We start from the raw sequence: 230686 nt of genomic DNA on the forward strand, positions 1-230686 counted from the left end.
TAATTGCGATATCTGTAATTGATGCACCGCGCGCACGCATTGTTGTGAATGCCGCGTGTCCAGGAGTATCAAGGAATGAAATTTTCTTCCCGTTAACTTCTACTTGGTATGCACCGATATGTTGCGTAATACCGCCTGCTTCACCCGCAGTAACTTTCGTTTTACGGATTGAGTCAAGCAATGAAGTTTTACCGTGGTCAACGTGTCCCATAATTGTTACAACTGGTGGGCGCTCTTCCAATGCATTTTCGTCAACTTCCACGATTGTATCATCGAAGTACGTATCTAAATCTGTTTTGTCGATACGGATTTCTTCTTCTACTTCTACCCCGTAGTCTGCACAAATTAACTCAATTGCATCCTTATCAAGTTCTTGGTTAATTGTTGCCATTACACCAAGCATGAATAATTTTTTAATAATTTCCGATGGCTCACGGTGTAATTTTTTTGCAAGTTCTGCAACTGATAAACTTTCATAGAAAGTAATTTTTTCAGGTAATTCTTTTTGCACCATTGGTTGTGGTGCAGGACGATGCGTACGACGTTTACCACCATTGATACCTGGTTTTCTACGTTGTTGATAGCCGCCTTTATTTTGTGTGTTACCACCTTTATTTGGCGTGTTACCACCTTTATTTGGTGTGTTACCGCCTCTATTTGGCGTGTTACCGCCGCCTTTATTATTACTAGTGTTTTGTGTTGTGCCGCCTTTGCGGTTGTTAGAGTTATTTTGAGTCATATTTCGATTTTGGTTACCTTTTTCATTTCTTATTTTTTCGCCTTGTTGCGATTTTGTTTGCCCTTGGGCGTTTGAAGCTTTGTTCGGTTGTTGGTTATTCGAAGCAGATTGTGGACGATCCTGCTTTTGACCTTGCTGCACTTTTTTCTGCCCTTGTTCACCGCGTCTCGGTGTTACATTTACAGCATTGGCAGGTGTCTTTGCAGGAGAATCTTTCGTTGGTTCCACTGCTTGCTTAAAGACAGAATTTAGTTTTGAGACCGCCTGCTCATCAATTACCGCCATGTGATTTTTCACCGGCAGATTATGTTTTGCAAGCTCCTCAATAACTTCCTTACTTGTTTTATTTACCTTTTTCGCATATTCATGAACTCTTACTTTGCTCATCTGCTCACCCCCGATTAATTTTCGTTGAGTAGACTAGACATTTTTTTAGCAAATCCGCTATCTGTAATAGCAATCGCTACACGGGCTTCCTTCCCGGTAGCATGTCCAAGATCATATCGATCCCCGAAAACATAATACTCAACATTATAAAACGTACATTTATCCTGAATCTTTTTGCTCGTATTTGCCGAAGCATCTGAAGCTAAAAAGACAAGCTTAGCTTTGCCGCTGCGAATTTCCTTTACGACAAGCTCTTCTCCGGATATTGTTTTTCGTGCACGTGCTGCTAAACCTAATAGCTGTAGCAATGCAGGGTTTGTCATAAAATCGACTCCCTGCGGATTAGCGTTAGCAACTCCTCATACACCTCATCCGGCACTTTTGCATCAAGCTGGCGATCTAAAATATTCTTTTTACGCGCCATTTCAACAGCATCTTCCGTTTTAGAAACATATGCTCCACGACCGGATTTTTTTCCTGTAATATCAACAGTCACTTCGCCCTCTTTAGAACGAACGACGCGAATCATTGATTTTTTCGGAAGCATCTCGCCTGTTGCAACACATTTGCGTAAAGGAATTTTTTTATTAACGACCATATTGCTTACCCTCCTTGCAAAATCATTCCAAATGACGGCTTATTCTTCGTCATCACCGTATAAATCAAATTTTACTTCTTCTGCATCTTCACGTGGAACGAATGTGCTCGTTTCAGAAGGATAGATTCCTAATTCGCGTGCATCTGTTTCACTCTTGATGTCGATTTTCCAGCCCGTTAATTTTGCTGCTAAACGAGCATTTTGTCCGCGCTTACCAATCGCTAGTGATAATTGATAATCCGGTACGACAACTGTTGTTGACTTTTCTTCTTCATTTACTTGAACGTCCAGAACTTTTGAAGGACTTAGTGCGTTTGCAACGAATACAACCGGATCTTCTGACCATTCTACGATATCAATTTTCTCACCGTTTAATTCGTTTACAATTGTCTGCACACGGGCACCTTTAGCTCCAACACATGAACCTACTGGATCTACTTCTTCATTATGTGCATATACAGAGATTTTTGAACGGTCTCCCGCTTCACGCGCAATTGATTTAATTTCAACTGTGCCATCATAAATTTCCGGAACTTCCATTTCAAATAGGCGGCGCAATAATCCAGGATGAGTACGAGATACGATTACTTGTGGACCACGTGTTGTGCGTTCAACTTTTGTAATGTAAACACGGATGCGAGATGTTGGCTTGTAAACTTCACCTTGAATTTGTTCGTTAACAGGTAATGCCGCTTCCACTTTACCGATTGACACATAAATATTACGTGCATCTTGACGCTCGATTACGCCTGTTACGATGTCATCTTCACGGTCAACATACTCTTCATAAATTAAACCGCGCTCAGCTTCACGAACACGTTGCGTCACAACTTGCTTAGCCGTCTGTGCCGCGATACGTCCGAAGTTACGTGGTGTTACTTCTTCTTCTACCACGTCACCAATTTCATAAGCTGCATTAATAAACTTCGCGTCTTCCAAAGCGATTTCCAGACGATCGTCTTCTACTTCTTCTACTACGTCTTTACGAGAATAAACAACCATTGAACCTGTTTGTAGGTTAAGATCCACGCGAACGTTTTGCGCTTGGTTGAAGTTACGTTTGTACGCCGTTACTAAAGCCGCCTCAATCGCCTCAATTAATACATCTCTTGAAATACCTTTCTGCTCTTCAAGGGCAGTTAGGGCATCTAGTAATTCACTACTCATTTTTGTTTTCACTCCTAAATTTGCTTATCTGAAAAATCGATAGCAAGACGCGCTTGCGCAATTTTTTCTTTTTCAATTTGTACTGTAACTTTACGTGTTTTAATACGGAATTCCATTTCTAAAAATTCATCTGTATATGCGCGTAAATAACCATAGAATTCTTTTAAATCCTTAACTGGCTCATAAGTTTTCACATAAATATATTTGCCTATTGCTTTTTCAAAGTCCTGTTGTTTCTTTAACGGACGTTCTGCTCCTGGTGAAGAAACCTCTAAGTAGTAGTTTTGCTCGATTGGATCATTTTCATCCAATTTCTCGCTTAAACGCTCACTCACTTGTGCACATTGTAAAATATCAATGCCGCCTTCTGGTGTGTCAACATAAATACGCAGGAACCAGTCGCGTCCTTCTTTTACGAACTCGATATCAACTAATTCCAAATCAAGCTCTTCCACGATCGGTGTCACTAGCTCTTCAATGATCGACGTAACTTTGCTCATCGTATCCTCCCTAACGTCTTTGTTTGTTTTAGATCTTCATAGTATTGGTTAAACAAAAGACGAGTTTTCATTGAAAAAATTGGACATTTACAACTAAATGCAATGGCGTCCAGATTTCTTTTGAGGCCCACAGGACGTGGGTCAGCCAGTCTTTGCCGCACGATGCGACGCGTTAGACGGACTTCTTTTTTTTCATTATAAAATCTGCGACATTCGCCAGAGGTTTAACTCCACTCACAAATGATCAGAACACTTGCTCGTTGAAATTAAATAGTTGTGTAAACAACAGAAAAGAGCGGGAAACCCCACTCTTTTGCTGGCGAACTATCAACAAATTATTACATTTAGCATAGCACAAAGGCTATCCTAATGCAAATTTTGCCTATTAACACATAGAATTAACAACTACTGAGAGAATATGCATCCGAAAATACAAAATCCTCTCTTTTAGCCTGTCTGTACATTAGAATAAGGACAGCTGGTTGGCATCCGGCATTCCTTCCAAACATCCAAGCTCATCCATATACTCGATTAATGTCTTCGATACACGGCCGCGCTGCTGTAAATCTTCTTTTGATAAAAATTCTCCATTTTTACGTGCTTCAACAATTTGTTTCGCTACGTTAGTACCAAGACCTGGAATGGCATCAAAAGGTGGAATCAATGAGTTTCCTTCGATGATGAACTCACTCGCATGCGAACGGTATAAATCAACCTTTTTGAAGCTCATCCCGCGTTCACACATTTCCAGTGCTAGTTCCATAACTGTCAGTAAACTTTTCTCTTTCGGCGCTGCATCGAGCCCCTTCATGTTGATTTCATCGATTTTTTTGCGGATCATGACAGAACCTTGTGTCATCGCAATTAAATCAAAGTCTGATGCACGCACCGTAAAGTACGCTGCATAATAAAGAATCGGATGATGCACCTTGAACCACGCAATACGTACGGCCATTAATACATACGCTGCGGCATGGGCTTTCGGGAACATGTATTTTATCTTTTTACAAGAATCGATATACCATTCCGGTACTTTTTTGGCACGCATCTCTGCTTCCATTTCATCTGTTAACCCTTTACCTTTACGAACGGACTCCATAATTTTAAAGGCAAACGACGGTTCCAGATCCTGATAAATTAAATAAACCATAATATCGTCACGACAGCCGATTACTTCTTTTAATACACAAGTACCATCTTTAATTAGTTCCTGTGCATTTCCAAGCCATACGTCAGTACCATGTGAAAGTCCTGAAATCTGAACAAGTTCACTGAATGTCGACGGTTTTGTTTCTTCAAGCATTTGGCGTACGAATTTTGTTCCGAACTCCGGAATTCCGAGCGTTCCGGTTTTTGTTCCAATTTGCTTTTCGGTCACACCGAGCGATTCCGTCGAACTGAAAATCTTCATAACAATCGGGTCGTCCGTCGGGATTGTTTTCGGATCAATTCCGGATAAATCCTGAAGCATACGAATTACGGTCGGATCATCGTGCCCAAGTATATCGAGCTTTAAAATATTATCGTGAATCGAGTGGAAGTCGAAATGGGTTGTTTTCCATTCCGAATCCTGAGCATCCGCCGGGAACTGCACTGGCGAGAAGTCGTAAATATCCATATAATCCGGTACTACGATAATCCCCCCCGGGTGTTGTCCTGTTGTACGTTTCACTCCTGTACAACCTTGCACAAGGCGGTCCACTTCCGCATTTCGGTAAGTGATACCATTGTCGCTTCCGTACCCTTTTACATAACCATATGCTGTCTTTTCTGCAACCGTACCAATCGTTCCTGCACGGAATACATAATCCTCACCGAACAGCACTTTCGTGTAGTTATGTGCCTGTGGCTGATATTCGCCGGAGAAGTTCAGATCGATATCGGGCACCTTGTCGCCCTTGAACCCTAGGAATGTTTCGAACGGGATATCCTGGCCGTCTTTTTTGAACGGCGCACCACATTCCGGACATTGTTTGTTCGGTAAGTCATAGCCTGATGCAACCGAACCGTCCGCGATAAACTCAGAATGCTTACAGTTTGGACAAACATAATGCGGCGGCAGCGGATTTACTTCGGTAATTTCCATAAATGTCGCGACAAGGGAAGACCCTACCGATCCACGCGAACCTACTAAGTAACCGTCAGCCAGCGATTTTTTTACGAGCTTCGCGGAAATCAGATAAATTACCCCGAACCCGTGTCCTAAAATAGATTTCAGTTCCTTATCAATACGGGCCTGGACAATTTCCGGTAAATTTTCACCGTAAATGCTATGTGCCATCTCATAGGTCAAATTCGTTACTTCATCATCCGAGCCTTCAATTTTCGGCGTATATAAATCATCCTTGATCGGTTTTACATCGCCAATCATATCGGCAACTCGCTGCGTATTTGTTACGACAATTTCCTTTGCCAAATCCGGCCCTAAAAAGTCGAATTCCTTCAGCATTTCATCCGTTGTACGGAAATGGACTTTCGGTAAAGGATTACGATTTAACGGGTTTGCACCACCCATTGATCCGACTAAGATTTGACGGAACTTTGCATCGGTTTCATGCAAGTAGTGGACATTTCCCGTTGCTACGACCGGTAAGTTCAGCTTTTTGCCAAGCTTGACGATACGGCGGATAATGTCTTCCAATGCCCATTCATCATGGACAGTACCGCCGTCCACTAACGGAGAATAGACCGGTTTCGGCATAACTTCCAAATAATCATAGAATTTTGCGATACGCTCGGCTTCTTCCTGCGTTTTATTCATCATCGTTTCAAAGAGCTCACCATTCGAGCAGCCTGAGCCGACGATTAATCCTTGTCGTAGTTTCTGCAAATCAGAGCGGCGAATACGTGGTACACGGTAAAATGTTTCCGTATGCGAAATCGAAATTAACTTAAACAGATTTTTCAGCCCGGCATCATCTACAGCCAAAACTGTACAGTGACTTGGACGTGACTGCTTATACCCTTCTTCACCGCCGACGTGGTCGTTCATTTCAATCAGATTTTTAATGCCTAAATCGGCAGCCTGTTTCAGCAAATGCAGGAATAGTTCACCTGTTGCTTCGGTATCATAAATTGCCCGGTGATGCTGGGTAAGTTCAATATTGTATTTTTTCGTTAAGGTTTTTAAGTTATGCGATTTTTGCCCTGGGTTTACAAGACGAGAAAGCTCGACCGTATCAATCCCCGGGTGACGAACTTCTATGCCGGCATTTTTATAGGCAACATATAAGAAGCCTAAGTCAAACGCTGCATTATGCGCAACAACGACCCCATCGCCGATAAAGTCATGGAATTCACGAATGACATCACTCAGCTCTGGTGCATTGACGAGCATATCATCGGTAATATGTGTCAGCTCGATAATTTTTGCTGTTAATTTGCGGTGCGGGTTTGAGAATCGTTCAAATGTATCAATAACATGACCATTTTTTATTTTGACGGCCGCCAGTTCGATAATCGTGTCATACACGTTTGAAAAGCCGGTCGTCTCTACGTCAAATACGATATACGTTGCATCTTCAAGATCAACATTTATCGGATCGTAAACAATTGGTTTCCCGTCATCAACTAAGTTTGCCTCAACGCCGTAAATGACTTTAATGCCGTTTTTCTTGCCGGCAGCATAAGCTTCAGGGAATGCCTGAACAACAGCATGGTCAGTAACCGCAATCGCAGGATGTCCCCATTTAGCTGCCTGTGCTACTAGTTTATCGACAGATGTCATCGCATCCATTTGACTCATCGGTGTATGCAGGTGGAGCTCAACACGCTTTTCGCCTTCCGGAGCATGGTCTTTTTTAGGTTCACGCTTGATTTCATTGATGTCTTTTACCATCATGACTAAATCGCGGGCAAATGTATCAAGCTGAATGGATCCGCGTACACGCACCCACATCCCTTTACTCATCTGTTTCATTTTCACGACATCCTCGTCCCCGTTTGAGAACATTTTGACAAGCAATGAGTCGGTGTAATCGGAAATTTTAAATTCCAGTAAAGAACGGCCACTTCGAAGTTCCTTAATATCACACGCAAAAATAAACCCTTCCAGTACAATCGAGCGTTCTTCTTCCAGTACTGTACGGATTTCGACCGGATCCGGATTTTTGATCAGTGCCCCAATCTGGAACGGTGTATCTCCAGTAACAGCACCAGGATTGGCCGCCTTCTCTTTTTCGCGTGTGGCAAAATCGGCCATAGCCTGTTTCGACAACCGTTCTTCCTCTTCCTGACGTTGCTGATAAAACGCTTCTTGCTGCGCGATAAATTCATCTGACTCTTCCACCAGCTGGAACTCAAGCGGAATATGCGGGAAACCGAATGTTTTGTATGAATCGGCAATTTTATCCGTATACTTTGATTTTAATGATAAGTACTCTACTTCGAGCATCGATGTCACGACAAGCTTATGACCTGTCCATTTCGGTGTTTGCTTCGATAAATTGGTACGCAGCATTGGCGACATTTCATCCATTTGCTCAATAACTACTTGCCAATAATCCAAAATATGCTGCTCATTGACTACTGGATTATATGATTCAATCGTCAGTAACACATTGGCAATGGGCGAAAATTTCTCGACCATCCGCATCCGCAGTAATTGATACACCTGGTAAGGCAATATATTTTCTATTTTTATTTTAAAGTCCCAAATACGCTTCTTTTTATGAACTGTTACACGTTCGAGTGTTCCATTTTCAAAAAAGGACATATAGACATCATCAGTCAATTCAAGCTGCTGTAACAATAGTAGGAATTTTTGTCTTCCTTCCTGTTTTGACAATTGTTTCACCCTTTCATCATGCTGCTTTCATTGTGAGGCAAAGGGTTGCGTCGGCATGGAAAACACTCCGAGCTCACCAATCACCGGTCCCTTCACATCCAATGAAAAAGAAAAGAAAGTACATAAAAAATTGTACTTTCCCGTTCTCTCTATCTTAATCGTTACTAGTTTTGGCGGAAATATTCGTTTAAGCGATCGACTACTTCTTCTTTCGCCCATTCTGCAGATTCGCCTGTTGAACGGAATTTCACTTCCACAAGACCTTCTGAAGCTTTTTTACCTACTGTAATACGAACAGGTAATCCGATTAAATCCGCATCCGCAAATTTAACGCCGGCACGTTCTGCACGGTCATCATATAACACTTCATAGCGGTATGATTTCAGTACACCGTAAAGCTCGTCTGCTAATTGAACTTGCGCTTCGTCTTTAGCATTGACCGGTACTAGCTGTAAATCATATGGCGCCAATTGTGCAGGCCATACAAATCCGTTTTCATCTTGGAAATGTTCTGCAACAGCAGCAAGTATACGTGAAACCCCGATACCATAGCATCCCATAATATAAGGTTTTGCTTTACCTTGCTCATCAAGGAATGTTGCATTTAGTTTTTCTGAATAAGTTGTACCTAATTTGAAAATATGTCCAACTTCAATTCCTTCAGCAAACTTAATGATACCTTGACCGTCCGGAGATGGGTCACCTTGTTGGATGAAACGGATATCTTCATAAGAGCTGATCGCAAAGTCGCGCTCCGGATTGACATTTAATAAATGGAATCCATCTTCGTTTGCACCTGCAACACCGTTACGGATTGATTTGATTGCATTATCTGCAATTACTTTTACATTCACCGGCAATTTCACAGGACCGATTGAACCTGGTGTACAGCCTAGTAATTCTTTAATTGCTGCGTCTTCTGCCAATTCAACAGATGTAGCACCTAATGCATTTTTTAATTTAATGTCGTTAATTTCGTGGTCACCGCGCGCTAAAACAACAACCAATTCACCATCAATATCAAAAACTAGTGATTTGATTACATTTGAAGGTTCCACATTTAAAAATGCCGATACTTCTTCGATCGTTTTTTGATCTGGTGTTTCAATCTTTTCGATGTCCTTCATCGGTGTTGTCGGTGCTGTATATTCTGCAACAACCTCTGCCATTTCGATGTTTGCCGCATAATCCGATGTATCCGAATAAGCGATTGTATCTTCCCCGATTTCAGAAAGCACCATGAATTCGTGTGTACCTTTACCGCCAATTGTACCTGCATCCGCAATTACCGCACGGAAGTTTAAGCCAAGACGTGTGAAGATATTTGAATAGGCACGGTACATATCATCGTATGTGGCATCAAGTGATTCACGTGAAGAGTGGAAAGAATATGCATCTTTCATAATGAACTCGCGGCCGCGCAGTAAGCCGAAGCGTGGGCGTTTTTCATCACGGAACTTACTTTGGATTTGATAAAGTGTTAACGGTAATTTTTTATATGATTTAATTTCATCACGCACTAAAGTTGTGATCACTTCTTCATGTGTTGCACCTAAAGCGAAGTCACGGTCATGACGGTCTTTTAAACGCATAAGCTCCGGACCGTATGCTTCCCAGCGACCTGACTCCTGCCATAGCTCTGCTGGTTGCAATGCAGGCATTAATAGCTCGATTGAATTGATTGCTTCCATTTCTTCACGGATGATTTGTTCAATTTTTGATAATACTTTGCGCGCTAATGGTAAGTATGAGTATACTCCGGCCGCATTTTGACGGATAAATCCGGCACGCAATAGCATGCGATGCGATTTCACGTCGGCATCGGATGGATTTTCCCTTAAAGTAGGGATAAACGTTTTGGTCTGTTTCATAAATAGTGCCACCTTTTTTATTTAAATTGCTACTTCTATAATACTAATCAAATTTAGCTTTGAACGCTAGTATTATTCATACAAAACGCTCAAAGCTGCCATTTTAAAACGTATTTTGTTTAAAAGAGATTCTACATCTGACATGGGGTTGATTTCCATTACGGGTCGGACGCTTTCCGCGGGCACGGCTCGAGCCTGTAGTCTCTCGCTCGTGCTGTTCTCGCAGGAGTCGCCTCCCCTCCATTCCAATCAACTAGCTTGCCACTTAGTAAAATCATCTCAATTAATTTAGAAGAAGAATCGCTGGATATCGTTCCATGTTACGACGACCATCAAGATCATCAGGAGGAGGATACCGACGAAGTGAACCATACCTTCTTTTTGACGGTCGATCGGTTTTCCTCTTACTGCTTCGACAGCGAAGAAAAGTAAACGGCCACCATCAAGTGCTGGTAGTGGTAACAAGTTCATAATCCCTAAGTTGACGCTCAGCATTGCCGCAAAGTATAGAATATTATATAAACCGAACGTTACAACCGTTTCAGTTGTTTTATAAATTCCTACCGGGCCTGATAATGCGTCGATTGAGAATTGGCCGGTAACCAGTTTGCCGACAAGTGTTCCGATTGTAATAATCATGTTATACGTTTCTTCCACACCATACACGACGGCTTTTAGCGGATTTTTTTCAATGGAACGCATTACACCGATTTGTCCGTAATCTGGACCACCTTCCTGCTCTACAGCTTTTGGTGTAAGTTCAATTACTTCATTACCCGTTTCACGTTCGACTTCGAATGTTACGGCTTTGTTCGGGTTTTTGAAAATTTGTTCTGATAATTCTTCCCAAGTTGAAATCGACTGTCCGTTCACCTTGACTACTTTATCGCCATCGACCAATCCGGCACTGCTCGCAACAGAATTATCCATAACTTCGGCAATAATCGGTTCCTCAGAAGGAATCCCTTGAATAAGCCCGATAATCAGGAAGATGAAAAACGCTAAAATAAAATTGAATAATGGACCAGCGAAAATCGCCATTGCACGAGCACCAACAGATTTTGAATTAAATTGGCGATCAAGCGGCGCAATCATCTGCTCCGTACCATTTTCAACGATGCTTGCTGTACGGGATACATTGTAGCGAATGAACTGGTCATCCTCATCATAACCTTCAATCCAAAGTTCACGTTCCAGATCTGCACGCTCTACTTCTAAAAAGATGACGTTTTGATAATGTGTTTTTTGATTGAGTATGATTTTTTCTACGATATTTTCTTCATTTGTTATTAAAGCTACGCGGTAACCAGGCTGCAGCTCTACCGTATCGGTATCTTCGCCGGCCATTCTTACATAACCGCCAATTGGTAATAGTCGTAGCGTATAGACTGTTTCACCTTTCGTCATCCCAAAAATCTTCGGTCCCATACCAATCGCAAATTCACGCACCATAATTCCTGCGCGCTTTGCAAATAAGAAGTGACCTAGCTCATGGAAAAAAACGAGTGAGCCAAAAATTAAAATAAAGGCTATAACTGTTTGCATAATCTCCCACCTTCATTGGAACTGAGCCGAATATTATTTCGCCCAATCTTTTTTAGCAATCAAGCTCTTTGAAAAAGGCACCGCTTGTACAAAAAGGGGATGTCCACCTATTTGTTCTTCACATCCGTTTTTCACACTTTCCTATTTTACCATGCTTGCGACTGTTTTTCTCGTTTCACTGTCTACATGTAAAATAGTTGCTAAATCTGGCAAAGCGATATTGTTATGACTATTCATAATACGCTCAATACATTCTTCAATTTCTAAAAAAGTAATTTTTTCTTGTAAAAACAATGCAACGGCTGCTTCATTCGCCGCGTTCATTGCCGTTAAGATTGTCCCGCCCATGCGCCCTGCATCATAAGCAAGCTTTAATGCACGGAAACGGTCAAAATCCACTTCCTTAAAATGAAGCTGTCCAATTTGGGCCAAATTTAAACGTTGGCCATTTGCAAGCGGCAGACGATCCGGATAGCTAAGCGCATATTGAATCGGTACACGCATGTCCGGTGTTCCGAGCTGTGCGATGACACTTGTATCCTCATATTCAACCATCGAGTGAATGATGCTCTCTCGGTGCAGCAATACGTCGATGTTGTCATAAGGCATATCAAACAGTACATGTGCCTCAATCACTTCAAGCCCTTTATTCATCATCGTTGCTGAGTCAATCGTAATTTTGGCTCCCATTGACCAGTTCGGATGATTCAGAGCATCTTTTACCGTTACTCCTACTAGCTCATCTCTTGTTCGATCTCTGAATGAACCACCTGATGCCGTTAAAACAATGCGCTCGATACGCTTTTTGTTTTCACCGTTCATCGATTGGAAAACAGCCGAATGTTCACTGTCTACCGGTAAGATCGGAGCATTGTATTTTTTTGCTTCAGCCATGACAAGATGGCCTGCTGTTACAAGTGTTTCTTTGTTTGCAATGGCAATCGTTTTCCCCATGCGGATCGCAGCAAGTGTCGATTCCAGTCCAACGCTGCCTAATACCGCATTAATAAGCACTGTCGAATCCGGATGTGTCGCTACTTCGACCAATCCTTTTTCACCATATGTAAAGGAAATATGCGGAAACTCTTTTTGTAAAGTGCCTGCCGCTTCCTCTGTTTGCATTGAAACTAATTCTGGTTGCAGTTTTTTTATGATTTCGCGGGACTTTTCAATATTTTGTCCGGCTGAAAATGCAACAAGCTTAAATTCATTCGGATTTGCAAGTAAAATATCAAAGGTTTGCCATCCGATGGAACCTGTTGCACCTAATAAACTAATTTTTTTCACAATGATACGTCCCTTCTATGTCCTAGGAAAAGAAATGTAAAAAATGCAGTAATGGTACGACAAATAGTAAACTGTCAAAGCGGTCCAATATGCCGCCGTGTCCTGGCAGAATATTGCCTGAATCTTTTACATCATAATGACGTTTAATAGCCGATTCGACCAAATCACCCATTTGACCAATAATTGATGCGATAATTGTCACAACGATTAATTGCAGCCAGCTTGAGGCAAAAGGATAGATGAGCTGCATAGCAATTGCAAAACAAACGGCAATCACAATCCCACCAACAAAACCTTCCACTGTTTTCTTCGGCGAAATTTCCGGCCATAATTTATTTTTTCCTAATTTACGCCCAACAAAATAGGCGCCGGAATCTGTTGTCCACACGACTAACAATACAAAGACGACAAATTCCAGACCGATAAAACGTGTTTCGATAAAATAATGGAATCCAAGGCCAACATAAAATGCCCCTAACAATATAAAACCAATTTCATCAAATGTCATTTTATTTTTTACAAGTACAATATAAATCAATAACAATGCCGTAATTCCATACACAATCATCAAAATTGAATCATATTGAAAAAATTCAACGATATTCAGTGACCATTCATTTGGTACAACCAACACTATTAATGCAAGTGTACCAATAATACCTGGAACAGATGCAATTGAAATTCCTTTCATTTTCAGCAATTCATAGAAACCAATGACTGCGATAATACTCATTAAAATCGCAAATGGCGTTCCTCCATAAATTACGAATGGAATAAATAATGCTGCAGCAATTACTCCGGTAATGATGCGTTGTTTCAACTTGTTCCTTCTCCTTTCAGCCCTCCATAACGGCGGTTACGATTTTGATACACAGAGATTGCCTCTTTTAAACATGCTTCGTCAAAATCAGGCCAATGCGTATCAGTGAACCAAAACTCCGTATAGGCAAGCTGCCATAGCATAAAGTTACTTATGCGCACTTCACCACTCGTGCGAATTAATAAATCGGGTTCAGGTAAATGAGCCGTCATTACATACTGGGAAATATGTTGTTCATTTAATTCGTCAATTGTAAGACTTCCTGCTTCTACCTCTTTCAGAAGCTGTTGCATCGCCATTACAATTTCAGCACGCCCACCGTAATTCATCGCAAAATTTAACACCAGTCCCGTATTCCCTGCAGTAGCTTCCATCGCCTTTTTTAAAGCGGATTGCGTATAGTCCGGCAATGAATCCATTACACCTATCATTTCCACTTTAATATTTCGCTCCATTAGCTCCGGCAAAAAGGAATTTAAAAATTGCTCTGGTAAACGCATTAAAAATTCCACTTCTGATTTAGGACGCTTCCAGTTTTCTGTTGAAAATGCGTAGAGCGTCAATACTTGTACTCCTAAATCACAAGCGCAACGTGTTATCTTCCGAATGGTTTTCATTCCTTCATGATGACCTGCGACCCTTGGCATTGAACGCTTTTTCGCCCAGCGTCCATTTCCGTCCATAATAATTGCAATATGGGTAGGGATTTCCTCGCCCTTAACTAAGTCCACATTTTCACTACTGAATGACTGTTCTTTATTTGTATTTTTCCCAAAAAGTTTTTTAAACATAGTTAATACCCCCAACTGCACATATCGGACTGCTTCCCTTTTTATCATATCAAAAAAGGGTTAGCCTGTCCTTTTTATATAATGAACTTCTTTAGTATCTTAAAGAATAATTGTGCTTCTTTTAATCTTTCATATGTATTTTTTCCACAATTTATACTTTCAATTAGGGGGAACGGGTTCATGTGCATGTTTTTTTTGCTACAGCTATATTTCCCTAACAATTTTTAAATTTATCTATTATTGTAAAAAAAACGTCCTTATTAGCAGGACGTTTTAATCCATGTAAAGTTCATACATCGCCAGAAAAAGATTTCGCGCTAATGTGATCCACCAGCGCGAAACAATATTATTAATAAATAAGTATTATCTTATTAACATTCGGGTTGATATCCATTGCGGCCACCGCAGAAGCAATGACTTGATGAATGAGAAGGCGAAATCAAGTCGCCTCCCCTATTCCAATCAACCTGTTTTATAAAATATACTTAAAATTAAACTGTTAAAATTTCTTTTTCTTTTTCTTTCACTAACTCCTCGATTTTAACAATTGAGTTGTCTGTTAGCTTTTGGATGTCATCGTTGAAGCCGCGTAGTTCGTCTTCTGTGATTTCACCGTTCTTTTCTAATTTTTTCAGGTCATCGTTAGCATCGCGGCGCACGTTACGTACAGCAACTTTCGCTTCTTCCGATTCTTTTTTCACCTGTTTAACTAATTCTTTACGGCGCTCTTCTGTTAATGCCGGTACTGCTAAACGAATAACATTCCCGTCATTTGTCGGAGTGATGCCGATGTCTGAACGCATAATCGCTTTTTCGATTTCGCCTAAAATTGATTTATCATAAGGCTGGATTACTAAAAGGCGTGCTTCCGGTACAGAGATACCTGCCATTTGGTTGATTGGTGTTGGAGAACCATAGTAGTCCACCGTAATACGATCCAATAGTGAAGCATTTGCTACACCTGCGCGAATTGAAGCTAATTCACGTGAGAAAGCATTAATAGATTTTGTCATTTTTTCTTGTGCTTGATTTAATACTTGTTGTGTCATTACGCATCTCTCCTAACAACTGTTCCAATTTTTTCGCCTAATGCGGCACGTTTAATATTACCTGGTTCTGATAAGTTGAAAACGACAAGCTTAATATCATTATCCATACATAATGTTGAAGCTGTAGAATCCATTACTTGCAAACCTTGTTGAATAACGTCTAAATACGTAAGTGTGTCATACTTAACTGCTTCAGAATCTAATTTTGGATCTGCAGAATAAACGCCATCCACATTGTTTTTCGCCATTAAAATTGCATCTGCATTAATTTCTGCGGCACGTAAAGCGGCTGTCGTATCTGTCGAGAAGTATGGGTTACCTGTTCCCGCAGCAAAGATTACGACACGCGCTTTTTCCAAATGACGAACTGCTTTACGTCGAATATATGGCTCTGCCACTTGTGTCATAACGATCGATGATTGAACACGTGTAGGAACACCCAGATTTTCCAGCGAGTCTTGTAATGCCAGTGCATTCATCACTGTTCCTAACATACCCATATAATCTGCATTGGCACGTTCCATTCCCATTTCAGCGCCGATTTTTCCGCGCCAAATGTTGCCTCCGCCGACAACTAATGCGACCTCTACACCTAAGTCGATAACTTCTTTAATTTCTCCAGCGATCGATTTAATAACATCCGGTGAGAAACCGAAGCCTAATTCTCCAGCTAATGCTTCCCCGCTAAGTTTAATAACTACTCGTTTGTACTCTGACACACCCATAGTAGACCTCCGTTACTCATTTATTTAAAAGGAAATACGACGCGATTTTTTTATGTATCGTACTTCGCTTCATTCAAAAATAGATTTCTTTAAAAATAGGGAACACGCAAATGGTGCTCCCTACTGTTTGCTTAAATTAATGTTAATTTAAGTTGTAATTTAATTAGTTACCTTTAACTTGGCTCATTACTTCTTCAGCGAAGTTATCTTCACGTTTTTCGATACCTTCACCAACACCATAACGAGTGAAGCTTGTTACAGTAGCACCTAATGAGTTTACGAAGTCGCGTACTTTTTGATCTGAGTTTTTAACGAAAGCTTGGTCTAATAAACATACGTCTTCGAAATATTTACCAAGACGGCCTTCTACCATTTTCGCTACGATGTTTTCTGGTTTACCTTCGTTTAACGCTTGCTCAGTTAATACTTTGCGCTCACGTTCAACTTCGTCAGTAGAAACTTCGTCACGAGAAATGTAAGTTGGGTTGATTGCAGCGATATGCATAGCGATATCTTTTGCAGCAGCAGCGTCAGTAGAACCTTCAAGAACTACTAATACACCAATGCGTCCGCCCATGTGTAAGTAAGAACCGAATGCATCTGCATCAGTTTTTGTTTTGATTTCGAAACGACGTAATGAGATTTTTTCACCGATTGTAGCAGTAGCTGTAGAAATTTGGTCAACGATTTTCACGCCGTCTTTTTCTAATTCTAAAGCAGCTTCTACTGATTCTGGTTTAGCAGCTAATAATTGCTCTGCTAAAGAAGCAACTAAAACTTGGAACTTGTCGTTTTTCGCAACGAAGTCTGTTTCAGCGTTTACTTCTAAAAGAATCGCTTCATTACCGTTTTCTAAAATGTAAGTTGTACCTTCAGCAGCGATACGGTCAGCTTTTTTGCCAGCGGCAGCTAAACCTTTTTCACGTAGGAAATCGATTGCAGCATCGATGTCACCTTCTGTAGATACTAAAGCTTTTTTACAGTCCATCATACCTGCGCCTGTTTTTTCGCGTAATTCTTTTACTAATTGTGCAGTAATGTTTGCCATGTTGAGTTTCCTCCTAAATATAATGAAAAATTTATTTACACTATTTCATACTTTAAGCGATAAATCGCGATTTTTCAACGATTCATACATTTTCAAATTCATTTCTCAAAAAAAGGTGATAAGGGGTTCATCCACTTATCACCTTTTCTAACAGTGAATTACTCAGCTGCAGCTTCTTCTACTGCTGGAGCTTCTTCTTCACCTTGTTTAGCTTCTAATAAAGCGTCAGCCATTTTAGCAGTTAATAATTTAACCGCGCGGATAGCATCGTCGTTTGCAGGGATTACGTAATCAATTTCATCTGGATCACAGTTAGTGTCTACGATACCAACTAGAGGGATGTTTAATTTGATTGCTTCTGCAACTGCGATACGCTCTTTACGAGGGTCTACAACGAACATTACGTCCGGAATAGCTTTCATATCACGGATACCGCCTAAGAATTTAACTAAGCGCTCGTGCTCTTTTTTAAGTTGGATTACTTCTTTTTTAGGAAGTACAGCAAAAGTACCGTCTTCTTCCATTTTTTCGATATCTTTCATACGTTTTACACGTTTTTGAATAGTACCGAAGTTTGTTAAAGTACCACCTAACCAACGTTGGTTGATGTAGTAGTTACCTGAACGTTCAGCTTCTTCTTTGATCGCTTCTTGTGCTTGTTTTTTCGTACCTACGAATAAAACTTTACCACCGTCTTGACCAACTTGACGCATGAAATCGTATGCTTCTTCTAATTTTTTAACCGTTTTTTGTAAATCGATAATGTAAATACCGTTACGCTCTACGAAGATATATTTCTTCATTTTTGGGTTCCAACGGCGAGTTTGGTGACCGAAATGTACACCAGCTTCTAGTAATTGTTTCATTGAAATTACTGACATGAGTGTTTCCTCCTAATATGTTTGGTTTTTTTCCTCCGTATTTTTCATCTGCAACAAGCTACCCGTAGACTTACGAGCACCACTTACTACATCAAAATACGTGTGTATTGTTAACACCGCTTGTAACTATATCATAATGGACTTTCAAGTGCAACTACTTTACGCATGAAACTTTACGAGGAGCTCAATTTCCGTTTTTCCGCGTCCCATCATTCTCGCAATTTCTTCGATTGTTTTTCCGTTGCGATAATGATTGATTACTTGCTGTTCAAATGTCAAGTTTTGTTCTTGAATTTCATTGTCTTCAGAAAGTGTTTCCGCTTTTTCTAAAGCTTCATTGTCCTTTTCTTCAACTTGCTGCTGTGTCTTTTGCTTTTGATAGGCACTTGCTGCTTGCTTGACCGGTACGAATTTGCGCGGTTCCATTTCCTGTTCTTTTACCGGTTGTTCTTTTATAGTCTGCGCCGGTCCTTCTTTACGGGTTGATGCGGCCTTTTGGGCAACATTCGGTTTTTTCAGTTCACTGATTAACCGGTCGTTTTCTTCTTTCATCTCCATTAAATATACGCTAATCGCATTGTCCATTTCATTAATCAGTTCATTTTGGCGCTTTTCTATATTCTGAAATTTAGAAAGCTTACTATATAAAAGAACAATTACAAAAATCGTAATCATCTGGATGAGAAATAAGGTAATTACAACTGCGATCATGATGACTGCTCCTAGCCACTAAAATCAAAAAGGTTCCCTTTGAACGGGTGCTGCACTTTTTGTTCTAGCTGTTCCTTATTTTTCTTGTTTTCTTGAGTTTGCTCTTGTCCGTTTTGGGAAGGCTTATCCTGTTCCTCATCATTGAGGGCATTCAGATGCTCTGTTTCATTGACGGATAATTGTTTGCGTTCCAGTTCCCTGTTCAATGCTTCATTTGCATGCATTTGCTGCAGGATTGTATTTTGTTGACGCTGATCGGCCATCTTACCCGCCTCAAATGTTTTAGGAATCGCAATCTGCAATTCCAGGCCCTTTAAACTCATAACGCCGCCTCCTTACGTATTAATCATTTCTGAAGACAATAATTTACGTAATTTAAACAATGCTTTTGAGTGAATTTGCGAAATTCTAGATGTGGACAGGTCCAGTATTTCACCGATTTCGGTTAATGTTAATTCTTCCGAGTAAAATAAACTAATGACAAGCTGTTCTTTTTCATTCAGCTTTTTAATATTTTCAGCCAAATCGCCTAACAATTCTACATGAACGCTATGCTGCTCCGGTGTTTTCGTATTGTCATCACGGATAACAAAGGACTTACCTTCCGATTCTTCCTGGTCCAGCTGCTCATTGATGGACAGCACATTAGAGAAAAAATGTTCCTGGAAAGTTTGGTACACTTCTTCGACAGGCAGATTCATATGTGCTGCAACTTCTTCTGCTGTCGCATGGCGCATCAGCTTTTGCTCAAGTGACTCAATTTGCGATTCCAATTTTTTTGCTTTTTCACGCGCTGATCTCGGGAGCCAGTCCTCTTTTCGTAAACCATCGAGGATAGCACCACGAACACGGAATGAAGCATACGTATCAAATTTTAAATCTCGGTTTATATCAAATTTATTTAACGCATCAAACAGCCCCATCATCCCAAGACTCATTAAGTCATCTCTGGAAATGTTTTTCGGAAGCCCGACAGCGATACGCTGTACATGATAGGATACGAGTGGTTTAAACTTTTTTATTAATAAATCGCCTGCTTCGGGATCACGGTTCTTTGTCCAACGAACCCATAATGATTGTTCGTCTCTATGCCTTTGTTCTGTCAAACATACCCACCCCTTTTTTGAAAAGTAACATATTTATGTTTATTATACCAAAAAGCCTTTTAATATACATTTAATCCAATAATTCGACACAGTATTTCCTTATATTCCGCTAAATAAAAAAGAGCCGGATATACGACTCTTTTACCTTGAAAGGGATTCATCGCCTTGAAGCATCGAACGAACGACTTGTGCAATTTCTTCCGAATTCTCATCTTCAACTTCCTTTGCCGGAAGGTCGCTTTGCGGAACAACCTGTGTTTTGTCCGTCTCTTTCGCAACTGCTCCCGGAAGCTCCTCTTCTGTTTGTAACAAATCAGGTGATTCCGGTGTATAAAATACATACCCAAGGAAATAACGGATAAGAAACATTAAACTAAATGCAATGACAGCAACGACAAAAGCTGCGCCAATCGTCGGCAGTGGCAACGCATACGGATTTTGAATTGCAGCGATAAAATATACAGCGAATGAAAATAGTGCTGCCCAAAAATTATAAAATATTGAACCAAACATTAAATTTCACTCACTCCTTTATTGACGGTACGAACTGAAAGCATGCTCGTTTCAGGGTTAAATTCAATCGTACGACCGCTGTTACCGCCCGTATCTTCAGCGATGAGCGGTATGCCCAGTTCTTTTAACTGCGCTTTTACAGCTTCCACATTTCTAGGTCCAATCCTCATCGAATCTTTGTCTGCTGTAAATTGGAACATTTGTGCACCACCCGCAATTTTCGCCTTCAGCTTAAAGCGTTGTGCTCCTTCTTGTTTTAAAAGATCAACTAAAGCAGCAATTCCGGTATCGGCAAATTTTGCGGCATTCATTGTTGCCGTGCGATTTAAACTAGAATCCGGCAGCATGACATGGACCATACCGGCAACTTTTTTGGAATCGTCGTAAATGACTGCACCAACACAAGAACCTAAACCCGACGTACGGATCGTTTTAGGAACTTTTACGATATCCATTTGTGCAATACCTACTTTAATCACTTCGCTTGAATGGGTAACTATCATGTCGTAGGCACTCCTAATGCTTTAAAAATTGCTTCAAATGAATCAGGTTCAGGTAACAGAAAGAACTGCCCCTTCACCGCGTCATCATCAGACATGACTTCTTCATATATGGACGTGTTAATGACGATGACTGTATCGCTTACTTGAGAAAGTTCAATTAGGCCGATACTAATAATTGCACCAAACATATCCACACTCAATCCAGGGACAGTCGGATAGATTTTCAGCCCTGTAAAATCGGATAAGGCCGATAAATAAGAGCCGGATAAAATATTTCCCATTTCCTGCATTGCCGATAAGCCCATTTCCGAATATGGAGGTGTGTGAAAATCAAATGATTCATCCTGAATAAGACTTCGAATAAATCGGTTTGCCTGCTCAATCGGCAAAATGAAAAACATGCTTCCTTGGGCATCCCCTTCTATACGAAGATAAATACCAACGACAGCATTTTCCGAGCCGCCAGCGAGTTCCATCATTTCATTAAACGAGGCCATCTTCACGTCGGGTACACGCATATCGATCTTTTTTCCCAATAAATTCGATAATGCCGTAGCCGCATGTGCTGCACCAATATTTCCTATTTCCTTTAAAACATCTAAATGCAGCAATGTGATTTTTTCACTAAAGTTCATTTTCAATCCCTACTTTAATAGATTCCAGGCAAGCGAAGCTCACCCGGAAAATTATTCATTGAAATCAATCGAACGGATTTAACACTTTATCTAAGTGAAGTAAAATTAATAAGCGGTTTTCCAATTTTGCGACACCTGCGATAAAATCTTCTTCTAATGAGCCAACCACTTCCGGCTGCTGTTCAATGGAAGATGCATCGATATCCAACACATCATTTGCTGAATCTACTATAAAACCGACTTCCATCGTTTCCAGGGTAATAATAATAATTCGAGTTGTTTCCTCGTTCCCTGAAACCGGCAATTCAAACCGTTCACGTAAATCGATAACAGGGGTTACAACACCTCGAAGATTAATGACACCTTTTACATAACGTTCTGTTTTCGGCACACGTGTAATATGCATTAATTTTTCGATTCCTTTTACGTGCGAAACAGGAATGGCATATTCTTTATCTGCTAATTGAAACACAATTACTTTCAAGTTTTTTTGCTCTGTTGCATTCGTCATCCTTCACACCTCTTATCCTTTTACTTCATTAGTGCGTTACAGTCTACTATTAACGCCACTTTTCCGTTTCCTAATATCGTCGCACCTGAAATCGCAAAAATGTTCGTTAAGTAGTTTCCTAATGATTTCAGCACAATTTCCTGCTGACCGATAAATGAATCTACTACTAAACCAGCTAATTTATCGCCTTTACGGACAATTACAACTGAATGGAAGCCATCATCATTTTGTTCAGCGCGCGGTACTTCAAAAATTTCTTCCAGGAATACAAGCGGTACAACTTTACCACGGAAATCGATTACTTTTTGATTATGGGCATTTAAAATATCTGAATGACGGATAATCGATGTTTCAATAATAGATGATAACGGAATTGCATAAATTTCATTTTCAATTTCTACAAGCATGACTGAAATAATCGACAGTGTCAGCGGTAATTGGATCGAGAAGACTGAGCCGACATTTTGAGTTGATTCAATCGAAATATTCCCGCCTAATGATTCAATCGTTGTTTTAACAACATCCAAACCGACACCACGGCCTGATACATCCGAAATGACGTCCGCTGTTGAGAAACCAGATGCCATAATTAGCTCGTTAATTTGCTTGTCTGTCATCGTTAATGACTGTTCATGTGTAACAATCCCTTTAGAAAGCGCTTTTGCCAATACTTTTTCTCGGTTGATTCCTGCCCCATCATCTTCAATCTCGATGAATACATAGTTCCCGCTATGATAAGCACGAAGTTCCACCGTTCCTTCTTCCGGTTTGCCTTTTGCACGGCGTACTTCCGGACTTTCGATTCCATGGTCAACTGAGTTGCGGATCAGATGAACTAACGGGTCTCCGATTTCATCAATTACTGTACGGTCAAGCTCTGTTTCTGCACCGACAATATTAAGTTCGATTTTTTTGTTTAAATCACGCGATAATTGACGTACCATTTTCGGGAAGCGGTTAAATACTGTGTCTACAGGAACCATGCGCATCGTTAAGACGATATTTTGCAGGTCACCCATTGTACGGCTCATACGTTCAACTGTTTCATTCAGTTCTCCGTGATTCACATCACCGGCAATTGTTAAAAGACGGCCGCGATCAATTGCAAGTTCTTCAAACAAGTTCATCAATATGTCTAGGCGTTCAATATTTACGCGGATCGTTTTACTCGATGCATGACCCGATTTACTATTGTTTTTAGCTGCTGCTGTTTTTGGCTGTTCTTCAGACACGGCAGTTACAGTTTCCTGTACTGCTGGCTGTGATTGTACTTCTTCTACAGGTACTTCGATGGCCGTAGTTTTTGTAACAAATACATCTCGGCTGATTTTATTGACAACTACACGATCGACCTCTGATACTTTCATGAGCATCTTCTGCAAATCTTCAGCTGACTCTTTCGAAATAAAGGCAACGTGGAATTCACTATCAAACTGTTCTTCTTCTAATTTATCTACTGTCGGCGAAGATTTAATGACATCTCCATTTTTCTCCAGTATTTCGAATACCATGAACACACGAGCCGCTTTTAATAAACAGTCTTCACGCAAAAATACTGTAATTTCAAATGCATTGAAATCTTGTTCAGATGATTGCAGAATGACTGTTTTTTCAAAATCATCATAGGACAATTTTAATTCCAATCCTTGGGCTGGCTGTTCAAGCTCATTTTCTACTATTGCCGCAGCAATTTCCTGGCCTGGTATTTGTTCTTCCAAAGCGGCAGTAGCCGATTCGCCTGCTTCAATGCGCTTTAGCTTTTCCACTGTTGCCTGCACATTGCGTTTACCGTCGCCGCCATCAGCAATGTTAAATACCATTTCTTCTAAATGGTCGACAGATTCGAAAACGACATCTAAAATTTCTGCGTTTACTTTAATTTTACTGTTGCGGATCGCATCTAATATATTTTCCATTTTATGTGTTAAATCAGCTAAATCTTCAAAGCCCATTGTTGCTGCCATACCTTTTAAAGTATGTGCCGAGCGGAAAATCTCTCCGACAATCGTTAAATCTTCCGGATTTTTTTCAAGTTCCAATAAGTGTTCACTGCATGCTTGTAAATGTTCTTTACTTTCTTCAATGAACATTTCTAAATACTGATTTAATTCCATTTAGAGGGCACCCCTTTTTAAGGCATATATTTCATAATTGTTCGGGCAATATCATCAACATCCGCCACTTCATCTACAAGCTGCGTTTCCACGGCAGCTTTTGGCATTCCATATACAATACATGTTTCTGCTGACTCGGCAATAGCCGTGACATTCCCTGTTTTTTTGAGCGAGACAAGTCCTTTTGATCCGTCATAGCCCATTCCGGTCATAATGACGGCAATTTTATCGAATTCCGAATACTGACTGACATCTTCAAACATGACGTCTACAGACGGGCGATGTCCTGCTCTTGGCGGTTCCTGATTATCGAGGACGACAGCAAATGCCGATCCGACTTTTCTTAATTTAAGATGATAGCCACCAGGGGCAATATAGGCCGTTCCCTTTTGCAATAGGTCGCCTTGTTCTGCTTCTTTTACATGAATTTCACTTATTTGATCAAGTCTTGCTGCCAATGATTTTGTAAAACCGGCAGGCATATGCTGCACGATTAAGATCGGTGCATCCACATTTGCGGGAATTTTTGTAATGACTTCCTGTAAAGCTCTTGGACCACCTGTTGAAGTTCCGATTAAAATGATTTTCTTCGAAGTTTTGCTCCACTCCGTCTTTTGGGTCGGCACATCAATTTTGATGGTTGGTTTAGTCATGCTTTTTAGTTTTGATTCTTCATTATGAAGAGGTTGACGGATTGCTCTACTTACAACAGTCGATTTTTCGTATGGTTTTCTCAGTTTTGAAACCGTTACTTTAGATGCTTCTTCCACTTTTCGTACAAGTTCATCTTTAATTTTATGTAAATCCAATGAGATGGAACCGCTTGGTTTTGCAACGAAATCAACTGCTCCGTACTCCATTGCCATTAATGTATTCTCTGCACCGCGCTTTGTCGTACTTGAAAGCATGATGACAGGCAATGGGTACTTTTGCATGATTTCTTTTAACGCTTCCATCCCATTCATTTCCGGCATTTCCACATCCATTGTCACGACATCGGGTTTAAGCTGCTCAATTTTTTTTATCGCGTCTTTCCCATTACGGGCCGCCCCGATGACCTCAATATGCAGATGATCCGAAAAAAAATCGCTTATTAGCTTCCGCATAAAGGCGGAATCATCAACAACTAGCAGTTTTGTTTTCTGTAAGTTGCTCATTTACTCACGCCCTCTCGAAAAGATGCTTTTTAATTTTGATATAAATTTCATCGACTCATTTGTTGCATGTACTTCTTTCATTACTGCCTGCGTTGTTAAAAATTGCTCTACAATTTTATCCATTGTTTTTGTGACAGGGGCATCAGGATAGAGCAATGCAAATAAGGCTTGCTGACGTACCGCTTGACGCACAACAGGGTCTTCCGGCAGCGATCCTAAAATCGATACTTCCTTTTCCAAAAAACGTTGCATCACTGTTTTCAGACGCTGTGTCGTATCTTGCCCTTCCTCGACGGTAAATGCTCGATTGCATAATAGATAAAATTTCTTCATCGGGTCTTTTAGATGGATAAATTTCATCATAGAATAAGCATCCATAATGGATGTCGGTTCTGCGGTAGAAATAACGATAATTTCTTCTATGGATGTTAATAGATCGAGTGACCAATCCACAACACCGGCTCCCATATCAAACAAGACAAAATCATAATTTTTCTGCAATGTGTCAAAAGCTGTGATTAAACGTGCAAAAACATCAGGAGACCACTCCATTAACGACGACATACCGGTACCGCCGGAAATATAGCTTACCCCTTCCTTTGTTTCGCAAAGAACATCTTCCAGCGGCACTTGACCATCCAGGTAATCTTTTAAACTGTATTCCACGGAGCTTCCTATGAGAATGTGTATATTACCCATGCCAATATCCATATCTAATATAGCTACTTTTTTCCCCTTTTTAGATAATAGGGTAGCGAAGTTTGTCGTAAAATTACTTTTACCAACTCCACCTTTTCCACTAACAACTGCAATTGATCGCCCTGGCTTATGTTCACTTTCAAGCATCTTCTGACGTAGTTTTTCAGCTTGATCTTTCATCGGAGTTCTCCTTGAAGAAAAGTTCTAGTAAATTATCACTATTAGGTTGTTCGATATCTTCTGGTACTTCTTGACCATTTGTATAATAAGCTAGTCCTTTATTATATTTAATCATTAAATTAAACATAGTGCCAATAGAATTTGTTTCATCAAGCTTCGTAAAGATAAATTTTTCAATATGCAAGTTCGCAAATTGTTCAATAATTGATTCTAAGTCTTTTTGCTTAGACGTTAACGATAAAACTAAGTAAGATTCTACTTGTTCGCTAAATTGTATCAATGACTTTAAATCATCTACATATTTCGCTTCTTTGTAGTTTCTACCGGCTGTATCAATAAAAATTAAATCCAGATGGTCAAACTTTTGAAGCGCCTCTGCATAATCTGTTGGATTATAGACAATTTCAACCGGTGCCTGCAGCAATGCAGCATACGTTTTCAATTGTTCGATCGCAGCGATACGATACGTATCTGTCGTTATAAAACCGATTTTCTTTTTCTTTTCAAGTACAGCGCGTGCAGCCATTTTCGCAATCGTAGTCGTTTTCCCAACACCGGTTGGACCTAGCACGTTAATATATTTTTTCTCATATGAAATTCCACTAATCGGCAAGTCATACAATTCTTTTCTTAAATAATCTTTGGCAACTTCCTGCATTTCGTTCCAAGTCATTTGTTTGCCATGCTCGTTATAATACATAAAAAGCTCATCACTGATTTTTGTGATAAGCTCCTCTCCAAGTTCCTGCTCACGTAGAAAGTCGATAAATGATAAGAGTTCATCAGGATATTGAGACTGTGTAGACATACGTTGCATCGATTGCATCATCGATTTTAAATCAGCAATTTCTTTGATCAAATTTTCTGGTAAGCCAGCAGCACCGTTTTGCGGAACTTTTGTATGTTGTTCCACAGACGATGCTGCTTCGCTGATTCCTTCCTCTTTCAATTGCGGTGCAAATGTCGGAAGGTCTTCAAAAGACGGTAATGAAGGTTTCTTTTCCAACGGGTCATATCCTGCCACGACTTCATAGCTTTTATTTTTTACTAATCCGAAAAACTTTTTCGTCACGACGACTTTCGAATTCAGAATAACTGCATCTTCCCCCAGATCAGCGCGAATTTGTTTCATCGCTTCAGCAATGGAAGGTGCATTGTATTTTTTCATCTTCATTCAACATTCACCACCCCTACACTTTGAATTTCAACGGCTGCATCCAATTCGTTATACGAAAGAATCGGGACTTGCGGGAAATAGCGTTCTGTCAGTTGTCTTATGTACAGACGCACACCCGGCGAACATAAAATAATTGGCGACTGTTCCGTATAGGAAACACGCTCCACTTCTTTTGCAATAGCTTCCAATACGAATTGCGACTGCTGCGGATCCATCGCTAAATAGTTGCCATGGTCTGTTTGCTGAATGCTGTCAGCTACAAGTTTTTCGACTTTTGCAGACACTGTAATAACTTTTAGGGCTTGTTGACCGTTAATAAATTGAGATGTAATTTGTCTAGCCAATGCCTGTCTCACATACTCAGTTAAAATATCGGGATCACTAGTAAGCTTTGCATAATCTGCTAATGTTTCGAAAATAATCGGCAAGTTCCGTATCGAAACATTTTCACGCAATAATTTTGCCAATACTTTTTGTACTTCCCCTATCGATAATGGTGTCGGAATTAAATCGTCCACTAAAATGGCATGTGTTTCGCGTAAATGATCGATCAATTGCTTCGTCTCTTGACGGCCGAGCAGATCGTGGGCATTTGCACGGATAATTTCGGTTAAATGTGTAGAAACAACACTTGGCGGATCGACAACTGTATAGCCGAACATTTCCGCATCCTCTTTTACTGCTTCTGTAATCCATTTTGCAGGCAGACCGAATGATGGCTCAATTGTGTCAATACCATCAATTGAATTATCATCCCCCGGACTCATTGCCAAATAATGATCCAGTAACAATTCACCTCTTGCCATTTCATTTCCCTTTATTTTAATCCGGTACTCATTTGGCTGCAGCTGAATATTGTCACGGATACGTACAATCGGTATGACAATCCCAAGCTCCAATGCAAGCTGACGACGGATCATAACAACGCGGTCCAGTAAATCCCCGCCCTGTGCCGCATCTACTAAAGGAATTAATCCGTAGCCAAATTCGAATTCTATCGGATCAACATTTAATAGATTAATAACATTTTCCGGACTTTTCATCGTATCAGAGGCAATCTCCTCTTCGAATTCCATAATTTCTTCCGGTGTTTCTTCCTTTTTACGGTCCATTAAGAATGCGCCAACCGCTAATGCGATTGCAATCGGAATCGTAATCCAGTCTGGAATCGGTGTAAATAATCCGAGCAGGAGAATTGTACCTGCAGCTACATACAATAGCTTGGATTGTGCAAATAACTGTGCTGTAATGTCTGAACCAAGATTTCCTTTTGAAGCAGCACGTGTTACAACAATCCCTGTCGCAGTAGAAATTAATAAGGCCGGAATTTGCGATACTAGTCCATCACCGACTGTCAGCATCGAATATTTAGATGCTGCTTCAGCAAAGCTTAGCTCCATCTGAATCATACCGATGATCATACCGAACAGTAAGTTAATACCAACCATAATAATCGAGGCAATGGCATCCCCTTTTACGAATTTCGTTGCACCATCCATTGCTCCGTAAAAGTCCGCTTCGCCGGATACTTTTTCACGGCGTTCACGCGCTTCTTTTTCCGAAATCATTCCGGCGTTTAAATCCGCATCGATACTCATTTGCTTACCGGGCATCGCATCCAATGTGAAACGTGCAGCAACTTCCGCAACACGCTCCGAACCCTTTGTAATTACGATGAACTGGATGATAACTAGTAATAAGAAAATAACTAAACCTACTAAAATATTACCACCTGTAACGAAATTACCAAATGTCTCTACTACTTTACCTGCGTCACCTTCCGCTAAAATGGCACGTGTTGTCGATACTGACAATGCCAGACGGAACAGCGTTAATAATAGAATAACAGTAGGGAAAATCGAGAAATCGAGCGCTTCCTTCATATTCATCGAAGTTAATAATACGAGTAGTGCCAATGTAATATTTATAATAATTAAAAAACTGAGTAGCCAATGTGGAAGAGGGATAATGAGCATCGCTACAACCATAATCACTGCAGCTAAAACCCCTAAGTCGCGTATTTGCATTGTTGTCCCTCCTGAAATCTATGTCAAATTTTGCGTTTGATCCGGTATACATATGCAAGAACTTCGGCAACAGCTTTGAAAAACTCTTCCGGTACAGCCTGGCCGATTTCAACCTGGTCATACATCGCACGGGCAAGCGGACGATTTTCTACCATAATGACATCATGTTCTTTTGCAATAAGTTTTATTTTCTGTGCGACAAAATCGGTTCCTTTTGCTACAACTTTCGGAGCATCCATCATATCTTCGTCGTATTTTAAAGCAATCGCAAAATGGGTCGGGTTTGTAATGACAACATCTGCAGCAGGTACTTCCTGCATCATTCTGCGCATCGCCATTTCACGTTGACGCTGTTTAATTTTCGACTTGATCAACGGGTCACCTTCTGCATTTTTATGCTCATCTTTAACATCCTGTTTCGACATTTTCAATTGTTTCTCATATTCATGCCGTTCATATATATAGTCAAACAATGCAATGAAAACGAGCATAATCGAAGCGGCAATTCCCATGATTGCCGACATATATGCTACAGTGGCCAAAATTTCTGCCGGGCTATGTAAAGCAAGCGACAATACATCTTCCAGATATATAATTATGACAACGGTTGTCACGGTTCCGATTAGCGTTACTTTCAATAATGATTTAATTAAATTGACGATTGCACGTACAGAAATAATCTTTTTGATCCCTTTAATCGGATCCATTTTTTTTAAATCTATTTTTAATGTTTCTGTTGTAAAAAGTAAGCCAAACTGAAAAAAGTTAGCTCCAATACCTGCAATAATGGCAATAACCATAATCGGCAGAACGATAATTGCCATCTCTTTAATGGATTCAACATACATATCCATTACGGTTTCAGCGTTCAGCGTTTCAATTAACATATTGCGGTTAAGTGCTTGTAATAAAAAATCTTTCATTCCTTCGTACATAAATGGTGCAAAGAAAAGTAAAAAGAAAAATGACAATAGCAGTAATACGGCAGCTGTGACGTCCTGACTTTTTAATACTTGTCCTTTTTTTCGTGAATCCTGCCGCTTTTTCGGTGTTGCTTTTTCCGTTTTTTCACCTGCAAAAAACTGAAGGTCAACGTTAATTAATAGCTTTCTGTCCATGTTAGCCACCACCTAAAATAACCATTAAGTCACGTAAAGAAATAATCATAAATTCAATTAGCTCCTTCATAACTCCCACTAATACACCCATTGTCACAATCAATACAAGAAACCCTACTGCAATTTTAATCGGGAATCCGATAACAAATATATTCATTTGCGGTACCGTTTTCCCTGTAATTCCTAACGCTAATGTTACTAAAAATAATGTTGCAACTATTGGAGCTGACATTTGAAATGCTATGGCAAAAACAGAAACAAATATTTTAATAATAAACAATGCGGTTCCTTCTTCACCGAAATTCGGGAAAAACTGATCCATCGGCATAAATTGATAACTATAATAAATACCATCTAAAATGAGATGATGACCATTTATTGACAGCAATAATAAAAGCATTAAAAAGTTTAAAAACTGCCCCATTAACGGAGACTGGGCACCTGTTTGCGGATCGATAATATTCGCCATCGCAAAACCCATCTGGAAATCGATAAATCCGCCTGCTATTTGAACAGCGGAAACGATAATCATCGCGGCCAATCCCAGCATCAGCCCGATAATCGCCTCTTTTAAAACGAGCAGCAAGTAAAAAGCATTAATTTCAAACGGCTCGATATTAAACGTATAGTACATCATCCAAGCTAAAGCAACAGCCAATATAATACGCACTTGCGGTGGTATTGTACGATATGAAAATAAAGGGACGGAGACGAAAAATGCAGAAACACGTACTAAAATTAATAGCAATATTGATAAATTCGGTAATAATTCCGTCATCTACTCACCCAATATACCGAACTAGGTTATTTAAAATGTCGTGAAAGTAGTCCGTCATCTTGCTGATCATAAACGGGCCAAAAAAAATAATCGCGACTAAAACCGCTACGATTTTAGGTACGAACGCCAATGTTTGTTCTTGAATGGAAGTTGTTGCCTGAAATATACTAACTATTAAACCACTGATAAGCGCGATTAATAGTAAAGGTCCCGAAACTATCAATATCGTGAATACTGCATTTTCTGCAATTGCAATGACCATTTCCTGTGTCACTTTATATCATCCCCTAAAAACTTTGAAGTAAAGATTTCATCACTAAATACCAACCATCGACGAGTACAAATAATAAGATTTTAAATGGCAGTGAAATCATTACTGGAGGCAGCATCATCATCCCCATTGACATCAGTGTACTTGCCACTACCATATCAATAACTAAAAACGGAATGAAGATCATAAAACCCATTTGAAAAGCTGTTTTAATTTCACTTAACGCAAATGCGGGTACTAACAGTGTCATCGGAATTTCCTCAATGGAATCCGGATACTCCGCCTGATTATATTCGATAAAAAGCTCTAAATCCTTTTGCCTTGTATGCTGAGCCATAAATTGTTTAAACGGAATCGTCGCCCGATCATACGCCTCTTCCAAATTAATTTCTTCATCAAAAAGCGGTTGTAATGCCTGCTCATTTACTTGCTGGAAAGTCGGCGCCATAATAAAGAATGTTAAAAACAATGCCAACCCGATAATTACCTGGTTAGGCGGCATTTGGTTCGTGGCAAGGGCTGTTCTAGTAAACGACAAAACGATGACAATACGCGCAAAAGAAGTCATTAAGATTAATAGACTCGGCGCTAAAGATAGAACGGTTAACAGGAATAAAAGCGTAACCGATGTGGATACATTTCCGGGATCACTTTCAGAAAACACGGAAAGAAGGTCGTTCATCGATCATCACGCTCCTGTTCTTTCCAACGCTCCAGCTCATCACTTCGTTGTTGCTTGATTTTCCCGATTTTTTCATTGAATAAATCATTGAATTTAGGGCTTTCCGAAATATCTTGAGGGCGTTTTTTTTGTGAAAACTTATTAAATAATTGTGCTATATACGGTGAAGTATTCACCATGCTCTGTTTAGTTTCAATTTGATTCAGTAAATGGTCGATTTCTTCCTCGGAATCAATTTCCTTCAGAAGCTGAATGTTATCGCCGACACCCACTACATAAACTCGTTTTCCAATTAACAATAATTGTACAGACTTTTGCTGTCCTACAGACATGCCACCGATATTTTTAATTACGGCATTTTGTTGATAGTTGAAGTTACGCTTGTTTAAATACTTTAAAATGAACAATAATAGCCCTATGACGAAGACAAGTGCTATTAAAACTTTAAGATAATCCCAAAATCCAATACTAACGGATGCCGAGTCAGTTTGTTCTGTGTCGGCATCCGGAGTATTTTCATCTGAAATTTTTTCTTCTGAACATACTTCAGGGTTTTCATTACAGTTTTCGTATACGTTACTTACCATCGCAAAAGTTCCACTTGAGTTTGGTGTAAATAATGCCGTCATCCATACAATTCCAACAGCGAGCCAAAATCGAAATGATTTTTTTGCTTTCATCACATCAACCTAAAGCTTTTTGAATCGCTTCGATTACGCGATCTGCTTGGAAAGGTTTTACGATAAAGTCTTTTGCACCTGCTTGAATCGCATCGATTACCATAGCTTGTTGGCCCATTGCTGAACACATAATCACTACCGCGCTTGGATCCGTGCCTTTAATTTCTTTTAATGCTGCAATACCATCCATTTCAGGCATTGTAATATCCATCGTTACTAAATCCGGACGTAATTCATTGTACTTTTCAACCGCTTGAATTCCGTCAGCTGCTTCCCCTACTACTTCAAAACCATTTTTCGTTAAAATATCTTTGATCATCATGCGCATGAAAGCTGCATCGTCCACAATTAAAATCCTTTTAGACATAATCTAATTCCTCCAATTAAAACTATCTAATATTGTTCAAGCGATCTGCCTGACTTAAAATATCTGTGATGCGAACACCGAAGTTCTCATCAATTACTACAACTTCACCTTTGGCAATTAACCGACTGTTTACTAAAATATCAACAGGTTCACCTGCAAGCTTATCTAATTCAATAATCGATCCGCTCGAAAGTTCCAGTATTTCTTTTACAGAACGTTTAGTCCGTCCCAGCTCAACTGTTACTTGCAATGGAATATCAAGCAGCATATTTAAATTGCGTGCTTCTGACTGTGTAATATTTGCCGATTCGAAGCTCGCAAATTGAGCTTGCTGTACATTTGCCGGTGGTGCTGTATAAGCGGGCTGCTGATAAACAGGTTGCTGTTGCTGATATGCTTGCTGTTGCACTGGTTGCTCATATATTGGCTGCTGATAGACCGGCTGCTGTGCTGGCTGCTCATACATTGGTTGCTGAACAGGTTGTTCAAACATCGGTTGCTGCTGTGCAGTCGGTTGTTGTGCCTGCTGCATTGGCTGCTGTTGTGTCGGCTGAACTGGCGTAGGCTCCACTGTTGTTGTTGCAGTAAGAGGCTCATCAGTTTCTCCCATTAATGACTTTACTATCTTTTTACTAAACTTTAAAGGTAATAATTGCATTAAATTCGAATCGATCAATTCACCGATACGCAATCTGAATGAAATTTTCACTAATAATTCATCTGTTGGAATAGTGTCTGTGCCTTCATTTTGTGAAATGTTCAGTAAATCAATTGTCGGCGGTGAAATATCAACCTTTTGGTTAAATACTGTTGACATGGAAGTCGCAGCTGAACCCATCATCTGATTCATTGCTTCTTGAACAGCACTTAACTGGATTTCACTTAATTCAGGTCTTGGATTTATACCATCGCCACCTAGCATTAAATCTGCAATAATGGCAGCATCCGATTGTTTGATGACAAGCAGGTTCATTCCTGATAATCCAGTTGTATACTCTACTTGTACTGCAACATATGGATGAGGGAATTCCTGTTCCAGATGATTGCGGTTAATCATTGAAATACTCGGCGTTGTAATTTCTACTTTTTGACCTAGTAATGAAGATAATGCAGTTGCCGAACTGCCGAACGAGATATTACCTACCTCACCTAATGCATCAATTTCTATTGGAGTTAAGTGATCCTCAACTTTAATTTCTTCTTGCGGACTTGCTGTATTTGCAGAAAAATCCTCCAGCGTTTCGCCCCTTAATAGAGCCTCAATTTCTTCTTGGGAGAGCATTTCATCACTCATCTTCGTCTCCTCCTTTCAAAGGGTCGATAATTTGAACAGCCATTTTATTATTCAATTTCCCTGGCTGAACAGTAAATTTCGGTAAACTGCCGACTTTTAGTGTTAACGGATTTTCAATTTTTTGATTTAACGGAATGACATCACCGACAGCCATTGTCAGGAAATCTTCAATGGTAATATCCGTCGTTCCTAACTCTGCAATTACGGGTAATTTAGCTTGTTTCACACGAGTTTCAAGCATTTTCGTTTGTTCCGGTGAAATTTCCTTCGTATTCGTCTGCATCCAGTAGCGAACAGATAAATTCGGAACGATCGGCTCTAATACAACATGCGGGATACAAATATTGATCATCCCTGTCGTTTCTCCGATGATTGTATTAAATGAAATGACAACAACAGTCTCATTTGGCGAAATCATCTGTAAAAACTGTGGATTTACTTCCAATTCCACAAGCATCGGATCGATTTCCGCAACATTCTCCCATGCTTCACGCAAATTATCAAAAGAACGCTCGAATAAATTCGTCATGATTTTCGTTTCGATTTCAGTTAAATTATCAACATTGCTATGACTTCCCCCTGCTCCGCCCATCAAGCGGTCTAGCATCGAATAGGCGATGTTCGGGTTAATCTCCATTAAAATATTGCCATCCAAAGGCGGAACCTCAAATACATTGATCAATGTCATGTTTGGGATGGAACGAACAAATTCTTCAAACGGAATTTGGTCAACAGATGCAACTGTAATTTGGACATAGCTTCTTAACTGTGCAGAAAAGAAAGTTGTTAACAGTCGCGCAAAGTTTTCATGTATACGGGTCAAACTTCGGATTTGGTCTTTTGAGAAGCGCAGAGCCCGCTTAAAGTCATATACTTTTACTTTTCGTGTCTCATCTTCTTTTTTTATGTCTTCTGCAGACATCTCTCCGGTCGATATTGCTGATAAGAGCGCATCAATTTCGGATTGCGACATTATATCTCCTGCCATTTGCCCACCTCCATTTCAAAAATTAAAATTGTGTAGTACTGATTACTGAAGTACGTATGAAGTAATATACACTTGCGTAACTTCCCCTTCTTGCATTAACTCATTCACTTGGGATTTAATTGCATCTTGGAATGTAATTTTCCCTTGCTTACCTTCTAAAGCTTCTTCTTCCATTTCAGAAAGTTCCTGAATTACGATATTTTTCACTTGGAAATCTCGTTTAAACAACTCTTCACCAGCTTTTTTATCTGATGCCTGAATTTTCAATGTAATTCGGACAAAGCTTCCATCTGCTAAGTTCGTCGTAATCTCAGGAATGTCTACCGATGATTCGATGATTTCATCAATCGTTGGACCATCCGGCTTCTCTTTGTTGAGCTGTGTCAATAACACAACGACAATAACACCGAATAATGTAATCGTCACTAATATAATTAGCATAATTGTCAGTAATTTATTATTCTTCATCTTCTTCACCTCTAAGATGCGGGTTAGATAATACTTGGACTTGCTGATAGAATGTCTTCACCTTTTGCCGCACCTGTTCTTCAGTCTCTAACACAATGAATTTACGTCCAGTCGTCAGCGTAATTTGGGTGTCCGGAAATGCTTCAACTGTTTCTATGTATAAAGCATTTAAAGTAAATGCTTTACCGTTAAGGCGAGTCACCTCGATCATTGAAATAGGGCCGGACCTGACTTGAGAGCCGGCCCGCCCCCCTTCTATAATGAATTTTTCAATGAATTTCAAATGAACTTAAACTATCGTTTTAAGTTAACAAGCTCTTGTAAAATTTCATCCGACGTTGTAATAATACGAGAGTTTGCCTGGAAACCGCGCTGTGCAACAATCATCTCTGTGAATTCTTCAGAAAGATCCACGTTGGACATTTCCATGAAGCCCGAGTTAACTGAGCCGATACCAGCTTGTGTACCTACTTGAACTAATGGGTCTCCAGAGTTAGCCGTTACTTGGAAATAGTTAGAACCTGTTTTTTCTAGACCCGATGCGTTAGGGAACTTTGCTAATAATGTCTGACCAGCAAACTGTAATTTACCATTTACATCCACATAATAGATCGAACCATCCTGTGAAATAGACATAGATTGCGCATTTGTTGGAATCTTAATTGGCGCAATTTCATCTGCAATAGTAATTGCCCCTTCTTCATATAGGTTATCCGTACCAATTGTACCCGCAGCTGTTTCCTTATCTGCATCGGCATTGCTTATTGCTGCTTCATCAACTTCATCATAAATCTCCGCATTTGGTAAACCCACTAAATATTTACCGTCGCCATTTACGACATAGCCATTGCGATCCATATAAAAGTTCCCGGCGCGGGTATAAAGTGTATTAGTAAAACCATTTTCAGTAATTAACCCCTCTTCATCTGGACCAACAACTGAATCTCCTACCATAAAGAATCCATCACCTGATATTGCCATATCTAACGTACGACCCGTAGTTTGCATTGACCCGGGATTATGGATCGTATCAATCGCAGCTAATTGAGAGCCTAAACCGACTTGTACAGCATTTACACCACCGCGCGTAGCAGATGGACCTGATGCCCCTGTCTGTGTTTGCGAAATTAAATCTTTAAAAATAGTACGCTCTTTCTTATACCCATACGTATTAACGTTTGCGATGTTATTCCCAATCACGTCTAATTTTGTCTGGAAGTTTTTTAAACCTGATATACCTGAATACATTGAACGTAACATAAAATGTCGTTCTCCCTTCGTTTTTCACATCTGTTTTTTAGTTCAGCCGTCTCGATCATTCAACGACTGTAGGCTTCCTTACTTCTGAAGGTCCGGCCTATAAAAGGATTGTTCCATCAATATTGGTAAATAGTTGCTGTTTTGCTTCATTACGATCCAATGCCGTAATAACCGTCGCATTTTTTGCACTTACAATTAATGCAGCCTGATCTAACAGGACTAACGGCTGCTTCACACCTTTATTTTTTGCCTCAAATACTTTTTCTGAAATTTGCTGCCATTCACGATCTGTTATAGAAATATTTCGTTCATTCAAACGTTCTGAAGCATGCTTGCTTATTTTTAATTCCTCACCGGTCGCCTGTTTTAAATGGTCCATAAAGGACTGCTTTGAAACTTGGTCTGTATGCTGCTTTACTACTGGCTTTATCGGTGGATGGTAAGGGATATGTTGAATATTGACTCGATTCATCAGCCCCCCCCCTTATTCTGTTACATTTTCATTTTGGGCTGTCTGAGAACTCACCGTAAATTGGTCTTTTGTCAAACGGGAACCGTCATTTAAAATGTATTCGATATTCACATTATTTGTTTTTATTGCTTCAATGATCGCCTCAACGACCTGATCTCCATCTGTATATTGAACGGTCTCTCCGATCAGCTGGCTTGCTTCTGCTAATGGATTTCCTGCTGGAACTGTCGGCTGTGTCTCACTCGTACTACCAAGAATCGATGAAATATTGCCTGGTTTAATTTCCTTACCATCAGCCAGTACAAACACGGCCTCACCACCAACAAATTTCAATTCTTTAATAGTGCCTGTTCCTTCGTTGTAGATCGGCTTATTATCCGCATCCACTTTGTCTGTAATCTCATGCCACTTCACTTCTTTGCCTACAAATGTTGTATAACTCATCAATTGTGACTGTTGCTGTGATTGAAGTAAATTCTCCATCGCTTTTGTCATATTCTGCATTTGTTCCAGCGATGAAAATTGGGCCATCTGAGAAATGAATTCTTTGTCATCCATTGGGCTTGTTGGATCCTGGTTTTGCAATTGGGTAATTAATATTTTTAGAAACGCATCTTTTCCGAGCGCACCGTTATCCTGTTTATCCGTTACTTTGAAATTTGCATTATTTGCCGGTAAATAATAATCATTTGAAATTGGGTTTGCCACTTATTCTACCTCCTCACTTAATAGATCTTTAAACGATAGACTTTCTTCATCTAGGGTATCTTCATTATTTTCTTGTTTTTCTTCATCTTTTTGACGGAAGAAATTATTAAAGAAGTTTTGATCACGCGCATTTCGATCGGCATCCTGTAAAGACTGTGCAACATCGATTCGTTCCATTTGAATATTCTGAGAGACGAAACCGGCTTTTAACTGGTTAATATTATTTTCCAGTAATTCTTTCCCCATCGCTGTCGTTGCCAATAATCGGGCAGTCATGATTCCATCTTTTTGAACTAATTCAATTCGAATTTGACCGAGGTTTTCCGGAAACAGTTTCAGAAATAATTTCATATTACCTGGCTGTCCTGAAAGCTGGCTGCGATTGATCAAGTTTTGAATTTCTTTTATTAATGCATCCGACTGTGCCGGCTTTTCAGCGGGTAATGTAACGGTCACGGTTTTTGTCTGTGTCACTTGCTGCTGTAAATGACCGGCTGTTTGCGTATCCGTTTCAACCTTTACGGTCGTCTGCTGGTTTTGAGTAGACTGTTGGCCTTGCTGTACTACTTGTTGGAAAGTTGTAGTTTTTACAGTACTCTGCTCTGTCCCAGCTGATTTCTGAGCTTCATTCGCCAATGCCAGTAACGCATCTTTTAAACTGGCTAATTGGATTTCCTGTTGATAGACAGTATCGACTTTACTTCCGGCCAATTGAGCTAACTTTAACAGCTGGACAATTCGCTGCAATTCTTTTGGTTGCACATTGTTTTGATCAGGCTTCTGCACAGCTGCCAATACTTCATTTAAAATATGCGGTGCCTGCTCTATAAGAGACCAAACATCCGTAATTTCTTGCTTTGCATCGCCTAATAACTGTTCAATAATTTGACTCAACTCCGCTTTTGTTATTCCTAAAAGCTCCGTTAAGTTATCTAAAGTCATTAGTTCGTCCAATGCGATTGGTGTACTTTCTTCACCTACTAATGCAAATAATCCCGACTCATCCATTTCAACACCTAATTGCTCAAGTAAACTTTCCAGTGAGTCCTCTTCTAAAATCCCGGAAATACTTTCAGCTAGCGGCGGTTCTGTCATTTCCGGTTGCTTGGCAGTTGGAGCAGATGACTTTGTAATCATCGAATTAAACACACTTCCAAATGCTTTTGAATCCGGCTTTTCTGATTTCACTATGTTTGGCTGGATATCTTGCTTCGGCATTTTTACTGTTTGTAACATTGCGATATTCATTTACTACACCTCCCTCCATTCAAGGACTATTGCTGTGATAAAAGCTCTGTATAGCGGGCAGCATCTGCCGGCTCCATTTTTGCGAAAATAGCTGATAATGTATCGGGTTTCATCTCCGACAGAATACGCACGCTTTCTGTATCACTCATTTCAACAAGTATAGGAGCTGCTTTTCTAGCAGACATTTTTTCGAAAGTAGACAGAATCTCTTTGAATTCTTTTTTCGTCTCTTCCTGATCACGCTGAAGTTTTTCAATTTCAAACAGCAATCGCTCCTGTTCGATTAAAAGCTCTTCCTTTTCAGTCGCTGATGCGTCAATTTGTGTTTGCAGCTGGGAAATTTGCGCTTCCTTCTCTTGAATTTCCGCTTGCAGCTCTACTACTTTTTGTTCATTTAATGAGCTGTTTTCTACTACTCCACCTTTTTCATCCGAGCTGATAAAGGGGATTTTCTCAATTGCCTCATCCGCTATTTTAAACACGTTATATTCCGTCATAGTTGAAATAATCAATAAAATTGCGATGAGAAACATGATCGGGATTAAAAATAGGTAGAAAAACTTTTTGAAAAAACCTGGAGATTGGCTTTCCAACTCCATTTCTTCCACTTGTTCCATCGTATTTTTTATTTTTTTTGCCACGGAATCACCTGATTTCCTTCTTGTAATACGCAATTGTTGAAAGCTCATCCAGCTGTATTGCTTCTATATGAAGTTGATCTTCTATAAATCTTTCATGATCTCTTTCACGCATTTTTTCATATTTGCGTACTTCCAAACTTTTTTCCAATAATTTTTGCTCATGCCAATTCATTTTTGCCCGTGCCTGTATTACTTTTTGCTGTGCATCCTCGATTGTTTTTTCCATACTATCGATAAATTTCGAATAATGGTTAATTTCATCAATGGATGATCCTATTTTTAACCGTTCCTGCTGATATTCGATTAAATCTTCTTTTTTCTTTAACAGGTCATACAGCTTTGTAGCAATTTCCTCAAAAACATGCACGGATTCTTTAAAAGCCAGTTCCGATTCCGTTTTTTCCTGATCTTTTACAACAAGAATTTTTTCAAAACGATAATTGTATTTCATAGTTAACGGGCACCACCATTCGATAATGCGATAATTTCATTGACTGTTTGATCGATCGAAATTTTATCTTTATACCCTTGCTTTAAAAATTCCGTAATGAGCGGCTCATACATAATTGCTTCATCGATTTCCTTTGATGTGCCGCGCTTATAGGCCCCGATATTGATCAGGTCCTCCGATTTTGAATAGCTGTAGTATAATTCCCGCAATCGGCTCGCTGCATGCACATGTTCAGGCTGTGCAATATGATTCATCAAACGACTTACACTTTTTAATACGTTAATCGCAGGATACTGGCCTTTATTGGCAAGATTCCGGTCCAGTACAATATGACCGTCCAAAATCCCCCGTACCGCATCTGCAATTGGTTCATTCATATCATCACCGTCAACTAGCACTGTATAAAATGCAGTAATTGTCCCATTTATATTCGTTCCTGACCGTTCCAATAATGTTGGTAATATTGCAAAAACAGATGGTGTATAACCTCTTGTAGCAGGCGGTTCACCGATTGCCAGTCCAATTTCGCGCTGTGCCATCGCAACACGGGTTACAGAATCCATCATTAACATGACGTTCTTTCCGCGATCCCTAAAATATTCTGCAATGGCTGTCGCGGTAAATGCCGCTTTAATCCGCATTAATGCCGGCTGATCACTGGTAGCCGCTACGACAACCGACCTTTGTAACCCTTCTGGACCTAAATCCCGTTCGATAAACTCCCGTACTTCACGTCCACGTTCTCCTACAAGCGCAATGACATTGATATCTGCTTCCGTGTTTCGGGCAATCATACCAAGCAATGTACTTTTTCCGACGCCCGATCCTGCAAATATACCTACACGCTGACCGCTGCCAACTGTTAGCATTCCGTCAATCGCCTTTACCCCGACCTCTAACTGTTCGTTAATCGGCGGACGACTTAAAGGATTTGGCGGCTCTTTTTCCGTTGGTACTGTCATTAATCCTTTTGGCAATGGTTGTCCATCAAACGGGTTACCCATCGCATCAAGAACTTTCCCAATCAGTTCAGGACCTACTTTCACTTCCAGCGGTGAGCCTGTCCCCTCTACAAGACAGCCAATCGAAATTTCCTTCAGCGAAGAGTATGGCATTAAAATCACAATCTCATCTTTAAAACCTACTACCTCCGCCAGCATAACTTGCGGACCGTTTTTCGATGTTTGAATATGGATTTTACATACGTCACCGATGGAACTTTCAGGACCTTGGGACTCAATCATCAAGCCGACAACTCTCGTCACTCTACCATACTTTTTAAATGTATTAAGATTAGGAATTTGTTCAACTAATTGAGCCATTTTCATCCTTATCATTCCTTACTTTCGATTAGTTCGTATAACTGTCTGCGAAGCTCCTGCAACTGTTCATCTATTGAAACGACGATGCGTCCATGATTTGTTTCGATATAACTTTCCGAATCTAGTAAATCTTCATTGACAAATACCATGAACGGAACATTTACCGGAAACATTTCCGCTAATTCCTTTTGTTGCTCTGTTACAATCGGATGATATTTTGGCGAAACATATAATTTAATTTCTTTCATTTCACGTGCTTCTTTTAAACCACGTCGTACAATGGAAACGAATATTTCATCGTCACGGTCAAGTGTTGTATGAATGATGCGTTCTGCAGCTGTTAATGCCAGTTCCAAAAGGACTGCCTCCTGTGACTCAATATAGGAAGCTGCATTTTTTTGTGCATTTGCCATCGCCTCATTTGCCGTTTGTAAAGACTGCTGCATCGTTGCATTTGCCTTTTGTACGCCATCCTCATACCCTTGCGCAAAACCGCCTTCATAAGCTTCCTGCTGAAGAATGATTTTTTCTTCTTCCCACGATTGCTTTAACGCTTCAATTTCCGCAAGCTGCTCTTTTCGATATTGCTCAAATTGGGCTTTTTGCTGTTCGATTTCATCATTTGCCTGTTCCAGCATTTGCTGACGTTCAGCTTCAATGTCTATTGTTTTTTGTTGTGACAATTCCTCTATACGTTCATCTTCCGTTTTCCCATAATGAATCGGCTCGAAGAAATTTTGAAGTTTAATTTCTACTATTGATGAATCTTCGGGTTGCTGTGCATTTGTTAAACGGATGATTTTAGACAATTACATCATCTCCTCCGCCACGTGCAATTATAATTTCACCTGCATCTTCTAAACGTCGGATAACTGCTACAATTCGAGACTGTGCTTCTTCTACATCACGCAAGCGTACTGGCCCCATAATATCCATTTCTTCACGGAATGTATCCGCCATGCGTTGGGACATATTGCGGAAAATAATCTCTTTTACTTCTTCTGACGAAACTTTCATCGATAATAATAAGTCTTCGTTTTCACAGTCACGAATAACACGCTGGATTGAACGATTATCGAGTGTAACGATATCTTCAAACACAAACATGCGCTTTTTAATTTCTTCGGCTAGTTCCGGATCTTGAATTTCAAGTGCATCAAGAATCGTTTTCTCAGTTTGACGGTCCACACCATTCAATACTTCCACGACCGCATCTACACCGCCTGTTTCTGTGTAATCCTGTGTAACAGTAGATGATAGTTTTCGCTCTAAAACGGACTCAATTTCACTAATGACTTCCGGAGACGTCGATTCCATAATTGCAATACGCTTTGCAATATCCGCTTGTACTTCCTGTGGTAACGAAGAAAGAATAACCCCCGCTTGCCCTGGTTCTAAATAAGATAGGATAAGGGCAATTGTTTGGGGATGTTCATTTTGAATAAAATTGAAAATTTGTGCCGGATCTGCTTTTCTGGCAAAGTCAAATGGTCTAACTTGTAATGACGAAGTTAAACGATTCAGTATCGCCTGTGCCTGTTCAGCACCTAATGCTTTTTCCAGTACCGTCTTCGCATACCCGATACCGCCTTGCGTAATATAATCCTGCGCAAGTGCAATTTGATGAAATTCTTCTATAATCTCTTCTTTGACAGTCGATTCCACTCTTTTAACACTTGAAATTTCCAGTGTCAGACGTTCAATTTCCTCTTCACTTAAATGCTTATATACAGAAGCCGAAACTTCCGGTCCTAGAGAAATTAACAGTAAAGCCGCCTTTTGCTTTCCTGATAGGTCTTTATCTTTCTTGGACACAGCGGAACCTCCTATTAATCTTCAGCAATCCAGCTACGCAATAGTTTCGCAAAATCTTCCGGCTTATCTTTAGCCATTTTCTCTAATTGCTTACGGCGTACAGTCGCTTCAGTTTCTTTTTCTTCGGAAATATCTTCTATTTCAATTAATTGCTGTTGCTGTTCTAAAATTTCCAGCTCTTCTTCATCTTGTTTACGTCGACGTGCACGCAACACATTAATAACTAGTAATATAATTGCAACAACTAATATACCGCCAATTACCCAAACCCACCATGGAATAACTGATTGTGGCTGATCTTCCGCTGTATCATTTCCTTGGAATTGCTGTACAGACACGACAATGCGATTTGCAATATCTTCGTCTGTCAGATTACCGGCAGCTTCTTGATCAATCGAAGTACGGACTATTGTCGATAAAATTTGTTCAATATCTGTGCGAACACCTTGATCGAACCCCTCTTCTGTATTTGGAGGGTCTACCATTACTTGAATACCCAAATTACGAATTTTGTAAGGACTTTCCTGTATCTCACGGCGAATGCGGTTAACATCATTGTTAATCGTCTCTTCTACTCGTTCATAATCGCCGTCACCGTTTGTTCCTTCTACATAATCCACAAAGTTATCTGTTACACTTCCCGCTTCAGTCGTACCTTCTGCAGCTCCTGCAGCACCGCCCGAGTAAGTTTCTGTAATACGTTGGGCACTTATTTCAATACCCTCCATATTCTCCTCATCAACAGGTCGGACCAGGTTTTCTTCGCGATTTTCTTTTTTAAAGTCAATATCGGCCGATACATTTACTACAACTTTATCCGGACCGATTAACGTACCGAGCATTTGCTGCACTTGGCGCTGCAAATCACGCTCAATTGTTTTCTTCACTTCCATTTGTCCAGTAACTGAATCGATTCCACCGTCTCCATTTTCTGCTGAAGCCAGATCATAATATTCAGAATACTGATTCATGATCGTGATATTTTCTTTAGGTAAATTCGGGATACTCATCGATACTAAATTAAATAATCCTTTAATTTGGTCGTCTGAGAACTTGTGTCCAGGTGCTGTATCCAATACAATTGCAGCCTGCGCTTCACCTTTGGCATCTTTAAGAAAGACACCTTCTTCAGGTAAAGTAATCATGACACTTGCATCTTTTACTCCTTCGAATTTCCGAACTAAATTCGCCAGATCCGTTTCGATCGTCGCTTGCTTAATTACGTTAAATTCATTGTCTGTCATCCCAAAGCCTGCGTTAGAAGTAAAAAAAGACGTGTCAATTTCCCCAGAATCAGGATAACCCTGGGCTGCTAATGACACTTGTAAGTCCTGTACTTGATTTTCCGGCACTAAAATTACTGTCCCGCCATTTGTCACTTCGTACGTTACACCTTGTGAAGCAAGCACTTCCGTAATTCTCCCTACTTCAGCTTGAGACATCTCAGGAAATAACTGAGCCATTGTCGTACGTGTTGAGAAATACGTAATTGCAGCTGCAATCGCAATAACAGCAACAAACGCCCCGATTAGTGCGCCTTTTTGATTTTTTGTACGACTTTGCCAGAAACCGGTTGAGTCGCTTTTAATTTTTGTAAGTCGTTCATTCATTATGAATCCTCCGCTTAAAGTGAATGCCCAACAATTCGTCAGTCGTTTTTCAAATCATTATACACTCATACGCATAATTTCTTGATAAGCTTCCACAGCTTTATTACGAACTTCAATTGTTGTGTTTAAAGTAACACTTGCTTTTTGTGCAGCAATCATCACTTCAAATAAATCAACATCTCCACCGTTAATTAATTTTTGAGTCATTGTATCCGATGTTTTTTGATGTTCAGTGACACTTGCAATCGCTTCTTTTAATGTATCCGCAAATTGCTGTTGGGCATTTGCAGGAGTCAGTTGATTCTGAACATTTACTTCATTCACAGATTGTGCAGGAGACATGAATGTTATTGGATTAATCGCCATTTAAATATCACCCTTTCCCGATTTCTAATGCTTTTGTCAACATGTTCTTATTGGCATTAAAAGCAGTAATATTGGCTTCATAAGAGCGGCTCGCCGAAATCAGATCAACCATTTCTTTTAATACGTCAACATTCGACATTTGGACATACCCTTCTGCATTCGCATCGGGATGTGATGGATCATACATCAATTTAAAAGGGGTTTCCGTATCTTCTTTAATAGAACTTACTTTAACACCGTTACCGACACCGTTTTTTTCCGTTTTTCCGATTGCCATATTTAAAAAGTTAGAAAATTGGCCTTCCTGCTCTTTTAATGTGACAGATTTTTTCCGGTATGGCTCCCATTCTCCATTTACTTGCTTCGCTCGCGTTGTATCGACATTGGCAATGTTGGAGGAAATTACATCCATTCGTAATCGCTGTGTCGTTAATGCAGAAGCTGTCGTATTCATACTATGAAAAATCGACATCGCTATCTTCCTCCTTTAACAACATTATTCAATGTTGAAAATTTACTGCTGACACGATCTATAAGCGCATTATAGTAAATGGTGTTTTCAGCCAGCTTTGCTTGTTCAGCATCCATGTTTACAGCATTTCCATTTGCTCTGCTGCGGAAGTTTTCATTTGAATACACACCGCTGCTTCCAATATTAATTTTAAAATCATAATGCCTCGCATCTGTGCGATACGCAGGAATCGTGGCTTGCTTTGCATTATTTAATACGTCTTTGAAGCTTACTTCTTTTGTTTTATAGTTTGGTGTGTCAACATTCGCTATATTTTGTGTAATTGCTTTATTTTTCAATGTTGCATAGGAAAGTCCCTTTTCCAGACTACTTATCGTCCCGCCAAATAAATCCAAATTTCTCACCTCGTTCATATTTCGCTAAATTTTGCGCACAGAAACTTAATAATACAATTGTAATTATATTAAACCTTAGTGTCTATCGACTTTAGACCCTTTCGAATAGTCACAAGGAACTATTTTTATGTTTAAAAAATAACAGTTAACTATATATTAGTTCAAATATTTTTCGACATTTCATTTTATCCTATTATTTAGACCTACGTAAACATTATAGGTGACAGAAAGTTATTATATATTTTTTTAATATAGATTTTCAAGCTGGAAGAAATACTATTTAATTCCTTAAACATCATACATTAAATCCCTTTATATTAATATTTATATATATACATTTCATAAATTTGTAACAAATCGTTTGTCATATGAATTCTATCACCATTTAGGTCTAAAAGATATTTATTTTTTAAATTTAACAAAGACCATATACCTAATTATATAATAAAAACTCTTAAAATACTCGTTCCAACTCTCGTTATTCGACAATATTCTGCATTTTCTTAATTAAAAATAAATAAAAAAACAGCAAGGAGGAAAACCTCCTTGCTGTGTATGAATATCTCTTACTTCATTTTAATTTCTGCTAAAGCGTTCAGGAACTTATCGTTTAATACTTTAATATACGTTCCTTTCATACCTAATGAACGTGATTCAATTACACCAGCAGACTCCAGTTTACGTAATGCGTTTACGATAACCGAACGTGTAATACCAACACGGTCAGCAATTTTCGAAGCAACTAGTAAGCCTTCGTTACCATCTAATTCTTCAAAAATATGCTCGATTGCTTCAAGCTCAGAATAAGATAATGAATTGATTGCCATTTGGACAACTGCTTTTGAACGTGCTTCTTCTTCAATTTCTTCTGATTTTTCACGTAAAATTTCCATACCAACTACTGTTGCACCGTATTCAGCTAAAATAAGATCATCATCTTCAAACTGATCGCTAATACGCGCTAACATTAACGTACCTAAACGCTCACCGCCACCAATAATAGGAACAATTGTTGTTAAACCTGATGCAAATAGGTCCTTATTTTCCACTGGGAATGCAGTATGTTCATTGTTAATATCTAAATTTGAAGAAGTTTCTGTAATATTAAATAAGTTTTGTGTATATTCTTCAGGGAATTGGCGCTCTTCGAACATTTTCTTAATGCGCTCATTCTCGATTTGTTGGTGAATTGAAATGCCAAGCAACTTACCTTTACGGCTTACGATAAAGACGTTACTTTCGATAATATCGCCTAAAGTATTGGCCATCTCTTTAAAGTTAACTGGTTTACCAGCAGATGCTTGTAACATTGCGTTGATTTTTCGTGTTTTTGTTAATAAATTCATTTCTGTTTCCTCCTACGGAACGTTTCGTTTTAATTCACTTAATATTCTAAAGGTTTTTACAATTTAAAGATACTAATTCAACTTATACTTAAAGAATAAATTGCGATAAATCTTTGTTTTTTACTATATTCGCCAATTTTTGATCGACATAGTTCGGTGTAATGTCGATATGAGCGGGTGCAATTTCCGAAGCTTCAAAGGAAAGTTCCTCAAGCAAGCGTTCTAAAATGGTGTGCAGTCGGCGTGCACCAATGTTATCTGTCTCCTGATTTACTTCTGTTGCAATTTCCGCAATACGTTCAATCGCTTCGTCCGTAAAGTTCAGCGTAACACCTTCTGTTTCAAGCAATGCTTTATACTGCAATATTAACGATTGATCTGGTTCTTTTAAAATACGAACAAAATCATCTTTCGTTAACTTTTCGAGTTCGACGCGAATCGGGAATCGTCCTTGCAATTCAGGAATAAGATCGCTCGGTTTCGATATATGGAAAGCACCTGCTGCAATAAAGAGCATATAATCTGTTTTTACAGTGCCGTATTTTGTCGTAACTGTGGATCCTTCCACAATCGGTAATATGTCACGCTGAACGCCTTCACGGGATACTTCCGCCGATGAAGAACCTTTGCTTGCAATTTTATCGATTTCATCAATAAAAATAATACCAGCCTGTTCTGCACGCTGGATCGCTTCACTAGACAATGCATCCGTATCGATCAGCTTGTTTGCTTCTTCTTGTGTTAATAAACGACGCGCATCCTTTACTTGGACTTTGCGTTTTTTTGTCTTTTTCGGCATTAAATTAGATAGCATATCTTGCATACCGTTCGCATTATCCATATTCATACCAGGCATTGCATCAAAAAGAGATGGGGCATTTTCCGTTACTTCTATTGTTACCCATTGCTCTTCTAATTTTCCGTCTTTTAAATCTTGGGCAATTTGCGCACGTCGTGTACGAATTTCCGGTTCATCCTGATTTGCTGTATCTTCTTGAGACGACTCTTTTTGTCCGAACAGCATTTCAAAAGGATTTTGCGTAAGCTTTTCTTTCACTTTAGAGGGTACAAGCAGTTTAACGAGTATATCATTCGCATTACGCTCCGCCTGTCCCTTTACACTTTCGAACATTTCATCCTTCACAAGTCGACGAGAAGCTTCTACCAAATCGCGTACCATTGATTCGACATCACGCCCAACATAACCAACTTCCGTGAACTTTGTCGCTTCCACTTTAATAAACGGAGCATTCGTCAGTTTTGCGATTCTGCGTGCAATTTCTGTTTTACCTACCCCGGTAGGTCCAATCATTAAAATATTTTTCGGTATGACTTCTGTTTTTAATTCTTCGCTTAATAAAGAGCGGCGGTACCGGTTACGCAACGCAACTGCAACTGCACGTTTTGCTGTTTCCTGGCCAACAATATGCCGGTTTAATTGTTCCGTAATTTGTCTTGGTGTTAAATTGATCACAGTCATTATAATACCTCCAAGATAATATTATGGTTTGTAAACACACAAATATCCGCAGCGGTCGTCAGCGCAGCCTCTGCGATTTCTTTTGCCGATAAATGATCGCCCGCATGTTTTTTTAATGCTCTGCCAGCTGATAATGCATAGTTTCCACCTGACCCAATTGCTAAAATGCCATCGTCCGGCTCAATGACTTCACCAGTACCTGAAACAAGGAGCAATGTTGATTTATCCATTACAAGCAGCATCGCTTCCAGTTGACGGAGCATTTTATCTCCTCGCCATTGCTTCGCTACCTCTACCGAAGCTCTTTGCAGGTTACCATTATATTCATTCAGTTTTGCCTCAAACATTTCGAATAATGTAAAAGCGTCCGCAACAGAACCTGCGAAACCTGCCAGTACTTTCCCATTAAACAGACGTCTGACCTTACGTGCCGTATGCTTCATTACAACTGCATTTCCCAATGTCACCTGACCATCACCAGCCATTGCGCATTCACCGTTGTGATGAATAGCGAAAATCGTTGTCGCATGAATTTGACCCATTCTTTATTTCCTCCTTAACTATGCTCGCGGATGACTATTCATATATGTCTTTCTTAAAGCTTCCTTCGTTACATGAGTATAAATTTGAGTTGAAGATAAATTGGCGTGCCCAAGTAATTCCTGGACTGTACGCATATCTGCCCCATTATTCAATAAATGCGTAGCAAATGTATGTCGCAACATATGTGGATAAATTTTCGTATGCATACTGGCATTGTCAATCATCTCACTTAATATATAACGCACACCACGGGTAGTAAGTTCGCCACCGCGCATATTGACAAAAACTTTCTGATGATTTTCCTTCTTCATTAATGTCGGACGGACTTGTTCTATATAACGTATAAGTGCATCATGCGCATATTGACCGAACGGAATAATTCGCTCTTTCCGGCCTTTTCCCATTACACGGACGATATTGTAATGAAAATCGATATCTGTCAGTTCCAAACTGACACACTCGCTCACACGCATTCCAGTCGCATAAAGAAGTTCCAACAGCGCCATATTACGAATTTGAATCGGCTCATCGCCTTCATTTTTCTCGAATAGTTCCTTCAATTCTTCCTCATAAAAAAAGCTCGGTAATCGCTCTTCCTTTTTCGGATGATAAAGTGAACGAAACGGAGCATCATCAATATTCTGTTCTCGATTTAAAAAACGGAAAAAAGAACGGATCGATGAGATTTTCCTGGAAATTGAAGTTCTTGCTTTTTGTTCATCATAAAGCTTTGTTACATATAGACGTGCATGGATATACTCAACTTCTGCAATTTTTTGGATACCCTCAGCGTGCAAAAATGCAAAAAATTCTTCTAAATCAGAAGTATATTCGCGAACAGTATGTAGGGAAAAGTTTTTTTCTAGTTGCACGTAGCGAATAAATTGATCAAGCTGACTTTGCAAATTTTCATCCATCGTGTATACCCCCTGTTATTGCAAAAGAGAAATGATGTTGTATGAATAAATATGTTCATTTTCCTACTAAAAAAACACACATATTGACACTATACCTATTATGAATACTTTTCAAGTAAAATTTGCTGGAGTTATTCAACTTCTTTGTATTATTCGACAAATTTCGCAATATCATGTCAAGCAATACTAATTTTTATAGCCATTTACAAAAAATCACCGCAAAATTAAAAGCCCCTAAAGTATAACAATCTTTAAGGGCTTTACGCAATTAAATTGCCTGATTATTAATAAAATTCTGAATCACTTCTAATGCGCGGTCAGCATGGCGTTCAGCACGCTCAGGCTTTGATTTGATGCGTTCGCCAAGTTCCGGGAAAATCCCGAAGTTCACGTTCATCGGCTGGAAGTTTTTCGCATCTGTATGAGTAATGTATCGAGCCATTGCACCTAATGCTGTTTCATGCGGGAAGTAAAGCAACTCTTGACCTAACGCCATGCGAGCTGCATTAATTCCGGCAATCAGACCACTGCCGGCAGATTCTACATAACCTTCAACACCTGTCATCTGACCGGCGAAGAAAAGGTTTGGACGTGCTTTCAACTGATATGTCTGTGTCAGCACTTTTGGAGAATTGATAAAAGTATTACGGTGCATTACGCCGTAGCGTACAATTTCCAAATTTTCTAAACCCGGAATCATCGAGAATACACGTTTTTGTTCCGGCCATTTTAAATGTGTTTGGAAACCTACTAAATTATAAAGTGTCCCCGCTGCATCATCTTGTCGTAACTGAACTACAGCATATGGACGCTTATCCGTTTTCGGATCTTCCAGACCAACAGGTTTCATCGGTCCGAATGTCATCGTTTTTTCACCGCGTGCGGCCATTACTTCAATTGGCATACACCCTTCGAAATACTTTTCTTTTTCGAATTCTTTTAGCGGTGCACATTCTGCTGTAATAAGCGCTTCACGGAAAGCGTCAAATTCTTCTTTCGTCATCGGACAGTTCAAGTATGCCGCTTCACCTTTGTCATAGCGTGATTTCAAGTACACTTTATCCATATTGATCGAATCTTTCTCAATGATCGGTGCTGCCGCATCATAGAAGTACAAATAGTCTTCCCCTGTTAGGCCTTGGATTTGTTTTGCCAATGCTTCAGAAGTTAATGGACCTGTTGCGATTACTGTAATGCCTTCTGGAATTTCAGTTACCTCTTCATTAATTACCTCGATTAACGGGTGGCTTTTCACCTTTTCTGTTACGATTCCTGCAAATTCATGACGGTCAACGGCTAACGCACCGCCGGCAGGTACAGAACTATTGTCTGCTGCTGCAATAATAACAGAGTCCAATTTACGCATTTCCTCTTTAATTACACCGACAGCATTTGTCAGTCCGTTTGCACGTAAAGAGTTTGAGCATACAAGCTCTGCGAATTTATCTGTATGATGTGCCGGTGTTTGTTTTACTGGGCGCATTTCATATAAACGTACCTTCACACCGCGCTTTGCAATCTGCCAAGCTGCTTCTGAACCGGCTAAACCTGCACCAATTACATTTACTACTTGTTGTGTCATTTTTGTTACCTCTTCATTTTATTGTGACGGTGTTTCTTCATAATCACATTCACTGTTAGTACACTGAATCTGAACACCTTTTTTCAATTTCTTCTCTACTAATAATGCACTACATTTCGGACAAGGTCTACTAATCGGCTTATCCCATGATACGAAGTCACATTCCGGATACTGATTGCATCCGTAAAAAATGCGCTTTGTTTTGGATTTACGCTCGACAATTTCACCTGTCTCACATGAAGGACATTTAACGTCGATCGGTTTTACAATCGCTTTTGTATTGCGACAATCCGGGAAGTTGGAACAAGCCATAAATTTCCCGTAACGTCCAAGCTTGAATACCATTGGCGCACCGCACTTTTCACAGTCTTCACCAGCTGGTTCATCTTTAATTTCGATTTTTTCCATCACTTCATCCGCATATTTTACCCGCGGTTCAAAGTCTTTGTAAAATTCATCGATGACATTTACCCATTGTGTAATGCCTTCTTCAATCTCATCAAGATTTTGCTCCATCTGTGCGGTAAATTCAATGTTGATGATCTCCGGGAAAAATTCCAATGTTGCTTGATGAACGATTTCTCCAAGTTCTGTTGGTACAAAGCGTTTTGCATCAAGCTGAACATAGCCGCGCTTTTGGATTGTATCCAGTGTAGGGGCATATGTCGATGGACGACCTATACCTAGCTCTTCCAATGTCTTTACTAGACGCGCCTCCGAATAGCGTGGAGGTGGCTGAGTGAAATGCTGTTTCGGTTCGATTTCAAGCGATTTCACTTTATCGCCGATTTCCATTTCAGGTAAAAGCTTATTCGTTTCTTCTTCCTGATCGTCTGTACCCTCAATATAAAGTTTCATAAATCCGGCAAATTTCACTTGAGACCCGTTCGCACGGAATAATACGTCATTGTTTTGCAAATCAACTGTTACAGTATCGAGTACAGCTGGAGACATTTGACTCGCGATAAAGCGTTCCCAAATTAAACGATACAGTCGCAGCTGGTCACGGCTTAAAATCGCCTTCAGCTCCTCTGGTGTGCGCATCGCACTTGTTGGACGGATCGCTTCATGGGCATCCTGTGCATTCGCCTTCGCTTTTGCCTGTTTTTGTTCTCCGGCAATGAAATCTTTGCCGTATTTTGTTTCGATATATGACTTAGCCTCTGTTTTTGCCGTATCGGAAATACGCGTCGAGTCAGTACGCATATACGTAATTAATCCGACTGCACCTTCTTTTTTGCTTAGCTCAATACCTTCATAAAGCTGCTGGGCAAGCATCATCGTCTTCTTGGCGCGGAAGTTTAATTTACGTGCGGCTTCCTGTTGGAGTGAAGAAGTCGTAAAGGCTGGAGAGGCATTGCGTTTCCGTTCTCTTTTTACAACATTCAATACTTCAAATTCTGAGCCTTTTATACCTTTTAATACATCTTTAACTTGTTGTTCATTTGTTAATTTAATTTTTTCTTTACCGTTTCCGTAATAAAAGGCATCGAATTGCTTTTTATTTTTTTCGAAACTTGCATCGATCGACCAATATTCTTCAGGCTCAAAGTTTTTGATTTCATTTTCGCGGTCAATAATCAAACGCAATGAAACGGATTGTACACGTCCTGCCGATAAGCCTTTTTTTACTTTTTTCCAAAGGATCGGGCTAATATTGTAGCCTACTAGACGGTCTAAAATACGACGCGCTTGCTGTGCATCGACTAAATCCATATTAATCGGGCGCGGATGCTTGAAGCTCTCTAAAATTGCTTCTTTCGTAATCTCGTTAAATACGACGCGGCAATCTGAATTAATATCAATGTTCAAAGCAGTGGCTAAATGCCATGCGATCGCTTCCCCTTCACGGTCTGGATCGGCTGCGAGATAAATCTTTTTCACTTTTTTTGCTGCTGTTTTCAGTTCCTGAAGTACCGGACCTTTACCGCGAATCGTAATATATTTTGGATCATAATTATTTTCGGTATCGATTCCCATTTGACTACGTGGTAAATCACGTACATGTCCAATCGAAGCTTTTACTTTATATTTTTTTCCTAAATATCGTTCAATTGTTTTCGCCTTTGCAGGTGATTCAACAATTACTAAATAATCTGCCATCTGTTGTCCTCCTTATAGAGGTATAGTTATTTTTCTTATATTCACGCACATGAAGCTGTCCATGTATGTCAAAGCTTTTCCTGTTGCAAAATGTATAACAGATTGGCTAATATTGCAACTTTTTTTCAACGCGAATTTGAAAACAATTGGATTTCCTCTAAGATTTGAAAGCCATCCCACACTGGAATTGCACCTTCTTTTATTAATTTATTTGTCCCTCGTGACTGCTCGCTAAAAATATTTCCCGGCACTGCAAAAACATCTTTTCCTTGCTCAAGAGCAAGCTCTGATGTGATAAGTGTCCCGCTTTTGAGTGCGGCTTCCGTTACGACCAGTGCTTCACACAATCCGCTAATAATCCGGTTTCGTGCAGGGAAATGCCATTTTTGCACACCTACATAGGGTGGATACTCTGTTATGAGTAAATGCTCACTTGCCATATATGCATTTAGCTCTTTATTTTGTGGAGGGTAGCTATGGAATAAGCCGTGACCTAAAACACCTATCGTCTTTCCACCATATCGGATTGTTGCTTCATGTGCAAGTCGGTCCGCACCTCTTGCAAGACCGCTCACTATGACATATTGCTCACGAATTAATGGTGGAAGAATGGATTTCAATACGTTTTCACTATAGCTAGTCGCTGCTCTCGAACCGATGACCGCCATCATTTTCGGTCTGTTCAGCAGCTGAACATCACCTTTCGCATATACAACAGCAGGTGCATCGTACAGCTGTTTTAAGCGTTCCGGATATAAAGGGTCCGTATAAGGAATGGGCGTAATATTATGTTGGTCATAATATATTGCCATCGACCTTTGTATGACCTCTTTATAATGTTTTATGAGCTGTGCGGCTTTTTCTTCTCTTATATTTAGCTGGCTCGCTAAAAATTTTGGCGAAATATGCAGTATTTCGTCGAAATCATCTGTAATTTCCATTAAATTTCGGACTTTTTCCCAGGAGAGAGGAAGAATATAATGCAGTTTCAATAATTGTTCATTTGCTGGATTGGTCATATCAACACTCCTTTTTAATAGAAGAAATTCAGATGACCGCAGTTTTAAGTGTGAGGTAAGCATCGTGTAAAACATAGTATTGCCAATGAATACAGGCTATTAACCCGTCCACGCAACCTAATGTACGGTGACATACGAAAAAGATGTAGCGAGGCGACCGCTACATCTTTCATTTTAATGTGTTTTACAAGCTTCGTACAAGCCTTTTTCTTTGATTACTTTGATCAGTGTTTCACCGATTACAGAAGGCGTCGGAGCTACTTCAATACCTGCTGCATTCATAGCTTTGATTTTCTCTGCAGCTGTTCCTTTACCGCCGGAAATAATGGCACCTGCGTGACCCATACGTTTTCCTGGAGGTGCTGTTTGACCACCGATAAAGCCTACTACCGGTTTGTTCATGTTTTCCTGAATCCATTCAGCAGCTTCTTCCTCCGCTGTACCACCGATTTCTCCAATCATGACAACCGCATAAGTTTCCGGGTCTTCGTTGAATGCTTTTAAGCAGTCGATAAAGTTTGTCCCATTTACCGGATCGCCCCCGATTCCTACCGCTGTTGTTTGACCGATTCCTGCCTGAGACAGCTGGTGTACCGCTTCATAAGTTAAAGTACCAGAACGTGAAACTACACCAACATGTCCTTTAGTATGAATGTAACCCGGCATGATACCGATTTTACATTCATCAGCAGTAATGACACCCGGACAGTTTGGACCAACTAAACGTGTCTTCTTGCCTTCCATATAGCGCTTTACTTTTACCATATCAAGTACCGGAATATGTTCTGTAATACAAATCGCCATATCCAGGTCCGCATCCACTGCTTCGATAATTGCATCTGCTGCAAATGGTGCTGGTACGTAAATAACAGATACATTTGCACCTGTCGCATCGACTGCTTCTTGTACTGTATTGAATACAGGAACACCTTCGATTTCAAGACCGCCTTTGCCTGGTGTTACCCCTGCAACGATTTTTGTTCCGTATTCAAGCATTTGTTTTGTATGGAAAAGGGCTGTTTCCCCAGTAATCCCTTGTACGATTACTTTTGTTTCTTTATTAATGAACACACTCATGCCGTTACCCCGCCTTCAGCTTCAACTAATTTCACGATTTTTTGAGCGCCGTCTGACATTGAGTCAGCTGCCACAATGTTTAAACCAGATTCATTTAACAACTTTTTACCTAGCTCTACGTTTGTCCCTTCTAAACGTACTACTAACGGAACCGCTAAACCGACTTCTTTTGCAGCCGTAATAACACCTTTTGCAATAATGTCGCATTTCATGATTCCACCAAAGATGTTAACGAAAATTCCTTTAACATTTTTGTCTGATAAAATGATCTTAAAAGCTTCTGTTACTTTTTCGGCTGTAGCACCGCCCCCAACGTCAAGGAAGTTTGCGGGTGATCCGCCGTAGTAACTAATCGTATCCATCGTCGCCATGGCAAGACCTGCACCATTTACCATACATCCGATATTGCCGTCTAACGAAATATAACTTAAATCATATTTAGATGCTTCAATTTCTTTTGGATCTTCTTCATCGAAATCGCGTAATTCTACGATATCTTTGTGACGGTATAATGCGTTTGCATCAAAGTTGAATTTTGCATCAAGTGCCACTACCTGGTCATCACCAGTTACAACTAGCGGGTTGATTTCTACTGTTGATGCATCTTTATCGATAAATGCTTTGTAAATACCAAGCATTAATCCTACTGCTTTATTTACTAACTTAGCAGGAATATTCATATTGAATGCCATACGGCGTGCCTGGAAAGCATTCAGGCCTGTTACCGGATCAATCACTTCTTTGAAGATTTTTTCCGGATTCGTCTCGGCTACCTCTTCAATATCCATACCGCCTTCTTCAGAACCCATCATTACTACTCTAGAAGTTGCACGGTCTAATACTAAACTTAAGTAATACTCTTTTTTAATGTCCGAACCTTCTTCTATATAAAGACGCTTTACTTCTTTACCGTCTGGACCTGTCTGGTGAGTTACTAAAATTTTCCCTAATAGTTCTTTAGAGAAAGAACGAACTTCATCCAGGTTTTTTGCAATTTTAACCCCACCCGCTTTACCGCGGCCCCCTGCATGAATTTGTGCTTTCACTACTGTTACGTTAGATCCTAGCTCTTTTGCTGCTTTTACTGCTTCGTCTGGTGAAAACGCGACACTTCCTCTTGGAACCGCTACACCGTATTGTCTTAATATCTCTTTCCCTTGATACTCATGGATATTCATGATACATCCTCCCATCGGACATTTGGAAATTATTCTACTAACATAATCTATTTTATACAATTATTCAGACAATGTCTATATTTGTCACACAAGCAATTTTTAGATTGCTTTATGTCAAAATATTCTTTGTCTAGATATTTTCTGATTTTCCGAAAGATATACTCTACATAAAAATAAAAAACATCGACTATTTATTTTTAAAAGTTAACCTCTGCTTTTCATCCAAATGATAAATAAAGGCAAAAACTTCCGCAACCGCCTGGTAAAGTTCTTCCGGTATCGATGTGTTCAAATCAAGCTGACCTAACAGCTCGACTAAGTTTGGGTCTTCATAAACGGGTACTTCATGCATCGCTGCTTTTTCTAATATATTTTCCGCAATTTTCCCTTTCCCTTTTGCAACGATTGTCGGACCACTGCTTTTTTGCGGATCATAGGACAGAGCGATTGCTTCTTTTCTTATATATTTTTTTTCGGTCATACGCGTATATCGACACCACCTTGCTCGTCTTCTTGCTGATTTGACAGTTTTGTGACAGTTTTTTCTTCATGTTTTGCAAAGGGTTTGATAAACAGTCCAGATAATGTATAGTCTTTTTCCAGCAATCCCGACTTTAATGTGCCTTTCAGCGATGTCGCCACCGAATCCAAATTCGGCATATCATTATATATATTAATCGTGACAACACGGTTTTGTACTTGCATATCGATTACCGTCTGCTGCAATGTTTCCATATTTAAATAGAATAGAATACGTGCAAAATTGGCATCGATTTTACCATCTTCCTTCATTCGACCATTCCATTGCAATGTAGCATCCATTTTCTTGCCGAAAAAATTCAGCGGCACTTGCATGACAAGCTGATGCTGATGTCCATTTTCCCCTGAAGTGAGCTGCATTCCATTTAGTCTGGCCATCACCATTTCAGAAGCATCTTTTATTGCAGCGGGTGTTTGGACATCTTGAAGAAGCGCCAATAATTGCGGTTTTATCTGCTGGGCAATGGCCTGAATATCCCCTGCCTTATTTGCAAGTGTCGCCTCATAGCTGACACCGAGCCCCTTTAAAACGGTTTTTATTGCCTGTTCCATCGCACGACTATCAACTGCCGCCTGTACTTGACCTTCTGCTTGCGTAAGAGCACTTTGCATGACCGGCTGTGGACTATCAGCAGACACTTTCACTAAATTCCGTAACAGCTGATCTGCAACCGGTAAATTCGCATCCGGCTTCAGTAACGTGAACAATTGATCCTTGGCGGTTAATCCTTGATCATTTTGCATAAACAATCGCGGTGTCACATTTTCACTGTATGCATTTGTCAGTTGCTGCCGTAGTTGATTTACCAATGCTTCCACTGCTTGCTTCGAAGCCGGAATTTGCTCAAAACGCGTTAATAATTGCTGTAGCTGCTGCTTTTGTGTTGACGATAATAAGCTTTCATTATTAATCCAGACTCTTACTTGCTCTAACATTGGTTTTATTTGTTCAGGGCTTGTTTGCCCGAGCTGCTGCAGCATTTGACCTGCTTCTTTAAATAGCGGTGTTGCTGTTGTCTGTACTTGGTTCACAGATTGTTGGCTTCCTTGCTGGTTTACCGTTTGCCAATTTTGCAAAGTAGCATTTTGCGGTAAAATTCCGGCTTCTTTTAATACTGTCAGCGTCTGAAGTTTTGATGCAATCGGTGAATTATTATCCATTAAATTTTGGGTAGCCCGTGCAAGGAGAATACCGCCTGTTTCATTGTTTAACGGCTTTGCCAGCTGGTCAATCTGCTGTAAAAGTGATGATTTAATCGCTTCATTCCCTCCAGAATGATTTGCCAAGAGCTGCGCTAAATTCGCTAAATTTGCCGACATACCATCTGTTTTAATCCCTTGAGTCAATGCTTGAAATACGGTATTTGTGAAAGGCATTTTCAGTTCCACCATACGCTGTAGTGCCTGAAGTGCACTATTTTTATCCACTCCTGCGGGTAAGTTTTTCATCCAGCTTTCCGCTACAAGCAGCTGTTCTTTCGCAAGTGGCAGCTGGGCTTTCATAAAATGTGAAAGTACTTGCTGCATTTCATTCGATTTCGGCAAATTCATCGTCTCAAGCAGCTGGGATATTTGCTGGCCGGAAGTCATCGATTGTGACATCGGCCCGGTAATGACTTTTAATTCTGTTTGTGGATTTGTCGCTGTTACCTGAAAAAAGTGTGCATCGCCAAGCTTTAATGGAACTTCCAGCTTCGCCATGAGCTTTTGATTGCCCACTTGGACTTCCGCCATCTGATTTGGGTAGAGCTGCTTTATCGTCCCATGAAATACTTGATCTTGCCTTAGCGATAATGGCTGATTTGCTGGTACTTGCTGCGAAGTATTTGTTTGGACTGCATTAAAAGTTGAGAAGTTCATGCCGTTACTCCCTTCTTTGAAGTATGGATTTTATCGGTTCGAATGTTTTTCGATGATGTATTGTTGGTCCATATTGCGCGATCGCTTCCAAGTGCTGCTTTGTTCCATAACCTGCATGCTGGGCAAAACCATATTGCGGAAATTCAAGGTCAAGCTTCTCCATATAATCATCACGTGCCGTTTTTGCTAAAATGGATGCCGCTGCGATTGCCAGGCTGCGGGCATCCCCCTTTATGATGGAAGCTTGCGGAACTGATGTTGAAAGAGTCATCGCATCGGCCAATATGTAATTTGGTGTGACTTCAAGTGCTTCAATACTTTTTAACATGGACTGTCGTGTTGCTTCATAAATGTTAAGGCGGTCAATTTCTTCGGCACTTTGAAAATGAACTGCATAATACAATGCATGTTTTTTAATCCGTTCAGCAAATTGATTGCGTTTTTCCTTTGACAATTGTTTGGAATCGTTTACACCAAGGAGTTCCTGGCAGTGGTTCGGCAATATAACAGCCGCAGTTACGACAGGCCCTGCCAGTGGTCCGCGCCCGGCTTCATCTGTACCTGCGATATAGGCATGTTCATATGGTAAATAGCTTGCGTCAAATTGCAGTTTCTCATTATGCGCTTGTTGGAGTGCCTCAATCTTCTCAAGACGCTTTTGAAATTGTATCCATACCTTTTGAACACCTGACCGTTCATCCTTTACTATAAAATCCATCCATGGCTCAATTTGTGCTGCTGTTTTCAATGCTTCTGTAATCTCTTTAATTGTTTTCATATAATGCCCTCAAATCTATTAATTCCGTTTTCTTTATATATCGTCGATTTCCATTCCGGAGGCCAACACGCTGTTGGTCGTGAATGCGTTGTCACAGGGCGTGACGGTTTTAGCATTCGTTCCATACCCCTCCATTCTAATCAACTTTGCTTTTTATCTAATTTTACTTTCTATCAATCTTACTTGTTATATCGTCTATTGTTCTTATTATAAAAGAAAAAACCTTTCTCAAATAAATGAAAAAGGTTTTGCCTGTCTATTATCCCACTTTATCCGTTGTTTTCTTGCTTTTTCTGGCGATTTAGCGCGGCAGTCTTTTTCCGGCGTTCTTCGTTTTCCAGGGCAATCGCTTCTTCCAGTTGCTCTTTTTCAAGTTGCTCGGAAACAAAGTCAAATGTGAGTTTCCCAAGATTCTGTTCACGAATGTCGCGTACAATTAATACGGACACCTGATCATAGTCAATCTCTCCGCCTTGTCCAAATACACGGCGTAATTTCCCAATTGCATCGAATGTTTCAACAAGCTCTTCGGATACAGATGAAATTTTATAGCGTTCTTCCATGCGTGTTGGATAGTGCGTTTCTAAAAAACGTAAGCCGTATACAGCCAAGTCTTCCATATTCGTAATCGTATCTTTAATCGCACCCGTTAATGCAAGCTTGTAGCCGACTTCCTGATCTTCAAACTTCGGCCATAAGATACCTGGTGTATCCAGAAGTTCTATTTCTTTACCGACTTTAATCCATTGCTGTGCTTTCGTAACCCCTGGCATATTTCCTGTTTTCGCTAAGTTTTTCTTCGCTAAACGGTTGATTAAAGTGGATTTCCCGACGTTCGGAATACCGACAATCATGGCGCGGATCGCACGCGGCTTCATTCCTTTTGATTTCATGCGCTCCCATTTATCCGCCAAAATCTCCTGAGCAGCCTTTGTAACCGCCTGCAAGCCTTTCCCTTCCAACGAGTTGATTGCTACTGCTTTAAAGCCTCTGTCGGCAAAATATTGAATCCAGCGGCGTGTTTCCTGTTCATCGGCCATATCTTGTTTATTTAAAATGAGCAGACGCGGTTTTTGATGGATGACTTCATCGATCATCGGATTACGTGAAGATAATGGTAGACGTGCATCGACAAGTTCAAAAACGATATCGACAAGTTTTAAACTTTCCGATACTTGGCGGCGTGCCTTTGCCATATGTCCTGGAAACCATTGAATTGTCATAATGTGTAACCTCCTGTAAATTACATACTTCTATTTTCAACAAAAAAATGAGGAGTTTAAACTGCCCCCTCATTTTAGACAATATTTACGATAATAAATATTACTTTACGATTTCAATTTCGTTTAATGGCCAGAAAATGATATTCGTATTACCGATAATTTCTTTCTGGTCGACAATGCCGATATGGCGGCTGTCTTTACTGAAGCGACGGTTATCGCCCATTACGAATACGTAGCCTTCCGGAATCACATCCAGTGACGGATCGATATCTTTCAGCGAGAAGTCGCCTGTTAGGTTGCCTTCGCTAATTTCGGCTTTATATGCGTCCAAATACGGTTCGTCGATCGGTTCCCCATTAATGTATAATTGATCATCCTTATATTCTACAAAGTCCCCTGGAACACCGATGACACGTTTAATATAGTCCTTTTGTTCTGGTGCGTGGAATACGACGATATCAAAACGGTCGGGTTCGCCGATTTTATAGCTGAATTTGTTGACGATCATGCGATCACCATTTTCAAGGGTAGGCATCATTGAATCCCCGTCTACTACAATCGGTGTAAATAAAAAGTAACGAATAAATGCGGCAATCGCAAACGCAATCAGTAGAGCTTTCGTCCATTCCCAAAGCTCATTTTTTTCTTTTTCAGTTTTTTCCACGTAGCTATCCCCCTTGCTCATCACATTTATTGTATACGAAATATGTATATCAAGCAAAAATCTAATCTAAATATTGCATCAGATTATCTATAGTTTATTGTCAAAATCACATGTTAATACACATTTTTTTATTTAAAGAAAGAAAGGGACTTGTATATACAAGCCCCCTTCTAAAAAGTTCTTATCGAATTTCTTTAATACGAGCAGCTTTACCACGTAAGTTACGTAGGTAGTAAAGTTTAGCACGACGTACTTTACCTTTACGTACTACTTCTAACTTAGCGATTTTTGGAGTGTGTACTGGGAAAGTACGCTCTACACCAACACCGTAAGAAATTTTACGTACTGTGAAAGTTTCGCTAATTCCGCCACCACGACGTTTAATAACTACACCTTCGAATAATTGGATACGTTCACGAGTACCCTCAACAATTTTAACGTGTACCTTAACTGTGTCACCTGGTTTGAATGTAGGTAAGTCTGAACGTAATTGATCTTTAGTGATCTCTGTAATAATGTTTGACATTGTTTTCTCTCCTTAGACAGATGCTCATGCACGCTAATTTAAGCCACAGCGGAACACCGTAATTCAGTGCTTACATTGAAGCACAAAATGAATCTTACCATAATTATTTTAGGCTTGCAAGTAGTTTTGCTTTACATTTCACTCTTAATTTTTTCAATTATTTTCATTTGCTTGTCCGTTAATTCAAGTGCTTCCAATAAATCCGGTCTACGCTCTAATGTACGCTTGAAGGACTGTTCCTCACGCCACGCTTCGATTTTCGCGTGATTACCTGATAACAGTATATCCGGCACTTTCATCCCTCTAAAATCAGCTGGACGCGTATAATGAGGATGCTCTAATAATCCTGTTGAAAATGAATCCTGAATATGTGAATCTTCCTGCCCTAATACACCCGGCAATAAACGTACAACCGCATCGATTACCGTCATCGCAGGAAGCTCGCCGCCAGTTAAAACAAAGTCGCCGATCGAAATCTCATCTGTTACAAGATGTTCCCGGATTCGCTCATCATATCCTTCATAATGGCCGCAAAGGAATACTAAATCATCTTCCAGTGCAAGCTCCTCCGCCTTCTTCTGCGTGAAGCGCTCGCCTTGTGGACACATGAGTATAACACGCGGCTTGCGGCCTTCTGTAATGGCTTCAACCGCATTGAACATCGGCTCCGGCTTTAATACCATTCCCGCACCGCCGCCGTATGGATAATCATCCACTTGTTTGTGCTTATTTACACTGTACTCCCGGATATCGGTTACTGCGAGCTCGACTGCACCTTTTTCCTGAGCCTTTTTTAAAATTGATGCCCCAAACACACCTGTGAACATATCGGGAAATAAACTTAATACGTGAATCTTCATTCCAGCAAACCTTCCATTACATGAATAATGATTTTCTTTTCATCGACATCAATATCTTTTACGATATCTTCAATGTAAGGAATGTAGTGTTTCTTTCCATTTTGCGCTTTAACTTCCCATACGTCGTTTGCGCCTGTCTCTAAAATATCGGTAATAACGCCGATCAGTTCGCCCTCTTCCGAAAACACTTCACAATCTTTAATTTCAAAGTGATAGTATTCATTATCTTCAAGCTCATCTTCCGCTAATTGATCCATCGACACTTTTAAAAGACCTTCTTTAAATGGTTCCACTAAATTAATGTTTTCCATTCCTTCAAATGTCACCAATATAAAGTTTTTATGGCGTCTTGATGAATTGATCGTTACCCAAGTCGGTTTTTTATCATCTTTTTTGAATGCCGCAAGTTTAGAACCGACCGCAAAACGTTCTTCTTCAAAGTCCGTTGTCGATAAAATTCGCAGTTCCCCGCGAATACCATGTGTATTCACAATACGTCCTACATTAAACCATTCCATGTATATTCCACCTTTTATAATAATTTGTTACTACGCAACTTTTATATACACCGTGTTTGGAGTGAAGGCGGCGACTCCTACGGGAATAGCGTGACGCCTGAGACTACAGGCTCAGGCCACGCCCGTGGAAAGCGTCCGCCGTAACGGAAAACAACTTTATCATAACAAAAAAAGAAGGGTTAGCAAAATGCCACCCTTCTTTTACTAATCCAATATATCGACATACGTCTTTTTCTTCTGGTGGCCGCCCGCTGCTGAGTACACAATCGTACGAATTGCCTTCGCAACACGTCCTTGCTTGCCTATCACTTTCCCTCGATCCTCTGGATGAACAAAAAGTTTATAAACAACTCGATTGGAAGTTTCGTCCGTCTCAATACGAACGTCTTCCGGATAATCGACTAACGGTTTCACAATTGCTTCAATCAGCTGCTGCATAATGCCACCTCCGAATTAATCATTGAATTATTTGCTGTATTTAGCGTTATGGAATTTTTCCATGATACCTTGTTCTGAGAACAGGTTACGTACAGTATCAGATGGTTTTGCACCATCAGTTAACCATTTAAGAGCTTTCTCTTCATCGATTTGTACTGTAGCTGGAACTGTAAGTGGGTTGTAAGTACCTACTGTTTCGATTTGACGGCCATCACGTGGTGAACGAGCGTCTGCAACTACGATACGATAGAAAGGAGATTTTTTAGCTCCCATACGTTTTAAGCGAATTTTAACTGCCATTTTAATAGCACCTCCGAATAAGTTTCACACAAGATATTATATTAGCAATGTCTTGATGGTTTGTAAAGTGTTTTTTCTTAACACCTTATTTTTTATTTAAATAATGAATCAAAACCAGGCATTTTCATCTTCTTTTTACCTTTACCCTGAGCCATGCCCGTCATCTGTTTCATCATTTTTTTCATTTCTTCAAACTGCTTCAATAAGCGGTTTACTTCTTGAATTGTCGTCCCCGAACCAGTGGCAATACGCTTTTTACGGCTCGCCGAAATAATTTCAGGGTTTGTTTTTTCATTTGGTGTCATCGAATAGATAATTGCTTCGATACGTCCCATCTGCTTTTCATCGACTTTGACATTGTCAAGGCCCTTCATTTTGTTTGCACCCGGAATCATTTTCAATAATTCATCAAGTGGTCCCATTTTTTTCACGGCTTGGAGTTGTTCGATAAAGTCATCAAATGTAAAGCTCTGTGTCATGAACTTTTCTTCCAGCTCTTTCGCCTTTTCCATATCAACGTTTGCTTGTGCTTTTTCAATCAGTGACAGGACATCACCCATCCCTAAAATACGTGAAGCCATACGCTCCGGATGGAAAGGTTCCAGTGCATCCATCTTTTCGCCCATACCGACAAATTTAATCGGTTTCTCTGTAACCGAGCGAATCGACAGTGCCGCACCACCACGAGTATCACCGTCTAATTTTGTTAAGACAACGCCCGTAATGCCGACTGTTTCATTAAAGCTTTGCGCAACATTTACAGCATCTTGACCTGTCATGGCATCAACAACTAAAAATACTTCATCCGGCTCTTTTAAACCGCGAATGTCTTTCAGTTCCTGCATCAGTTCTTCATCAATATGAAGACGACCGGCTGTATCGATTAATACAACGTCCAAATGCTCTTCTTTTGCATGCTCGATTGCCTGACGTGCAATTTCAACAGGTGAAACATCTGTACCAAGTGAGAACACCGGCAGTGATAACTGTTTCCCTAATGTCTGTAATTGCTCTACAGCGGCTGGACGGTAAATATCTGCTGCAACGAGTAATGGTTTTTTATTATATTTTTTACGTAATACATTCGCCAACTTACCTGTAGTTGTCGTTTTACCTGCACCTTGTAAACCAACCATCATAATGACAGTCGGCGGACGGTTGCTGAATTTAATCGGACTTTGCTCGCCGCCCATTAAATTCTTCAATTCATCCTGTACAATTTTAATGACTTGCTGACCAGGTGTTAATGATTTCATGACGTCGACGCCGACTGCACGCTCACTAACTTTTTTAACGAATTCTTTTACTACCTTTAAGTTTACGTCCGCTTCGATTAAGGCAAATCGGACTTCACGCATCATTTCTTTAACGTCTTGTTCCGTTACTTTCCCTTTACCTTTAATCTTTTGGATCGTACCTTGGAGTCGCTCTGCTAAACCTTCAAAAGCCAACTCGTTCGCCCCCTAATCCGATTCCTTCAGTTGTTCAACCAATGCTAGTTTCGCCTCTGTCGTAGAAGCCTCATCCATGATCGCATCCGTCAATTGTTTTAACACGATTTGACGTTGTTGAAACTTTTCGAATAAATTTAGTTTTTCTTCATATTCTTCAAGCATCGCCTCAGTACGGCGAATATTATCGTAAACAGCTTGGCGTGAAATATTATAACTTTCGGCGATTTCTCCTAACGAGTGATCGTCCAGGTAATATAGTTCCATGTAGCTGCGCTGTTTATCAGTTAATAACGCTTGATAAAAGTCGAAGAGAAAGTTCATGCGTGTTGTTTTTTCAAGTAGCATTTTTATCTCTCCAATCATAATTTGTCTACCTTATCATAATCTTGTGGGCAGTTACTGTCAAGGTAATCCCCTTGTCCATTAAAGAACCTTTTCTTTTCATTAATATACGATTTAAAAATGACGATGCTCCTTCACAAAAAAGGGAGCATCGCCATTTCTTATATAATAGGAAGAATATGATAAACTGAACCAAATTTTCTACAGGGTAACACCTGTTTTAAAAATAGCCATTTCTTTAAAATTCATTCGTTCATGGTTTAATTGCTCGCCACTAGCAACAGCAATAATATAATGAATAAATTCTTCCAAAACCGCATCTTCGTCTATGTCATCTTCTAGTATTTGCCCTGCATTGAAATCAATCCAATGCTTTTTCTGTTCATAAATAGCACTGTTTGTGGATATTTTCATCGTAGGTACAAATGAGCCGAATGGCGTACCGCGACCTGTAGTAAACAGCACTAATTGACAACCTGCAGATGCAAGCGCTGTACATGCAACAAGATCATTTCCCGGCGCACTCAATAAATTCAACCCGCGCTTTTTTAACCGCTCTCCGTATTTTAAAACATCGACAATTTCAGCACTGCCCGCTTTTTGCGTACAACCTAACGACTTGTCTTCCAGCGTAGTGATGCCGCCTGCCTTATTGCCTGGTGAAGGATTTTCATAGATCGGCTGATTGTAGTCGATAAAGTACTGCTTAAAGTCATTAATAAGCGAAACAATCTTCTCAAATGTTCCCTCATCTTGTGCGCGATTCATTAAAATCGTTTCCGCTCCAAACATTTCCGGCACTTCCGTCAGCACCGTTGTACCGCCCTGGGATACTAAAAAATCGGAGAAACGCCCTAGAAGAGGATTCGCCGTAATGCCAGATAAGCCGTCTGAACCGCCACATTTCAGTCCGATACGCAATTCACTGATCGGAATATCTTCTCGTCGATCGTTGCGGACTGCCTCATGTAGTGCTACAAGCGCTTCTACACTAGCTTCAACCTCATCATCAACTTGCTGCGACACGACAAATTTCACACGGGACGTATCGTAATCGCCAAGTTCCCGCTTCATCTGTTCAATTGTATTATTCTCACAACCCAGCCCTAATACAAGCACAGCTGCAGCATTCGGATGGTTAACAGCATCCAGTAAAATAGTACGTGTATTTTCATGGTCATCACCTAATTGCGAACAACCAAAATTATGCTTTAATACAAGCGTGGATTCAAAAGGCGCAATACTTCCTACCCGTTGCTCAAATTCGCGAATGATCATGTCCGCAATACCATTCACACATCCGACTGAGGGTATGATCCATAGTTCATTTCGTATACCGACTTCACCATTGCTGCGTCGGTACCCTTTAAATGTTAAATTACGTTGCGGATAGTTCAATGAAATATCTTTCTTGTCGTAATGGTAGTTAATGATGTTCTGCAAATTTGTTTTTACATTATGCGTGTGGACGACCGTTCCTTTTGCAATGTCTTCAGTAGCATGCCCAATCGGATAGCCGTACTTTATAATATGTTCCCCTTTTTGAATGTTACGTGTGGCAATTTTATGCCCTCTAGGAACTTCCTGCTCTAGATTAATCTTCTCTTGGCCAATCGAAAATGGTTCACCCGCTTCAAAGGAACGTAAAGCGACCGCTACATTATCAGACGAATGAATGACAATCGTTTCTTTCATAATCCTAGTGCCTCCTCTTCCAATTCCGCAATGAACTGTGCTGTTTGGCCCTCTTTAAACGCCGTAATTGCCTGCCCGACAAATTGTTCAAGTTGCGGAATCGTTGTTAAATCTATCCCCCAAAGATTTTCATTACTCAGTACACCCGCTAATGGCTTTGCCTTAATTTGCTCGATCGCTTCCGGAGCATCTTGCGGTGAAAATACTTCTGGAGTTTGATATAAGTAAATCCACGCAGCCAATGCTGTTGTTAAATGTTTCGGAAGTGTTTCATATTGCTTATAATACGCCAGTAGCGATGGGATATTTCTAGTTTTAAACTTGGCGATCGCATTGAGTGCAATACTTTTTACGTAATGTGCAATAAACGGATTTTCAAAGCGTTCTAAAACGGCCTGTTGATATGTCATTAACTGTTCTTTGTCACCATTAATCGTAGGAATCACTTCCTGTACAAGTAAACGATGAACAAAAGGTCTTAATCTAGAGTGTTTCATAACTTGCCCGACTGTATCTATATCCAGCAAAATAGCAAGCGGTGTTAAGGCAGAGTGCGCACCATTGAGCATTTTCACTTTACGCTCCCGGTAGTAACTCAAGTCGTCTACAAGCTTTACTTCAAATTGATTATTAACTAACGGAAAAGAATGAAGCGCTTCTTCATTTTCTATTACCCAAATATAATACGGTTCTGCAGCAACGAGTAATTTATCCTCATAACCAAGCTTCAACGTCAATTCTTCATATTGGCTTTTCGGGAATCCGGGTACGATGCGGTCAACAAGTGTGTTGCAGAACGTATTGGCACCTGTCACCCAATCGATGAAGCTCTGCCCTAAATCCCATGCATTTGCATAGCTTACAATCCCGTGTTTTAAAGCGGTACCGTTCTGTTCAATTAATTCGCACGGCAAAAAGATCAGCCCTTTTGACGGATCCGCTCCAAATGTTTCATAGCGTTTCCATAAAAAATGCGTCACATTGGCCACAAAATTTGTTGATGGCTGTGCATCAAATGGAAGCTGCTCATAAACAATTCCTGCCTCCGTTGTATTGGATACAACATATTGGAGGTCTTCCGAAACCGCGAGCTTCATATATTCTTCATACTGCTTTTGCAGTGAAATACTGCGTGTCACACTTTCAATCACTTGTTCATAATTGACTTGCTGACCATTTTGAATCCCTTGCGTAACAAGTGTGTAGAGACCGTCTTGCGCATTGATCACTTCTGATGTACTTCCCGATGTCGACTGGACAATAACAATTCCTATATCCTGTTGCTGCTGTAAATTCGCTTCATGTATGAGCCAATCAACAAAAGCACGGAGAAAATTCCCCGTGCCGAATTGGACAATACGCTCTACGACAGCTGTTTTTCGAGTATACACTTCGTTAGATAACTGTTGCATGCTTCATCCACCTCATTTAAAAGTTAAAGTAATTTTTTGCATTGTAATAGCAAATATCTTGTACGATTGTTCCAAGAAGCTCGTAATCTTCAGGGAATTCTCCATTTTCCACCCATTCTCCAATGAGATTACATACTAAACGTCTAAAATATTCGTGACGTGTGTAGGACAGGAAACTACGCGAATCAGTCAGCATACCGATAAAGCGGCTGAAAATCCCGATGCTCGCAAGTGCCTTCATCTGATCAAGCATTCCTTCTTTTTGGTCATTAAACCACCAGGCCGTACCGAATTGGATTTTCCCAGGCAATTTTTCCTGGAAGCTTCCGACTATACTTGCAATAACATAATAGTCTTTCGGATTTAATGAATAAACAATCGTTTTCGGTAATGCATCTTCAAGTGCAAGCGCATCCAATAAACGTGTCAATGGTACTGCGATCGGTCCGTCATTAATGCTGTCATACCCTGTATCCGGCCCTAAATTATTGAACTGACGTGTATTGTTGTTACGGTGTGCCGAAATATGATATTGCATCGCCCAATTGTAAGAAGCGTATTGTTTCCCTAAAAAGATCAGTAATGCTGTTTTATATTTCGCTTCTTCTTCCAGCGATACTTGTGCGCCTGCAAGACCCTTATCAAAAATAGCACTCACTTCTTGTTCTGTCGCTTCTGCATAATAAATCGTATCCAATGCATGGTCTGACACTTTACCGCCGACTTCATCAAAAAACTGAATTCGTTTTGCAAGAGCTTCTTTTAATTGTTCATAAGACTCGATTGTTTCGCCGACAACTTCCGATAATGACCCGATCCAGGCCGCGAATGTCGGCTTATTGATTTCCAATGCTTTATCCGGTCTGAAACTCGGCAGTACTTTCACGTTAAACTGCCCATCTTTTTGAAGTGCAATATGATATTCAAGTGAGTCAATCGGATCATCTGTTGTGCAGATCACTTCTACTTTTGAGTCCAAAATTAACTGACGAGCTGTCTTTTGAGGTAATTGTTCATTTACATTATCCCAAATAGCGCGTGCTGTTTTTTCATTTAATAAAGTTTCTTCATTAAAGAATCGGCGCAGTTCTAAATGTGTCCACTGATATAAAGGGTTGCCAATTGTATACGGAACGGTTTTTGCCCATGCTTCAAAACGCTCATAATCATCTGCATCACCTGTTACAAGATGCTCTGGAACTCCATTTGCGCGCATCGCACGCCATTTATAATGATCACCGTACAACCAAGCCTCTGTTATATTTTTAAACTGCTTATCCTCATAAATTTCCTGAGGACTTAAATGACAGTGGTAATCGATAATCGGTAAATCTTTTGCATAGTCGAAATACAACTTTTCCGCTACTTTATTGTTCAATAAAAATGAGTTATCTAAAAATGTTTTTGCCATATTCTAGTCCCCTTACTTTAATAGTAATTCCGGAAGTTTTAACGTAATGTCTGGAACAAACGTTATTAATAGTAGTATAACAATCATTGCACCATAGAATGGAAGCATTCCTTTTGTCGCTTTTTCAATCGGTATTTTTCCGATCGCACATCCGACAAACAGACACGTACCAACTGGCGGCGTTACAAGACCGATTGCTAAGTTCAGAATCAATACAACCCCAAATTGAACCGGATCCATACCTGCTTCAAGCGCTACGGGTAATAAAATTGGTGTCGCAATTAAAATTAACGGTGCCATGTCCATGAACATCCCTAATACTAGTAAAATGATATTAATAATTAATAATGTTACAAAATCATTCGGCGAAACAGCCAATAACGTTTCGGTTACCATTGCAGGTACTTTTAGAAATGCAAGTAACCAGCCGAATGCCGAAGAAGCAGCAATTAAAAACAGTACCATCGATAATGTTTTTACTGTACGTTTTAAAATGTTCCCCATTGCCGATAGCGGCACGTCTTTATAAACGAAGAACGAAATAATAAACGCATATAATGCACCGATTGCCGCGGATTCAGTCGCTGTGAAAACACCGGATAAAATCCCACCAATAATAATGACCGCTGTAAACAATCCTAATAATCCTTCACGTACAATTTTCGGAACTTGTTCACGCTTAATCGGTTCACCTTTCGGGTAATTACGTTTTACTGCAATCGTATACGCAAAGATCATTAAAATTAACCCTAATGCAATACCAGGAACTATCCCCCCCATAAACAATGCACCAACCGATACACCACCGGCAGCAGTAGAATAAATGATCATATTATGACTTGGCGGAATTAAAACCCCTTGTGCAGCACTTGAAATTGTAACGGCAACAGAATATTCCGCATCATATTTTTGCTTTTTCATCATCGGAATTAATACAGAACCAATTGATGAAACGTCCGCTACAGCCGAACCGGAAATACCCCCAAAAAACGTTGAAGATAAAACGTTTACCATTGCTAAACCGCCGCGTACTTTACCGACAATAACGTTCGCTAGATTAATTAAACGACGTGAAATACCGCCTTCATTCATAATTTCACCAGCTAAAATGAAAAATGGAATCGCAATAAGCGAAAAACTATTCAATCCACTTACCATTCGCTGTACAATAGCTGCTAAATCAATCCCTAAGTAAATCGTAGTAACAAATGACGATACAGCCAGACAAAGTGCAACCGGCACACGTAATAGTAATAACACTACAAATACTGCAAGTAAAATCCCAATTCCCATTATTTAGCCGCCTCCATCGCTTCTTTGGCATCGTCATCAAAATCTTCATGAATCGCATCTTTAAAGAACATTTCAACCCCATAAATGAACGTTAAAATACCACTGACAGGAATTGCACTGTATAGAAAACTTTGCGGTAATCCTGTACCGGCCATTAGTGATCCGTGCATTAAAAATGTAAAACGGAAGCCATAGTATATAAAAATAATACTCGTGGCGATTACTAAAACTTTTGTAATGAGATCAATTTTCTTTTGAATGTTCTTTGGCATCAAGCCTACAAAAACCCCTACCCCAATATGTAAGTTGTCTCTAAATCCAATGGCAATTCCGATAAAGGCAATCCAAATCAATAAAAGCAATGCCAACTCTTCCGTCCATCTCGGTGTGAAATCTAAAAAGTTACGTGTGAATATTTGATAAATGATGATTAGTGTCATTGCAACAATCATTGTCCCTAACAGATAATCAAGACTGCGGTCTAAAATACTTTTTGCTTTTTTTATAGTAGCCACTCGTTTGCCCTCCCCTTTGTTTTACTTAACCAATGATTGAATCTTCTCTAAATTCTTTTTAAATTGCTCGCCGTATTTTGTATAAATCGGTTGAACAGCTTCTTGCCAAGGTGTGACATCATCGATGACAGTAACTGTATTTCCGGCATTTTGCGCTTCACGCAAAGACTCTTCTTCCAACTCTGCCCACGCTTTTCGTTGCACTACTTGTGATTCCAACGCCGCTTCCTTAAAGATTTCCTTATCTTCATCGGATAACGTATCCCAGAAAGCTTTCGAAGCCGTCAAAACTTCCGGTACACCAGAATGTCCGTCCATCGTTATGTACTTGGCCACTTCGAAATGATTCGTCGTGTAGTAACTCGGGAAGTTGTTTTCAGCCCCATCAATTACCCCTGTTTGAATAGCCGAATATACCTCCCCATAGGACATTGCTGTTGCAGATGCTCCTAATGCCTCAACCATGTCAATATTTAAACTTGATTGCTGAACTCTTATTTTTAGCCCAGCTAAATCTTCCGGTGATTTTACTTCCCGGACTGCATTATAGAAGTGACGATTTCCCGAATCGTAAAAAGCCAGACCTTGTAAATTTGATTCGCTTAATCCATCTAATAATGTCTCGCCGATTTCGCCATTCAATACTTCCCACTTATGTTCATCATCTGAAAACAAGTATGGTAAGGATAAAACACCTAATGATTCCGAGAATTCCATTAAAGGACTGCCATTAACTCGCGCCAGTTCAATTGCCCCAACCTGCATTAATTCAATGGCACTCTTTTCGTCACCAAGCTGTCCCCCTGTGTAAACTTCCACTTTATAACGTCCATTTGTTTTTTCTTCAATTAATCTCGCAAATTCATAATCGCCGACTGAAGTAGGATAATCATCTACCTGGTTCTCTGCTAAAATGATTGTTTGAGCTTCTTCTGAAGAATTACAAGCAGTTAAAAATATTGTTAATGCAAGTAATAGCATTAAAACCCCTTTTGTTTTCATCATTTTTCCCCCTTGTATGCGTTTACATTTAGCTAAAACGATTTAGTAAAACGTTTTATTAAGAAATAATAAATTATCTTTCAAACATTTGCAAGGACTATTCTTAATTTTTAGAATATTATTCACGAAAAATAATATTCTATAATTTAAGAGGACCTGTTCTTATACAGTTCCTCAATCGTTAACATTTTTATACTAAAATGGGATCAAAACGGTATGCGGATAATAATTCTTCTGTGTAGCCGCTTTTTTTGATTTGGAGAAACAAATGAACGGCTTGTTTGGCCATTTCTTCTGTTGGCTGTTCAATCGTTGTCAATTTTGTAGACATAAATTTAGCTAATGGCATTTCATCAATTACCGCAATACCGATCTTCGCTAAAAAATCCGGAGCATGTTCTTTTAAATAATGTAAAATTGCGAGCAGCATGCGGTCATTTCCGGCAATGATACCGTCGAGGTTGACTTCTGTAAGCAAATGATTGAACTGTTCAGGCAGTTTTTCTGCTGAAGTAGCAATTATTTGGTGTTCTCCATAAGCTATCCCCCTACTATTCATTGCCTTGCGGAAACCTTCTAGCCTTTCGACACGTGGCGTAATATTTTGTTCGATCGAGCCCGCCACAATAGCTAAATTGCTATACCCTTTATTTAACAGTTCTCCAACTGCCAGATCGATTGCTTTTTCATTATTCAATAGAACACTTGGAATTTTCACATCGGCAATCATACGATCTAAAAATACAACCGGTATATTACTGTTATATAAATAGTCATACAAATCTTTGTTGTTGCCAGTAGGGAAAAGAATAAACCCTTCTACCTGCTTTGCGAGCAGCAAATCAATATGTTCACGTTCCAGTTGCGGATTATCATTTGCATTGCACACAATGACTTGAAAACCGTGTTGCTGAAACTGACGCTCTAAATGATGGACGATATGCGTAGTAAACGTGTACATAATATTGGCAACTATAATCCCTATTGTTTGTGTACCTTTGTTTTTCAGGCTTCGTGCTAAAATATTTGGTCGATAATGCAGTTTTTCAACGGCTAACTGGATTTTTGCCCGTGTTTCAACACTCATGTACTCATAGCGCTGATTCATAAATTGTGAAACGGTACTGACCGAAACATTTGCTTCCTTAGCAACGTCGGCTATTGTTACTTTTTTCATTTTTGACTCCTTTTGTAAAAGTTTACTAAAACGTTTTGGTAAAGTTTATCATGTCAAAAGATAATACGTAATGCAACCCCTCAATTTGAAATTAAATGAAAAATCAGTCGATTGAATCATTTTTCAATAAAAAAGCAATTCGTAAAATGAATACGAATTGCTTTTTGAATATAATGATTACGCAAAATTAATCATTACTCTTCTGATTTTTTTAGTTCTTTTTCAAGTCCCTCGGCAAATAAACCGTATACATAACGTTCTGCGTCGAATGGCTGAAGATCGTCCATTTTTTCACCAAGTCCTACAAATTTCACAGGGATGTGCAGTTTATTGCGAATTGCCAATACAATACCGCCTTTTGCCGTACCATCCAGTTTTGTTAAAACAATACCAGTTACATTTGTTGCCTCTTTGAACATTTGAGCCTGAACAAGCGCATTTTGGCCTGTTGTCGCATCCAATGCGAGCAATACTTCATGCGGTGCATCCGGAATTTCACGAGAAATTACACGGTGCACTTTTTCAAGTTCGTTCATTAAGTTGACTTTGTTTTGCAGACGGCCGGCTGTATCGCAAATTAAAATATCGACACCTCGTTTTTTTGCAGCACGAATGGCATCATACATTACTGCTGCCGGATCGGAACCTTCTGACTGGGCTATGACTTCTACACCGACACGGTCACCCCATACTTGCAGCTGCTCAATGGCACCGGCACGGAAAGTGTCACCCGCTGCCAGCATTACTGATTTCCCTTCTGATTTTAAACGGTGAGCCAATTTACCGATTGTCGTTGTCTTACCGACACCATTTACACCAACGAATAAAATAACCGTTAAATCTCCGCTCTGCTGAATATTTAATTCTGTTAAATTTTCTTCGCCAGATTCATAAATTTCAACAAGCTTTTCAGATATGATCGCTTGAATTCCATTTGTATCTTTAATGTTTTGACGCTGTACTTCAAAACGTAATTTATCCATTAATTCCATCACGGTCTCAAAGCCTACATCCGCTTGCAGCAGTACATCTTCAAGTTCTTCAAAGAAATCTTCATCCACTTTACGGTAACGTGCAACTAAATCATTTACTTTAGAAGTGAAAGAATTACGTGTTTTTTCTAATCCTGCTTTAAACTTCTGTGTAATCGACCAGGCAGACTCCTTTTGAGGTTGTTCCACAACATCAGTGTCCGATTGATTCGATATCTCCTCTTCAGCAGGTTGCATTTCTTCAATTGCCGGCTGTTCAATTGTTTCTTCCTGCTCTTTTTCAACAATTTGTTCAGAATTAGGAACTTCTTCCTCGACAGTTTCAATTAATCGATTTTCTTCCTGTACTTGTTCGTCAAGCGGTAACAAATCCACCTGTTGATCTTGTTGTTCTTGTTGTTCACTATTACCTGCCAGTTTTTCTTTCAGTCGCTTAAAAAAACTCATCTTCCGCCACTCCCTTGCGCTACTAATTCAGCATGTTCTTCCAGTTTTACGGATACAAGTTTCGATACACCCGACTCTTGCATTGTAATACCATACAGAACATCTGCCCCTTCCATCGTGCCTTTACGGTGCGTAATGACGATGAATTGAGTATGCTCACTAAATTTACGTAAATATTCACTATAACGCACAACATTCGATTCATCCAATGCTGCTTCAACCTCATCCAAAATACAGAATGGTACAGGTCGCGTATTTAAAATCGCAAACAATAAAGCAATAGCCGTTAATGCTCGTTCTCCGCCGGAAAGCAGACTTAAGCTTTGTAGTTTCTTCCCTGGAGGCTGGGCAATAATTTCAATGCCTGTCTCTAACATATTATTAGGATCCAACAGCACCAGATCAGCTGTACCGCCACCAAACAGCTCTCTAAAGGAAATGACGAATTGCTTGCGGATTTGTTTAAATGTTTCACTGAAACGTTCTGTCATTTCTTCATCCATCTCGCCGATTGCTTTGTGCAGCGTATCTTTTGCAGCGACCAAATCTTCGCGTTGTTCACTTAAAAATGTATAGCGTTCCTGAACACGCTCATATTCTTCAATCGATGTTAAATTGACTGGACCCAGTTCCTCGATCGATTGCTTCAACAGCTTTACTTTCCGTCGAACTTGTTCTTCGTCCTCTATGCCGATTGCTTCTTCTTGAGCAGATAAAATATCAAGTTCATATTGCTCGAGCAACTGCTCTTGCAAACTATTCATTTCAAATTCAATTCGGCTGCATTTCAGCTCCAATGCACGCAATGCATCGACATAGCTTTTGTGTACTCGCTGTATTTCCTGCAGGTGGATTTCATTTTCCGTAACTTGCTCATGCAAAGCAGAACGCATTGTACGGTTCTTTTGAATAATTTCTGTTAACGCGTCTTTTTTCTCCGTCCATTCGACAATTGTTTGGGCCAATTCTTCTGCAGATGGCCCGTTTAAGCCATCTTCAGATTCCACCCAGTCGATTTCCCGGGAAATTTTTTCGACATTTGCCTGTGCTTTTGACAAATTCAGTTCAATTCCTGCAATCGATGCCTGTACTTGCGTTAATTGTTCTTGTGCAACAGCAAGCTCAGATCTTTGTTGGGCCAACTGTTCACGCAGCACATCTTTTTGTGTTTCACTCTGTGCCTTAGCAAGTGTCAGTTCATCAACCGTTTGCTGAATTTCCTGTAATTCTTTACTTAATTCGGCTAATCGTGATTGTGCAGCTGCCTGTTGTTCATTTAAAGATTCTTTACGTGTCGATAATGAAGTTTGCTCCGACTGCGTAATCGTTACAGTCGTCTGCAGGTTCTTTACAATCATATCGAGCTCCATAAGCTTCGCACGGTGGATTTGCTCTTGTTCACGCAATGATTCACCTTGCAGCTTCATCTCTTCCAATGAATGTCGTAATGCTGCAATCTGTTCTTTCTTCGTCGCTACCGTATGCTCTGCAGAATGGATTGTTGTTTCCATTTCCCCCAATGTTGATACGAGTTTGTCGAGTTCCGCTTTTCTCGAGAACAATGAACTTTGCTGTTTTACGGCACCACCGGTTAAGGAACCACCAGCATTCACGATGTCTCCTTCAAGTGTAACAACACGGTACTTAAATCCGCATAAGCGGGCAATTTGACTCGCGCCTTCTAAAGAAGATGCAACTAGTACATTACCTAAAAGGTTTTCAATAATTGTAGTATTTTCTTGTGCATAATTCACTAGTTCATATGCTAAGGCAACATATGCAGGATGTGATTGAATATCACTTAATTGCTGTGCATGGATTTTCCGAGAGCGCATGACTGTTTTCGGTAAAAATGTTGCACGGCCTGCACGTTTTTGCTTCAACCAGCCAATTGCTTTTTGGGCATGTTGTTCATTATCAGTCACAATATGCTGTGAAGCTGCGCCTAATGCTGTTTCAATTGCCTGTGAGTATTTCGCCTCGACTTGAATCAGCTCGGCAACCGCACCTTCAATCCCTTGCAGTTCTTTACGATCCCGCGCTAAAAGGACTTCCTTAACTCCATGGAAGAAGCCTGAAAAATCAGCCTCAAGTTCAGCCAATGTTTCTTTACGTGCCTTTAATTGCTGATGATGCTGATAAGCTTTATACAATAATGCTTGCTTTTCATCTAAATCGGCAGTCGCTGATTTTAACTGAAGCTGCATGACATCAAAATGACCAAGCTGCTCTTTCACAGACTGTTCTGCCTGTTCCAGCGCACGTTCTGTCACTTCTTTTGCAACGAGTGCTTCAGTCAGTTCTTTTTGAATTTCTGATGAACGACCTGTCATTCGCTCAACAGATGCCTGTTCCTGCGAAAGTTGCTGGTCGATATGCTTTAATTCATTTTTTACTGTCGCTTCTTCGTTCAGCAGGTTAATATACGTATTTTTCGCATCTTCAATTTCTTGTTCGATTTCCGAAGCAGAGCGTGTTAAAGCTTGCTCTACTTGCTTTAACGTCGAACGAATTTCAGTTACGATTTTTTGCTTTTCCGTAAACTGACCGCGTTTTTCCCGTTCAGCCTCTTGCAAGTCTTTTACCGTATTGGATGCTTCCGTTAAGCTATCACGTAGTTGCTGAATTTGTTTTTCGGCATTTGAACGCTTTTCGTTAAATAGCGCTTTACGCCCTTCCCAACGTTCTACTTCTGCGCTCGCTTCGACAAGCTGCTCTTGAGAACTGTCCAGCACTTCATCAATCGCTTTTAACTCCGTACGCATTTTGCGCAATTGCTGTTCAACTGTCGCAATTTCCGTTGCATGTTCTTTTTCGGTTGCTGTTAATTTGCGCTGCTCTTCGGTATAGCCTTGCAATACTTTCCCGCTTGTACGGATATCATGAACCATTAATGCTATATCAAAATCTTTCAGTTCTTCTGTCATCCGCACATAATCTTTCGCACTGGAAGCCTGAATTTTCAATGGCTCCAAGCGCTGATCGATTTCATGCAAAATATCGAGAACCCGATTTAGATTTTCATCTGTTTCAACAAGTTTATGCTCCGCTTTTTTCTTGCGCAGCTTATATTTTAAAACACCTGCAGCCTCTTCAAAAATACTGCGGCGGTCATCTGGACGGCTGTTTAAAATTTCATCAACCCGTCCTTGGGAAATAATTGAAAAGGCTTCTTTCCCAAGCCCCGAATCCATAAACAAGTCTGTAATATCCTTCAGGCGACACTGCTGGTTATTCAATAAATATTCACTCTCGCCCGAGCGATAGACACGTCTTGTCACACTTACCTCTGTATAAGGTATTGCTACTTGTTCATCTGTATTATCTAAAACAAGTGTAACTTCCGCAAAGTTCAGTGCTCTTCTAGATTCACTTCCTGCAAAAATAACGTCTTCCATTTTGGCTCCACGCAGGCTTTTGGCAGACTGCTCTCCTAATACCCACCGGATTGCATCTGTTACATTACTTTTCCCACTACCATTTGGTCCTACAACTGCAGTAACACCAGGTACAAAATCGATCCCGATTCGTTCGGCAAATGATTTAAAGCCTACTACTTCGAGTCTTTTAAGGAACATGTTATTCCTCCTCTTGCTTTGACTGCTTAAGCATTAGCATGGCACTTTGCGCTGCTTGCTGCTCAGCCTCTTTCTTTGATTTTCCACGGCCAATACCTAACTCTTGGCTGTTTAACAATACGCGTGAAACGAATGTTCGATTATGTGCTGGACCTTTTTCATCAACTATTTCGTAATTTAAAAGGCCGTTATTTGTTTGTTGAATAATTTCTTGTAATTGACTTTTAAAATCCATCACATGCGAAAAAGCACCGACTTCAACTTTAGGGAATACGACACGTTCTAAAAATGCGACAACAACTTCTAAACCTTGATCTAAATAAAGGGCTCCGACAAATGATTCAAATACGTCAGCAAGCAATGCCGGACGTTCACGACCACCTGTTAATTCTTCGCCTTTACCTAATAATACAAATTGTCCGAAGTTCAATTCGTTCGCAAAAACAACTAGTGATGGCTCACATACGATTGATGCACGTAATTTCGTAAGTTCCCCTTCGCTCATATGCGGAAATTTTTCAAATAAATATTTTGATACAGATAACTCTAATACAGCGTCCCCTAAAAATTCCAATCGCTCGTTGTCCGTAAATAATTTGCGGCGATGCTCATTCACATAAGATGAATGTGTAAATGCTTGATATAATAAATCTTTATTCTGGAAATGAATGTTCATTTCGTTTTCTAAAATTTCAAATTGTGATTTTACTTTTTCAGGGAGTACACCGGGTTTCTGGTTGTTCCCTTTTTTTCTATAGGTCATGTAATTCTGCCTTCCTTCTAGTTTCTATCGTTTAGTTTACCTTGTTCTATAGCATTGTGCAAAGGGTATCAGTCAAAAACCTATCAAATTTCACTATATTTATTCAGCCCACTAGAAATGGCAATTTAACGAAATTTTCAGACGTAAAAAAGGCTGTACAAAAGTCGTTGTGACTTAGTACAGCCTGGTGTTTTATAAATGAATTAGCTAATTTTGCTTTCGATGTATGAAATTGCATTACCAACTGTTGCAATTTTTTCTGCATCTTCATCAGAAATTTCCATATCGAACTCATCTTCAAGTTCCATTACTAACTCAACAACGTCTAATGAATCTGCACCTAAATCCTCACGGAATGATGCTTCTAATTTCACTTCGCTTTCGTCAACGCCTAAACGGTCAACGACTACTTTTGAAACACGCTCAAATACTGTAGACAAATCAGTCACCTCCCCTCAAGAATTCTAACCCTGTTGATTTCCGTTACGGGCACGCTTTCCGCGGGCGTGGCCTGAGCCTGTAGTCTCAGGCATCACGCTTATCCCGCAGGAAGCTCGCTTGTAGCGAAAGGCATCGCCGGCAGCTACACTCGGCCCTTCACTCCAATCAACTAGATGGCTTATATTTCAATAATATTAAGCCATTACCATGCCGCCGTCTATTTGGAGCGTTTGGCCTGTAATGTAGTTGGAACTGTCTGATGCGAAAAATACGACAGCTTTTGCGATATCTTCCGGTTGACCTAGTTTTGCCAACGGAATTTGTTTAAGCATACCTTCTTTCAAATCCTCCGGTAAGCCTTCCGTCATTTCCGTTGTAATAAAACCTGGTGCAATTGCATTGACTAAAATATTACGAGACGCAAGCTCCTGTGCAGTTGTTTTCGTCAGACCGATCACACCCGCTTTTGCCGCTACATAATTAGCCTGTCCAGCATTTCCGGCAACCCCAACGATTGAAGAAATATTAATGATGCGACCTGCACGCTGTTTCATCATTTGACGCGTAACAGCTTTTGTACAAAGGAAAACACCTTTTAAATTCGTATTGATGACATCATCCCATTCGTCATCTTTCATACGCATTAATAAATTATCGCGAGTGATGCCCGCATTGTTTACTAAAATGTCGATCGAACCATACGTATCAAGCGCTGTTTTCATTAAATTCTGCACAGAATCCGTATCTGCCACATTCGCCTGTACGGCAATTGCTTCGCCGCCATTTGCTTTAATTTCTTCTACAACTTCCTGCGCCTTTTGCTCGCTCCCGCTATAATTGACAACGACTTTTGCCCCTTCACTTGCCAATTGTAATGCGATCGCGCGACCAATGCCACGGGATGCCCCTGTTACGACAGCACATTTCCCTGCTAAACCCATTGTTTCCACTCCTTTGATGCCTCAACAACTTGTGTCAAACTCGCCTCATCATATACACAGTATGTTTGTACATTGCGGTCAATTTTTTTCACTAAGCCTGATAATACTTTTCCTGGTCCGCACTCGATAAAGACCGTTACCCCTTCAGCAATAAGCTTTTCAATGTTTTGTTGCCATTGTACGGAGCTTGTTACTTGGGCTACCATTTCTTCTTTAATCGCTTCAACAGTTGTTAAGAGCTCTGAAGTCACATTGCTCACTACCGGAATGTTTGGTTCCTGTAATGGTAAATTTGCTACCGTATTCTTTAAATTATGTGCCGCTTCCTGCATTAATGAACTATGGAAAGGACCGCTTACGACTAATGGTAAAGCTCGTTTTGCTCCTGCTTCCTTCGCTCTTTTACATGCTTCGTCAACACCTTGTTTCGTCCCTGAAATCACAATTTGGCCCGGACAGTTGAAGTTCGCTACTTGAACGACTTCTCCTTCAGCGGATACTTGCTGGCAAATGGCGTCTAGTTTTTCTCCGTCTAACGCCAATATAGCTGCCATTGCTCCTTGACCTGCAGGTACTGCCTCGTCCATAAATACACCCCGTCTATGAACCGTTTGAACTGCATCTTCAAAATCAATTACTCCTGAAATGACAAATGCACTGTACTCTCCTAATGAATGTCCCGCAGTATATTGCGGTGCAATACCAGCTTCAATCAGCTTATTTGCGATCATCACCCCTGATGTCAATAAAGCCGGCTGAGCATGGTATGTCAGTGTCAATGTTTCTTGTGGACCCTTTAACATATAGTCCGATAATGGAAGGTTTAACACTTCGTCCGCTCGTTTATAATACTGTTTGCTTACTTCATCATTCGCAACAAACTCCGCACCCATCCCTACAGTTTGTGAACCTTGTCCTGGAAAAATAAAAGCAATTTTTGTCATTTGATAATCCCCTTTGTAAATACGCTTATTCTGGCTTTGGCAATTGCTCGATTTTTTCGGCAATTGTTTCGCATACTTTATGCTCTACCATAATTGTCGCTTGACGAATCGCACTGTAAATCGCACGTGCATTCGATGAACCATGTGCTTTAATAACAGGTGCTTTCAGGCCGAATAAAGCCGCCCCACCGTATTCTGTATAGTCCATTTTACCTTTTAGCTGTTTTAAGTCATTCTTTACTAATGCAGCAGCAATTTTCGTTTTTGTCGTAGCAAATAACGCTTCCTTCAACATTTTGAATACCGTGCCTGCCGTACCTTCGATTGTTTTCAGCACCATATTGCCTGTAAACCCGTCCGTTACGACCACATCAGCGACCCCATTCAGCAATTCTCGTGCTTCTACATTGCCTTCAAAGTTAAAATCCGCTTCTTTTAGTAATGTGAATGACGCTTTTGTTAATTCATTCCCTTTTTTATCTTCAGTACCGATATTTAATAATCCAATTCGAGGTGCTTTTTGACCGCGAACTTGCTTCACATATATATCTCCCATAATTGCGTACTGTAATAAGTTTTCAGGTTTTGCATCTGCATTGGCACCTAAATCAAGCATAAGGAAGCCGTCGCCATTAATTGTCGGTAAAGTAGTTGCTAATGCAGGACGCGCTACTCCATCAATACGTCCTACTTTGAAAAGTCCGCCTGCCATTAAGGCACCAGTATTCCCTGCCGATAAACAAGCGTCCGCCTTTCCTTCAGCAACTGCATCCAGCATACGAGCCATTGAAGAATCTTTTTTACGGCGTACTGCGCGTGCCGGATCGTCCTCTGCCTCTACAACTTCACTACAATGAATAACCGTTAAGCGTTCGTGATTTTTTAAATATGGCGCCATTTTCTGTTCATCGCCATATAAATCAATCGTTAATTTCGGAAAATCTTCAAGCGCAATAAAGACTCCTTCTATGATTGCTTGTGGTGCGTTATCTCCGCCCATACCATCTACTGCTATTTTCATGTTGTTTCTTCACCTTTCATCCGATACATTTCAAACTCTCCCTTGAAAACTACTTCATTATCAACGGAAGAAGTCACTTCGATAAATGTACGGTTTTTATCAGGGTTTTTCCCTTTTACAACAGCCTTCGTTACGACACGATTGCCTGCACGAACCGGCTTAACGAAAGCTACATTTGATTTTACAGTAAGGGCAAGCTCATCATCAATTACTGCAACCGCCAAAGAATTGGCCTGTGCAAATAAATGGTGACCGCGCGCTATGCCGTTGCGCTGGAAAACATGTTCTTCTCCAACATCAAATATTGAAATTGCCCGATTATCCAGCTCTATATCAATAATTTCACCGATGACCTCATCAAGTGGCAACGATTTTACTTCATCATATTTTTTAGCAGCAACATCTTTAATACGTTCACGCAATTCCGGAATAGCGAGTTCCATGCGATCCAATCGAATTGTTTGAACGCTCACATTAAATTCAGCTGCTAATTGTTCATCTGTCACGAAAGGATTGTCTGCGATCTGTTCAGTCAATAACGACTGTCGCTCTTTTTTGGAACGCTTCATCGTATTTGTTACCTACCTTTAATTTTCTAAAAGATTAGTATTAGCACTTGGTACTAATATCAATATACATGTATAAAAAAAAGAACGCAACAACTTTTTGTTGCGTCCTTGAAATCTTAAGCTTCCAAGCTTAGCTGCCACAGCACACCAAACTTATCTGTTACTTGCCCATAGCACTTGCTCCAAAAGGTCTCCTGTAACTCCATTACGATCTTTCCGCCTTCTTTTAAACCATCGAAAATAAATCGGATTTCCTGCTCATCTTTTGACGTATAGGCAATGCTGATATTGTCCCCTACCGTCACTTGCGGAGAGCCCGGATACGTATCGGAAAACATCATTTGACCTTCCTCCAGTTCAATTTGTGCATTCATGACCAAATCTTTTGCTTCTGGCGGAATAGGGTGTTCAGGATTTGGCGGTAATTCTCCAAATGTTGAAATCGTTACACTTTTGGCATTAAACAGTTCTGCATATAACACTACTGCCTCTTTTGCTCGTCCATTTAACACAAAATACGGATACATGTTTCCCATCTTATTACCTCTTTTCAGCATTTTATTTTTAAGTAGCCTAAATAGTTTTCCACCAATTACAGGTTCTAACCGTTTAATCGATTCGTTCTCCTTGCATAACTCCAGAAGCCGTTAAATCTTCTCGTAAAAATTCATATTCCTGATCTTTCCAGAATGCTTCATCATAGAGCATTTTCTCTGCATCCTGTCTAGCAGTTTCAAGTGCCCGGTAATCATGGACAAGGTCGGCCAATTTAAATTCCGGCAGCCCGCTTTGCCGTTTTCCGAAGAAATCCCCGGATCCGCGCAGCTCCAAATCTTTTTCAGCTAAACGGAAACCGTCATTTGTCTCGGTCATACTCATCATTCGTTCTTTTCCTTCATCTGTTTTCGGGTCGGCAATCAGTACACAATAGGATTGATGTTCTCCACGACCGACACGACCACGCAACTGATGGAGCTGTGCTAAACCAAAACGCTCGGCATCATAAATCGTCATGAATGTCGCATTTGGTACATTTACCCCGACTTCGACAACAGTTGTCGATACAAGTACATGAATTTCTCCATCACTAAATGCACGCATGACCGCGTCTTTTTCGTCGGAATGCAGTCGACCATGCATTAAACCGATTTCAAAACGGTTGCCGAAATATGCTTTCAATTGTTCGTAAGCTTCCACTGCATTTTGCACATCCAGCTTATCGGACTCTTCGATTAACGGCGCAATGACATACGCTTGGCGCCCTGCTTCAAGTTCTTGGGTCATGCGCATCAACACACTGTTCAGCTGCTCTTTTTTCAGCCAATGGGTTTCAATTTCTTTACGCCCGGCAGGCAACTCATCGATAATCGAGACATCCATCTCGCCAAAAGCTGTTATCGCCAATGTACGCGGAATCGGTGTTGCGGTCATGAACAGCACATCCGGATTTTCGCCTTTTTCACGCAGTACACGACGTTGTTCTACACCAAAACGATGCTGTTCATCTGTAATGACAAACCCTAACTTTTTGAATTCCACATCCGGCTGAATGAGTGCATGTGTCCCAATGAGAATTTCGATTTCTCCTGCTGCAAGTTGTGCCAATAATTCACGGCGTGCCTTTGTCTTTGTCGAGCCCGATAATAATGCTATCTTAACGCCAATCGGATCAAACCACATATGCAGGTTTTCTGCATGTTGCTCTGCTAAAATTTCGGTCGGCGCCATTAGAGCCCCTTGATATCCTGCCGTTACAGCTGCATATAGTCCGATCGCTGCCACGACAGTCTTTCCAGATCCTACATCCCCTTGAAGCAGACGGTTCATACGTTGCGGCAATAACAAATCTTTGCAAATTTCATTGACAACCCGCTTTTGGGCACCTGTAAGCTCATATGGCAATGTTGCAATAAATGCTTTTAATTTTTCCAGATCAAAGCGAACGGAAATTCCTTTTTCATTTTCCTTATTCGCTTTTCTCAGTGCTTGAATACGCAGCTGGAACTGCAGTAATTCCTCATATACGAAGCGGCGGCGGGCCTGTTTTGCATGATCTGCATTTAGCGGAAAATGCACCCCTTCGAGCGCTTCTTGAATATTAACTAACTGATAGCTTTCACGCAGATAATTTGGCAATGTTTCAGGCAGTTCTTCCTTCACAGTATCCAACGCTTGGCGCATATATTTACGGAAGCGCTTTTGTTGAATATTCCCTTTCAAGCTATAAACAGGCTCAAAATCCACTTGTTCTGTTTTCGGCCCGAATGTCACGGATGATCCGACAATAACTTGACGTCCACGATCCCATTTACCGGTTACCGTAATGATGCCGCCAGTTGAAATTTTTTGCCGTAAATAATTTTGATTGAAAAATACGACTTTTATTAAATGTCTTCCTGCAAGGGCCGTAAATTGCAGACGGGATTTATTTTTCCCTAAAAATAATACAGTCGGTTCACTTTCGACACGTGCTTCAATCGTCACACGCTCATTATGCGGTGTTTCAGTTAAATCTTTTAATCGAAAATCTTCATGGCGGTATGGAAATGTCCAAATCAAGTCATGGATTGTCTCGATGCCAATTTTCATTAAATTTTCGGCTGTTTCTTTTCCGATTCCTTTTAATTGTGAAACTGGCTCATGAATCATTGTCGACACTTCCTTTACGAATTATTTATCCCGCATTAACGGGTAGTAAATGCCCGCCTCTAGACTGAAGCAGAGCGAAGGTGATCGGCGGGAATTAACTACCCGTAAAAGCCCGATTGGTTCAACTACCAATCAGTGGGGTATGAACCCCCTGATTGAAGTTTCACTTTATAGTTTAACAATATCATAAAATGGGTGCATACGTTCTCTCATAAACTAAAAAAAGAACACAAAAATTTGTGTTCAATTTTTTATTAATTCAATGCAATATTATAACAAAGAGATAACTTGCGTATTAAATTATATTATTCATAAACAAACGTTAGTTACTGCCTACACGAGATTTGAGCAGGCTTTTCAGGTCTCCGCCTTCAAAGATTGCATGGGTAATCGCTTTGCCCGTTGGTGTTGCGGCTAAACCGCCTCGCGCTGTTTCTTTCAAGTTCGGGCTCATTGCCTGACCGATTCGGTACATTGCGCCAATTACTTCATCACATGGAATGCGGCTTGTCACACCTGCCAATGCCATATCCGCTGCGACTAATGAGTTGGATGCACCCATTGCATTCCGTTTTACACAAGGTACTTCCACTAAGCCCGCAACCGGGTCACATACTAATCCAAGCATATTTTTCAGCGTGATCGCAAATGCTTCCGAACTTTGCTGGGCTGTTCCGCCAGCCATTTCCACAATCGCTGCCGCCGCCATTGCCGATGCACTGCCGACTTCTGCCTGACAGCCGCCTTCTGCACCTGAAATCGAAGCATTGTTCGCAACGATAAATCCAAATGCTCCCGAAGTGAATAAATAGCGAATCATTTGTTCACGTGTCGGATTTAATTTATGCTGAACTGCAAATAATGTTCCTGGAACAACCCCTGCCGAACCTGCAGTTGGTGTTGCACAAATTGTACCCATTGCCGCGTTCACTTCATTTGTTGCAACAGCTTTGCTGACAGCATCAAGTAAGAGATCTCCGGCTAATGTATTACCCTTTTTAATATAGTTTTGAATAAGTACAGCATCGCCGCCCGTTAAACCTGTTACAGACTGTACACCATTTAATCCGCGCTCTACTGCTTCTTCCATAATCGTTAAGTTGCGGTCCATCTGTTTAAAAATATCTTCACGAGAGCGACCTGTAATTAACATTTCCTGCTCAATCATTAACTCGGAAATAAGCTTTCCTTCTCTCTCAGCCAACTCCACTAACTCTCGAACACTGCGGAATAAAACATCCATATTTGTCACCCCTAGTTATTAATTTTCGATACCTTCGTAATATGTGGAATATATGAAATTTGCTCTAACAGACGCTTATCTATATTTTGATCGACTTCAATTACCATTAAAGCAGTTAATCCACGTTCAATACGCGATACTTCCATATGTCCAATATTGACATCATGCATAGCCAAACAATTCGCCACGTTTGCAATACAGCCGGCACGGTCATCATGCACAACCAGAATTGCCGGCATCCCGCCTGTCAGACGCAGCTTAAAGCCATTTACTTCGCTAATCTCAATTTTACCGCCACCAATTGAAATACCTTCAACGCTCATTTCCGATTCATCATCGCCCATTAAAATGCGCGCAGTATTCGGATGCTCTTTATTGGCTGTTTCAGGAATAAACTCAAACTGTAAGCCTGCTTTTTCCGCTTCAGCAAAAGAAGTTTTAATACGTTCATCATCCGTATCGTAATCTAGTAATCCACCGATAATCGCCACATCCGTACCATGACCGCGGTATGTTTCGGCAAAAGAACCGTATAAATAAATTTTCGCCCATTTCGGCTGACGTCCAAACAAATCGCGTGCAACACGTCCAATACGTGCTGCCCCTGCTGTATGTGAAGAGGACGGACCAATCATAACAGGTCCAATAATATCAAAAACCGAAGTAAATTTCATAAAGTTATCCCCCCATATTCTTTTATACTTTCATTTACTCCTAGTGTACTCATTTTTTCTGCAATTAACAAACTTCTTGTTATAAAAACAGAATAATAACCATAATGAGGATTAAACTCCATAAGTTAACGCTGACAATTAAGCGGTTAGATGGATAAATCGATAGAATTATTCCCCTTATTTTCCACCAAATAGGTCTCACTACTGTAAATACCGCAAATTTTGGGCTTATTTACGATGCGCCCGCTTAAGACACTTAAACATAATGAAAGCAGTGCATACTTGAAAGTACACACTGCTTTCACTATTTATTTTATTCTACAGATAAAATGAACGGATACAGGGATTGTTTACCTTCAACAATTTCCACTTCAGCATCCGGATAATTTTCTTCGATAAAGTTTTGTAATTCATCGGCTTGTTCAGCTGTTGCATCTTCACCATAAATGATTGTGATGATTTCTGAATCTTCATCCATCAATCCTTCAAGCACTTTTTTAGCTGCATCCATCATTTCAGGAGTCGATAAAATAATTTTACCTTCAGCCAATGCCATATAATCATCTTTACGGATTTCAACCCCGTCGATCGATGTATCACGCACGGCAAATGTTACTTGACCAGTCTTTACATGTGCAAAGCCTTGTGTCATGTTCGCCTTATTCGTTTCAACTGACTCGGCAGGATTATATGCTAAAATAGCTGCCATTCCTTGAGGAATCGTTTTTGTCGGCACAACCGCTGCTTCAATTTCCAGAAGTTCAACTGCTTGCTCTGCCGCCATAATGATATTTTTGTTGTTCGGTAAAATTAGTACTCGCTCTGCACCAATTTCTTTTACCGCTTTTACGATATCTTCTGTAGAAGGGTTCATCGTCTGTCCGCCTTCAATTACATAAGAAGCACCGATCGAGCGTAGAAGATTGGATACACCTTCACCCATTGCAATCGTTACTATCGCATATGGTACTTTTGTTTTTTGCTGTTTCGCAGGTGCTTGTGGTGCATCGTTGACAATCGCAGAATGCTGTTCACGCATATTGTCTACTTTAATTTTAATTAAGCTACCATATTTTTGACCCGCTGCAAGTACGGCACCTGGAGTTTCCGAGTGTATATGTACTTTTGCAATTTCATCGTCCGAGATGACCAGTAATGAGTCGCCCATCGGATTCAATTCTTGGCGGAACTGCTCTTCATCAAAAGGCGCTTTGTCTTCCTCGAAACGCACCATGATTTCTGTACAGTATCCAAATTCAATGTCAGATGTGTCCATGAAGTCTTGTACACGGTGATGCTCTGCATTAATTAAATCATCCAGTGAAGATTCATTTTTTTCCGGCAGTGGTTCGCCTTTCATAGAAGCAAGGAATCCTTCATAAACGAACAACAATCCTTGGCCGCCACTATCGACAACACCCACTTCTTTTAATACAGGTAAAAGATCCGGCGTGCGGTTTAATGATTGTTTTGCTTCCTCGATAAACGCTTCCATCAAGACAATCATATTTTCTTCTGTTTCAGCAACTTCCACACCTTTTGCCGCCGCTTCGCGAGCAACCGTTAAGATTGTCCCTTCCACTGGTTTCATAACGGCTTTATAGGCAGTATCTACACCAGCCTGGAATGCGTTCGCTAAGCCTTTTGCATCTATTTCAGCTTCCTTTTCAATCGCTTTGCCGAACCCGCGGAATAACTGCGATAAAATTACGCCAGAGTTTCCGCGTGCCCCCATTAGCAAGCCTTTTGATAAAGCCTGAGCTGTTTTACCGATATGTGCATTTACATTGGCTTCTGTTTCATCTGCACCAGATGTCATTGATAAATTCATATTTGTCCCTGTATCACCATCCGGCACAGGGAATACATTTAGCGAATCTACATATGCTGCATTTTGGTATAGGTGATGTGCACCCATTTGTACCATTTCAGCAAATTTAATTCCGTCTAAAGACTTCATTCGATTCATTTCCTCCTCTTACACGTTCGCAACACGAACGCCTTGAACAAAAATATTAACTGATTTAACGCTCATACCTAATGTTTTATTTACTGTATATTTTACTTTGGATTGTACTTGATAAGCGATTTCAGAAATTTTCGTACCATAGCTTACAATAATGTACATATCAATATGTAAGTCATCACCTTCTTGGCGAATGAGCACACCTTTTGCAAAATTCTCTTTTCGTAAAATATCTGTTAATCCATCACGAATCTGATGTTTTGATGCCATGCCTACAATGCCATAGCATTCAATCGCTGCTCCACCAGCAATTTGAGCAATAACATCATTGGATATATCAATATGACCGAATTCGTTATTTAATTCTACTGACATAGTGAATGCCCCCTTGGCTCTATTTGACTAATTTATATTGTACTACACAAAAGTCGATTATAAAAGAAAACGTTCATCTACGTCTAGCCTGAAGTCGTTTTTTTGAATTTCTCTTTATTAAGAATCTCTTTATTTTTAATCTTTCAATAAAGTGAAATTTCAATCAGTTGGGTTCTTTATCCCCACTAATTGCAAAACAACATCATACTATAATAATTTTTTTGCACAACCTATTTAGAGTATTCGACAATTTTCGGTTGTTATACAAGGAAGCATTTTTGAAACATATCACTGACTATTTTGGCTCAATACCAAAATATATGCTTATCCGCACATTCCACTACAGGCGGACGCTTTCCGCGGGCGTGGGCCAATCCTCCTCATCGCTACGTTCTGCGGTGTATCAGCCGTCACGCTTATCCCGCAGGAGTCGCCGCCTTCCGTTCCATGTGCTTATATGCCAACCGACTATTTATTAAGTACCTATTTTGGTCGAGTCCCACTATTAACCGCGAAAAATTCGATATGATTATGCAAAATGGAGATTTTTGCCGGAAGTTGGCTTATTAAGTCTCCGTCAACATTCAGCGGAAGTGCTTCAGTCGCTTTTATATGCATTTCACGTGCATTCAATTTAATAATATTGTCATCGTCCTCATAATTGCCTGTAAGCAAATTTTTAGCCGTACCTACTACTTGTAGTGTGCTCATACTTTTAATAATAAATCCGTGCAAGAGACCGTCTGATTTATCGGCATCTTCATTCAGTTGGCGGAAGCTTCCGACTGAATCGGTTAATATACATATGAAGAGCATCATATTTTCTTTATACGTTTGTCCGTCTGCCGTTACTTCCATTTCGTAGGAGTCATTTTGAATGGCCGCTTTCACTCCTTCAAATAAATAGGCGAGCGATCCAAAAGATGTTTTTTGCTCTACTGACACGTCACCAACCGCTTCTGCCAATAATCCGATTGCAATGACATTCGTGAAATAATGATCGTTTACTTTCCCGATGTCCGCTTTTGTTGTTTTTCCGCCAAGTAACGCTATCGCCTCATCAGGATCAAGCGATATGTCCAACGCACGCGCAAAATCATTGACTGTACCTAATGGAACAACTCCCACAACAGGGCGGTGAGGCTGCTCGGCAATTCCGTTGATTCCTTCATTTAGTGTACCGTCTCCGCCGACTAAAATGACAGCATCATATTGCTCATCACATGCCATTTTAGCAAAGCGGGTCGCATCCTTTTCACCTGCTGTTTCTTTTACAACGACTTCATAATTATGTAATTGTCCGATAATTTTCTTTTCATACTCACTTGCTTTTTCTTTCCCTGAAGATGGATTGATGATGACCATACACTTTTTCATAAATGTTTCCCCCAAATAATTAGTTTATATAGTACATTACCTTTTCCAGGAAGTTTTTAATCCCAATTAAGCAAAATGGGGTGTAAAGGTTTTTTTCTTGAAAGGTTATGTAAAATGTCTTGCACTCATTGACTCTGTATGTTAAATTATTATGGTATGTGAAATAACGAACTGAAATAAAGATTTCAGATTCAGCTGTAAGGAGGAATTTTACAATGCCAAAACAATGCGTAATTACTGGCCGTAAAGCTCGTACAGGCAACAACCGTTCACACGCTATGAACGCTAACAAACGTACTTGGGGTGCTAACCTTCAAAAAGTTCGTATCTTAGTTGACGGTAAGCCAAAACGTGTATGGGTTTCTGCTCGTGCTTTAAAATCAGGTAAAATCGAGCGCGTATAATCGCGTATAGAGTATCAGCAATTTGCTGGTACTCTATTTTTTTGCAAAAAAACCATAAAAAATACAGCCCATAATCGCTATGAGCTGTAGACAGGATCTTTATTTTTCTTTTTTATCTCTACGAAACAACTTCACGCAGCCTCTTGCCACACCGCTTAACCATTTCGGCATTTGGAATGTATATACTTTCAGTGTTGTTCCTCCTTAATCTTTACTCTTTATCATTAAACATATGCCTTCCCTAAATGAAATAGACCCTGTACCTATTATTTCATTGCTTGTGAAACGCGTTGTCCCTTGTTCAATCACTTCATCTGTCGTCTCATATTTAACACTACGCAACGTCACGTTTCGCAGAGTCTTTCCATAGGCAAAAAACGATACGTAAGAATAATAGTCTTCTGTCAAAATATGTTTACCAGGCAGTAAAAATTGAATGATATTATGAGAATTAATGATTTTAAAAGTAATATGAGGATGCTGCTGCTGCATGAGAAATACAGACCGCAATGTCGCTTCATAATGATCTAAACGCCCGCCTGTAACACCCGTTAAAAAGACTTCCTGCGGCTCATATGTGAGTGCCTTCTGCAAGGCTAAGTCTGTATCCGTCTCATCTTTTTCTGCCTGAAATTGTTCAACATGATCTACAACTTCGGAAATCCGCGCAAATTCCTCCGCTGTAATGGAATCAAAATCGCCGACAATGCTATGTGGCTGTATGCCTTTGTCCACTAAATATAATGCACCCCGGTCGACTCCAATCCAGATATCCGGTGTTAAAGAAAAGGCGACCTCATGAACGGGGCCGCCTGAGCAGATTGCCACAATCACTGAATTGCCGCTAATCCTGCTTGTTTAATTTCCTGTAAAGCTTGTGCGCGATCTTCTTTACTGTAAATAGCTGAACCAGCAACAAAAACCGTTGCACCTGCTTTTGCACAAGGTACGATTGTTTCAGCGTTAATTCCGCCATCAATTTCAATTTCGATATTCAAGCCACGTTCTTTTATAATTTTCGATAATGCTTCCACTTTCGGCACAACCGATTCAATGAACTTTTGTCCGCCAAAGCCCGGGTTTACCGTCATAAACAACACCATATCAACATCTTCCAAAATATGCTGTATTGTTTCAATCGGCGTATGCGGATTTAATACAACACCCGGTTTCACACCATGTGAACGAATTAACTGAATCGTACGGTGCAGATGGCGGCATGCTTCAACATGTACCGTAATATAATCTGCGCCCGCTTTCGCAAACTGTTCAATATACTGGTCCGGATTTTCAATCATTAAATGTACGTCCATCGGTAATGTAGAAAGAGGACGAATGGCTTCTAATGCAATCGCACCAAATGAAATATTCGGTACGAAATGACCGTCCATTACATCGATATGAATTAATTCGGCTCCTGCTGCTTCTACTTCTTTTACTTCTTGTCCCAGCTTTGCAAAGTCTGCTGCTAAAATCGATGGTGCAATTTTAATCATGTCTAATACCTCGGCTTTCGGTCAATAATTTCTTGTAAGATTTGTTCATAATGCTCATAGCGGTACGAACGTATTTCTCCCGTTTCTACTGCCTGTTTTACCGCACATTTCGGTTCTTTTATATGCAGACAACCACGGAACTTACAATTCTCGCTAATACGTTCGAACTCTGGTAAACAGGATGTCAGCTCTTCTTTTTCTATCTTTTCAAAATCAAAAGAACTAAAGCCTGGTGTATCCGCCAATAGTCCGCCGCATACTTCAATCAACTCGACGTGGCGAGTTGTATGTTTCCCGCGCCCTAAACTTTTTGAAATAATACCTGTTTTTAAATCAAGCTCAGGAAGCAATGTATTTAATAATGTTGACTTTCCGACACCTGACTGGCCGGCAAGCACCGATGTTTTTTCTTGCAAGTATGGTTCAATTTTCTCCAGCAATGTTGGATCATCAATGTATGTTTCGATAATGTCATAGCCGATTTCTTTATAGTCGTCAATGTATATTTGTAAATGTGCACGTTCTGCATCATTTAATAAATCCATCTTCGTTAAAATAATGATCGGCTGTACATGGAACGACTCGAGCACGACTAAAAAACGGTCGAGCAGTACTGTATTAAAATCCGGTTCTTTTGCGGAAAACACAAGTAATGCCTGATCCACATTCGCAATCGGTGGTCGAACGAGTTCATTGTTACGTTCCAGTATTTTATCGATGGAACCATCCGATTCCCCATCATAGGAATATTCCACAAAATCGCCGACTAGTGGTGATTCTCCGCGATTACGGAAAATCCCACGAGCGCGACATTGAATTAAATTGCCGTCTTTTTCAACATAATAATAACCGCTTAATGCTTTTCGAATTTGGGCTTGCGCCATCCAATTCCTCCTTATTCCGCCAATTCTTCATACGTAATTGTTTTATTTTCGATTACATTGTTATCCCGTACAATCTGATAGGCTGCTTTGTCCCCTTCAACGATGACCAGCTTAATTGTATATAAAGTATCTTCATTAATTGTTAACTTTTCTACAGGCTCTGCCATTGTACGTGTTTTGTCTTGAATGTAAATGGAGACCTCTTGCTCAATCCCTTCTTCAAAAGGCTCGTACGGAATTTCAATTGTTTTTGTATAGAACTTTTCCTGTTTTGCTTTTGGTCCTTTTGAGATGACGACATTAATTGTGCCACCTTTTTCAAGCTTCGTGCCTGCTTTTGGTGTTTGACTGATTACTTCACCAGCCGGTTTATCCGAATATTCTTCACCAGTTACATTCACTTTAAAACCTGAGCTTTTTTCATATTCTGAACGGTTCGCATCATTAAACGCCATCAAGTCCCGCACCGTTACTTGTTCCTGTCCTCTACTAACTGTTAATACAACATCTGTCTCATTGACGTGAATTTCCTCTCCGGCTTCCGGTGTTTGACCGATAATCTCGCCCGCTGCATGCTCTGAAGAATATTCCTCTCTAAAATCATAGCTATTATATTCTTCTAACTCATCGATTACTTCATCACGCTGTTTACCGACGAAATCCTCCATCTTTGTCAATTCCTTACCGATACTGACGATTAAATCCACCGTAGTTCCTTTATCACGTTCCCGACCTGCTTGCGGATTCGTTTCAATGATATTTCCGGATTCAATTTCTTCATTGTTGCGTTCCTCTTGTTCGCCAATAACGAAACCTTGCTCTTCTAAAATTCGAATCGCTTCTTCAACCGTCATATCTGTCACATCTTCTATGACTACTCTATTTGGTGTTAAAAGAACAGCTGCTACTACTGCACCAATTGCTAAAAGAACTAATAGACCAACGATAAGCGGCCACTTTTTCTTTTTCTTTTTTGGCTTTAGCGGCTTCGGTTCTTCCTCTGCAGGCTGTTTTGAATCGATCCGGACTGTCTGTTCCGTAATGCCGGTAGATGGCTCCTGAACCGGGACAGGTACAGGCTTCGGATCTTTTATAATTGGCATTAGCTTTGTCGCCCCATTATCAACCGGCGGCATAAATTTAGGTTCATTCACCCGTTGTAATGATAAACATGTATTTAAATCTTCTTCCATCTCTTCTGCATTGCTGTAGCGGTGGTTTTGATCTTTTGCTGTTGCCTTTAATACGATATTTTCCACGCTTTGCGGAATGCTTGCATCGAATTCACGTACGGAAGGTGTTTCCGCCTGCAGATGCTTTAACGCAATAGATACAGCAGATTCCCCTGAAAATGGCAATTCACCTGTTAAAAGCTCATAAAAAACGATTCCAAGTGCATATATATCGGACTTCATCGTTGCTACACCGCCGCGTGCCTGCTCCGGCGATAAATAATGGACTGTTCCGATGACTGAGTTCGTTTGCGTGAAGCTTGTTGCTCCAAGCGATGTCGCAATCCCGAAATCAGTGATTTTCACATTTCCTTCTTCGTCCATCAATATATTTTGAGGCTTTATATCTCGATGAATAATTCCGTTTTCATGTGCATGGGCAATTGCCGATGTAAGCTGCTTCATTATATGGGCACTACGCGCTGCAGATAAAGGTGAAAACTCTTGTATGTATTGTTTTAATGTTTTCCCTTTAATGTATTCCATGACAATATAGTGCATATCCCCATCTTCGCCAACATCATAGATGCTTACGATATTTGGATTAGTCAAACTTGTTGCAGACAATGCTTCACGCTGGAAACGACGGTGCAATTCTTCTTCATTCGATAAATCATAACGCAATATTTTAATTGCGACGTCACGGCTTAAAATAATGTCGTGTGCCAAATATACATTTGACATACCGCCTCCGCCAATTAATTTTAAAATTTTATAACGGCCACTTATATGTTTTCCTACTAGCATTGTTACACCTCCTGCACCGTTGTCATTAAGATAAGGGAAATATTATCTTCTCCACCACGCTCATTTGCTAATTGGACTAATTTTTTTCCTTTTTCCTGAACGGAAACCTGTGTAGTAATAATCTTACCCATTTCCTCTGTAGACAGTTTATTACTTAACCCGTCGGAACAAATGAGTAAAAAGGCCTCATTTGATAGAGTGATTTCATAAAAATCAGGTTCAATCGAAATTTCTGTACCGAGTGCTTTTAAAATAAAGTTCCGTTGAGGATGATTTTGTGCCTCTTCTTCACTAATCTCTCCATTTTCCAATAAAATATTTACATAAGAATGATCTCTTGTTACTAACTTTACTGTTTCGTTTGTAATATGGTATACACGACTGTCGCCAACATGGCTTATCGTGCAATCATTCTTATCAAGCAACACAGCGATCATTGTCGTACCCATACCTTGACAATTTTCATGTGTTAATGAGTAATGATATATTTTTTGATTAATATGTGACACCGCATTACGCAACCATTCCAGCTTTAACTGTTTAGTTGCAAAATTTTCTGCATTTTCCTGTTTAAAGAGTGCATGCATTTCGGTAATAACCATTTCACTCGCTACATCACCAGCATTATGACCACCCATACCATCTGCTAAAATCGCAAGCTTAAAATGATCGGGGCGCTCAAAAAACGCGGCCCGATCTTCATTTATTTTTCGCTTTAACCCAATATCACTTTCCACTGTAAAGTTCACTATAGTCCACCTACTTTGTTTCGTGTGATCGTTCTTGTGCACGTAACTGGCCACATGCAGCTGCAATATCTGCACCTTGCTCACGGCGGATTGTTACGTTAATACCTTGCTCCTTAAGCGTTCTTTCAAAAGCAAAAATTTTACTGCGTGATGTACGAATATAATCACGTTCCGGCACGTAGTTAATCGGAATTAAGTTAACATGACATTTAATATTTTTGATTAGCTTTGCCAGTTCCATTGCTACTTCTTCTGTATCATTTTGACCTGACATTAAACCGTATTCAAATGTAACACGACGCCCTGTTTTCTTCGTATAGTATTTTACTGCTTCCATCAACTCTTCTAATTTATATGCTTTGGCAATCGGCATTAATTTCTGACGGGCCTCTTGGTTCGGTGCGTGAAGAGAAACCGCAAAGTTAATTTGCATGCCTTCATCTGCAAATTCATAGATTTTCGGTACAATTCCCGAAGTCGAAACCGTAATATGACGGGCCCCAATATTTAATCCTTTGTCATCGTTCATAATTTTAAGGAAGTTCATCATCGCATCGTAGTTGTCAAACGGCTCACCGATTCCCATGATAACAATTGAAGATACACGCTCTTCTGTTGCGTCAAGCTGTTGCTGAACTTTTACGACCTGCTCAACAATTTCACCCGCCATTAAATGACGTTTCAAGCCACCTAACGTAGATGCACAGAATGTACAACCGATACGGCAGCCTACTTGTGTCGTTACACAAATTGAATTACCGTAATCATGGCGCATCAATACAGTTTCAATTGAATAGCCGTCTTGCAGCTGGAATAAAAACTTGATCGTGCCATCTTTTGATTCTTGTTTAATAATTGTCGATAGTGTCGTTAATGCAAACTCGGCCTCAAGTTTTTCACGCAATGCTTTCGGCAAGTTTGACATTTCTTCAAATGTTTGGACACGCTTTTCATAAAGCCATTCATAAATTTGCGCTGCCCGGAAAGCCTTTTCTCCATTTGCTGTCAGCCATTCCTTCATTTCATCTAGACGTAATGAGTAGACAGAAGGTTTTAACTGTGGCTTTTCTTTCTTCGCACGACGTACCGGTTTATCTGCTGTTTCTTCCACTAAATCCTGAATTCGTTCATCAAATTGTTTTAATTGTTCTTGCTCCATTAGTTAATTGGACGCTCCTTTTTTTACGAATGCAGCTACGAAAAATCCGTCACTGCCTATATCTTGCGGGAATACTTGCAGCATCCCGTCCTGTTGCTTCGCTTCTAGTTGTGTTGGTAAATTTTCAATCGGCACCAAGTTCATTTCAGGGTGCTCTTTTAAGAAGGCTTGTACCGTACCTTCATTTTCACTACGGTCTACTGTGCACGTTGAATACACTAATCGTCCGTCTTGCTTTAATAGCTGGACTGCATTATTTAAAATCGAAAGCTGAATTGTTTGCAGGCTCTCTAAATCTTCTTCTCGCTTTGTATATTTAATATCCGGCTTGCGTCGCATTACGCCCAAACCTGAGCAAGGTGCGTCAACCAGAATCGCATCATAGCCTTCCTTTTGTAGGAAGCCTGCTGCTTTTCTTCCGTCAAGCGGGGCTGTTTCGATAATATTCAATCCTAGACGCGCAACATTCTCTTCGATTAAATCCAATTTTTTCGGATGAAGATCGGTCGCTAAAATCGAGCCTTCGTTTTTCATAACTTCAGCAAGATGCGTTGTTTTCCCTCCTGGTGCTGCACACATATCAAGTACTTTCATACCTGGCTGCGGATTCAGCACTTTTGCCGGCAGCATCGAGCTTTCATCCTGAATCGTAATAAGCCCATTTCGGAACGCTCCCGTACGTGCAGCCTGCCCGCTTTCAAGATGCAGACATTCAGGTATATATTCACTGCGGCGCGCTTTTACACCTTCACGTTCAAGCGTTGTCAATACTTGTTCAACAGTTGCTTTCGTCGTGTTGACACGTACTGTCTGCAATGGTGCAATATTATTTTCAAGCAGCATTTCACGTGTTTTATCATAGCCGTAGCTTTCAACCCATCGATCGACCAGCCATTGCGGGTGGCTCGTTTCGATTGCCAGACGCTCATTTGCATCTTCTATTAAATCGGTTGAACGAACACCTTCACGTAAAATTGAACGTAAAATACCATTTACCATTGAGGCAATCCCTTTATGGCCTCGTCGTTTTGCAATTTCCACTGCTTCATTGACAGCGGCGTGTGCAGGAATACGTGTTAAATACTGCATTTGATAGAGCGACATACGCAACAGCCAGCGCACCCAAATATCCACTTTTCCGCGAATAAATGGCTCCAGATAATAATCCAGTGTCAGTTTATGCTGCAATGTTCCATATGTGAGCTCTGTTAAAAGGCCGCGGTCTTTCGCATCGATTTTATATTTTTCAATCGTTTGGTGTAATAATAAATTACTGTATGCCTGGCTTTTATCGATCGTCAGTAAAATCGTTAAAGCGGCATCCCGCACATTACCGTCCCAAATTACTTGTTTCTTTTTACTCATTCAAAACGGTCCCCAATCTGTAATTTCGAGCCCGTACCACGTAAAAACTCTTCTGCTGTCATGCGTTTCTTCCCTGCTGGTTGTACATCATACAGCGCCAATGTACTGCCATCGCCTGTCGCTACTTCAAAATGATCTTTTTCAATTTTTACGACTTCTCCCGGTGCAGCATTTGTTGCAGTTTCCCCAACCTTTGCTGCCCAGACTTTAAAGTTTGCCCCTTCAAATGTCGTATAGGCAACAGGCCAAGGGTGTAATCCACGCACTTGATTATACAATGCACGCGCTTCACTATTCCAATCAATCAACTCCTGCTCACGGCTAATATTGCGCGCAAATGTTACGAGTGATTCATCCTGTGGAATTCGGGCATTTGTTCCGTCGATAATCGATGGCATTGTTTCTTTTAATAGTTCACGACCTACTGCACTTAATTTATCAAACATTGTACCTGTATTGTCTGTATCTTCAATGGCAATTTCCCGTTGTGAAATAATATCCCCGGCATCCAGTTTTTCCGCCATATACATAATCGTTACACCCGTTGTTGCCTGTCCATCGATAATTGCCTGATGAATTGGTGCACCGCCTCGATATGCAGGTAATAATGATGCGTGGACATTAATACAACCTAATCGAGGTGCTTCAAGCAGTTCTTTCGGCAAAATCTGTCCAAATGCCGCTGTTACGACAATATCCGCATTTAACGCCAAAATTTCTTCCAGCTCCTGTGAACCGCGCAGCTTTTCAGGCTGAATAACCGGTAAGCCTAGTCGTAGTGCTTCTTCTTTTACAGGTGGCGGCGTTAATACTTTTTTACGCCCAACTGGACGATCCGGCTGTGTAACAACTGCTGCGATGTCATAGCCTTCTTCATGAAGCATACGCAAAATTGGCGCTGAAAAGGCAGGTGTTCCCATAAATACGATTTTTGTCATCGATTATTCCTCCTCAACGTCCGCGTATAGCTCTTCTAATTCTTCCTCAGTTAATACACGCGTCATTTTCGAATCAAATAAAACGCCATCTAAATGATCGATTTCATGTAAAATACAGCGTGCTTCAAAGTCTTCAGCTTCCAGTTCATAAATACGTCCTTCACGGTCGGATGCTTCGATTTTTACGTAAGTTGGGCGCTTTACCATGCCAAATAGGTCGGGGAAACTTAAACACCCTTCCACATCTTCTTCTTCTCCACGTGTTTCAAGTACGATCGGATTGATCATTTCTAAAATATCTTCACCTAATTCAACGATTGCTACTCGTAAATCAACATTAATTTGAGGTGCAGCAATTCCTACACCATCATTTTCTACCATCGTGTCATATAAATCATCTAAAAGTTGAATGATATTTTCATCGATTACTTCAATTTCTTTCGTTTTTTTTGATAGTATTTTCGCCGGGTTTTTTACAACTTCTTTAATTGCCATTTCAATACCTCTTTCTATATGCATTAGATCATTGTCGGATCTAAATCAACTGTTAACACAATGCCTTTTTTAATCCATTCCGAACGATACAGTTTTATTAGCTGTAAAAGAACCGGGATTAAATTTGGCTCTACTTTATATTTTATCAAACATTGATAACGATATCTATTTTGGAGACGAGCGATGCTGGCAGTGGTCGGTCCGATAACGGAAACATTAAATGATAAATTGGACCGCAAATACTCGGCAACACGTCCGGCATATTCTGCAGCAAACATGACGTCTTCATGGGACACTTGAATAAGCGCAATATAATAATAAGGCGGATATCCTGCAATGTGTCTTGTATGCATTTCGCGCTCGTAAAACGGTGTATAATGCTGATCTTTTGATAGCTGGATTGCATAATGCTCCGGTGTATAAGTTTGGATATATACTTCGCCAAGTTTATTGTGGCGTCCTGCTCGGCCACTTACTTGCGTCATGAGCTGGAACGTTTTTTCCGCTGCACGGTAGTCCGGTAAATGAAGCGATGTATCAGCGCTCAATACCCCGACTAATGTAATATTCGGGAAATCAAGTCCTTTTGCGATCATTTGCGTCCCGAGCAGAATATCCGCTTCCCCTCGGCCGAACGCATCGAGCATTTTTTCATGTGCCCCTTTTTGTTTTGTCGTATCGACATCCATCCGCATGACACGTGCTTCCGGAAACAGCTTATGAATCTCTTCTTCAACCTTTTGTGTACCGGTACCGAAATAACGGATGTTTTCACTTAGGCATTCAGGACATGTTTCCGGTATATATTCATCATGACCGCAATAATGGCATTTCAGCTTTTCCTGATAGCGGTGATACGTCAACGAAATATCACAGTTCGGACATTGCACTGTTGTCCCGCAATCCCTGCATAATACAAACGATGAGTAGCCGCGGCGATTTAAAAATAGGACGGTCTGTTCTTTTTTATCGAGACGATCCCTTAATGCTTCCATAAGCGGTTCAGAAAACATCGAACGGTTTCCTGCCTGCAGCTGTTCCCGCATATCGATAATCTGAACGGTAGGCAATGCCTGATTTTTTGCCCGCTGTGACAATGTCAGTAACGTATATACACCTTTTTTCGCACGTGCAAACGATTCTAATGCAGGTGTCGCACTTCCTAAAATAACCGGACAATTATAATAATTTCCGCGCCATATCGCGACATCCCGTGCATGATAGCGAGGCGAATCTTCCTGCTTGTATGTTGACTCATGTTCCTCATCTAAAATAAGCAGACCGAGATTTTTAAAAGGTGCAAAAATAGCTGATCGTGCACCTACTACTACCTTTACTTTTCCTTGCTGCACTTTCCGCCATTCATCATACTTTTCACCGACAGACAATCCGCTATGCATAACCGCCACTTCGTCACCGAAACGTGATTTAAAGCGCTCCGTCATTTGTGGTGTCAATGATATTTCAGGTACGAGTACAATCGCTTCTTTCCCGTCTGCAATTGTGCGCTGGATTGCCTGTAGATACACCTCTGTTTTGCCGCTGCCTGTAATGCCGTGAAGGAGAAAGGTCTCTTGACGTTTTTCATCTATGGCTTCCGTAATTTTTTTCAGTGCCTCGTCTTGCTCATCTGTTAATTGTAAAAAGTCTGTTTTTACGACTTCCTTTGTAAACGGATCACGGTAAACTTCCTCTTGTATATACGCTGCTGCCCCTTTTTCAATGACACTGTTTAATACACTGCTTGTCACTTGAACGGCTTCATATATTTGTTCCGGTAAAACGATGGCTCCAGCATGGTCTTGCATCCATTCCATCAATGCCAGCTGCTTTGGTGCCCGTTTTCCCATTTGTCCTATCACTTCTTCTATTTGTTCACGGGAATAAATTTGCACTTTACGTACTTGTTTCACTTGGCCTTTTTGTTTCACTTCATTTTCAATATTGACAAGACCGTCTTTTACTGCCCGTTTTAAAGGTTTTAATAAATTTGCCTTTTCAAATTGGGCTAAATTCACTTTTACGGCTCTCTCGAAGTAAGGCTGCAGCATTTGAGGTAATTGCGGCACTTCGCCTAGCAAGACAGCATACTTCTCATACTTGGCCCGCAAAGCACCCGGCAGCATTACTTGTAATGCATCAATTTCATAACAGATTGTTTGATGCTTCAGCCATTTTGCCAAGCTCAGCATTTCCTCAGTCAAAATGGATTCCAAATCGAGTATTTCTGAAATCGGCTTTATTTTTTCAACCGGAACGTCTGATTCGGCTACAATGCCGACGACAAAACCAAGCACATTGCGCGGTCCGAATGGGACTTTTACACGACATCCTATGTCAATCAGCTCTTCCCAATCTTCCGGTATTAAATAGTCGAAAGGACGGTCAACCGGATATGCGGAAACATCGACGATTACTTGTGCAAATCTCATTGTCCATCGCTTCCTGATTGCTCACGGAAATGCTTTTCTACGAGTACCGTAATTTTTTCCGGCTCTTCCAGACGACCTTTCCCTACATAGCCGCATGCCAAAAATCCTTCAGACGGTTCGATAAAGCGGATGCCATCTTCGTGAAGTTGTGCAATATTCCGTAAAACGGCCGGATGTTCATACATATGTACATTCATCGCCGGTGCCACCCAAACAGGTGCAGTCGTTGCAAGTAATGTTGTTGTTACCATATCATCCGCCATTCCATGTGCCATTTTGGCAATCATATTGGCTGTTGCAGGAGCTACGATAATTAAATCTGCCCAATCCGCCAGATCAATATGGGCAATGACATTGGAATCTTTTTCATCGAACGTATCAAAAAACACATCATTTTTAGACATCACCTGGAAGCTTAAAGGGGTAACGAACTTTTGTGCAGAAGCAGTCATGATCACTTTTACATTGAAGCCTGCCTGAGACAGTTTGCTTACTAACGCTACCGCTTTATATACAGCAATTCCACCCGACACACACAATAGTATATTGTTTTTTTTCATTATTTTACCGTCCTTTCAAAGGATAAGCTCCCAAAGAAAAATTCTTAGGGAGCTTCTACTCAGGGAGTATTCTTTTAGTAAATTACCAACTAGATTTCGTCTTCGTAAACAGTTGAAGCGTCTTGTTGAACTTTGCGAAGCTTTCCGGCAGCTACTTCTTCCAATGCTTTTCCTACTGGTTTGTAAGAAACGTATGAGCTTAAGTGCTCGCCGCCCTCTTCTTGCATTTGGCGCGCACGTTTTGAAGCTAAGCTCACTAAAGAATACTTAGAATCAATTTGTTTTTTTAACTTATCTACTGATGGATATAACATGGTTTCATTCTCCTCTCAACATTGACAAATAGCGTTTTTCCACACGTTCACGGCGGCAGTGCTCTGCTACTATGATAGCATTTATTTTATCACATGCATTTTGAACTTGGTCGTTTTCTACAACATAATCATATAAACTCATCATTTCGACTTCTTCACGTGCAGTAGCGATACGACGGGCGATTACATCTTCAGTTTCCGTACCACGACCAACTAATCGTTGTTCCAGTTCCGTAATGCTTGGTGGTGCTAAAAAGATAAACAACGCATCTGGTGCTTTTTCACGAATTTGTGCTGCTCCTTGTACTTCAATTTCCAAAAATACATCGCGTCCTGCTTCTAGCGTTTCATGTACATATGCAAGTGGTGTACCGTAATAATTGCCGACAAATTCTGCATGTTCCAGTAAGCCTCCTTGCTCAATTAACGATTCGAATTCCTCACGTGTTCTAAAGAAATAGTCTACACCATCTTCTTCTCCTTCGCGAGGATTACGCGTTGTCATTGAAATCGAATATTCGTAATTTGTATCTGGCTGTGAAAAGAGCTCTTTACGAACTGTCCCTTTACCAACACCTGATGGACCAGATAAAACAATTAATAACCCACGTTGTTTTTTCATAAGTAACTCCTTTATATCATTCAATATTTTGAACTTGTTCACGCATTTTTTCCAAAATCGTCTTTGCCTGTACAACTGCAGCTGAACATTGGGTTGACTGATTTTTTGAACCGATTGTATTAATTTCCCGGTTCATTTCCTGCATAATGAAATCAAGCTTGCGTCCAATCGCAATGTTTTCATTTAATGTTTCTGACAACTGATTGAAATGGCTATCCAACCGGTCAAGCTCTTCTGTAATATCGATTCGCTCTGCATAAATCGCAACTTCCGTAAGTAAACGATCATCCAACGTTTGACCGCTTGCCACTTCTTCTAAACGGCTCATTAAACGTTCACGATATTTTTCAACTGCGAGCGGTGCATAGTGGCGTATTTCAGCAATTTGCGCTTCAAGGTCTTTTTTGTACTGTAGCATCACTTGCTGCAGTCCTTGGCCTTCACGATCACGCATCGCAATGAGGTTTTGAATCGCTTCTGCCAATGCATTTTTTACAGCTTCTATGATTTCATCTTGCATGAACTCAATTTTTTCAACCTGCAACACTTGGTCCAAACTCACAATCTCCTGCATTGTCCACTTTTCCTCCATCGGAACAGTTTGTGACAATTCCCTTTTTGCCTGGAGAAAAGCATTGAGCAGTGACCAATTGATTTGAATCGTCTGTTCAGTGTCATGGAGCTCCTTCAGAAAAATGATAACATCTATTTTCCCACGAGAAACTGCATCCGACAACATTTTTTTTGCTACTACTTCAGATTCCATCCATTCTTTTGGAAACTTTGTATTAATTTCTAAAAAACGATGATTCACAGCACGAATTTCAACAGTGAGTTGAAAGTGTTTCGTTGTTGTGACCCCCCTGCCGAATCCGGTCATACTACGTACCAAGGTTCGTCACATCCTTCTTTACTTAATTGTTTCAATTATAGCATATGTGTTATCGATTTTGCGTTAACGTCTATTATCCAAATATATATTTTATCATAGATAGGATGTAATAAAATACTTTTTAATTATCAATATTTGTTTAAGTGGAAGTCTCTAAATTAAACGCGTTGATTGAAATGGAGGGGAGGCGAGTGTAGCTGACGGCTAACGCCTTTCGCTACAAACTGCGTTTCCTGCGGGAACAGCACGACGCCTGAGACTTAAGAACAAAAGCTAAGAACGCCACGTCCTGTGGCAACGCTTTTGTGACCAACATCGTGTTGGCCTCAGGCCGTGCCCGCGGAAAGCGTCCGACCCGGAATGGAAATCAACTCCCCATATAAAGACGGAAATTTACTTCTTATATAGTAATATGCGATAACTACAGGTTTGAACGAAAAAATGGTATGATAAAACAATCAAAGAACTTATTTAATGAAAGAGGCATAAAGATGGCATTTGACGGACTATTTACTCGTTCGATGAGCAAGGAACTACAAAGCTTGACTTCCGGACGTATTACAAAAATTTATCAGCCGAATGCACTTGAAGTTGTATTGCAAATTCGTGCAGCAGGCCAAAATAGTAAACTATTATTTTCTATTCACCCTTCATATTCCCGTGTTCACATAACAGATCAATCGATTGAAAATCCGGCAGATCCGCCAATGTTTTGTATGCTGTTACGCAAACATATTGAAGGAGGCTTTATTTCATCTGTCATTCAGGACGGCTTTGAACGGGTAATCACTTTTGAAATTGACAGTAAAAATGAAATCGGCGATGCGGTAAAGCGAAAGCTCGTCATTGAAATTATGGGGCGTCATAGTAACTTGCTGCTAATCGATGCTAAAAACGATGTAATTATCGATAGCATAAAACATTTGCCGCCATCGATGAACAGCTTCCGGACTGTTTTACCGGGGCAGCAGTATGTCGCACCGCCCCAACAACAAAAAATTGCACTGACAAGTTTATCGGATGTTGAGTTGAAAGAGGTTTTCTCAAAACAACTAACCGCTAAAGACATTGTCGAACAGTTTGCCGGTTTCTCTCCATTGCATGCAAATGAATTGCTGCACCGTATCACAACAACTGATGCTGTTACTGCTTGCAGACAGCTGATGAATGAAATTGCAACGAGTGCAAACCCGACCTATGTTGAGCAGGAAGGAAAAATCTACTTCTCGCCAACAGCGCTAACTCATTTATCAGGTGCTGTTACAAATTATGGTACACTTGGCGAACTGCTTGATCGTGTATTTTTTGCCCGCGCAAAACGTGACCGGGTAAAACAGCAAGCCGGTGATCTTGAACGCTGGCTGCAAAATGAATTGAATAAATTAAAGCTGAAACAAAAAAAGCTTCAAAAAGATTTCGAACGTGCTCAAAATCTGGAGCAGTTCCAACTTTACGGTGAGCTTTTGATGGCCAATCTTTATAATTTCGAAAAAGGCGCAGAATTTGTAGATGTTGAAAACTATTACAGTGAAAACGCCGAAACAGTAAGAATACCGATTAGCCCGAGAAAAACACCGATTGAAAATGCGCAAAGCTATTACACAAAGTACAATAAAGCAAAAACTGCGTTAGTTATGATTGAAGAACAGAAACAAAAAGCAACGGAAGATATCAACTATTTGGAAATGCTAACACAGCAAGTACAGCAAGCCTCCACTAAAGATATTGAAGAAATCCGCGAAGAACTGGCAGAACAAGGTTTACTGCGAATTCGCCAGGCTAAACGAAAAAAGAAAGCGACAAAACCTGAACCTGAAAAATTTGTATCTACTTCAGGTATTTCGATTTCGGTCGGCAAAAACAATAAGCAAAATGATTATTTGACATTCAAAATTGGAAAACGCAGCGAAGTATGGCTGCATACGAAAGATATTCCGGGGTCGCATGTTGTCATCCATTCGGAAAACCCGGATGAGCAGACATTAACGGAAGCCGCCGTATTAAGTGCTTATTTTTCCAAAGCACGCGACTCTTCATCGGTTCCGGTAGACTATACGGAAATTCGCCATGTGAAAAAACCGAATGGTGCAAAACCAGGGTTTGTCATTTATTTTGAACAAAAAACGCTTTATGTAACACCGGATGAAGCGATTGTGATGCAACTGAAAAAGTAAACAATGAAAAAACCGCTTAGAAAATTTCTAAGCGGCTTTTTGTTGCTGATATTATTTAATTGGTGCGTCAGCTGTTAATTCAATTTCATGCAATTCAGTTGGTGTTCCATAGTCAACATTGTAGTTTTTCACACGTTTGTTAACTGGAATGATTTCTGTACGGAAGTATGTTGGAATTGTTGTTGCTTGTTCGAACATGTATTCTTCCCACTTACGGAATGCATCAGCACGGTACTCTGCGTCAACCGCATCTTTAGAATCGATATCAGCTAATAATGTTTGTAATTCCGGTGTTACGAAACGGCTGTAGTTGAATGAAGCTCCTTCACCGTATAAACCAAGTGGAGATGGGTTTGTACCAGTACCCCATGCAGCCATGAACATATCGATTTCTGGATCATCCGCTTTTACTTTGTCGTAGAAGCTGTTGAACTCGATTAAACGGCCAGTTGTTAACTGTACATCTAAACCAACATCTTTCCAGTTTTGACGGTAGTATTCAACGATTGCTTCGTCAGTATCAGAACCTGACATACCTGCCATGCGGATTTCGAATTTTTCACCGTTTTTATCTTCACGGATTCCGTCGCCGTCAACATCTTTGTATCCAGCTTCATCTAATAATGCTTTTGCTTTTTCCGGATCATAGTTGAATCCTTCTAAAGAATTGTCATGGAATGAAGCGAACGCTGGCGGAATTAATGATGTTGCACGAGAACGTAAACCTTGGTAGAAACGCTCAGTTACTTGCTCGATATCCATTGCATAAGCGATTGCCTTACGTAAGTTAGCATCATTCATTTTTGCTTTTTCATCTGTAATGTTTACACTTGCAGTTGCATCCCATTTACCAAGCTTGAAGCCAAGGTAAGAGTATGCTAACTCCGGACGAGCTAATACTGTTAAGTTTTCAAGATCTTTAACGCCATCATATTGGTTTGTCGGATATGAAGATGCCATATCGTATTTACCTGTACGTAATGCTTCACCGATAGAAGATGAAGGTACTACTTGTAATACTACTTTGTCCAGCTTCGGTTTACCTTTCCAGTAGTGCTCATTCGCTACAAACTGAACAGATTCACCGTCAACTAATTTATCTAATTTAAACGGTCCTAAAGTTACAGGAGATTTACGTACCGCTTCAGAAGAGATTAAGTCCTTAACAGGAATATCCTTCAACACATGTTTCGGTACTGCATAACCCCATAAACCGTCACCTAAAGAGTAGATAGCCGGAGAAACTTTAGTCATAGAAATTTCAATTGTTTTGTCATCGATCTTTTTAATACCAGAGATTGTATCTGCAGTACCTGCTTTATATTCAGCAGCACCGATGATGTTTTTGAAGTCGTCATCATAGCGGATACCTGTATAATCCGGGTGACCGATAATTTCGTAAGCATAGATGATATCTTCAACAGTCATTGGCGTACCATCAGACCATTTTACTTCATCAGGCTGGATAGTGATTGTTACTTTGTTGTTATCTGCATCAACATCTAACTTCGCAATCCCTTCATCTGTTACAAGGAAGTCACCATCTGTTTCGAAAATTGAGTTTGTCATGAAATCTAAAATGTCTGAATCATAACCGTCTTCATATAATTCATATGAGAATACACCTTGGAAAGGAGAATCAGTTACTAAAGCGAATTGTAATGTACCGCCTTCAATTACATCTCCATCATTTGTAACTTCAGATGGTAATGTTGGAGATTCTGCAGTAGAACCGCCTTCATTTGTTTTTTCTTCTGTTTGTTTACCATCATTTTCAGCCGGTTTTTCAGTTGACGTTTCGTCATCCCCTCCACAAGCTGCTAATACTAATGCCGTAGCAAATACTGATGACAGCATTAAACCCTTCTTTTTCTTCATCTGTTTTTCCTCCCTTATTATCCTAAACGTTGTTTTGCGTCAGCAGAGCGTCGTAACGCTTGACCAACGTAATTTATACCAAGCATCATTACTAAAATTAATATTGATGCAGGCAACCATACCCACCATTTACTCGATAAAATTATCGGGTTCATAGCATAACTTACTAAAGTTCCTAAACTTGGTGTTGACGGTGGTAAACCGAAACCTAAGAATGAAAGACCTGTTTCGATCCCTACATTTCCCGCAAAGCTTAATGTCACTTCGACAATAAGCAGTGAGCTTAAGTTTGGCAATAATCCTTTAAACATGATCGCGAAATCACTTGTACCCATTGTTTTGGAGGCACTAATGTAATCGCGTCGTGCTTCAGAAAGTGCTTTGGATCGCACAAGTCTGGCCGTCGACATCCACTGAAACGCTGCAATAATTAAGATTAAATCTACTATTCCGTATGATGGAATGATTGTTACGACTACGATGATAATCATTGTAGTTGGTAGAGTAATAAAGAAATCAATAATACGCATGAAGAAATTATCGATGAAACCACCGTAATACCCCATAATAATACCAAGACCGATACCTACTACGTTTGCAATAATTGTAATAGCAATTGCAATCAAGATTGAGTTTTTAGCGCCAATGATCAGCTGCCCAAACATATCCCGTCCGGCTTCGTCGGCTCCAAGGAGATAACCTCGGACACCAGGTTCAGTGAAGCGCTCCAATAATTGAATTTTCATTACTTCAGTCTGATCAATAGTGAAGAATGCCATAATCATAATCGCAATCATTAGCAGAATACTTCCTATTAATGAGAACATCGCTAATTTATCTTTTTTAAACTCTCGCCATATTACTTGAATACCAGTTGGTGGAGAGCTTTGAGATTCTAATTTTTCTACTGTCTGTTCATTTTTGTTTTCCATGATTAAAATCACCTCTCCTTAGTCATTATTAATTGATTGATTAGTCTATGCGAATTCGCGGATCCACTATACTTAAGATAATATCGGATAATAGACTACCTAATAATGCTAAGAAGCCGTATAACATTACTAATGCCGTTATTACACTGTAGTCACGACTTGAAATGGATTCGACAAACAATTTACCCATTCCCGGATAAGCGAATACAGTTTCAATGAAAATCGATCCACCGAGTAAACCGGTAATCGTGAATCCTAAGAACGCTGCAATCGGTAACAAAGAGTTACGGAAGATATGACGTGAATAAACTTTCTTCATCGGTATCCCTTTACTGCGTGCTGTTTTAACATAATCCATTGTTTTTGCATCAATAATTTCCGAACGTAAATATTGAATGACACCCGTCGTACCTAGCAGTGCATAGCTGGCTGCCGGTAACAATAAATGGTAGAATTTACTCCAATAATAACTCCAGGTTCCTGGATCTACCCCTATTTCCACCGTACCACTTGTCGGGAACCACATCAGTCGGTAACCGAAAATGAATACGAAAATTAAATACAGTACGAATGCAGGGATTGCATAAGAGATAAAACTATAAAGTACAATAGATTTATCTAAAAATGAATCGTGGTAACGTCCAGCCAGCACTCCTAGTGGAATCGCCAGCACATAAAGGAAAATTACACTAAGCAATGAAAGTAATAATGTGTTCATAGCACGATCCCCAATAATATCTGCAACCGGCTTTTTAAATGTATAACTTTGACCGAAGTCACCTTGTGCTGCATTTGTTATCCAGTTATAGTACTGTACATACCATGGATCATAGAAACCTGCTTTAACACGTAATTCTTCAATAACATTCGGATCTGTTTCAGGAGTAATTAATCCTGTAAATGGATCCCCTGGCATTTGTTTCGCTAATATGAAAATTAGGAGACTTAAAATAAATAGCTGCGGAATCATTATTAATACACGGCGAACTATCGTTTTCCACATACTATACACGCTCCTTTTCATCTTCAGACATTGCTACTCTATGTGAGTCTGAAATCGATTTTAAAGGATATACTTTTCCATCCTTATCGTAATATTTATGTTGTTCCTGGCGATATGCTGCTTCAACTTGCTGACGTTCAAGCTTACGTTCGATTCGTGTTTCCGGCTCAATATCAGGAATTGCAGAAAGCAGACGATTTGTATAAATATGCTGCGGATTTGTGTAAATATCTTCACGCTTACCTGTTTCTACAAATCTACCTTTATACATAATAGAAATGTGGTCACACATATGGCGAACAACACCTAAATCGTGAGAGATGAATAAGTAACTAATTCCATATTGTTCCTGAATATCCTTCATAAAGTTTAAAACTTGTGCCTGTACGGATAAATCAAGTGCCGAAACTGGCTCATCAGCAATAATCATTTTTGGGTTACATGCAACAGCACGGGCAATCCCTAAACGTTGCTTTTGTCCACCAGAAAATTCGTGTGGGTATTTAAGTAGTACGTCCTCTGACATCCCTACAATTGCCAGTAGCTCATTAATACGTTTGCGCTCTTCTTGCGGAGACAACTTCAGGAAATTACGAATTGGCTCTGCTAAAATATCTAATACACGTTTACGCGGGTTCATACTGGAATGTGAATCCTGGAATATCATCTGGATATCTCGGTTATAGGCTGAATCACGTTTACGGCGTGCATTTGTTACATCTTCACCTTCATAAAGAATACGACCTGATGTAATTTTTTCCAACCCGATAATTGCTTTACCGGTTGTCGATTTACCTGAGCCCGATTCCCCTACAAGACCGTAAGTTTTTCCGCGATCAAATTCCATCGTTACACCATCTACTGCGTAAACATGGTCAACTACTGTGTTAAAAAATCCACCTCGGATCGGATAGTGAACTTTTAAATCTTCTACTTGCATGAAACTCATTGATTTACGCTCCCTTCCTCATCCTCAAAATGGAAATCTTTCCAGCAAGTACAGCGTACAAGATGGCCAGGAGCAACTTCATGAAGCTGTGGATTTGCTTCATGTGCTGATTGCGGAACCCACGGGATACGTGATGAGAAACGGCAGCCTTGGCGTGGTAACTTCATTAAAGAAGGAACCATTCCTTGAATTATTTCTAATTTTTCATTCTCACTGTTTGTTTGAGGAATTGATTTCAGTAAAGACCTTGTATATGGGTGCTTCGGATTTCTGAATAATTCCACAACAGGTGCTTCCTCTATTACTTCTCCGGCATACATTACGGCTACTCGGTCCGCTACTTCAGCAACAACCCCTAAGTCATGTGTAATTAAAATAATACCTGATTGAATTTCATCTTGTAGTGACTTTAATAAGTCTAAAATTTGCGCTTGGATTGTTACATCGAGTGCTGTTGTCGGTTCATCCGCAATAATGATTGCAGGCTTTCCTGATAATGCGATGGCAATCATGACACGCTGACGCATACCGCCAGATAACTGATGCGGGAATTGTCTTGCAACACGTTGCATATTCGCAATCCCTACTTGATCCAATAATTCAATAACCCGTTTTTCACGTTGTTCTTTGTTTAACTTAGTATGATAAACTAAACCTTCCTCAATTTGCTCACCGATACGCATTAATGGGTTTAATGCAGAAAGTGGATCTTGGAAAATGAAACCGATGTCATTTCCTCTTAACTTATTAAACTGTTCATCTGTCAATTTAACTAAGTTTTGATTGTTGTAAAGAATTTCCCCTTCAACTTTTGTAGTAACAGAATTGTGCAACCCAACCACTGATGTTGCCAAAGTACTTTTCCCACAACCTGATTCACCAACAATTGCTAAAATCTCATTTTTGCGAAGCGTTAACGAAACATTGTCTACAGCTGGGTAGTATGTATCTTTAATTCGGAAACTCGTACGTAAATTTCGGATTTCTAATAATTCATTCGTAGACACTATATAACCGCTCCTTTCTCCTTAAACATACCTTCGACTCTGCTAAACTCGTTCTATAATTAAATTTTCCCAAATAGAATAAAATACCCTTTTCAAAAAAATTTAAACCTTGCTAATACTCAGTCTTTTTAAAATATTAATAGTTTGTTAATTTATGTATTAACATTGTAAATTATCCATAAAACATATTTACATGTCAATTATTAAACTTTCTAACTATTCTAATTTAACATTTTAAATTTATCAATAGCAAACTATTCTTTTAAGTTTAAATTTTCCGATAATTTATTTTAAAAATTAACGTTTAATGATTAAATTTATCGCTTTTCCAACATAAAACAACGAGAATTACTTTTAGGCTTTGTTTAATAAAAAAGCATTTCATTAAACTTCATTATTAAAAAAACTGATATTTCACATAATGGAATTATATAACTATAACAAAAACGTGTAAAGTATATTTTTGATAACTTCACACGTTTTTGAATATTTTTAATATTTTTTTATTTCAGTTTACCTGTTTTTAAATCTTGATGCCAATTTTTTAAGAAAGGAATGTCCTTTTCCTGAATGGCTGATGCCTCTTTTGCTGCATCGATTAAGTAATCAAAATTTGTTAAGGAAACAAATTTCACCCCAGCTTCATCAAACACCTGATCCGCTTTAGGCAGATTATATGTATACACACATACGACCCCTAACACTTCACAACCTGCATTGCGTAATGCTTCAACAGCAGTAATGGACGAACCTCCTGTTGAAATGATATCCTCGATTACAACGACTTTTTGACCTTTTGCATATTTTCCTTCAATCTGGTTTCCGCGGCCGTGCTCTTTTGCTTTTGAACGCACATAAACCATTGGCAATTGCATAATATCCGCTACCCAGGCAGCATGAGGAATCCCCGCAGTTGCAGTACCCGCCACTACTTCACAGTCAGAAAAATGATCTTTAATTAATGAGGAAAGTCCGTTGGCAAGCTGCTTGCGAATAACTGGATCTGAAATAGTTAAACGTGTATCGCAGTAAATTGGTGACTGAATTCCTGAAGCCCATGTAAATAAATCGGTCGGATTCAATTCCACCGCTCCTACTTTTAGCATTGCATGTGCAATTTCGTTTTGTAATGACATTTTAATTTGCCTCCCATAAGTTACAAACTTCTTGATATGCTTTCACTGGATTGACGGCACCTGTAATGGCACGTCCTACAACAATAAGTGATGAGCCGTCTTTTTTAGCACCATCAGGGGTTGCAATACGCTGTTGATCATGTGCCTCCCCACCAAGCATACGGATTCCCGGTGTTACCCGTAAAAAGTCATCTCCGCATGCTTCACGAATAGCCTGTGCCTCAAGAACAGAACAGACAACACCGTGAAGGCCTGCTTGTTTTGTCAGCTGTGCATAGTGTAAGACGGATTCTTTCAAAGATAGGGCAATTTTTTGTTCATCATGCATACGCTGTTCTGTCGTAGAAGTCAGTTGTGTAACGGCAATTAACGCTGCTCTTTTAGCTCCTGCTGGTGTACCCGCCTCCAAGCCTTCCAATGCACCTTCCATCATCATCCGTCCACCTGCTGCATGAACATTCACTAAATCTACACCTTGCCCTGCTAAGCCCTTCATCGCTGATTTCACTGTGTTCGGGATATCATGAAGCTTTAAGTCTAAAAATATATCATGTCCTTGTTCTTTTACTTTTCGCACAATAGTAGGGCCTTCCTGCATATACAGTTCCATCCCGATTTTAACGAAAAGTTTTTCTTCAAATTGTCCTAAAAAGCCCATAACTTCTTTCTCACCAGGAAAATCTAAAGCAATAATTGGTTTTGTATTCATATTAACGGTGGCTCCTTCCGATAATTTCTGAAATATGCTTCACATTTAATGTATCAAGCAAGACCGGTAATTCCTCGATGATTGTCGGACATACGAAATGATCCACAAAGTTTGCTGTCCCGACTGCCACAGCTGATGCACCTGCAGACATAAAATCGATCACATCCTGTGCACAAGTCACTCCACCCATGCCGATAATCGGAATATTCACAGCTTTATAAACGTCATACACCATACGGATAGCTACCGGTTTAATGGCGGGACCTGATAAGCCGCCTGTCCCGTTTGCAATGACAGGTTTCCCAGTACGCTCGTCCAAACGCATACCCACAAGTGTATTAATCATCGTTATACCGTCCGCTCCACCTGCTTCCACCGCTTTGGCAATGTCTACAATATTTGTCACGTTCGGAGATAGTTTCACATATACAGGTACACTTGAAACCGCCTTTACAGCAGCAGTTAACTGCCTAGCTGTTTCCGGATCTGTCCCGAATTGAATCCCGCCGCATTTTACATTCGGACAAGAAATATTTAATTCTAATGCCTTTACGTTAGAGGTCTTTGAAATACGGTCCGCTACTTCCACATAATCCGCAACTTCCGTGCCGGCAACATTGGCAATAACCGGGACATCATAGCTTTCCAAAAACTTCAGCTCTTCACCCATTACCTTTTCAATCCCTGGATTTTGCAGGCCGATAGCATTTAACATGCCTGCTGATGTTTCGGCTACACGCGGTGTCGGATTTCCTTTACGCGTTTCCACTGTTGTTGCTTTAATCATGATAGCACCTAGCTTTGATAAATCATAAAGCTGGGCATATTCGCGTCCAAAGCCAAAGCAGCCTGACGCGGGCATAATTGGATTTTTCAAGTCCAAACCTGGCAATTGTAAGTTTAATCGGCTCATAATGCCACAACTCCTTTCGGGAATACTGGTCCGTCTGAGCACACTTTTACATAGTCTTTTCCATAACCTTCTGTCGTATCGCATACACATGCAAAGCACGCACCGATTCCGCAGCCCATTCGTTCCTCAAAGGATAGGTACCCTTCTTTTTCAGAGTAATAGCCTTCTAAAGCACGAAGCATCGGCAATGGACCACATGAATAAAACAGATCGAACTCGGGCTTTACTTCATCAAATACTGTTGTAACAAACCCTTTCGTTCCCTTCGTGCCGTCTACTGTTGCATAGTAAGTATCGCCTAAAGCAGTGAACTGTTCCTCGTAGAAGCATACATCCTCTGATTGAAAACCTAGAACATGGATCGTTTTCACGCCGCGCGCATTCAGTTGTTTCGCTAATTCATGGAGTGGCGGGACACCAATTCCCCCTCCTACTAAAAGCGCTGTCTGGCCGGGCTTTGCCGCTTCAACAGGAAACCCGTTCCCTAACGGACCTAACACATCCACGATTTCATTTTCGCGGTTTGTTGCCAGAAATTTCGTGCCACGGCCTTCAGCACGGTAAATCATCGTAAATTCATTTTTTTCTTTATCTACATTGGCAATACTGATTGGTCGACGCAACAAAGGTTCGAATGTATTTGACACCTTTACATGAACAAACTGGCCAGGCGTCATGTCCTGAACCAGTTGTCCTTGTAGTGTCAATTCGAAAATGTTCGTCGCAATTTGCTTTTGCGCTACAACTGTCATTTTCTCTTGACGAATCATTTTAGTGTACTACCTCCGCTTTCGGCATTTCTTCTGCTGTGAATGTCATTGATTCGATTACGCGCAGCATTGCTTCTGCTGTATCTAATGAAGTTAGGCATGGTACACCGTTTTCAACTGATTCTCGACGAATACGGAAACCATCACGTGCAGGCTGTTTCCCTTTTGTTAATGTATTGACAACTAATTGGGCTTCACCATTTTGAATCATATCGATCAATGTCTTCCCTTTACCGCCGATTTTCTCTACGACGTCAGTTTTAATACCCTTTGCTTCAAATGTTTTTGCTGTACCTTCTGTCGCTACGATACGGTAGCCGACTGTCGAGAAGCGTTTCGCCAGACTGATTGCTTCCTCTTTGTCTTTATCCGATACAGTGAACAGGATTGTACCATGTGTTTTAATTTCCATTCCTGCTGCTACGAAACCTTTATATAATGCTTTTTCGTAAGTAGCGTCTTTCCCCATTACTTCCCCTGTTGATTTCATTTCAGGTCCTAATGTAATGTCGACACGGCGTAATTTTGCGAATGAGAATACCGGTACTTTTACGAATACGCCTTTCTGTTCTTGTGCCAGCCCTGTTGGATAGCCTTGTTCAATAATCGATTGACCAAGAATCGCTTTTGTTGCAATATTTGCCATTGGGATGTTTGTAATTTTACTTAAAAACGGTACAGTACGACTTGAGCGAGGATTTACTTCGATGACGTAAATTTCACCTTCACTCATTACATATTGGATATTCATTAAGCCGACAATACCAAGGCCTTTTGCCAGGCGAGTCGTATAGTCTACTAATATTTCTTTCTGAGCATCTGTTAACTTTTGTGGTGGATATACACTGATTGAGTCACCTGAGTGCACACCTGCTCGTTCAACATGTTCCATAATTCCTGGAATTAATACATTCTCACCGTCGCAAATTGCATCGACTTCAATTTCCTGTCCCGTTAAGTAACGGTCTACTAATACAGGGTGATCGGGTGATGCTTCAACCGCGTTAGTCATATAGTGAGCAAGCTCTTCCATGTTATAAACAATTTCCATTGCACGGCCGCCTAGTACATATGACGGGCGAACTAATACAGGGAATCCTAAACCTTCTGCAATTTTCATCGCACCTTCAGCTGATGTTGCTGTATCGCCAGGAGGTTGCGGAATTTTCAGTTCTTGTAATGCCGCTTCGAACTTGTTACGGTTTTCAGCACGGTCGATATCTTCAAGTGTCGTCCCTAAAATTTTCACACCGTTCGCTTCAAGCTTATCCGCTAAATTGATTGCTGTTTGCCCACCGAACTGTACGACTACGCCGATTGGCTGCTCCAGATCAATAATGTGCATCACATCTTCAATTGTTAACGGCTCGAAGTATAATTTATCCGAAATCGAGAAGTCCGTCGAAACTGTTTCTGGATTTGAGTTAATGATGATCGCTTCATAGCCCGCTTCTTGAATTGCCCATACAGAGTGAACTGTTGCATAGTCGAACTCTACGCCTTGACCGATACGGATCGGACCTGAGCCGAGTACTACAACTGAAGGTTTGTCAGTTCTGATCGATTCATTTTCTTCCTCGTAAGTACCGTAGAAGTATGGTGTATTCGATTCGAATTCCGCCGCACATGTATCAACCATTTTATATACTGGAATAATGCCATGCTCTTTACGGAAATCATAAACCGCTTGCTCTTCCATTTTCCATAGCTGTGCAATTTTTTTATCTGCAAAGCCTAAACGTTTCGCTGTGCGTAAAATTTCCTGATTGCCTTTGTTCTCTGCCAATGTAGTTTCCATATCTACAATTTTTTTCAGCTTCGTTAAGAAGAACATGTCAATTGCAGACCATTCATGGATTTTTTCCACAGTAACACCACGTCGTATTGCTTCACCTATAAAGAATAGACGCTCATCCCCTGCTTTTTTAATACGCTTTTCAATCCATGTATCTGTTAATTCATCTGCATGTTTCATTTCAATATGCACATGGCCAGTTTCCAAAGAACGGACAGCCTTTAAAATCGCTTCTTCAAATGTACGACCAAGTGCCATAACTTCCCCAGTCGCCTTCATTTGTGTACCAAGGTTACGTTTTGCCGATTCAAATTTATCAAATGGCCAACGCGGAATTTTTGCCACAATGTAGTCAAGTGCCGGCTCGAAGCACGCGAATGTTGAACCTGTAACAGGGTTTTTAATCTCATCCAATGTAAGTCCTACAGCGATTTTTGCTGCAAGCTTCGCGATCGGGTAGCCTGTCGCTTTTGATGCTAATGCAGATGAACGCGATACACGCGGGTTTACTTCAATTACATAGTACTGGAATGAGTATGGATCTAATGCAAGCTGTACGTTACAGCCACCTTCGATTTTTAATGCGCGAATAATATCAAGTGAAATGTTACGCAGCATTTGGTTTTCACGGTCTGATAAAGTTTGTGTTGGCGCCACAACAATTGAGTCACCTGTATGGATACCAACCGGGTCAAAGTTCTCCATGTTACATACAACGATCGCATTATCTGCCGCATCACGCATTACTTCATATTCAATCTCTTTAAAGCCTGCGATTGATTTTTCCAGTAAACATTGCGTTACAGGCGAGTATTTTAAACCAGACGTTACAATTTCCTGTAAGTCCTGATCGTTGTAGCAAATTCCGCCGCCTGTTCCGCCAAGTGTGAATGCCGGACGGACGATTACCGGATAACCGATTTTCGCAACGAACGTTTTCGCTTCTTCCATGTTATGGATAATATCAGACTCTGGAACCGGTGCACCAAGTTCATACATTAAGTTTCGGAATAAATCACGGTCTTCAGCTTTATGAATCGCATCCAGTTTTGTACCAAGAATTTCAATTCCTAGTTCATCTAAAATTCCAGACTCATCAAGCTCGATTGCCATATTTAACCCTGTTTGACCACCTAATGTAGAAAGAATTGCATCCGGACGTTCTTTTCGTAAAATTCGCGATACAAATTCAAGGCTGATTGGCTCAATGTATACTTTGTCTGCGATCTCAGTATCCGTCATAATTGTCGCCGGGTTCGAGTTGATTAAGATTACTTTATAGCCCTCTTCTTTTAATGAAAGACATGCTTGTGTCCCTGCATAGTCAAATTCTGCTGCTTGACCGATTACGATCGGACCTGAGCCGATTACTAAAATTGTATTTATATCTGTACGTTTAGGCATATTGGTTCTCCTTTGCTGCTTCGATTTCCATCATTTCGATAAATTCGTCAAATAGGTAGTTTGAATCTTCAGGACCTGGAGATGCTTCCGGGTGATACTGCACAGTGAAAATCGGATAATTCTTATGGCGAACCCCTTCACAAGTACCATCATTTAAAGCGACATGTGTTAACTCTAGATCTGTATCCTTTAATGATTCAATATCGATTGCATAGCCATGGTTTTGGCTCGTTAAATCCGTGCGACCAGTACGAAGGTTTTTAACCGGATGATTTCCGCCTCGGTGACCGAAAGGCAGTTTAAACGATTTTGCGCCACAAGCTAGTGAAAACAGTTGGTGCCCTAGACAAATACCGAAGATTGGCACTTTTCCAATTAGTCCTTTAATTGTTTCGATTCCTTCTGTTACATCTTCCGGGTTTCCTGGACCGTTCGAAAGCATGATGCCATCCGGATGCATGGCTAAAATTTGCTCGGCTGTCGTGTTATAAGGTACGACCAGTACATCACAGTCACGCTTGTTTAATTCGCGTAAAATACCGTGCTTCATTCCGAAGTCGATCAGCACGACACGTTTTCCGCGTCCTGGTGACGGGTATGCCGCTTTTGGCGATACTTCGCGGACATGGTGTGTAATATATGGTGTTTCCTGTAATTGAGCGACGATTTGTTCAATATCCACTTCGGCGTCTGCTTCAGTTAAAATCGCTCGTACTGCTCCTTTTGCACGAATAATGCGCGTTAATTTTCTTGTATCGATTCCTTCAATGCCTGGGATATCTTGCGCTGCCAAGTAATCCCCTAAAGACATATCCGAGCGCCAGTTTGATGGCTGCTCTGCCAATTCACGTACGACAAAACCGCGGATTGCAGGAGTAATTGCTTCAAAGTCATCACGGTTAATGCCGTAATTTCCGACCAACGGGTATGTTAATGTAACAATTTGCCCGTAAAATGATGGATCTGAAATTGTTTCCTGGTAGCCTGTCATCCCTGTAGTAAATACAACTTCTCCTTGACTCGCTTTGTCGCTTCCAAATGCAGTACCTGTAAATACAGTGCCATCTTCTAAAATTAGTAAACGCTTCTTCATTATTCCGCCTCCTGATATACAATATTGCCTTCAAACATCGTTACTACCGGCCATCCTTTTGCAGTCCATCCGTTAAATGGTGTGTTACGTCCTTTTGAGACAAACCCTTCTGCATCAATTGTCTGTTCTTTATCCAAATCGATTAGTACAAGATCCGCTGAAGCGCCTACTTCCAATGTTCCGTATGGAAGATCGAAAATTTGGGCTGCCTTTACACTCATCCAGTCGACTAATTGCTTCAATGTCCATTTCCCTGTCTCTACAAAATTTGTATACAATAACGGGAATGCTGTCTCAAAACCAACAATACCGAATGGAGCCCCAACCATACCGCAGCATTTTTCCTCTGCTGTATGCGGTGCATGATCTGTTGCGATACAGTCGATCGTACCGTCAAGCAGTGCTGCATGCAGTGAATCTTTATCGTCTGCAGCACGTAATGGCGGGTTCATCTTCCAGTTGGCATCATCTGACGGGATATCCATTTCTTCTAACAATAGATGGTGTGGACAAACTTCCGCTGTCACTTTAATTCCTGCTGCTTTTGCATTCCTTACAGCACGTACGGATTCTTTCGTCGATACATGGCATACATGGTATCGTGCACCAGCCGCTTCAGCCAGCAGTACATCTCGAGCAATCTGTACTGACTCGCAAATTGAAGGAATCCCTGGTAAACCAAGTTCTTTATTGCGCTTCCCTTCATGCATAACCCCATCGTAAATAAGTGAATTATCTTCACAGTGTGCTACGACAACCGCATCGAGCTTTGCTGCCTGCTGCATTTGCTCATACATAGTCGACGCTAGCTGAATACCGATGCCGTCATCCGAGAAAGCGACTGCCCCCTGTTCTCTTAACTCTTGCATATTTGTGCGAACTTCACCTGAAATATCTTTCGTTAAAGAGCCATATGGTAAAACTCGAATCACTGCACTTTTTTTGATCAATCCGTTAATATGCTGCATATTTTCTACTGAATCCGGTACCGGCTTTGTATTTGGCATCGCACAAATTGTTGTGAAGCCGCCTTTTGCTGCAGATGCAGAACCTGTTGCGATCGTTTCTTTATGTTCAAAGCCAGGCTCACGTAAGTGGGTATGTACATCGACAAAACCTGGTGATGCGAAATGACCATTCCCGTCAATCACCGTAGCGCCAGCTGGAATGTCTCCATTAATTGAAGCGATTTTGCCGTTTTCTATTACAATAGTAGAAACTACTAATTCGCCTTCCTCATTGAGTAGCTTCATATTTTGTATAACTGTTGTCATGTTGATCTCTTCCTTTCAAAATCGTTTCTAAAATGGCCATTCGTGTAAATACACCGTTTCGCACTTGTTCGAAAATGCGGGAACGACTGCATTCTACAAGGGCATCCGCAATTTCCACATCGCGGTTTACCGGTGCCGGGTGCATAATGATAGCCCTCTCTTTCATCCGCTGTTCACGTTCAATCGTTAAACCATACTCTGCATGGTAGCTTTCTTTTGAAAAGTTTTTACTTACGGAGTGACGTTCATGCTGGATTCGCAGCAGCATAATGACATCGCTGTCTTCCAGCACTTCATCCCAGCTATGTGCTGCTTCAAAATTTCCTGCCCATGCCGGCGGACAAAGGAATCGAACATTTGCCCCTAATCGAGTAAGTGCTGTCGCATTTGATTTTGCGACACGGCTATGTGAAATATCACCGACGATCGTAATATTCAAGTCTTCAAATCGACCGAACTCTTTTTGGATCGTATATAAATCCAGCAATGACTGTGAAGGATGTTGGCCAGCGCCATCACCTGCATTAATGACCGCACACCCGATGCCTTCTAAAAGTTCGTTGTAATATTCATCTTCCTTATCTCGAATAACGACAGCATCGATTCCGATCATTTCCAATGTTTTGACTGTATCGTACAGCGTTTCTCCCTTTGTCGTGCTGGAAAACTCGGCATCAAACGGTATAACTGTACATCCTAGTCGACGCTCCGCCATTTCAAAGCTCGTTTTTGTACGTGTACTTGGCTCAAAGAAAAGGTTTGCTACATGAAATTCGCGTTGTAACACAGGGTTTTCTCCATTTTCGAAATGCTGTGCTCGATTTAAAATCATCATTATTTCTTCATTTGACAAATGTTCCATCGATAATAAATTTTTCATGTGAGTGCCTCCGCTTATATCAATTACGCCCCGGCGCAAATGCTAGCTTGATATTATTTTATTACATTATGAATATTTAATCTACTTTTTGTTTAAATATACAATATCTCGTCATAAATAAGCCTCGCTATCATCATTAGCGAGGCTTGGAGGGTGTGACAAGGTAAGGTATCATTCTAAAAATGATCCTTTCATGCATGTCATACCCTTCCTTGCCTCTCTGGACAATCTTTAAAAGGTATTTCTTTTATTCTTCTGTTTCGTAAATATCTTTTTCTGTTACTTCACGACCTGGCAATACGAGGTTCAAGATGACACCGATAATCGACGCTAATGCCATTCCTTCAATCGCAAAGCTTTCCGTAAAGCGCATTGCTGCCCCGCCAATTCCGACTACTAATATTACGGATGCAATGACCATGTTACGGTTATTTCCGAAGTCTACTTTGCTCTCCACTAACATACGTAAACCACTTGCTGCAATAATCCCGAATAACAGGATTGAAATACCGCCAAGTACTGCTGTCGGGATTGTTTCAATCAGTGCCATCAGCTGACCCGAAAACGATACGACAATGGCCACAACTGCTGCTCCTAAAATTACATACACTGAATATACACGTGTGATAGCAAGAACCCCGATGTTTTCGCCGTATGTTGTTTTTGGCGGACCGCCGATCAGTGCTGAAGCAAATGTTCCAAGACCATCACCTAGAAGCGAACGATGTAAGCCCGGGTCTTTAATGAAGTTGCGGTTTACAACTTTCCCTAATACTAGCTGGTGGCCGATATGTTCTGAAATCGTCACAATGACAATCGGCACCATTCCGATAAAAATTGCGCCTGTAAGTTGGAAGTCATAGTGTACACCAGGGATTAAAAAGTCCGGCAATGCGAAGAACTTGGCATTTTTGACAGCTGTGAAGTCAACGATTCCGATGATGACCGAATAAATATAACCAACGATAATCCCCATTAAAATTGGCATTGCACTTAAAATGTTTTTAAAGAATACTGTGAAAATAATCGCAGTAGCTAACGTTACCAATGCCGCCGAGAAGTGAAGGCCGCTATATTCGCCGTCTACATTCATCGCCATATCGACTGCCGTGCCAGATAACCCTAATCCGATAACGATAATTACTGGTGCAACGACGATCGGCGGTAAAATATTCATCAGCCATTTGTAGCCTGTTTTCCAGATTAATAATGCTACGATTGCGTATACAACGCCAACCATCATAGCCCCGATCATTGCATTTCCAGGGTTGATCGCAACACCTGCTTCCGATAAGCCTGCTACTAATATAATCGGAGAGATAAAGGCAAATGATGAACCTAAGTAAGCCGGTACTTTAAACTGTGTAATGATCAAAAAGATAATTGTCGCAATTCCGCTTGTTAAAAGCGCTATGGATGGGCTTAACCCGACTAATTTTGGTACTAAAATTGTTGATCCGAACATGGCAAACATGTGCTGGAAACTAAATGTAATCAGCTGCCCTGCTGTAGGTTTTTCATGAATATCCAATACTGCTTTTGTCATGATGTTCTCTCCCTGTATTCACTTATTCCTCAAATTTATGAATTGTTACAATATCTTCTTTGTCTGTTTCTACGAGATTGACGACAATGCGTTCAGCGCTTGATGTCGGGATATTTTTCCCTACATAGTCAGCACGTATCGGCAATTCACGGTGGCCCCGGTCAACGAGAACCCCAAGCTGGATTTGCGCCGGTCTCCCTAAGTCCATAATGGCATCCAATGCTGCACGTACTGTTCTTCCTGTATAAAGAACATCATCGATCAGCACAACTTTCTGTTCCTTTACTTCGTGCTCAATATCAACTTGCTTAACCTGTGCCTGATCGTGCTTAGGTGTTAAATCATCTCGGTACAATGTAATATCAAGCTCTCCTGTGCGAATCGCTTTTCCTTCAATCGATTCGATTCTTTCTGCAAGGCGCCTTGCCAAATAGGCACCGCGTGTTTTAATCCCGACTAAAATCACTTCATCAATGCCTTTGTTACGTTCAATAATTTCGTGTGCAATTCGTGTAATCGCACGGTTCATCGATGGGCCATCAAGTAATACTGTAAAATTTTCCATGATGCTGCTCCTTTCGTTTTTTCATGTTCACTGGGTATGATCAATGTAAATTTCAAACAAAAAACCCTCTAGAAAGTTCTAGAGGGTTTGAAAAGTCATGTTGAAAAACTGCACACGGGTATTTTTGCGCACAAAAATTCCGTTGCTTCACATTATCCCTTCTCAGCCTCTCTGGACTGCCATTAAAGGTGAACAATATTCAGATTGATTTGATTTGCTGTGACTACCTGCTTGCTCTCGTCAAGTTCTGTAGTTCACTGTTGTCAGTATAGGCTTGATTATTTAATAAGTCAACTAACTTAGTGAAGGTCAGACAACTGAAATTTAATGTTTGAAAAGTTTGAATTTTATTTTACGTTTAGGTTTGGTAGGGATTTTCTAATAAGTGCGCTGTAATTTCTAATATATTCTGAAATCTTCTAATAAAAGCTGTATTTTCTAATATATTGGCGCATTGTTCAAATAAGTATGCGGAATTTTCTAATAAAATTTCCCAATGTGCTAATATGTACAGAGTATTTTCTAATATCCTCTTCAAATGTTCTAATAAAATCAATTTAAGCTACTTGAATGCCTTTTCATGCATAAGATAATTTCTCAAATCGAACCAATTTCCAGCCGTTTTCTAATAAAAGCCATCCATCTTCTAATATCGCCGCAACTTCTTCTAATATCCACTGCAAATGTTCTAATTTAGGCTATGTGAATGCCTCTACATACCGAAATTACATCCCAAAATGAACCCCTTCTCAGTCATTTTCTAATAAAAGCTCTTCATCTTCTAATATCGCCGCACTATTTTCTAATATGCTCTTCAATAGTTCTAATGAAGCCGACCACAAACCCTCCCTAACTAAAAAAACAGCCGCCCCCTATAAAAGGAGCCGGCTGTTCAAAATTATCCGCGTAATTCTTTAATTAATTGTTTGAAATCTTCCGGTAGCGGTGATTCAAACTCTAAATATTCTTTCGTTACAGGGTGGATAAATCCTAATACACCTGCATGTAATACTTGGCCGCCGAAATCGATTGTTTTTCTTGGACCGTATTTCGGATCTCCTGCTAACGGGAAACCGATATAGTTCATATGCACACGAATTTGGTGTGTACGGCCTGTTTCAAGACGGCACTCCACTAAAGTAAACTCACCGAAACGCTCGATCACTTGGAAATGTGTAACCGCATGCTTGCCTTTATCGACAACTGCCTGCTTTTGACGGTCTTTCTGGTCACGGCCGATTGGTGCATCAATTGTTCCTTTTTCATGCGCAATATGACCATGTACTAAAGCCGTATACTTACGTGTTACCGATTTTTCAACAAGCTGATTAACAAGACTTTCATGGGCCACATCATTTTTTGCAACCATTAATAAACCGGACGTATCCTTATCAATACGGTGTACAATACCTGGACGTGCGACACCGTTAATGCCGGATAAATCTTTGCAATGATGCATTAATCCATTTACTAATGTACCGGTTGCATGGCCTGGTGCCGGGTGAACAACCATTCCGCGCGGTTTATTCACAACTAAAACGTCTGCATCTTCGTAAACGATTTCCAAATTTAAATCTTCTGGAATGATTTCCAAATCTTCTACTTCCGGAACCGTTACTTCAATAACGTCCCCTTGCTTCACTTTATATTTTGCTTTTACGGCTGCACCGTTTACTAAAATACGTTCTTCATCCAGCCAGTTACTAATTTGCGAACGTGACCAAGATTCTTCCATTTGTGAAAGTGCCTTATCAATACGTTCCCCTGCAAATTCTTCTATTGTTAATGTGACTACTGTCATTATTTCACCTTTTTCTTATCCTTTTTTTCTTCTAGTATGATCGTAATGAAAAGCATTACAACAGCAATTGTCAAAGCTGCGTCCGCTATATTGAAGATCGGGAAATGATAATTGATTACCGGTATATAAACATCGACAAAATCAACTACTTCTCCACGGAATAATCGGTCAATAAAGTTACCAACCGCGCCACCTAATAACATCATTAAGCTTACATGAAAAAGTGGCTTCCCTTTTGCTTCTGTATGATTAAAATAAATAATGGCGATAATGACAGCAACTGTAACAACTGAGAACAACCACATTTGTCCTTCCAACATGCCCCATGCCGCACCACGGTTACGATGCGATAAAATGCCAAACCAAGGATCCCATACACTGATGCGTTCCCCTAATTCCATATTTTTAACAATGAGCCACTTTGTCCATTGATCCAAAATGACTGCAATTATTGCGATTCCGTAATATTTATACACAGCAAATCCTCCGTTTACGATATATCTTACCTATTTTAACATAATATCAGACCATCTGATATTTTTAATGTGTGAAAAGTGACAATAAAAGCAGCAGCTTCTACTTTTTAGGTGAAAGATCTACTTTTCATGCTAAAGATTCTACTTTCGGTGATCAAGCTTCTACATTCGAATCCATATTAGCTATTAAAAGAGCGGCCACTACATTTCATTATGAAAAAAGCTTGTTTAGTCACATTCAACTAAACAAGCTCTAAACCCTCTAAACCTTCAACCAAAAAATAATCGCAGCCCCGCCATTGTCACGACACCGGCAATAACTGTTTTCGATAGACTTTTGGTAAGTAAAGCAATAAATAACGTAGGAATAAACGCCATCACATTAAGCCAATGAACCGTAACGATTATTTCTTCTTTCTCGAAGAAACCTTCAATTACAAGGGCAGACAATATACAAACAGGTATGTAGGCAAGCCATCGCAGCACGATTTTCGGCATCTTCATATTTTTCACTAATATAAACGGCAATATTCTAGGAATCCACGTTACTAGGGCACAGCCTAAAATTAGTAATACCATCGCTACCGAGGTTGTCATTTTTCCAATGCCACCCCAATCGTTGCAACAATTACGGTTGATAACAGGACAGCTAAATGCCCGGGCATAAAGTAAAGCATCCCGTACATGCTGATAACCATAATGAGGATCAGTTTTATGTAATGCATTAATTTTTCTTTTGGAATGCTCGCAAGTGTCAGAACAAGCAGTGCGACAAACATTGCCACCAAAGCATAGTCCAGTCCCCACTTTTCCGGGTCCGGCAGCCATTGCCCGATAATGCCGCCTATTGAGCATGCCGCAATCCAAGTCGTGTACGCTGTAATGTTTAAACCGTCCATCCATTTCCCGCCAAGACGTCCTTCTTTTCCGGCACTAACGACGGAAACACCAAATGTTTCATCTGTCAGCAATGTCCCGAACCCGATATTACGCAGCGTGGAATACTTTGTGAAATACGGTGCAATAGTTAAAGACATAAGCAAGTGCCGTAAATTGACGATAAAAATTGTAGCAATGACCGCCGTTACAGGGGCACCGGCTAAATACAGGCCACAAAAGATAAACTGGGCGGATCCTGCATATACAAGTACCGAAAGTAAAAAAACTTCCAATACCGAAATACCCGAAGCAATTCCGACAACTCCAAATGCAAGACCGATGCTAATATAGCCGAGCAATGTCGGCACACAGTCTTTTACCCCCTGCATAAACGTATCAGGAGTTAATGGCTTCTGTTCGATTCGTTCCAAAATGTACAACTCCTAAATAATTTATTTTTTCAAAAAAATAAAAAAGGTATAAAGGAACGCCATTGCCAAAATAGCAATAGCGTTCCGGATTTTTATACGTAATAGTTTTCTACAACATCTGCACAACGTTTACATAATGTAGGGTGATTTTCGCTTGCGCCTACTGTTTCTGAAATTGTCCAGCAACGCTCACATTTTTCACCATCAGCTTTTTCAACAACTAACGCTGTTTTATCAAGTACTAACGCTTCTGCAGGTGCATTTTCCTTACTGCCTGCGATAACGAATTGAGATACAATTGAAAGCTGTGCAAAATCGATGTTTGCATCATTCAATAGCTCGACTGTTTCACTATCTGCATAAACCGAAATTTTTGCTTCCAGTGATTTACCGATTGTTTTTGCATTACGCGCTTCTTCCAATGCTTTTAACACTTCATTGCGTACTGCGATTACTTTTACCCACTTCGTACGTAGTTCTGCAAAGTTTGCCTGTTCTACTACTTCAGGGAAATCTGTTAATTGGACAGATTGTGGCTTACCATCGAATTCGATGTAGCTCCATAACTCTTCTGTCGTATGTGGAATAATTGGCGTTAATAGTTTTACTAGTGCCATTAATGTATCATACATAACCGTTTGCATTGCACGACGGTCTTTATTATCTGTTCCTTCGATATATACAACATCTTTTGCAATATCCAAGTAGAATGAAGAAAGCTCGATAGCTACAAAGTTATTAACAGTTGTGTACACAGTTGAGAAGTCATAACGGTCATAAGCTTCACGGATTGTTTTTACAACATCCTGTAAGCGCATGTACATATACTGATCCATTTCACGTAACTCTTCATAAGCTACACGGTCAGTTGTTTCGTTGAAGTCAGTCACATTTCCGTGCAGGAAGCGCAATGTATTACGCACTTTACGGTATGTTTCAGAAACTTGCTTCAACATATCCATTGAAATTCGAACATCGCCTGTATAGTCAACAGATGCTACCCACATCCGAATGATGTCGGCACCGTATTGGTTCATTACTTTAATCGGGTCAATCGTGTTGCCAAGTGATTTAGACATTTTGCGTCCTTCACCGTCCAATACGAAACCATGTGTTAATAAACCTTTATATGGTGCATGCCCATTAATTGCAACAGATGTAATTAATGATGAGTTGAACCAGCCGCGGTGTTGGTCAGATCCTTCAAGATAAAGGTCAGCAGGATATTTCAGTCCACGCTCTACAAGCACACCTTGGTGAGATGATCCTGAGTCGAACCATACGTCCATAATGTCGTTCTCTTTAGTAAACTTGCCGTTCGGGCTACCTTCATGTGTAAAGCCTACTGGAAGCAAGTCTTTCGCTTCACGCTGGAACCAAATATTCGAACCGTGTTCACGGAACAATTTTGAAATATGTGCGATTGTTTCTGGTGTGATGATCGGTGTTTCATCTTCCGCATAGAAAATCGGAATTGGCACACCCCATGCACGCTGACGAGAAATTACCCAGTCCCCGCGGTCTCGGATCATATTGTAAAGACGAGTTTCGCCCCATGCCGGTGTAAATTCTGTCGCTTTTACGGCATCTAATAATTCATCACGGAACATTTCAACAGATGCAAACCATTGTGGTGTTGCACGGTAAATTACCGGTTTTTTCGTACGCCAGTCATGCGGGTATGAGTGTGTAAATTTAGAAACATGCAATAATGCATTTTCTTCTTTTAATTTTTCAATAACAACCGGGTTTGCTTTTTCGTAGAATAATCCTTCAAAACCAGGTGCTTCATTCGTATAGCAGCCACCGTTATCTACTGGTGATAAGATGTCAAGACCATAGCGTTTCCCGATCTGATAGTCGTCTTCACCGTGGCCCGGCGCTGTGTGTACACAACCCGTACCAGCATCAGCAGTTACGTGGTCACCAACCATTACTAATGAATCACGTTTGTAAATAGGATGTTCTGCAACGATCATATCAAGCTGTTCACCTTGTACTTCCTGAACGATTTGAACATCTTCCCAACCAAATGTTGCTGATAACTTTTCAAGTAAATCTTTTGCTACGATATATTTGCTGCCGCTTGTTTCAACGACAACATATGTGAATTCAGGGTTCACTGAAATCCCTAAGTTTGCCGGAATTGTCCATGGCGTTGTTGTCCAGATGACAAATTTAGCATCTGCTGGTACTACGCCTTTGCTGTCTTTAATGCCGAATGCAACATAAATTGAATACGATTCAACATCTTTATACTCGATTTCCGCTTCTGCCAATGCAGATTCAGAAGACGGTGACCAATAGACTGGTTTTAAGCCTTTATAAATATAGCCTTTCTCTGCCATCTTCCCGAATACTTCGATTTGACGTGCTTCGAATTCAGGTTTTAATGTAATATATGGATTTGCCCAGTCACCACGTACACCTAGACGACGGAATTGGCTTTTTTGGTTTTCAATTTGTTCATAAGCATATTTCTCACAAAGTTCACGGAATTCTGCAACCGACATTTCTTTGCGTTTAACACCTTTATTTGTCAGTGCCTGCTCGATTGGTAAACCGTGTGTATCCCAACCCGGAATATAAGGTACATGGAATCCTGACATTGATTTTTGGCGGTTAATCATATCTTTGATAACTTTGTTTAAAGCGTGACCGATATGGATGTCTCCGTTTGCATATGGAGGGCCATCATGCAACAAGTAGTGAGGACGATCTTTTGTACGCTCCAGTACTAGCTTGTTGATATCCATTTCATCCCATTGTGCTTGAACTTGCGGTTCCTTTGTTGGTAAACCGCCGCGCATAGGGAAGTCGGTTTTCGGCATTAATAACGTGTCTTTATACTCTACCATTTTAAATTCCTCCTAATGATCTTATCGATTGCTGATTGTTGATTTTCAATTCGGTCGGGGGCCAACACGATGTTGGTCACGAATGCAGAATGCGATGTCATAGGACGTGACGATTTTAGCATTTGTTTCCCCTTCATTCCAATCAACAATTTTAGTATGATTTTTTTAATGCTCTAAAGGATTTGAAAGCTTTTCAAACAACAAAAAAGCCCCTCCATCCCTGTAAAAAGGGACGAGGAGCATTAGTCTCGTGGTACCACCCTAAATTCGCTAAATAAAATTAGCCTCATTAGACACTGTAACGTCGTGTGCTACGAAATAACTTACTTGAATTTCAGTTATTTAGCTCAGGAGTGATTTTCGATTTAACTTGCTTCGTTCGAGCTCTCACCATCCTCGAATCGCTAACCCACTATGTTAAATTTACTGTCTCCGTCAAAGCATGATGCAAGTGCATCCTATTCATTATTTTTCAGTATATGAAAAGGCTGTATAAAATGTCAAGTACCGTTGACTAATACACGGCATTTTCGTCATTTTGGTTCTCTTCATTGGTTTCTTTTCGATTGTGGTCCTGAATTTCCGTTAAGTCCACATCATATTCCAGTAATTGATCCCAATCTCCTGTATTCAGTAAATCAAGCTGTGCTTCCACCAACATTTTAAATCTGTTGCGGAATACTTTCGACTGTTTTTTCAATTCGTCAATCTCAATCGTTATTTTTCTTGCTTTTGCCAATGCGTCATTTACAATACGATCTGCATTCTTTTCAGCTTCTTTAACGATGAGCTTTGCTTCTTTTTCGGAATTGCGACGAACTTCGCCAGCTGCCTCTTGAGCAACAACAATTGATTTCTGTAATGTGTCTTCCAATGAATTGTAATGATTCATCTGTTCTGACATCATCTTAATCTTTTCTTCAAGCTCTTTTTTCTCGCGTAAAACAATCTCATAATCTTTTATAATCTGATCTAAAAATTCATTTACTTCGTCTTCTGCATATCCACGGAACCCACGTGTAAACTCCTTATTATGTATATCAAGAGGTGATAATGGCATATCGTTCTACTCTCCTTTTTAACGTACATTCTTACAAGTATTATAAACGTTTCTTTTGGGAATAACATCATGTTTTCCTAAAAAACAGTTGAAAATTATACTTTTTGCTCTAAACGACCTACTTGTAATCGAATCTTATCTTTTTTTGTCCGCCCTTCTGTCAGGATGACTTTCAACCGCCCGTATCCTCGCGCAGAAATAATGTCGCCCTCCTGCAATTCAAACGCCACTGCTTCCCTGACAGTCCAGTTAACTTTTACTTTTCCGGCGTTGATTAAGCTTTGTGATTTTTGACGGGAGATATTAACGATTGTCGCTAAGACGACATCCAGACGCATTGAAGAAACGGTATGAGAGCTTTCGACCCATTGCTCCTCGTTTTGAATAAATGGTGTAGTCGGATCCATTTCCTCAGCACTTACCTTTACTTTGCCGATGCTCGTTAAATTCGCCCGCACATAATCCGAGATTTCCGATGCAATTGCAAATTGAACCGTATTATCGGCAAGTCGTATATCCCCAAACTTGCTGCGGTCTAGCCCAACCGATAATAATGCACCTAAAACATCCGGATGGCGCAGCTGGACAAATTTCGTCGGGTAATTCAATGAATACACGGCAATTTGAAAATCGGCTTCTGCCGGCTCGTAATAGGAAGGGGCAATGAGCATGCGTTTACGCTCCGCCTCTTCAAATATCCCTTCTGTGAATACATGGAGGTCATCTGATTGCTGAACAATGGACTCTACAATAAAACGCTGTCTCGGATCTAAAAAATCGGTCAATTTTGGAGCATAGCGATCTTCTACCTCACGTTGCCATCCAATGACTTGTTCAATAAAAGGTTGTTCATCTTTACGAAAATGTTGGATTAAATGCTCCATCACAATTCCTACTTTCTTCTAAACTGTGTTACTAATTTCTCCATTTTTCAATTAAATTAAACTTTTATTTTATGTATAAATAACCTCCATTTTAATGCTGTTATGCATACAGGTCCGTTATTTATTAATAACCTTAATCCATAACAACTAAACAAACGTAAATAAAGAAAACTCCTACATTTGCAGGAGTTCAATTAGATTATAAGAAAAATGCTAGGACGCTATAGACGCCTCGCTCGATAAATACTAACGCGAATAATCCGACAATTGGTGAAATATCAATCATACCAATCGGTGGAATGAACTTACGGAAGAATCCTAAATACGGTTCACATACTTTTTCCAGGAAACGACCAACAGCCGATTCTTGCAGTGCCGGAACCCAAGACATTAATATGTATCCAATCAGCATAAAACGGTAAACAAGAAATGCTGTTGATACAATTGAAAATAGAATCATGTTTTTACCTCACAAAATTTAATTACTCGAACGTTAAATTAGAAATTTCTCCTGATACTTCTACATTTTCTGGTGTACATAAGAAAATATCATTTCCAATACGCTGAATATCTCCACCTAAAGCATACACTGTTCCGCTCAAAAAATCGATTATTCGCTTCCCTTGATCTCGGTCGATACGCTGTAAATTGACAACGGTAGCACGTTTATTTTTCAAATGTTCAGCGATATCCTGTGCTTCTGCATATACACGTGGTTCTAATAACACTAACTTTGAATTCTTCGATGAAGACGCAGCTTGAAGGCTCACAACATTGTTATGATTTTGCATCACGACTTCATTGCGTGGTGGTTGCTGTTGCATTTTTCGCTCCTTCTTCATTCGATTTTGAATGAGTTGTGGTTGCTGCTTTTGTCCATAATCCTGGTAAAATTGCTGTGGTTCATTTTGAACTGCTTTTGGTGCTTGTTTTTGCGCTGTTTGCGTTTGGGCAGGAGCATATTCTTCTTCTATTTCTTCTAAATAAAAGAACTTGTCAAAAATATTTTTAATGCTCATATTAATCCTCCTTAACCAACAAGAGCTGTTCCAATTCTAACAAATGTTGCCCCTTCTTCAACTGCAATTTCGTAGTCATTTGACATGCCCATCGATAATTCAGTACAAGGTACATTTGGAATATTCAATTGTGACACTTCTTGTTGCAATTGTTTTAACTGTTTAAACACTTGTCTAATCATCGTTTCATCTTCTGTAAAAGGAGCCATTGTCATTAAACCTACTACTTCAATTTTTGGAAATTGCTCAAGCTGCTTTACAAAATCAAGCGCTTGTTCTCTCGTTAAGCCATGTTTTGATTCTTCACCGGAAACATTTACTTGTACGAAACATTTCACTCGTTTTGTTGCTCTTTTTTCAATTTCTTCTGCCAGGCTTAATCGATCAAGAGAATGTAAATAGTCAATCTGATCAATTACTTGCTTTACTTTTCTCGTCTGTAATGAACCAATATAATGCCAGGAAACAGCCGAGTTAATCGAATCCAGCTTATTTATTAAACCTTCCGGACGATTTTCTCCTAAATGGATGAGACCCGCCTCTATTGCCTCTTCTGTCCGGTTAACATCTACTTCTTTCGTCACAGCAATAATTTCGACTGTCTGTTGTGCATTAACACGTTGTTTTGCAATTTCTATTTGATGTTGAATCTGTTTTAAGTTCTCTATGATTTTCGTCACTTTTTTCCCAACTTTACAACAATAGTTTCTCTCATTGTATCAAGTGATAGTTTAATTTTCAATGAATAGCGTGAACTATTCATCCGGTGACTTCACTAAGATGACATCTTTTCCGACTGTGAGTATATTACTAAAGTGAATTTTCTTAACTAATTCTTCCCCTTGAAATAAGTGGTAAAACTTTTTGGGCGGGGAAATTATAAATGCAGTAATGGCACCCTCTTTTTCGTCCACTTCCGCATCTACAATATAACCGATAAATTTTCCGCTTGTCGCCTCAATGATTTCCTTTTCCTGAACGGATGAAAACCGCATTCCGCCATCCTCTCTGTATCATTTAATTACATTTACCTCATTATAAGTATTCAAACATCATGAAATTATGATGAAAGGGACAGCCCTACGTGGTGTTGGACAGTCCCTCAGAATTTCTATCTATTTAACGGAAATCCCGTTTCATCAATTCTACCGCACTCTTTTCCAATCTTGATATCTGAGCCTGTGAAATACCTAAAGACTGAGCAATTTCCGTTTGAGTTTCACCTAGGAAAAAGCGCTTTTCTATAATCATTTTTTGTCTGCTATTTAGCTTTTTCATACTCTCTTGCAATGAAATCGAGCCGACCCAATGCTCTTCTGTTACTTTATCTTTAATTTGGTCAATCATAAAGATTGCATCGCCACCATCGGAATAGATCGGTTCCTGCAGTGACATCGGGTCTTGAATTGCATCAAGTGCAAACAGTACATCCTCTTTTTTCATCTCTATTGCCTGTGCCAATTGTTCGATTGTGGGTTCTGTTAAATGTTCCGCAATAAATTGCTCCTTCGCTTTCATCGCTTTATATGCAATATCACGCAATGAGCGAGACACACGCAATGCATGATGATCGCGCAGGTGGCGTCGGATTTCTCCCATAATCATCGGTACAGCATATGTTGAAAATCGAACATTATGCTTTAAATCAAAATTATCAATCGCTTTTAATAAACCAATACATCCTACTTGGAATAAATCATCTGCCTGTTCGCCACGATAGGCATAACGGCCGACAATACTGAGCACTAATCGTAAATTGCAGAAAACTAGCTGCTCTCGAACAATCCATTCTCCTTGCTGTAATCGTATAAATAAATCTTTCATTTCATCTGGCTTCAGTACTGGTAATGTAGATGTATCCACACCACATAATTCGACTTTTGTACGCATCCAACTTCACCTTCCGAACTAGATTGTCTTTTGTCTTTTCAATCATTTTGTCCGAAATGGTCATCGCTATGCGCGCCAAATTTAACCATCTTATGCAATTGGTTCGTTCAAGAATTCACGTAAATCCATAATAATTTTTTTCTCCAATCTTGAAATATAAGATTGTGAAATACCTAAATGGTCCGCTACTTCCTTTTGAGTCATTTCTTCTTTTCCGTTTAGACCAAAACGACATTCCATAATATACTTTTCACGCGGTGTCAGCTGATTAATGGCATTAAACATATGCTGACGTTCAATTTTACGTTCCACATCAAGTGTTATTATATGTTCTTCTGTCCCTAATATATCTGAGAGCAATAGTTCATTGCCATCTGCATCCGCATTTAACGGTTCATCAAAGGAAACCTCGCCTTTCATGCGGCTCGTCTTTCGTAAATGCATCAGTATTTCATTTTCAATACAGCGTGATGCATATGTCGCTAATTTAATGTTTTTATCCAAATTGAATGTTTCAATCGCTTTAATAAGGCCAATTGAACCGATGCTGATTAAATCCTCAATCGGCGTGCTTGTATTATCAAAACGTCTTGCAATATAAACGACTAAACGTAAATTTCTTTCAATTAACATATCTCTGGCATGCAAGTCACCATTCATAAATGCTTCGACTACGACAACTTCTTCTTCTCTAGTTAATGGAATAGGCAATGAATCATGTCCCCCTATATAGTATGTCCCTTTTTTTCTTCTAAAGTAGCTTAGTATGTTTACAATTATCGATTGAATTTTTTTAAGCAATATCGATCCTCCCTTATGAATTCGTTAGGACAAACACATGTGCAATCATTTGTGCATTTTGCGGAAATCGCGCATCATTTTTCGTAAATACAACATAGTGATTTGGATACGTCTTGTTCTGAATGACAATTGTGGCACGAAAGGCCGGTACGAGTAATGTGCCTTTTTGGACCGTTGTAATAGGAACAATACGTATTCTTTTCTGTATTTCCTTTGAAAACATTGTCAATGAGTAAGGCTCCTGCTCATTCCATTTGAGCAGACATTCACTAAATTCATCTGGTAACATCGATTGAACTGATTTAAACGAAATAAAATGGACCGGTGCCTGACTCAAAGGTTCAGTAGCTTCATTTCCGGTATCGATATATGTTACGAGCTCCATTTGATGTTCAAATAGTTCTACTTTGCTTGTCGTTACATAACGACTTTGTGCAACATTCTGCAGTTTTTGAAACCAGCCTTGTTTCATCACTGTCAAACTAATACATACTATGCCGAAACATATAAAAATATAAACGAAAAACGGAGATGCAAGCAAAAATGGTTGTATTGCTGTTATTAATCCACCTGCGAGCAAAGTAGCGACTACAATCCACTTCCCTTGTTCGCGAAAAATTTTCCATTTAAATGAAAAGGCAATCCCTAGTAGTACGATGAAACTTACAAGCAACATGAATATGTTTCCTATAAATAACACAGCAATCAGCGCACTACAAAAGGCACCTAATAGTAATCTCCAAATTGGAATGATGGTATATGTTATAGTTGCGGTAAATTTTAGTAGTACGAGATTCATTAAAAAGTTCATTAAAAGAATCCACTCTGCATACATGTATTGTCCTCCTGTAAATAAGATTATCAAACCTCCCTAGAGATTTTTGTCTAACCGTTGCATAAATTTGGAAGAATCGTGTGACATATAGTTACGCTATTCAAATCCAATCGACAAAAAGTTGGTGGCAGGAAAGTTAAGGTGTAACAAGGGGATATGAGGAAGTTCCAATAAGATGCACAAAATTTATTCATCTCTTTTCATTCCAATCTATGCACAAAACAACACATTTCTTAAGAATCTCTTAAACTAAAAAAAAACGATTATTCACATAAAAATGTAAATAATCGTTTTTTATATTATGAAAGCTTGTACTATTAGCGATTGCGACGGTTGCGTAAAAATGTCGGAATATCCAATGCATCGTCCTGCTGATAGTTTGTTTGTTGTGTTTGACGTGGCGCTTCTTGCTGCACTGGATCTTGTGAACGTACAGGCTGCTGTTGTTGCTGTTGAGTTGAGCTTGTTGCAGCTTGTTGGCGAGCACCGATTGATGGACGTACAGGCTGTGGCTTTTGGATAATAAAGTCATCCGAGAAACCTGTTGCAATTACCGTTACGATAATTTCATCATTTAAGTTATCGTTAATTACCGAACCGAAGATCATATTTACTTCTTCATCTGAAGCAAGCTGTACAATATCGGCAGCTTCCTGAACTTCAAATAAACTTAAGTTCGTTCCGCCTGTAATGTTCATAATAACACCTTTTGCTCCATCGATAGATGTTTCAAGTAATGGAGAAGAAATTGCTTTTTTAGCTGCTTCTACTGCACGGTTTTCGCCTGCTGCAATCCCGATACCCATTAATGCAGAACCTTTATCGGACATAATTGTTTTTACATCGGCAAAGTCCAGGTTAATTAAACCAGGTGTTGCGATTAAGTCAGATATACCTTGTACACCTTGACGCAATACATTGTCCGCTTCACGGAACGCTTCCAGCATCGGTGTTGATTTATCTACAATTTGCAGTAACTTATCATTTGGAATAACGATTAAAGTATCAACCGCTTCTTTCATTGAAGTAATACCGCCAATTGCCTGTGTTTGACGTTTACGGCCTTCAAATGTAAACGGACGTGTTACAACACCTACTGTCAATGCACCTAAATCACGTGCGATTGAAGCGATTACAGGTGCTGCACCTGTACCAGTACCACCGCCCATACCGGCAGTTACGAATACCATATCGGCACCACGTAATACTTCTTCCAATTGTTCGCGACTTTCTTCAGCAGCTTTTTTTCCTACTTCAGGATTTGCCCCTGCACCAAGTCCACGTGTTAATTTACCGCCAATTTGTAGTTTATATTCAGCTTTTGATAGATTTAAAGCTTGCGCATCTGTATTAACAGCGATAAAGTCTACACCTTGTACACCATGTTCAATCATACGGTTTACGGCATTGTTACCGCCTCCGCCAACGCCGATTACTTTAATAACGGCTAATTGTTCAACATCCGTTTCAAATTCTAACATCTCTTCTCCTCCTAATTGTTCACGTCATTCATTTTCTTAATCGAAAAATTTGTTTAATAAGTTTTTCGCGCGATCAATCACACTTACTTTATTTGCGCTTTCTACTCTCTCCGGCACATTTGATTGTTTTTTAGAAGGAGTTGGTTGAGTAGGATAAGGTGCTGCATATGAAGAAGCTGGTACCGGCTCACTTCTTCCATAAAATTCGTCTTCTGCATTTGCATAGCGAATTAAACCTACCGACGTTGTAAAGGCCGGTTCACGTACACCGATGTAATCCGGTGTATAAATGCGAACACGCGTTAACATTACTTGTCGCGCCAGCTGGGCAATTCCTTCCAGCTGTGCTACCCCGCCAGAAATGACGACACCACCTGGTAAATCCTGTACCCCCATACGTGCTAGTTCATCCAATACTAATTCAAATAACTCTTCTAAACGTACTCCGATAATTTCTGATATGAAGCGCTGACTGTATTGATCTGTTGTATCAGTACCAACAACAGGAACGTCAAATGTTTGTTCATCGGAAGCATCATCGTAAAAGGCATGTCCATACTGCTTTTTAATTTTTTCGGCTTGTTCAGTCGGTGTTTTTAATACGATCGATAAATCTTTCGTAATATGATCTCCGCCTACCGGGATCACAGCTGTATTTGTCAGCAGTCCATCTTTGAATACCGCAACAGTTGTCGAGCCGCCGCCTAAATCGATATAAGCAGTTCCTTGATTTTTTTCATCTTCCGTCAGCGCAAAATTACCTGCTGCTAATGGTTGTAGATAAATCTCACGAATTTGCAAGCCTGCACGTTCTACACATCTTAAAACATTATGTACAAGCGTCTTGGATGTCGTAATCATTGTCGCATCCATCTCTAAACGAATGCCAATCATACCACGCGGGTCTTTAATCTCATCTAGGTTGTCCACGATAAATTGTTTAGGTATTAAATTTACTAACTCTCGCTCTGGTGGAATCGACATTACCTGTGCAGAGTCTATTACTCTAGCTAAATCATCGTCCGTGATTTCCCGGTCTTCACCGTTTACCGCTACAACCCCTTTGACAGGTTGTAAAACTGTCTGGTTTGCAGGAACTCCAAGCACCACTTCTTCTATATTAATACCAGTCATTCGCTCTGCTTGATCTACAGCTTTTTTTATGGACTGTACAGTTGCATCTATATCAACTATTGCACCTTTTCTTATCCCTGTTGATTTCACATGACCTACACCAATTACGTGCAATTGATCACCGTTCATTTCTCCGATCAGGACCTTTATTGAAGATGATCCAATATCGAGAGAAACATAAATTTCTTGATGATTCAACTTTCTGCACCTCCTTCGATTACTCCTATAGTTCATTCTATTGTAAATTTCGTTGATTGTCTAAGTAAAACGATAAATTGTAATGATATTTTAACGTGATTGTTAAGAGTTTTCCTCCTTTTTCAATCTACTGTTCTCATATTTTGTCAATAATAGCCGACGAATGACTGCGATATTTTGAAACAGTCGAACTCCGAATGCAAAAATAGCGGCTAAATATAGATCGACCCCTATATGGACACCGAGAAAAGCCAGTCCCGCTGCTAAAATTATATTAAAGAAAAATCCGGAAATAAATACTTTGTCATCGTAAACTTGTTGCAATAACGCACGGATACCGCCGACCATTGTATCGAGAGCCGCCAGCACAGCAATGGATAAATAGTTTTCATAAACAGATGGAATTTGAATATCTGTTAAAATTCCTAATACCACACCTAATATTAGACCTAAAAGTGGTAACCACATATTCGCATCCCCTTCTACTTTTCTGATAAATACTTAATTCTTGGTACAGATGCAACTGAATCAATTTGTATATTCTGCTCTGCTTCATGAATCGTCAATACTAGATTATCAATATAAAACTCATCCTGGAATGAAGATGCAAGCAAATGGTTTTTCATTTTTTCGGCTTGCTCATACGTAAACGTAATAATATTTATTTCGATATCAGTATTTTGAATCGGCTCACTATTGATCGTCGTTTTTCCATTAATATCGCGAATGGCCGAATTGTAGCTTAAACGTTTGTCATCCACTTCAATCGCCCGGGCATTATAGCGATTTAAATCATTTATCAGCCGAATTAACAGTTCGGGGGATACAGGCTTTATTTCATAGCCTAACCCCATTAATTCGGGCGAAGCGCCAACTGTTAATGTTAACCCCGGCCCTTCAACCGGCAAGATTCCTGCACGTTCTTTTAGTTGATCAACTGTTTGCTGCAATAGTACTTCCGGATTATCAAACTCTGCATCCTCATATTTACTTACAGTTTCGGATAATTCGCTTATTGCGGTAAGCAGTTCGGAATGCCGCTCCTGTTCCACAGATAATTGCTGACGAATTTCCCAAATATCGACTGTCGTTCGTTCGGTCGGATTTTGAACAGTGTTGTACTGCACTGCGAGCATAAAGCCGATGATGAACGAGATAATTGTAATATTACGGTACATTTTTTTCGTCATCATCTTCCCTCCGATCTTATGCCTTATTCATCGCTGACTGTTTTCATTTCAATTAAATCGTTTGTTTCCAATGTAACAACAATTTGTTCATTTAATAATTGGTCAAATACTCCCCCTGTTAATTCTAAAGAAGAAATAAGTACATCCTGATTACCTATCGCCTCGATTACAAATGGTGCAGGGTACTGTTGTCCATCAATTGTAATGACAGGACCGTTACAGACAATGTAGGAGTTTGGTTTCAAACGTTGCCCGTTAATCGAAATTGCCTCGGCACCTGCAATTTTTAATTCATTTAATACTTTAAATATGTGACTTTCGTGCACAATATACTCATTTGGGTTGGTTGTCTTCGGATTATAATCACCATCTTGCAGTGTTATTGTGATCCCTTGTCCAATTCCATCTGTTAGTCCTAATAACAGCCGCAATTGTTCAGCATCTTGACGGTTCTGTTCATATTGCGTTTCGTTCGAAGAATACTGCTTTTCATACATCCGAATTTTCTCCTCTAATTGGGCCAACTCATCTGCAAGCTCTTTGTTTCTTTCCTGTTTTCCAGTCAAATCTTCCATGTACTGATTTTCCTGCTCAAACTGGGGAGAGGCAGAACTTAATGTACGCTTGTCCTTTGATAAATTATACGAAAAGCCGATAATAAATCCTGTGATTACGCATACAATTAGTATAGCGCCATACTTTTTCGAAATTAAGGTTGATTTTTTCTTCGGCTGCCTGCTGTTATCATTCTGGCTCTTCTTCATTTTGTTCTTCCAGTTGCCCCCCTTCATCAGTATCCGCATTTTCTGTTTCTTCTGCAGGCTCTTCAGTTTTTTCATTGTCTTCTTTTATGAGTGTATATTCATCTGAAAAAGGTCGGTAATATGAACCAACTTCAATATCTACAATCCCTTTTTCAGAAACGTCCTCGCTTTCAATTTGGGCGATAATTGATGGATAGTAATTTAATTTTTCTGCTAAAGTATTCGCATCAGCGCGTACTTCATAGCCATCATTCATGAAAAGCGTAATTGAATACGGGTCCGCTTCTGTAGGATTTGCATTAATTTGTGAAATGAGCGACAGCACTTCCGGCTTTAGATTCGCAAGTTCCTTTAAAAGCTTTTTACGAAGTGCCTCATTTTCAAAGTCCCGAAAAATCGGTGCATCGATCGGGACAATTTCATTGGATTCTTCAAATACAATGCCATTATCGAGCATAGGGTAAAATTCCCCGTCTTGTGAAATATATGCTACTTTTTGCCATTCTTCTACTGTAATTTGAACTTCATTCAGGAATTTCCTTTCGACAGTAACGGATTTTACCCATTCATGCTGAGCTATTGCCTGCTCCACTTCCGAAATTTTAAAGCCCCATAACGAATCATTGATTTTTAGATTTGACTGATCGATGTAATACGTATCTTCCTTAAGGGCTGCCCCTTTAATATCAATTTTCTTTATATCACTATAAGGTAATTGAAAATAAAGAAGGATGATAATGATAAAAAGAAAAATCGTCACTAGTGCTAAAAATTTAAAATTTGTACGGCGTCTTCTGCGTTTTTTCATAGCGGGTACTCGTTCTGTAATATCGATTACTTTTTCCATTATCCCTACTCCTTCCTTCTTTCATAAGAGAAATTTAAAATAAGGGCTACTGTTACCCAGACAACTACCAGCGATGTTCCGCCATAGCTTATAAATGGCAGTGTTACACCGGTTACAGGCAATAAATTAATAACTACCCCTATATTCAGTGCTGCCTGTACTGCAATCATCGTTGTAAGTCCACATATCGCATAAAAATGAAATACATGCTTACATTGTAATGCCAAACGATAGCCAAGAATTAAAAAGCACGCAAAAATAAGCAGCAGTCCCATTCCACCGACAAGTCCGATTTCTTCTAAAATGATCGCAAAGATAAAATCGTTCTGCGGTTCCGGTAAGTATAAATACTTTTGTCTACTTTTTAATAATCCATGTCCAAACAAGCCAGCCGGTCCTATCGCAAATAAAGATTGTACAGCCTGGAAGCCACTTCCTAGCGGGTCTGCCCAAGGATTGATAAATGCTTCGATTCGTTTAAGACGATATGGAGCCGCAATAATTAACCCTGCAAGACCGCCTATTCCTAACGTGATAAGGACTACATATAAACGCAACGGATATTGTGCAATAAATAATATAATTAAAACAACTACAACTAAAATAAAGACAGCACCGAAATCAGGCTGAAGCATAATTAAGGCTGCGGGAAGAATCAATATGAGAAAATGCTTCACTTGAACAATGCGCTCATACGATTTCCGCTCTGTTAATAATGCACTAATATAAATAATTGTCGTAACTTTCGCAATTTCAGCCGGCTGTATCGTTAAAGGACCGATTCCGATCCAACTTTGCGAACCGTTTCGGACAATCCCGATACCCGGAATAAGTACAGCAACAAGTAAACCAAGTGAGAGGATATAAAAAATTTTCCACACTTTCGGTTGCTGTAAAAACTCCCAGTTCATAATTGCTGCACAAATGATAAGTGCAACGATGAAATAGATTGCCTGCTTCAGGTAAAACGGGGTTTGTCCATCATAGTGAACATTCCCCCAATATGTACCTGCAGAAAAAATAAAGAGAATGCCAATAAGCGACAATACAATCGCACTGATCATGAAATACTGTTGATTTTTTTGCGACAGTGTAACTATCCTTTCTTATGAAAGTTTCATGACACGATCAATAAATAAGTCGCCTCGAATTTCAAAGCTCGCATGTTGATCCCAGCTTGCACATGCCGGTGACAGTAAAATAATGTCACCTTCTTCCGACATTTTTGCTCCGTAACCGACTGCATCTTCAACATCAATTGCACGCACAATATTCGTAATGCCACATGATTTTGCAAATTCGATAAAGCGAAGTGCAGTCTCGCCAAACGCGACAACTGCTTTTACACGTGTCATTTCTTTACGAAGCTCTTCAAACGAATGCCCGCGATCCAATCCGCCGGCCAATAATACTATCGGTTGTTCAAATGCAGCCAAGGCACTTTTCGTCGCCAGTACATTAGTTGCTTTTGAATCATTGTAAATTTTACGTCCTTGCCATTCACGGACAAACTGCGTACGGTGACGTACCCCTGCAAATGTTCCTAAAACTTCTTCAATCGCTTCAACGGGACATTGCTGCAGTAGCGCCGCTGCCACAGCACATAAAATATTTTCTAAATTATGCTCTCCAGGCAATACAATATTATCACGTTTTAAGATTGCATCGCCTTGCCAATAAATGTTTTCTTTATCTGCACTGACTCCCTGGTTTGCATGACCTTTTGTCGTAAATGGAATGAGTTTTGCATTTGATTTTTGAGCATATTTTGCGACAACTTCCTGATCGGCATTATAGATAAAATAATCGTCAGCTGTTTGGTTGCGTGTGACACCAAATTTAGCCTCCGCATATTCTTCAAACGTTCCATGGTAATCTAAATGGGCTTCATACAGATTTGTCAAAATTGCAATATGGGGTCTGAATTCACGTGTCCCCATTAACTGAAACGATGATAATTCCGTAACGATGACTTCATCTGCTTTTGCTTCTGCTGCAACACCACAAGCAACGGTTCCAATATTCCCGGCGATTAATGGTTTTAAACGGCCGACTTTAAGCATTTCGAAAAGTAAAGTTGTCGTTGTTGTTTTACCATTCGAACCGGTAATACCGATAAATGGCGCTTCACTTACTAAATAGGCAAGTTCTATTTCTGTAATAACAGGCAGACCTTTTGCAATCGCATCGGCAACGATCGGATTTGTGTATGGTATCCCAGGGTTTTTTACGACAAGCTCAAAACCTTCGTCAAGCAAATCTTCTGGATGTCGTCCACAAATTACGGTAATTCCTTTCGATAAAAGCTCCTGTGCTTCAGAATTTGCATCAAATGGTTTTGCATCATTGACTGTTACAAATGCACCCAACCGATGCAAAAGCTCGGCAGCCGCTACACCACTTTTCGCCAATCCTAAAACGAGTACTTTTTTAGCTTGTAATCTTTCATATTCCATCATAATAACGCCTCCGCTAATACTGCTATAAGTGCTACGATACATCCAGTTGACCAAAATACAAGTACGACTTTCCATTCTGACCAACCCGATAATTCAAAATGGTGGTGAATCGGACTCATTTTGAATATACGCTTTTTACGCAGTTTATAGCTTCCTACTTGTAAAATAACGGATAATGTTTCAATAACAAATACGAGACCGATTAACAGTAACAGCAATTCTTGTTTTACCAATACCGAAATCATTGCCAATGCACCGCCAAGCGCAAGGGAACCTGTATCTCCCATAAACACTTTTGCCGGGTTTGCATTGAAGATCAAAAATCCTAGTAATGCACCAGTTACAGCAAATGCAAATAAGGCGATATCGGCTTGCTCGTTAAATAATGCAATAACACCGAATGCAGCAAATGCGATTGAAGCCGTTCCTGATACGAGTCCATCCAAGCCATCTGTTAAATTGACAGCATTTGAAAAACCTACTAGCCAGAAAATTAAAAACCCAACATATAGGATTCCTAAATCAATCGATACATCGGTATACGGAATTCCTACAGATGTATCAAATGAACCTAAACGTAATAGTAAAAACGCTGCAATTGCAATTGCGATTTGACCTATTAATTTTTGAAGGGAAGTCAATCCTAAATTACGTTTAAAAATTACTTTCAGCCCATCATCTAAAAACCCAATTACGCCAAATCCAACTAAAACAAGTAATAGTACTATCGTTTGTGTTGTAAACAAGTCGAAAATCATTGCGACTACAATTGTCGAAATAATTATGGCTAACAAGAAAATTAATCCACCCATTGTAGGTGTTCCTGCTTTTTTCATATGTGATTGAGGGCCTTCTTCACGTATGCTTTGCCCGAATTTCAATCGGCGTAAAAGAGGGATTCCTACTGGTGCTAAAATGACCGTTACTAAAAATGATGAAAAGAGTATGGTCAATGTTGTTGATAATGTCATAATATATCTCCTTTAAAACTTCTGTCTGAATATGGTGGAACGTTTGATTTTCAACGGTTACGACCACTAGTTATTATTGTGAAAAAACGTCCTTCACTATAATAGTTGTTTTAGTTGCATTTTGAAAGATGGAAATTCAAATTAATTTCCTAAATATAAATGAACACTACCACTTTGGTGAATGAGGCTATCAGCTGACGGGACTTGCTGAATCACTTTATCACCTTCTCCGTGCCATTCGATTTTATAAGGATATAAGTGTGGAATTACTTCTTCTTTGGTCATTCCAATAAAGTTTGGTGTACGCTCCGTCAATTCATCGCCCCAAACGTAATTCCGTTCTATTTGATCTTTTTGCTTTTCGATATTGTACAGTGGTGCTGCATCTTCAATAATGCGGCCTACAATCGGTGCAGCGATAACACTTCCGAATTGCAATGAACTTTTTGGATTGTCAATCGCAACATAGACAATAATTTCCGGGTCATTGGCAGGTGCAAAACCGATAAACGATACAATGTAGTCTCCGTCTTTATAGCGACCGTTTTCAACCTTTTGAGCTGTCCCTGTTTTGCCTCCGATGCGTAAGCCGTCACGAAATGCCTGGCGACCAGAACCTTTCGCAACTACAAGCTCCAATGCATGACGTACTTTTTCCGAAGTCTCTTCACTGATGACCTGGGCTTTCGCCTCCGGATCTTGCTCCATAATGACTTCATTTGTTTTGGAATCCAGTATTTTCGAGACCGTATATGGTGTATATAATGTACCGCCATTAATTGCTGCTGACACCGCCTGCATCTGCTGAATCGGCGTAACGGACACACCTTGACCAAAAGAGGTCGTAGCATGTTCTACCGGGCCAAATGCTTCTTTCGAAAATAAAATGCCTGATGATTCTCCGGCAATGTTCGAGCCTGTTTTTTTCCCGAACCCGAATTTATGAATATACTCAAGTAACTTTGTTGAACCTACTCGTTGCCCTAGCTCTACAAATCCTGGGTTACAGGAATTTTGTACAACTTCGTAAAATGTCTGGTCTTTATGGCCTGACCGTTTCCAACAGCGTAATCGTGCTCCCTCGACCATTGTATAGCCTTGATCATGAAAGTGTTCTTCCTCCATGTTGACTACACCTTCTTCAATAGCAGCACTGAGGGTAATAATTTTGAATGTGGAACCTGGCTCATAGGACATAAATACAGGAAGGTTGCGGTTATATATACTTGGCTCCACTTCCGAAAATTTCGTCGGATCATATGTCGGAAATGATGCAAGTGCCAGTATTTCACCACTGTTTGGATTCATGGCAATAGCCAATGCCTGATCTGCATCATACTCTAGCATCGCCTGCGATAATTCTCGTTCGACAATTTTCTGAAGCTTTAAATCAATTGTCAGCTGAATTGTCGCTCCATCTTTTCCGTCTTTCCATTCATCATCTACATGCTCCAATGCGTTCCCCTTCGCATCAGTAAATAACCGAATGGCCGCATCCGAGCTTTTTAATAGTTCATCATACTCGTACTCAATTCCTGCCAAACCCTGGTTATCGGCACCTGTAAACCCTAAAAAGCGTGCAAGCAAATTACCGTGTGGATAAGACCTTACATAATCGACACCACTGTATAAGCCCGGAATTTGAAGCTGCTGAATTTTTTCCGCTTGCTCATAAGTAATGTTCTTCGCTTCTGGCGCAATTTTCACTAGGGATACCCGTTGCTGCAGTCTTTCCAATATTTTGGCTCGATCTTTATTGATTACGTTTGCAATGGCATCTGCTGCTTGTTCTTTATCTTCGTTTTGTGAAGGCATGAAGTACAAAGTCGGGGCAAGTTTATTCGTTACGATTACTTCGTTGTTACGGTCAGTAATTTTGCCTCGCTGTGTATGGAACGGAATTTCCCTGTCCCAATTTTCTTTTGCCTTCGTTGAAAGCTCATCATACTGAATAATTTGAACGGATACTAGTTTAACAAAAATCGCCACGCCGTATAGTACAAGTGCGATGGCGATCCATGTTAAACGTTTTTTAGATTTTGTAGTTACCCATTTCATAATATGACACCTCACCTAAAACAACGTATGTTAAAGATGAAGTTTGTATTCAAATCTCTCTAATCTTGTGGCGGTTCTTCACTAAATTCTTCGTCTTCCAGCTCCATATCCTCTGCCGGCGGAGTCAAATGCATTTCCTCAGGGGTTTTCAACTTGACAACGATTGGTGAATCATCCGTTATCGGCGTCCCTTGAGATACACTTTGGCTTTCAACATAGCCTTCCCCAACAATTTCAATCGGCAGTTTAGATAGTGACTTATAGGCAAGTAAATTACGTAATGACCAATTATTAAACGATGGTAATGTAATTTCTCCATCGGTCTTTAAGAACACGATACTTCCATTTGTTAATGATGAATCCGCTGCAGGGAACTGTTCTGTAATTTCTCCGTCTTGACCAATTATTACTGGTATCAGTCCTTCTGCCTCCAGTTGAGTCATGACTGTATCTGTCTGCTCACCTACATAATCGTCAATCTTTGTCGTTTCGACTTCCGCTACGTCTGACGGATTGATATTCATATACTTCAAACTGTTTAGAACAACTGAATTGAACACTTGCGAAACTGGGTCAGAACCTATTTCGGTTGCACCTAGTTTTGGCTTTGCAACGGAAATAAATACAGCCAGCTGCGGATCTTCTGCAGGAGCCATTCCTAAAAACGAATAAAGGAATTCATTTTTACCCCAGTCATAACCGATACCGTTTGCTTTCGGCATTTGGGCAGTCCCTGTTTTCCCTGCTACTTTATAGCCTTCAATTTCGAAACGTTTCGCATTCCCTGCTTCCCCGTAAATAGTAGAAGCCAGAACTTCACGTGTTTTCTGTGCTGTCTCTGCCGAAATCGGTTCACCTTTTATAGTAGGTTCTGAATCTACTAAAACCTCACCAGTGTTCGGATTAACAATTTTATCAATTACATATGGCTGCATCATTTTTCCGTCATTTGCAACTGCCGTTACTCCTTGAATTAACTGTATCGGTGTAACAGTCGAACCTTGACCGAATGTTGTCGTATACTTTTCTAAAGGATAGCGCGAGTTAATAATGCCACTCGCTTCATTCGGTAAATCAATGCCTGTTTTTTGGCCGAATCCAAATTCCTTTAAATAACTTTCATACGTTTCCCATCCCATAATATCAAGCAAATTCGTCATCGCCGTATTTGAAGAACGCTGTATGCCTTCCAAATAGGAAATTCTCCCCCAGCCGTATCGATTATGGTCTCGTATTGTATCGTTATAAACTTTATACTGTCCAGATTGATAAGTCGCATTCGGATGCCAGTTATTGGAGTCGATTGCAGCTGCTACTGTAAATGTTTTAAATGTAGAACCTGGTTCAATCGTATTTTCCACGACATCATTTAGCCAGTTCCCATCTAAACCTGTACGTGTATCCGGATTGAATGTTGGCCGTTGTGACATCGCCAATATTTCTCCAGTTTTCGGATTCGCAACGACAGCAACCATAGACTGTGGCTTATACTCGTCATTGACACGTGTCATTGCTTCTTCCAGGAAATTTTGGATTGTTTTATCGATTGTTAAATAAATATCGTTTCCATCCTGTGCTTCCTGTATTACTTTATCGCTGCTTGGCAATAAATAGTTACGGGCATCACGCTGATATGTTAACTTCCCGTCGGTCCCTGTTAATTGCTTGTCATAAATATATTCAAGCCCCATTTTTCCGACAACCGATGAATTTCCATCATCATCAGTTTCACGCAACGCAAAGCCAATAAGATGGGAGGCAAATGCACCATTAGGATAATAGCGTTTTTTATCGCTATATAATAGAATCCCAGGCAGATTCAGCTCTTCAATTTTCTTTTTCACTTCATGACTGATGCCGCGCCCTGCCAGTCCAAACTCGACTTGATATAAATCTTTGGAAGGGTTTAGCCGTTCATAAATTTTCTCTTCATCCATCGGAATATATTGCGCCAATAATTTTGCTGTTTCCGCTTTATCGACGACATGCCTTGGATTTTTTTTGTTTTCTGTTGCCGATTCTTTAATTACCGCTACAAGACGGTAACTCAATGTATCTTCGGCAATTACATTTTCATTGCGGTCCAGAATCTTCCCACGGTCTGCCGATAACACATAACCAGTTTCGTACCTTGATAATGCTTCTTCTTCTAATTCATGCCCTTTTACCATTCCTGTCGCCTGAATCGATGCAAAACGCCAATATAATAGTAAAAAGAGCCCTCCAAAGAATATAAACATTAGAAAGGCTCCTATCTGGTAACGAAATCTTCTCTTTTTCATTCTCCCGGCACTACTTTCACATTTTTCTCATTTAGTGTTAATCCGAGTTCTTTCGCTTTTTCCCAAATACGTTGGTGAGTGGAGCGTTCACTTACTTGTACTTTTAAATCTGTATTATTGTTATTGACTTCAGTTATGTCGCGTTCGATTTTTTGGATTTCCATACTGAGTGTTTGGATTTCTCCTTGAGTATGTAATATGGAAATAGCGAAAGATGCTACTACGATTGCAAATACTAGGAACAAAAACTTTTCCTGAGCCGAAAAATACTTTGCTTTTCGTTTTTTCGGCTGCACCGGCAGTCTTTGTTCCTGCTGCTGATGTTGAGGTAGTTCTGGCTGCTGTTGTATATAAGTTTGTCTTGCTCTTACTGCCATTTTTTACCCACGTCCTTTATCGTTAATTTTTTCAGCGATGCGCAATTTTGCTGAACGTGAACGATTATTCGCAGCTAACTCCTCGTCTGACGGTAAAATCGGTTTTCTTGACACTAATTTAAGTATTGGTTTCATATGCTCTGGAATAACCGGTAATCCGGGAGGTAAATCCGGCAGTGATGAAGCCTCTTTAAATAGTGTTTTTGTTAAGCGGTCTTCCAATGAGTGGAATGTAATCACACTTATACGACCACCAATTTTCAATAAATCGATTGCATCTACTAAAGAATCTTCCGCTGCGCCTAATTCATCATTTACAGCAATTCGAATAGCCTGGAAAATTCGTTTTGCAGGATGTCCACCTTTGCGACGTGCTGGGGCTGGAATACCATCTTTTATAAGCTCCACTAATTGACCTGTTGTTTCAACAGGAGCAATTTCACGGGCTTGTTCAATTTTGCGCGCAACTTGTTTCGAAAACTTTTCTTCGCCGTAGCGGAAGAAAATACGTACCAGATTTTCGTATGACCATTCATTCACAACATGATATGCGCTCAGTTCTGCAGTCTGATCCATTCGCATATCGAGCGGAGCATCATGGTGGTAACTAAATCCGCGTTCAGGTGTATCAAGTTGTGGTGACGAAACACCTAGATCATATAAAATTCCATCTATTTGATGAATGTTCAGTTTGTGTAACTCTTCTTTTAAATAGCGGAAATTTGAGTGTACGAATATAACGCGATCCAAATAATCGGCTAATCGTACTTTTGCATTTTCAATAGCCGTTGTATCTTGATCAAAACAAATTAAACGGCCTTTTTCTGACAATTGTTGTACAAGGTACTCACTATGTCCTGCACCACCTAATGTGCAGTCTACATAAATACCATCCGGATTGATGTTCAACCCATCAACAGTTTCTTTCAATAATACGGTTGTATGATCGAACATAGTTTGAAGCACCTCTTAATATTAATTCAATTACGTGTCGGTACTATTACACCCGGATTAAAAGTTCATGTCGGACATGTAATAGTTTCATCTTTTACTTAAAAAAACCTAAAAATCAAAGCCAATCAGATTTTCTGCGATTTCATCAAATGATTCAGCCGATTGCTCGAAGTATTGCTGCCAAGATTCTTTCGCCCAAATCTCTATTTTACTCGATACACCTAAGATTACGCATTCCTTTTCAAGATTAGCGTATCCAATCAGTGTAGATGGAATATTAATTCGGCCTTGCTTGTCCACTTCTACTTCTGTTGCCCCCGAAAAGAAAAACCGCGCAAATGCACGTGCATCTTTTTTGGTCATCGGTAAATCCTTTAATTTATCTTCGAGTTTTCGCCATTCATCCATAGGATATCCAAAAATGCATTGATCTAGCCCGCGTGTTATTACAAAGTGTTCTCCTAGTGATTCTCGAAACTTTGCAGGAACAATCATACGGCCTTTCGCATCAATAGAATGTTGATATTCTCCCATGAACATGCTACTCACCCCACTTTAATAAATAATGTACCACATCCCCCCACTTTCTACCACCAAATTCCTTGCTTCTCATAACAATAAAACGAAATTACGTAAATGAGCATATTCTCACACATACGTTCGGTGCCGAAAGACACAAAAAAGAGTTATCTGCATATGAGATAACTCTTGTTTCTTATAAGGTAATAAGTTGGTGTTTCACGGAAATATTCATAGGTAACTCCAATAAATTATCAATCAGCTTTTCCCCATAGGTATTTAGAAACAAATATGGATTATACAAGCGCTCTTGGTAACTATCATTCGGATATAATAGTGACTGGATTGTTTTATATTGGCGAATTGCTACTTCATACTTTTCTATATTTTGCTGTTCCAGTTTTGAGCGTAAATATTGGAATTGACGTTCATGGTAATTTTTATTCTTCTCCAATAGATCTTCTACATGATAGTTGCCATGCTGCAGATAGCTCGTCAGTTGCTCATACTGCTCTTCCATCTGTTTTTGCATCTGCTCAATTGCCCGCGTTACTTGCTCATCTTTCACACTTTCCACAAATTCAGCTAAATGTTCATCGACTTTTCCTGTTAGCACATCCGTTACAGTCAGCTCTTTTTGTTCTAATAATGCATCAACTTGACGTGTAACAAGCGTTATGCTGATTCTTGGCGCAAATATCGGCATCTGCAGCTGCAACTCATCAAACGCAGGTTTTAATGTAGCCCAATAAGCCAGTTCACCAGGACCGCCAACAAACGCCAGTACCGGAAGCGCCATTTCCTGCATTAATGGGCGGGTAACGACATTATTGCTTAAACATTCAGGAGACTCATTCGCAATAGCTACTAATTCCTCTTTTGAAAAATTGGCATGGGCTGTCACATTTTTAAAATGGCCGCCACTGCGCTCCAACAGAAAACGCTCGCCTTCTTTAATGTAAAATAAATTGGCATTTTGCTCTGAAGCATCAATCGGCATTGCATAGCCTTTCTCGCCGAGCTTTCTTTCCTGCGCTACAACACCTGTTGCAATCGATTCGTTCTTTTCGATCAATTGGACAAAATAGTTTTTTTCATACTTCCTGAACGGCTCATATGTAGCATCCAACATTAATAAGCCATGCTTTTTAAATAAATCATTCATCAGCAACGTAAAGAAATCCGTAAAAGTTTCACTATTTTCCGCATGACTCAAAACACTATTCAATAAGTCCGCTGTATGTTCTGTTTCTCCAAAATCTTTAAATACATTTAATATAAACTGTTGTAGTGCTTCTTTATTCAATTGTGTAGTTGAAGCCATTTTCTTCAGCTTAGAACGTTCACTGTAACCACGTTTTTTCACTTCACCATTTGTCATTGTATACGTATGATTGATCTCTTCTATATCGTGATCTTCACCCGCAATCCAAAACATTGGTACGACCGGTGCATTTAATATTTTTCGTTGTTGTTCTGCCAGTAGAATAACCGAAATTGCTTTATGGACAGAATAGAGAGGCCCCGTCAGCAAACCAGCTTGCTGACCACCCACCACGACTACTGCACCTTGCTCAAGTTCATCTAAATGGTGCGCCGTCTTTTCCGAGATGCCATACCGCTCCATATAACTGCGAATAATTTGTGCAAGCTCTTCCGAACGATATGTTCGATTTTTTAAATATGCGAATCGTTGTCCAAAAGCTTCCTCATTATATTTATATTCAAAAAACGAATGGATATCGGCATTCTCAGACCAATAGTCCGCTAATAGCTTATTCGTTACTGGTGAATTTATTTGTTCTAGCTCCATGAAAATTCTCCTCTACTTCTCTTTACTCAATTTTGAAATTACCTTAATCACTGCTTTATCCCACATTAACGGGTATTAATTTTCTGCCTCGAAAGCTTAATGTTTTCCCGGATACTAGTTTACAGTAAAAGAAAAGTTTAGCCACCTAATCAACCATCATAAACATCATAACTGAATGGGTAATTCCAACAATCCAAATTATAAAATAAGTGATGCTGAACAATAAAAAGTAAAAGCGCCAAATTTTTTTCAGTAATGGCTTTACTTCAATTTCTTTTTTCGTTCGCCAATCAACATATGTAAAAACAATCGCGATTACGAGTACAACAATTAGCATCGGCATTAATATACCAATATTCCATAGTCCTTGTAACGCAATCGGTATCGAAAAAAACATAAGAAATGTTGTAATATCCGCTGCCAAGCCAATCGCTTTATGTTTTTTTATTCGAAGCTTACGGCATATGAGCAGCACAGTGATAAAAGCAATAATCGGGCATACAATAATTGTTGCCACCAAATATTGAAAAAATAATATCACATTTGTTCACCGCTCTCTTCAAATGCTTTCACTAAATAATAAAATGTTTGTAAAACAGGCAATTTTTTCTCATTTTGCTCCGCTTTTTTCAAAATCGCACCTGCTATTGTATCAATCTCGGTTTTGCGATTTGCAAGACGATCAGCCAGCATAGACGATGTATTTTCCGCTGTCTTTTCACAAAGTGCAATGACCTGATTAAAATGGAACGTTTCTTTAAATTGCGGAAACGCCGTCATGAGTTCGTTGTATAAATCTTTCAATAATTGCAATGTATGGCTTTTTGTAATTAGCTGTCCATTTTTCACTTGCAGAATCGCGGTTAACGGATTGATAAAACAATTCAACAATGCTTTCTCCATTAGCATTTTTTCGGCATCCTGTTCGAATACAATCGGAAGCTCGGCCGATGAAAGTCCGTTTAAAAAACTGAACTCACTGCCAGCGCCTTTTGCTACCGCAATTTTCATCATACCTTCCCCTTTATGGGCGACATGGTGCTCCGAAAATTTAAGTGCCCCGAATTGAATCGAGCTAAATGCAATATGCGTTTTATTTAATGCAAGTGCTTCCTCATAATGGGCTAAACCATTCTGTAAAAATAATAATGGAATAGAATCCTTTACATGCTCCATACTTGCATACACTTCATGAAGTTGTCCATATTTTACAGCTACAATGATTAAATCCGCTTTATTTGAAAGCGCCGAAATATATTTCACATTGACGGAAGTAACAGATTGATTTACATTCGTCCTTTCAATCTGTATGTCCTTGCATACCGTTTCCCCCGTAGGTTTCCCGACAATGTACACATCCATATTCTTTTCAGCAAAATAGCTTGCTACTAATAAACCAACTGCACCTGCACCAATGATTTCAATTCGCATTATATTATACCTCAAATTTATTTCGAATTAAAAAGGTCTGCCTTCAAGACAGACCTTTAGCTAAATTTATTATACTGGATATACCGGATGTTTTCGATATGGTAATGCAATTTGTTTCGAATTATAGTAATTAAAACGTTGAATTAATGTATGTCGCAGTTGATTTGGCATGACAATATCATCAATTACCATTTCGGAAGCCAGTTTATATAAGTCGATTTCTTCTTTGTATTCTTCGATTTTTTGTTTCACAAATTGAATCCGCTCTTTCGGATCTTCAATCGCCTCGATCTTATTTGAATAAACAGCATTTACAGCTGCTTCCGGACCCATTACCGCAATTTGGGCAGTCGGCAATGCAATGACTGCATCCGGTTCGAATGCCGGGCCGCACATCGCATAAAGGCCAGCTCCATACGCTTTACGAACGATAACCGAAATTTTCGGTACCGTAGCCGAGCTCATCGCCGATATAAATTTTGCCCCATGTCTGATAATGCCTGCCTTTTCCACTTTTGTACCGATCATAAAGCCCGGTACATCCGCTAAAAATAATAGCGGGATGGAGAATGCATCACAAAGCGTAATAAACTTCGCTGCTTTGTCGGCAGAATCGATAAACAGTACGCCGCCTTTTACTTTCGGCTGATTGGCAATAATGCCTACAACTTGCCCATCAATGCGGGCCAGTCCTGTAATCAGTTCAGAGGCAAATAGCTTTTTAATTTCAAAGAAGCTGCCTTCATCAATCAGCTGTTCGATACATTCATACATATCAAATGGCGCATTCTGATTTTCCGGAATAATCTCTTCCAGCGTTCTCCCGCTTTTCGGTGCCTTTGTTTCATCAATAGGCGGGAATTCCGCAAAGTTTGCAGGGAAATAACTAATATAGCGTCTCGCTTCAAGGATTGCCTGTTCTTCGTTTTCAGCCAATACGTCCCCACATCCACTAACGGTACAGTGCATGCGTGCTCCGCCCATTTCTTCGAGCGAAACCTTTTCACCGATTACTTTTTCAGCCATTCTCGGTGATCCTAAGTACATTGAAGCATTTCCGTCCACCATAATTACGATGTCACAGAAGGCCGGAATATAGGCTCCTCCTGCAGCAGATGGACCGAATAGAATACATATTTGAGGAATCATCCCACTCATACGTACTTGATTATGGAAAATACGGCCTGCCCCGCGTCGCCCAGGGAACATTTCCAGCTGATCTGTAATGCGTGCCCCTGCAGAATCGACTAAGTAAAGCATTGGTACTTGCATTTTTTCCGCAGTCTCTTGAATACGGATTATTTTTTCAACTGTGCGCGAACCCCATGATCCCGCTTTGATTGTAGAGTCATTAGCCATAACACAAACGGTTTGCCCGTCAACTTGCCCGATAGCTGTTACAACTCCATCTGCAGGCAAATCTCCGGCCTCATAATTTGCAAAACGGGCGTCTTCCTCATAAACCCCATCATCAAACAATTGCTTCAAGCGATCCCGGACAAAAAGTTTATTCGTTTCTTTTAACTTTTCGTGATATTTTGGTTGCCCGCCTGCGTATATTTTTTCTATTTTTTGCTGTAAGTGTTCGTTATAAGTAGGCTGTGTCATTATCGTCCCTCCATCACTTAAGCTAATTCTACTAAAATATCATTCTCTTCAACAAAATCACCTTCAGCAACAGTAATTTTTGCTACTGTCCCATCCGCTTCTGCCTCATGCGGGATTTCCATTTTCATCGATTCTAAAATGATGAGTGTCTGCCCTTTTGTCACACTATCCCCTTCTTTAACACTTACCTCAAATACTGTCCCTGCCATTTGTGCTTTTACTTCTGCCATGCGAAAGGCCCCCTTGTTAGAAGATATTTGCGCTACTCGCGCTATGTTTCTACTTCTATTGTAAGTAGCCTTAAAATTAATTACAATTATTTTCTCGAAAAATTATTTTATTTCTATTTACAGCTATTTTTTACTCAACTCGGTTTTCCCTTCGTTAAGGCTACCCCCTGTTGTAGCCACTTCGAAATTTTGTCGTACTCTGATTGTAATTCCGAATACTTCATTTCTAGTTCGTTATAGGCTTCAGTCAATTCTTCAAAACTAGATAACGCCAACTTTAAGTGACTGCGCATTAATTGTTTTGGACGCTTTCTGACACTGTTCAAAACCTGTCCATACTGTGCTCGCAAAGTTTTATTCCATCGGAACCCGCAAGCTTGCTTCGTCCGGTTTAACTCCTGTGCTGCCTGTTCAAAAGCTTCTAGTTGTGTACGTCCGTTTTGAACTGTTTGAATCACAATTTCAGCTAACTTTTCATCGTCTGCAATTGTCCATTGATCTTTCCTTCTTTTTTGCTCCACAGTTGCACCACCTCATATTTTTTACTACTATATGCCATGATGAACAAAATAGACTTAAAAACAAAAAAAGTTACGATAAAAATAGTTTTCATCGTAACTAGGGGAAGTTGATTTCCATTGCGGGTTGAGGCTTTTGTTCCTTTTGCTCAGGTGTTGGTGCTCCTGAGGCAGAAATCGACTCCCCTCCATTCCAATCAACGTACTTCCTATAAATTATTCATAAAGTGTCTGTTAACGGATTACTTTTTCTTCTCGAGGAAGTTCTGTACTGCAGTGTGGTGCGCTTCGGATTCCCACAGTTTTGCGCATAGTTTGATTTCTTCCATCACACGCTCATACATATTGCGCTCACGCCATTTTCGTAATTCAATTTCTTTATATGCCTGATGGACAGAAGGGTGGATTTTCGCCATGTGCTCTATAAAATCTGCGAGAGCCTGCTCTTTCGTCCCTTCAATATACACACGCATTGCCCAACCAATTTCATATAATGTTTGCGCGTCATACGGCTTAGCATCGATCAGCATCTTTAATGCACGATCATGGCGCAGGCCGCGCTCAAATAAATAAGTTCCGCCACCCCATCCGGATGTAATTGCCAGCGTCCCTTGGATGAAGCCGGCTTTTGCATGAGATGAAATGAGGCGGAAATCGCAAGCCGTCGCTATTTCACAACCTCCTCCTACAGCCGCTCCATTTATTAAGGCAATTGTCGGTACTGGCAATGTCGCTAAATCATATAAAATATGCCCCATTTTACTCAGCATGCCAAACGCTTCTCCTTCTGTTTCCAAACTATGAAATTCCGACAAGTCCCCGCCCGAGCAAAATGATTTTTCCCCAGCGCCTGTAATAACTAAAAAGCGCACATCATTATGTTCTTTTATGTATGTAATAACTTCCTTTAATCCATCCATCACCGCATAGTTTATGGCATTTCGTTTTTCCTCGCGATTAATTGTAAATGTTAGAATCCCGTCTTCATTCTGAATTAAGTAATCCACTTGCCCATCCCCTTTAGTAATTATTTCGATATATCAAACTATTCTAATAATAGTTGACCACTATTGTTTTGACAATGTTTCTATGCAAAAACAGAAAAAAGACTAGTTAAGAGCCATGGTCTCTTAACTAGTCTTTATATAGCGCAAATACTGAATTATTTCGCTACTACTTCTTTACCTTTGTATTGTCCGCAAGCTTTGCAAACACGGTGAGATAGTTTAGCTTCTCCACAGTTTGGGCAAGCTACCATACCAGGTACAGATAGTTTGAAATGCGTACGACGCTTTCTTTTTGCAGTTTTAGAAGTTCTTCTAAATGGTACAGCCATTGATGGCACCTCCTTACAGATATTTATTCATCTGTTTGATCAAAATACTTAGCTAAAGCAGCCAGTCTTGGATCCAATTTTGGTTCGTCAACTTCCTTAGCATTTTCTACATCTTCATCCGTTGAATAGTCCCAGCCTTTACCGCCCTGCACTTGTCCTTCGGTATTCTCTTTGAATACTTGCATCGGTACTTCCAGAAGAATTAATTCCTCCAGGACTGGTTTCATATCAACAACGTCACCATCAACATAATGGATATCGCCCTCAACATCCCCGCGGTTTCTCTCATCGGTCCAGCTGAAAACTTCTACCGTTTCAATGTTCACAGGATATTCAACATCTTCCCACGTGCGTGCACATGGAAGCGTCAACGTAGTGCTAATCGTTAATTGACAAGTCATTTGCGATGCACCAAAAGTACAAAGCCCTTTTACATGAACGGGTGAAACGTTTCGAATATCGGTGTTACGATTTTTCACTTCATCCAACTGAACAACTGTATCAATCGGCATTCCGTCTTTTCGAAACTTTGATAATTGATGAATTGACCATTTCATTCGTTAATCACCTCGAGACAACACTGTTTATTATATAGCCCATAAAAAAAGATGTCAAGATAATTTCTTGTCACTATTACAAAACCTGCTTATAATCAAATTAATTCTAACATATTGCAAAGATACATTCATTTCGAACGTATTCATGCGAACAAAAAACTATTTTAGCGTAAGGGGGAAGTTTATGCAAGCCGTCGGTATAGTTGTTGAATATAATCCGTTTCACAATGGCCATCTGCATCACGTAAATGAAGCAAAACGCACAACGAACAGTGATGTTGCGGTTGCTGTTATGAGCGGTCAATTTTTACAGCGAGGAGAGCCCGCACTCGTCGACAAATGGCATCGTACAAAGATGGCACTCGCAAGCGGAGTTGACGTCGTAATCGAACTCCCTTATATTTTCAGCACCGCTCAGGCAACTGGTTTTGCTTCTGGTGCTGTACAACTATTGGAAGCAATGCAGTGCACGACATTGGCATTTGGGAGCGAACAAGGAAGCATCACGCCGTTTCTCAACACTTTTCACTTAATCGAAAGCAATCGGACGCTCTATAACGCCATCATTAAAGAAACAATTCAGCAAGGCAAAAGCTACCCGCAAGCTCTTTTTGCGGCATATGAACAGCTTAAACAACTTTCCCCGAATGCATACATTGATTTAGGGCAACCAAATAATATATTAGGCTTCCATTATGTTGAAGCAATGGAGCAGCTTCAGACAGTTATGAGACCTGCTACCATTCAGCGAATTGCCGCGGGATATCATGATGCAATTGACACAGACAGTGAAATTGCCAGTGCTACCGGGATTCGTCAGGCATTGTTTAGCGGCCAGTCGCTTGAACAGGTAACACAGTATTTACCCGAAGCAAGTATTGAGCAGCTTGGTCACTGGCAGGCAGAACATGGGCGTTTTGCAAGCTGGGAAAGCTTTTGGCCACTTTTACAGTATGCTATTTTAAGACATACTCCACAGCAGTTGAAACAGTATGCAGACGTATCAGAAGGGCTTGAAAACTCGCTTATTAAATATGCAAGATCAAGTGCGAACTTTGTGGAATTTATGAATGCGATGAAATCGAAACGTTATACATGGACAAGACTCCAGCGAATGTTGACACATATTTATTCCGGAGTCACGAAAGAACAGCTGCATGCGTATTCCAGCCCTACATATATTCGGATATTGGGCATGACATCAGCAGGGCAGCAATATATTTCACGTATTAAAAAGTCCCTTTCATTGCCGCTCATCAGCCGAGTTGCAGCTGTCAGTGATCCAATATTGGCCATCGATCTGCACGCAACCCAAATGTACCAATTAGGCATCCAGCAATTTTCAAATAAAAAAATAGACGAAGATTATAAAACTCCGCCTATTCGCTATTAATTTTTCGGTTGTAGTTGATCTAAATAATTTAAGGCGTCATCAATTGTTTTGACAGGAACAACTTTTATGTCGGAATTAATGGCTTTTGCTGTTTGAGCTGCCACCTCATAATTTGAAGTAATGCTTGGGTTATACTCAAGCATTTCTTTTGTTATTTCATCATCAGGGGCAAAGAAAATATCGACACCTTCTTTATCAGCAGAAACAACCTTTTTCTCAATACCGCCAATTCGGCCTACCGTTCCATCCTCCAGCATTTCACCGGTACCTGCAATTTCATAGCCTTTTGTCAGATCTTCATCGATTAGCTGATTTAACAGCTCTAATGTAAACATTAACCCGGCAGATGGTCCGCCAATATCTTCTGTTTTCACAGTCACTTTTGGATCGGTTTTGATTGATTTACTTTCGGAATAGGTGATACCTATGCCAAAACGCCCTTTAGAGCCTGGTATTTCTTTAATCTCCAGCGTTTCGTCAATGAGCTTTCCATCACGTTTTACAACTAGATTAATTTTATCTCCCTTTACTTTCGGTGTAATGATGGTAACGAACGTTTCCAAACTATCAATACGCTCATTATCCACTTCCACAATCTCATCTCCCGGCTTTAGATGCCCGTCAGCAGCACCTTCTGCAAGAACATTCAATACATAAAGTCCTTTGTAGGTCACCTGATAATCAAGCCCCGCTCGATTGAACGCTACATACGTTGCATTAAACTGGGAGTCCGTCATATATTTCAATTGACGAACATTATATTCTTCGTCATCCTCTTCTTCTTGTCGCACATCTGTTAATTTTACAATATCATAATAATCCGCGACAGCTGCCATCGCATAAGTTAACGGGGTTGCCTGCCCCATTGCAACGGTCGTCATATAAAAAGAACCTTCATCGTCCGGATCCCCATTCTGAATCGCCAGAAAATCGCTTACATTATATGTACCACCCGGTTTTGTAATATAATAATCCAACCTATAAAAAGACAAACCCATTAATATAACTAAAAACAGGCCGAATGCTATTTTCCCTTTATTCCCCATGTATTTAAACTCCTCTATAATTAATCAATTTCGCATTGGCGCAATTGTATCAGGACCAATTTTTGTAAGCCGTGATCAAATAATAAAGACGAATTAATGTCAAAATTCGTTCCTTTAAAATTATGTTCCGGCTAGTTGAAATACTAATTTAATCTTCAATTGCATACAATTAGTGTAGCATTTGAACGAGCGAATGACAAAATATTGAAAAGGATGAAGAATATTTGGACAATCCTTTTATGCATCACATTAATTAGTTTATTATTATTCTTTCCGGAAATGACACATGTAGGCGCAGACATTGGTGTATCGCTTTTTATGGAAGCTTTATTTCCCTATTTACTGCCGTATTTAGTGTTAACAACATGGCTTTTAAAATTGACGCATTCTTACAACAGTGCGCCATTTATCGTTTTTTTACAAACTTACGGAATTAGTGCAGTCGGAGGGTACCCTACAGGTGCTGCTACAATTACGCAACTCGTGAAACGTAATTCGATCACAAAGCAGCAGGCTGCCTATTTGCTCGGTATTTGCCATTGTCCAAGCCCGCTTTTTTTATTCGGCTTTGTCGGAAGCGACTTATTAAATTCTACAACATTCAGCTGGCAATATTTAATTTTACTACATAGCTTTTCATTCATTTTATTGGTTGCCGTATATTTAATTTGCCCTCCGCTTTCAAAAGAAGTGCATAAAGCACCAAAAGATCCGACACCTTTTACGTCAAGTATTAAGGAAAGTGCTCCGACAATATTAATTGTTGCAACAACAATCATTTTTTTTACGACGATTTACCAAGTGTTTCTACATAGTGTCGAAGTTGTTTTCGAATCAATTCCTACCTATTTAGAAATTGGAATTGCCAGCTTTCTTGAAGTGACGAACGGATTACATTTGCTCCACCAGCAGCTCTATGGCGACATGCTTATTTTTTTCACAGTTGTATTCTTGACGACTCAAAGTTTAAGTATTCACCTGCAAGTAATCGTAATCGCCCGCTCTGCTAATATTGCGATTCGTCCGTATATTTTCACTCGTATTGTTTACAGTATCGTCATCCCAATATTATTTTTCCTGTTGTTTTTATAAGAGAGGGGTTTTATTATCTTCCGGCGATTTCCTTTGTGAAAAAAAGAGCTTCTGTGTAAGGAAAAATCCTTACACAGAAGCTCTTTTTTATTTAGCGAATTTTTCTTTCAGTGCCTGTTCGACGATGGCTGGTACGAGTTCACTTACATTTCCGCCGTATTTGGCTACTTCTTTGACGATGCTTGAACTTAAAAATGAATACTGATTTTTTGACATGATGAAGAATGTCTCGATATTTTCATCAAGCACTCGGTTCATCGAAGTAATCTGCATTTCATATTCAAAGTCGGAAACGGCGCGTAAGCCACGTACAATGGCTTTCGCCTTCTTTTCACGGGCATAATCGATCAGCAGTCCCGAAGAAGTTTCGATTCGAATATTCGGCAAATCTTTTGTTACTTCTTTAATTAAGGCTGTACGCTCTTCAATTGAAAATAGTGGTTTTTTTGATGAGTTATTTAATACTGCGACATATACTGTGTCAAAAACATCGGCTGCCCGACGAATGATGTCAATATGACCATTCGTAATCGGATCAAAACTTCCAGGTACTACTGCGATTTTTTCTGTCAAACGATTTCTCCCTCTTCCTCTACATGACGATAAATAGAAATGATCGTACTGCCGTATTCTTCTTGTCTTACTAGGTGAAAGCGGCCGTAGTTTTCCGGCAATGTAACTTCTGTAGAATGTTCGCACATAATGATGGCATCTTGCGCCAACTTCCCGCCCTCAACAAGTGTTTCGACTAAGTCATAATATTCTTTTTTGTGATATGGCGGATCCAAAAATAAATAGTCAATGACAATATCTCTTTTTAATAAGGCCTTCACCGCACGCATCGCATCTGTACGGAAAAGTTCAGATACATCCTCATAACGGCATTTTTTTATATTTTCCTGAAGCACTTGGAAAGCACGGGCATCTTTCTCGATAAACAGCGCATGATCTGCCCCGCGACTTAGTGTTTCGATACCAAGCCCGCCGCTCCCTGCAAATAAATCAACCGCCAAACCGCCATTAAAGAATGGGCCGATCATATTAAAAATGGATTCCTTGACTTTATCTGTTGTCGGTCGTGTTGTATTTCCCGCAATTGCCTTTAATGGCATCCCTTTTCTGTCTCCTGCGACAACGCGCATGATTTCCACCAAACTTTCCTTCTAAATCATCTAACATTTTTTAAGGAGCCGAAATATTAATTCGGTCCTCCGTTTTTTCAATTTCAACTAGAAACAAACGCTGTAACCACGATTCCTCAATGAAATATTGGCCAGCTACTTGTTTAACCGGTAAAGATACCGTGTCATAGCGTCGCTGATTAAATACATAAAAACCCGGTTCATTCGGAAATCTGAATTCACGTGTTTCACTTACTACATAATACCCATGTTCTCCTATACTTACATCATAACCGATCGATTCCAGCAGTATATCTGCCCCGTACAATACTTCACCATCTTTTAAGACGACTTGAACGGCAGGCTGCTTTTCCGAATTGACATATAGTTGACGCGGGTCATTATATAGAAACGGATAGGATTTTTCTGATTGTGCATTCATCGAAATATATTTCGTAGAAGCATCCAATACTTCAGACAACTTCTTGTCGAGCAGTTCTCCGCTGATCGTTTTACCTTCCAGTGCCCGTAAACGTTCTTGCCACTCCTTCAGTTGCCCGTCCGTTAATTGGCCAGTAATTGTTGCAGCGACTTCTTTTGTTTTCTCGCCGCCAAATACAGTACCCGTTAAAAAGGATGCCATTAATTCTTTCAGCCAATGCGGACTGTCACCAAAATCATAGGTTGCTTCCAGTTGTATAAGCAGGACATTTTGTTGCACCTTCGCCACTGTCACATTTGGTACAAAAATCATACGGAACCCATCGACACCATCTGTATTTGTTCCATTAACGATGGCAAGATGTTCATTGCTTAAAAAGTTAACTTTTTCAAGCTTTTCATAAAATGCAGCTTTCAATGGGGTTCTTGAATAAATAGAGACAGCACCCATTTCATTTTGCAGCGCAAAGTCTCCATCTTGCCAAAACAGATCTTTCACAGGGCCTTCTCCACTGAACATGGAATAGTTGACAAGTGATAAATTTTGCTCACCGATTAACGGCAAACCCGTTACCCACTGCCCTTTCACATCTTTTTCTGTGGAAATATGAACCGTAGAAAACTGAACATCACCGTTTTTTAACGTAGCAAATACATTTTTCATAAGCTGACGAGACTGTAAGCCGTCCTTTAATGGGATGACATAGGAAATCGATTGCGCCCTCGTTTCTCCAGCTTTAAACTTCGTGGAATCTTCACTTAGTCGAGCACAGCTATGTTCATTTTCTATAAAACAATCAGGATTGATGGAAGCTTTCGGCCATTCAATCGTCAATTCTTCATTCGGTAAATTTTTAAAATGCTGACGAATATCCAAGCTTTCGTCTCGGTACACAATTTCAATTTCCTGAGAATAACGATAGCCTTTTTCAGCTGAGTCCACTTCCTCCGAATAAACTTGGAACTGCATAAAAAGTATAGTTCCGATTAGTATCGTTAAAAATGAAAAAATACTAACGGCAATTTTCAAGTGCCTGACCTCCTGCATCATGTTACTATTATAAAGAAAGGATGTGCTAAAAAATGATTCAACAATTTATCGAACTCGGTCAAGGCTATGGCGATATATATGAGCTTTGCGAACTGGTCAAAACAAATGAGCATCGATTCCATAACGCATTTATTTTCACTGCAACTCGTGATGGCAATTCAGTCGCTTCACTAGCCGTGGCTTTTAAACCATCAGGTGAAAGCAAATTCATGCCAATATATATTTGCCGCGAAGGGATTCCATATAACGAGGAAAAACTGTCAAAGCGAATTGAGATATTTAAACAAACGATTCAAGATGTTAAGCAGCAAGAAAACATTCTTGAAATTAAACACTCATCTGTTTTTTCGGAAAAAAATCAATATTATCAATACTTAATTGGTATTTTGAGATTAAACCGATACATACCACCGATGCAATAATAGAAAAATTATAAACCTATTTTATAATCGTATTCTTTTGCCTTATCCGGCTTTGCATTTTCAAATTCATTTTTAACAAATGGACGGTATGATTCCACAACGTCTTTCACAAATGGAAGGCGTTGTATTTTACTTTTCAATGTTTCGATCTCGTCCCGATTACAATAAATTACAACATATTTTAATCTCCTGGAGATGAAATTTACGTGACCATACTTCCTTAACGACTTCGCATGTTTTAATTGATGAACGTATATAATTAAACCTTGTCTTTCATTCATGGAAAACTCCCCGTTTCTTCATAAAAATATTTATATTCAGCCAAATCATGCAACAAAATCCTTTAAATTACCTCAGTTTCAAGCCGTCTTTTTCACTAAAAGCATACCAAATGTGCAAATTGTTAGCAACAGAGTTTAGACAGTTCCACTTCTTTTCCGTTATAATGGAAAATAGTAGAGTGAGATATACACTTCATACTATTTCAAGCTTTTTACACTCATTTATTGCACATAGCTTTCAACGAAACAATGTACGGTTAGAGGAGGACGAATTTAATGGGTAAGAAGACAAAAGTAGCTTTAGCAATCGCGGCGGCTAGTGCGGCGGCATGGGCAGGAACAAAAGCGATTTCAAAGCCGCAAAAACGTGAATCAAAAGAAGCATTACAATTTGAACGTCCAATTATTATCGCACAACATGGTGGCGCGGGTCTGGCACCTGAACATTCGTTACTTGCTTTTGAACGAGCAGCGGAAATCGGTGTGGATGGCTTTACAGTAAGTGTCCGCCTTTCAAAAGATGAAGAAATTATCGCTTTTCATGATGCAACGGTAGACCGCACAACTAATGGCTCTGGCTTTATTAAAGATTTTACATTCGAACAATTAAAAGAACTCAATATCGGCTATAACTTTGAAGATTTAGAAGGTGCTTTCCCTTACAGAGAACAGCATGTACTGGCCGTGACATTACGCCAATTAATCGAAACATATCCAGATAAACTATTTATCGTAAACATCCAAGATAGTCCAGACACATATGAAGGTAGTTTAATGCCTTCTAAACTATGGCGGTTAATCGAAGAATTGAATATTCAATATCAAGTGATTGTGACAAGTCCTTATAGCGAACAAATCGACCGCTTCAATCTGTATGCACAAAACCGCATCGCTCTTGGTGCCGGTGAAGGCGACATTAAAAAGGCGATGACTTCATTTACAAGTCAATTCGGTCATTTGTATCATCCAAAAGTAGACTTGTTCATCGTTCCATTAAAACAGGGTGTTTTCAATTATGATTCACCGCGCTTTGTTAAGTTTTTATCGGAACTTAATGTGCCGACGATCTACAGCGACATTGATGATCTTGTAACAATGAACCGTGTCATCCGACAAGGAGCAATGGGTATCGTGACAAACCGTCCCGATATCGCAGAAGTGATCATCCAAAAAGTATCGCAATAACCAAGGGCTATAGCGCCCGTTTAATTCCGAGTGGGCAAATCGCCACATCCTTGTGGCATGCCGCCAATGACTCACATCGTGTGAGCCCAAGCCATTGGAAGACCCGACGCAAAAGTAAACGTTCCACCACTTTTGCACGGAGGGGCTTAATGGTGCGAGGAGTTGGCGCTTTAGCCTAGATGGCAATCATAACAAAAGCTCCCGAAATTTTCGGGAGCTCTTTTTATTTCATTAGGCTGAACACGAACAACCGCCACCTGTACCGCATCCGCTGCCACAAGAAGAACTGCTGGCAAAAAACGGATTGCTTACCGGAACTTTTACAGCTTCCGAAACGGAATGGCCAATGAGAAGGCTGATTTCATCGAGAAGATCCTGAAAATCATTTTCCGCCACCTTCAGTGCTGCGATTTGTTCATTCATATCGATCAGACGCTTTTCTGTTCGAATTTTTTTCATAATTATATTGTAATCAGGATGATATTTGCCAAAGCGTTGTACATCCTCATATTGGTCTTTTAATCGTTGAAAGGCCATAATTTGTGCGCTTAATTCCGCATCCTCGTAGACTGCCTTTTTCGCAAGACGAAGGTTTTCGGCTTGCTCAGAGGAAAGGATCATCGCATTTAATTCATCGACCTCATCTAAAATAAAAACCCAATCAGAAGTCATGAGCATTGTTTATTCCTCCAATCTCACTTTATCATAACAGAATTGAAGGGAAAATCAATGATTGTTCAACCTACGTTTTTCCAATTGTCTTATCATTTCCCGAACAAATACTAAATCGGAAAAGTATTTTTGTTTGTCTCCAATTTGCTGTGTTTTTTCATGACCTTTACCTAGCAGTACGATTGTATCGCCTTTTTCCGCATAATTAAGTGCATGCTCAATGGCTTCTTTCCGGTTGAGGCACTCAATATACTCCTGTGTAGAAGAAAAGCCTTCGCGGATCTGTTTATTGATCTGCTGCGGATTTTCATTACGAGCATTATCGGTCGTTAAAATAATATAATCCGCATAAATTGATGCAATCATTCCCATTTTTGGACGTTTTGCCTTGTCTCGGTTACCGCCGCAACTAAACATGACAATTAATCGGCGCTTTGTATGTTTTTTCAATGTCTGTAAAATCATTTTCATCGCATCCGGTGTATGTGCATAATCAACGACGATCGATAAGCCTAACTGATTTTCCACATGCTCAAAACGACCCTCAGGCAATACTAAATTTCCGATTGTATTGCAGATGTCACTTAAAGGAAAATCAAGCTGTGCAATACAGCTGATCGCTGCAAGCACATTGCTGCATTGATAGTCTCCCACTAACGGGATGTTCACTATATGCTTCTCTTTCTTATGCTGAATACAGCAAGTCGTTGATGCTGGTCCGTCAACCAGCGTTTGGAAAAAGTAGTCGACATGGCTCCCCTTGCCGAAAAAAATACGCTTGCCTTTTGTCGCTAAACCGATTGAACGACAAACACTGTCATCACTGTTTATAATATTTTTTTTCGCCAAAGTCGATAAAATCTGTTTGGATAGTTTGTAGCGTTCAAAACTACCATGGTCTTCAATATGATCTTCTGTCACATTCAAGAAAATACCGATATCAATATCACAATGATCCAGACGGTGCTTTTCCAGACCAATGGACGAAGCTTCCAGAACAACGTAAGGAACATCAAGGCGGATTGCTTCTTTAAATAAAAATTGAATATTTTTCGCCTGTAATGTTGTTAGTGCTTCCATTTCCGGATAACATTTTTCCCGGTCGATAAAAACACCATTTGTACCGATCACCATAGCGCGCTTATCCAACTGGTTTAAAATTTGTCCGATAAAATGTGTAACAGTTGTTTTGCCGTTTGTTCCCGTTACTGCGATTACGGTTAATGCTTCGGCGGGGAAATTATAAATTTTTGCACTTGCATAGGCAATAAAACTTAAACAGTTCGGTACCCAAATAATCGGTACAGGTAAATCCGCTTCATTAAAGTAATTTTCATCATCTACTACAATTGCTGCTGCGCCCTTTTCCAAAGCGCTATCAATATACGAAATACCACTCGAATTATTTCCCTTCCTGGCGATAAAAGCATCTCCAGGTAAAATAAGATTCGCATCGTCTTCCACTCGTTTTATTTCCACTCTAATGGAGCCCTTCATAGTGCACGGCCAGTCTTTAATTAATTCTCCAATTTGCACGGTTTCACTCCTTACCCTACTTTATGAAGACAAAAAAAAAACGCTACATTTCGCAGCGTTTAATTTTTAATTTATTTCATTTTGTTTCACATACAGCTGTGTATAGTAATTCATAAAAGCTCCTGAACCGATATGCGTAAATTCCTCATCCATCAGCAATGTCCGATGCTCTTTGGAGTTCATCCAGCCATGAATTACCTCAATGGCATCTTTATAATTTGTTGCAACATTGACACCATGCCGCTCATAATTTTGCTGTACTTCATTCAACTGGTCTCCAATCGCATATTCATCATTTGTGATTTGAGAATCCATCATTTCCAAAAACATATGTTCACTATTATAATCCGCCAAGGAAGCGAGCGTGTCTGTAGGCAATAATTTCGGTAACCCATATTCTACACGCAAGGAATTTGCCAAATCCGTCAATTGTCTCCGATTCGCCAAATTGATGTCAATTTGCATATAGCTGGACGGCGTGCTTGCTTCATAGAGCTCCCCTATAAATTGCATTTCATATGGCTTATGTAATACGAGTGTTTCCCCATCCAGAAAACGGACACTGTGTAATTGATTCGTTTCATGATCTATGTATAATTGTGCATATAAATTATCATATTTTACTAAAATACGTTCATGTAAGTCTTGTTCATTCATTGCAAATATATAAATATTATCACCGATTTCGACCGTTATCTCCTGCCCCAGTACTGTCGTCCGATATATATCGTCCAGTGGCTCCCCGACTAAAAACGGTGCAATATCGATTTCGCTATTATTTGTATAAATCTGATTTACCCTATTTTCCTTCATACTGACCATTAATAGTCCATTGTCTATATCGTAAATCCACCATTCATATCCATATTCTGATGGATCGATTCTCTTCGGGGTACTGTATGTTTCCAATACTTCTTTCGATGTTTTTCCTATTAATGTAGAAATACCGGTAGCTGGCCGCGGAAGAAACTGATCAGACGGCATAGAAGGTTCAAGTTCAACTACGGGTTTCGTAATGCTCGGCGGACCTTCCAATAATTCTGTTTGAGAGGACTCTTCATTTGAATAATAAATAATAATCCCGATACAAGTAGCAATAATTAATATGCGAAATAAAACTTTCATTAAAATCCTCCAACACTATTTTCAGTTAGTATAATTATACCAATTTTGGACTCTATGACACAATGTTGTCATTGCATCAATTACCATTTTGTTCTATTATTAGAATTGACCGTAAACTTATGTACGATAGGCAAAGGGAGGATATAGAAATGTATTTTGAAAACACACAACTCGAACATGTTAAAGTTGATCAAGAAGTTTTAACGACAGTAATGGGCAAATTCGGTTTAGAGTGCCACGGTGCATGGGATTATGACCGGATGACATTTGACCGCTGCTATGATGTACGTGAAGGTCGTTTTTATTTACGTGTTTTTTGTAATGCAGTATCAGGTGATGTAGGAGCACATAATGCAACTTTAAATATCAACAAACCTGCAATTGGAAAATACTATTATCCACACGGTGTTGAATACACAGATGAGGTATTCCCGGGACATCTCGTAAAAGAATGTGAAAAAGTACTGGCAGATGTTCGCAGAGAGCTATCAGCATACGGTATTTAATCCCTTTAAAAGCTGGCAACTTCCAACCCAGCTTTTTTTATTTGCCAAAAAAGCTCCCTATACTAATGTATAGGAAGCCCCCAAATTTAAAAACCTAAAATTGCTTTAAAGACAGACGTCGTTTCGCCGCCCTCATAAATAACGTAAAGCAGTGAATAAACAATAACCCCGGTAATGGCTACAAAGAACCAAATAATACTCGTAATCGCACCAATTTTGCGGTGTAATTTCAGATTGGATTTAAGACCTGAAATTATACTTGTCAGACCGAATACTGCTCCAACTGTCGCTAATGTAATATGGAAAACTAAAAAGACTGTGTAATATATTTTCAGCTCATCCGGTCCACCAAAGGCTGTATTGCCAATGAATACAGTACGTGATACATAAATGATAAAGAATGCCAGTGCCGAAACACCTGCTGCCAGCATTACTTTTCTATGTGCTTCCACATTTTTCTTTGCGATCAATACCCAGCCAATTGCTACGAGCACTGCACTAAGGACAATAAACGTCGTGCTTATTGTGGGTAATATAGGTAAATTCATTTTCAAATCTCCATTCTTACTTAATCTATCAATATGAACAACATTACTATGTTGATTGCTCCATTTTTACACAGTTTAACATCTTATTAGTACTGTGTTCTATTTTGGAACTCTTTTAAAGCATTATCTGTAATTTCCTGCTGATTCGAACGCTCTGTATTCCACCACTTACGGAAAATTTTAAATAAAATAACACCAAATATAATTTCCTGGATGATTTTCATCAATACGCCGCCAACTTGCTGATCGCTCAATAAATCCATGCTTGAGAACAATTCTGGTCCTGACAATGTAAGTCCCGACAATGTAGAGGAAGGAACACATAATTCCATTGCTTTCAGCCACATATCACTATCACTGTATGTACCGTACATTGGGCTTGAAGCAAATATGATGAGCGCACAGGCAGGTGTTATTAATACTGCATTCGAGGCAATATAGGCCAATTTAGTCATATTCTTCATTTCATGCTGACCTTCAACATTATTCAATAATGGCCAGTACATAAAAATAGCAGAAATAAACAGAACTGCTGTATATGCCAGGTGGTAAATTTCGTTTAATTTTATCGTGTCAAATACAGATGGCAAATGGTAGACCGAAAATAAGCCAATAAAGACGATAATAGAAACGAGCGGTTTTGTGAAAATTTTAAAAATTGTTCGCATAACCGGTGCTTCCACAACTACTTGCCAAACCCACCATGGAATTCCTTTAATAAAGAATATCGGCACTAATAATAATAAAAATGCCATTTGCGTCATATGCATTGTAAACATAATATGACCCAGCAAATCTATTGGAGATCCTTTAATTATATAAAAAGAAATGATACCTAGTACAAAATATGCTGCTTCACTTTTCTTTAACGGCTCGCTAATTTTAAACTTTTCTCGCCACGTAACAGTCAATAAAAAATAGAATGCCATTACGAGTAATAAAAACCCGAATAAATATGGGCTCCATAATGCTTGAAAACCGAATATACTTATTGGCATATGACCATGCTCCTTTAAACATCAGTAGTTTTATCCCGTAAAAGCCCGTTTGATTTAACTAACAATCAGTAGTGATAAAGAAAACCCCATTAATTGTAGTTTCACCTTATTATAGATGGCAATTTCTCCAACATCAATGAAAGAACTATGACAATTGCTTGAATCAAACATGTATTTTATATACAGGTTAGATTGTACTTTAAATAGAAATAGACTAAAGTCAATTTCGACTTTTAAATATAGTCCGTTGATATCTGCTGCGGCGGACACTTTCTGCGGGTAAACCCAAATATAATAAATTTTTATGTACCTATATAATATTGCCATTGCTAACATCCTTAAAAACAAAAAACGTCCCCAGCATTTGCTAAGGACGTCATTGTTATGCGATTAACCCCACCAAATAATTGTCGTAAACGCCAGGAAGAACGTAAACGCGATGAAGGCTGCACTCCAGATGAAGAACTCAATTACACCAACCATATGAGTTGTGCGATCTTCCAAGTGCATAAAAGCATAAAGTTGCAGTACTACTTGTACTCCAGCCAATAATAAAATAATCGGAATGATAAATGTTGGAGCAAAATCAGCCAGTACAGAGGCAAATGCGATAAAAGTCAGGAAAATCATGATCGCAAAGTTTACTACTTGTTTACGCATATGCGCTTTGGCATGTTCTCTGTCATATTCGAATTGTGCCTGAGTACGTACTTCTACATGAGTTTCGTGTCCCATTTTATCCAACCACTCCCATCAGATAGACTACCGTGAAAATGAATACCCATACAACGTCAATGAAGTGCCAGTACAGTGAAGCTGCAAAGAACTTCGGTGCATTGTATAAGTTCAACCCACGGCTACTATTGCGGATGATTAATCCCGTAATCCAAACTAAACCGATAATAACGTGCAAACCGTGCATCCCTACGAGCGTAAAGAACGCAGAAGAGAACGCCGATTGTGTATAACCAAACCCGATGTGTACGTAGTGCTGGAATTCATAGATTTCCAGTGCAAGGAAGCCTAAGCCCAATAACACTGTAATGCCCATCCAAGTACGAACACCGGAATAGTTAAAGTTTCTCATATGGTACATCGCATATACAGAAGTTAATGAAGATGTTAATAATAACATGGTCATTACAAACGCCAACGGTAATTCATAAAGATCCTTTGCCGCGAATTCCATCCCTGCCGGACCGCTATCTTTAAGCGCGATATATGTAGCAAATACACTCGCGAATAATACTGTATCCGATGCCAGGAAAATCCAAAGTCCAACTAACTTGTTTTTCCCTTCCATAGTAGCTTGTTCAGGGTGTTTCGGCCAAGTTTGTGGAGTAAATTTTTGATTAAGATCCATTACTTGATACCCCCTTTATTACCTGTTGCACGGTAGTGAGCTAAATCCGCTTCCACTTTTTCAATTTCATCAACTGTTACATGGAATCCTAAATCGTCTTTGAACGAACGAGTAATCATACATGCAATTGTTAATCCTAGACCGCCAATAATTAATGCTAAAGAAATGGCAGGTGTTGTTCCTGTAGCTGTACCAGCCTGAACTTGATCTCCCCACGGGCTGTATAGAGCACCAAATGCGGCAATCATCATTCCAATTGACATAATGAATGGCAGAATTGAATTGTTTGGCATATGGATTTCACCTAATGGCTCAGCATAGACCATACCTTCTTTGTTGCCTTCTTCTTTTTCAATCCAATAAGGATCATAACCACGAATAAGTGGTGTTTGTTTAAAGTTATAGAATGGCAGCGGTGTTTCAATCGCCCACTCAAGTGAACGACCATCGCCCCAGTAATCACGACGGTTAACCGGTTCTGATTTAATCGATAATATTGCATCGATTACTAATAATACTACCCCGATTCCCATCATAATAGCACCGATTGACGAGATAAAGTTGAATAAATCCCAACCTTGACCACCCATGTAAGTGAATACACGACGTGGCATACCCATTAATCCTAAGAAATGCTGGATGAAGAACGTTAAGTGGAACCCGATGAAGAACATCCAGAAAGTAATCATTCCCAGTTTAGGATTTAATGCACGGTTAAACATAATTGGCCAGTAGAAATGGGCTGACCCGAATAACCCTGTTACGATACCACCAACGATTACATAGTGGAAGTGAGCAACGATAAAGTAAGAATCGTGCAGCTGATAGTCAAGTGGTGCAGTTGCCTGCATTACCCCTGTTACCCCACCCGCAACGAATGACGGGATAAATCCAAGTGCATAAAGCATCGGCACTGTTACTTTAATTGAACCGCCCCAAATTGTAAGAATCCAGTTGAAGACTTTCATCCCTGTTGGAACAGCGATCGCCATTGTAGCAACAGCGAAAATTGCGTTCGCAGTAGCACCTAAACCAACTGTGAACATGTGGTGGGCCCATACCATGAACCCTAAGAAACCGATTAAAATTGTAGCGAATACCATTGATGAGTATCCGAATAAACGTTTACGAGCGAAAACCGGAATAATTTCCGAGAATAAACCAAATGCCGGCAGTACTAAAATGTATACTTCAGGGTGACCGAAAATCCAGAATAAGTGCTCCCAAATAATTGTATTACCACCCATTGTATGATCAAAGAAGTTTGCCCCAAACATACGGTCAACTAACATTAAGAACAATCCACCTGTAAGTGGAGGGAATGCGAATAAAATTAATGAACTTGATACTAAAGTCGTCCAAGTAAATAAAGGCATACGCATGAACGTCATACCCGGTGCACGCATCGTAATGATTGTTACGATGAAGTTAATACCTGAAATTAACGTACCTGCACCCGAAATTTGCAGACCAAGAATATAGAAGTCAATACCATGGCCTGGTGAGTATAAAGATAATGATGCATAAGAAGTCCAACCTGCATCAGGTGCTCCACCTAAAAAGAATGAAAGGTGAAGGAATACTGCTCCAATAAAGAATAACCAAAACCCTAATGAGTTTAAAAATGGGAATGCAACGTCACGTGCACCAATTTGAAGTGGTACAACCGCATTCATAAAGGCAAATATTATTGGTGTTGCTGCTAAGAATAGCATCGTTGTGCCGTGCATCGTTAATAGTTCGTTAAATAGGCCTGCAGAAATGAATGTACTTTCAGGGAACATTAATTGAATACGCATCAGTAACGCTTCAAATCCTGCAATTGCGAAGAACAGAGTACCGGCTGCTAAATACATGATCGCGATTTTTTTATGATCGACCGTTGTTAAATAGTCCCATACATGTGCTCCAAAGCCCTTTTTCTGTGTAACAGAGCTCACACCTTTAACCTCCTTCAATGTTTCTCTCTAATGTATAATTACTTTTCAACTGATAATGACATTAAATAGTCAGCAATCGCTTGTGCTTCTTCTTCTGTCACAAGTTTATCGGGCATTGTATTACCTGGTTTGTATTTAGAAGGTAAATAAATCCAGTCTGCCGTTTTTTCTACTGTATGCTCCAGGTAACCAGCAACACGATTACGATCGCCGAAAGTTGTTAAGTTAGGACCTAATCCATTACCTGCAACTCCGGATACTGCGTGACATCCTAAGCAAGAGTTGGCAAATGTCGCTTCACCTAAATTAGATGACTCTTTATCCGCTGTGGCACCTTCAGTAGCCTGCATTGCTGTTACCCACGCGTTAAACGCTTCCGGCTCTAGTGCTTTTACTTTGAAGTCCATTAAAGCATGTGAAGGACCACATAACTCCGCACATTTACCATAGAATACGCCTTCACCATCGTTTAACCCGGCTGATTCCCTATCAAACTGTAAATAGAATTTGTTGATACCATCAACGTTCGTATCCATTTTTCCGCCAATAGCCGGAATCCAGAATGAGTGCTTTACATCAGATGCGATTAAGTTGAAGTATACTTTTTCTCCTGTAGGAACAACCAGTTCCTGTGCTGTAATAATTCCTTGGTTTGGATATTCAAATTCCCACCAGTATAATTTTGCCGTAACATTTACTGTAAGTGCTGTATTGTTACCACTTTCGTCTACTTTGTCCATTGCAGCAACATTTGAAAATTTATACGTATAGTGCAGTGTTGGAACAGCTAAGATAAGTAGTAAAATAATCGGAATAACTGTCCAAATCACCTCTAAAGTATGGCTTCCTTCCACTTGCTTCGGCATATGGTCTTCGCCAACTTTTGAACGGCGGAATTTAAAGAAAGCAACTAAATAAATTGTCGATACGACAATTACGACTAATGCCATAATAGCTATGGATAAATATAAGATGTTTAATTGCTCTTTACCGACTTGACCAGATGGACGAAGCGTCGAAATATACTCTTCACCACATGCTGAAAGGAATACTGTCATTACTGTTAATAACGAGAATAAACGCCATTTTTTAAGCCCTTTCATCATAGCTTAATAAACCCCTCTTTCTTTGTTGTAATTTAATGTGTAACCAGGACTGCGGTTATGTCTATGTGAATTCTTGTACAGTGCAATACCATACTGGAAAGAATCCCGATTTTATTAGCCGCCCATAATTGCTGCTTCACTTTATATTCAAATACTGATTAGTCTCCTGTACTTCCAATCTATTAACGTGAATTCCGGATCGATTGGAAAAATTCTAAGATATTTGAGTAAAGTTTCGCTTAAATGATATGGCTTAGAAAATTATTAGTCCTCACATGCTGACAGCAGTCGCTGCTATCGGTTACAAAAATCCGCTTACGGTATAAGTAGGATTTTTCAATTATTGAGACATTTTTACTTATAACCCATTTCACTACTAACTCATAGTTTAAACTATTTTGCTAGAAAAATAAGCAAAATTCTAGAAATCTTCAATTCTTCTTTAAGTTTTCATTAATGTGAAGTACCAATCTCTATCTTTATAAGTGCAAGAAAACTTAAAGAATAATTGTGCTAAAAATATACATAGTTCGACGGATTTTGGTAAAAGAGTCCAATAACTTACTTCTCCTTTCAAATTTGTAAGCATATTCCGTTACCATAACTATATCTAAATTTGGATAGGATTTCTAGACGTTTCATGAAATTTCAAACTACTTCACCTCAAACTTGACGAAACATGCAGAAATCCACATCAACAACTATATAGTAATGTATTTTTTGCCAATATTTGTGAATGCGAGGAGACGAATTTATGAACAATTTGTGAAAAAATGGTTGCGTTTACAATCCAATCCTTAATACGGTTGTATTTTTCAGATATTTTCGCTATTATCTAAAATTAGAGACGCTCTTTGTAGCGAAGCGAAAATTAAAGTAGGTGAGCTCATTTTATGCATCAAAAATATTACAAATTTTTAAAATGGTTTGCTGTTTTATCTACCCTCGGCATGTTGCTCATCCTTCAAGGTGGAGCACTAGTTACAAAGACTGACAGCGGATTGGGCTGTGGTAGAAACTGGCCGGACTGCAACGGCTCATTAATACCGAAAGAAATTACTACCGAAGTATTAATAGAATTTTCTCACCGTCTTGTAACAGGGTCAGTATCCATTTTTATTCTTATTCTTGTTATTTGGACATGGCGCGCACTAGGCCATATTCGTGAAGTTAAGCTCTTAGGATTTTTGGCATTGTTCTTTCTTGCTCTTCAAGCACTCATTGGAGCTGCCCAAGTTTTATGGGGACAAGGTGACTTTATTTTAGCGTTACATTTCGGAATTTCATTAATCTCATTTGCAGCTGTACTGCTGCTTACCTTGATTGTATTTGAAGTCGACAAAAAATTTGATGCCGATCGATTGTACATGAGCAGGAAGTTAAAAATACATACTATTTGCGTTACTTTATATTCATATGTAGTTGTTTATACAGGGGCTCTTGTACGTCATACCGACGCTAGTCTTGTTTGTCCTGACTGGCCGTTCTGCCGTAACGATCAGCCAATGACGATGCCGTACAATATGTATGAGTGGGTTCAGATGGGGCACCGTTTTGCAGTGTTAATCTTTGTTGTTTGGATTGCCTATATTGCTATCCATGTTATCAGAAACTACAAAAATCAGCGGATAATTTTCTGGGGCTGGACAATCGCCCTTTCACTTGTTATTTTACAAGTGATTGCCGGCATGCTCGTAGTCCTGTTAAAACTTCACTTATTCGTTTCATTAATGCACTCGTTATTAATAACACTTCTATTCGGTTTATTATGTTATTTGATTATGCTAGTTTCAAGGTCTCAATAAATTGATTAGTTTTATAGTTACTAGAAAAGGGAGAATGCGTTTTGCACTCTCTCTTTAGAATGGTGAATTGGCCATGTGCCATTGTAAAGCGACAGGCAAATATAAAATAAAGCGTCGCCAATTTCGAATTTAAAATTGGCGACGCCTTTCATTTTAAGCTAGGTTTGGACTTACCCTATTCTAATTCAATAAGCAGATCGCCTGTCGAGATGGCATCTCCTGCTTTTGCATGGATTTCTTTTACAATACCGTCTTTCGGCGCTTGTACTGTTGTTTCCATTTTCATCGCTTCAGTAATTAATAAATGCTCGCCACGTTTTACTGTGCTTCCTTTATTAACAACGACTTTTAGAACAGTACCCGGCATTGTTGCACCAATTTGGTTCGGGTTGGACGGATCGGCTTTCAAAGCAATGCTGCCGTCAACTTCAACCGTTAAATCCTGAATTACCAGTTCACGGGATTGGCCATTCAGTTCAAAATAAATAATACGTGTTCCGTCATGCTGTGGTTCGCCGATTGATACGAGCTTAACAATCAGTGTCTTACCTTTTTCGATTTCCACTTCAATTTCTTCGCCAATTTTCAATCCATAGAAGAATGTAGGCGTATCGAGTACAGAAACATCGCCGAATGCATTTACAGCATCAATATATTGCTCAAATACTTTCGGGTAAAGCGCATAGGCCAATACGTCTTGTTTAGATGGTGCTCGTCCACACTTTTCAGTTAATTCTGCTGTCAGGTGATCAAAATCAACCGGCGGCAATAATTCTCCTGGACGAACCGTAATAGGCGTGCGATCCTTCAAGACGACTTTTTGAATTTCTTCCGGGAATCCGCCATGCGGCTGTCCTAAATAACCTTGGAAAAATTCAATAACAGATTCAGGGAAATCAATTGTTTGTCCACGCTCAACAATATTGTCTTCCGTTAAATCATTTTGTACCATAAACAACGCCATATCCCCTACGACTTTAGATGACGGTGTTACTTTTACAATATCACCGAACATTAGATTTACACGGGAATACATTGTCTTTACTTCATCCCATCGGTCGCCTAAACCAACTGCTTTTGCTTGTTGCTGCAGGTTGCTGTATTGACCGCCAGGCATTTCATGTACATAAATTTCAGAATGTGGTGCATTCATGCCACTTTCGAAATCAACGTAATATTTACGAACATCTTCCCAGTAGTACGACAATTTTTCCAGGCTTTCAATATCTCCACGTACATTACGTTCAGAACCTTTCATTGCATAGTACAATGAGTTGGCGCTTGGCTGTGATGTTAAACCAGCCATTGAACCTAATGCTGTATCAATAATATCAACACCCGCTTCAATTGCTTTTGCATATAAATAAATCCCGTTTCCGCTCGTATCATGTGTGTGCAGGTGGATTGGCAGACTTGTCGCATCCTTCAACTCGGAAATAAGGCGATATGCTGCCTGTGGTTTCAGAAGGCCCGCCATATCTTTAATTGCTAAAATATGCGCGCCGGTTGCCTCTAGTTCACGTGCCATATCTTTATAGTATTGAACCGTGTATTTGGCACGGCTGTCATCTAAAATATCGCCAGTGTAACAGATTGCCGCTTCCGCCACTTTTCCGCTATTACGGACTTCATCGATTGCTACTTCCATTCCTTTAATCCAGTTAAGCGAGTCGAAAATCCGGAAAACGTCCACACCTGAAGAAGCGGATTCCTGAATAAATTCACGAATCAGATTATCCGGATAGTTCGTATAACCTACCGCATTCGCTCCGCGTAACAGCATTTGAAACAGAACATTCGGAATTTTCTTTCTAAGTTTTTCCAAACGGTCCCAAGGATTTTCACTTAAGAAACGGTATGCAACATCAAACGTTGCTCCACCCCACATTTCAAGCGAGAAATAGTCATGCATTAAACGAGAAGTTTCGTCTGCAATTTCAAGCATATCCTGCGTACGCACACGCGTTGCAAGCAATGATTGATGGGCATCACGGAATGTCGTGTCTGTCAGTAAAACATCTTCTTGTTCTTTAATCCATTTCACAAGTCCATCTGCACCCTGCGCATCAAGAATTTGCTTTGTGCCTGCTGGAGAAGGAATAAGAATATCTAATTTTGGCTTATCTGGCTGTACAAAAATCGGCTTTGTACGTTTTTCAACACCTGGGAATCCATTTAATGTGACATTCCCGATATAGTTTAATAGTTTCGTTCCACGGTCTTTACGTTCCGGGAATTCAAACAATTCAGGTGTCGTATCGATAAAACTTGTATCAAATTCGCCTTTTATGAATTTTTCATGTAAGACAACATTTCCTAAAAACGGAATATTCGTTTTCACACCTCGAATACGGAATTCACGTAAGTTACGGTCCATCTTCGCCGCAGCTTCTTCAAACGTCATTCCCCAAGTCGAGATTTTCACAAGCAAGGAATCATAGTATGGAGTGACAACAGCACCCTGGAAGCCATTTCCTGCGTCCAGACGAACGCCAAAGCCGCCACTTGAACGGTATACCATTAATTTCCCTGTATCCGGCATAAAGTCATTCGCAGGGTCTTCCGTTGTAACACGAGACTGAATTGCGTAACCGAACAGCGGAATTTTGTCTTGCGCAGGAATTCCTACTTCTTTTGAATGAAGGTCAAGTCCTTCAGCCACTTTAATTTGTGCATGCACAATGTCAAGACCGGTAATCATTTCCGTAATCGTATGTTCAACTTGAATACGTGGATTTACTTCAATGAAATAAAATTGATTGTCTGCAACTAAAAACTCGACAGTCCCTGCATTAATATAGCCGACATTTTTCATCAACTTCACAGCCGCATCACAAATATCATTGCGGAGCTGTTCGGAAATGGAATTTGACGGGGCAATTTCCACAACCTTTTGATGACGACGTTGAATCGAACAATCACGTTCATAGAGATGGACAATATTACCGTGTGTATCCCCGATAATTTGTACTTCAATATGCTTCGGCTTAATAATCGCCTTCTCCACATATACTTCATCCGAGCCAAATGCGGCTTTCGCTTCAGATTTTGCACGGTCATAAGCCGATTGCAGTTCTTCTTTGGAATTAACTAAACGCATTCCACGTCCGCCACCGCCAAGAGCCGCTTTAATCATGATCGGGAAGCCATATGAATCACTAAACTGTTCTACTTCCTGCAAGTTTGCTACAGGACCGTCCGTACCAGGAATAACCGGGATTTGTGCAGAAACTGCCTGTTCACGCGCTTTTACTTTGTCACCAAACATATCAAGATGCTTTGAAGTCGGTCCAATAAATTGAATACCTTCTTCTTCACAACGACGCGCGAAATCAACATTTTCAGATAAAAAACCGTAGCCAGGATGAATCGCATCCACGTTGGCCTCTTTTGCAATCTTAATGATGCCTTCAATATCCAAATAAGCATCAATCGGTTTTTTCCCTACGCCAACGATATATGCCTCGTCTGCTTTATAACGGTGATAAGATCCGCTATCTTCACGAGAATAAATTGCCACTGTTTTAATATGTAACTCATTACAGGCGCGTAAAATACGGATGGCGATTTCGCCTCGGTTTGCAACTAAAATCTTTTGAATCGACTTCATTTCTCCTTAACCCCCAATTACTTTCTTTTTTCCAATTTGTGATGTGTGGATACATTAATAAGTATCCCCATTGCCACTGAGAGCAATAATATAGAAGTACCGCCATAGCTAATAAAAGGTAGCGTTACTCCGGTTAACGGGATAAGTCCCGATAATCCACCTAAATTAATAAAAGTCTGTAATCCTATCCATGTAGAAATGCCCGCTGCTAACATTCGTGCAAGCGGATCTTTTGTTGACATCGCGATATAGTAACCGCGCATCACAATAAAGCCTAAACCAAGAATAACAATTGATACACCAAAAATCCCTAACTCTTCGGCAATAATCGCCATAATGAAATCAGTTTGCGGTTCAGGTACATATCCCAGCTTTTGAATCGACTGCCCGAGCCCTCGACCTTCCAAGCCCCCTGCTCCGATAGCATAATAACCGTTGACAACATGATAACCGGAATTAAGCGGATCACTGAAAGGATCTAAAAAGGAAGTAATACGTCCTCTTCGACTTGCGTTAAAAACCGTGTCCCATTTGAAAATTAAGATTCCGATCATTCCGACAGCCCCCAGACCTGAGAGCAGTCCAAAAATCCTGCCGAGCGTCTTACCTCTAAGTCCGCTCGTAATAACGACAACAAGCGCAATGGCTACAATGATAACAAGTGCACCTAAATCGGTTTCAAAACCGACAACGAGTACGATAAATAGCCACATGCCCAAAGGATACGACACATCATCAAATGTTAACAGCTGCATCGAACCACGGTTCACACTTTTACGGTAAAAAGTTCCCGCAAAGAAAATAATAATAAAGAGTTTGGCAAATTCGGACGGCTGGAAATTCATAATGCCGAACAGGCTGATCCAACTTCTAGAACCGTTAACACTATTGCCGGCTATTAAAAGCCATAACTCTAGTATAAACATAACTGCCAGCAAAAGACCTAATATAGATTTACTGGATAATCTTTTATAGGGCGTAATGACAGCGACCGTAAACAAAATTAACGCTAAAATTATATTGACGAGCTGACGATTATAATAAAAGTTCGGATTTGCATCATATTGAATAATAGATACCCAAATACTCGAACTGTAGATCATGACAAGTCCAAATAACATTAACAAAATGTAAACGAACAACAACCCATAATCAAAATTGCGAAAATAATTTTTAAAATATTGTTTCATGTTAAAAACCTCATCTTTGAAAAAAAAACTCAAACCGCATTGTTGCGTTTGAGTTTTCTTTTATTTGTCTGTATACGCATCATGTAGTAAAGAAAGCTCTTTCTCTAACGAATCGAGAATTTGCTTGCCTTGTTCACGTTCGATCAGCCCGAGTTTCGCGGCAAATTCAATTTCACGCGATAAACCAAACATTTGTGTATCTAAAACCTCTTCATATAACGGACAAGATGGCATTGTCAGATTATCCATTTGTACGCGAATTAATCGAGCAATTTTATCTGCATCCGCAGTTAACAGCTCTAATGCTTTTTCCTGAAAGGAAGCTTGTGCTTTCGTATCCATGAGGACGCCCCCATCTATGATATTTCTTCGATTCTATCTTAGTAAAGTGTATCTTTTTACATTCAAAAATGCAAGTGTCTTTGTATGTTTTGCATTCAATTCAATTATATTTCTTTCTATGAGGAATCGCGTTATAATTATGAAGGAACATAGTGAAGGGGGACTGAAAAATGACCGAAACAATCATTCCAATTAAAGGCGCGGTTAAATTTGAACTAACATTAGATCCTACTGTATGGATTTTTGATGATCGTAAACTAGATCTGAATACATATTTTGTTTCAGAAAAAGTTGAAGAAAATAACGAAAAGTATTTACGTGAGATGGGCGCACACTGGTCGCGTGAAATTATGGAAGGTGCAGTATTTCCGCCTACATTAAAAACTGAACGTAAATTTGACCGTAAAGGCATGATGACAGGTACGTTCGGAATGGAAATTAAACCATTTTTGAAAAATGCCGAAATTGCTGATGGTGCAAATGAAGTTGTTTTCGAATGTACAACAGGCGAGGAATTTGCTTTTCCATTACAACAGGCTGAGAGTTTTATTTTAAAATTCAGCCAAGATGGCAAGCCTCTTTTAGTAGATGGACCAGTACATGTGCTATTTGCCGATGGTTCAAATGTAGAAAATCCAATAAAAAATGTGCGTGCGATTCGTATTCAATAGGAGGATTTCGTCATGCGTGTAAAATGTGTCATTTGCGATACACTACATGAACTACCAAACGATTTACCTTTAGCGAAAAAATTACGCAATCGTCCCATCCATACTTTTATGTGCACAGAATGTTCGGAACGTATTTCCGAAAACACACATACAAGAATAGCAACAGGAAAATTCCGCTTTTTCCGAACATCATCGAAATTTGATGAAGAATTTTAAAATGCGACGGGCTCATAAAAAGAGCTCGTCGCATTTTCATTAATATTCAAAAGACTGTTCGTGGAATTTAAAGTCGACAAAGCTTTTTCCGTTAATTTTGCTTAACTGGAAGAAGTTTAATACTTCTGTTTTTACCCCTTCAAAAACACGTTCTTCGTCAACGACATATGCTTCAACAGTTACTGGAATTTCGCCGAATTGTGATTTTAAAGCATCTGCAATTTGCTGTGCTGTTGCTTCTGAAATTTCTTCGTCCACTAATAAGTGCACAGTAGCTTTTTCCGCCTTCACATCTTCAAGTACTGTCTCATCTTCCAAGTCTTTCTGGAATACATTCGACATGACTAATATCTCTTCCCCAACGATCGGTTGGATCAGTTCATTTATTTGCATATTTACATTTTCACCATAATATTCGCCAAAATATTTACCGTCTTTTACATCAAAATCATATACTGTTTTTGAAGTTTCCGATTGGACCGTCACTTCAAAATCATCCCCGATTGCAGGTGCCGTAGACTTTGTAACAACAAATTGGTCATTATAAATTTCACTTAATTCCGCTGCTGCATTATCTTCATTTTTTGCTGATAATACTGCAGGTATAAAAATAACGCAAGATATAATAATTAGCGCTAATCCAACAATGATAAAGATCTGCTTTTTAGTAAGATGCATTTTCCTCTACTCCATTTTAGTTATTATCCCCAGTTATGAATTATAACGCTCCGAATAAAGCGTTTTCAATTAAATTGTCTTAAAAAAAGAGGGGAATGTGTCCAAATTAACACACTCCCCTCTCTATTAATTTATTTGTTTCGCTTCTTCTCGTTTTTCACGCCATAAACGTGATTTATAGACGATCAGAATTAACGCAGCTACAATTAAACCTTCAATCATCGGTAAGAATAGGGCCAAAAATGTTAATACCATACATCCTAAAAACAGGAACGTATAAATGATGACATTTCTGCCGAATGAAAGTTTTTTTGCAAAGCCTAGTTTATATACAATTGCCGACATAAGGAATACAAGAACAAATGTTGCATAGCCAGCTATTTCGTAGCTAGGTAAATTTTCGTATAAATATCTTGTAATTCCGGACATACGATTAAACACGTAATCACTTTCATTTGTAGATACAGTTGCCAGTAATACTAAATTAAAATAGCTACCAAACACAGCCATCATATTCAACATCATTCAACCTTTCCTTAATGACGCCAATTAAGCTTCTAACTCAGCGTTCTTTTTCTTTTTCGCTACACGTTCACGTTCACCTTTATCAAGGATCTGTTTACGTAAACGAATTGATTCTGGAGTTACTTCCAGGTATTCGTCATCACCTAAATATTCCAATGCTTCTTCAAGCGTTAAAATACGAGGCTTTTTGATAACATTCGTTTGGTCTTTATTCGCTGAACGGATGTTTGTTTTTTGTTTTTGTTTTGTAATGTTTACAGTAATATCGCCATCACGGTTATTTTCACCAACAACCATTCCTTCGTATACTTCTGTACCCGGCTCAATGAATAATGTACCACGGTCTTCGATACCCATCATACCATAAGTTGTTGATTTACCATTTTCCATAGAAACTAATACGCCTTGGTGACGTCCGCCTACTTTACCAGGCACTAATGGTGCATAGTGATCAAATGTATGGTTAATAATACCGAAACCTTTTGTAATTGACATGAATTCAGTTGTGTAACCGATTAAACCACGAGCTGGTACGTTAAAGATTAAACGTACTTGTCCAGAACCGTTGTTAACCATATCAAGCATTTCACCTTTACGAGTACCGATTGATTCAATGATTGAACCTACTGAATCCTCAGGTACGTCGATTTGTACGCGTTCGATTGGCTCAGATTTCACGCCATCGATTTCACGGATGATTACTTGTGGTTTAGAAACTTGTAACTCATAACCTTCACGACGCATGTTTTCGATTAGGATCGATAAGTGAAGCTCACCACGACCTGAAACTGTCCAAGCGTCCGGTGAATCTGTATCTTCTACGCGTAGAGATACGTCTGTTTGTAATTGTGCACGTAAACGTTCCTCGATTTTACGAGATGTTACCCATTTCCCTTCGCGACCTGCGAATGGTGAGTTGTTTACTAAGAATGTCATTTGTAAAGTCGGCTCATCGATGCGTAATGGTGTTAATGCTTCTTGATGCTCGATTGGACAAACTGTTTCACCAACGTTAATATCTTCCATTCCCGAAACTGCGATTAAATCACCGGCAATTGCTGTTTCAATTTCTTCACGTTTTAAACCGAAGAAACCAAAGATTTTCGTTACACGGAAGTTCTTCACTGTGCCATCTAACTTCATAAGTGAAACTTGTTGACCTACAGAAATTTTCCCGCGGAATACGCGGCCTATACCAATACGACCAACGAAGTCATTATAGTCAAGTAATGCTACTTGGAATTGTAAAGGCTCGTCCGAGTTATCTACTGGAGCTGGGATAGCTTCAATAATTTTCTCGAATAAACATTTCATGTCTTCTTCTTGGTTTGCTGGGTCTGGATCTAAAGATGCTGTACCGTTTACACCAGAAGCATAAACAACAGGGAAGTCTAATTGATCTTCGTCTGCACCTAGCTCGATTAATAATTCTAATACTTCATCTACTACTTCTAGTGGACGAGCAGAATCTTTATCTACTTTGTTTACTACAACGATTGGTGTTAAACGTTGCTCTAACGCTTTCTTTAATACAAAGCGTGTTTGCGGCATACAACCCTCATACGCATCGACAACTAAACAAACGCCATCTACCATTTTTAAGATACGTTCTACTTCTCCACCGAAGTCTGCGTGTCCAGGCGTATCAAGGATGTTGATACGAGTCCCATTGTAATTTACTGCAGTATTTTTAGCTAAAATCGTAATTCCACGTTCGCGCTCTATATCACCAGAGTCCATTGCACGTTCTTCAACACGTTCGTTTGAACGGAAAGTCCCTGATTGTTTTAATAATTGGTCTACTAACGTTGTTTTACCATGGTCAACGTGAGCAATAATTGCGATATTACGAATATCTTGACGTAAATTTGTCATTATTCCACTCCATATTCTTTTTTCAATTGTTTAACTGTGATATTATAGCACATGAAAGATTAAATGTCTTTTCACAATAATTAATTACATTTATTGTCACATATAAAAAGTATATGGAGGTACGAATGATGAATAAAGCAAAATTTGTGATGTTTATTTACGCATTAGCGGCAATTCTTTCAATGATTAGCATTGGATTTGCCTTTTCACTTATTTTTATGACAGGGCCAAAGTATGAAACAACCGGCTGGATCGGTGTTATTTTAGGTGTTATCGTAATGTGTGGAATTTTCGGGATGGCATTTAAGACAAAACGTAAATTCAGAGATCAAGGTTTATTATAGAAAAAAAACTTCGGTGCAATAATGCACCGAAGTTTTTATTTTTTTTCTTCAATATATCTATCCAGGATTAATTGATGAATTGAAGGATTGGCAATTAGGAATGTATCCTTCGATAAATAATCGAAATCTTTGCCGTCTAAGTTTGTGGCAATCGCCCCTACCTCTTTTGCAATGATCACTCCCCCGCCGATATCCCAAGGTGCAAGACGCATGGACATATAGGCATCCAGCTTTCCGCTTACAACAAAAGCTATTTCCATCGCAGCCGAACCGTAAGAACGTGTACCGCGCACCGTTTGAACAAGTTCGATAATCTTTTCGTGATTGATGCGAGTATTCGGTGTAACCCAGTTTGCATTAATGCCGATTACCGCCTCTTCGATTTTCACCGGCTGCAGTTTGCGCAATGGAGAATCATTATACCATGCACCTACACCGGCAATCGCATTAAATAAATCTTCTCGCATCACATCAAATATGTAGCCTAACACTCCGACACCATCGACATAAATACCAATCGTAATCATAAAGTGACGATGCTGCTTCACAAAGTTCATCGTCCCGTCAATCGGATCGATAATCCAGACAACACCTTTCAAATTGTCAACCGTTTCGCCCATTCCTTCTTCACCTAAAATACGATGGTCAGGATTAAATGCCTTTATTTTTTCAATGAAAAATAATTCTGTCTCCCGGTCTATATTCGTTACTAAATCATTGGGATTCGACTTTGTTTCGATTTCAATATTATAGGAAAATGCTGCTCGAATATTTTTCCCCGCTTCAAAAATAATTTCTTTTGCAAATTCATCAAGTTGTTTTATATCCATCGTTCATCCACCTTCCGACAACAATCGCTAGTTTATTTATGTAAATATGTTGAGCGTTTTCTAAAGTATCCTTATTATAACAAAAAATCACTTGCTTTCTTACGTCGGCAAGTGATTTTTTATTTTGGAAACATTTTTTTGTTAAGCATATGCATGTAGACCTTTTAATTCCTCTTGAATTTCTGTTAAGCGTTTTTTAGATTTATCAATTTCAGATTGATTTTTGTCATTCATCGCAGCGTAGAGTGTTGCTAGTTCGTAATCCATTTCCAACATTAAAATCTCTTCGTATTGCTTTTCAATATCAACTTTGCGTATAATCTTAATCATCTGTTTCATAATAAATCACTTCCTTATCATAATTTTTCAGACTTTAACCAACCTGGATAATATGAGCAATTCCTTAAGACTTATAGCCTCGTCCTTGATATTTTCCATTGGTATAAAGTTTCTATTACAAGATTTTTTCCCAAAAAATTAATAAAATAAACATTAAATCGAAAGGAATTATAAAAATGAGTATTGTCAAATGGACTAAAGAAGACTTTCAAGTATTTGATATTGACGGCCTAGATGAGCGTATGGAAGCTTTAACAACTATTATTCGCCCAAAGTTTAATGAGCTTTCAGAAACGTTTACAGGGTATTTCAGTGCACAAACAGGAGAAGAATTTTTCGGTCACGTAGCTAAACATGCCCGCCGTACTGTAAACCCTCCAAAAGACTCCTGGGTTGCGTTCGCTCCTTATAAGCGTGGATATAAAGCTTTGCCGCATTTCCAGATTGGATTATGGGGTACGCATCTTTTCATCGTTGTTGCAGTGATTTATGAAGCGCCGCAAAAACAGGAAATGGCACAGCGCTTACTGAAAAATATGCAAGTGATTAAAGGTTTATCTGATGATTACGTACTTTCCGGCGATCATATGCAACCAGATACCATCCCTTTAAAAGAAGCGCGCACCGAAAAGCTTGAACAGCTCCTTATACGCCTGAGTGATGTAAAAAAAGGAGAATTTCTTGTTGGGCGTCGTATACCTGCAGATGAGGCAATTAAAATGTCTGCAGAACAATTTTTGCAGTTGGCTGAACAAACATTTGATGAGCTTCTCCCTGTTTATGAAATCATCAAAGGTTAATTGCAACCATTTATTATTAATATGTACAAAAGACTGCTAAACATTCCAACAATTTAAAAATAATTTATAAAACTTTCATCCTTAAAACGAAAAGCAGCATTTTCTCTGTGAGAAAATGCTGCTTTCTGCTGTACTGAACATTCGTTTCTTTTATAAGTGTGCTACCTTATCCAATAACTTTCTATTTCTGTCACAGCGTTTTTATTTCATTCTTACAATTTGACCGTCCGATAATTCCTTTGCCAGCTTTACGACGCGGTATGGTACATATGAGCTTGCCTGCTCGAATTCACGGAAGATTGTTTTTTCTTCCGCCTGGGAAGGTACAATCTCTTTAAAACGTTTGTAGCGCGACATGACTAATTCACGCTTTGCCCCTTTTTCGTATACCATTTCTACCACTTCAAAAAAGCGTACGACATCGACCATTTCATCTGTTGACCAGTCCGTCGATAATGGGTATGAATATTCCATAAGTTATTACCTGCCTTTAATCATTACTGTCCCCATTTTAAACGGATTTTTTCCGCTTGTACAACCATACGCTGAATTAATTCTTCCACTGATGGTACATCTTGAATTAATCCCGTTACTTGGCCTGCCCAGCCGAAACCTTTAGTTGCATCTCCATCGTAAATGAAATTTTTGTTTGCTTCACCGCTAATATATGATTTCAACGCTTCATAAGTAGGCGTTTTTTGTTCCACTCCTAAAATTTCCTCTGTGAATGCATTGCGGATTACTCGGGCAGGTGCACCAATCGACCGTTTAATAATTGTTGTATCTGTTTCTTCACTTTCAATCAGCGCCTGCTTATATGCTAGAGAAGCGTGTACACATTCTTTTGTTGCAATAAAGCGTGTCCCCATTTCAATTCCTTCAGCACCTAATGCATGTGCAGCCATCCATCCACGACCGTCTCCAATTCCTCCTGAAGCGATAACCGGAATCGATACACTATCGACAACTTGTGGTACTAGCACCATAGTTCCGACGTCATCTCTTCCTAAATGACCGCCTCCTTCTTGCCCAACAACCATTACTGCATCCGCTCCCAGTTGTTCAGCTTTTTGGGCCTGTCGTTTCGCAGCGACAAGTACGAGTTTTTTACATGATGCGTCTTTTAATATGTCGAATATCGGTGCAGGATTTCCTCCCGTTATTGTGACTACGGGCACATCCATTTCACCAGCCACCTCGATCATTTTTTCGTAACCTTTTCCATGCATCCCAATCGCAAAGTTTACTCCAAATGGTCGATCTGTCATTTCTCTTACTTTTTTTATTTCTTCCTTTAGCGCATCCGGTGACGATAGGCTCATCGCTGTAATCTGCCCTAAGGCTCCTGCATTCGAAACCGCTGCAGCAAGCTCAGAATAAGCCAGGTATGCCAATCCGCCTTGAATAATCGGATATTTAATTTGCAGTAATTCAGTTACTTTTGTTTGCCATTTCATTGTTATTCCTCCTAAAATAATAACTGTCAATTCAGTTGATTAAAATATTTATATAGTCAGCAACTTTAATAGGTGCTATAATTCATTTGTTTTTAAAAAATACTATATAGTGAGGTGGTACCTGCGTTGTCACAGTTAGAGACTCCTTTGTTTGATGCATTACTTAAGCATCGCAACAGACACCCTATTCAGTTCCATATCCCAGGCCATAAAAAAGGGCAAGGTATGGATCCAGCTTACAGAGAATTTGTAGGCGACAACGTTTTATCAATTGATTTAATTAATATTGCTCCACTAGATGATTTACACGCTCCTAAAGGTGTGATTATGCAAGCACAAAACCTTGCTGCTGAAGCCTTTGGTGCTGACCATACATTTTTTTCCGTGCAAGGTACTAGTGGCGCCATTATGACGATGATTATGACTGTCGTTGGCCCAGGCGATAAAATTATAGTACCGCGGAATGTACATAAATCAATTATGTCAGCAATTGTTTTTGCAGGTGCTATTCCTATTTTTATTCATCCGGAAGTTGACAGTGAACTCGGCATTTCTCACGGTATTTCACCTGAGTCGGTTGAGCGCGCTTTGACGACATATCCAGATGCAAAAGCCGTACTTGTCATCAACCCGACATATTTTGGTTTTGTAGCAGATTTAAAACGCATTGTCGAAATTGTACATGCACGTAATATTCCAGTAATCGTGGATGAAGCGCATGGCGTTCATATTAAATTTCATGATGAATTGCCGCTATCCGCAATGCAAGCCGGTGCAGATATGGCCGCTACGAGCACACATAAGCTTGGAGGCTCGATGACAGGCAGTTCTGTATTAAACGTTAGAGAAGGCCTTGTAACAGCTAAACGGGTACAGGCTGTATTCTCAATGCTTACAACAACATCGACTTCTTATCCATTACTAGCGTCTTTAGATACGGCACGCCGCCAGCTTGCTGTCCACGGACATGATTTATTGGATGAAGCAATCCGCTTGGCAAAGGATGCCCGTAAACGAATTAATGCAATTCCGCATCTAAGTTGTGTAGGACGCGAAAGACTTGGAACTTCTGCTACATTCGATATGGATCCGTTAAAGCTGTTAATTAGCGTTAAAGATTTAGGTATTACCGGACATGTTGCAGAAGAATGGTTACGTCAAAACGCCAACTTAGAAGTAGAGTTGTCCGATCTATACAATATTTTATGCTTAGTAACAATCGGAGATTCGAAAAAAGAAATTAATTTACTTATAAATGCTTTGACACGTATGTCGAAAAATTTCGAATCGGAAGCATCGGTTATTGAAACAAATGTTCAAATACCTGAAATTCCTGCTCTTGCCATGACACCGCGTGATGCATTTTATGCACAAACAGAAAGTATTCCCCTATCCCAGGCAGAAGGGTATATTTGCGCAGAATTTATTATGGTATATCCACCGGGCATTCCAATCTTTATTCCCGGGGAAATAATTACGCAAAGCAACATAGATTTTATTAAGATGAATATTGAAGCAGGTCTTCCTGTTCAAGGTCCTGAAGATAGTACATTACAAAATATTCGTGTTATTAAAGAGCGTAAAGCGATTTATTAATATTACCGACAGACAGCTATGCTGTCTGTCTTTTTTAAAATAAATAAATCGAAATAAGGGGAATAATGAAAGCCCCTACAACTGCACTGAGCCCCATAGACAGGGAGCCAATCGATAAATCTTCTTCACTATACTCCTTTAATTTTGTCAATCCGACACCATGTGAAGCACTTCCCATAGCGACCCCTCGACTGATCGCCGTATCAATTTTAAATAATTTAAATAGTACAGGTCCTAAAATAGCACCCGTAAACCCTGCTACCATTACCATTACAGCAGTGAGCGGCGGTATTCCCCCAACAATATCACTTACTTGCATCGCAACGGGTGTGGTTAATGATTTAGGTAAAGAAGTGAGGATAAAGTCTTTGCTTGCCCCAAATAGTAAAAGTAAAGCTACAACGCTAATAAGACCAGCAAGCATCGCGACAATGATGCTTGTAATAATAGAATATTTGTATTTAAATATAAGCTCCCGCTGATTGTATAAAGGGAATGCGAGCGCTACAACAGCCGGACCAAGCATTTTGGATATCCACTCTCCCCCCTCCATGTATGTCTCATAAGGAATATTAAAAACTAGTAAAATAATGACTGTAATAATAGTCGCCGTTAAAATAGGCAATAAAAATGGGTTACCCACTTTCAAGTACAGTCTATTCAGTAATATAAAAAGAAGAACGGTGCTACTTATGATGAATAGAATTAACAGTAGATGCAGCAATATTCTCTTCCTCCTTCATTTTGCGCTCTTTTCTTTCTATTAACTTGCTGACTTTTCCAGTAATGACGAGCGCAAAAATTGTACTGATAATAACAGCTAAAACGAATAGCCCTCCTGAAACCGTGAGCAGTTCAGGATAATTGATGACTGCCACTGTTGAAGGGATAAAAAACAATGTTAAAAACGCTAACATAAAACCGGCACCATCTTGTATGTATTTCACATTTAAAATTTTAAAGTAAAGAGCAAGCCATAATATCACTAACCCGATAATACTTCCTGGTATAATAACACCAGTAATCGATACAATAAATTCTCCAGCGAGATAAAACAAAATGATAATACCAATTTGAACGATAGTACGGATAATCTCCATCAGCTAACCCCCCTTTACACAGTATTAATTGTACGTCCATTAGAAATTTCTGTCTATTTTATTTTCCTACTATAATTTGGTCATTTCTTTTAAAAGAAACGTTAAAAGCTACCTTGTTAAAATTTATACAAGATAGTTTCGTTCAGCAGTTTTGTATTAAAATATCCTTAAATATCCCGCTGCTCCCAATTCCGATATCTTTAATTACTCAATTCATCTTTTTTTATTAGCTGTACATCCATCACTGATTCAAAAACGCTTCTTAAGGCAAAAATCAGTTCATGTATAGTTGTATTTTCAGCAATCGCTTCTTTTGGAAATTGGATTGTCTGATTTATTTGTGCGACAGATCGATCTGTCATTTCATTATACGGAAATTGGTTTACATTGAATAAAATTGCCTGCAATGTATTCCGTAAAACGGATTCGGCATTTTGAACCGGATTTTCTCGATTAATATATTTATACGGAGGAAGCGATTCCATTATTAAAGGCTTTGTTTGAAGTTTCCTGGCGACTATTATCAGGTCGTCATAAGCTTGCCCTATATTAATAGACTTCATGTTGATAGAATTGCATATGGCGTGCTGTAACAACTCATAAGAGTCTTTTGTAAAATCTTCTTTTTGCACTTCCAGCAGTTTCCTTACTAATATATTTAAAGCAATTGTGGCAAAACGCTCTGTTTGACCCTCCTGTTTCTTTTCATAAATCGCTTATGTCCATTTACTTTGCAGTTTCTTTTTTCACTTTGTTGATTTAACTTTTCAAATGTCTCTTCCAGTTATATTTAACCATTTTTTACAATTTAAAAACCTTGAGTATAAACGCAGGAAAATTTTTTCTGCCTTCATAAAAGGCCCTTTTCTTGTAAGAACCCCACATCATACCATCAAAAAACACTGCCCATTATCAAATGGGCAGTGCATATTTTATAAAATTATTTAGTTACAATATGGATTGGGTTGCCTAGTAAAACTTCAGCAGCTTCCATTGTAATTTCACCTAAAGTTGGGTGTGCATGGATAGTTAATGCGATATCTTCTGCAGTCATGCCGCCTTCAATAGCAGTTGCCATTTCAGCGATCATATCAGAAGCACCAACACCAACGATTTGAGCACCGACTAATAAGCCGTCTTCTTTACGTGCTACTAGTTTCACGAAGCCTTCTGTTTCGTTTAATGCTAATGCACGACCGTTTGCAGCGAATGGGAATTTAGCAGCTTTCACTTCTAAACCTTCCGCTTTTGCTTGCTCTTCAGAGTAGCCTACAGTTGCCATTTCTGGATCAGTGAAGCATACTGCTGGAATTGCTAAGTAGTCAACTACTGATGGTTCACCAGCGATTGCTTCTGCAGCAACTTTACCTTCATAAGAAGCTTTATGAGCAAGTTGTGGACCTGCAACGATATCACCGATTGCATAAATGTTCGATACTGAAGTACGACCTTGTTTGTCTACTTCCAATAATCCGCGTTCTGCGAATTTAATACCTACTTCTTCTAAGCCCATTTCATCCGTATTCGGACGACGACCTACAGTTACTAATACGTAATCTGCTTCAACAGTTTTTTCTTCGCCACCTGCTTCATAAGTAACGATAACGCCGTTTTCGTTTTCTTCTACGCCTTTAGCAGATGCGTTTACTACAACTTCAACGCCCTTTTTCTTAAGACCTTTTTTAACGATTTGCGTCATTTGTTTTTCGAAGCCAGCTAAAATATCTTTACCGCCTTCGATAATTGTTACTTGAGAACCTAAGTTAGCATAAGCAGAACCAAGCTCAGTACCGATGTAACCGCCACCGATAACTACTAATTTACCTGGTACTTCAGGGAAAGATAACGCACCAGTTGAGCTTACTACACGCTTAGTAAATTTAAATGTTGGGATTTCGATTGGACGAGATCCTGTTGCTAAAATAGCATTTTTGAATGTATAAGTTTGAGCATTATCGCCGTCGATAATACGTACAGTGTTTGCATCCACGAAGTATGCTTCACCTTTTACGATATCTACTTTGTTTCCTTTTAATAAGCCTTCAACGCCGCCAACTAATTTTTTAACAACGCCGTCTTTAAATGCTTGTGCTTTAGACCAGTCTAATTTCACTTCAGATGCAGTAATACCCATATCATCTGAATGTTGGGCATTTTCAAAGCGGTGACCTACTGAAATTAAAGCTTTAGAAGGGATACAACCTACGTTTAAACATACCCCACCTAATGCTCCACGTTCAACGATTGTTACTTTTTGACCTGTTTGTGCTGCACGAATTGCTGCTACATAGCCACCAGGGCCAGAACCTACTACAAGAGTATCTAGTTCGATTGGAAAATCTCCTACTACCATTTTTTTACGCCTCCATTAATAATAGTTGCGGCTCACTTAATAAACGTTTTAAATGATTTAAAGCGTTTTGTGCAGTCGCTCCATCGATCATTCGATGATCAAAGCTCAATGATAATGCTAACACATGTGCTGCTACAATTTCACCATTTTTTATTACTGGTTTCTCTGAAATACGACCAATTCCTAAGATCGCCACTTCAGGATGGTTAATTACCGGTGTGAACCATTGTCCACCAGCTGAACCGATATTTGAAATTGACATTGACGCACCCTTCATTTCATGCGGTGCTAGCTTACCATCACGTGCTTTTACAGCCAATTCATTAATTTCCTGTGATAAGCCAAATACAGATTTACGGTCAGCATGCTTAAGAACAGGAACTAATAAACCTCTTTCTGTGTCAGCTGCAATACCAATATTATAGTAATGTTTTTGAATAATTTCTTGTGTTGCATCATCCAGTGAACGGTTAAATTCAGGATATTTACGCAAAGTCGAGATTAAAGCTTTCACAACGTACGGTAAAAACGTTAATTTAACACCTTGCTCTGCTGCAATATCTTTGAATTGCTTACGGTGTGCAACAAGTTCTGTTACGTCCACTTCATCCATTAACGTTACGTGCGGAGCCGTATGTTTTGAATGAACCATCGCTTTTGCAATTGCCTTGCGGATACCGCTCATTTTTTCGCGTGTTTCAGGGAATTCCCCTTCAAGCGCAACTGGAGCAGCTTGTTTTGTTGCTGCTTGTTTTTCTTCTGCTTGTGTCTCTTTCACTTCTTCTGTTTCAGAAGCAGACTGTTGACCTCCATTTAGGAAGCTTTCAATATCTTCTTTAAGCACACGGCCATTTTTGCCTGTGCCAGAAACTTGCTGAATCTCGACACCTTTTTCACGAGCATACTTACGGACAGAAGGCATTGCGATAATGCGTTTGCCTGAAGTTTCTGATTCAGATGGTGATGCAGCTTTTTCCGTTTCAGCTGGAGCTTCCGGCTGAGCAGTGTCTGCATTTTTATCCGATTTAGTTTCTTCTTTTTTCACATCCTGGCCAGCCTCAGCAGTAGACTGTACTTGTGCTTCTGTTTTATTTGATTCATTTGATTCGTGGTGGTCATCACCTTTTAGTTTTAAATCTTCATAGCCTGGTGCATCAAAGCGGATTAAGGCATCCCCGACAATCGCCACCGTTCCTTCTTCTACGAAAATTTCTTCTACTGTACCATCAACTGGTGACGGAATTTCTACGACTGCTTTATCATTTTGAACTTCTGCTAAAATATCGTCTTCTTTTACTTGATCGCCAGGTTTAACGAACCATTTGACGATTTCACCTTCATGAATACCTTCTCCGATATCTGGTAAACGAAACGTAAATGCCATTTATCTCACCCTCAATTCTTAGAATGTTAAGACTTTCTTTGCAGTTTCCATTACATTTTTATACGTCGGTAACCATACACCTTCTGCTTGCGGGAATGAATAGATTGTATCTGGTGCAGCTACACGTAATACCGGCGCTTCCAATGATAGAATCGCACGTTCTGTAATTTCTGCGACAACATTTGCCGCAATACCTGCCTGCTTTTGAGCTTCCTGAACAACAATTGCGCGGCCTGTTTTTTCAACAGATGCAATAATTGTTTCGATATCTAACGGCTGAATTGTACGTAAATCGATTACTTCTACTGAGTAGCCTTCTTTCTCCAACTCTTCTGCCGCTTTTAGACTTTCGTGTACCATTAAGCCGTAAGCAATGATAGAAAGGTCTTTTCCTTCACGCTTCACATCTGCTTTACCCAATTCAATTGTATATGACTCCTCCGGAACTTCTTCACGGAATGAACGGTAAAGTTTTAAATGCTCTAGGAAAATAACCGGATTATCGTCACGAATAGAAGCTATTAGCAATCCTTTTGCATCATACGGTGTTGATGGAACGACTACTTTTAATCCAGGTGATTGAGCCATTAACCCTTCTAATGAATCCGAGTGCATTTCCGGTGTATGAACACCACCGCCAAATGGGGAACGGATTGTTACTGGTGCATTATACGTACCGCCTGAACGGTATTTCATACGCGCCATTTGCCCGCTGATTGAATCCATTACTTCGAATACGAAGCCGAAAAATTGAATTTCAGGTACTGGACGGTATCCAGTTAACGCTAAACCAATTGCTAAACCACCGATTCCTGATTCTGCAAGTGGCGTATCAAATACACGATCAACGCCGAATTCTTTTTGAAGACCTTCTGTTGCGCGGAAAACCCCGCCGTTTACACCAACGTCTTCACCGAATACTAAAACGTTCTCGTCATTTTTTAATTCGCAACGTAATGCATCTGTAATTGCTTGAATCATTGTCATTTGTGCCATGGCTTATTTCGACTCCTTCTCTTTATAAATCGCATACTGTTCTTTTAAGTTCGCCGGCATTTCTCCAGCGTACATATTTTCCATTAATTCCGTAACTTTTTGTTTTGGTGCTTGATCTGCTTGTTTAATCGCATCTTTAATCTCTTCTTTAGCACGTTCGATTACTGCTTCTTCTTTTTGCTCATCCCATAGACCTTTTCCTTCAAGGAATGTGCGGAAGCGTACTAATGGATCTTTCGCAGCCCACTCATTGTCGATATCTGTAGTACGGTAACGTGTCGGGTCATCCCCCGCCATCGTATGAGGCCCATATCGGTAACACATTGTTTCGATTAAAGTCGGCCCTTCACCGCGAACTGCACGGTCACGCGCATCCTTTGTTGCTGCATATACTGCTAATGGGTCCATTCCATCTACCAATATACTTGGAATACCTGCTGCTATACCTTTTTGTGCAATTGTTTTAGCGGCCGTCTGTAATTCACGTGGTGTCGAAATTGCATATTGGTTGTTTTGTACGATGAAAATCGCCGGAGATTTGAAAGCACCTGCAAAGTTAATACCTTCGTAGAAATCCCCTTGTGATGAACCACCATCACCTGTATAAGTAATCGCAACTGTTTTTGAACCACGTTTTTGTAAACCAAGTGCTACACCCGCTGTTTGGATATATTGTGCACCAATAATAATTTGTGGTGCCAATACATTAACGCCTTCCGGTACTTGGTTACCGATGAAGTGGCCGCGGCTGAATAAAAATGCTTTCCATAATGGTAAACCGTGCATAACGATTTGTGGCACATCACGGTAACCCGGCAAAATCCAGTCTTCTTTTTCCAGCGCATAATGCGAAGCTAACTGAGAAGCTTCCTGACCCGCAGTCGGTGCATAGAAACCTAGGCGTCCTTGACGATTTAACGAAATCGAACGTTGATCTAAAATACGTACGTATACCATACGTTCCATCAATTCAACTAATTGCTCGTCTGTTAAGTCCGGCATTGCCGCTTCGTTTACTATTTCACCCTGCTCGTTTAAAATTTGGAACATCTCAAACTTACTTTCAATATCCTGTAACGTTCCAGCTGGGTCCAATTGATTTTTCATTTTTTCTGCCATTGTTTACATCCCCTTTGAACTGTATTAAAAAAAATTCGTTTTTTACTAGTACAACGTTTCTATATCCCGAGTATAAAGAATAAAATTCTATCGGTCAATCATTGTTTATCATCTTAATTAAAGATTTTTCCTCACATTCGGCCAAACTAATACAGTTACATTACCTGTATCACACTTGAATCACCTCTGTACTATAATAGAAAAAACAGCCTATAAATATTGTTATTTAATTTATAACTCCTTATCATATATTCATTCCCTTATAATGAATTGTTAAATCGGAATTTATGATAATTTTCTTTTCGAGAAGGTTTTTTCTTACTTCGATTCCGGAGAGTCGTGTATACTTACACATATAAGTTTGAACTGAAAGGAAGTTTCACATGATTTTAATGGAACATATTATCCGTGAAGGACACCCTACTTTACGCACCCGCGCGGAGGAAGTAACTTTTCCGTTATCAGCAGAAGATCGAAAGCTCGCAGATGATATGCTGCAATATTTAATTAATAGCCAAAATCCTGAAATTGCTGAAAAATATAATTTACGCGGCGGCATCGGCTTAGCTGCAAACCAGGTAAACAGTTTAAAACGCATGTTTGCACTGCATTTGGAAGATGAAAATGGTGAACTGATCAGCTTTGTGGCGGTTAACCCTAAAATTGTAAGCCATTCTGTTGAACAGACTTATATAACAAGTGGTGAGGGCTGCTTATCTGTAGACCGCGCCATTCCTGGTTATGTCTATCGCTATGCACGTATCACTGTGAAATTTATGACAGTGGACGGAGAAGAAAAGAAAATGCGTTTATCTGGTCTTCCTGCAATCGCATTCCAGCACGAATTAGATCATTTAAACGGAGTTATGTTTTACGATCGTATCGATGAAAAAGACCCGTTTGTCCAATTAGAAAACAGTATTCCATTCGGAAGAGACTGACTTCTGCAGATCCCGTTTTCGTTAGTAGCGAAAATGGGGTCTTTTTTTGACCTGTTACTATAGAAGAAAGTAGCCACAGCTTTTAAAAGTTCAAATAAAATTGCAACTGTTCTAATATCCTTTTAACCTTTCTAATAAAATTAAAATTTTCTAATATACGTGCCAATTGTTCTAAAACGGCAGCTACATATTCTAAAATCCTTTCTCTACTTTCTAATATCTACTTCCAATCTTCCAATAACCATTCACATTGTTCTAATAAAATCACCTCCATCTTTCAATACAAAAAAAAAACGCTGCGAAAAAATCTTTTCACAACGCTTTTTCTAACCTGCCTATATCAATTTCAATTTGTTCATTGCGTCAGCTAAACCGTCATTATCCACATGTCCTGCAATCATTGAAGCTACTTCCTTCGCTCGTTCATGTCCATTTTCCATTGCTACACTATAGCCAAACTCTGAAAGCATCTCAATATCATTTAATCCATCGCCAAATGTAATAACATCCTCTACCGGCACATCAATATGTTCCAGCAATTTTCGAATGCCGTTTGCCTTTGAACCACCGTCCGGCAGCACATCGCAAGAGAAAGGGTGCCAACGGATAAATTGGACTTTAGGGAATTGCTGTTCATATATCGGCTGCTCTTTTTCTTCTATAAATAAGAGTGTTTGATACACCGGTGTATGCAAATAGTATTGCGGATCAATTTGCGGATATGGATATTGAAGTGTTGCTAAACTGCTTTCCACACTTTCATAATCGCTTTCGCTAGCGATCATTTCCTTTTCATTCAGGAAAACTAACGGATGATTTCGCTGTGCACCAAATTCCAGGATTTCCGTTAATGTTTCATTGTCGATTTGATCTGTATAAACGACTTCACCTTTATAAACAACATATTGCCCGTTAAATGTCACATATGTATCGATTTGCAGTTCTTCCATTATATCTTTTATCATGAATGGTGCTCGTCCCGTTGCAATCGCAATTTCGTGACCATTTTCTCGTGCTTTAAATATAGCATCCTTTGCTGAAGCAGGTAATTTTTTATCTGAATTGTATAGTGTGCCGTCTACATCAAAAAATAATATTTTCTTCAATTTATAACACTCCTTTAATTTTATAGCCCTTTACAAAAATCTGAATATTTAGTATAATGAGTGTGAGGAGTGATGACCTATGTTAAAGCGTCTCAAAAAGAAATGGCGGAAACGATTAAATGGCATCCTCGGAAAAAAATTAATTGCCTAACACTTCATTTACAATGGCACGCCCGATTATAGGACGTGCCATTTTTTTTGATTCGTGATCACGTTGATGTTGACGAAATTTGAATGGCTTTTCTTTATTTTAAAGGAGTCCCGTGATAATATAAAGGAAATGCATTTTTCTACAAGTTAGAAGTGCAGTAATAATGTTCGTACTTAAAGGAGAGTAACTATGATTTACAAAGTCTATTATCAAGAAAACATTTCTGAGATTCCAGTTCGCGAAAACACAAAAACACTTTATTTAGAGGCGTCATCTGAACGTGAAGTACGTCACTATTTAAAAGACCGTAACTACAATATTGAACTTGTTCAACTTCTAGAAGGCAACTATTTAGAATATGAACAAAATAGCCCGAATTTCCGTCTGGAGAACGCTTAACAGTTATGAAATTCGTTAAGAATGATCAAGCGGCTGTATTCGCACTCGGCGGACTGGGCGAAATCGGCAAAAACACATATGCAGTACAATTCCAAGATGAAATCATACTAATAGATGCAGGTATTAAGTTCCCTGAAGACGATTTACTTGGCATTGACTATGTAATTCCAGACTATACGTATTTAGTTCGAAACGTAGACAAAATCAAAGGCTTATTTATAACACATGGTCACGAAGATCATATCGGTGGTATTCCTTATTTATTACGTCAAGTTAACATTCCTGTATACGGCGGGAAACTTGCACTAGGTCTACTTCGCAACAAATTAGAAGAGCATGGCTTATTACGTACAACAAAACTGATTGAATTTAAAGAGAATGATGTCATTAAATTCCGTAAAACAGCTGTTAGCTTCTTCCGTACAACACATAGTATTCCAGATGCATATGGTATTGTCATCAAGACACCACCGGGTAATATTGTGCATACTGGTGACTTTAAGTTTGACTTTACTCCAGTAGGCGAGCCTGCTAACTTGACGAAAATGGCGGAAATCGGCCGTGATGGCGTCCTTTGTTTACTATCGGATAGTACAAATGCCGAAAAGCCTGATTTTACAATGTCTGAACGTACAGTCGGGAAAAGCATTGACGAAATTTTCCGTAAAGTTGACGGACGTATTATTTTTGCAACATTCGCTTCAAATATCCACCGTTTACAACAGGCAACTGATGCAGCTGTGAAATATGGTCGTAAAGTTGCTGTGTTCGGTCGTTCAATGGATAATGCGATTACAATCGGCCGTGAATTAGGCTATATTACAGCACCTAAAGAAACATTTGTTGATATACAAAGCTTAAACCGTTTACCTGCAAATGAAGTGATGATTTTATGTACCGGTTCTCAAGGTGAACCAATGGCTGCATTATCACGTATTGCTAACGGTACACACCGTCAGATTCAAATCCAGCCTGGTGATACAGTTGTCTTCTCATCTTCTCCGGTTCCTGGTAACACGATGAGCGTAAACAAAATCATCAACTTATTATTCCGCGCTGGTGCAGAAGTTATCCATGGCGCATTAAATAATATCCATACTTCAGGTCACGGTTCTCAACAAGAACAAAAGCTTATGCTTCGTTTAATGAAACCGAAATTCTTTATGCCGATTCACGGTGAATACCGCATGTTGAAAATTCATACTGAATTAGCTGAAGCTTGTGAAGTTCCATTGGAAAACTCATTCGTTATGGAAAATGGAGATGTTCTTGCGTTAAGTGCAAATGAAGCACATGTTGCAGGGCGCATTCCTTCAGGCGATGTGTATATCGATGGAAACGGAATCGGGGATATCGGCAATATCGTATTACGCGACCGTCGAATTCTTTCCGAAGAAGGTTTAGTCATCGTAGTTGTAAGTGTCGATATGGCTAAAAACAAAATTGTTTCTGGTCCGGATATTATTTCTCGTGGATTTGTGTATATGCGTGAATCGGGCATGATGATTAATGAAGCACAAAAAATGCTGAACCATCATTTAAACAGCACGATTCAGGAAAAAGATACACAATGGAATGATTTGAAAAATGAAATTACCGATGTATTAGGCCCATATTTATATGAAAAAACGAAACGTCGTCCAATGATTTTACCGATCATTATGGAAGTATAAAACGGGACTAGTCCTCAATATAAAAAATCCATCATTTTGCTTTCGCAAGATGATGGATTTTTAGTTATATCAAATTTATTATCGTCAATAACGGTCTAACTTACTTCTGAATAACCTTCTTCACAAATCGGTTAATGTCGACATCTGCGCCGATAATAAGGAGGACATCCCCTACTTGAATGCGCTCTGTTGCATTTGGAGAAATCATAATTTCCTCTCCGCGCGTAATGCCGACGATATTCAAGCCGTATTTTGCACGTACATCGAGTTCAATGAGCGACTGGCCGGCAATACTTTCGTTTGCCTTAACTTCCATGATGGAATGTTCACCCGAAATCTCCAAATAGTCCAGAACACTATTTGACATCATGTTATTGGCGATCCGGATTCCCATATCACGTTCAGGGTGCACAACAAAGTCCGCACCGATTTTCAGCAATACTTTTTCATGGTAGTCGTTTTGCGCCTTCACTGTAATTTGCGGAACGCCGAGCTCTTTTAAAATAAGCGTCGTTAAAATACTCGACTGGATATCTTCTCCAATGGCTACAATGACATGTTCGAAATTCCATAAACCGAGTGATTTGATCGTTTCCTCTTCTGTCGTATCTGCTACTACAGCCTGTGTGGCAATCCGGGCATATTCATCGACACGTTCACTATCAGTATCAATGGCCATTACATTGGCCCCCTGTTTAACGAGTTCACGTACAATACTTCCTCCAAAACGACCAAGACCTATTACTACAAATTCTTTTTTCATACTATTCTCCTCCGAACATCCAGTTGCCACTAGTTTAACGCATACATTCAGTTATTGTCATTAAATTATGCGTTCTATTTTCTGTTGCAATAATTTCAATGCAAAATAGCCCGCCTTAAAAAAGCGCAATTGCTGCTGTTGATCAAATATATAGAATGCAGGTACAAATTTGTTTCCAAACCTGTCGCTTATTTTTAGTTCATTATCCAGATAAACAGGGTATATTATATCCAGTTGCTTTATTTTCTCTTTTACAAGGGTTTCCGAATAGTCCTCTTTCTCTCTGGGCATATGGATTGCGTGAACCGTTAACCGATCCCCGAATATACGTTCCAGTTCCTTCAAGTTCTTTATAGACTGGGCACATTCCGAACAGCTCATTGACCAAAAATACACCAATGTTGCTTTAGCACTTTCCTCGTAAGTATTTTTCCGATTTAATATTCTTGTCGCGCCACTTAACGATGGCATTAATGTGCGAATCCTCAATTATACTCACCTCGTTGTAACATATGTATTGACGGTTTTATCGGTACCACAAAAATTATCCCTTACGTATTTCCATACATATTTGGCTTAGACCCTTGAAAATACAGCGATATTATGTATAATTATTAATGCTTTCGTAAACTTAAAGTAATGTAAAAGTAAACTTCCTTACTCAAGGTTTATCAACAGTAAACTATTTGAGAACTAAAATAAAGGGTGTGACTATATGCAAATTGGTTCAAAAATTAAAGCCTTGCGCATAAAAAAGGGGTTAACCCAGGAAGAGCTCGGAGAACGTACCGATTTATCGAAGGGCTATATTTCTCAACTTGAGCGAGACTTAAATTCCCCTTCCATCGAAACATTGTTTAACTTACTGGAAGTTCTCGGGTGTACACCACGAGACTTTTTTGATGATACGCAAGAAAATGAAAAAATTGTTTTCACAAAAGATGATCAAACATGCTTTATTGATCAGGATAAAAAATATGAAATTGAATGGCTTATTCCTACTTCTAACGAGAAAGAAATGGAGCCTGTTTTCATTACATTGCAAAAAGATGCAGAATTTAAAGCATTTGAGCCGTCACTGGCAGAGACCTTCATCTATGTGCAAAATGGACGAATTCGAGTCGTTTTGGGCAATGATGAATACATAGCAAGTGAAGGTGATGCCGTATATTACGAAGCATCTTCCAACCATCAAATTTTCAATGCGCACAGTGGCATAACAAAATTGCTCCTTGTCGCGACACAATCATATTTATAAATTAGGAGGATGCAAAATGGATAACACAATTATTCGCTTTGAAAATGTCACAAAATCATATGATGACGGAACAGTAGTATTAAAAAATATTAACTTTGAATTGGAACGAGGCAAGTTCTACACATTACTCGGACCATCAGGGTGTGGGAAGACGACAATTTTACGTATTATCGCTGGGTTTACCGATGCTTCTACGGGGGATGTTTTCTTCAACGGAAAACGAATTAATGATGTGCCTGCAAATGAACGCCAAGTAAACACAGTATTTCAGGATTATGCGCTCTTCCCTCACTTGAATGTTTTTGAAAATGTAGCATTCGGCTTACGTATCAAAAAAGTGAAAGAAGCTGAAGTGAAGGAACGTGTGCAGGAAGCACTGAAGTTTGTTAACTTGGCAGGCTACGGCAGCCGCGAAATTTCGGAAATGTCTGGTGGTCAGCGTCAGCGTGTTGCGATTGCCCGTGCGATTGTAAATGATCCGGATGTAATTTTACTCGATGAGCCTTTATCTGCACTTGATTTAAAATTGCGTACAGAAATGCAGTATGAGCTTCGCGAACTGCAGCAGCGTCTTGGCAAAACATTTATATTTGTTACACATGACCAGGAAGAAGCGCTTGCGATGAGTGATGAAATATTTGTTCTTTCTCAAGGTGAAATTAAACAATCCGGTACACCTGTTGATATTTATGATGAGCCAATCAACCGTTTTGTTGCGGACTTTATCGGTGAATCCAATATTGTGGACGGAATCATGATTGAAGATTACCGTGTTAAATTTGCCGGAAAAGAGTTTGAATGTGTCGATGCAGGGATGAAGCCGAATGAAAAAATCGATATTGTCATTCGTCCTGAAGACTTGGAAATAACAACACCTGAAAACGGCAAGCTGATCGTAACAGTAGATACACAGTTATTCCGTGGCGTGCACTACGAATTATCGACATATGATAAAGACGGCAATGAATGGCTTGTCCATTCATTGAAAAAAGCGGAAGTTGGAGCGGAAATTGGGCTGGACTTTGATCCGGAAGCAATTCACGTAATGCGTTTAAACGAAACGGAAGAAGATTTTGATAAACGTCTGGAAGCGTATGGGGATGAAGAACATGAATAAAACAGCTAAAGGACCGTTAATCCCCTACGTATTTTGGATAATTTTATTCGTTATCGCACCAATTGCGTTAATCGTCTATTATTCTGTTCTTGATTTGAACGGGAACTTTACATTGGCCAACTATGCGAAGTTCTTTACACCGGTTTATTTGAAAATGACATTGAGCAGTTTCTGGTATGCGTTTTTAATTACATTATTCACATTATTATTTGCCTACCCTACTGCTTACTTACTGACAAAAACGAAGCATAAACAGCTATGGCTTATGCTGATTATTATCCCTTCTTGGATTAACCTGCTGTTAAAAACATACGCATTTATCGGCATTTTCGGTTTATACGGTCCGATCAATGCACTGATCGAAGTGTTTGGTTTTGATCCAAAGCAAATTTTATTTACAGACTTTAGTTTCGTATTTGTATCGGTCTATATTTTCATTCCGTTTATGATTATTCCGATTTTCAACTCATTGGATAAAATGAATCCTTCACTTATTTATGCTTCACGTGACTTAGGGGCAAATGCATGGACAACTTTCCGCCGTGTCATTTTCCCGCTGACAATCGACGGCGTAAAATCAGGTATTCAAGTAACGTTCATTCCGGCACTGTCACTGTTTATGATTACACGTTTAATCGCCGGAAACCAGGTCATTACTTTAGGGACGGCGATCGAGCAACAATTCCTCGTTTCTCAAAACTGGGGTATGGGTTCGACAATTGCCGTGTTCTTAATTTTATTCATGGTGCTCACAATGCTGTTCACGAAACAAAAATCTAAAGGAGGACGTGTCTGATGAAAAAGTTGTCCGCTATGTCGAAAGTATATTTACTTTTCGTATTCGCGATCCTTTACGCACCCATATTTTATTTAATTTTCTACTCCTTTAATAGTGGCGGCAGCATGAATAATTTCGAATCATTCACACTTGAGCACTATGCGGCTGTATTTGATGATTCACGATTAATTATTATTTTGCTGAATACAGTACTCGTTGCCCTTTTATCAGGTTTAATTGCAACGATTATCGGAACGCTCGGGGCAGTCGGTATTGTTTCATTGAAAGACAAAAAGATGCGCAATACGTTGCTTTCGTTAAATAATGTTTTGATTGTTTCACCTGACGTTGTCATCGGTGCAAGCTTCTTAATTTTATTTACGATGATCGGTGTAAAACTAGGATTCGCTTCTGTACTTGTATCGCATATTGCGTTCAGTGTACCGATCGTTGTACTCATGGTTTTACCTAAATTGCTTGAAATGAACACTTCCCTAATTGATGCTGCACGAGATTTAGGTGCAACTAAACGCGATGTATTAACACGTGTTATTTTACCGTATATTTCACCAGGGATTTTTGCCGGATTCTTTATGGCGTTGACTTATTCTCTAGATGATTTCGCGGTTACATTTTTCGTAACAGGAAATGGCTTCAGTACATTATCTGTAGAAATTTACTCAATGGCCCGTGCCGGCATTTCGTTAACAATCAATGCCATTTCCGGGTTAGTATTTGCGGTAACGGTATTAATAGTAATCGGTTACTACTTTATTAACAAACGTTCAAAATCAGTAGCAACGGGGGGACAACGATGAGAGAATTAGTACAAGCAACGGCTGCCATTGTCATTGTATGTGCCCTACTGTTTTTTACAGTTGACCGTATGCAATCAGCTGGTTCTGCAGGAAGTAAAGATACATTAACAGTTTATAACTGGGGTGAATATATCGACCCGGAATTGATCGATAAGTTTGAAGAAGAAACAGGAATTAAAGTAACATATGAAACATTTGATTCAAATGAAGCGATGTTGACGAAAGTACAGCAAGGCGGCTCTGCATATGATATTGCGGTCCCTTCTGAATATACAATCGAATCGATGAAGGAAGATGACCTGCTCATTCCGATTAATCACGATTTAGTGCCCAATCTGAAAAATATTAATGCAGACTTTATGGATCTGCCGTTCGATCCGGGCAATGAATACTCCATTCCTTATTTCTGGGGAACAGTTGGGGTTGTCTATAATCCGAATTTAATCGAAGACCATTTAACATTCGAAACTTGGGAAGACTTATGGGATCCTTCATTAAAACGAAAAGTATTTCTAGTTGATGGTTCACGTGAAGTAATTGGGATGGGACTGAACTCAATCGGCGAATCGCTTAATGTGAAAGATGAAGATTTATTGCGTGAAGCGACAGATCACTTAATTGAGCTTTCACCAAATATAAAAGCGATTATAGGCGATGAGATTACTCCGCTTATGATAAACAATGAAGCATCTGTAGCATTAACATTCTCCGGTCAGGCCGCAGATATGATGTGGGAAAATGAAGAATTGGAGTTTGCCGTACCGCAAGAAGGCTCTAACTTATGGTTTGATAATATGGTCATTCCAAAAACTTCACAAAATATTGAAGGTGCCCATAAATTTATCAACTTTATGCTTGATCCTGAAAATGCTGCGCAAAACGCGGACTATGTCGGCTATTCAACACCGAATGAAGCCGCATGGGAACTCATGGACGAAGAAGTTATTAACGACGAACGTTTCTATCCGTCACATGACCAACGTGAAACATTGGAAGTTTACGAAAACCTTGGCCTTGAATGGTTAGGTAAATATAACGAATACTTCCTTGAATTTAAGATGAGTTTGAGATAGAACAAAAGCGTGACCAAAATTTTTGGTCACGCTTTTTTATAGCTTATGTATGATACGCTTATCGATTTGATTGTTTCGTTCATCCCACATTGTATGAATTTCAAATGTCCCTGGCTCAAAGAATAAATCGAAGCGCACTTGAATGTCTTCCTGCATCGGGTAATTCTTGGCTTCGCTTATTTTTACCCACTCCAGCTCCCCTTCATTGCAGGAGCCTAAAACTTCGCCCGTAAAATGATCCGTCCAATAGTTATAAATAATAAAATGATCGTGCAGTTCCGGATTTGTATAATGGGAGATTCCTTTAAACGCTAAAGACTGTACATCCAGCCCCGTCTCTTCTTTTACTTCCCGGATTGCCCCTTCAGCAAAGCCTTCAGGAAAGTCCACTTTACCTCCCGGTGGAATATAGCCTTTGAAATGATCATGCTGGCGGTTGAGCAATAACACTCGATCCTCTTTTTGTATCATTACTACAGTCCAAAATTTATAATTCATCCATACCTCCCCTTTCACATGCCCCTAATTCCGGACATGATATATGGTATTACTGATTGAATATAGGTTTCCGGTTCAACTTCTTCACCGCTTCTTTTCCACTCCACAGAAGCTCCGTATATCCCCCAGCTCAACATGATTGCTGTAAGCTTTAATGCTTGCACATCTTCATTGGCACACTGTTTAAGGAGCATTTGATAAAAAATAATTTCAAGCTGTTCCCTGATAATTCGAGCAATCGTATCTTCATACCCCCGATGGCAGCGAGTAGATAGTGACATTTGGAAACCGGTAATCACTTTGAAAATACTGCTTAATACTTCTTCATTTAATTCACTGCTTTTGTACGTATCACAATCTAAATTAACTAACAGTACTTCTGATAATGATTTATCCAACAGATCATAAATATCTTCAAAATGATAATAGAAAGTGGCACGGTTAATCATAGCTTCAGCTGTAATATCCTTCACCGTTATATCCTTAAATTCCTTCTGACTTGAAAGTTCTATAAAAGCATCCATGATCAGTTTACGTGTACGGCGTATTCTAGGGTCTACTTTTACTTCCTTCATTGTTATCCCTCCTACTTTTTATACAGATTGCCGAATGTGTTGAATATACAACATATCTCCGGAACTATTGGTATTCAATGTATTGAGTATCTTTTACAATTCATTATAGAACAAAGATATCACTTGAGGGAGGAATAGACAGTGAAAAAAAATAATATGGTTTGCGATTTAGAGACAGGGGTTTGTGGTGTTGTCCAAGAAAATGAATTGGAACTAATTGATTTTAACAAAACAGAAAGATCCGTTGATCTTTATTATGTAACGGACCCTATTTGCTCACATTGCTGGGCAATTGAACCTGTAATCGGCCGTTTTGTGAAACAGTACGGGAAACATTTCAACTTCCATACAGTAATGGGCGGCTTACTGGAAAAATGGCATGATGGACCAATTGATCGTGCAAACGGTATATATAAGCCAGCTGACGTTGCAGGGCATTGGCGTGAAGTAGGCCAGTATTCAAGAATGCCGATTGATGGATCTTTAATGGTGGACAATCCTGTTCAATCATCCTATCCGCCATCTCATGTTTTTAAAATACTTCAGAAAAATTATAACGAGAAAATCGCATCTGAATATTTGCGTCGTGCAAGAGAAGCCCTTTTTGTATTTAACGAGAATATTTCTGAAAGGTCCGTTTTAGTGGAGCTTGTCAATCAGGTTGGCCTTGATGGTGAAATAATTGTAAGCGAAGCAGAGCAACCGATGGGACAACAATTATTAAATGAAGATTTTGACCTTGTTAAAACACTCGGTGTTAGAGGATTCCCAACGATCATCATAGTGAATAAGGAAAATAAAGGAGTTAAAATTGTTGGTGGTCAGCCATTACAGGCGTATATTGACGGCTTAAAACAAGTTATTAATACAGAAGAACTTCGACCAGCAGAACAGCCATCCTTACTAGCGTTTCTAGAAACAGAAAAAATGATATTTTCTAAAGAAATTGAAGTGATGTACGATTTAGATAAATCGGATGTTCATTCTTTTATTGAACAGCAACTTTCTGCAGATCAATACGAGTTAAAAGAAATTCTTGGCGAAACATATTTAGTTGCATCGAATAAATAAATTAATTCGGAATAGTGAACCCCCTGCACAAATGAATTATGTGCAGGGGGTTTACTCGTAATCATAAAATGGGAATTATATTCGGTATGAATAAATGCAATTTCAAAAATTTTAGAGTATGATATTCATTATAAATATATATTTCTATTATCGAATTATCTAAAAGGAAGGCTGGCATTATATGACAGAAAAATCCAATAAGTTAGCGCTTTATTTATTAATGTTTAATATGTTCATTACAATGGGCGGTATCGGGATTATTGTTCCTGTTATGCCTTCCTATTTACAAGTATTTGGTGTCGGTGGGCAGGTGCTGGGCTTCTTAGTTGCAGGCTTCGCACTCGCACAGTTCTTATTTTCTCCGATTGCAGGAGACTTATCCGACCGTCACGGACGAAAAATGTTTATTATTTGCGGGCTAATTGTCTATGGTTCTGCGCAAATATTATTCGGTCTCGCTTCGGAAGTATGGATATTGTTTTTAGCGAGATTTTTAAGCGGAACAGGTGCGGCATTTATTATGGCTCCGATAATGGCATTTGTAGCTGATATTACGACGTATGAAGAACGTGGAAAAGGGATGGGCATGATCGGTGCTGCGATGTCTTTAGGCTTTATGGTCGGTCCGGGTATCGGCGGATTTCTAGCTGAAGTCAACCTGACGTTTCCTTTCTATTTAGCGGGGATCGTAGCATATATTGCAGCCATTTTATCTGCCATCTACTTACCTAATATAAAAAATGTTCGTGAGGTTATCGCACCAAGGGAAAAATTGGCAAGGCAATTGGCCAAGTCCGTGAAGACATCTTATTTTGTCTTTTTAATCATCGTCTTTACATTCAGTTTTGGTATTTCCAATTTCCAAGCAACTTTAACACTTTATTTAGACCATAAATTCGGTTATTCTCCATCAGAAATCGCCATAATTTTAACAGTCGGAGGGTTTGCGGGGGTAGTGCTGCAAATGTTTGTCGTGAACAAATTGTTTAAACGCTTCGGGGAAATGAAGGTTATTTTAGTCAACTTATTGTTGGCGGCCGCAATGATGCTGCTCGTTATTTACATTAGTGGCTTCTTCATCATTTTAGTTGTCGCTACACTGTTCTCGATTGCCACAACATTTATACGTCCTGCAGTAAATACGCTCATTTCTAAGCTTGCTGGTAATGAGCAAGGCTTTGCTGCCGGTATGAACAACGCTTATATGAGTCTTGGTAATATGTTTGGTCCAGCACTTGCCGGTGTACTATTTGACTGGAACCCTGATTCGCCATACATTTTAGGTACTTGTGTACTTGTCGGCTGCTTCATGCTTGCCTATTCATGGACAGTCAAAAAAGCACCCCATTTAATGAAAGCTGCTTCTTAAAAATCAAAAAGAGGGTGGGACATAACCCAAAATTGCCATTTTTCTCTGAGAGAAAAATGGCAATTTTTTGATGAGCTTAAAAATTGATTTCCATTTCGGGACGCTTTCCGCGGGCGTGGCCTGAGCCTGTAGTCTCAGGCGTCACGCTATTCCCGCAGGAGTCGCCCTCCATTCCAATCAATTTTATAAAATATCCGTTCCTTAATAAAGATTATATACTTATTTAATGGAATTTCTACTTCTGTCCCAACCTCTTTTCATATGTTAAACAAGTTGGCGGATAAATTGTTCGACGAAGCGGCAATTAAGGGGAATGAGCGACTCATCCGGTGCCATTTTTGCATGGTGGAGGCCGTAGCTGGAATTGGCTCCTGTCCAGAACATAGCACCTGGCAAGTCCTTAATGAAATAGCCAAAATCTTCCCCTGTCATTGCAGCAGGACATTCATAAGCGGTTGTCCCGTCAAACTGTTCAGCAAACTCCAGAAGCGCATTGGCACGATTCGCATTATTATTTACCTCATAATACATCGAGCCGTAATCGATTGCGATAGCGCATTCAAATGCGGCTTCAATGCCTTTACAGATTGCTTCAATACGTCGTTTTACCTCTGCCATCGCCTGTGCATTCAACGTCCGAATGGTACCTTCAAGACGCGCATTTTCCGCGATGACATTTTGAACCGTACCGGAAGTCATTTTCCCGATTGTAATGACCGCACTATCCAATGGATCAACATTCCGGCTAATAATTGTTTGCAGCTGCATAACTAAATTGGCTGCTGCAATGGTCATATCTCTCGTTTTATGTGGATAGGCTGCATGTCCGCCAATCCCTTTCAAGTCAATAAACAGCTCGGAAGTATTGGCGAACAGCAGTCCTGGTCTCGTTGCGATCGTACCTACCGGATATTCCGGGGCAATATGCAATGCATAAATCTCATCTGCTACAAGATGTGGCTGTTCTTCTTTTAGCCATTCCAGCATCGGCTCTGCTCCACCCGGACCTTCTTCGGCTGGCTGAAAGTAGACAACGACATTGTGAACAGGCGGCTGTTTTGAAAACGTCTCGACAAGGCCAAGCGCAATGGCCATATGACAATCATGACCACAAGCGTGCATAAACCCGGCAACTTCCGATTCAAATGGGAGTTCCGTCTCTTCTTGTACAGGAAGCGCGTCTATATCTGTACGCCAACCGATCAACTTTGACGGATTCGTGCCTTTTATCAATACAACAATACCTGTTTTCCAAGTCGTTATTTGCAAATGCTGCTGATCAAGATTTGATATGAATTGGAGTAAATAGCTTTGTGTTTTAAATTCATTAAAGCCTACTTCAGGAATTTTATGTAGGTCTCGTCTTACTTCAATAAGATGCCTCATGTCGTTCCCGCCTTTTTATAGATTACGCAATGAATCGATAATTTCTGTTTTCGACTTTGTTTTTTCATCCAATACTTTAATTTGACGAGCTGGTACGCCTGCAACGACTGTATATGGCTCAACATCTTTAATAACGATTGCTCCGGCCGCTACTACCGCGCCTTTACCAATGCGAACACCTTCCAATACAACAGCATTTGCACCGATGACAACATCATCTTCCACAACAACCGGCAACGCACTCGGTGGTTCAACTACACCTGCAAGAACCGTCCCTGCACCAATATGGCAATTTTCTCCTACTGTTGCACGACCACCTAATACCGCGCCCATATCAATCATTGATTTTGCACCAATTTCAGCACCAATATTAATAATGGCACCCATCATAATGACTGCATTGTCACCGATTGTAACTTGATCACGGATAATCGCACCTGGCTCGATTCGCGCATTTACTTTTTTTGTATCCAAAAGCGGTACACCTGAATGACGGCGATCACTTTCTACTACATAGTCTTCAATAAGATCTGCATATTTTTTCAACGATGCTTCAATTTCCGACCATTCGCCAAACACTACCGCATTATTACCTTCACCAAACACTTTGCTTTCGGTACCAAATGATAAATCCGCAACACCAATTCCCTTTACATAAACTTTTACTGGTGTAACCTTTTTCGCTTCTGAAATAAAATCAATAATTTGCTGTGCATTTAACTTTTCCATATGACACCCCGCTGCGTGTTAGATTTTTTAACATGAATAATTGTACTAAATTTTCAGTAATATTAAAACTATTTTTTAGTTCGTTTCGCTTGAATAATCATACAGACAGCGTGCATGGTCCTGTACTAAATCGACAAAAGCCTCCACTTGGCGTAATTCGAATGTTGATTCATATCCGATCAGCCATGTATCCCGTGTTAGTCCATCGTCGTTTCCATTATTCGCCAATGGTATTTTATGAACATTTTCCTCACCGTTTAGCGTAATGGATGGTAAAATCGCATATCCGATACCATTTACCGCCATCTGCTTGCATGTCTCAATTTGATCCACAATAATTTGGTGTCTTGGATTGTAGTTAAAATGACGTTGCCACCACTGCTGAATTTCCTGATAATAATTCGAATCACTTTTAAATTGGATAAATGGACGGTCTGATGTCAATATATCTTCCATATCCTGAATTTCTTTATCAACTAAATACATTGTATCGCGGAACAAATGAATTTTCTTCCCCTTCCATTCTGCCTGCCCGCGGACGATGCCAATATGCGCTTCCCCATCATACAGGGCTTTAATGATTTCCGAGCTCCATCCAGTAATTAAAGATATTTTCGTATCCGGATATTTTGTTACATAGTCTTTTAATACTTTCGGAAGCCAATTTTGACCGACAATTGATGCACAGGCAATTTTCAATGTGCCGTGCACTTTTGTATTTAACGAATGAATCGTTTCAAAAATTTCTTCACGCTTCACAAGCAAATCGTTCGAATATTGAATGACCAGTTCACCCGCGGGAGTTGGTGTTAATCCTTTCTGGGAACGAATAAACAATTGTACGCCCCACTCTTTTTCGATTGATTGAAGTCGCTGTGACAGTGCCGGCTGCGTTAAAAAAAGGCGCTCTGCCGCTTTTCGCATATTTCCTTCCTCTGCCAACACTTTAATAATTTCTGCTTCTGTTATTGTCACTGACAATCCTCCCTTTCCGACCGAACGGTTAAAAAAACGACAAAATCCCTTTAGGACTTTGTCGACTTTTATTTTAAGCGTTGTGTTGGTAAATATATTTCTTTAATTGTTTTAAAATAATTCTTCGCGTCATAATACCGACAAATGTGCCTTCTTCATCGACTACACATAAAAAGGCATGGTTAATTACTAGATCGAGTGCACGTTGGAATGTATCCGTAATTTTTAAATATACAACTTCCTGATTCATGACCTCATCCACACGAATGTCTGCTAATCTATCATATTCAATTCGCTCTAAGCCTAAAATAGACTCCGTTATCATTTTGGTACTTAACAAACCTTTTAAACGATACTTGACATCAAGTACAGGAATAGAAGAATACCCCGTTTTTGTTAAAACTAATAATGCATGTTCAGCGTTATTTCCACTTTGTACATGGGCTACCTTCTCAGATGAAATAATAAAATCTTTTATAGGCATATCTAGTAAAGCTCTGTTGTTCGTTGAAATCATGACATTCTACTCCTTTATCCCGCTAATAACGGGCAGCACCATACAAAAAAAGCCGAAACTTACTGCCGTTATTCTTTGCTCTGTCATTCGACAAAACAGTTTCTCTAATCTCTATAATACCATATCGAGCATTTTTCTGACTATGAAAGGCGCCTATGATTGCAAAAGAAAAAGCATAATAAGACGAGAAAATTCGTCCCATTATGCATTAATTTCAGTAACCCCTTGCCCAATAATAAAAAATTATGATACCCGTAAATGTGCCAAAAACTGCATACGATAAAATGATCGGATTAAGAAGGAAAGGATGCTCCTGAATTTCTTCAGGCACTTCCGAATCACGTTCCTGACCGCTGTCCTCTATATTATGTCCAACACGTACCGTTAGATAATAACCTATAAAACATAGTAGGATGACAACAAAAATTGTTGGATAAAGCCAAATTCCGATTGCAATCGCCTCCTTTAAACAGTTAGCGATAGTATGCAGCAATAATTTGGAATTTATTCTTTTTTGATATCATTTGACAAAGTTAGAACGGATGCTGATTTAGCCATTGTCCGCCATCTAAGGTAATACATTCCCCGTTTAAATAGCTAGCCTTATCCGATAGCATAAATGCAGCTAGATCAGCTATTTCCTCAGGTGTGCCAAGACGCTTTAACGGAACAGAATCCAATGTGCGTTTCGCTTGTTCTTCTGATTCCCATAGTTTGTCTGCTCCGCCTGTACGCTCAATTGGCCCTGGTGCAACGGCATTTACGCGAATGCCATATTGACCGCCCCATTCAACCGCAAGCGAACGTGTCAACGAGAGCACGCCGGCTTTCGCAGCAGCTGAATGAATGACACCTGCTCCTGCGCCCCAAGCGTATGTAGCTACCATATTGATAATCGAACCTTTTATGCCGTTTTCTATCCAATAGCGACCAATTGCAGAAGTACAATAAAATGTTCCATTCAATACAATATCAATAACGGCCTTCCATCCATTCGGCGACAATTTTTCTGCATGCACTAAAAAGTTCCCTGCCGCATTGTTCACTAAGCCATCTACTTGACCAAATTTTTCAGCTGCATATGCAACCATTGCCTGAGCATGTTCCGGTTCGCGGACATCCATTTGAAATGTTTCGATTGAAGACCCAAATTCCTCGATTTCCTTCTTTGCATTGGCCAAACGCTCTAAGTCACGCCCGGTAATGACAACATTTGCTCCTTCTTTCACGAACTGCTTTGCCATACCAAGCCCCATCCCGCTAGAGCCGCCTGTAATAATAATCGTTTTGCCTTGTAACATTCCATACATCCCCTTTGCATATAAAATGAACAGCCATTCATAAATAGAGTTTACTATAACAGGAGGGAAATAAATACTAAAATATAAAATATTTCTCACTTACACGGAATTTCAACTGATTTTATAGTGTTTTTTCTTTTTCAAAGGGAATGGAGTGAGCGATAATCACAGTTCTTTATTCTAATATCCTACACAATTGTTCTAATAAAATCCGACAGTCCCTAGCCAAGCTCTAGGCAAAATTAAAAAGCTATGAACATTTCGTCCATAGCTTTAATTTTTCTACTATTCTTCAATAATCGGACCGAGTGATTCAGCTAAAAAGATTTCCTGACTGTTGATTCGAAGATCACTTTGATGGCCTTCTTTATAGTGGTATTTTCCATTGGAATCCTGAATGCGCACTTTTTGATTATCTTTAATTTGGAGCAGCATAATACGCTTGATCCGGTATTTTATTTCCGGTGAATAAATGGGAAATAGTATCTCCACACGTTTAATCATATTCCGGGTCATCATATCTGCAGAAGATAAGTATAGATTATCCTCCCCGTTATGATGGAACCAGAAAATCCGGGAATGCTCCAGGAAACGGCCAACAATGCTCAAAACAGTTATATTTTCTGAAATCCCCGGGATGCCTGGACGCAGACAGCAAATACCACGAATAATCAGCTCGATTTTAACCCCTGCAATCGACGCTTCATACAGTTTCATCATTAATTCCTTGTCGGTTAAGGAATTCATTTTTGCCCGGATAAACCCGTTTCCATATTTTTTATGTAACGCAATTTCCTTATCGATTAAATCTAGGAATTCATCCCGAATATCAAAAGGCGCGACTACAATATGATGAAATTCAGGTTTTTCAGTATAACCGCTTAAATAATTAAAGAAGTTTGTCGCATCAATTCCGAATTCCTTATGCGATGTAATAATCCCCATATCCGTATAAATCTTTGCCGTAGCATCATTGTAATTGCCCGTCCCCAAATGAACAAAGCGTTCAATTTTCCCATTGCGTCGGCGCACAACTAGTGTAATTTTCGAATGGGTTTTTAAATTATTCATCCCATAAATGACGAGGCAACCTGCTTGTTCAAGCTGTTTCGCCCAATGCACATTATTTTCCTCATCAAAGCGTGCTTTTAACTCTACTAAAACCGTCACCTGTTTCCCATTCTCCGCCGCCTGCTTTAAAGCTTGAATAATCGGCGAATTTCCGCTTACCCTGTATAGCGTTTGCTTAATGGCCAAAACGCTCGGATCTTCTGCTGCTTCTGCAATAAAATCAACAATCGGTCCAAATGATTCGTAAGGATGATGGACAAATATATCTTGGGTTAACGCTTTTTCAAAAATATTTTCATCCGACTGTAAATCATGAGGCGGCTGCGGAATAAAACTTTCATATTCCAAATGTTCCCGCCCTACGGAAATCTCTTTGACAAAACCGAACATTGCCGTTAAGTCGAGCGGGCCATCAATTTTGAAAACATCGGACTCTCCCAGTTCAAATTCATTTAGTAAATAATCCAGCACGTCGTCATTCATCTCACCGTCTCGCACTTCCAAACGTGAACCGACGCCCCATTTGCGCTTTTTCAGCTCCTTTTCAATTTCAACTAACAGGTCTTGGGCACCTTCCTCATGAATGGTCAAATCTGCATTTCTCGTTAACCGGAAAGCTTGTGTCGATTTCACTTTATAACCTAAAAATAAACGGTCGATATTACTTGAAATGACATCTTCCAATAATACAAACAACGTTTCCTTGCTTTTTGATGGTATTTTAATAAAACGATTCAATACAGAAGGCACTTGAACAATTGCGACCTTATCCATAGTATTTTCTAAATCCTCATTGCTGTTTTCCAGCATGACAAATAAATTGAGTGTACGGCCTAATAATGTAGGAAACGGACGGTAGGCATCGACCGCAACAGGTGTAAGGACAGGAAAAATCGTTTCTTCAAAAAATTCGTTAATATAACTTTTTTCTTGCTCATTCAGCATTTTCAAATCAAGTATATGCACGCTTTCTTTCGGTAAAAGTTCATGCACTAAATGGCGATATACTTCTGTTTGGCGTCTTACTAATGCTTGAGTACGTTCAGCAATTTTAGCAAGCTGCTCTTTCGGTGTTAAACCCGATTTATTTTCGGGTTTATGATAGCCAGCACGAATTTGGTCTTGCAAACCCGCAACCCGGACCATAAAAAATTCATCCAAATTGGAACTGAATATTGCCAAAAATTTCATCCGTTCCAACAATGGGTTATTTGTATCTTCCGCTTCTTCCAATACCCGTTCATTAAAAGCGAGCCAGCTCAGTTCACGGTTATTGTAGTACTGGGGCTTTGCGATTTCCTCAAGCAGCTCGTTGCTGTAACTTATACTATTTTCGAATTCCTCATGTTCCGGATCAAAAAACGGATCCTTTTCCATATTCATTGTCATATCAACCCTGCCTTTCTTCGTTGAACTTAAGTTTTACCTCGCCTTTGAAAACACGTTCAATATGCTTTTTTTGTTTTTCTGCCTGAGCCAGTTCCGCTATTGCCCGTTCAGAAGTCAGTACTTCTATTTGAAAATGATTGTTTACTTTTTCAAGCGCAATATTTTTTACAACATTGCGCTTTGTCATATTTAAGGCGTAAACAAATTTTAAAATTGCGCCAAAATCACGCAGCTTTTTGAATTCTTCTTTTGAAATCCATGAATCGAATGGTCGTGCGAAACGCAAAAAGTAGTCACGATTTTTATACGATGCCAGCAGTGCCAGTTTAACCCGGTCAATATGGGACAAGCCCGGTATTGATTGATTGGAAATTAAATAAAATGTATGCTGGCTGGAGGAATCCAGCTCAATATATTCTCCGATTCCATAAACTTTTGCGGCTTTCTTTAATAGCTGTAAATCTACTTCACTATATTCAAATAGCTTTAAATTAATGCAGCCCCGGTATAGCTGCTCTGTCAAAGATTCAAGTGTTTGTACTTCTTCCTCCGTACGTCCGTAAGCTAATGCAAGCTGCCGGCCACTTTCTTCAAAAACATTGTATTTATCATAGGCCTGGGGATTCCCTTGTAAGACACGGCTAATAATGAGCCCTTCCCGCAACCCTTTTTTACTGACCTGGAAAGAATTCGAATTTACAGTAGACAGAAGCGCCATAAATACTTCCAATGCCGGAACGATAATATCTGCCCGGTCTGACGAAAGACCATCTAGCTGCCTCAAACTGTCGTACGAAAATTCCGTCAAATAGTCGCGCAGTTGTTGTAAGTCGCTCACAGTCATTTCGTATTGATGAACACCCGATAGCGGATAGCCTACTTTTTGCTGATGAACTTGGGCGATATTGCGTGCACTTCCTCCAATTGCAATAACCGGTAATCCTACATCAACTATCCATTTTAGTGAGGAAAATTGTTCCTTTACAAACGTACGCAGCTTTTCACGTTCGATTTTATCAATAATCGGACCGCTTACAAACTTTTGCTTTAAGGAAACCGTACCGAATGGAAAACTGATTGTTTTTTGGAGTTTTTTATTGATGAATAATGTAATTTCAGTTGAACCACCGCCAATATCTATCGTTACTGCAGACGGGGTATCCATTGAATGGGCTACTGCAACAAAGCCGTAGTATGCCTCTTCTTCTTCCGTTAAAATATCAATCAGAATACCTGTTTCTTCTTTCATACGAGCGATGATTTTATCATTATTGATCGCTTGTCGTACGGCAGCAGTTGCGGCCGCTTTTACGTCTGTTACATGATAGTCCGCCAATATTAAGCGGAACGATCTTAACGTCTCACCAAGTAGCTGAATGCCCTCTTCGGACATTTCTCCGTTTGGCAATAAGTATGTGCGCAGGCGTGCAACGGTTTTAATATTTCCAAATTCCTTTAGCCCTTCGTTTTTATTATAGGAATATAGTACAAGTCGAATCGTGTTAGAACCAATATCAATGATGGCTGTCTTAATTTTTTTCATAATACGCTTCACTTCCTTCTGAATACCTGTGTATTCGATTACACTCTTTTAAGCGCCTTCAAGAAAATTTGCATAATACATCATTTCATTTTCAATTTACAAAAAAGCCGGAATTACTTTTTCAAGTATCCGGCTTTCCCATTATTCTATACAATTTAAAACGATGCATCAATTATTAGATAAGTTTTTTTACAGAATCAACTTATCCATCTGTAAAATTAATTCCGCAATTTCAGGTTTCGAAATTTGCTCTTCCGCTCCTACCTGTTCACCTTTATGACGTAAATCTTCGGTAATTAGACTTGAGAAAATAATGACCGGAAGTTTTTTAAGATCAGGATGTGATTTAATTTTCTTAGTTAAGTGATGACCGTCCATTTGGGGCATTTCAATATCTGTAATCACGAGCTGTACATGGTTTTCGATCTGTTTATCTGCTTTAGCCAGCGCTTCCAGATAATCGTATGCATCACGGCCGTTTTCAAAAAACTCCGTATTTGCATAGCCTGCTTCATTCATCGTATCGAATAACAGTTTGCGCAATAATGGCGAATCTTCCGCAATAATTACTTTTTTTTCGGTACGTTCACGCTTGCCAAGCTTTTTAACATCGTCCACACTTATGCTGGATTCAGGATTAATGTCAACCATGATTCGTTCAAAGTCCAGTAGTAGAATCATTTCATCTTGAGACTTGATGACGCCAATCACCTGAGATGATCCGCCTTGATACATATCTGAAGGTTTTTCAATCTGATCCCAGGAAATACGGTGAATTTGTGTAACATTATCCACATGGAATACAACACGTTGCTTATTAAATTCTGCCACGATGTATTTTTGCTGTGGGTTTCGGTTTTCTGTAGGGATCCCTAATACTTTTAACATATCTACAACCGGCAATACTTCCCCACGTAATTGAATAATACCTTCAACATGGGGATGTACATGTGGAATAAATGTCACTGGTATTGGCTGAATAATCTCTTTTACTTTAATTACATTTATACCGAACTTATTATTCGCAACCTCAAATTCAACAATCTCAAGCTCATTTGTTCCACTTTCTAGTAAAATTCCTTTCTGATTTTCCACTACTTGTCTCTCCTTCCAAACTGCCACGCTTACAATAATCCCATTGTATCATAAGAACTATTTAACTACTATCTATTATTGTGCCCTTTGTACTTATTCATAACACTTGATTAATGCTTGTGTCCCATTGTCCCCATAGCCTTCTGCAAGTAACTGATCGTACATAGATTTCGCTAAAGTTAAGCCTGGTAATTGGAGATTCATACGCTCTGCTTCATCAAGCGCAATCTTTATATCTTTAATAATATGTTTAATGTAAAAGCCAGGCTCCAGATTCCCCTTCAACATACGTGGAGCAAGATTGGATAGCGACCAGGACCCTGCTGCCCCTGCTGTAATCGAACGAAGAACTTCCTCCATCGTCAACCCAGCTTTTAAACCATAAGCCATCGATTCGCAAACACCGATCATGCCGGATGCGATCGCAATCTGATTGCACATTTTCGTATGTTGCCCGCTGCCTGCAACACCTTGGTAAACAATATTTTGTCCAAACAGTTCGAAAATGGGATGCAGTTTTTCAAATACATCTTTATCGCCGCCAATCATAAGCGATAATGTACCATTTTTTGCACCAATATCTCCACCAGATACAGGTGCATCAAGACTATGCAAACCACGTTCCCTTGCTTCATGATAAAGCTTTTTCGCAAGCGTCGGTTCAGATGTCGTCATATCGATGACAATTGCACCTTCTTTCGCAGCAGAAAAAATACCTTTCTCACCAATGTAAACTTCTTCAACATCTTTTGGGTAGCCAACCATTGTAAAGATAATCTCCTGCTCTTTACTTGCTTCTGCTGGTGTTTCCGCCCATTTCGCGCCTGCAGAAATAAGATCTGCCGCTTTGCTTTTAGTTCTTGTATAAATTGTTACATCATGTCCGGCATTCAGCAAATGCATAACAATGCTTGCTCCCATTACACCTGTACCGATAAACCCTATTTTTTTTGATTCCATATGTATGCCCCTTTAGTATTTTCTTTTATTTTAACAAACTCAGGGAGAACTTCAATGTCAGTGTTTTTTAATAATTCTAAAAATAATACCCTCACTAGGATAGTTTCCAATATGCTTATCCCATAGGAGTGGCCTCTCCTTAAAGAACGATCTTCTAAAGATTTATTTTATTAGTTGGATTTAAGAAAATGAATGAATAAATTAAAATTTCCTGCATATATAAAAAAAGAGAGCAGTAGCGTTGGTCCGCTTCTACTCTAAAGGGGGAAATGAGAATGTTGCTGTGTTCAAAATTACTCTTCCCTTCTCATCACTGTTTTAAACATAAAATTTATAATTTTTTTCAATTTAATGTTTAAATAACAGATGTGCACTTCTCGATTGATTAAAAGCATTCATTAGATTGTCTACTTGGACGCTTAGCTGTATCGTTTTAGCACTTCGTAAACCATTTTCTAAACCTGATTGAATCATTTGTTTGCGCTTTTCTTCAATTTCCAATAGTAGTGCCTCATTCGAGATAGGTCTACCCAAACTGTTTCCTCCTTTTTTAGCCATTTACCATTATTATACCCATTTTGTAATTTTCTTACAAAAAATTCATCATTCAAAATTCGACAATAATTACGCTCTTGAATTTTCCGAAAATGTATACACTACATCCCCACCTTGTTTTGCCTCACCACGGAAGTTTTTAAATTGTTCATCCTTAATAAGGTGTTCACGAAACTGAAGAAATTCCTCTTTCTTTATAATCACAGATTGTAATTCGCCATTGCGCAATTGATCGAGAACGGTTTTATAGTCTGTCATATGTAACCCTCTTTCCATTTTTATATGTATAAATCCAATATATCAGACTATTAATTGAAAAGGAAAATTAAATATATTCCAAATATATCCTAGTAAATTAATAAAATTATTCAAACT

229 protein-coding genes, 1 pseudogene and 1 other annotated feature (1 of these 231 only partly in view) are annotated in these 230686 nt (G+C 39.7%); of the genes and pseudogenes, 23 read left to right on the top strand and 207 right to left on the bottom strand.

Annotated features, from left to right (window positions below; all coding sequences use genetic code 11):
* From infB to CBM15_RS01280, 93 genes are all read right to left on the bottom strand, one after another.
* Window positions 1–1126: the 5' portion of a translation initiation factor IF-2 gene (infB, locus tag CBM15_RS00820; protein WP_087615388.1), read on the bottom strand. The gene continues 1268 nt to the left of window position 1, outside the view; 1126 of the gene's 2394 nt are visible here — the first part of the coding sequence; the start codon lies at window positions 1124–1126; the stop codon falls past the left edge of the window.
* Between the two features lie 14 nt (window positions 1127–1140).
* The gene (locus CBM15_RS00825; RefSeq protein WP_014824466.1) at window positions 1141–1449 is read right to left on the bottom strand and encodes a YlxQ family RNA-binding protein; all 309 of its coding nucleotides are present in this window, start codon (window positions 1447–1449) and stop codon (window positions 1141–1143) included.
* Window positions 1446–1724 (bottom strand): RNase P modulator RnpM, encoded by a 279-nt coding sequence (rnpM, locus tag CBM15_RS00830; RefSeq protein WP_008403237.1) that lies wholly within the window; start codon window positions 1722–1724, stop codon window positions 1446–1448. The genes CBM15_RS00825 and rnpM overlap by 4 nt, the downstream gene beginning before the upstream one ends.
* Before the next feature lie 39 nt (window positions 1725–1763).
* Entirely contained in the window at window positions 1764–2891 is a 1128-nt protein-coding gene (gene nusA, locus CBM15_RS00835) for a transcription termination factor NusA (protein ID WP_008403238.1), read from the bottom strand.
* Between the two features lie 14 nt (window positions 2892–2905).
* Entirely contained in the window at window positions 2906–3391 is a 486-nt protein-coding gene (gene rimP, locus CBM15_RS00840; RefSeq protein ID WP_008403239.1) for a ribosome maturation factor RimP, read from the bottom strand.
* Between the two features lie 463 nt (window positions 3392–3854).
* Window positions 3855–8177: a PolC-type DNA polymerase III gene (locus CBM15_RS00845; RefSeq protein ID WP_087615389.1), complete on the bottom strand. Its 4323-nt coding sequence runs from the start codon at window positions 8175–8177 to the stop codon at window positions 3855–3857.
* 164 nt (window positions 8178–8341) lie between these two features.
* On the bottom strand, window positions 8342–10048 hold the full coding sequence (locus CBM15_RS00850) for a proline--tRNA ligase (protein WP_087615390.1): 1707 nt from the start codon (window positions 10046–10048) through the stop codon (window positions 8342–8344).
* Window positions 10049–10336: 288 nt separating this feature from the next.
* On the bottom strand, window positions 10337–11593 hold the full coding sequence (rseP, locus tag CBM15_RS00855; RefSeq protein ID WP_087615391.1) for an RIP metalloprotease RseP: 1257 nt from the start codon (window positions 11591–11593) through the stop codon (window positions 10337–10339).
* A gap of 141 nt (window positions 11594–11734) precedes the next feature.
* A complete protein-coding gene (dxr, locus tag CBM15_RS00860) occupies window positions 11735–12880 on the bottom strand; it encodes a 1-deoxy-D-xylulose-5-phosphate reductoisomerase (protein ID WP_008403245.1) in 1146 nt (381 codons plus the stop codon).
* A gap of 22 nt (window positions 12881–12902) precedes the next feature.
* On the bottom strand, window positions 12903–13700 hold the full coding sequence (locus tag CBM15_RS00865) for a phosphatidate cytidylyltransferase (protein WP_087615392.1): 798 nt from the start codon (window positions 13698–13700) through the stop codon (window positions 12903–12905).
* Window positions 13697–14491 carry an isoprenyl transferase gene (locus CBM15_RS00870; protein WP_065216407.1) on the bottom strand — a complete coding sequence of 265 codons (795 nt, stop codon included), beginning with the start codon at window positions 14489–14491 and terminating at the stop codon, window positions 13697–13699. The genes CBM15_RS00865 and CBM15_RS00870 overlap by 4 nt, the downstream gene beginning before the upstream one ends.
* Window positions 14492–14982: 491 nt before the next feature.
* On the bottom strand, window positions 14983–15540 hold the full coding sequence (gene frr / locus CBM15_RS00875) for a ribosome recycling factor (RefSeq protein ID WP_008403249.1): 558 nt from the start codon (window positions 15538–15540) through the stop codon (window positions 14983–14985).
* A complete protein-coding gene (pyrH, locus tag CBM15_RS00880; RefSeq protein WP_008403251.1) occupies window positions 15540–16265 on the bottom strand; it encodes a UMP kinase in 726 nt (241 codons plus the stop codon). The genes frr and pyrH overlap by 1 nt, the downstream gene beginning before the upstream one ends.
* 163 nt (window positions 16266–16428) lie before the next feature.
* Window positions 16429–17313 (bottom strand): translation elongation factor Ts, encoded by an 885-nt coding sequence (gene tsf, locus CBM15_RS00885; RefSeq protein WP_008403253.1) that lies wholly within the window; start codon window positions 17311–17313, stop codon window positions 16429–16431.
* Between the two features lie 158 nt (window positions 17314–17471).
* The gene (gene rpsB / locus CBM15_RS00890; RefSeq protein WP_087615393.1) at window positions 17472–18194 is read right to left on the bottom strand and encodes a 30S ribosomal protein S2; all 723 of its coding nucleotides are present in this window, start codon (window positions 18192–18194) and stop codon (window positions 17472–17474) included.
* Between the two features lie 159 nt (window positions 18195–18353).
* Window positions 18354–18905, bottom strand: coding sequence for a DUF6115 domain-containing protein (locus CBM15_RS00895; RefSeq protein ID WP_087615394.1), 552 nt, complete (start codon window positions 18903–18905; stop codon window positions 18354–18356).
* 11 nt (window positions 18906–18916) lie between these two features.
* Complete coding sequence (locus CBM15_RS00900; protein WP_087615395.1) at window positions 18917–19228, bottom strand: RNA polymerase subunit sigma; 312 nt, start codon at window positions 19226–19228, stop codon at window positions 18917–18919.
* Between the two features lie 12 nt (window positions 19229–19240).
* Complete coding sequence (locus CBM15_RS00905) at window positions 19241–20011, bottom strand: FliA/WhiG family RNA polymerase sigma factor (RefSeq protein WP_008403257.1); 771 nt, start codon at window positions 20009–20011, stop codon at window positions 19241–19243.
* Between the two features lie 141 nt (window positions 20012–20152).
* Entirely contained in the window at window positions 20153–20524 is a 372-nt protein-coding gene (locus CBM15_RS00910) for a multidrug transporter (protein WP_087615396.1), read from the bottom strand.
* Window positions 20524–21027, bottom strand: a complete 504-nt coding sequence (locus CBM15_RS00915; RefSeq protein WP_008403259.1) for a chemotaxis protein CheD — start codon at window positions 21025–21027, stop codon at window positions 20524–20526. Before CBM15_RS00915 ends, CBM15_RS00910 begins: the two co-directional genes overlap by 1 nt.
* A complete protein-coding gene (locus CBM15_RS00920) occupies window positions 21024–21662 on the bottom strand; it encodes a chemotaxis protein CheC (protein WP_087615397.1) in 639 nt (212 codons plus the stop codon). Before CBM15_RS00920 ends, CBM15_RS00915 begins: the two co-directional genes overlap by 4 nt.
* 64 nt (window positions 21663–21726) lie before the next feature.
* Window positions 21727–22173: a chemotaxis protein CheW gene (locus CBM15_RS00925; RefSeq protein WP_008403261.1), complete on the bottom strand. Its 447-nt coding sequence runs from the start codon at window positions 22171–22173 to the stop codon at window positions 21727–21729.
* Between the two features lie 20 nt (window positions 22174–22193).
* Window positions 22194–24287 (bottom strand): chemotaxis protein CheA, encoded by a 2094-nt coding sequence (locus CBM15_RS00930; RefSeq protein ID WP_087615398.1) that lies wholly within the window; start codon window positions 24285–24287, stop codon window positions 22194–22196.
* Window positions 24288–24304: 17 nt separating this feature from the next.
* Window positions 24305–25444 carry a protein-glutamate methylesterase/protein-glutamine glutaminase gene (locus tag CBM15_RS00935; RefSeq protein ID WP_087615399.1) on the bottom strand — a complete coding sequence of 380 codons (1140 nt, stop codon included), beginning with the start codon at window positions 25442–25444 and terminating at the stop codon, window positions 24305–24307.
* Window positions 25445–26323, bottom strand: coding sequence for a MinD/ParA family protein (locus tag CBM15_RS00940; RefSeq protein WP_087615400.1), 879 nt, complete (start codon window positions 26321–26323; stop codon window positions 25445–25447). It abuts the gene before it with no gap.
* On the bottom strand, window positions 26307–27497 hold the full coding sequence (gene flhF, locus CBM15_RS00945) for a flagellar biosynthesis GTPase FlhF (protein ID WP_087615401.1): 1191 nt from the start codon (window positions 27495–27497) through the stop codon (window positions 26307–26309). Before flhF ends, CBM15_RS00940 begins: the two co-directional genes overlap by 17 nt.
* The gene (gene flhA, locus CBM15_RS00950; RefSeq protein ID WP_087615402.1) at window positions 27494–29527 is read right to left on the bottom strand and encodes a flagellar biosynthesis protein FlhA; all 2034 of its coding nucleotides are present in this window, start codon (window positions 29525–29527) and stop codon (window positions 27494–27496) included. The genes flhF and flhA overlap by 4 nt, the downstream gene beginning before the upstream one ends.
* Before the next feature lie 23 nt (window positions 29528–29550).
* A complete protein-coding gene (gene flhB, locus CBM15_RS00955; RefSeq protein WP_008403268.1) occupies window positions 29551–30645 on the bottom strand; it encodes a flagellar biosynthesis protein FlhB in 1095 nt (364 codons plus the stop codon).
* A gap of 1 nt (window position 30646) precedes the next feature.
* Window positions 30647–31423: a flagellar biosynthetic protein FliR gene (gene fliR / locus CBM15_RS00960; RefSeq protein WP_008403269.1), complete on the bottom strand. Its 777-nt coding sequence runs from the start codon at window positions 31421–31423 to the stop codon at window positions 30647–30649.
* 4 nt (window positions 31424–31427) lie between these two features.
* Window positions 31428–31697, bottom strand: a complete 270-nt coding sequence (fliQ, locus tag CBM15_RS00965) for a flagellar biosynthesis protein FliQ (protein WP_008403270.1) — start codon at window positions 31695–31697, stop codon at window positions 31428–31430.
* A 13-nt stretch (window positions 31698–31710) separates the two neighbouring features.
* Complete coding sequence (gene fliP, locus CBM15_RS00970) at window positions 31711–32376, bottom strand: flagellar type III secretion system pore protein FliP (protein ID WP_008403271.1); 666 nt, start codon at window positions 32374–32376, stop codon at window positions 31711–31713.
* A complete protein-coding gene (locus tag CBM15_RS00975; protein ID WP_087615403.1) occupies window positions 32373–33056 on the bottom strand; it encodes a flagellar biosynthetic protein FliO in 684 nt (227 codons plus the stop codon). Before CBM15_RS00975 ends, fliP begins: the two co-directional genes overlap by 4 nt.
* A gap of 4 nt (window positions 33057–33060) precedes the next feature.
* Window positions 33061–33423, bottom strand: a complete 363-nt coding sequence (locus tag CBM15_RS00980; RefSeq protein WP_008403273.1) for a response regulator — start codon at window positions 33421–33423, stop codon at window positions 33061–33063.
* A gap of 22 nt (window positions 33424–33445) precedes the next feature.
* Window positions 33446–34717, bottom strand: coding sequence for a flagellar motor switch phosphatase FliY (gene fliY / locus CBM15_RS00985; RefSeq protein ID WP_087615404.1), 1272 nt, complete (start codon window positions 34715–34717; stop codon window positions 33446–33448).
* Window positions 34710–35705, bottom strand: a complete 996-nt coding sequence (fliM, locus tag CBM15_RS00990) for a flagellar motor switch protein FliM (protein WP_087615405.1) — start codon at window positions 35703–35705, stop codon at window positions 34710–34712. Before fliM ends, fliY begins: the two co-directional genes overlap by 8 nt.
* A gap of 42 nt (window positions 35706–35747) precedes the next feature.
* The gene (gene fliL / locus CBM15_RS00995; protein ID WP_065216418.1) at window positions 35748–36173 is read right to left on the bottom strand and encodes a flagellar basal body-associated protein FliL; all 426 of its coding nucleotides are present in this window, start codon (window positions 36171–36173) and stop codon (window positions 35748–35750) included.
* Window positions 36163–36384: a flagellar FlbD family protein gene (locus tag CBM15_RS01000; RefSeq protein WP_087615775.1), complete on the bottom strand. Its 222-nt coding sequence runs from the start codon at window positions 36382–36384 to the stop codon at window positions 36163–36165. Before CBM15_RS01000 ends, fliL begins: the two co-directional genes overlap by 11 nt.
* 83 nt (window positions 36385–36467) lie before the next feature.
* Window positions 36468–37433, bottom strand: a complete 966-nt coding sequence (locus CBM15_RS01005) for a flagellar hook-basal body complex protein (protein WP_087615406.1) — start codon at window positions 37431–37433, stop codon at window positions 36468–36470.
* Between the two features lie 97 nt (window positions 37434–37530).
* On the bottom strand, window positions 37531–37905 hold the full coding sequence (locus CBM15_RS01010; RefSeq protein WP_087615407.1) for a TIGR02530 family flagellar biosynthesis protein: 375 nt from the start codon (window positions 37903–37905) through the stop codon (window positions 37531–37533).
* 12 nt (window positions 37906–37917) lie between these two features.
* Window positions 37918–38613: a flagellar hook assembly protein FlgD gene (flgD, locus tag CBM15_RS01015; RefSeq protein ID WP_087615408.1), complete on the bottom strand. Its 696-nt coding sequence runs from the start codon at window positions 38611–38613 to the stop codon at window positions 37918–37920.
* Complete coding sequence (locus CBM15_RS01020) at window positions 38614–39861, bottom strand: flagellar hook-length control protein FliK (RefSeq protein ID WP_087615409.1); 1248 nt, start codon at window positions 39859–39861, stop codon at window positions 38614–38616.
* A gap of 26 nt (window positions 39862–39887) precedes the next feature.
* Window positions 39888–40502: a MotE family protein gene (locus CBM15_RS01025; RefSeq protein WP_239835805.1), complete on the bottom strand. Its 615-nt coding sequence runs from the start codon at window positions 40500–40502 to the stop codon at window positions 39888–39890.
* A 4-nt stretch (window positions 40503–40506) separates the two neighbouring features.
* Window positions 40507–40953 carry a flagellar export protein FliJ gene (gene fliJ, locus CBM15_RS01030; protein WP_087615411.1) on the bottom strand — a complete coding sequence of 149 codons (447 nt, stop codon included), beginning with the start codon at window positions 40951–40953 and terminating at the stop codon, window positions 40507–40509.
* 2 nt (window positions 40954–40955) lie between these two features.
* A complete protein-coding gene (gene fliI / locus CBM15_RS01035; protein ID WP_087615412.1) occupies window positions 40956–42281 on the bottom strand; it encodes a flagellar protein export ATPase FliI in 1326 nt (441 codons plus the stop codon).
* A 5-nt stretch (window positions 42282–42286) separates the two neighbouring features.
* Window positions 42287–43084, bottom strand: coding sequence for a flagellar assembly protein FliH (fliH, locus tag CBM15_RS01040; RefSeq protein ID WP_087615413.1), 798 nt, complete (start codon window positions 43082–43084; stop codon window positions 42287–42289).
* Window positions 43077–44090 (bottom strand): flagellar motor switch protein FliG, encoded by a 1014-nt coding sequence (fliG, locus tag CBM15_RS01045; RefSeq protein ID WP_065216424.1) that lies wholly within the window; start codon window positions 44088–44090, stop codon window positions 43077–43079. Before fliG ends, fliH begins: the two co-directional genes overlap by 8 nt.
* A 14-nt stretch (window positions 44091–44104) precedes the next feature.
* Window positions 44105–45700: a flagellar basal-body MS-ring/collar protein FliF gene (gene fliF / locus CBM15_RS01050; protein ID WP_087615414.1), complete on the bottom strand. Its 1596-nt coding sequence runs from the start codon at window positions 45698–45700 to the stop codon at window positions 44105–44107.
* Window positions 45701–45757: 57 nt separating this feature from the next.
* The gene (fliE, locus tag CBM15_RS01055) at window positions 45758–46066 is read right to left on the bottom strand and encodes a flagellar hook-basal body complex protein FliE (RefSeq protein WP_065216426.1); all 309 of its coding nucleotides are present in this window, start codon (window positions 46064–46066) and stop codon (window positions 45758–45760) included.
* 7 nt (window positions 46067–46073) lie between these two features.
* Window positions 46074–46538 (bottom strand): flagellar basal body rod protein FlgC, encoded by a 465-nt coding sequence (gene flgC / locus CBM15_RS01060; RefSeq protein ID WP_065216427.1) that lies wholly within the window; start codon window positions 46536–46538, stop codon window positions 46074–46076.
* Window positions 46539–46540: 2 nt separating this feature from the next.
* On the bottom strand, window positions 46541–46933 hold the full coding sequence (gene flgB, locus CBM15_RS01065) for a flagellar basal body rod protein FlgB (protein WP_087615415.1): 393 nt from the start codon (window positions 46931–46933) through the stop codon (window positions 46541–46543).
* 566 nt (window positions 46934–47499) lie between these two features.
* Entirely contained in the window at window positions 47500–48279 is a 780-nt protein-coding gene (codY, locus tag CBM15_RS01070) for a GTP-sensing pleiotropic transcriptional regulator CodY (RefSeq protein ID WP_008403294.1), read from the bottom strand.
* Window positions 48280–48367: 88 nt separating this feature from the next.
* Complete coding sequence (hslU, locus tag CBM15_RS01075) at window positions 48368–49759, bottom strand: ATP-dependent protease ATPase subunit HslU (RefSeq protein WP_087615416.1); 1392 nt, start codon at window positions 49757–49759, stop codon at window positions 48368–48370.
* On the bottom strand, window positions 49759–50301 hold the full coding sequence (hslV, locus tag CBM15_RS01080; RefSeq protein ID WP_008403296.1) for an ATP-dependent protease subunit HslV: 543 nt from the start codon (window positions 50299–50301) through the stop codon (window positions 49759–49761). Before hslV ends, hslU begins: the two co-directional genes overlap by 1 nt.
* An 18-nt stretch (window positions 50302–50319) precedes the next feature.
* Window positions 50320–51219, bottom strand: a complete 900-nt coding sequence (gene xerC, locus CBM15_RS01085) for a tyrosine recombinase XerC (protein WP_065216430.1) — start codon at window positions 51217–51219, stop codon at window positions 50320–50322.
* Window positions 51220–51487: 268 nt separating this feature from the next.
* Window positions 51488–52801, bottom strand: a complete 1314-nt coding sequence (gene trmFO, locus CBM15_RS01090) for an FADH(2)-oxidizing methylenetetrahydrofolate--tRNA-(uracil(54)-C(5))-methyltransferase TrmFO (protein ID WP_087615417.1) — start codon at window positions 52799–52801, stop codon at window positions 51488–51490.
* 18 nt (window positions 52802–52819) lie between these two features.
* Complete coding sequence (topA, locus tag CBM15_RS01095; RefSeq protein WP_087615418.1) at window positions 52820–54904, bottom strand: type I DNA topoisomerase; 2085 nt, start codon at window positions 54902–54904, stop codon at window positions 52820–52822.
* 125 nt (window positions 54905–55029) lie between these two features.
* Window positions 55030–55923 carry a DNA-processing protein DprA gene (dprA, locus tag CBM15_RS01100; protein ID WP_087615419.1) on the bottom strand — a complete coding sequence of 298 codons (894 nt, stop codon included), beginning with the start codon at window positions 55921–55923 and terminating at the stop codon, window positions 55030–55032.
* Between the two features lie 174 nt (window positions 55924–56097).
* Window positions 56098–57000, bottom strand: a complete 903-nt coding sequence (gene sucD, locus CBM15_RS01105) for a succinate--CoA ligase subunit alpha (RefSeq protein WP_008403301.1) — start codon at window positions 56998–57000, stop codon at window positions 56098–56100.
* A complete protein-coding gene (sucC, locus tag CBM15_RS01110; RefSeq protein WP_008403302.1) occupies window positions 56997–58178 on the bottom strand; it encodes an ADP-forming succinate--CoA ligase subunit beta in 1182 nt (393 codons plus the stop codon). The genes sucD and sucC overlap by 4 nt, the downstream gene beginning before the upstream one ends.
* Window positions 58179–58365: 187 nt before the next feature.
* Complete coding sequence (locus tag CBM15_RS01115; protein ID WP_014824499.1) at window positions 58366–58659, bottom strand: EscU/YscU/HrcU family type III secretion system export apparatus switch protein; 294 nt, start codon at window positions 58657–58659, stop codon at window positions 58366–58368.
* The gene (locus CBM15_RS01120; protein WP_087615420.1) at window positions 58656–60578 is read right to left on the bottom strand and encodes a hypothetical protein; all 1923 of its coding nucleotides are present in this window, start codon (window positions 60576–60578) and stop codon (window positions 58656–58658) included. Before CBM15_RS01120 ends, CBM15_RS01115 begins: the two co-directional genes overlap by 4 nt.
* A gap of 4 nt (window positions 60579–60582) precedes the next feature.
* A complete protein-coding gene (locus tag CBM15_RS01125) occupies window positions 60583–61356 on the bottom strand; it encodes a ribonuclease HII (protein WP_087615421.1) in 774 nt (257 codons plus the stop codon).
* A 269-nt stretch (window positions 61357–61625) separates the two neighbouring features.
* Entirely contained in the window at window positions 61626–62579 is a 954-nt protein-coding gene (ylqF, locus tag CBM15_RS01130) for a ribosome biogenesis GTPase YlqF (protein ID WP_087615422.1), read from the bottom strand.
* A gap of 100 nt (window positions 62580–62679) precedes the next feature.
* A complete protein-coding gene (gene lepB / locus CBM15_RS01135) occupies window positions 62680–63243 on the bottom strand; it encodes a signal peptidase I (RefSeq protein ID WP_008403307.1) in 564 nt (187 codons plus the stop codon).
* A 181-nt stretch (window positions 63244–63424) separates the two neighbouring features.
* Window positions 63425–63769 (bottom strand): 50S ribosomal protein L19, encoded by a 345-nt coding sequence (rplS, locus tag CBM15_RS01140; RefSeq protein ID WP_008403308.1) that lies wholly within the window; start codon window positions 63767–63769, stop codon window positions 63425–63427.
* Window positions 63770–63900: 131 nt separating this feature from the next.
* Complete coding sequence (trmD, locus tag CBM15_RS01145; protein ID WP_087615423.1) at window positions 63901–64629, bottom strand: tRNA (guanosine(37)-N1)-methyltransferase TrmD; 729 nt, start codon at window positions 64627–64629, stop codon at window positions 63901–63903.
* A complete protein-coding gene (gene rimM, locus CBM15_RS01150; RefSeq protein ID WP_087615424.1) occupies window positions 64626–65147 on the bottom strand; it encodes a ribosome maturation factor RimM in 522 nt (173 codons plus the stop codon). The genes trmD and rimM overlap by 4 nt, the downstream gene beginning before the upstream one ends.
* 204 nt (window positions 65148–65351) lie before the next feature.
* Complete coding sequence (locus CBM15_RS01155) at window positions 65352–65585, bottom strand: KH domain-containing protein (protein ID WP_008403311.1); 234 nt, start codon at window positions 65583–65585, stop codon at window positions 65352–65354.
* A gap of 27 nt (window positions 65586–65612) precedes the next feature.
* Entirely contained in the window at window positions 65613–65885 is a 273-nt protein-coding gene (gene rpsP, locus CBM15_RS01160; RefSeq protein ID WP_008403312.1) for a 30S ribosomal protein S16, read from the bottom strand.
* A gap of 92 nt (window positions 65886–65977) precedes the next feature.
* Entirely contained in the window at window positions 65978–67336 is a 1359-nt protein-coding gene (gene ffh, locus CBM15_RS01165) for a signal recognition particle protein (protein WP_008403313.1), read from the bottom strand.
* 12 nt (window positions 67337–67348) lie between these two features.
* A complete protein-coding gene (locus tag CBM15_RS01170) occupies window positions 67349–67684 on the bottom strand; it encodes a putative DNA-binding protein (RefSeq protein ID WP_087615425.1) in 336 nt (111 codons plus the stop codon).
* A 198-nt stretch (window positions 67685–67882) separates the two neighbouring features.
* Window positions 67883–69376, bottom strand: a complete 1494-nt coding sequence (locus tag CBM15_RS01175) for a UxaA family hydrolase (RefSeq protein WP_087615426.1) — start codon at window positions 69374–69376, stop codon at window positions 67883–67885.
* Window positions 69373–70788, bottom strand: coding sequence for a tagaturonate reductase (locus CBM15_RS01180; RefSeq protein ID WP_087615427.1), 1416 nt, complete (start codon window positions 70786–70788; stop codon window positions 69373–69375). Before CBM15_RS01180 ends, CBM15_RS01175 begins: the two co-directional genes overlap by 4 nt.
* Window positions 70789–70804: 16 nt before the next feature.
* The gene (gene uxaC / locus CBM15_RS01185) at window positions 70805–72199 is read right to left on the bottom strand and encodes a glucuronate isomerase (protein ID WP_087615428.1); all 1395 of its coding nucleotides are present in this window, start codon (window positions 72197–72199) and stop codon (window positions 70805–70807) included.
* Window positions 72200–72211: 12 nt separating this feature from the next.
* The gene (locus tag CBM15_RS01190; protein ID WP_087615429.1) at window positions 72212–73492 is read right to left on the bottom strand and encodes a TRAP transporter large permease; all 1281 of its coding nucleotides are present in this window, start codon (window positions 73490–73492) and stop codon (window positions 72212–72214) included.
* Window positions 73492–74007, bottom strand: coding sequence for a TRAP transporter small permease (locus CBM15_RS01195; RefSeq protein ID WP_087615430.1), 516 nt, complete (start codon window positions 74005–74007; stop codon window positions 73492–73494). Before CBM15_RS01195 ends, CBM15_RS01190 begins: the two co-directional genes overlap by 1 nt.
* 21 nt (window positions 74008–74028) lie before the next feature.
* The gene (locus CBM15_RS01200; protein WP_087615431.1) at window positions 74029–75009 is read right to left on the bottom strand and encodes a TRAP transporter substrate-binding protein; all 981 of its coding nucleotides are present in this window, start codon (window positions 75007–75009) and stop codon (window positions 74029–74031) included.
* A 190-nt stretch (window positions 75010–75199) separates the two neighbouring features.
* Window positions 75200–76186 carry a LacI family DNA-binding transcriptional regulator gene (locus tag CBM15_RS01205; RefSeq protein WP_087615432.1) on the bottom strand — a complete coding sequence of 329 codons (987 nt, stop codon included), beginning with the start codon at window positions 76184–76186 and terminating at the stop codon, window positions 75200–75202.
* A gap of 194 nt (window positions 76187–76380) precedes the next feature.
* Complete coding sequence (ftsY, locus tag CBM15_RS01210) at window positions 76381–77625, bottom strand: signal recognition particle-docking protein FtsY (RefSeq protein ID WP_087615433.1); 1245 nt, start codon at window positions 77623–77625, stop codon at window positions 76381–76383.
* Complete coding sequence (gene smc, locus CBM15_RS01215) at window positions 77622–81203, bottom strand: chromosome segregation protein SMC (RefSeq protein WP_087615434.1); 3582 nt, start codon at window positions 81201–81203, stop codon at window positions 77622–77624. The genes ftsY and smc overlap by 4 nt, the downstream gene beginning before the upstream one ends.
* Before the next feature lies 1 nt (window position 81204).
* The gene (gene rnc / locus CBM15_RS01220) at window positions 81205–81966 is read right to left on the bottom strand and encodes a ribonuclease III (protein WP_008403326.1); all 762 of its coding nucleotides are present in this window, start codon (window positions 81964–81966) and stop codon (window positions 81205–81207) included.
* A gap of 203 nt (window positions 81967–82169) precedes the next feature.
* Complete coding sequence (gene acpP / locus CBM15_RS01225; protein ID WP_008403327.1) at window positions 82170–82406, bottom strand: acyl carrier protein; 237 nt, start codon at window positions 82404–82406, stop codon at window positions 82170–82172.
* A gap of 195 nt (window positions 82407–82601) precedes the next feature.
* Window positions 82602–83348, bottom strand: coding sequence for a 3-oxoacyl-[acyl-carrier-protein] reductase (gene fabG, locus CBM15_RS01230; RefSeq protein ID WP_087615435.1), 747 nt, complete (start codon window positions 83346–83348; stop codon window positions 82602–82604).
* Window positions 83339–84292: an ACP S-malonyltransferase gene (fabD, locus tag CBM15_RS01235; protein ID WP_087615436.1), complete on the bottom strand. Its 954-nt coding sequence runs from the start codon at window positions 84290–84292 to the stop codon at window positions 83339–83341. Before fabD ends, fabG begins: the two co-directional genes overlap by 10 nt.
* A 25-nt stretch (window positions 84293–84317) precedes the next feature.
* Window positions 84318–85313: a phosphate acyltransferase PlsX gene (gene plsX / locus CBM15_RS01240; RefSeq protein ID WP_008403330.1), complete on the bottom strand. Its 996-nt coding sequence runs from the start codon at window positions 85311–85313 to the stop codon at window positions 84318–84320.
* The gene (gene fapR, locus CBM15_RS01245) at window positions 85310–85882 is read right to left on the bottom strand and encodes a transcription factor FapR (RefSeq protein ID WP_008403331.1); all 573 of its coding nucleotides are present in this window, start codon (window positions 85880–85882) and stop codon (window positions 85310–85312) included. The genes plsX and fapR overlap by 4 nt, the downstream gene beginning before the upstream one ends.
* A gap of 116 nt (window positions 85883–85998) precedes the next feature.
* Window positions 85999–86418, bottom strand: coding sequence for a VOC family protein (locus CBM15_RS01250; RefSeq protein ID WP_008403332.1), 420 nt, complete (start codon window positions 86416–86418; stop codon window positions 85999–86001).
* 73 nt (window positions 86419–86491) lie between these two features.
* Window positions 86492–88531, bottom strand: coding sequence for an ATP-dependent DNA helicase RecG (gene recG, locus CBM15_RS01255; RefSeq protein WP_087615437.1), 2040 nt, complete (start codon window positions 88529–88531; stop codon window positions 86492–86494).
* Window positions 88532–88853: 322 nt separating this feature from the next.
* A complete protein-coding gene (gene sdaAA / locus CBM15_RS01260) occupies window positions 88854–89774 on the bottom strand; it encodes an L-serine ammonia-lyase, iron-sulfur-dependent, subunit alpha (protein ID WP_087615438.1) in 921 nt (306 codons plus the stop codon).
* 11 nt (window positions 89775–89785) lie between these two features.
* Window positions 89786–90448, bottom strand: a complete 663-nt coding sequence (sdaAB, locus tag CBM15_RS01265) for an L-serine ammonia-lyase, iron-sulfur-dependent subunit beta (RefSeq protein WP_008403337.1) — start codon at window positions 90446–90448, stop codon at window positions 89786–89788.
* 313 nt (window positions 90449–90761) lie between these two features.
* Window positions 90762–92408 (bottom strand): DAK2 domain-containing protein, encoded by a 1647-nt coding sequence (locus tag CBM15_RS01270; RefSeq protein ID WP_087615439.1) that lies wholly within the window; start codon window positions 92406–92408, stop codon window positions 90762–90764.
* 18 nt (window positions 92409–92426) lie between these two features.
* On the bottom strand, window positions 92427–92789 hold the full coding sequence (locus tag CBM15_RS01275) for an Asp23/Gls24 family envelope stress response protein (RefSeq protein ID WP_008403339.1): 363 nt from the start codon (window positions 92787–92789) through the stop codon (window positions 92427–92429).
* Window positions 92790–93272: 483 nt separating this feature from the next.
* A complete protein-coding gene (locus tag CBM15_RS01280) occupies window positions 93273–94166 on the bottom strand; it encodes a diacylglycerol/lipid kinase family protein (protein ID WP_087615440.1) in 894 nt (297 codons plus the stop codon).
* 215 nt (window positions 94167–94381) lie between these two features.
* On the opposite strand from CBM15_RS01280, the gene rpmB reads away from it, so the two are divergent.
* Window positions 94382–94570, top strand: a complete 189-nt coding sequence (gene rpmB, locus CBM15_RS01285; protein ID WP_004227417.1) for a 50S ribosomal protein L28 — start codon at window positions 94382–94384, stop codon at window positions 94568–94570.
* Window positions 94571–94774: 204 nt separating this feature from the next.
* Here the strand turns inward: rpmB and CBM15_RS01290 are convergent, their stop codons facing one another.
* The 14 genes and pseudogenes from CBM15_RS01290 to CBM15_RS01355 all read right to left on the bottom strand — a co-directional run bounded on the left by CBM15_RS01290 (window position 94775) and on the right by CBM15_RS01355 (window position 108455).
* Window positions 94775–95404: a thiamine diphosphokinase gene (locus CBM15_RS01290; RefSeq protein WP_087615441.1), complete on the bottom strand. Its 630-nt coding sequence runs from the start codon at window positions 95402–95404 to the stop codon at window positions 94775–94777.
* Complete coding sequence (gene rpe / locus CBM15_RS01295) at window positions 95401–96066, bottom strand: ribulose-phosphate 3-epimerase (protein ID WP_065216449.1); 666 nt, start codon at window positions 96064–96066, stop codon at window positions 95401–95403. Before rpe ends, CBM15_RS01290 begins: the two co-directional genes overlap by 4 nt.
* Before the next feature lie 2 nt (window positions 96067–96068).
* Window positions 96069–96950 carry a ribosome small subunit-dependent GTPase A gene (gene rsgA / locus CBM15_RS01300; protein ID WP_087615442.1) on the bottom strand — a complete coding sequence of 294 codons (882 nt, stop codon included), beginning with the start codon at window positions 96948–96950 and terminating at the stop codon, window positions 96069–96071.
* Between the two features lie 11 nt (window positions 96951–96961).
* Complete coding sequence (gene pknB, locus CBM15_RS01305; RefSeq protein ID WP_087615443.1) at window positions 96962–98929, bottom strand: Stk1 family PASTA domain-containing Ser/Thr kinase; 1968 nt, start codon at window positions 98927–98929, stop codon at window positions 96962–96964.
* 2 nt (window positions 98930–98931) lie between these two features.
* Window positions 98932–99678, bottom strand: a complete 747-nt coding sequence (locus tag CBM15_RS01310; protein ID WP_087615444.1) for a Stp1/IreP family PP2C-type Ser/Thr phosphatase — start codon at window positions 99676–99678, stop codon at window positions 98932–98934.
* Window positions 99679–99688: 10 nt separating this feature from the next.
* Window positions 99689–100837, bottom strand: coding sequence for a dual-specificity RNA methyltransferase RlmN (gene rlmN, locus CBM15_RS01315; RefSeq protein WP_087615445.1), 1149 nt, complete (start codon window positions 100835–100837; stop codon window positions 99689–99691).
* Window positions 100838–100840: 3 nt separating this feature from the next.
* A complete protein-coding gene (rsmB, locus tag CBM15_RS01320) occupies window positions 100841–102202 on the bottom strand; it encodes a 16S rRNA (cytosine(967)-C(5))-methyltransferase RsmB (RefSeq protein WP_087615446.1) in 1362 nt (453 codons plus the stop codon).
* On the bottom strand, window positions 102199–103140 hold the full coding sequence (fmt, locus tag CBM15_RS01325; RefSeq protein WP_087615447.1) for a methionyl-tRNA formyltransferase: 942 nt from the start codon (window positions 103138–103140) through the stop codon (window positions 102199–102201). Before fmt ends, rsmB begins: the two co-directional genes overlap by 4 nt.
* 3 nt (window positions 103141–103143) lie before the next feature.
* A complete protein-coding gene (gene def / locus CBM15_RS01330; protein ID WP_087615448.1) occupies window positions 103144–103635 on the bottom strand; it encodes a peptide deformylase in 492 nt (163 codons plus the stop codon).
* Between the two features lie 23 nt (window positions 103636–103658).
* On the bottom strand, window positions 103659–106067 hold the full coding sequence (gene priA, locus CBM15_RS01335; RefSeq protein WP_087615449.1) for a primosomal protein N': 2409 nt from the start codon (window positions 106065–106067) through the stop codon (window positions 103659–103661).
* A gap of 14 nt (window positions 106068–106081) precedes the next feature.
* Window positions 106082–106627, bottom strand: a pseudogene (gene coaBC, locus CBM15_RS01340) (bifunctional phosphopantothenoylcysteine decarboxylase/phosphopantothenate--cysteine ligase CoaBC); the annotation flags it as partial.
* Between the two features lie 89 nt (window positions 106628–106716).
* Complete coding sequence (gene rpoZ / locus CBM15_RS01345) at window positions 106717–106941, bottom strand: DNA-directed RNA polymerase subunit omega (protein WP_008403352.1); 225 nt, start codon at window positions 106939–106941, stop codon at window positions 106717–106719.
* Window positions 106942–106945: 4 nt separating this feature from the next.
* Window positions 106946–107563, bottom strand: a complete 618-nt coding sequence (gmk, locus tag CBM15_RS01350; protein WP_008403353.1) for a guanylate kinase — start codon at window positions 107561–107563, stop codon at window positions 106946–106948.
* Window positions 107564–107579: 16 nt separating this feature from the next.
* Entirely contained in the window at window positions 107580–108455 is an 876-nt protein-coding gene (locus CBM15_RS01355; RefSeq protein ID WP_087615451.1) for a YicC/YloC family endoribonuclease, read from the bottom strand.
* A 491-nt stretch (window positions 108456–108946) separates the two neighbouring features.
* Here CBM15_RS01355 and CBM15_RS01360 point away from each other — a divergent pair, with 491 nt between their 5' ends.
* Window positions 108947–110629: an Rqc2 family fibronectin-binding protein gene (locus CBM15_RS01360; RefSeq protein ID WP_087615452.1), complete on the top strand. Its 1683-nt coding sequence runs from the start codon at window positions 108947–108949 to the stop codon at window positions 110627–110629.
* A 51-nt stretch (window positions 110630–110680) separates the two neighbouring features.
* Here CBM15_RS01360 and opp4A read toward each other — a convergent pair whose 3' ends face one another.
* The 52 genes from opp4A to CBM15_RS01620 all read right to left on the bottom strand — a co-directional run bounded on the left by opp4A (window position 110681) and on the right by CBM15_RS01620 (window position 164144).
* Window positions 110681–112507, bottom strand: coding sequence for an oligopeptide ABC transporter substrate-binding protein (gene opp4A / locus CBM15_RS01365; protein WP_087615453.1), 1827 nt, complete (start codon window positions 112505–112507; stop codon window positions 110681–110683).
* Between the two features lie 17 nt (window positions 112508–112524).
* Entirely contained in the window at window positions 112525–113439 is a 915-nt protein-coding gene (locus CBM15_RS01370; protein ID WP_087615454.1) for an ABC transporter permease, read from the bottom strand.
* Between the two features lie 40 nt (window positions 113440–113479).
* A complete protein-coding gene (opp4B, locus tag CBM15_RS01375) occupies window positions 113480–114442 on the bottom strand; it encodes an oligopeptide ABC transporter permease (protein WP_008403358.1) in 963 nt (320 codons plus the stop codon).
* Between the two features lies 1 nt (window position 114443).
* Entirely contained in the window at window positions 114444–115391 is a 948-nt protein-coding gene (locus tag CBM15_RS01380) for an ATP-binding cassette domain-containing protein (protein ID WP_008403359.1), read from the bottom strand.
* The gene (locus CBM15_RS01385; protein WP_087615455.1) at window positions 115388–116398 is read right to left on the bottom strand and encodes an ABC transporter ATP-binding protein; all 1011 of its coding nucleotides are present in this window, start codon (window positions 116396–116398) and stop codon (window positions 115388–115390) included. The genes CBM15_RS01380 and CBM15_RS01385 overlap by 4 nt, the downstream gene beginning before the upstream one ends.
* 503 nt (window positions 116399–116901) lie before the next feature.
* Window positions 116902–117534 carry an orotate phosphoribosyltransferase gene (gene pyrE, locus CBM15_RS01390; protein WP_087615456.1) on the bottom strand — a complete coding sequence of 211 codons (633 nt, stop codon included), beginning with the start codon at window positions 117532–117534 and terminating at the stop codon, window positions 116902–116904.
* Between the two features lies 1 nt (window position 117535).
* Window positions 117536–118243: an orotidine-5'-phosphate decarboxylase gene (gene pyrF, locus CBM15_RS01395; RefSeq protein ID WP_087615457.1), complete on the bottom strand. Its 708-nt coding sequence runs from the start codon at window positions 118241–118243 to the stop codon at window positions 117536–117538.
* 1 nt (window position 118244) lies between these two features.
* Window positions 118245–119156, bottom strand: coding sequence for a dihydroorotate dehydrogenase (locus CBM15_RS01400; protein ID WP_087615458.1), 912 nt, complete (start codon window positions 119154–119156; stop codon window positions 118245–118247).
* On the bottom strand, window positions 119153–119926 hold the full coding sequence (locus CBM15_RS01405) for a dihydroorotate dehydrogenase electron transfer subunit (protein ID WP_087615459.1): 774 nt from the start codon (window positions 119924–119926) through the stop codon (window positions 119153–119155). The genes CBM15_RS01400 and CBM15_RS01405 overlap by 4 nt, the downstream gene beginning before the upstream one ends.
* A 1-nt stretch (window position 119927) precedes the next feature.
* Window positions 119928–123125, bottom strand: a complete 3198-nt coding sequence (carB, locus tag CBM15_RS01410; RefSeq protein WP_087615460.1) for a carbamoyl-phosphate synthase large subunit — start codon at window positions 123123–123125, stop codon at window positions 119928–119930.
* Complete coding sequence (locus CBM15_RS01415) at window positions 123118–124218, bottom strand: carbamoyl phosphate synthase small subunit (protein ID WP_087615461.1); 1101 nt, start codon at window positions 124216–124218, stop codon at window positions 123118–123120. Before CBM15_RS01415 ends, carB begins: the two co-directional genes overlap by 8 nt.
* Window positions 124218–125492 carry a dihydroorotase gene (locus tag CBM15_RS01420; protein ID WP_087615462.1) on the bottom strand — a complete coding sequence of 425 codons (1275 nt, stop codon included), beginning with the start codon at window positions 125490–125492 and terminating at the stop codon, window positions 124218–124220. Before CBM15_RS01420 ends, CBM15_RS01415 begins: the two co-directional genes overlap by 1 nt.
* Window positions 125455–126372, bottom strand: a complete 918-nt coding sequence (locus CBM15_RS01425; RefSeq protein ID WP_087615463.1) for an aspartate carbamoyltransferase catalytic subunit — start codon at window positions 126370–126372, stop codon at window positions 125455–125457. The genes CBM15_RS01420 and CBM15_RS01425 overlap by 38 nt, the downstream gene beginning before the upstream one ends.
* Before the next feature lie 247 nt (window positions 126373–126619).
* On the bottom strand, window positions 126620–127918 hold the full coding sequence (locus tag CBM15_RS01430; protein ID WP_087615464.1) for a solute carrier family 23 protein: 1299 nt from the start codon (window positions 127916–127918) through the stop codon (window positions 126620–126622).
* A gap of 22 nt (window positions 127919–127940) precedes the next feature.
* Window positions 127941–128483: a bifunctional pyr operon transcriptional regulator/uracil phosphoribosyltransferase PyrR gene (pyrR, locus tag CBM15_RS01435; protein ID WP_087615465.1), complete on the bottom strand. Its 543-nt coding sequence runs from the start codon at window positions 128481–128483 to the stop codon at window positions 127941–127943.
* 898 nt (window positions 128484–129381) lie between these two features.
* On the bottom strand, window positions 129382–130284 hold the full coding sequence (locus tag CBM15_RS01440; RefSeq protein ID WP_087615466.1) for an RluA family pseudouridine synthase: 903 nt from the start codon (window positions 130282–130284) through the stop codon (window positions 129382–129384).
* Window positions 130284–130760, bottom strand: a complete 477-nt coding sequence (gene lspA / locus CBM15_RS01445) for a signal peptidase II (protein ID WP_087615467.1) — start codon at window positions 130758–130760, stop codon at window positions 130284–130286. The genes CBM15_RS01440 and lspA overlap by 1 nt, the downstream gene beginning before the upstream one ends.
* 270 nt (window positions 130761–131030) lie before the next feature.
* Window positions 131031–131357 (bottom strand): AzlD domain-containing protein, encoded by a 327-nt coding sequence (locus tag CBM15_RS01450; RefSeq protein WP_087615468.1) that lies wholly within the window; start codon window positions 131355–131357, stop codon window positions 131031–131033.
* Window positions 131354–132028, bottom strand: a complete 675-nt coding sequence (locus CBM15_RS01455; RefSeq protein ID WP_193433748.1) for an AzlC family ABC transporter permease — start codon at window positions 132026–132028, stop codon at window positions 131354–131356. Before CBM15_RS01455 ends, CBM15_RS01450 begins: the two co-directional genes overlap by 4 nt.
* 134 nt (window positions 132029–132162) lie before the next feature.
* Window positions 132163–134928: an isoleucine--tRNA ligase gene (gene ileS / locus CBM15_RS01460; RefSeq protein WP_087615470.1), complete on the bottom strand. Its 2766-nt coding sequence runs from the start codon at window positions 134926–134928 to the stop codon at window positions 132163–132165.
* 225 nt (window positions 134929–135153) lie between these two features.
* Window positions 135154–135376: a binding site (T-box leader), on the bottom strand.
* Between the two features lie 66 nt (window positions 135377–135442).
* Complete coding sequence (locus CBM15_RS01465; protein WP_008403380.1) at window positions 135443–135988, bottom strand: DivIVA domain-containing protein; 546 nt, start codon at window positions 135986–135988, stop codon at window positions 135443–135445.
* A gap of 95 nt (window positions 135989–136083) precedes the next feature.
* A complete protein-coding gene (locus CBM15_RS01470; RefSeq protein WP_087615471.1) occupies window positions 136084–136872 on the bottom strand; it encodes a YlmH family RNA-binding protein in 789 nt (262 codons plus the stop codon).
* A gap of 199 nt (window positions 136873–137071) precedes the next feature.
* Window positions 137072–137332, bottom strand: coding sequence for a YggT family protein (locus CBM15_RS01475; protein ID WP_087615472.1), 261 nt, complete (start codon window positions 137330–137332; stop codon window positions 137072–137074).
* A 22-nt stretch (window positions 137333–137354) separates the two neighbouring features.
* Window positions 137355–137891: a cell division protein SepF gene (locus CBM15_RS01480; protein ID WP_008403385.1), complete on the bottom strand. Its 537-nt coding sequence runs from the start codon at window positions 137889–137891 to the stop codon at window positions 137355–137357.
* A gap of 11 nt (window positions 137892–137902) precedes the next feature.
* Window positions 137903–138571, bottom strand: a complete 669-nt coding sequence (locus tag CBM15_RS01485; protein WP_087615473.1) for a YggS family pyridoxal phosphate-dependent enzyme — start codon at window positions 138569–138571, stop codon at window positions 137903–137905.
* A 75-nt stretch (window positions 138572–138646) separates the two neighbouring features.
* Entirely contained in the window at window positions 138647–138886 is a 240-nt protein-coding gene (locus CBM15_RS01490; RefSeq protein WP_008403387.1) for a PRC-barrel domain-containing protein, read from the bottom strand.
* Between the two features lie 124 nt (window positions 138887–139010).
* On the bottom strand, window positions 139011–139781 hold the full coding sequence (sigG, locus tag CBM15_RS01495; protein WP_008403388.1) for an RNA polymerase sporulation sigma factor SigG: 771 nt from the start codon (window positions 139779–139781) through the stop codon (window positions 139011–139013).
* A 90-nt stretch (window positions 139782–139871) separates the two neighbouring features.
* Entirely contained in the window at window positions 139872–140582 is a 711-nt protein-coding gene (sigE, locus tag CBM15_RS01500; protein ID WP_008403389.1) for an RNA polymerase sporulation sigma factor SigE, read from the bottom strand.
* A gap of 13 nt (window positions 140583–140595) precedes the next feature.
* Entirely contained in the window at window positions 140596–141417 is an 822-nt protein-coding gene (locus CBM15_RS01505) for a sigma-E processing peptidase SpoIIGA (protein WP_008403390.1), read from the bottom strand.
* 317 nt (window positions 141418–141734) lie between these two features.
* The gene (ftsZ, locus tag CBM15_RS01510) at window positions 141735–142898 is read right to left on the bottom strand and encodes a cell division protein FtsZ (protein WP_008403391.1); all 1164 of its coding nucleotides are present in this window, start codon (window positions 142896–142898) and stop codon (window positions 141735–141737) included.
* A 36-nt stretch (window positions 142899–142934) separates the two neighbouring features.
* On the bottom strand, window positions 142935–144230 hold the full coding sequence (ftsA, locus tag CBM15_RS01515; RefSeq protein WP_008403392.1) for a cell division protein FtsA: 1296 nt from the start codon (window positions 144228–144230) through the stop codon (window positions 142935–142937).
* A 102-nt stretch (window positions 144231–144332) separates the two neighbouring features.
* Window positions 144333–144698 (bottom strand): small basic family protein, encoded by a 366-nt coding sequence (locus CBM15_RS01520; protein WP_087615474.1) that lies wholly within the window; start codon window positions 144696–144698, stop codon window positions 144333–144335.
* A 14-nt stretch (window positions 144699–144712) separates the two neighbouring features.
* Window positions 144713–145420, bottom strand: coding sequence for a DUF881 domain-containing protein (locus CBM15_RS01525; protein WP_087615475.1), 708 nt, complete (start codon window positions 145418–145420; stop codon window positions 144713–144715).
* Between the two features lie 23 nt (window positions 145421–145443).
* The gene (locus tag CBM15_RS01530; protein ID WP_087615476.1) at window positions 145444–146184 is read right to left on the bottom strand and encodes a DUF881 domain-containing protein; all 741 of its coding nucleotides are present in this window, start codon (window positions 146182–146184) and stop codon (window positions 145444–145446) included.
* Window positions 146165–147031, bottom strand: a complete 867-nt coding sequence (locus CBM15_RS01535) for a cell division protein FtsQ/DivIB (protein WP_087615477.1) — start codon at window positions 147029–147031, stop codon at window positions 146165–146167. The genes CBM15_RS01530 and CBM15_RS01535 overlap by 20 nt, the downstream gene beginning before the upstream one ends.
* Before the next feature lie 5 nt (window positions 147032–147036).
* Window positions 147037–148095 (bottom strand): FtsW/RodA/SpoVE family cell cycle protein, encoded by a 1059-nt coding sequence (locus CBM15_RS01540; RefSeq protein WP_087615478.1) that lies wholly within the window; start codon window positions 148093–148095, stop codon window positions 147037–147039.
* A 42-nt stretch (window positions 148096–148137) separates the two neighbouring features.
* Window positions 148138–149490, bottom strand: coding sequence for a UDP-N-acetylmuramoyl-L-alanine--D-glutamate ligase (gene murD, locus CBM15_RS01545; protein WP_087615479.1), 1353 nt, complete (start codon window positions 149488–149490; stop codon window positions 148138–148140).
* Window positions 149487–150461 (bottom strand): phospho-N-acetylmuramoyl-pentapeptide-transferase, encoded by a 975-nt coding sequence (gene mraY / locus CBM15_RS01550; protein ID WP_087615480.1) that lies wholly within the window; start codon window positions 150459–150461, stop codon window positions 149487–149489. The genes murD and mraY overlap by 4 nt, the downstream gene beginning before the upstream one ends.
* 141 nt (window positions 150462–150602) lie before the next feature.
* Window positions 150603–152519 (bottom strand): penicillin-binding transpeptidase domain-containing protein, encoded by a 1917-nt coding sequence (locus CBM15_RS01555; RefSeq protein ID WP_087615481.1) that lies wholly within the window; start codon window positions 152517–152519, stop codon window positions 150603–150605.
* 59 nt (window positions 152520–152578) lie between these two features.
* Window positions 152579–154759 (bottom strand): penicillin-binding protein, encoded by a 2181-nt coding sequence (locus CBM15_RS01560; RefSeq protein ID WP_087615482.1) that lies wholly within the window; start codon window positions 154757–154759, stop codon window positions 152579–152581.
* Between the two features lie 38 nt (window positions 154760–154797).
* The gene (gene ftsL / locus CBM15_RS01565; protein WP_008403403.1) at window positions 154798–155178 is read right to left on the bottom strand and encodes a cell division protein FtsL; all 381 of its coding nucleotides are present in this window, start codon (window positions 155176–155178) and stop codon (window positions 154798–154800) included.
* Window positions 155179–155181: 3 nt separating this feature from the next.
* Window positions 155182–156132, bottom strand: coding sequence for a 16S rRNA (cytosine(1402)-N(4))-methyltransferase RsmH (rsmH, locus tag CBM15_RS01570; RefSeq protein ID WP_008403404.1), 951 nt, complete (start codon window positions 156130–156132; stop codon window positions 155182–155184).
* Window positions 156133–156240: 108 nt separating this feature from the next.
* The gene (mraZ, locus tag CBM15_RS01575; RefSeq protein ID WP_014824545.1) at window positions 156241–156672 is read right to left on the bottom strand and encodes a division/cell wall cluster transcriptional repressor MraZ; all 432 of its coding nucleotides are present in this window, start codon (window positions 156670–156672) and stop codon (window positions 156241–156243) included.
* A 175-nt stretch (window positions 156673–156847) separates the two neighbouring features.
* Window positions 156848–158464, bottom strand: a complete 1617-nt coding sequence (gene bshC / locus CBM15_RS01580) for a bacillithiol biosynthesis cysteine-adding enzyme BshC (protein ID WP_087615483.1) — start codon at window positions 158462–158464, stop codon at window positions 156848–156850.
* Window positions 158465–158609: 145 nt separating this feature from the next.
* Window positions 158610–159005, bottom strand: coding sequence for a DUF3397 domain-containing protein (locus CBM15_RS01585; protein ID WP_008403407.1), 396 nt, complete (start codon window positions 159003–159005; stop codon window positions 158610–158612).
* Window positions 159002–159895 carry a ketopantoate reductase family protein gene (locus CBM15_RS01590; RefSeq protein ID WP_087615484.1) on the bottom strand — a complete coding sequence of 298 codons (894 nt, stop codon included), beginning with the start codon at window positions 159893–159895 and terminating at the stop codon, window positions 159002–159004. The genes CBM15_RS01585 and CBM15_RS01590 overlap by 4 nt, the downstream gene beginning before the upstream one ends.
* 69 nt (window positions 159896–159964) lie before the next feature.
* On the bottom strand, window positions 159965–161503 hold the full coding sequence (locus CBM15_RS01595; protein ID WP_087615485.1) for an acyl-CoA carboxylase subunit beta: 1539 nt from the start codon (window positions 161501–161503) through the stop codon (window positions 159965–159967).
* Window positions 161504–161520: 17 nt separating this feature from the next.
* The gene (locus CBM15_RS01600; protein WP_079524997.1) at window positions 161521–161733 is read right to left on the bottom strand and encodes an acetyl-CoA carboxylase biotin carboxyl carrier protein subunit; all 213 of its coding nucleotides are present in this window, start codon (window positions 161731–161733) and stop codon (window positions 161521–161523) included.
* A 134-nt stretch (window positions 161734–161867) separates the two neighbouring features.
* A complete protein-coding gene (locus tag CBM15_RS01605) occupies window positions 161868–162254 on the bottom strand; it encodes a transcriptional regulator (protein ID WP_008403412.1) in 387 nt (128 codons plus the stop codon).
* A gap of 239 nt (window positions 162255–162493) precedes the next feature.
* Window positions 162494–163258, bottom strand: a complete 765-nt coding sequence (locus CBM15_RS01610; protein WP_087615486.1) for an enoyl-CoA hydratase/isomerase family protein — start codon at window positions 163256–163258, stop codon at window positions 162494–162496.
* Between the two features lie 155 nt (window positions 163259–163413).
* Entirely contained in the window at window positions 163414–163587 is a 174-nt protein-coding gene (gene rpmF / locus CBM15_RS01615; RefSeq protein WP_008403415.1) for a 50S ribosomal protein L32, read from the bottom strand.
* A gap of 23 nt (window positions 163588–163610) precedes the next feature.
* Window positions 163611–164144: a YceD family protein gene (locus tag CBM15_RS01620; RefSeq protein ID WP_087615487.1), complete on the bottom strand. Its 534-nt coding sequence runs from the start codon at window positions 164142–164144 to the stop codon at window positions 163611–163613.
* Between the two features lie 184 nt (window positions 164145–164328).
* On the opposite strand from CBM15_RS01620, the gene CBM15_RS01625 reads away from it, so the two are divergent.
* The gene (locus CBM15_RS01625; protein WP_087615488.1) at window positions 164329–165537 is read left to right on the top strand and encodes a nucleotidyltransferase; all 1209 of its coding nucleotides are present in this window, start codon (window positions 164329–164331) and stop codon (window positions 165535–165537) included.
* Here the strand turns inward: CBM15_RS01625 and CBM15_RS01630 are convergent.
* Window positions 165534–166583 (bottom strand): SepM family pheromone-processing serine protease, encoded by a 1050-nt coding sequence (locus CBM15_RS01630; protein ID WP_087615489.1) that lies wholly within the window; start codon window positions 166581–166583, stop codon window positions 165534–165536. The genes CBM15_RS01625 and CBM15_RS01630 overlap by 4 nt on opposite strands.
* Window positions 166584–166796: 213 nt before the next feature.
* Here CBM15_RS01630 and CBM15_RS01635 point away from each other — a divergent pair, with 213 nt between their 5' ends.
* Window positions 166797–167675 carry a hypothetical protein gene (locus tag CBM15_RS01635; RefSeq protein ID WP_087615490.1) on the top strand — a complete coding sequence of 293 codons (879 nt, stop codon included), beginning with the start codon at window positions 166797–166799 and terminating at the stop codon, window positions 167673–167675.
* Between the two features lie 87 nt (window positions 167676–167762).
* On the opposite strand, the gene coaD is transcribed toward CBM15_RS01635, so the two are convergent.
* From coaD to CBM15_RS01650, 3 genes are read right to left on the bottom strand one after another with little or no spacing between them, the layout of a single operon-like run.
* A complete protein-coding gene (gene coaD / locus CBM15_RS01640; RefSeq protein WP_008403425.1) occupies window positions 167763–168248 on the bottom strand; it encodes a pantetheine-phosphate adenylyltransferase in 486 nt (161 codons plus the stop codon).
* Entirely contained in the window at window positions 168245–168817 is a 573-nt protein-coding gene (gene rsmD / locus CBM15_RS01645) for a 16S rRNA (guanine(966)-N(2))-methyltransferase RsmD (protein WP_008403427.1), read from the bottom strand. Before rsmD ends, coaD begins: the two co-directional genes overlap by 4 nt.
* Before the next feature lie 40 nt (window positions 168818–168857).
* Window positions 168858–170267, bottom strand: a complete 1410-nt coding sequence (locus CBM15_RS01650; RefSeq protein ID WP_087615491.1) for an RNA polymerase II — start codon at window positions 170265–170267, stop codon at window positions 168858–168860.
* A 53-nt stretch (window positions 170268–170320) separates the two neighbouring features.
* On the opposite strand from CBM15_RS01650, the gene CBM15_RS01655 reads away from it, so the two are divergent.
* Window positions 170321–170710 (top strand): DUF7147 family protein, encoded by a 390-nt coding sequence (locus CBM15_RS01655; RefSeq protein ID WP_087615492.1) that lies wholly within the window; start codon window positions 170321–170323, stop codon window positions 170708–170710.
* Window positions 170711–170718: 8 nt separating this feature from the next.
* Here the strand turns inward: CBM15_RS01655 and CBM15_RS01660 are convergent, their stop codons facing one another.
* Window positions 170719–170991, bottom strand: a complete 273-nt coding sequence (locus CBM15_RS01660) for a YlbG family protein (protein WP_087615493.1) — start codon at window positions 170989–170991, stop codon at window positions 170719–170721.
* A 276-nt stretch (window positions 170992–171267) separates the two neighbouring features.
* On the opposite strand from CBM15_RS01660, the gene CBM15_RS01665 reads away from it, so the two are divergent.
* Complete coding sequence (locus CBM15_RS01665; RefSeq protein ID WP_087615494.1) at window positions 171268–172176, top strand: glycerophosphodiester phosphodiesterase family protein; 909 nt, start codon at window positions 171268–171270, stop codon at window positions 172174–172176.
* A 231-nt stretch (window positions 172177–172407) separates the two neighbouring features.
* On the opposite strand, the gene CBM15_RS01670 is transcribed toward CBM15_RS01665, so the two are convergent.
* From CBM15_RS01670 to CBM15_RS01680, 3 genes are all read right to left on the bottom strand, one after another.
* Window positions 172408–172854: a YlbF/YmcA family competence regulator gene (locus CBM15_RS01670; protein WP_008403432.1), complete on the bottom strand. Its 447-nt coding sequence runs from the start codon at window positions 172852–172854 to the stop codon at window positions 172408–172410.
* Window positions 172855–172902: 48 nt separating this feature from the next.
* On the bottom strand, window positions 172903–174384 hold the full coding sequence (locus tag CBM15_RS01675) for a UDP-N-acetylmuramoyl-L-alanyl-D-glutamate--2,6-diaminopimelate ligase (RefSeq protein ID WP_008403433.1): 1482 nt from the start codon (window positions 174382–174384) through the stop codon (window positions 172903–172905).
* A gap of 66 nt (window positions 174385–174450) precedes the next feature.
* A complete protein-coding gene (locus CBM15_RS01680; protein WP_087615495.1) occupies window positions 174451–175509 on the bottom strand; it encodes a CAP domain-containing protein in 1059 nt (352 codons plus the stop codon).
* Window positions 175510–175658: 149 nt separating this feature from the next.
* On the opposite strand from CBM15_RS01680, the gene CBM15_RS01685 reads away from it, so the two are divergent.
* A complete protein-coding gene (locus tag CBM15_RS01685; protein ID WP_008403436.1) occupies window positions 175659–176015 on the top strand; it encodes a YugN family protein in 357 nt (118 codons plus the stop codon).
* An 86-nt stretch (window positions 176016–176101) separates the two neighbouring features.
* On the opposite strand, the gene CBM15_RS01690 is transcribed toward CBM15_RS01685, so the two are convergent.
* The 6 genes from CBM15_RS01690 to coxB all read right to left on the bottom strand — a co-directional run bounded on the left by CBM15_RS01690 (window position 176102) and on the right by coxB (window position 181970).
* Complete coding sequence (locus CBM15_RS01690) at window positions 176102–176563, bottom strand: DUF420 domain-containing protein (protein ID WP_008403437.1); 462 nt, start codon at window positions 176561–176563, stop codon at window positions 176102–176104.
* Window positions 176564–176649: 86 nt separating this feature from the next.
* A complete protein-coding gene (gene ctaG, locus CBM15_RS01695) occupies window positions 176650–177561 on the bottom strand; it encodes a cytochrome c oxidase assembly factor CtaG (protein ID WP_087615496.1) in 912 nt (303 codons plus the stop codon).
* A gap of 390 nt (window positions 177562–177951) precedes the next feature.
* The gene (locus tag CBM15_RS01705; RefSeq protein ID WP_087615498.1) at window positions 177952–178296 is read right to left on the bottom strand and encodes a cytochrome C oxidase subunit IV family protein; all 345 of its coding nucleotides are present in this window, start codon (window positions 178294–178296) and stop codon (window positions 177952–177954) included.
* A 1-nt stretch (window position 178297) separates the two neighbouring features.
* Window positions 178298–178924, bottom strand: coding sequence for a cytochrome (ubi)quinol oxidase subunit III (locus tag CBM15_RS01710; protein WP_008403440.1), 627 nt, complete (start codon window positions 178922–178924; stop codon window positions 178298–178300).
* Entirely contained in the window at window positions 178924–180864 is a 1941-nt protein-coding gene (locus CBM15_RS01715) for a cytochrome c oxidase subunit I (protein WP_014824560.1), read from the bottom strand. The genes CBM15_RS01710 and CBM15_RS01715 overlap by 1 nt, the downstream gene beginning before the upstream one ends.
* A gap of 38 nt (window positions 180865–180902) precedes the next feature.
* Window positions 180903–181970 (bottom strand): cytochrome c oxidase subunit II, encoded by a 1068-nt coding sequence (gene coxB / locus CBM15_RS01720; RefSeq protein WP_087615499.1) that lies wholly within the window; start codon window positions 181968–181970, stop codon window positions 180903–180905.
* 893 nt (window positions 181971–182863) lie between these two features.
* Between coxB and CBM15_RS01725 the strand changes: the two genes are divergently transcribed.
* Window positions 182864–183775, top strand: a complete 912-nt coding sequence (locus tag CBM15_RS01725; RefSeq protein WP_087615500.1) for a COX15/CtaA family protein — start codon at window positions 182864–182866, stop codon at window positions 183773–183775.
* A 175-nt stretch (window positions 183776–183950) separates the two neighbouring features.
* Here the strand turns inward: CBM15_RS01725 and pyc are convergent, their stop codons facing one another.
* The 3 genes from pyc to CBM15_RS01740 are packed head-to-tail and all read right to left on the bottom strand — an operon-like array spanning window position 183951 to window position 188917.
* Entirely contained in the window at window positions 183951–187385 is a 3435-nt protein-coding gene (pyc, locus tag CBM15_RS01730; RefSeq protein ID WP_087615501.1) for a pyruvate carboxylase, read from the bottom strand.
* Between the two features lie 17 nt (window positions 187386–187402).
* Window positions 187403–188575: an FtsW/RodA/SpoVE family cell cycle protein gene (locus CBM15_RS01735; protein ID WP_087615502.1), complete on the bottom strand. Its 1173-nt coding sequence runs from the start codon at window positions 188573–188575 to the stop codon at window positions 187403–187405.
* Between the two features lie 60 nt (window positions 188576–188635).
* Window positions 188636–188917 (bottom strand): Fpa/YlaN family protein, encoded by a 282-nt coding sequence (locus CBM15_RS01740; protein ID WP_008403446.1) that lies wholly within the window; start codon window positions 188915–188917, stop codon window positions 188636–188638.
* Between the two features lie 170 nt (window positions 188918–189087).
* Between CBM15_RS01740 and CBM15_RS01745 the strand changes: the two genes are divergently transcribed.
* Both CBM15_RS01745 and CBM15_RS01750 read left to right on the top strand, forming a co-directional pair.
* Window positions 189088–189588 (top strand): hypothetical protein, encoded by a 501-nt coding sequence (locus CBM15_RS01745; protein WP_087615503.1) that lies wholly within the window; start codon window positions 189088–189090, stop codon window positions 189586–189588.
* A 12-nt stretch (window positions 189589–189600) separates the two neighbouring features.
* Complete coding sequence (locus CBM15_RS01750) at window positions 189601–189804, top strand: YlaI family protein (RefSeq protein ID WP_008403448.1); 204 nt, start codon at window positions 189601–189603, stop codon at window positions 189802–189804.
* Window positions 189805–189843: 39 nt separating this feature from the next.
* Here CBM15_RS01750 and CBM15_RS01755 read toward each other — a convergent pair whose 3' ends face one another.
* From CBM15_RS01755 to typA, 3 genes are all read right to left on the bottom strand, one after another.
* Entirely contained in the window at window positions 189844–190482 is a 639-nt protein-coding gene (locus tag CBM15_RS01755) for a fucose permease (protein ID WP_087615504.1), read from the bottom strand.
* 126 nt (window positions 190483–190608) lie between these two features.
* A complete protein-coding gene (locus CBM15_RS01760; RefSeq protein WP_008403450.1) occupies window positions 190609–191007 on the bottom strand; it encodes a YlaH-like family protein in 399 nt (132 codons plus the stop codon).
* A 24-nt stretch (window positions 191008–191031) separates the two neighbouring features.
* Window positions 191032–192882, bottom strand: a complete 1851-nt coding sequence (gene typA, locus CBM15_RS01765; protein WP_087615505.1) for a translational GTPase TypA — start codon at window positions 192880–192882, stop codon at window positions 191032–191034.
* A 128-nt stretch (window positions 192883–193010) separates the two neighbouring features.
* Here typA and CBM15_RS01770 point away from each other — a divergent pair, with 128 nt between their 5' ends.
* The gene (locus CBM15_RS01770; protein ID WP_087615506.1) at window positions 193011–193226 is read left to right on the top strand and encodes a DUF5325 family protein; all 216 of its coding nucleotides are present in this window, start codon (window positions 193011–193013) and stop codon (window positions 193224–193226) included.
* A 35-nt stretch (window positions 193227–193261) separates the two neighbouring features.
* Here the strand turns inward: CBM15_RS01770 and CBM15_RS01775 are convergent, their stop codons facing one another.
* On the bottom strand, window positions 193262–194056 hold the full coding sequence (locus tag CBM15_RS01775) for an inositol monophosphatase family protein (RefSeq protein ID WP_087615507.1): 795 nt from the start codon (window positions 194054–194056) through the stop codon (window positions 193262–193264).
* Window positions 194057–194197: 141 nt separating this feature from the next.
* Window positions 194198–194395 (bottom strand): hypothetical protein, encoded by a 198-nt coding sequence (locus CBM15_RS01780; RefSeq protein ID WP_008403454.1) that lies wholly within the window; start codon window positions 194393–194395, stop codon window positions 194198–194200.
* 176 nt (window positions 194396–194571) lie between these two features.
* Here CBM15_RS01780 and CBM15_RS01785 point away from each other — a divergent pair, with 176 nt between their 5' ends.
* Window positions 194572–195195: a YktB family protein gene (locus CBM15_RS01785; protein WP_087615508.1), complete on the top strand. Its 624-nt coding sequence runs from the start codon at window positions 194572–194574 to the stop codon at window positions 195193–195195.
* A 201-nt stretch (window positions 195196–195396) separates the two neighbouring features.
* Here CBM15_RS01785 and CBM15_RS01790 read toward each other — a convergent pair whose 3' ends face one another.
* A complete protein-coding gene (locus CBM15_RS01790; RefSeq protein WP_087615509.1) occupies window positions 195397–195669 on the bottom strand; it encodes a UPF0223 family protein in 273 nt (90 codons plus the stop codon).
* A gap of 23 nt (window positions 195670–195692) precedes the next feature.
* Window positions 195693–196652, bottom strand: coding sequence for an NAD(P)H-dependent flavin oxidoreductase (locus CBM15_RS01795; RefSeq protein WP_087615510.1), 960 nt, complete (start codon window positions 196650–196652; stop codon window positions 195693–195695).
* A 126-nt stretch (window positions 196653–196778) separates the two neighbouring features.
* Here CBM15_RS01795 and CBM15_RS01800 point away from each other — a divergent pair, with 126 nt between their 5' ends.
* Window positions 196779–198248, top strand: coding sequence for an aminotransferase class I/II-fold pyridoxal phosphate-dependent enzyme (locus CBM15_RS01800; protein WP_087615511.1), 1470 nt, complete (start codon window positions 196779–196781; stop codon window positions 198246–198248).
* A gap of 34 nt (window positions 198249–198282) precedes the next feature.
* Here CBM15_RS01800 and CBM15_RS01805 read toward each other — a convergent pair whose 3' ends face one another.
* From CBM15_RS01805 to pdhA, 7 genes are all read right to left on the bottom strand, one after another.
* Complete coding sequence (locus tag CBM15_RS01805) at window positions 198283–198972, bottom strand: LrgB family protein (protein WP_087615512.1); 690 nt, start codon at window positions 198970–198972, stop codon at window positions 198283–198285.
* Window positions 198935–199348 carry a CidA/LrgA family protein gene (locus tag CBM15_RS01810; RefSeq protein WP_087615513.1) on the bottom strand — a complete coding sequence of 138 codons (414 nt, stop codon included), beginning with the start codon at window positions 199346–199348 and terminating at the stop codon, window positions 198935–198937. Before CBM15_RS01810 ends, CBM15_RS01805 begins: the two co-directional genes overlap by 38 nt.
* 200 nt (window positions 199349–199548) lie before the next feature.
* A complete protein-coding gene (locus CBM15_RS01815; protein WP_087615514.1) occupies window positions 199549–199980 on the bottom strand; it encodes a hypothetical protein in 432 nt (143 codons plus the stop codon).
* Between the two features lie 308 nt (window positions 199981–200288).
* Window positions 200289–201701, bottom strand: a complete 1413-nt coding sequence (gene lpdA, locus CBM15_RS01820) for a dihydrolipoyl dehydrogenase (protein ID WP_087615515.1) — start codon at window positions 201699–201701, stop codon at window positions 200289–200291.
* Window positions 201702–201705: 4 nt separating this feature from the next.
* Entirely contained in the window at window positions 201706–203085 is a 1380-nt protein-coding gene (locus CBM15_RS01825; RefSeq protein WP_008403466.1) for a dihydrolipoamide acetyltransferase family protein, read from the bottom strand.
* A gap of 18 nt (window positions 203086–203103) precedes the next feature.
* On the bottom strand, window positions 203104–204081 hold the full coding sequence (locus tag CBM15_RS01830) for an alpha-ketoacid dehydrogenase subunit beta (RefSeq protein WP_008403467.1): 978 nt from the start codon (window positions 204079–204081) through the stop codon (window positions 203104–203106).
* 3 nt (window positions 204082–204084) lie between these two features.
* Complete coding sequence (gene pdhA / locus CBM15_RS01835; protein ID WP_008403469.1) at window positions 204085–205200, bottom strand: pyruvate dehydrogenase (acetyl-transferring) E1 component subunit alpha; 1116 nt, start codon at window positions 205198–205200, stop codon at window positions 204085–204087.
* 383 nt (window positions 205201–205583) lie between these two features.
* Here pdhA and def (CBM15_RS01840) point away from each other — a divergent pair, with 383 nt between their 5' ends.
* On the top strand, window positions 205584–206141 hold the full coding sequence (gene def, locus CBM15_RS01840; RefSeq protein WP_008403471.1) for a peptide deformylase: 558 nt from the start codon (window positions 205584–205586) through the stop codon (window positions 206139–206141).
* 335 nt (window positions 206142–206476) lie between these two features.
* On the opposite strand, the gene CBM15_RS01845 is transcribed toward def (CBM15_RS01840), so the two are convergent.
* On the bottom strand, window positions 206477–207247 hold the full coding sequence (locus tag CBM15_RS01845) for a Cof-type HAD-IIB family hydrolase (RefSeq protein WP_087615516.1): 771 nt from the start codon (window positions 207245–207247) through the stop codon (window positions 206477–206479).
* A gap of 340 nt (window positions 207248–207587) precedes the next feature.
* On the opposite strand from CBM15_RS01845, the gene CBM15_RS01850 reads away from it, so the two are divergent.
* Window positions 207588–207797: a DNA-dependent RNA polymerase subunit epsilon gene (locus tag CBM15_RS01850; protein ID WP_008403475.1), complete on the top strand. Its 210-nt coding sequence runs from the start codon at window positions 207588–207590 to the stop codon at window positions 207795–207797.
* Window positions 207798–207802: 5 nt separating this feature from the next.
* A complete protein-coding gene (gene rnjA / locus CBM15_RS01855) occupies window positions 207803–209470 on the top strand; it encodes a ribonuclease J1 (protein WP_008403476.1) in 1668 nt (555 codons plus the stop codon).
* A gap of 100 nt (window positions 209471–209570) precedes the next feature.
* On the opposite strand, the gene CBM15_RS01860 is transcribed toward rnjA, so the two are convergent.
* Both CBM15_RS01860 and CBM15_RS01865 read right to left on the bottom strand, forming a co-directional pair.
* The gene (locus tag CBM15_RS01860; protein WP_008403478.1) at window positions 209571–210233 is read right to left on the bottom strand and encodes a potassium channel family protein; all 663 of its coding nucleotides are present in this window, start codon (window positions 210231–210233) and stop codon (window positions 209571–209573) included.
* A 60-nt stretch (window positions 210234–210293) separates the two neighbouring features.
* Window positions 210294–210722, bottom strand: a complete 429-nt coding sequence (locus CBM15_RS01865; protein ID WP_039966277.1) for a TlpA family protein disulfide reductase — start codon at window positions 210720–210722, stop codon at window positions 210294–210296.
* Window positions 210723–210948: 226 nt separating this feature from the next.
* Here CBM15_RS01865 and CBM15_RS01870 point away from each other — a divergent pair, with 226 nt between their 5' ends.
* From CBM15_RS01870 to CBM15_RS01890, 5 genes are read left to right on the top strand one after another with little or no spacing between them, the layout of a single operon-like run.
* Window positions 210949–211491, top strand: a complete 543-nt coding sequence (locus CBM15_RS01870; RefSeq protein ID WP_008403480.1) for a helix-turn-helix domain-containing protein — start codon at window positions 210949–210951, stop codon at window positions 211489–211491.
* A gap of 16 nt (window positions 211492–211507) precedes the next feature.
* The gene (locus tag CBM15_RS01875; RefSeq protein WP_008403481.1) at window positions 211508–212608 is read left to right on the top strand and encodes an ABC transporter ATP-binding protein; all 1101 of its coding nucleotides are present in this window, start codon (window positions 211508–211510) and stop codon (window positions 212606–212608) included.
* Window positions 212601–213404 carry an ABC transporter permease gene (locus tag CBM15_RS01880; protein WP_014824570.1) on the top strand — a complete coding sequence of 268 codons (804 nt, stop codon included), beginning with the start codon at window positions 212601–212603 and terminating at the stop codon, window positions 213402–213404. Before CBM15_RS01875 ends, CBM15_RS01880 begins: the two co-directional genes overlap by 8 nt.
* Window positions 213404–214204, top strand: coding sequence for an ABC transporter permease (locus CBM15_RS01885; RefSeq protein WP_014824571.1), 801 nt, complete (start codon window positions 213404–213406; stop codon window positions 214202–214204). Before CBM15_RS01880 ends, CBM15_RS01885 begins: the two co-directional genes overlap by 1 nt.
* Complete coding sequence (locus CBM15_RS01890; protein ID WP_087615517.1) at window positions 214201–215277, top strand: ABC transporter substrate-binding protein; 1077 nt, start codon at window positions 214201–214203, stop codon at window positions 215275–215277. The genes CBM15_RS01885 and CBM15_RS01890 overlap by 4 nt, the downstream gene beginning before the upstream one ends.
* Window positions 215278–215313: 36 nt before the next feature.
* On the opposite strand, the gene CBM15_RS01895 is transcribed toward CBM15_RS01890, so the two are convergent.
* Together CBM15_RS01895 and CBM15_RS01900 are read right to left on the bottom strand one after the other, a co-directional pair.
* Window positions 215314–215775, bottom strand: coding sequence for an 8-oxo-dGTP diphosphatase (locus tag CBM15_RS01895; RefSeq protein ID WP_087615518.1), 462 nt, complete (start codon window positions 215773–215775; stop codon window positions 215314–215316).
* 14 nt (window positions 215776–215789) lie between these two features.
* Complete coding sequence (locus CBM15_RS01900; protein ID WP_087615519.1) at window positions 215790–216350, bottom strand: TetR family transcriptional regulator; 561 nt, start codon at window positions 216348–216350, stop codon at window positions 215790–215792.
* 141 nt (window positions 216351–216491) lie between these two features.
* Here CBM15_RS01900 and CBM15_RS01905 point away from each other — a divergent pair, with 141 nt between their 5' ends.
* The gene (locus tag CBM15_RS01905) at window positions 216492–217421 is read left to right on the top strand and encodes a DsbA family protein (protein WP_087615520.1); all 930 of its coding nucleotides are present in this window, start codon (window positions 216492–216494) and stop codon (window positions 217419–217421) included.
* A gap of 181 nt (window positions 217422–217602) precedes the next feature.
* On the top strand, window positions 217603–218790 hold the full coding sequence (locus tag CBM15_RS01910) for an MFS transporter (RefSeq protein ID WP_087615521.1): 1188 nt from the start codon (window positions 217603–217605) through the stop codon (window positions 218788–218790).
* A gap of 264 nt (window positions 218791–219054) precedes the next feature.
* Here the strand turns inward: CBM15_RS01910 and CBM15_RS01915 are convergent, their stop codons facing one another.
* The 12 genes from CBM15_RS01915 to CBM15_RS01970 form a co-directional block, all read right to left on the bottom strand.
* Complete coding sequence (locus CBM15_RS01915; RefSeq protein ID WP_087615522.1) at window positions 219055–220176, bottom strand: N-acetyldiaminopimelate deacetylase; 1122 nt, start codon at window positions 220174–220176, stop codon at window positions 219055–219057.
* Window positions 220177–220191: 15 nt separating this feature from the next.
* Window positions 220192–220905, bottom strand: a complete 714-nt coding sequence (gene dapD / locus CBM15_RS01920) for a 2,3,4,5-tetrahydropyridine-2,6-dicarboxylate N-acetyltransferase (RefSeq protein WP_008403496.1) — start codon at window positions 220903–220905, stop codon at window positions 220192–220194.
* Window positions 220906–220980: 75 nt separating this feature from the next.
* A complete protein-coding gene (locus CBM15_RS01925) occupies window positions 220981–221880 on the bottom strand; it encodes a LysR family transcriptional regulator (RefSeq protein WP_087615523.1) in 900 nt (299 codons plus the stop codon).
* 73 nt (window positions 221881–221953) lie between these two features.
* Window positions 221954–222397: a cyclic-di-AMP-binding protein CbpB gene (cbpB, locus tag CBM15_RS01930; protein ID WP_008403498.1), complete on the bottom strand. Its 444-nt coding sequence runs from the start codon at window positions 222395–222397 to the stop codon at window positions 221954–221956.
* A 214-nt stretch (window positions 222398–222611) separates the two neighbouring features.
* Window positions 222612–222890: a hypothetical protein gene (locus CBM15_RS01935; RefSeq protein WP_008403499.1), complete on the bottom strand. Its 279-nt coding sequence runs from the start codon at window positions 222888–222890 to the stop codon at window positions 222612–222614.
* Window positions 222891–222930: 40 nt separating this feature from the next.
* On the bottom strand, window positions 222931–223698 hold the full coding sequence (gene fadH, locus CBM15_RS01940) for a 2,4-dienoyl-CoA reductase (RefSeq protein ID WP_087615524.1): 768 nt from the start codon (window positions 223696–223698) through the stop codon (window positions 222931–222933).
* A 285-nt stretch (window positions 223699–223983) separates the two neighbouring features.
* Window positions 223984–226158 carry an RNA degradosome polyphosphate kinase gene (locus CBM15_RS01945; RefSeq protein ID WP_087615525.1) on the bottom strand — a complete coding sequence of 725 codons (2175 nt, stop codon included), beginning with the start codon at window positions 226156–226158 and terminating at the stop codon, window positions 223984–223986.
* A 1-nt stretch (window position 226159) separates the two neighbouring features.
* On the bottom strand, window positions 226160–227701 hold the full coding sequence (locus CBM15_RS01950; RefSeq protein WP_087615526.1) for a Ppx/GppA family phosphatase: 1542 nt from the start codon (window positions 227699–227701) through the stop codon (window positions 226160–226162).
* A 189-nt stretch (window positions 227702–227890) separates the two neighbouring features.
* Window positions 227891–228796: a chemotaxis protein gene (locus tag CBM15_RS01955; RefSeq protein ID WP_087615527.1), complete on the bottom strand. Its 906-nt coding sequence runs from the start codon at window positions 228794–228796 to the stop codon at window positions 227891–227893.
* 93 nt (window positions 228797–228889) lie between these two features.
* Window positions 228890–229756 carry an NAD(P)-dependent oxidoreductase gene (locus CBM15_RS01960; RefSeq protein ID WP_087615528.1) on the bottom strand — a complete coding sequence of 289 codons (867 nt, stop codon included), beginning with the start codon at window positions 229754–229756 and terminating at the stop codon, window positions 228890–228892.
* Window positions 229757–230104: 348 nt separating this feature from the next.
* Complete coding sequence (locus tag CBM15_RS01965; protein WP_008403505.1) at window positions 230105–230290, bottom strand: aspartyl-phosphate phosphatase Spo0E family protein; 186 nt, start codon at window positions 230288–230290, stop codon at window positions 230105–230107.
* A gap of 90 nt (window positions 230291–230380) precedes the next feature.
* Window positions 230381–230569 carry a hypothetical protein gene (locus tag CBM15_RS01970; protein ID WP_008403507.1) on the bottom strand — a complete coding sequence of 63 codons (189 nt, stop codon included), beginning with the start codon at window positions 230567–230569 and terminating at the stop codon, window positions 230381–230383.
* Window positions 230570–230686 lie beyond the last annotated feature (117 nt).

Origin of the sequence: Solibacillus kalamii (assembly GCF_002174535.1) — a bacterium.
Classification (GTDB): domain Bacteria; phylum Bacillota; class Bacilli; order Bacillales_A; family Planococcaceae; genus Solibacillus; species Solibacillus silvestris.

Coding starts and splice junctions, on each gene's coding strand:
- CBM15_RS00825 (WP_014824466.1), bottom strand. CDS start 1,449: ATGACAAACCCTGCATTGCTACAGCTATTAGGTTTAGCAGCACGTGCA.
- rnpM (WP_008403237.1), bottom strand. CDS start 1,724: ATGGTCGTTAATAAAAAAATTCCTTTACGCAAATGTGTTGCAACAGGC.
- nusA (WP_008403238.1), bottom strand. CDS start 2,891: ATGAGTAGTGAATTACTAGATGCCCTAACTGCCCTTGAAGAGCAGAAA.
- rimP (WP_008403239.1), bottom strand. CDS start 3,391: ATGAGCAAAGTTACGTCGATCATTGAAGAGCTAGTGACACCGATCGTG.
- CBM15_RS00850 (WP_087615390.1), bottom strand. CDS start 10,048: ATGAAACAGACCAAAACGTTTATCCCTACTTTAAGGGAAAATCCATCC.
- rseP (WP_087615391.1), bottom strand. CDS start 11,593: ATGCAAACAGTTATAGCCTTTATTTTAATTTTTGGCTCACTCGTTTTT.
- CBM15_RS00870 (WP_065216407.1), bottom strand. CDS start 14,491: ATGTTTAAAAAACTTTTTGGGAAAAATACAAATAAAGAACAGTCATTC.
- frr (WP_008403249.1), bottom strand. CDS start 15,540: ATGACACAACAAGTATTAAATCAAGCACAAGAAAAAATGACAAAATCT.
- pyrH (WP_008403251.1), bottom strand. CDS start 16,265: ATGGGTGTGTCAGAGTACAAACGAGTAGTTATTAAACTTAGCGGGGAA.
- tsf (WP_008403253.1), bottom strand. CDS start 17,313: ATGGCAAACATTACTGCACAATTAGTAAAAGAATTACGCGAAAAAACA.
- rpsB (WP_087615393.1), bottom strand. CDS start 18,194: ATGTCAGTAATTTCAATGAAACAATTACTAGAAGCTGGTGTACATTTC.
- CBM15_RS00895 (WP_087615394.1), bottom strand. CDS start 18,905: ATGATCGCAGTTGTAATTACCTTATTTCTCATCCAGATGATTACGATT.
- CBM15_RS00900 (WP_087615395.1), bottom strand. CDS start 19,228: ATGAGTTTAAAGGGCCTGGAATTGCAGATTGCGATTCCTAAAACATTT.
- CBM15_RS00910 (WP_087615396.1), bottom strand. CDS start 20,524: ATGTTTGGTTCAATATTTTATAATTTTTGGGCAGCACTATTTTCATTC.
- CBM15_RS00915 (WP_008403259.1), bottom strand. CDS start 21,027: ATGATAGTTACCCATTCAAGCGAAGTGATTAAAGTAGGTATTGCACAA.
- CBM15_RS00920 (WP_087615397.1), bottom strand. CDS start 21,662: ATGAACTTTAGTGAAAAAATCACATTGCTGCATTTAGATGTTTTAAAG.
- CBM15_RS00925 (WP_008403261.1), bottom strand. CDS start 22,173: ATGACGAATGCAACAGAGCAAAAAAACTTGAAAGTAATTGTGTTTCAA.
- CBM15_RS00930 (WP_087615398.1), bottom strand. CDS start 24,287: ATGGAATTAAATCAGTATTTAGAAATGTTCATTGAAGAAAGTAAAGAA.
- CBM15_RS00935 (WP_087615399.1), bottom strand. CDS start 25,444: ATGAGCAACTTACAGAAAACAAAACTGCTAGTTGTTGATGATTCCGCC.
- CBM15_RS00940 (WP_087615400.1), bottom strand. CDS start 26,323: ATGAAAGATCAAGCTGAAAAACTACGTCAGAAGATGCTTGAAAGTGAA.
- flhF (WP_087615401.1), bottom strand. CDS start 27,497: ATGAAGATGAAAAAATACAATGCACCTTCCATTGCTGAAGCGATGAAA.
- flhA (WP_087615402.1), bottom strand. CDS start 29,527: ATGCAAATACGCGACTTAGGGGTTTTAGCTGCAGTGATTATGGTTGTA.
- flhB (WP_008403268.1), bottom strand. CDS start 30,645: ATGGACAGAAAGCTATTAATTAACGTTGACCTTCAGTTTTTTGCAGGT.
- fliR (WP_008403269.1), bottom strand. CDS start 31,423: ATGACGGAATTATTACCGAATTTATCAATATTGCTATTAATTTTAGTA.
- fliP (WP_008403271.1), bottom strand. CDS start 32,376: ATGAACGACCTTCTTTCCGTGTTTTCTGAAAGTGATCCCGGAAATGTA.
- CBM15_RS00975 (WP_087615403.1), bottom strand. CDS start 33,056: ATGAAAGCAAAAAAATCATTTCGATTTTGGCTCGCTGTTGGAATTGTA.
- CBM15_RS00980 (WP_008403273.1), bottom strand. CDS start 33,423: ATGTCTAAAAGGATTTTAATTGTGGACGATGCAGCTTTCATGCGCATG.
- fliY (WP_087615404.1), bottom strand. CDS start 34,717: ATGAGTGATGAAATGCTCTCCCAAGAAGAAATTGAGGCTCTATTAAGG.
- fliM (WP_087615405.1), bottom strand. CDS start 35,705: ATGGCAGGAGATATAATGTCGCAATCCGAAATTGATGCGCTCTTATCA.
- fliL (WP_065216418.1), bottom strand. CDS start 36,173: ATGAAGAATAATAAATTACTGACAATTATGCTAATTATATTAGTGACG.
- CBM15_RS01000 (WP_087615775.1), bottom strand. CDS start 36,384: ATGATCGAGGTGACTCGCCTTAACGGTAAAGCATTTACTTTAAATGCT.
- CBM15_RS01005 (WP_087615406.1), bottom strand. CDS start 37,433: ATGTTACGTTCAATGTATTCAGGTATATCAGGTTTAAAAAACTTCCAG.
- CBM15_RS01010 (WP_087615407.1), bottom strand. CDS start 37,905: ATGAATCGAGTCAATATTCAACATATCCCTTACCATCCACCGATAAAG.
- CBM15_RS01020 (WP_087615409.1), bottom strand. CDS start 39,861: ATGAATATCGCAATGTTACAAACAGTAAAAATGCCGAAGCAAGATATC.
- fliJ (WP_087615411.1), bottom strand. CDS start 40,953: ATGAAATACAATTATCGTTTTGAAAAAATTCTTGTTGTAAAAGATCAG.
- fliI (WP_087615412.1), bottom strand. CDS start 42,281: ATGAAAATGGCTCAATTAGTTGAACAAATTCCTAATCTTAATACATTT.
- fliF (WP_087615414.1), bottom strand. CDS start 45,700: ATGAATGAACGACTTACAAAAATTAAAAGCGACTCAACCGGTTTCTGG.
- fliE (WP_065216426.1), bottom strand. CDS start 46,066: ATGGCGATTAATCCAATAACATTCATGTCTCCTGCACAATCTGTGAAT.
- flgC (WP_065216427.1), bottom strand. CDS start 46,538: ATGTCGATTTTTCATAGTATGAATACGACAGCTTCTGCATTAACGACA.
- codY (WP_008403294.1), bottom strand. CDS start 48,279: ATGAATTTATTAACAAAAACACGAAAAATCAACGCAATGTTACAAGCA.
- hslU (WP_087615416.1), bottom strand. CDS start 49,759: ATGACTGTGATCAATTTAACACCAAGACAAATTACGGAACAATTAAAC.
- hslV (WP_008403296.1), bottom strand. CDS start 50,301: ATGGGTCAAATTCATGCGACAACGATTTTCGCTATTCATCACAACGGT.
- xerC (WP_065216430.1), bottom strand. CDS start 51,219: ATGGATGAAAATTTGCAAAGTCAGCTTGATCAATTTATTCGCTACGTG.
- trmFO (WP_087615417.1), bottom strand. CDS start 52,801: ATGACACAACAAGTAGTAAATGTAATTGGTGCAGGTTTAGCCGGTTCA.
- topA (WP_087615418.1), bottom strand. CDS start 54,904: ATGGCAGATTATTTAGTAATTGTTGAATCACCTGCAAAGGCGAAAACA.
- dprA (WP_087615419.1), bottom strand. CDS start 55,923: ATGACCAATCCAGCAAATGAACAATTATTGAAACTGCATTATATTCTT.
- sucD (WP_008403301.1), bottom strand. CDS start 57,000: ATGAGTGTGTTCATTAATAAAGAAACAAAAGTAATCGTACAAGGGATT.
- sucC (WP_008403302.1), bottom strand. CDS start 58,178: ATGAATATCCATGAGTATCAAGGGAAAGAGATATTAAGACAATACGGT.
- CBM15_RS01115 (WP_014824499.1), bottom strand. CDS start 58,659: ATGACCGAAAAAAAATATATAAGAAAAGAAGCAATCGCTCTGTCCTAT.
- CBM15_RS01120 (WP_087615420.1), bottom strand. CDS start 60,578: ATGAACTTCTCAACTTTTAATGCAGTCCAAACAAATACTTCGCAGCAA.
- CBM15_RS01125 (WP_087615421.1), bottom strand. CDS start 61,356: ATGAAAACAATTAAAGAGATTACAGAAGCATTGAAAACAGCAGCACAA.
- ylqF (WP_087615422.1), bottom strand. CDS start 62,579: ATGACAATTCAATGGTTTCCAGGACATATGGCAAAGGCACGCCGCCAA.
- rplS (WP_008403308.1), bottom strand. CDS start 63,769: ATGTCAAACATTATTACAGAGATCACTAAAGATCAATTACGTTCAGAC.
- trmD (WP_087615423.1), bottom strand. CDS start 64,629: ATGAAGATTCACGTATTAAGTTTATTTCCCGATATGTTCACAGGTGTG.
- rimM (WP_087615424.1), bottom strand. CDS start 65,147: ATGGAATGGTTTAATGTAGGACGTATTGTGAATACACATGGTATTCGC.
- CBM15_RS01155 (WP_008403311.1), bottom strand. CDS start 65,585: ATGCAGCAGCTGATTGAAGCAATTGTGAAACCGTTAGTCGATTATCCG.
- rpsP (WP_008403312.1), bottom strand. CDS start 65,885: ATGGCAGTTAAAATTCGCTTAAAACGTATGGGAGCTAAAAAATCTCCT.
- CBM15_RS01170 (WP_087615425.1), bottom strand. CDS start 67,684: ATGCTACTTGAAAAAACAACACGCATGAACTTTCTCTTCGACTTTTAT.
- CBM15_RS01175 (WP_087615426.1), bottom strand. CDS start 69,376: ATGAAAGAAACGATTGTCATTCATTCGTCTGATAATGTAGCGGTCGCT.
- CBM15_RS01180 (WP_087615427.1), bottom strand. CDS start 70,788: ATGCAACAGTTATCTAACGAAGTGTATACTCGAAAAACAGCTGTCGTA.
- uxaC (WP_087615428.1), bottom strand. CDS start 72,199: ATGGCAAAAACATTTTTAGATAACTCATTTTTATTGAACAATAAAGTA.
- CBM15_RS01190 (WP_087615429.1), bottom strand. CDS start 73,492: ATGGGAATTGGGATTTTACTTGCAGTATTTGTAGTGTTATTACTATTA.
- CBM15_RS01200 (WP_087615431.1), bottom strand. CDS start 75,009: ATGAAAACAAAAGGGGTTTTAATGCTATTACTTGCATTAACAATATTT.
- CBM15_RS01205 (WP_087615432.1), bottom strand. CDS start 76,186: ATGAAAAAAGTAACAATAGCCGACGTTGCTAAGGAAGCAAATGTTTCG.
- ftsY (WP_087615433.1), bottom strand. CDS start 77,625: ATGAGTTTTTTTAAGCGACTGAAAGAAAAACTGGCAGGTAATAGTGAA.
- smc (WP_087615434.1), bottom strand. CDS start 81,203: ATGTTCCTTAAAAGACTCGAAGTAGTAGGCTTTAAATCATTTGCCGAA.
- rnc (WP_008403326.1), bottom strand. CDS start 81,966: ATGACCTATAGAAAAAAAGGGAACAACCAGAAACCCGGTGTACTCCCT.
- fabG (WP_087615435.1), bottom strand. CDS start 83,348: ATGGGTTTAGCAGGGAAATGTGCTGTCGTAACAGGGGCATCCCGTGGC.
- fabD (WP_087615436.1), bottom strand. CDS start 84,292: ATGACAAAAATTGCTTTTATTTTTCCAGGACAAGGTTCACAAACTGTA.
- plsX (WP_008403330.1), bottom strand. CDS start 85,313: ATGAAAATAGCAGTAGATGGTATGGGCGGAGATAACGCACCACAAGCA.
- fapR (WP_008403331.1), bottom strand. CDS start 85,882: ATGAAGCGTTCCAAAAAAGAGCGACAGTCGTTATTGACTGAACAGATC.
- CBM15_RS01250 (WP_008403332.1), bottom strand. CDS start 86,418: ATGGGAAACATGTATCCGTATTTTGTGTTAAATGGACGAGCAAAAGAG.
- recG (WP_087615437.1), bottom strand. CDS start 88,531: ATGATTCATGAGCCAGTTTCACAATTAAAAGGAATCGGAAAAGAAACA.
- sdaAA (WP_087615438.1), bottom strand. CDS start 89,774: ATGGATGTTTTATTCCGCAGTGTTCGAGAGTTAGTGGAGTTGGCTGAG.
- sdaAB (WP_008403337.1), bottom strand. CDS start 90,448: ATGAAATTTACTTCGGTTTTTGATATTATTGGACCTGTTATGATTGGT.
- CBM15_RS01270 (WP_087615439.1), bottom strand. CDS start 92,408: ATGAAGTCTTTAGACGGAATTAAATTTGCTGAAATGGTACAAATGGGT.
- CBM15_RS01275 (WP_008403339.1), bottom strand. CDS start 92,789: ATGTCAGTAGAATTAAATAACGAATTCGGTCATATTGATATATCCAAT.
- CBM15_RS01280 (WP_087615440.1), bottom strand. CDS start 94,166: ATGAAAAAGTGTATGGTCATCATCAATCCATCTTCAGGGAAAGAAAAA.
- rpmB (WP_004227417.1), top strand. CDS start 94,382: ATGCCAAAACAATGCGTAATTACTGGCCGTAAAGCTCGTACAGGCAAC.
- rpe (WP_065216449.1), bottom strand. CDS start 96,066: ATGATTAAAATTGCACCATCGATTTTAGCAGCAGACTTTGCAAAGCTG.
- rsgA (WP_087615442.1), bottom strand. CDS start 96,950: ATGGCGCAAGCCCAAATTCGAAAAGCATTAAGCGGTTATTATTATGTT.
- pknB (WP_087615443.1), bottom strand. CDS start 98,929: ATGCTAGTAGGAAAACATATAAGTGGCCGTTATAAAATTTTAAAATTA.
- rlmN (WP_087615445.1), bottom strand. CDS start 100,837: ATGGAGCAAGAACAATTAAAACAATTTGATGAACGAATTCAGGATTTA.
- rsmB (WP_087615446.1), bottom strand. CDS start 102,202: ATGAGTAAAAAGAAACAAGTAATTTGGGACGGTAATGTGCGGGATGCC.
- fmt (WP_087615447.1), bottom strand. CDS start 103,140: ATGACAAAAATCGTATTTATGGGAACACCTGCCTTTTCAGCGCCAATT.
- def (WP_087615448.1), bottom strand. CDS start 103,635: ATGGCAATTAAAGAAGTTGTAAAAAACCCGGCGAAAATACTATCAAAA.
- priA (WP_087615449.1), bottom strand. CDS start 106,067: ATGAGATTTGCACAAGTAATCGTCGATGTTTCCGCATATCCGGTTGAC.
- rpoZ (WP_008403352.1), bottom strand. CDS start 106,941: ATGTTATATCCATCAGTAGATAAGTTAAAAAAACAAATTGATTCTAAG.
- gmk (WP_008403353.1), bottom strand. CDS start 107,563: ATGAAAAAACAACGTGGGTTATTAATTGTTTTATCTGGTCCATCAGGT.
- CBM15_RS01360 (WP_087615452.1), top strand. CDS start 108,947: ATGGCATTTGACGGACTATTTACTCGTTCGATGAGCAAGGAACTACAA.
- opp4A (WP_087615453.1), bottom strand. CDS start 112,507: ATGAAGAAAAAGAAGGGTTTAATGCTGTCATCAGTATTTGCTACGGCA.
- CBM15_RS01370 (WP_087615454.1), bottom strand. CDS start 113,439: ATGGAAAACAAAAATGAACAGACAGTAGAAAAATTAGAATCTCAAAGC.
- opp4B (WP_008403358.1), bottom strand. CDS start 114,442: ATGTGGAAAACGATAGTTCGCCGTGTATTAATAATGATTCCGCAGCTA.
- CBM15_RS01380 (WP_008403359.1), bottom strand. CDS start 115,391: ATGAGTTTCATGCAAGTAGAAGATTTAAAAGTTCACTATCCGATCCGA.
- pyrE (WP_087615456.1), bottom strand. CDS start 117,534: ATGTCATTACAAAACGAAATTGCACATGCAATGCTAAAAGTAGGAGCG.
- pyrF (WP_087615457.1), bottom strand. CDS start 118,243: ATGAATACAAAACCAATTATTGCTTTAGATTTTCCTGGTGAGAAAGAA.
- CBM15_RS01400 (WP_087615458.1), bottom strand. CDS start 119,156: ATGAGCCGATTAAACTTACAATTGCCAGGTTTGGACTTGAAAAATCCA.
- CBM15_RS01405 (WP_087615459.1), bottom strand. CDS start 119,926: ATGATTCGTCAAGAGAAAATGACAGTTGTAGCGCAAAAGCAAATTGCG.
- carB (WP_087615460.1), bottom strand. CDS start 123,125: ATGCCTAAACGTACAGATATAAATACAATTTTAGTAATCGGCTCAGGT.
- CBM15_RS01415 (WP_087615461.1), bottom strand. CDS start 124,218: ATGAAGAAGCGTTTACTAATTTTAGAAGATGGCACTGTATTTACAGGT.
- CBM15_RS01420 (WP_087615462.1), bottom strand. CDS start 125,492: ATGACAACAGTTATACAAAATATGAAGCTACTCAATGAGGAAGGCGAA.
- CBM15_RS01425 (WP_087615463.1), bottom strand. CDS start 126,372: ATGAAAAATTTATTATCGATGGAACATTTGTCAAATGAAGAAATAATG.
- CBM15_RS01430 (WP_087615464.1), bottom strand. CDS start 127,918: ATGACAAAAGCAGTATTGGATATTCATGAAAAACCTACAGCAGGGCAG.
- pyrR (WP_087615465.1), bottom strand. CDS start 128,483: ATGGAAAATTTTACAGTATTACTTGATGGCCCATCGATGAACCGTGCG.
- CBM15_RS01440 (WP_087615466.1), bottom strand. CDS start 130,284: ATGACAGTAGTCACATTAACAATAGAAGAATTTGCAGGGGAACGTATT.
- CBM15_RS01450 (WP_087615468.1), bottom strand. CDS start 131,357: ATGACAACCTCGGTAGCGATGGTATTACTAATTTTAGGCTGTGCCCTA.
- CBM15_RS01455 (WP_193433748.1), bottom strand. CDS start 132,028: ATGCAGGGGGTAAAAGACTGTGTGCCGACATTGCTCGGCTATATTAGC.
- ileS (WP_087615470.1), bottom strand. CDS start 134,928: ATGGTAGAGTATAAAGACACGTTATTAATGCCGAAAACCGACTTCCCT.
- CBM15_RS01465 (WP_008403380.1), bottom strand. CDS start 135,988: ATGCCATTATCACCTCTTGATATACATAATAAGGAGTTTACACGTGGG.
- CBM15_RS01470 (WP_087615471.1), bottom strand. CDS start 136,872: ATGGAGCATTTAATCCAACATTTTCGTAAAGATGAACAACCTTTTATT.
- CBM15_RS01475 (WP_087615472.1), bottom strand. CDS start 137,332: ATGATTCTATTTTCAATTGTATCAACAGCATTTCTTGTTTACCGTTTT.
- CBM15_RS01480 (WP_008403385.1), bottom strand. CDS start 137,891: ATGAGCATTAAAAATATTTTTGACAAGTTCTTTTATTTAGAAGAAATA.
- CBM15_RS01490 (WP_008403387.1), bottom strand. CDS start 138,886: ATGCGGTTTTCATCCGTTCAGGAAAAGGAAATCATTGAGGCGACAAGC.
- sigG (WP_008403388.1), bottom strand. CDS start 139,781: ATGCGTACAAAAGTCGAATTATGTGGTGTGGATACATCTACATTACCA.
- CBM15_RS01505 (WP_008403390.1), bottom strand. CDS start 141,417: ATGTATGCAGAGTGGATTCTTTTAATGAACTTTTTAATGAATCTCGTA.
- ftsZ (WP_008403391.1), bottom strand. CDS start 142,898: ATGTTAGAATTTGAAACGGATGTTGAACAATTAGCCGTTATTAAAGTA.
- CBM15_RS01520 (WP_087615474.1), bottom strand. CDS start 144,698: ATGTGGTTACCACTTTTAGGTCTAATATTAGGTGTGGTATTAGGAATT.
- CBM15_RS01525 (WP_087615475.1), bottom strand. CDS start 145,420: ATGACGAAAAAAATGTACCGTAATATTACAATTATCTCGTTCATCATC.
- CBM15_RS01530 (WP_087615476.1), bottom strand. CDS start 146,184: ATGAAGAAGAGCCAGAATGATAACAGCAGGCAGCCGAAGAAAAAATCA.
- CBM15_RS01535 (WP_087615477.1), bottom strand. CDS start 147,031: ATGGAAAAAGTAATCGATATTACAGAACGAGTACCCGCTATGAAAAAA.
- CBM15_RS01540 (WP_087615478.1), bottom strand. CDS start 148,095: ATGATCAGTGCGATTGTATTGTCGCTTATTGGCATTCTCTTTATTTTT.
- murD (WP_087615479.1), bottom strand. CDS start 149,490: ATGATGGAATATGAAAGATTACAAGCTAAAAAAGTACTCGTTTTAGGA.
- mraY (WP_087615480.1), bottom strand. CDS start 150,461: ATGACATTATCAACAACATTGACCATACTCTTTTCATCATTTTTAGTA.
- CBM15_RS01555 (WP_087615481.1), bottom strand. CDS start 152,519: ATGAAATGGGTAACTACAAAATCTAAAAAACGTTTAACATGGATCGCC.
- CBM15_RS01560 (WP_087615482.1), bottom strand. CDS start 154,759: ATGTTTATATTCTTTGGAGGGCTCTTTTTACTATTATATTGGCGTTTT.
- ftsL (WP_008403403.1), bottom strand. CDS start 155,178: ATGGCAGTAAGAGCAAGACAAACTTATATACAACAGCAGCCAGAACTA.
- rsmH (WP_008403404.1), bottom strand. CDS start 156,132: ATGTTCGATCATACAACCGTATTATTGAAAGAAACTGTTGATGGGTTG.
- mraZ (WP_014824545.1), bottom strand. CDS start 156,672: ATGTTCATGGGAGAATATCAACATTCTATTGATGCGAAAGGCCGTATG.
- bshC (WP_087615483.1), bottom strand. CDS start 158,464: ATGGAGCTAGAACAAATAAATTCACCAGTAACGAATAAGCTATTAGCG.
- CBM15_RS01590 (WP_087615484.1), bottom strand. CDS start 159,895: ATGCGAATTGAAATCATTGGTGCAGGTGCAGTTGGTTTATTAGTAGCA.
- CBM15_RS01595 (WP_087615485.1), bottom strand. CDS start 161,503: ATGACACAGCCTACTTATAACGAACACTTACAGCAAAAAATAGAAAAA.
- CBM15_RS01600 (WP_079524997.1), bottom strand. CDS start 161,733: ATGGCAGAAGTAAAAGCACAAATGGCAGGGACAGTATTTGAGGTAAGT.
- rpmF (WP_008403415.1), bottom strand. CDS start 163,587: ATGGCTGTACCATTTAGAAGAACTTCTAAAACTGCAAAAAGAAAGCGT.
- CBM15_RS01620 (WP_087615487.1), bottom strand. CDS start 164,144: ATGAAATGGTCAATTCATCAATTATCAAAGTTTCGAAAAGACGGAATG.
- CBM15_RS01625 (WP_087615488.1), top strand. CDS start 164,329: ATGCAAGCCGTCGGTATAGTTGTTGAATATAATCCGTTTCACAATGGC.
- CBM15_RS01630 (WP_087615489.1), bottom strand. CDS start 166,583: ATGGGGAATAAAGGGAAAATAGCATTCGGCCTGTTTTTAGTTATATTA.
- CBM15_RS01635 (WP_087615490.1), top strand. CDS start 166,797: ATGAAGAATATTTGGACAATCCTTTTATGCATCACATTAATTAGTTTA.
- rsmD (WP_008403427.1), bottom strand. CDS start 168,817: ATGCGCGTTGTCGCAGGAGACAGAAAAGGGATGCCATTAAAGGCAATT.
- CBM15_RS01655 (WP_087615492.1), top strand. CDS start 170,321: ATGATTCAACAATTTATCGAACTCGGTCAAGGCTATGGCGATATATAT.
- CBM15_RS01660 (WP_087615493.1), bottom strand. CDS start 170,991: ATGAATGAAAGACAAGGTTTAATTATATACGTTCATCAATTAAAACAT.
- CBM15_RS01665 (WP_087615494.1), top strand. CDS start 171,268: ATGGGTAAGAAGACAAAAGTAGCTTTAGCAATCGCGGCGGCTAGTGCG.
- CBM15_RS01670 (WP_008403432.1), bottom strand. CDS start 172,854: ATGCTCATGACTTCTGATTGGGTTTTTATTTTAGATGAGGTCGATGAA.
- CBM15_RS01680 (WP_087615495.1), bottom strand. CDS start 175,509: ATGAAAGTTTTATTTCGCATATTAATTATTGCTACTTGTATCGGGATT.
- CBM15_RS01685 (WP_008403436.1), top strand. CDS start 175,659: ATGTATTTTGAAAACACACAACTCGAACATGTTAAAGTTGATCAAGAA.
- CBM15_RS01690 (WP_008403437.1), bottom strand. CDS start 176,563: ATGAATTTACCTATATTACCCACAATAAGCACGACGTTTATTGTCCTT.
- ctaG (WP_087615496.1), bottom strand. CDS start 177,561: ATGCCAATAAGTATATTCGGTTTTCAAGCATTATGGAGCCCATATTTA.
- CBM15_RS01705 (WP_087615498.1), bottom strand. CDS start 178,296: ATGGGACACGAAACTCATGTAGAAGTACGTACTCAGGCACAATTCGAA.
- CBM15_RS01710 (WP_008403440.1), bottom strand. CDS start 178,924: ATGGATCTTAATCAAAAATTTACTCCACAAACTTGGCCGAAACACCCT.
- coxB (WP_087615499.1), bottom strand. CDS start 181,970: ATGATGAAAGGGCTTAAAAAATGGCGTTTATTCTCGTTATTAACAGTA.
- CBM15_RS01725 (WP_087615500.1), top strand. CDS start 182,864: ATGCATCAAAAATATTACAAATTTTTAAAATGGTTTGCTGTTTTATCT.
- pyc (WP_087615501.1), bottom strand. CDS start 187,385: ATGAAGTCGATTCAAAAGATTTTAGTTGCAAACCGAGGCGAAATCGCC.
- CBM15_RS01735 (WP_087615502.1), bottom strand. CDS start 188,575: ATGAAACAATATTTTAAAAATTATTTTCGCAATTTTGATTATGGGTTG.
- CBM15_RS01740 (WP_008403446.1), bottom strand. CDS start 188,917: ATGGATACGAAAGCACAAGCTTCCTTTCAGGAAAAAGCATTAGAGCTG.
- CBM15_RS01745 (WP_087615503.1), top strand. CDS start 189,088: ATGACCGAAACAATCATTCCAATTAAAGGCGCGGTTAAATTTGAACTA.
- CBM15_RS01750 (WP_008403448.1), top strand. CDS start 189,601: ATGCGTGTAAAATGTGTCATTTGCGATACACTACATGAACTACCAAAC.
- CBM15_RS01755 (WP_087615504.1), bottom strand. CDS start 190,482: ATGCATCTTACTAAAAAGCAGATCTTTATCATTGTTGGATTAGCGCTA.
- CBM15_RS01760 (WP_008403450.1), bottom strand. CDS start 191,007: ATGATGTTGAATATGATGGCTGTGTTTGGTAGCTATTTTAATTTAGTA.
- typA (WP_087615505.1), bottom strand. CDS start 192,882: ATGACAAATTTACGTCAAGATATTCGTAATATCGCAATTATTGCTCAC.
- CBM15_RS01770 (WP_087615506.1), top strand. CDS start 193,011: ATGAATAAAGCAAAATTTGTGATGTTTATTTACGCATTAGCGGCAATT.
- CBM15_RS01775 (WP_087615507.1), bottom strand. CDS start 194,056: ATGGATATAAAACAACTTGATGAATTTGCAAAAGAAATTATTTTTGAA.
- CBM15_RS01780 (WP_008403454.1), bottom strand. CDS start 194,395: ATGAAACAGATGATTAAGATTATACGCAAAGTTGATATTGAAAAGCAA.
- CBM15_RS01785 (WP_087615508.1), top strand. CDS start 194,572: ATGAGTATTGTCAAATGGACTAAAGAAGACTTTCAAGTATTTGATATT.
- CBM15_RS01790 (WP_087615509.1), bottom strand. CDS start 195,669: ATGGAATATTCATACCCATTATCGACGGACTGGTCAACAGATGAAATG.
- CBM15_RS01795 (WP_087615510.1), bottom strand. CDS start 196,652: ATGAAATGGCAAACAAAAGTAACTGAATTACTGCAAATTAAATATCCG.
- CBM15_RS01810 (WP_087615513.1), bottom strand. CDS start 199,348: ATGGAGATTATCCGTACTATCGTTCAAATTGGTATTATCATTTTGTTT.
- lpdA (WP_087615515.1), bottom strand. CDS start 201,701: ATGGTAGTAGGAGATTTTCCAATCGAACTAGATACTCTTGTAGTAGGT.
- CBM15_RS01825 (WP_008403466.1), bottom strand. CDS start 203,085: ATGGCATTTACGTTTCGTTTACCAGATATCGGAGAAGGTATTCATGAA.
- CBM15_RS01830 (WP_008403467.1), bottom strand. CDS start 204,081: ATGGCACAAATGACAATGATTCAAGCAATTACAGATGCATTACGTTGC.
- pdhA (WP_008403469.1), bottom strand. CDS start 205,200: ATGGCAGAAAAAATGAAAAATCAATTGGACCCAGCTGGAACGTTACAG.
- def (WP_008403471.1), top strand. CDS start 205,584: ATGATTTTAATGGAACATATTATCCGTGAAGGACACCCTACTTTACGC.
- CBM15_RS01850 (WP_008403475.1), top strand. CDS start 207,588: ATGATTTACAAAGTCTATTATCAAGAAAACATTTCTGAGATTCCAGTT.
- rnjA (WP_008403476.1), top strand. CDS start 207,803: ATGAAATTCGTTAAGAATGATCAAGCGGCTGTATTCGCACTCGGCGGA.
- CBM15_RS01860 (WP_008403478.1), bottom strand. CDS start 210,233: ATGAAAAAAGAATTTGTAGTAATAGGTCTTGGTCGTTTTGGAGGAAGT.
- CBM15_RS01870 (WP_008403480.1), top strand. CDS start 210,949: ATGCAAATTGGTTCAAAAATTAAAGCCTTGCGCATAAAAAAGGGGTTA.
- CBM15_RS01875 (WP_008403481.1), top strand. CDS start 211,508: ATGGATAACACAATTATTCGCTTTGAAAATGTCACAAAATCATATGAT.
- CBM15_RS01880 (WP_014824570.1), top strand. CDS start 212,601: ATGAATAAAACAGCTAAAGGACCGTTAATCCCCTACGTATTTTGGATA.
- CBM15_RS01885 (WP_014824571.1), top strand. CDS start 213,404: ATGAAAAAGTTGTCCGCTATGTCGAAAGTATATTTACTTTTCGTATTC.
- CBM15_RS01890 (WP_087615517.1), top strand. CDS start 214,201: ATGAGAGAATTAGTACAAGCAACGGCTGCCATTGTCATTGTATGTGCC.
- CBM15_RS01895 (WP_087615518.1), bottom strand. CDS start 215,775: ATGAATTATAAATTTTGGACTGTAGTAATGATACAAAAAGAGGATCGA.
- CBM15_RS01900 (WP_087615519.1), bottom strand. CDS start 216,350: ATGAAGGAAGTAAAAGTAGACCCTAGAATACGCCGTACACGTAAACTG.
- CBM15_RS01910 (WP_087615521.1), top strand. CDS start 217,603: ATGACAGAAAAATCCAATAAGTTAGCGCTTTATTTATTAATGTTTAAT.
- CBM15_RS01915 (WP_087615522.1), bottom strand. CDS start 220,176: ATGAGGCATCTTATTGAAGTAAGACGAGACCTACATAAAATTCCTGAA.
- dapD (WP_008403496.1), bottom strand. CDS start 220,905: ATGGAAAAGTTAAATGCACAGCAAATTATTGATTTTATTTCAGAAGCG.
- cbpB (WP_008403498.1), bottom strand. CDS start 222,397: ATGATTTCAACGAACAACAGAGCTTTACTAGATATGCCTATAAAAGAT.
- fadH (WP_087615524.1), bottom strand. CDS start 223,698: ATGTTACAAGGCAAAACGATTATTATTACAGGCGGCTCTAGCGGGATG.
- CBM15_RS01945 (WP_087615525.1), bottom strand. CDS start 226,158: ATGACAATGAATATGGAAAAGGATCCGTTTTTTGATCCGGAACATGAG.
- CBM15_RS01950 (WP_087615526.1), bottom strand. CDS start 227,701: ATGAAAAAAATTAAGACAGCCATCATTGATATTGGTTCTAACACGATT.
- CBM15_RS01960 (WP_087615528.1), bottom strand. CDS start 229,756: ATGGAATCAAAAAAAATAGGGTTTATCGGTACAGGTGTAATGGGAGCA.
- CBM15_RS01970 (WP_008403507.1), bottom strand. CDS start 230,569: ATGACAGACTATAAAACCGTTCTCGATCAATTGCGCAATGGCGAATTA.